At 35.4% G+C, this 174,701-nt stretch carries 158 protein-coding genes, 1 tRNA gene and 1 CRISPR repeat array; of the genes, 57 read left to right on the top strand and 102 right to left on the bottom strand.

Translation table 11 applies throughout. The features are described from left to right. The 7 genes from BW951_RS22405 to BW951_RS16000 all read left to right on the top strand — a co-directional run. Nucleotides 1-1,107 (top strand): RHS repeat-associated core domain-containing protein (locus BW951_RS22405; protein WP_139326183.1); only part of this gene is annotated, 1,107 nt, incomplete at its 5' end. A gap of 351 nt (nt 1,108-1,458) precedes the next feature. After that, entirely contained in the window at nt 1,459-2,028 is a 570-nt protein-coding gene (locus BW951_RS22400) for an RHS repeat domain-containing protein (protein ID WP_228427554.1), read from the top strand. 36 nt (nt 2,029-2,064) lie between these two features. Beyond that, a complete protein-coding gene (locus tag BW951_RS16020; protein ID WP_076394699.1) occupies nt 2,065-2,562 on the top strand; it encodes a hypothetical protein in 498 nt (165 codons plus the stop codon). Continuing rightward, nucleotides 2,562-3,020, top strand: coding sequence for a hypothetical protein (locus BW951_RS16015; protein WP_076394697.1), 459 nt, complete (start codon nt 2,562-2,564; stop codon nt 3,018-3,020). The genes BW951_RS16020 and BW951_RS16015 overlap by 1 nt, the downstream gene beginning before the upstream one ends. Nucleotides 3,021-3,122: 102 nt before the next feature. Further along, nucleotides 3,123-3,593: a hypothetical protein gene (locus BW951_RS16010; protein WP_228427553.1), complete on the top strand. Its 471-nt coding sequence runs from the start codon at nt 3,123-3,125 to the stop codon at nt 3,591-3,593. Nucleotides 3,594-3,963: 370 nt separating this feature from the next. After that, complete coding sequence (locus tag BW951_RS16005; RefSeq protein WP_139326182.1) at nt 3,964-4,146, top strand: hypothetical protein; 183 nt, start codon at nt 3,964-3,966, stop codon at nt 4,144-4,146. A gap of 569 nt (nt 4,147-4,715) precedes the next feature. Beyond that, nucleotides 4,716-6,935, top strand: a complete 2,220-nt coding sequence (locus BW951_RS16000; protein ID WP_076394693.1) for an NADP-dependent isocitrate dehydrogenase — start codon at nt 4,716-4,718, stop codon at nt 6,933-6,935. Nucleotides 6,936-7,814: 879 nt separating this feature from the next. Then, nucleotides 7,815-14,483: a CRISPR direct-repeat array (repeat unit 47 nt; unit sequence GTTGTGAATTGCTTTCAAAAATTATTATCTTCGTGATGAAGAACAAC). A 278-nt stretch (nt 14,484-14,761) separates the two neighbouring features. Here BW951_RS16000 and cas2 read toward each other — a convergent pair. From cas2 to BW951_RS15980, 4 genes are all read right to left on the bottom strand, one after another. Then, complete coding sequence (cas2, locus tag BW951_RS15995; protein ID WP_007842732.1) at nt 14,762-15,100, bottom strand: CRISPR-associated endonuclease Cas2; 339 nt, start codon at nt 15,098-15,100, stop codon at nt 14,762-14,764. A 127-nt stretch (nt 15,101-15,227) separates the two neighbouring features. Continuing rightward, nucleotides 15,228-16,121, bottom strand: a complete 894-nt coding sequence (cas1, locus tag BW951_RS15990; protein ID WP_076394691.1) for a type II CRISPR-associated endonuclease Cas1 — start codon at nt 16,119-16,121, stop codon at nt 15,228-15,230. A gap of 12 nt (nt 16,122-16,133) precedes the next feature. Then, nucleotides 16,134-20,327, bottom strand: coding sequence for a type II CRISPR RNA-guided endonuclease Cas9 (cas9, locus tag BW951_RS15985; protein WP_076394715.1), 4,194 nt, complete (start codon nt 20,325-20,327; stop codon nt 16,134-16,136). Between the two features lie 357 nt (nt 20,328-20,684). Further along, entirely contained in the window at nt 20,685-21,362 is a 678-nt protein-coding gene (locus BW951_RS15980; protein WP_076394689.1) for a YceI family protein, read from the bottom strand. Between the two features lie 608 nt (nt 21,363-21,970). Between BW951_RS15980 and BW951_RS15975 the strand changes: the two genes are divergently transcribed. Next, nucleotides 21,971-24,094 carry a Tex family protein gene (locus BW951_RS15975; protein ID WP_076394687.1) on the top strand — a complete coding sequence of 708 codons (2,124 nt, stop codon included), beginning with the start codon at nt 21,971-21,973 and terminating at the stop codon, nt 24,092-24,094. Between the two features lie 10 nt (nt 24,095-24,104). Beyond that, nucleotides 24,105-24,680 carry an RDD family protein gene (locus BW951_RS15970; protein ID WP_076394685.1) on the top strand — a complete coding sequence of 192 codons (576 nt, stop codon included), beginning with the start codon at nt 24,105-24,107 and terminating at the stop codon, nt 24,678-24,680. A 150-nt stretch (nt 24,681-24,830) separates the two neighbouring features. On the opposite strand, the gene BW951_RS15965 is transcribed toward BW951_RS15970, so the two are convergent. The 3 genes from BW951_RS15965 to BW951_RS15955 all read right to left on the bottom strand — a co-directional run bounded on the left by BW951_RS15965 (nt 24,831) and on the right by BW951_RS15955 (nt 28,432). Continuing rightward, the gene (locus tag BW951_RS15965; RefSeq protein ID WP_084196462.1) at nt 24,831-26,396 is read right to left on the bottom strand and encodes a M20/M25/M40 family metallo-hydrolase; all 1,566 of its coding nucleotides are present in this window, start codon (nt 26,394-26,396) and stop codon (nt 24,831-24,833) included. 306 nt (nt 26,397-26,702) lie between these two features. Beyond that, on the bottom strand, nt 26,703-26,879 hold the full coding sequence (locus BW951_RS15960; protein ID WP_076394683.1) for a histone H1: 177 nt from the start codon (nt 26,877-26,879) through the stop codon (nt 26,703-26,705). Nucleotides 26,880-27,154: 275 nt separating this feature from the next. Continuing rightward, nucleotides 27,155-28,432, bottom strand: a complete 1,278-nt coding sequence (locus BW951_RS15955) for a hypothetical protein (RefSeq protein WP_076394681.1) — start codon at nt 28,430-28,432, stop codon at nt 27,155-27,157. A 279-nt stretch (nt 28,433-28,711) separates the two neighbouring features. Between BW951_RS15955 and BW951_RS15950 the strand changes: the two genes are divergently transcribed. Then, nucleotides 28,712-29,698 carry a helix-turn-helix domain-containing protein gene (locus tag BW951_RS15950; RefSeq protein WP_084196460.1) on the top strand — a complete coding sequence of 329 codons (987 nt, stop codon included), beginning with the start codon at nt 28,712-28,714 and terminating at the stop codon, nt 29,696-29,698. 522 nt (nt 29,699-30,220) lie between these two features. Then, the gene (locus BW951_RS15945) at nt 30,221-31,756 is read left to right on the top strand and encodes a peroxidase, FMP-type (protein ID WP_076394677.1); all 1,536 of its coding nucleotides are present in this window, start codon (nt 30,221-30,223) and stop codon (nt 31,754-31,756) included. Between the two features lie 335 nt (nt 31,757-32,091). Here BW951_RS15945 and pgl read toward each other — a convergent pair whose 3' ends face one another. The 5 genes from pgl to ribA form a co-directional block, all read right to left on the bottom strand. Next, complete coding sequence (gene pgl, locus BW951_RS15940) at nt 32,092-32,802, bottom strand: 6-phosphogluconolactonase (protein WP_076394675.1); 711 nt, start codon at nt 32,800-32,802, stop codon at nt 32,092-32,094. A 219-nt stretch (nt 32,803-33,021) separates the two neighbouring features. Next, complete coding sequence (gene zwf / locus BW951_RS15935; protein ID WP_076394673.1) at nt 33,022-34,503, bottom strand: glucose-6-phosphate dehydrogenase; 1,482 nt, start codon at nt 34,501-34,503, stop codon at nt 33,022-33,024. Between the two features lie 9 nt (nt 34,504-34,512). Next, nucleotides 34,513-35,931 (bottom strand): NADP-dependent phosphogluconate dehydrogenase, encoded by a 1,419-nt coding sequence (gene gndA, locus BW951_RS15930; RefSeq protein WP_076394671.1) that lies wholly within the window; start codon nt 35,929-35,931, stop codon nt 34,513-34,515. A 229-nt stretch (nt 35,932-36,160) separates the two neighbouring features. Further along, the gene (locus BW951_RS15925; RefSeq protein ID WP_076394669.1) at nt 36,161-37,597 is read right to left on the bottom strand and encodes an SDR family oxidoreductase; all 1,437 of its coding nucleotides are present in this window, start codon (nt 37,595-37,597) and stop codon (nt 36,161-36,163) included. Nucleotides 37,598-37,645: 48 nt separating this feature from the next. Then, a complete protein-coding gene (gene ribA, locus BW951_RS15920; protein ID WP_076394667.1) occupies nt 37,646-38,236 on the bottom strand; it encodes a GTP cyclohydrolase II in 591 nt (196 codons plus the stop codon). Nucleotides 38,237-38,333: 97 nt separating this feature from the next. Here ribA and BW951_RS15915 point away from each other — a divergent pair, with 97 nt between their 5' ends. The 10 genes from BW951_RS15915 (at nt 38,334) to BW951_RS15870 (ending at nt 47,701) form a co-directional block, all read left to right on the top strand. After that, the gene (locus BW951_RS15915; protein ID WP_076394665.1) at nt 38,334-38,993 is read left to right on the top strand and encodes a TetR family transcriptional regulator C-terminal domain-containing protein; all 660 of its coding nucleotides are present in this window, start codon (nt 38,334-38,336) and stop codon (nt 38,991-38,993) included. A gap of 497 nt (nt 38,994-39,490) precedes the next feature. After that, nucleotides 39,491-40,807, top strand: coding sequence for an ABC1 kinase family protein (locus BW951_RS15910; protein ID WP_076394663.1), 1,317 nt, complete (start codon nt 39,491-39,493; stop codon nt 40,805-40,807). 312 nt (nt 40,808-41,119) lie between these two features. Beyond that, nucleotides 41,120-41,275, top strand: a complete 156-nt coding sequence (locus BW951_RS15905) for a DUF2256 domain-containing protein (RefSeq protein WP_082423549.1) — start codon at nt 41,120-41,122, stop codon at nt 41,273-41,275. After that, nucleotides 41,227-42,525: a DASH family cryptochrome gene (locus tag BW951_RS15900; protein WP_076394661.1), complete on the top strand. Its 1,299-nt coding sequence runs from the start codon at nt 41,227-41,229 to the stop codon at nt 42,523-42,525. Before BW951_RS15905 ends, BW951_RS15900 begins: the two co-directional genes overlap by 49 nt. Beyond that, complete coding sequence (locus BW951_RS15895) at nt 42,510-43,988, top strand: cryptochrome/photolyase family protein (RefSeq protein ID WP_076394659.1); 1,479 nt, start codon at nt 42,510-42,512, stop codon at nt 43,986-43,988. Before BW951_RS15900 ends, BW951_RS15895 begins: the two co-directional genes overlap by 16 nt. Before the next feature lie 185 nt (nt 43,989-44,173). Then, a complete protein-coding gene (locus tag BW951_RS15890) occupies nt 44,174-44,455 on the top strand; it encodes a TIGR03643 family protein (RefSeq protein WP_076394709.1) in 282 nt (93 codons plus the stop codon). A gap of 237 nt (nt 44,456-44,692) precedes the next feature. Continuing rightward, nucleotides 44,693-45,391 carry an SDR family NAD(P)-dependent oxidoreductase gene (locus tag BW951_RS15885; RefSeq protein ID WP_076394657.1) on the top strand — a complete coding sequence of 233 codons (699 nt, stop codon included), beginning with the start codon at nt 44,693-44,695 and terminating at the stop codon, nt 45,389-45,391. Nucleotides 45,392-45,508: 117 nt separating this feature from the next. Further along, nucleotides 45,509-46,171, top strand: a complete 663-nt coding sequence (locus tag BW951_RS15880; RefSeq protein WP_076394655.1) for a MarR family winged helix-turn-helix transcriptional regulator — start codon at nt 45,509-45,511, stop codon at nt 46,169-46,171. Nucleotides 46,172-46,408: 237 nt separating this feature from the next. Beyond that, nucleotides 46,409-47,005, top strand: a complete 597-nt coding sequence (locus BW951_RS15875; protein WP_076394653.1) for a Crp/Fnr family transcriptional regulator — start codon at nt 46,409-46,411, stop codon at nt 47,003-47,005. Nucleotides 47,006-47,092: 87 nt separating this feature from the next. Next, nucleotides 47,093-47,701 carry a YciE/YciF ferroxidase family protein gene (locus tag BW951_RS15870; RefSeq protein WP_076394651.1) on the top strand — a complete coding sequence of 203 codons (609 nt, stop codon included), beginning with the start codon at nt 47,093-47,095 and terminating at the stop codon, nt 47,699-47,701. A gap of 148 nt (nt 47,702-47,849) precedes the next feature. Here BW951_RS15870 and BW951_RS15865 read toward each other — a convergent pair whose 3' ends face one another. Then, the gene (locus BW951_RS15865) at nt 47,850-49,157 is read right to left on the bottom strand and encodes a PQQ-dependent sugar dehydrogenase (RefSeq protein ID WP_076394650.1); all 1,308 of its coding nucleotides are present in this window, start codon (nt 49,155-49,157) and stop codon (nt 47,850-47,852) included. 179 nt (nt 49,158-49,336) lie between these two features. Between BW951_RS15865 and BW951_RS15860 the strand changes: the two genes are divergently transcribed. Both BW951_RS15860 and gcvP read left to right on the top strand, forming a co-directional pair. Beyond that, nucleotides 49,337-49,708, top strand: coding sequence for a response regulator (locus BW951_RS15860; RefSeq protein ID WP_076394648.1), 372 nt, complete (start codon nt 49,337-49,339; stop codon nt 49,706-49,708). Between the two features lie 377 nt (nt 49,709-50,085). Beyond that, a complete protein-coding gene (gcvP, locus tag BW951_RS15855; protein ID WP_076394646.1) occupies nt 50,086-52,944 on the top strand; it encodes an aminomethyl-transferring glycine dehydrogenase in 2,859 nt (952 codons plus the stop codon). Nucleotides 52,945-53,042: 98 nt separating this feature from the next. Here the strand turns inward: gcvP and BW951_RS15850 are convergent, their stop codons facing one another. The 10 genes from BW951_RS15850 to BW951_RS15805 all read right to left on the bottom strand — a co-directional run bounded on the left by BW951_RS15850 (nt 53,043) and on the right by BW951_RS15805 (nt 60,832). Then, nucleotides 53,043-53,939 carry a DUF4274 domain-containing protein gene (locus tag BW951_RS15850; protein WP_076394644.1) on the bottom strand — a complete coding sequence of 299 codons (897 nt, stop codon included), beginning with the start codon at nt 53,937-53,939 and terminating at the stop codon, nt 53,043-53,045. A gap of 165 nt (nt 53,940-54,104) precedes the next feature. Beyond that, complete coding sequence (locus BW951_RS15845) at nt 54,105-54,677, bottom strand: tetratricopeptide repeat protein (protein WP_076394642.1); 573 nt, start codon at nt 54,675-54,677, stop codon at nt 54,105-54,107. A 98-nt stretch (nt 54,678-54,775) separates the two neighbouring features. Then, entirely contained in the window at nt 54,776-55,663 is an 888-nt protein-coding gene (locus tag BW951_RS15840) for an SMI1/KNR4 family protein (protein ID WP_076394640.1), read from the bottom strand. Between the two features lie 4 nt (nt 55,664-55,667). Further along, complete coding sequence (locus tag BW951_RS15835) at nt 55,668-56,492, bottom strand: tetratricopeptide repeat protein (protein WP_076394638.1); 825 nt, start codon at nt 56,490-56,492, stop codon at nt 55,668-55,670. A gap of 15 nt (nt 56,493-56,507) precedes the next feature. Next, nucleotides 56,508-57,224 carry an ankyrin repeat domain-containing protein gene (locus BW951_RS15830; RefSeq protein WP_076394636.1) on the bottom strand — a complete coding sequence of 239 codons (717 nt, stop codon included), beginning with the start codon at nt 57,222-57,224 and terminating at the stop codon, nt 56,508-56,510. Nucleotides 57,225-57,284: 60 nt separating this feature from the next. Further along, nucleotides 57,285-57,653 (bottom strand): hypothetical protein, encoded by a 369-nt coding sequence (locus BW951_RS15825; RefSeq protein ID WP_076394634.1) that lies wholly within the window; start codon nt 57,651-57,653, stop codon nt 57,285-57,287. Between the two features lie 8 nt (nt 57,654-57,661). Beyond that, nucleotides 57,662-58,378 (bottom strand): AAA family ATPase, encoded by a 717-nt coding sequence (locus BW951_RS15820; RefSeq protein ID WP_076394632.1) that lies wholly within the window; start codon nt 58,376-58,378, stop codon nt 57,662-57,664. A gap of 928 nt (nt 58,379-59,306) precedes the next feature. Next, on the bottom strand, nt 59,307-59,486 hold the full coding sequence (locus tag BW951_RS15815; RefSeq protein ID WP_076394630.1) for a hypothetical protein: 180 nt from the start codon (nt 59,484-59,486) through the stop codon (nt 59,307-59,309). Nucleotides 59,487-59,501: 15 nt separating this feature from the next. After that, a complete protein-coding gene (locus BW951_RS15810; protein ID WP_076394628.1) occupies nt 59,502-60,236 on the bottom strand; it encodes an endonuclease in 735 nt (244 codons plus the stop codon). Between the two features lie 50 nt (nt 60,237-60,286). Beyond that, nucleotides 60,287-60,832, bottom strand: a complete 546-nt coding sequence (locus BW951_RS15805; RefSeq protein WP_076394626.1) for a hypothetical protein — start codon at nt 60,830-60,832, stop codon at nt 60,287-60,289. 162 nt (nt 60,833-60,994) lie between these two features. Between BW951_RS15805 and BW951_RS15800 the strand changes: the two genes are divergently transcribed. Continuing rightward, nucleotides 60,995-62,350, top strand: a complete 1,356-nt coding sequence (locus tag BW951_RS15800) for a deoxyguanosinetriphosphate triphosphohydrolase (protein WP_076394707.1) — start codon at nt 60,995-60,997, stop codon at nt 62,348-62,350. Nucleotides 62,351-62,591: 241 nt separating this feature from the next. After that, the gene (locus tag BW951_RS15795; RefSeq protein WP_076394624.1) at nt 62,592-63,542 is read left to right on the top strand and encodes an SPFH domain-containing protein; all 951 of its coding nucleotides are present in this window, start codon (nt 62,592-62,594) and stop codon (nt 63,540-63,542) included. A 35-nt stretch (nt 63,543-63,577) separates the two neighbouring features. Here BW951_RS15795 and BW951_RS15790 read toward each other — a convergent pair whose 3' ends face one another. From BW951_RS15790 to BW951_RS15775, 4 genes are read right to left on the bottom strand one after another with little or no spacing between them, the layout of a single operon-like run. After that, entirely contained in the window at nt 63,578-63,925 is a 348-nt protein-coding gene (locus tag BW951_RS15790; RefSeq protein WP_076394622.1) for a DUF4377 domain-containing protein, read from the bottom strand. 55 nt (nt 63,926-63,980) lie between these two features. After that, nucleotides 63,981-64,319 (bottom strand): Mpo1-like protein, encoded by a 339-nt coding sequence (locus tag BW951_RS15785; protein WP_076394620.1) that lies wholly within the window; start codon nt 64,317-64,319, stop codon nt 63,981-63,983. Nucleotides 64,320-64,324: 5 nt separating this feature from the next. Further along, nucleotides 64,325-64,933, bottom strand: a complete 609-nt coding sequence (locus BW951_RS15780; protein ID WP_139326181.1) for a hypothetical protein — start codon at nt 64,931-64,933, stop codon at nt 64,325-64,327. A 4-nt stretch (nt 64,934-64,937) separates the two neighbouring features. After that, nucleotides 64,938-66,608, bottom strand: coding sequence for an APC family permease (locus BW951_RS15775; RefSeq protein WP_076394616.1), 1,671 nt, complete (start codon nt 66,606-66,608; stop codon nt 64,938-64,940). Nucleotides 66,609-66,857: 249 nt separating this feature from the next. Between BW951_RS15775 and BW951_RS15770 the strand changes: the two genes are divergently transcribed. The 4 genes from BW951_RS15770 to BW951_RS22805 all read left to right on the top strand — a co-directional run bounded on the left by BW951_RS15770 (nt 66,858) and on the right by BW951_RS22805 (nt 72,126). After that, nucleotides 66,858-69,821 (top strand): tetratricopeptide repeat protein, encoded by a 2,964-nt coding sequence (locus BW951_RS15770; RefSeq protein ID WP_076394614.1) that lies wholly within the window; start codon nt 66,858-66,860, stop codon nt 69,819-69,821. 106 nt (nt 69,822-69,927) lie between these two features. Next, nucleotides 69,928-71,694 (top strand): TonB-dependent receptor, encoded by a 1,767-nt coding sequence (locus tag BW951_RS15765; RefSeq protein ID WP_076394612.1) that lies wholly within the window; start codon nt 69,928-69,930, stop codon nt 71,692-71,694. A gap of 68 nt (nt 71,695-71,762) precedes the next feature. After that, nucleotides 71,763-71,834 (top strand) — tRNA-Arg (locus BW951_RS15760). 136 nt (nt 71,835-71,970) lie between these two features. Then, complete coding sequence (locus tag BW951_RS22805) at nt 71,971-72,126, top strand: hypothetical protein (protein ID WP_165796735.1); 156 nt, start codon at nt 71,971-71,973, stop codon at nt 72,124-72,126. On the opposite strand, the gene BW951_RS15755 is transcribed toward BW951_RS22805, so the two are convergent. The 16 genes from BW951_RS15755 to tpx form a co-directional block, all read right to left on the bottom strand. Further along, entirely contained in the window at nt 72,123-72,770 is a 648-nt protein-coding gene (locus tag BW951_RS15755; protein ID WP_076394610.1) for a J domain-containing protein, read from the bottom strand. The two genes, BW951_RS22805 and BW951_RS15755, sit on opposite strands and share 4 nt — an antisense overlap. Nucleotides 72,771-73,260: 490 nt before the next feature. Further along, a complete protein-coding gene (locus BW951_RS15750; RefSeq protein ID WP_076394608.1) occupies nt 73,261-73,533 on the bottom strand; it encodes a hypothetical protein in 273 nt (90 codons plus the stop codon). Between the two features lie 87 nt (nt 73,534-73,620). Continuing rightward, a complete protein-coding gene (locus tag BW951_RS15745; RefSeq protein WP_076394606.1) occupies nt 73,621-73,962 on the bottom strand; it encodes a hypothetical protein in 342 nt (113 codons plus the stop codon). A gap of 13 nt (nt 73,963-73,975) precedes the next feature. Continuing rightward, nucleotides 73,976-74,530, bottom strand: a complete 555-nt coding sequence (locus BW951_RS15740; protein ID WP_228408211.1) for an RNA polymerase sigma factor — start codon at nt 74,528-74,530, stop codon at nt 73,976-73,978. Nucleotides 74,531-74,806: 276 nt separating this feature from the next. Beyond that, nucleotides 74,807-75,265, bottom strand: coding sequence for a DoxX family protein (locus tag BW951_RS15735; protein WP_076394602.1), 459 nt, complete (start codon nt 75,263-75,265; stop codon nt 74,807-74,809). Nucleotides 75,266-75,345: 80 nt separating this feature from the next. Continuing rightward, entirely contained in the window at nt 75,346-75,792 is a 447-nt protein-coding gene (locus tag BW951_RS15730; protein WP_076394600.1) for an SRPBCC family protein, read from the bottom strand. Between the two features lie 18 nt (nt 75,793-75,810). After that, nucleotides 75,811-76,239 carry an SRPBCC family protein gene (locus BW951_RS15725; RefSeq protein WP_076394598.1) on the bottom strand — a complete coding sequence of 143 codons (429 nt, stop codon included), beginning with the start codon at nt 76,237-76,239 and terminating at the stop codon, nt 75,811-75,813. Nucleotides 76,240-76,278: 39 nt separating this feature from the next. Continuing rightward, nucleotides 76,279-77,112, bottom strand: coding sequence for an SDR family oxidoreductase (locus tag BW951_RS15720; RefSeq protein WP_076394596.1), 834 nt, complete (start codon nt 77,110-77,112; stop codon nt 76,279-76,281). A 115-nt stretch (nt 77,113-77,227) separates the two neighbouring features. Beyond that, nucleotides 77,228-78,094, bottom strand: a complete 867-nt coding sequence (locus tag BW951_RS15715; RefSeq protein WP_076394594.1) for a VOC family protein — start codon at nt 78,092-78,094, stop codon at nt 77,228-77,230. A gap of 158 nt (nt 78,095-78,252) precedes the next feature. Then, nucleotides 78,253-78,489 (bottom strand): helix-hairpin-helix domain-containing protein, encoded by a 237-nt coding sequence (locus BW951_RS15710; RefSeq protein WP_076394592.1) that lies wholly within the window; start codon nt 78,487-78,489, stop codon nt 78,253-78,255. A 41-nt stretch (nt 78,490-78,530) separates the two neighbouring features. After that, the gene (locus BW951_RS15705; protein ID WP_076394590.1) at nt 78,531-78,944 is read right to left on the bottom strand and encodes an SRPBCC family protein; all 414 of its coding nucleotides are present in this window, start codon (nt 78,942-78,944) and stop codon (nt 78,531-78,533) included. Nucleotides 78,945-79,019: 75 nt separating this feature from the next. Beyond that, entirely contained in the window at nt 79,020-79,451 is a 432-nt protein-coding gene (locus BW951_RS15700; protein ID WP_076394588.1) for a VOC family protein, read from the bottom strand. A 353-nt stretch (nt 79,452-79,804) separates the two neighbouring features. Beyond that, on the bottom strand, nt 79,805-80,197 hold the full coding sequence (locus BW951_RS15695) for a VOC family protein (protein WP_076394586.1): 393 nt from the start codon (nt 80,195-80,197) through the stop codon (nt 79,805-79,807). 77 nt (nt 80,198-80,274) lie between these two features. Then, a complete protein-coding gene (locus BW951_RS15690; protein WP_076394584.1) occupies nt 80,275-80,865 on the bottom strand; it encodes a Crp/Fnr family transcriptional regulator in 591 nt (196 codons plus the stop codon). A 172-nt stretch (nt 80,866-81,037) separates the two neighbouring features. After that, a complete protein-coding gene (locus BW951_RS15685) occupies nt 81,038-82,249 on the bottom strand; it encodes a DUF763 domain-containing protein (RefSeq protein ID WP_076394582.1) in 1,212 nt (403 codons plus the stop codon). 121 nt (nt 82,250-82,370) lie between these two features. Beyond that, nucleotides 82,371-82,868, bottom strand: a complete 498-nt coding sequence (tpx, locus tag BW951_RS15680) for a thiol peroxidase (protein ID WP_076394580.1) — start codon at nt 82,866-82,868, stop codon at nt 82,371-82,373. A 162-nt stretch (nt 82,869-83,030) separates the two neighbouring features. On the opposite strand from tpx, the gene BW951_RS15675 reads away from it, so the two are divergent. Together BW951_RS15675 and BW951_RS15670 are read left to right on the top strand one after the other, a co-directional pair. Then, complete coding sequence (locus tag BW951_RS15675) at nt 83,031-83,483, top strand: T9SS type A sorting domain-containing protein (RefSeq protein WP_076394578.1); 453 nt, start codon at nt 83,031-83,033, stop codon at nt 83,481-83,483. 15 nt (nt 83,484-83,498) lie between these two features. Next, nucleotides 83,499-84,614 carry a cadherin repeat domain-containing protein gene (locus BW951_RS15670; RefSeq protein ID WP_076394576.1) on the top strand — a complete coding sequence of 372 codons (1,116 nt, stop codon included), beginning with the start codon at nt 83,499-83,501 and terminating at the stop codon, nt 84,612-84,614. A gap of 150 nt (nt 84,615-84,764) precedes the next feature. Here the strand turns inward: BW951_RS15670 and BW951_RS15665 are convergent, their stop codons facing one another. From BW951_RS15665 to BW951_RS15650, 4 genes are all read right to left on the bottom strand, one after another. Continuing rightward, complete coding sequence (locus BW951_RS15665) at nt 84,765-85,955, bottom strand: MFS transporter (RefSeq protein ID WP_076394574.1); 1,191 nt, start codon at nt 85,953-85,955, stop codon at nt 84,765-84,767. A gap of 75 nt (nt 85,956-86,030) precedes the next feature. After that, nucleotides 86,031-87,032, bottom strand: coding sequence for an aldo/keto reductase (locus BW951_RS15660; protein WP_076394572.1), 1,002 nt, complete (start codon nt 87,030-87,032; stop codon nt 86,031-86,033). An 88-nt stretch (nt 87,033-87,120) separates the two neighbouring features. Then, nucleotides 87,121-88,014, bottom strand: a complete 894-nt coding sequence (locus BW951_RS15655; RefSeq protein WP_076394570.1) for a helix-turn-helix domain-containing protein — start codon at nt 88,012-88,014, stop codon at nt 87,121-87,123. 217 nt (nt 88,015-88,231) lie between these two features. Further along, complete coding sequence (locus BW951_RS15650; protein ID WP_139326179.1) at nt 88,232-88,543, bottom strand: hypothetical protein; 312 nt, start codon at nt 88,541-88,543, stop codon at nt 88,232-88,234. 247 nt (nt 88,544-88,790) lie between these two features. Here BW951_RS15650 and BW951_RS15645 point away from each other — a divergent pair, with 247 nt between their 5' ends. After that, nucleotides 88,791-89,078, top strand: a complete 288-nt coding sequence (locus BW951_RS15645; RefSeq protein WP_076394568.1) for a GNAT family N-acetyltransferase — start codon at nt 88,791-88,793, stop codon at nt 89,076-89,078. Between the two features lies 1 nt (nt 89,079). Here the strand turns inward: BW951_RS15645 and BW951_RS15640 are convergent, their stop codons facing one another. Next, nucleotides 89,080-90,183 carry an MBL fold metallo-hydrolase gene (locus BW951_RS15640; protein ID WP_076394566.1) on the bottom strand — a complete coding sequence of 368 codons (1,104 nt, stop codon included), beginning with the start codon at nt 90,181-90,183 and terminating at the stop codon, nt 89,080-89,082. Between the two features lie 628 nt (nt 90,184-90,811). On the opposite strand from BW951_RS15640, the gene BW951_RS15635 reads away from it, so the two are divergent. Together BW951_RS15635 and BW951_RS15630 are read left to right on the top strand one after the other, a co-directional pair. Beyond that, nucleotides 90,812-92,293 (top strand): S41 family peptidase, encoded by a 1,482-nt coding sequence (locus BW951_RS15635; protein ID WP_228427552.1) that lies wholly within the window; start codon nt 90,812-90,814, stop codon nt 92,291-92,293. Between the two features lie 3 nt (nt 92,294-92,296). Next, entirely contained in the window at nt 92,297-92,860 is a 564-nt protein-coding gene (locus BW951_RS15630; RefSeq protein ID WP_076394562.1) for a YdcF family protein, read from the top strand. Nucleotides 92,861-92,899: 39 nt separating this feature from the next. On the opposite strand, the gene BW951_RS15625 is transcribed toward BW951_RS15630, so the two are convergent. The 5 genes from BW951_RS15625 to BW951_RS15605 form a co-directional block, all read right to left on the bottom strand. Then, nucleotides 92,900-93,496: a hypothetical protein gene (locus BW951_RS15625; protein WP_076394560.1), complete on the bottom strand. Its 597-nt coding sequence runs from the start codon at nt 93,494-93,496 to the stop codon at nt 92,900-92,902. Between the two features lie 24 nt (nt 93,497-93,520). After that, entirely contained in the window at nt 93,521-94,015 is a 495-nt protein-coding gene (locus BW951_RS15620) for an RNA polymerase sigma factor (RefSeq protein ID WP_076394558.1), read from the bottom strand. Between the two features lie 189 nt (nt 94,016-94,204). Then, entirely contained in the window at nt 94,205-96,226 is a 2,022-nt protein-coding gene (locus tag BW951_RS15615) for a M4 family metallopeptidase (RefSeq protein ID WP_076394556.1), read from the bottom strand. Between the two features lie 97 nt (nt 96,227-96,323). Then, nucleotides 96,324-97,142 carry a hypothetical protein gene (locus BW951_RS15610; protein WP_076394554.1) on the bottom strand — a complete coding sequence of 273 codons (819 nt, stop codon included), beginning with the start codon at nt 97,140-97,142 and terminating at the stop codon, nt 96,324-96,326. Nucleotides 97,143-97,152: 10 nt separating this feature from the next. Then, nucleotides 97,153-97,656 carry an RNA polymerase sigma factor gene (locus BW951_RS15605; RefSeq protein WP_076394552.1) on the bottom strand — a complete coding sequence of 168 codons (504 nt, stop codon included), beginning with the start codon at nt 97,654-97,656 and terminating at the stop codon, nt 97,153-97,155. A gap of 130 nt (nt 97,657-97,786) precedes the next feature. Here BW951_RS15605 and BW951_RS15600 point away from each other — a divergent pair, with 130 nt between their 5' ends. After that, nucleotides 97,787-98,617 (top strand): alpha/beta fold hydrolase, encoded by an 831-nt coding sequence (locus BW951_RS15600; protein ID WP_076394550.1) that lies wholly within the window; start codon nt 97,787-97,789, stop codon nt 98,615-98,617. A gap of 328 nt (nt 98,618-98,945) precedes the next feature. Here BW951_RS15600 and BW951_RS15595 read toward each other — a convergent pair whose 3' ends face one another. Both BW951_RS15595 and BW951_RS15590 read right to left on the bottom strand, forming a co-directional pair. Continuing rightward, on the bottom strand, nt 98,946-100,574 hold the full coding sequence (locus BW951_RS15595; RefSeq protein ID WP_076394548.1) for an NADP-dependent glyceraldehyde-3-phosphate dehydrogenase: 1,629 nt from the start codon (nt 100,572-100,574) through the stop codon (nt 98,946-98,948). Nucleotides 100,575-102,412: 1,838 nt separating this feature from the next. After that, on the bottom strand, nt 102,413-103,108 hold the full coding sequence (locus BW951_RS15590) for a TonB-dependent receptor plug domain-containing protein (protein WP_076394546.1): 696 nt from the start codon (nt 103,106-103,108) through the stop codon (nt 102,413-102,415). Between the two features lie 237 nt (nt 103,109-103,345). Here BW951_RS15590 and BW951_RS15585 point away from each other — a divergent pair, with 237 nt between their 5' ends. Further along, on the top strand, nt 103,346-103,846 hold the full coding sequence (locus tag BW951_RS15585; protein WP_076394544.1) for a hypothetical protein: 501 nt from the start codon (nt 103,346-103,348) through the stop codon (nt 103,844-103,846). Nucleotides 103,847-103,985: 139 nt separating this feature from the next. Here BW951_RS15585 and BW951_RS15580 read toward each other — a convergent pair whose 3' ends face one another. The 5 genes from BW951_RS15580 to BW951_RS15555 all read right to left on the bottom strand — a co-directional run bounded on the left by BW951_RS15580 (nt 103,986) and on the right by BW951_RS15555 (nt 108,522). Further along, nucleotides 103,986-104,255 carry a hypothetical protein gene (locus BW951_RS15580; RefSeq protein ID WP_139326178.1) on the bottom strand — a complete coding sequence of 90 codons (270 nt, stop codon included), beginning with the start codon at nt 104,253-104,255 and terminating at the stop codon, nt 103,986-103,988. A 5-nt stretch (nt 104,256-104,260) separates the two neighbouring features. Further along, nucleotides 104,261-105,025 (bottom strand): Rossmann-fold NAD(P)-binding domain-containing protein, encoded by a 765-nt coding sequence (locus BW951_RS15575; RefSeq protein WP_076394540.1) that lies wholly within the window; start codon nt 105,023-105,025, stop codon nt 104,261-104,263. Nucleotides 105,026-106,623: 1,598 nt separating this feature from the next. After that, complete coding sequence (locus BW951_RS15570; protein ID WP_076394538.1) at nt 106,624-106,878, bottom strand: hypothetical protein; 255 nt, start codon at nt 106,876-106,878, stop codon at nt 106,624-106,626. 240 nt (nt 106,879-107,118) lie between these two features. Then, nucleotides 107,119-107,580, bottom strand: coding sequence for a hypothetical protein (locus tag BW951_RS15560; protein ID WP_076394534.1), 462 nt, complete (start codon nt 107,578-107,580; stop codon nt 107,119-107,121). Nucleotides 107,581-107,595: 15 nt separating this feature from the next. Then, nucleotides 107,596-108,522, bottom strand: coding sequence for a tetratricopeptide repeat protein (locus BW951_RS15555; RefSeq protein ID WP_076394532.1), 927 nt, complete (start codon nt 108,520-108,522; stop codon nt 107,596-107,598). Nucleotides 108,523-109,871: 1,349 nt separating this feature from the next. Between BW951_RS15555 and BW951_RS15550 the strand changes: the two genes are divergently transcribed. Both BW951_RS15550 and BW951_RS15545 read left to right on the top strand, forming a co-directional pair. Beyond that, nucleotides 109,872-110,660: a hypothetical protein gene (locus tag BW951_RS15550; RefSeq protein ID WP_076394530.1), complete on the top strand. Its 789-nt coding sequence runs from the start codon at nt 109,872-109,874 to the stop codon at nt 110,658-110,660. A 332-nt stretch (nt 110,661-110,992) separates the two neighbouring features. Continuing rightward, complete coding sequence (locus BW951_RS15545; protein WP_076394528.1) at nt 110,993-111,979, top strand: hypothetical protein; 987 nt, start codon at nt 110,993-110,995, stop codon at nt 111,977-111,979. Nucleotides 111,980-112,216: 237 nt separating this feature from the next. Here BW951_RS15545 and BW951_RS15540 read toward each other — a convergent pair whose 3' ends face one another. The 7 genes from BW951_RS15540 to BW951_RS15510 all read right to left on the bottom strand — a co-directional run bounded on the left by BW951_RS15540 (nt 112,217) and on the right by BW951_RS15510 (nt 121,772). Next, nucleotides 112,217-114,202, bottom strand: a complete 1,986-nt coding sequence (locus BW951_RS15540; protein WP_076394526.1) for a urocanate hydratase — start codon at nt 114,200-114,202, stop codon at nt 112,217-112,219. Between the two features lie 226 nt (nt 114,203-114,428). Further along, nucleotides 114,429-118,631, bottom strand: coding sequence for a T9SS type B sorting domain-containing protein (locus tag BW951_RS15535; protein WP_084196459.1), 4,203 nt, complete (start codon nt 118,629-118,631; stop codon nt 114,429-114,431). Nucleotides 118,632-118,833: 202 nt separating this feature from the next. Continuing rightward, nucleotides 118,834-119,127 carry a hypothetical protein gene (locus BW951_RS15530; RefSeq protein WP_076394522.1) on the bottom strand — a complete coding sequence of 98 codons (294 nt, stop codon included), beginning with the start codon at nt 119,125-119,127 and terminating at the stop codon, nt 118,834-118,836. A gap of 52 nt (nt 119,128-119,179) precedes the next feature. Continuing rightward, the gene (locus BW951_RS15525) at nt 119,180-120,154 is read right to left on the bottom strand and encodes a 2-hydroxyacid dehydrogenase (RefSeq protein ID WP_076394520.1); all 975 of its coding nucleotides are present in this window, start codon (nt 120,152-120,154) and stop codon (nt 119,180-119,182) included. Between the two features lie 107 nt (nt 120,155-120,261). Next, nucleotides 120,262-120,489 carry a hypothetical protein gene (locus BW951_RS15520; RefSeq protein WP_084196458.1) on the bottom strand — a complete coding sequence of 76 codons (228 nt, stop codon included), beginning with the start codon at nt 120,487-120,489 and terminating at the stop codon, nt 120,262-120,264. A gap of 65 nt (nt 120,490-120,554) precedes the next feature. After that, nucleotides 120,555-120,950, bottom strand: a complete 396-nt coding sequence (locus BW951_RS15515; protein ID WP_076394518.1) for a DUF1801 domain-containing protein — start codon at nt 120,948-120,950, stop codon at nt 120,555-120,557. Nucleotides 120,951-121,118: 168 nt separating this feature from the next. After that, nucleotides 121,119-121,772, bottom strand: coding sequence for a protein-L-isoaspartate(D-aspartate) O-methyltransferase (locus tag BW951_RS15510; protein WP_076394516.1), 654 nt, complete (start codon nt 121,770-121,772; stop codon nt 121,119-121,121). Nucleotides 121,773-121,929: 157 nt separating this feature from the next. Here BW951_RS15510 and BW951_RS15505 point away from each other — a divergent pair, with 157 nt between their 5' ends. The 8 genes from BW951_RS15505 to BW951_RS15470 all read left to right on the top strand — a co-directional run bounded on the left by BW951_RS15505 (nt 121,930) and on the right by BW951_RS15470 (nt 129,717). Beyond that, nucleotides 121,930-122,892 (top strand): Gfo/Idh/MocA family protein, encoded by a 963-nt coding sequence (locus BW951_RS15505; RefSeq protein WP_076394514.1) that lies wholly within the window; start codon nt 121,930-121,932, stop codon nt 122,890-122,892. Between the two features lie 39 nt (nt 122,893-122,931). Next, nucleotides 122,932-123,531 carry a hypothetical protein gene (locus BW951_RS15500; RefSeq protein ID WP_076394512.1) on the top strand — a complete coding sequence of 200 codons (600 nt, stop codon included), beginning with the start codon at nt 122,932-122,934 and terminating at the stop codon, nt 123,529-123,531. A gap of 261 nt (nt 123,532-123,792) precedes the next feature. After that, complete coding sequence (locus BW951_RS15495) at nt 123,793-125,514, top strand: cellulase family glycosylhydrolase (RefSeq protein WP_076394510.1); 1,722 nt, start codon at nt 123,793-123,795, stop codon at nt 125,512-125,514. Nucleotides 125,515-125,785: 271 nt separating this feature from the next. Next, entirely contained in the window at nt 125,786-126,661 is an 876-nt protein-coding gene (gene bla-A, locus BW951_RS15490; protein ID WP_076394508.1) for a CGA/CIA family class A beta-lactamase, read from the top strand. Nucleotides 126,662-126,692: 31 nt separating this feature from the next. After that, nucleotides 126,693-127,106, top strand: coding sequence for a hypothetical protein (locus BW951_RS15485; protein WP_076394506.1), 414 nt, complete (start codon nt 126,693-126,695; stop codon nt 127,104-127,106). 24 nt (nt 127,107-127,130) lie between these two features. Beyond that, nucleotides 127,131-128,021: a 3-hydroxybutyryl-CoA dehydrogenase gene (locus tag BW951_RS15480; RefSeq protein WP_175608832.1), complete on the top strand. Its 891-nt coding sequence runs from the start codon at nt 127,131-127,133 to the stop codon at nt 128,019-128,021. A 101-nt stretch (nt 128,022-128,122) separates the two neighbouring features. Beyond that, nucleotides 128,123-129,439: a hypothetical protein gene (locus BW951_RS15475; protein ID WP_076394502.1), complete on the top strand. Its 1,317-nt coding sequence runs from the start codon at nt 128,123-128,125 to the stop codon at nt 129,437-129,439. Between the two features lie 38 nt (nt 129,440-129,477). Then, complete coding sequence (locus BW951_RS15470) at nt 129,478-129,717, top strand: hypothetical protein (protein WP_002977986.1); 240 nt, start codon at nt 129,478-129,480, stop codon at nt 129,715-129,717. Between the two features lie 47 nt (nt 129,718-129,764). Here the strand turns inward: BW951_RS15470 and BW951_RS15465 are convergent, their stop codons facing one another. The 3 genes from BW951_RS15465 to dnaN form a co-directional block, all read right to left on the bottom strand. Then, nucleotides 129,765-130,175, bottom strand: coding sequence for an META domain-containing protein (locus BW951_RS15465; RefSeq protein WP_076394500.1), 411 nt, complete (start codon nt 130,173-130,175; stop codon nt 129,765-129,767). Nucleotides 130,176-130,395: 220 nt separating this feature from the next. Continuing rightward, nucleotides 130,396-132,798, bottom strand: coding sequence for a phenylalanine--tRNA ligase subunit beta (gene pheT / locus BW951_RS15460; protein ID WP_076394498.1), 2,403 nt, complete (start codon nt 132,796-132,798; stop codon nt 130,396-130,398). 589 nt (nt 132,799-133,387) lie between these two features. After that, complete coding sequence (gene dnaN, locus BW951_RS15455) at nt 133,388-134,518, bottom strand: DNA polymerase III subunit beta (protein WP_076394496.1); 1,131 nt, start codon at nt 134,516-134,518, stop codon at nt 133,388-133,390. Nucleotides 134,519-134,714: 196 nt separating this feature from the next. Between dnaN and BW951_RS15450 the strand changes: the two genes are divergently transcribed. Further along, nucleotides 134,715-135,086 (top strand): diacylglycerol kinase family protein, encoded by a 372-nt coding sequence (locus BW951_RS15450; RefSeq protein ID WP_076394494.1) that lies wholly within the window; start codon nt 134,715-134,717, stop codon nt 135,084-135,086. A gap of 7 nt (nt 135,087-135,093) precedes the next feature. On the opposite strand, the gene BW951_RS15445 is transcribed toward BW951_RS15450, so the two are convergent. The 5 genes from BW951_RS15445 to purB form a co-directional block, all read right to left on the bottom strand. Continuing rightward, a complete protein-coding gene (locus BW951_RS15445; RefSeq protein WP_076394492.1) occupies nt 135,094-135,708 on the bottom strand; it encodes an SGNH/GDSL hydrolase family protein in 615 nt (204 codons plus the stop codon). Between the two features lie 33 nt (nt 135,709-135,741). Next, a complete protein-coding gene (locus tag BW951_RS15440) occupies nt 135,742-136,134 on the bottom strand; it encodes a barstar family protein (protein ID WP_076394490.1) in 393 nt (130 codons plus the stop codon). Then, nucleotides 136,112-139,810 (bottom strand): phosphoribosylformylglycinamidine synthase, encoded by a 3,699-nt coding sequence (locus BW951_RS15435; protein ID WP_076394488.1) that lies wholly within the window; start codon nt 139,808-139,810, stop codon nt 136,112-136,114. The genes BW951_RS15440 and BW951_RS15435 overlap by 23 nt, the downstream gene beginning before the upstream one ends. A gap of 282 nt (nt 139,811-140,092) precedes the next feature. Further along, entirely contained in the window at nt 140,093-140,566 is a 474-nt protein-coding gene (tnpA, locus tag BW951_RS15430; protein ID WP_076394486.1) for an IS200/IS605 family transposase, read from the bottom strand. A 332-nt stretch (nt 140,567-140,898) separates the two neighbouring features. Further along, nucleotides 140,899-142,326, bottom strand: a complete 1,428-nt coding sequence (gene purB, locus BW951_RS15425) for an adenylosuccinate lyase (protein WP_076394484.1) — start codon at nt 142,324-142,326, stop codon at nt 140,899-140,901. Nucleotides 142,327-142,556: 230 nt separating this feature from the next. On the opposite strand from purB, the gene BW951_RS23265 reads away from it, so the two are divergent. Beyond that, on the top strand, nt 142,557-142,706 hold the full coding sequence (locus BW951_RS23265; RefSeq protein ID WP_273077771.1) for a bacteriocin-like protein: 150 nt from the start codon (nt 142,557-142,559) through the stop codon (nt 142,704-142,706). 38 nt (nt 142,707-142,744) lie between these two features. Here the strand turns inward: BW951_RS23265 and BW951_RS15420 are convergent, their stop codons facing one another. The 8 genes from BW951_RS15420 to BW951_RS15385 form a co-directional block, all read right to left on the bottom strand. Next, a complete protein-coding gene (locus BW951_RS15420) occupies nt 142,745-143,155 on the bottom strand; it encodes a hypothetical protein (RefSeq protein WP_076394482.1) in 411 nt (136 codons plus the stop codon). Between the two features lie 110 nt (nt 143,156-143,265). Then, nucleotides 143,266-145,596 carry a beta-glucosidase BglX gene (bglX, locus tag BW951_RS15415; protein ID WP_076394480.1) on the bottom strand — a complete coding sequence of 777 codons (2,331 nt, stop codon included), beginning with the start codon at nt 145,594-145,596 and terminating at the stop codon, nt 143,266-143,268. Nucleotides 145,597-145,803: 207 nt separating this feature from the next. Then, on the bottom strand, nt 145,804-146,511 hold the full coding sequence (locus tag BW951_RS15410; protein ID WP_076394478.1) for a carboxylesterase family protein: 708 nt from the start codon (nt 146,509-146,511) through the stop codon (nt 145,804-145,806). A gap of 162 nt (nt 146,512-146,673) precedes the next feature. Continuing rightward, nucleotides 146,674-148,062 carry a glucoamylase family protein gene (locus BW951_RS15405; RefSeq protein WP_076394477.1) on the bottom strand — a complete coding sequence of 463 codons (1,389 nt, stop codon included), beginning with the start codon at nt 148,060-148,062 and terminating at the stop codon, nt 146,674-146,676. Nucleotides 148,063-148,075: 13 nt separating this feature from the next. Beyond that, nucleotides 148,076-149,476, bottom strand: coding sequence for a glucoamylase family protein (locus tag BW951_RS15400; RefSeq protein ID WP_076394475.1), 1,401 nt, complete (start codon nt 149,474-149,476; stop codon nt 148,076-148,078). Between the two features lie 50 nt (nt 149,477-149,526). Further along, nucleotides 149,527-150,339: a LamG domain-containing protein gene (locus BW951_RS15395; protein WP_084196457.1), complete on the bottom strand. Its 813-nt coding sequence runs from the start codon at nt 150,337-150,339 to the stop codon at nt 149,527-149,529. Nucleotides 150,340-150,349: 10 nt separating this feature from the next. Beyond that, the gene (locus BW951_RS15390) at nt 150,350-151,798 is read right to left on the bottom strand and encodes a RagB/SusD family nutrient uptake outer membrane protein (RefSeq protein ID WP_076394471.1); all 1,449 of its coding nucleotides are present in this window, start codon (nt 151,796-151,798) and stop codon (nt 150,350-150,352) included. Between the two features lie 10 nt (nt 151,799-151,808). Beyond that, nucleotides 151,809-154,649 (bottom strand): SusC/RagA family TonB-linked outer membrane protein, encoded by a 2,841-nt coding sequence (locus tag BW951_RS15385; RefSeq protein WP_076394703.1) that lies wholly within the window; start codon nt 154,647-154,649, stop codon nt 151,809-151,811. Nucleotides 154,650-155,112: 463 nt separating this feature from the next. Between BW951_RS15385 and BW951_RS15380 the strand changes: the two genes are divergently transcribed. Then, entirely contained in the window at nt 155,113-155,790 is a 678-nt protein-coding gene (locus BW951_RS15380) for a DUF4197 family protein (protein ID WP_076394469.1), read from the top strand. A gap of 40 nt (nt 155,791-155,830) precedes the next feature. Beyond that, nucleotides 155,831-156,136 carry a DUF493 family protein gene (locus tag BW951_RS15375; RefSeq protein WP_076394467.1) on the top strand — a complete coding sequence of 102 codons (306 nt, stop codon included), beginning with the start codon at nt 155,831-155,833 and terminating at the stop codon, nt 156,134-156,136. A 58-nt stretch (nt 156,137-156,194) separates the two neighbouring features. On the opposite strand, the gene BW951_RS15370 is transcribed toward BW951_RS15375, so the two are convergent. From BW951_RS15370 to BW951_RS15335, 8 genes are all read right to left on the bottom strand, one after another. Beyond that, entirely contained in the window at nt 156,195-156,545 is a 351-nt protein-coding gene (locus BW951_RS15370) for an ArsC/Spx/MgsR family protein (protein WP_076394465.1), read from the bottom strand. An 85-nt stretch (nt 156,546-156,630) separates the two neighbouring features. Then, a complete protein-coding gene (locus BW951_RS15365; RefSeq protein WP_076394463.1) occupies nt 156,631-157,245 on the bottom strand; it encodes a deoxynucleoside kinase in 615 nt (204 codons plus the stop codon). A gap of 37 nt (nt 157,246-157,282) precedes the next feature. After that, nucleotides 157,283-158,260 (bottom strand): hypothetical protein, encoded by a 978-nt coding sequence (locus tag BW951_RS15360; RefSeq protein ID WP_076394461.1) that lies wholly within the window; start codon nt 158,258-158,260, stop codon nt 157,283-157,285. Between the two features lie 88 nt (nt 158,261-158,348). Continuing rightward, nucleotides 158,349-159,374, bottom strand: a complete 1,026-nt coding sequence (locus BW951_RS15355) for a glutaminyl-peptide cyclotransferase (protein WP_076394459.1) — start codon at nt 159,372-159,374, stop codon at nt 158,349-158,351. A 46-nt stretch (nt 159,375-159,420) separates the two neighbouring features. Further along, a complete protein-coding gene (locus BW951_RS15350; protein ID WP_076394457.1) occupies nt 159,421-160,443 on the bottom strand; it encodes a glutaminyl-peptide cyclotransferase in 1,023 nt (340 codons plus the stop codon). A 36-nt stretch (nt 160,444-160,479) separates the two neighbouring features. Further along, entirely contained in the window at nt 160,480-160,863 is a 384-nt protein-coding gene (locus tag BW951_RS15345; protein WP_338076391.1) for a VOC family protein, read from the bottom strand. A gap of 28 nt (nt 160,864-160,891) precedes the next feature. After that, on the bottom strand, nt 160,892-161,317 hold the full coding sequence (locus BW951_RS15340) for an SRPBCC family protein (protein WP_076394454.1): 426 nt from the start codon (nt 161,315-161,317) through the stop codon (nt 160,892-160,894). Between the two features lie 104 nt (nt 161,318-161,421). Continuing rightward, nucleotides 161,422-161,811, bottom strand: coding sequence for a helix-turn-helix domain-containing protein (locus BW951_RS15335; RefSeq protein ID WP_076394452.1), 390 nt, complete (start codon nt 161,809-161,811; stop codon nt 161,422-161,424). A 170-nt stretch (nt 161,812-161,981) separates the two neighbouring features. Between BW951_RS15335 and BW951_RS15330 the strand changes: the two genes are divergently transcribed. From BW951_RS15330 to BW951_RS15320, 3 genes are read left to right on the top strand one after another with little or no spacing between them, the layout of a single operon-like run. After that, nucleotides 161,982-162,272 (top strand): hypothetical protein, encoded by a 291-nt coding sequence (locus tag BW951_RS15330; RefSeq protein ID WP_076394450.1) that lies wholly within the window; start codon nt 161,982-161,984, stop codon nt 162,270-162,272. 15 nt (nt 162,273-162,287) lie between these two features. After that, nucleotides 162,288-163,085, top strand: coding sequence for a hypothetical protein (locus BW951_RS15325; RefSeq protein ID WP_139326177.1), 798 nt, complete (start codon nt 162,288-162,290; stop codon nt 163,083-163,085). Nucleotides 163,086-163,096: 11 nt separating this feature from the next. Continuing rightward, the gene (locus tag BW951_RS15320; protein ID WP_139326176.1) at nt 163,097-163,843 is read left to right on the top strand and encodes a hypothetical protein; all 747 of its coding nucleotides are present in this window, start codon (nt 163,097-163,099) and stop codon (nt 163,841-163,843) included. A 75-nt stretch (nt 163,844-163,918) separates the two neighbouring features. Here BW951_RS15320 and BW951_RS15315 read toward each other — a convergent pair whose 3' ends face one another. Next, on the bottom strand, nt 163,919-164,140 hold the full coding sequence (locus BW951_RS15315) for a helix-turn-helix domain-containing protein (RefSeq protein WP_076394701.1): 222 nt from the start codon (nt 164,138-164,140) through the stop codon (nt 163,919-163,921). Between the two features lie 133 nt (nt 164,141-164,273). On the opposite strand from BW951_RS15315, the gene BW951_RS15310 reads away from it, so the two are divergent. After that, entirely contained in the window at nt 164,274-164,534 is a 261-nt protein-coding gene (locus tag BW951_RS15310) for a hypothetical protein (protein WP_139326175.1), read from the top strand. 29 nt (nt 164,535-164,563) lie between these two features. Then, a complete protein-coding gene (locus tag BW951_RS15305; RefSeq protein WP_076394443.1) occupies nt 164,564-164,815 on the top strand; it encodes a hypothetical protein in 252 nt (83 codons plus the stop codon). 21 nt (nt 164,816-164,836) lie between these two features. Here BW951_RS15305 and BW951_RS15300 read toward each other — a convergent pair whose 3' ends face one another. The 8 genes from BW951_RS15300 to BW951_RS15265 all read right to left on the bottom strand — a co-directional run bounded on the left by BW951_RS15300 (nt 164,837) and on the right by BW951_RS15265 (nt 169,860). Further along, a complete protein-coding gene (locus BW951_RS15300) occupies nt 164,837-165,319 on the bottom strand; it encodes a hypothetical protein (RefSeq protein ID WP_076394441.1) in 483 nt (160 codons plus the stop codon). 14 nt (nt 165,320-165,333) lie between these two features. After that, on the bottom strand, nt 165,334-166,338 hold the full coding sequence (locus tag BW951_RS15295; protein ID WP_076394439.1) for a bestrophin family protein: 1,005 nt from the start codon (nt 166,336-166,338) through the stop codon (nt 165,334-165,336). A 78-nt stretch (nt 166,339-166,416) separates the two neighbouring features. Continuing rightward, nucleotides 166,417-167,094: a DUF2490 domain-containing protein gene (locus BW951_RS15290; protein WP_076394437.1), complete on the bottom strand. Its 678-nt coding sequence runs from the start codon at nt 167,092-167,094 to the stop codon at nt 166,417-166,419. A gap of 227 nt (nt 167,095-167,321) precedes the next feature. Next, a complete protein-coding gene (locus BW951_RS15285) occupies nt 167,322-167,771 on the bottom strand; it encodes a VOC family protein (RefSeq protein WP_076394435.1) in 450 nt (149 codons plus the stop codon). Between the two features lie 367 nt (nt 167,772-168,138). Continuing rightward, on the bottom strand, nt 168,139-168,510 hold the full coding sequence (locus BW951_RS15280) for a VOC family protein (RefSeq protein ID WP_076394433.1): 372 nt from the start codon (nt 168,508-168,510) through the stop codon (nt 168,139-168,141). Then, nucleotides 168,507-168,911 (bottom strand): hypothetical protein, encoded by a 405-nt coding sequence (locus BW951_RS15275; protein ID WP_076394431.1) that lies wholly within the window; start codon nt 168,909-168,911, stop codon nt 168,507-168,509. The genes BW951_RS15280 and BW951_RS15275 overlap by 4 nt, the downstream gene beginning before the upstream one ends. 5 nt (nt 168,912-168,916) lie before the next feature. After that, entirely contained in the window at nt 168,917-169,387 is a 471-nt protein-coding gene (locus BW951_RS15270; protein WP_076394429.1) for a hypothetical protein, read from the bottom strand. A 17-nt stretch (nt 169,388-169,404) separates the two neighbouring features. After that, nucleotides 169,405-169,860, bottom strand: coding sequence for a DUF1569 domain-containing protein (locus BW951_RS15265; RefSeq protein ID WP_076394427.1), 456 nt, complete (start codon nt 169,858-169,860; stop codon nt 169,405-169,407). A gap of 233 nt (nt 169,861-170,093) precedes the next feature. Here BW951_RS15265 and BW951_RS15260 point away from each other — a divergent pair, with 233 nt between their 5' ends. Beyond that, entirely contained in the window at nt 170,094-171,371 is a 1,278-nt protein-coding gene (locus BW951_RS15260) for a hypothetical protein (RefSeq protein ID WP_175608831.1), read from the top strand. Between the two features lie 50 nt (nt 171,372-171,421). Here the strand turns inward: BW951_RS15260 and eco are convergent, their stop codons facing one another. Next, entirely contained in the window at nt 171,422-171,907 is a 486-nt protein-coding gene (gene eco / locus BW951_RS15255; RefSeq protein WP_076394423.1) for a serine protease inhibitor ecotin, read from the bottom strand. A gap of 411 nt (nt 171,908-172,318) precedes the next feature. On the opposite strand from eco, the gene BW951_RS15250 reads away from it, so the two are divergent. Further along, nucleotides 172,319-174,118: a T9SS type A sorting domain-containing protein gene (locus tag BW951_RS15250; RefSeq protein ID WP_076394421.1), complete on the top strand. Its 1,800-nt coding sequence runs from the start codon at nt 172,319-172,321 to the stop codon at nt 174,116-174,118. A 71-nt stretch (nt 174,119-174,189) separates the two neighbouring features. On the opposite strand, the gene BW951_RS15245 is transcribed toward BW951_RS15250, so the two are convergent. Next, the coding region (locus BW951_RS15245) for an alpha-2-macroglobulin family protein (protein WP_139326173.1) at nt 174,190-174,701 on the bottom strand (512 nt) is incomplete at its 5' end.

Below are 174,701 nucleotides of genomic sequence, written 5' to 3'. Positions count from 1 at the left end.
AATTCTGAACTGCAGTTTTTGCCGACTTCAGAAGGATTTTACGATTACATAAAAAATCAATATATTTACCAGTATAAAGATCACTTGGGAAATACGAGGGTAAGTTTTGGGAAAAACAGCGCAGGAGTTCTAGAAATTGTGGATGTTAATGATTATTATCCTTTCGGAATGAATCATTTGAAAAGTGGAAATTCATTCTTCGGGGTGAGTTCGTATAAGAATTATAAATACAACGGGAAGGAGCTTCAAGAGACGGGCATGTATGATTATGGGGCGAGATTTTATATGGCAGATATCGGAAGGTGGGGCGTTCAAGATTTATTAAGTGAATTTTACTATTCATACTCGCCATATAATTATGTTGGTAATAATCCCATTATCAGGACAGATCCTACAGGAGCAGATTGGTACACAGACAAAGATGGTAATTACCAATATAATTCCAATCTTAATAAAGATAACGCAGATAAGTTCTTTAAAGACAATAAAATTGAAGGAGCAAAATATTTCGCGGCTAGTGGTAAAGCTATTTCTGGATATAATTTAGGAAAAGATAATCAAGAAATTACTTCAAGTTATAATTTAAATAGTGATGGCTCAGTAACTGATAATATTTTAGGTAAAAACATTGATGCTGGTTCAACAGGTCAATTAGGAGAAACAGGTAAATCTGTGACTGCTGTGGATGATAGACCGACAGGTGATTTAAATAAGAATGGTGATAAATTTTATTCGAATGATAAAAATACATATCAATTAAATAATAATCATTGGGTTAAATTATCTGGTCAAATGGTTGATGCAAATGCTCTTCATGCTGGTGGAATGGGATCTATTTATTCAACTCACAATTCTATTACCTTAGTAGATCGTGCTATTTATAATGATAATTTAACAACCATTTTTGATTATACAATTGATTTAAAAGGATTGGCAGTTGGTATGGGTTTATCTTCTATAGAGAAAGGGAAATTTGAAAAACCTTCTATAAAAGGTCTTGTAATTGGGTTTATTTATAATTTTTATTCAGGAACTTTTAATCAATTAAATTCAATAAGAGAACATGATGAAAACGCTGAGAAAAATATAAATCAGAATAAAAAGTAATGATAAACGGTAGAATTATTATAAGAGCAATTATATATTTATTGAAATTTTGTGGAATTATCATAGGGATTGATATTATATATAATATTATAGTGCATCATCAATTAAAATCAGTTAATATAATATTTGATATTATTTTTGGCTTTCTTTTTTGGATACTATTTCTTTTTTCTGACAGATTGCGGTCTCACAAGTAATATTTTGACATATATGATACGTGGGCAATAATAAAGAACCCTGATCTCGCGGATTTGTAATCCGTGAGCAATAATAAAGAACCCACCGCAATCGCGGTGGGTTTTATGTTATAATGAGCTACATTTTTATTAAAGAAGTCTTTAAATTTTAGTAGTGAGTATTATTTTTTATGTTAATAAATTTTGCAGAAATAATCAATATATTTACCAGTATAAAGATCACTTGGGAAATACAAGGGTAAGTTTTGGGAAAAACAGCGCAGGAGTTCTAGAAATTGTGGATGCTAATGATTATTATCCTTTCGGAATGAATCACCTAAAAAGTGGAAATTCTTTCTTTGGATCAAGTTCGTATAAGAATTATAAGTACAACGGAAAGGAGCTTCAAGAGACGGGCATGTATGATTACGGTGCAAGGTTTTATATGGCGGATATTGGTAGATGGGGCGTTGTAGATCCATTAGCGGAGAAAATGCCAAGCTGGTCGCCGTATGCTTATGCTTTTGATAATCCAATAAAACACACTGATCCTGATGGAAGAGAACCTGAAGATATTGTTATTAAAGGTAGTGACAAAAAAGAATGGAGAATTAAGACAGCGGGGGACGATGTTGTGTTTAATGTTCCTTTTGCTCTTAAAAATAATGCGACTTTAGATATTGGTGCAGGAAATGTAGATCCCAGTAGATTTGCAGTAGGTTATACAGCACAAGGAGATTTATGAGCAGGGTTAGGAATCGGTGGAAGTGGTGGTGTGCAAATGTCAGTAGTTAGATTTACAGATAAAACATACGGAGGTTACAACTATGTTTATGCGGGAGCACAAGAACAATTTTCAGCAGGAGCACAAGCAACTATTTCTGCAAGTGTTGGCGCAAGTGTTTCTATTGCTTATAATGATGATACTAAACCATTTAACCCTACGTCATATGCAGGTACATTTATTTCAGCAGGAGCCTCTGCAGATGTTAAATTTGTTGCAGGAGGCGGAGTTAATGTAAATGTATTTTCAGGAGTAGGAAAAGGAGAAAAAGGCTGGAAAGGAGTTTCATTGGGAGCAAGTGTAGGTGTTGGAGCTGGTGCAAATGTGGGATCAGGAAATGTAACATTATCTTATAGTTGGCTACTTAATGACGTAAAACCCACCGCACAAAGAAGCCTTATAGATAGAGCTACTAATATTATATTAAGCCCCGCTGCTTCTGCCGTTAAAATAGGTACATTAGATAAAATAAGACAATATAACAACAAGAAATAATGTGGAAATATTTAAAGTATTTATGGTATATTATTTTATTAGCCCTTTTTGTGGTATTTATAATCTATTACAATAAAAGTTCAGATGTTGCAATGAAACAATCGGAACAATATCTTAAAAACAATGTAGAATTTGAGGGATATGTAACAGGGTTTGAACAATCGAACAATCACGCTTTCGGGGTTATTCATTTGAAGCTCACAAAAAGTAATGTGCAGAAATTTAATAAGACAATAAAAAATAATATTTATCCTTACAGAATTCAAGGAACTATAGCTGAGCTATACACTACTATTCCTGATGGGCTTCAAAAATTAGATGTTTATAAAGTCAGTTCAAACACTCACCAATATACCATTACTTATAAGAGTAACAATAAAAGTTATACGTCAGATCTTTATATTATCAAAGACCCATATAATATTGATTTTGTGAAAGAAAATACAATATTTAAGTAAACCCGATCTCCCGATGACGCGGATTTATAATCCGTGAGCAACAATAAAGAACCCACTGCAATTGCGGTGGGTTTTATGTTATAAAGAGCAGCACAAAATAAAATGCTTTTCATTTTTAACCTCAGAAAGCAGGGCGAAGTCGGGGTAACGGTACAGGAAAGATTTGAGTACGATTCTCAGAACAGGTTGGTAAAACATTACCATCAGGTAGACAATAATCCTGAAGAACTGCTTGCCGAAAACACCTACAACGATCTGTCTCAGCTTGTGAACAAGAAAGTAGGCTCTACATCGGGTTCTGCGCCCCTGCAAAGCATCGATTACGATTACAACATCCGTGGATGGATGGCGGAGATCAACAAAAACCAAATGGCGGCTACCGATCTTTGCGGAAAACTGTTTTCCTACAAAATAAAATATACCAGTCGCGAGGGGATCGAAAATCCGGATACAGCTCAGTTTTCAGGAAAGAATGTTGTCCCGAAATACAACGGGAATATTACAGAGGTAAACTGGAGAGCGGTAGAAAGTCTGGGAGCCAGTACTTCGCTAACCCCGAAAAGATACCATTAGGATTGAAATAGAAGGAGCAGAAAATCAGAAAGGAATAATAAAAATATGGTAACAGGCTACTGCACAAAAGTATCCCGACTTTTAGCGGATAAAAATAACCCAACGCAATTACATTGGATTTTGTGTTTTATAGCGCTGCTGTGTTTTTAACAAAAAAATCTTTTATTCTCAAATGAAATCATTAATTTCAAAATTTATCCCGCCAAATGGACAGACGTCGTCTACCTATATACAACCAGCGAATAGAAGTGCTCAGGCAAGGCAAATTTTATTAGATTAATGTTTAAATTATCCAAAATATATGGTACGAAATAGAAGTTTTAATAAGTTAATTCTTGCTATTCATGACTTAATGATACATGTTAAAATAATGAGTGTAAATAAAGTTCCTCACAAAGAAATGTATGATTTTATAGATGAAATTGAATATTTACCTCAATTGATCGTAAGTGAAGAAGATCAGACTGAACTGTTTGACAACGAATTAATAAGGATATGTGAAAAATATAATCTTACAAATATTCTTAGTAAATATAATGAGCTGTCAGAATAAGATTCAATTATTTATTGCATGGATCAATTTACGAAATAAAAAAAGTTGACCAGCAAACCATGGAGAATCTGAGAACCAATCCTTAGTTAACCCAGAAAAGATCTGGTTTTTCCTTATGATCCACTCAACAGCCTGGCTACAGGGTTTTACCAGTTTTCAGAATTTAGTTCTGAGGATCAATTAAAAAAGTTTTCAATATAATTGACATCTTCCGTAAAACAGCATAATAACAACACTCCTACCCTTTCAGATTAAAAATATCCGGAAAAATGATTCATCTGCTTCAATCAGCCATCCACTTACATTTCGGGTAAAAATTTCATTTAACAAAGTCTTCATTATCCGTAGAAATCATGAAATAGATTCACTTATAGAATGATCTTTATTCAATCTGTTTTTAAAAATTAAAAAATAATACAAAATTCCATCTTCCAAAAAAGATTTAATCTGCTCATAAATTATCGGCTTCACTGTTACTTTACGCAATTTTTGGGCAAAATATCTTTATAAAACAATCATAATCACTAAATTTGTGAGTCTTAAAAAATCAAATAATAAATTACAGTATAATGTCAGACAAATCAAAAATCTATTACACGCTTACGGATGAGGCTCCTATGTTGGCTACACACTCGTTTTTACCGATTGTGAAAGCTTTTACAAAATCTGCAAACATTGAGATCGCCGTTCCGGATATTTCTTTGGCAGGAAGAATTTTAGCCAACTTCCCGGAATTTTTGAAAGATGATCAGAAGATCGGTGATGCTTTGGCTGAATTGGGTCAGTTAGCGACTCAGCCGGATGCCAACATTATCAAGTTACCGAATATTTCAGCTTCTGCTCCTCAATTGGATGAAGCAATTGCAGAATTGCAGTCTAAAGGTTTTGCAGTGCCTAATTATCCTGCTGAGCCTAAAAATGATGAAGATAAAGCGATTAAAGCAAAATATGCCAAAGTTTTAGGAAGTGCCGTAAACCCTGTATTAAGAGAAGGAAATTCTGACAGACGTGCTCCAAAAGCCGTTAAAAACTATGCAAAAGCAAACCCTCACAGAATGGGCGACTGGGCTTCTGACAGCAAAACAGACGTTGCCCACATGAACGGAGGAGATTTCTACGGAACTGAAACCTCAACAACGGTAGAAAATGCTACAAAATTTAAGATCGTTTTCAAAGGAAACGACGGTTCTGAAACGCAACTGAAAGATTTTGCCAACCTTCAGGCTGGAGAAGTAATTGATTCTTCCGTAATGAATCTGAATGCTTTGAAGACTTTCGTACAGGAAGCGATTGAAGAAGCAAAAAACAGAAACGTTCTTCTTTCGGCGCACCTTAAAGCGACCATGATGAAGATCTCTGATCCGATTATTTTCGGAGCGATTGTAGAAACGTTCTTCAAAGAGGTTTTCACGAAATATGCAGAAACCTTCAAATCTTTAGATGTTAATCCTAATAACGGTCTTGCTGATCTTTTCGAAAAAATAAAAGGAAATGCTCAGGAAGCGGATATTAAAGCAGATATTGAAGCGGCTCTGGCAAACGGACCGAGAGTGGCAATGGTAAATTCAGACAAAGGAATTACCAATTTCCACGTTCCTTCCGATATCATCGTTGATGCTTCTATGGCTGCATTGGTAAGAGGAGGCGGAAAAATGTGGAACAAAGACGGAAAAGAAGAAGATACCGTTTGTATCATTCCGGACCGTTCTTACGCAGGTTTCTATCAGTCTGTTATTGATGATATGAAAGCACATGGGAAATTAGATCCTACCACAATGGGTTCTGTTCCGAATGTTGGTTTGATGGCTCAAAAAGCTGAAGAATACGGATCTCACGACAAAACATTCCAGGCTTCTGCAGAAGGAACCATTGAAGTTCAGGACGAAAACGGAAACGTTCTTCTTTCTCAGAAAGTAGAAAAAGGAGATATTTTCAGAATGTGCCAGACGAAAGATGCTCCGATTCAGGACTGGGTAAAATTAGCAGTAAATAGATCCAGATTATCTGATACTCCGGCTATTTTCTGGTTAGATAAAGGAAGAGCACATGACAAAGAAATCATCAAAAAAGTTGAAAAATACTTAGCCGATCACGATACCAACGGATTAGACATCAGAATCATGGATGTAAAAGACGCCATGACGGAAACATTAAAAAGAGCTAGAGAAGGAAAAGATACCATTTCTGTATCCGGAAACGTATTGAGAGATTATTTAACTGATCTTTTCCCAATTCTTGAACTTGGAACTTCTGCTAAAATGCTTTCTATTGTTCCATTGATGAATGGAGGTGGTCTTTTTGAAACCGGTGCGGGAGGTTCTGCTCCTAAACACGTTGAGCAGTTCATCGAAGAAGGCTATTTAAGATGGGATTCTTTAGGTGAATTCCTTGCTTTACAGGCTTCTTTAGAGCATTTGGCACAAACTCAGGGGAATACAAAATCTCAGGTGTTAGCGGACGCACTGGATGAAGCTAATGCTAAATTCTTAGCTACCGACAAGTCTCCTGCAAGAAAAGTGGGACAAATCGATAACAGAGGTTCCCACTTCTATCTGGCAATGTACTGGGCTGAAGCTTTAGCAAACCAGACTGCTGATGCAGAATTAGCAGCACAATTCGCTCCGATTGCAGAGGCGATGAAGGAAAACGAAGAAGTGATTAACGCAGAATTAATTGGTGCGCAGGGAAAACCTCAGGATATTGACGGTTACTATAAAACAGATACTTACAAGACGTATGCTGCCATGAGACCAAGTACGGTTTTAAATGAAATCATCGACGGAATTTAATTTCGTTTTTACTAAAATATTTTTTAGCCATAGCCGAGTGTAGTTCGGTTATGGCTAATTTTTTATAGTCTGTAAAATCAGCCTAACTTATTTAAACTCTTTTCGTTGAATCTGCCTACGCTTTTCCTGCAACGGATTTCAAAAATTATTATTTTTGAGACAACATGAGTTTATATGAATTGCTTTGACTCAGCCTTAGCTTAATCAAACACTTTTCGTCGAATCCGCCTACGCCTTTCCTGCAGCGGATTTCAAAAAATTATTATCTTTAAAACAACGTGAGTGTATGTAAATTGCTTTGACTCAGACTCAGCTTAATCAAATTCTTTTCGTCGAATCCGCCTACGCTTTTCCTGCAACGGATTTCAAAAATTATTATTTTTGAGACAACATGAGTTTATATGAATTGCTTTGACTCAGCCTTAGCTTAATCAAACGCTTTTCGTCGAATCCGCCTACGCCTTTCCTGCAGCGGATTTCAAAAAATTATTATCTTTAAAACAACGTGAGTGTATGTAAATTGCTTTGACTCAGACTCAGCTTAATCAAATTCTTTTCGTCGAATCCGCCTACGCCTTTCCTGCTGCGGATTTCAAAACTATTATCTTTGAGACAAGACGAGTTTATATGAATTGCTTTGACTCAGCCTAGCTTAATCAAACGCTTTTCGTCGAATCCGCCTACGCCTTTCCTGCTGCGGATTTCAAAAATTATTATCTATGGGCAGCAAAAGTTTAATGTGAATTGCTTTGACTCAGCCTTAGCTTAATCAAATGCTTTTCGTCGAATCCGCCTACGCTTTTCCTGCTGCGGATTTCAAAAATTATTATCTTCGTGATGAAGAACAACTCTGATAGACAACTACTCTACTTGTGAAGAGTTGTGAATTGCTTTCAAAAATTATTATCTTCGTGATGAAGAACAACGCACTTAAATAAAGAGTTTGGTTTATGTCCGTTGTGAATTGCTTTCAAAAATTATTATCTTCGTGATGAAGAACAACTTTCAAACAGCCTGCTCATTATTCTTTTCTGTTGTGAATTGCTTTCAAAAATTATTATCTTCGTGATGAAGAACAACTGGAATACCTGCCTGATAAAACAGATCATAGTTGTGAATTGCTTTCAAAAATTATTATCTTCGTGATGAAGAACAACTAAATTCATATTCAGAATTCGAGGATCTAAGTTGTGAATTGCTTTCAAAAATTATTATCTTCGTGATGAAGAACAACTTTTGCTTTGGTAAGAGCAATTGCAGTAATGTTGTGAATTGATTTCAAAAATTATTATCTTCGTGATGAAGAACAACTGCAAAAGTATGCCTTCCGACATGCATCGTGTTGTGAATTGCTTTCAAAAATTATTATCTTCGTGATGAAGAACAACAGGCTAGAGTGGGAAAAAACTTCCGCATCCGTTGTGAATTGCTTTCAAAAATTATTATCTTCGTGATGAAGAACAACCTCCTCAGTGTATGACTTTTGAGCGACAACGTTGTGAATTGCTTTCAAAAATTATTATCTTCGTGATGAAGAACAACTTTAAAAGTTTAATAATAGTTATTACAGCTGTTGTGAATTGCTTTCAAAAATTATTATCTTCGTGATGAAGAACAACTTGATTTGCAGATGAAAAATCGATAGGTTTGTTGTGAATTGCTTTCAAAAATTATTATCTTCGTGATGAAGAACAACGTATGCAGATAACATACGAACGGCACGAATGTTGTGAATTGCTTTCAAAAATTATTATCTTCGTGATGAAGAACAACTGTAGCCTTTCTGAAAAATTCAGAGGAGAGGTTGTGAATTGCTTTCAAAAATTATTATCTTCGTGATGAAGAACAACTAAAGAAAAGATCATCGTTCCGGATGGTCCGTTGTGAATTGCTTTCAAAAATTATTATCTTCGTGATGAAGAACAACATTATATGACCATTTAATTTATCCATTATGGTTGTGAATTGCTTTCAAAAATTATTATCTTCGTGATGAAGAACAACATATGGGTGAAACATTCATCGATCTATACAGTTGTGAATTGCTTTCAAAAATTATTATCTTCGTGATGAAGAACAACTTGAATGCTCATCACCTTGACCACCTCCAAGTTGTGAATTGCTTTCAAAAATTATTATCTTCGTGATGAAGAACAACTTCCCATTTGTTAGTTATGTTAGATTAGATGTTGTGAATTGCTTTCAAAAATTATTATCTTCGTGATGAAGAACAACAAGTAACTAAAATAGAACAATAACAATTTAGTTGTGAATTGCTTTCAAAAATTATTATCTTCGTGATGAAGAACAACTCCTGCAGGAGTGAACCCATATTGTGCCAGGTTGTGAATTGCTTTCAAAAATTATTATCTTCGTGATGAAGAACAACTTATGAAAATGAAGTAGACAGCACAGAGCTGTTGTGAATTGCTTTCAAAAATTATTATCTTCGTGATGAAGAACAACTACCTTTATTGCCTAACAAACACCTGCTTAGTTGTGAATTGCTTTCAAAAATTATTATCTTCGTGATGAAGAACAACAATTGTTATTTTTCCCCAGCGATATCGCTGGTTGTGAATTGCTTTCAAAAATTATTATCTTCGTGATGAAGAACAACATAAAGATTCATATTGCTTATTTCTACTTTGTTGTGAATTGCTTTCAAAAATTATTATCTTCGTGATGAAGAACAACTCACGCGGAAGTGTTGGCAGTACTGCAAGAGTTGTGAATTGCTTTCAAAAATTATTATCTTCGTGATGAAGAACAACGTTCAGGGTCTTCTTGATTACTTAAAAGTTGTTGTGAATTGCTTTCAAAAATTATTATCTTCGTGATGAAGAACAACTTTATAGTTATCGTGATATTTAACCTTTATGTTGTGAATTGCTTTCAAAAATTATTATCTTCGTGATGAAGAACAACTTTAGCTTTGGTAAGAGCAATAGCAGTAAGGTTGTGAATTGCTTTCAAAAATTATTATCTTCGTGATGAAGAACAACTTGGTTTGCACTTGAAAAATCAACAGCCTTGTTGTGAATTGCTTTCAAAAATTATTATCTTCGTGATGAAGAACAACCTTTCCCTTAATTTCTTCGTTTGTAGTTACGTTGTGAATTGCTTTCAAAAATTATTATCTTCGTGATGAAGAACAACAGTACTAAATAACTCTCCTCCATCTTTAACGTTGTGAATTGCTTTCAAAAATTATTATCTTCGTGATGAAGAACAACGGTAGCATAAATTACACTTAAATTAGCAACGTTGTGAATTGCTTTCAAAAATTATTATCTTCGTGATGAAGAACAACCTTACCTTTAATTTCGTCATTTGTTGTAACGTTGTGAATTGCTTTCAAAAATTATTATCTTCGTGATGAAGAACAACCGCCCTATGTATTATAATAGTACAGTTAAGGTTGTGAATTGCTTTCAAAAATTATTATCTTCGTGATGAAGAACAACTTCAGCATCTTTAAGATTTTTAGTGGTCTGGTTGTGAATTGCTTTCAAAAATTATTATCTTCGTGATGAAGAACAACAATATTCTTATAAGTGGCATAAATTAAACTGTTGTGAATTGCTTTCAAAAATTATTATCTTCGTGATGAAGAACAACGAACAGTTCATAGCACTGGCTAAAAATGGTGTTGTGAATTGCTTTCAAAAATTATTATCTTCGTGATGAAGAACAACTTTTGCTTTCGTAAGAGCAATTGCAGTTAGGTTGTGAATTGCTTTCAAAAATTATTATCTTCGTGATGAAGAACAACTTAAAGTCAATCAACCGGACTATTCAAAGTGTTGTGAATTGCTTTCAAAAATTATTATCTTCGTGATGAAGAACAACTTTTTGCCTTCGTAAGAGCGATTGCAGTAAGTTGTGAATTGCTTTCAAAAATTATTATCTTCGTGATGAAGAACAACATACTCACCTGCTCCATGATACTTGATTGGGTTGTGAATTGCTTTCAAAAATTATTATCTTCGTGATGAAGAACAACGTGGCAGAATTACAATAAAAAGGGTGAAGCGTTGTGAATTGCTTTCAAAAATTATTATCTTCGTGATGAAGAACAACCAGTATCTTTACAATGTATCTTTATCTTTAGTTGTGAATTGCTTTCAAAAATTATTATCTTCGTGATGAAGAACAACTTAATCTGAAGTTTTAAATTGTTTTTAAAGGTTGTGAATTGCTTTCAAAAATTATTATCTTCGTGATGAAGAACAACAAGCTCTGCACAAATTGATATAATGCTCCTGTTGTGAATTGCTTTCAAAAATTATTATCTTCGTGATGAAGAACAACCATTTGTTAACGGAACACCGCCAGTTTGTAGTTGTGAATTGCTTTCAAAAATTATTATCTTCGTGATGAAGAACAACATCCTCCGTTAAAGAGATTTCCGGACTTGCGTTGTGAATTGCTTTCAAAAATTATTATCTTCGTGATGAAGAACAACGGGAAATCTTCCGGGAACAAACTATTGCCTGTTGTGAATTGCTTTCAAAAATTATTATCTTCGTGATGAAGAACAACGAGGAGATTGTGAAGGCAATGGAATCGTTAGTTGTGAATTGCTTTCAAAAATTATTATCTTCGTGATGAAGAACAACTTTCTAAATTAGAGGATCTAGCCAAATCTGGTTGTGAATTGCTTTCAAAAATTATTATCTTCGTGATGAAGAACAACTAAAATACAATAGAATAGTACTTAACTGTAGTTGTGAATTGCTTTCAAAAATTATTATCTTCGTGATGAAGAACAACAGAGCTATCAAACACTGCCCCTGAGTATCCGTTGTGAATTGCTTTCAAAAATTATTATCTTCGTGATGAAGAACAACAGGGCTTACAAACTCCGAGGCATGCGACCAGTTGTGAATTGCTTTCAAAAATTATTATCTTCGTGATGAAGAACAACTAGTTATGATGGGGGAGATACAACTAAAGGGTTGTGAATTGCTTTCAAAAATTATTATCTTCGTGATGAAGAACAACAGAGCCAAAAATACGGAGCTCTTTAATAGAGTTGTGAATTGCTTTCAAAAATTATTATCTTCGTGATGAAGAACAACTTAGATTTTGAGATCTTAATCCTGTGTTATGTTGTGAATTGCTTTCAAAAATTATTATCTTCGTGATGAAGAACAACACCTCTATCCGTGTATTTCACTGAATTAGAGTTGTGAATTGCTTTCAAAAATTATTATCTTCGTGATGAAGAACAACTGCTGATTTTGATTAGCACAATCAGTCCAAGTTGTGAATTGCTTTCAAAAATTATTATCTTCGTGATGAAGAACAACAATATGCTGCAAGCTGAAATGATGCAAGCTGTTGTGAATTGCTTTCAAAAATTATTATCTTCGTGATGAAGAACAACTAGCTCTAATAAAAGAGTTTACTGCCAGTTGTTGTGAATTGCTTTCAAAAATTATTATCTTCGTGATGAAGAACAACGCACATAAGATTTAATATTAAGTCTGTGACGTTGTGAATTGCTTTCAAAAATTATTATCTTCGTGATGAAGAACAACGAGGGCTTTGAGGATTACCTGAGAGAGCACGTTGTGAATTGCTTTCAAAAATTATTATCTTCGTGATGAAGAACAACTTCCTACTAAAGTACCGTTAATGGATGGTAGTTGTGAATTGCTTTCAAAAATTATTATCTTCGTGATGAAGAACAACGTACCAGTAATAAACGTCTTCATGCTTCATGTTGTGAATTGCTTTCAAAAATTATTATCTTCGTGATGAAGAACAACTTCTCCAATTCCCATAATTTTTTTTTAGGTGTTGTGAATTGCTTTCAAAAATTATTATCTTCGTGATGAAGAACAACTGATTTAATTTACTTGATATAATTTTCCAAGTTGTGAATTGCTTTCAAAAATTATTATCTTCGTGATGAAGAACAACTAAACTCTTGCTCTTCTATCTTAAGCTCCTGTTGTGAATTGCTTTCAAAAATTATTATCTTCGTGATGAAGAACAACATCAGCCATTGCGGGGATATAATCTACTATGTTGTGAATTGCTTTCAAAAATTATTATCTTCGTGATGAAGAACAACATAGGTAATAAGTATGACTTATTGAAGGGTGTTGTGAATTGCTTTCAAAAATTATTATCTTCGTGATGAAGAACAACGGTATCGCTTGACAACCCAAACTCCGGAAGGTTGTGAATTGCTTTCAAAAATTATTATCTTCGTGATGAAGAACAACGTAAATAACCTCAGCAGATCCGCTAATAGAGTTGTGAATTGCTTTCAAAAATTATTATCTTCGTGATGAAGAACAACTTGAAAAATATTTGAGTTATAAACATATTAGTTGTGAATTGCTTTCAAAAATTATTATCTTCGTGATGAAGAACAACCCTAGCTTTTAAAGCCTCATACTCATCCCCGTTGTGAATTGCTTTCAAAAATTATTATCTTCGTGATGAAGAACAACCTCCTGTAGTAGGGGTATAAATATCCGGGAGTTGTGAATTGCTTTCAAAAATTATTATCTTCGTGATGAAGAACAACATTGGTTACTCCATTACCAAAATAAAAGTGGTTGTGAATTGCTTTCAAAAATTATTATCTTCGTGATGAAGAACAACATTATTAGCGCCAGAAAAGTCAATAGGCTTGTTGTGAATTGCTTTCAAAAATTATTATCTTCGTGATGAAGAACAACAAACTTTGAATAGTCTGGCTCATTAACGTTGTTGTGAATTGCTTTCAAAAATTATTATCTTCGTGATGAAGAACAACTAACGCATCTCACCACTGAATCTATCAAGTGTTGTGAATTGCTTTCAAAAATTATTATCTTCGTGATGAAGAACAACTAATAAGGATTCTACCGATGTATCTACACGGTTGTGAATTGCTTTCAAAAATTATTATCTTCGTGATGAAGAACAACAGTATCTCAGCAGGAAAGATGAATAAGCGCGTTGTGAATTGCTTTCAAAAATTATTATCTTCGTGATGAAGAACAACTAGCTTTTCAAGGTAATGTTGTAAAGAAATGTTGTGAATTGCTTTCAAAAATTATTATCTTCGTGATGAAGAACAACATGAGAATCTGATGAAGGATGAGAAGTTTAGTTGTGAATTGCTTTCAAAAATTATTATCTTCGTGATGAAGAACAACAAAAATTGAGGAATTTCAAAAATATTCCAAGTTGTGAATTGCTTTCAAAAATTATTATCTTCGTGATGAAGAACAACCTCTTCAGTGTAATTCTTTTGCGCAACCACGTTGTGAATTGCTTTCAAAAATTATTATCTTCGTGATGAAGAACAACCCTTCGGTAATGATTTTTGCTCTTGTAAGAGTTGTGAATTGCTTTCAAAAATTATTATCTTCGTGATGAAGAACAACGAGCAATTGCCATAAATATACCGAACTCATGTTGTGAATTGCTTTCAAAAATTATTATCTTCGTGATGAAGAACAACTAAGATAGATAAAGATACAAAGATATTGTAGTTGTGAATTGCTTTCAAAAATTATTATCTTCGTGATGAAGAACAACCTCAAAATCTAATCCATTGGTTTTCAATGGATTATTTTATATTTTAAAAATAACAAAATCTCTAAAAGTTAATTATAATCTATCTCTAATTATCTTTTTTGATTTTCTATTTGGGAATTGCTTTGGCTCAGCCAACTCGAATCCAACGCTTTTCGTCGAATCCGCCCACGCTTATCCGGCTGCGGATTTCAAAATTTATTATCTTCGTGATGAAGGACAATCTCAAAAAATAACCTACTGGTTTTCAGTAGATTATTTTTGTTTTCAGGATTCAAAATTCAGAACAATTCGAGCTGTTGGAAGGTTGGTGGCGGTTCTTCTTTATTTCTGGCAAAAAAGATTTCGATGTCTCCAAACTGTTTATCCGTAATGCACATAATGGCAACCTTTCCGGCTTTCGGAAGCATAAATTTTACTCTTTTGATATGAACTTCTGCATTTTCGCGGCTCGGACAATGACGCACATACATCGAAAACTGAAATAAAGTAAATCCGTCATCAATCAAAGCTTTCCGAAAACGGTTTGCATCTTTCATATTCGCTTTCGTTTCGGTCGGGAGGTCATATAATACTAAAACCCACATAATTCGGTATGCATTAAACCTTTCGGCGTTCATTTTTGGTGACTATTGTTTGTTTATTGTAATAATCGCAGCCCGACCTGAGTGGAGCTCTTTTTGCAGATTTTTATCCTTCGGCTCCGCTCAGGATAAACTACAGGCGGATAAAGCTGCCATAAAAAAATTACATCAATTCCGGATAGGAAATCAGTCGTTTTTCTCCTGTGTAGCATTTGTAAAGCGATGAAGCGGTTGTTTTTACAGCAACCAGCAACGGTCTTGTTTTGTCATCAATACGCACATCTTTGGTCGCAATCTGGAGAATATGCGCTTTAAATTCTTTTGTCAGTTCTTCGGTATCCGGATGAATTTTCAGCCACTGTATCACGAGTAAATCAACAAACGGACGATAAGGTTCCATTAAATCATCGGCAAGGCAATACGGATTGTATTTATTTTTATGAAAAATGCCGAGAACAGGCAACAGTCCGGTTTCTACAATAGCTCTTGCCACAATGCTTCTGAGCACGGCATATCCAAAATTAAAAAACTGATTGGGTGAATCTCCAAAACGCTGTCTCAAAAAATCCAGACTGATGAGGTATTTCCAGTAATGCTGCGCCGCAATCCCTTCCATATTCGTTATATCGCCGGATTTTACATTTCTCTGATATTCAATCATCGGTTCGTAATAATCTCCCAGTTTCATCAGGACGTTTTTCTGGTTTTCGATCTTACATTCCACAGTCTGTTTCCAAAGCTGTTTTTTCAGCGGTTCACTGGCTTCCAACTGATCTTTTACCCGATCGGAATGTTCGGTATGTCCATACAGCGGAAGCATAATTCCGTGCGGTAAATGATGAGCATCACAACTCACCACCACTACATTATTTCCCATCATTTTCTGAATCAGATGGTGCGAAATGGTAATCTGATAATGATCCAGCATCAACAACCCCAAATCTTCCACAGGAACACTCCCCTTTTCCGTTTTGGTTTCCGGACAGAGGATTTTCAATTGCTCGTCTTTGAGCTTAAGGTAAGCGGGATTGCCGATGTAGATGGAGCGGGTGATCATACTATAAATGTTTTAATATTCTCCTATTTGAACTATCTTACCTAAATGGTTAAGCCTTACTTTTACAATAGATCTCAAATTATTAGAGCTTTGAATTACTTTATATGATGTACCTCTTAACACAGAATTTACATCTACACTTGTTTCTAAATGATGTCTAAACCAAAATCCAGAAAGCAATGATCCGAACTTCTGCACTCTAAAAAGATTTTTAGAAATCAAACTCAGATTTTTATCATCAAATAAATCAACTTCTTTCGGATCAAAATCGTCTGATGGAAATAAAAACATTTCATTCTGTTTCATTGTAAATAAGAATTTCCAACCTAACTCAGAATTATATTCTTTGTCAATAATTGGTAAATTCTGATTTACTCTTTCTACAGCTTCATAAAAACTCACAACTTTCTCCTGTAGGTTTCCATTTTCATCTTCATAAATTGCAACGTGATGATTATTTCCTGTACTGACGAAATCAACGGCTATCTTTTGACCATTTTCGTCTAAAATTTCTTTTCCTAAATGATCTTTTTTATAATGTAAAGCTTCGGCATTATTAATTCCTGTAATAGTAACGGTCTTTATTGAAATTCCTTTTGATTTGTTAATCCAGATCGGATTCTTTTCCAAATTAGAAAAGGCTTCTTTAGAGTTTCCGTTAAATTCTTTTAATCTTTCAGTTAGAATATCACGAACTCCTTTATCAATAACTTTTTCAATATTTTTAAAATCTTTAAAATTATCCGGATTAACAACTTTTCTGATGGTATAACCTGTTTCATACCAAGCTAAAGTTACGGTTTCAGGCAATTGCTCCTTTTTTTCAGCATTAAGAAATATTGGATTTTTAGAAATAACATTTTTTCCGGTGAATGCTTTTTTAGAATCTCCGCCAAACTCGTGCAATCTTTTTAACAGAGCATTTCTGTATTTTTCATTTTGAACTTTCTGAATCGTTTCTAAATCAAATTTCCCAGATATTTTTTCTTCTTTTGTTTTAAGAAATTTCGAACTTCCGTAAATTGTTTCTTTATGAAGCTGTCCTCTCGGGGTTAGTTCTGTTTTTGCAATTATACTTCCCTTTTTCTTAATTTTATTTATATTTTTGGTAACTACTTTATTTTTAGCTTTATGAGAAATCAAAACTTCTTCCAATTGTTTTTTGGCTTCAGTACGGAAATTTTTAATCGGTAATTTGAATCTTCTTTCTTTTGATCCGTTTTTCTTTTCTACAATTTCTGTAATGCTATTTTCAATATTTGTAATTATTTTATGTTCTTTATGAGCTTCATTTTTTCTTGCATTCAAATAATTCAGATATTGGATGTGACTGTGGGTGGTAAAAGCAACCGTTAAAGCATCCATTGCGTGGTGACGATGGTCGTTCCTTTTTGTCCAATCAATGATCCTTTCTTTTTCCTCTCCTTTGGAATTTGCAATTAATTCCGTTAAACCTAATTTTCTGTACTTTTCGATATTAAGTTCTTTCATTGTATTAACAAGATTCCAGTCTTCCCGAAGTTTATCGGTAATTCTTCCCGAAGTAGAAACCACAGAATTAGTAATTCCAAAAAGGATTTCCTTAGCTTTTTTGGCAATGTATTGTGTAGTGCGCAAATCTCTTTCAATGAATCCTTCTCCTATTTCAGAGACTTTTTTCTGTAGCTTTTCATATTTAGCTTTGGTAATAATACCTTTATCATAAAGATCTGTGATGACATTAAGAAATTTCTCTAATTTTTCCTTTCCCTCGTTCTCAAGATAATCGAAAGCCGTAAAATTTCCTTTTTTAAGATTAGCACTTCTGGGAACTAAAACTTTATTGGAGAAACTATCATCAAAGAATCTGGATTGAGGAATGATGTGATCAATATCGTATTTATCTGTAAATAAATTTTCTCTTTCAATTTTTACATCTGTATACAGATCTTTAAAGCCGTTATTTGCCAGTTCCAAGTATAATTTATAGCGAATAATATCATTTCTTGAAGGACTTTTTATGCCAAATTCTCTTTGCAAAACTTCTGCATATTTCTGATGCTGTATAGTCGCTTTGTTAATTTCAGAAGTCATCGTAGCGCGTTCTTCTGCATTAAGTTTGAGTTCTCGCGCCAATTCAATTCTTATTTCATCTGGTTTTCCATATTCCTTTGAAACTTCATTGACGAGATTAATCATTTGATTCAAAATCTTTTCAACGACTGGATTTCGTAAAGAATTTTTAGGAAGAATATCCAATTGTTCTTTCAAAATCCGGTTCTCCAATTGCTCTTTGGTCAAGGAATTTTTAGAATGATTGTAACCTGCATAATTACATGCTACGCTGTATTTATGTTCTTTAATGTAAGGATAAATCTTTCGCATTGCCTTAGAGCTCAAACTTCCATAATCCTGAGAAAAACCAATTTCAGCTAATATTTTGGAATGCTCTTTTTTAAATCCAAATTTCCTCTCCAATAATTCATACAATTTTTCGTTTCCGGAAGGAGAATCATCGCCTTCATAGGAATATAATAAATGCCATAGCTGATAAGAAGCCTGTTTTTCAAAATCAGTTCCTTCCAACTCCGGATTAAAATCCAGAATAGAAGTATCAATTCCTAATCCTGAAAACTTTTCTCTGACAAACAACTTAATAATTTCTGCAGAAGTATTTATTTTAGAAACTTTAATTTCTTCATCTATTGTTAGTTTAAATTCTTTTGGAAATTCTATTCCTTCATTGGCAATAATCTTTAGAAAAGCAGTATATAAGTTTTCATTAGTATAATTTCCTTCAATATCTTTGAAATTAGTTTTCCATTCTTTTCCTGAATATCCAACAATATCTAGAACATCTTTTGCAGAAAGTTTTCCTTTTATATTGACTTCATCAAAAATAGATTGCTTGAAATCTAAATCTACTGGGAATATTTCCTTTGTATCTACATTTTGAAACTGTAAATTATTCAGAACCTGCCAGATTTTAAATTCCTGAAACAAAGGAGATGATTTTGGTGCAACTTTTAGCCCAACTGTTTTCTTTTTTGTTTTTCCATTTTCTGTAATTTCAATTTCCCTGTTTTCAAACTCACAGATACTGATTAAACCTTTCTGTGATTTGAGTTTCCTTTGATAGAAAATGATAATATCCCGAATTTCTTCCTTTAATTCTTTCGTTAATTCTTTATAATGTTTTGATTGAGTTTCCCATATCTTCTCAAATTCATCTAAGTAATCCTGTCTGTAGAAAACCTGATTTTTAAGCTTTGTATGAGAGTTGACTTTCAACTGCTGAAATAAATACTCTCCAACTGTTTGATTATGAAAATAAAGCTCTTTACTTCGATCACTAATCGCACCTAAATAACCGCTCGAATTATTCAGATTGCTGTTAATTTCCTGAAATACAACAGCCAGACTTTCAAAATCCAACTGTCTTTTTACCGCTTCGCTTCTCCAAAAGTATTTTTCAACTTTCTTCTCCTGCATTGTTCCGGTTTGCTTAATCCCAACGAGAGAAAATGGCTCTTTTAGAACTGCCCAAGTTGCATTTTTATTTTTGCCTTGTAATTCTTTATAAAGGTCATCGGTTAAGATTTCTGAATAATATTGTTTCTGAAAATTCCATACTTTATCAAATTCAGCCTGTAAATCTGAACGGTAAAAATCAGGCAATTGTTTTTTTCCCTGCTGTAAAAGTTGATATGAATATTCTCCGGGGGTTACATTCTCTTCATACAATTTTTTGGCAACAGCCATTCCGTCTACAATCTGTCCATCTTCATCATTTTTAGCTTTGCGGCTGCTTTTATATCCTCTTTTCTTATTGATAAGAAGCAAAACTCTGGCAAATTCTGAAAGTTCTATTTTTTCTCTTGCTGCCTTTGCTCTCAATTCCTGAGTTTGAAATGTTGAATTTTTGCCAACTTCGGCAAGTAAGTCAGATTCTTTAAGAATATTATTTTTCTTTAAAACATCAATAAGATTGGCTCTTCTTAACTTAAATCTCTGAAGATTCCTTCTTGCACTTCTGGCTAAAGTTCTTCCTGCATTGGTTGTAATTGGTTTTCCTTTTTCAAAATTTAATTGTTCATCAACAGTTAACGGATTTACACGAACTCCCAATTTGATAATTTTACTGTTTTCTAAATTTTCAGAATCCTCCTGAACATAAGCCCAGCCAATTGATGAAACTCCCAAGTCCAGTCCAAGTATATTTTTAATCATAAGTATCAGTTTTTTGAAGTAAATAAAAATAAGAAGAAAAAATTTATTAAAAATGAGGTTTTCCGTAAACCATTCAAAGAATTTTTCTTTTATATTTGTATCAATAATTTTGAAAAGCAATTCACAATAAGGATTATTCCGTTGTGAAAACATTTAGCGCCTCGACTATCTTCGGGGCTTTTTTATGTCTAAATTTTTCAGTAAACACGATTAAAATTATAAATAAATCCGTGAACTAAAACATTTAAGGCGGGGCAACTCGCCTTCTATTTCAGAAGGGAAATGCAAAATCCCCAACACAAAAAAAGCCGCCTCAAAAAAGGCAGCTTTACAAGTCTGAAATATCTAACAATATTATTTTTTAGCTTTTACGTCTACAGCGATTTCGATGTCTTTGCTGATCATCCATTCTGCAGGATCCGCTTCGGAAGTTCCGAATTTAATTCCCCAGTCTGCTCTGTTCACCGTGAATTTAGCCTGAATTGCCGCTGAATTTTCCGTTACATCCACTTTTGCAGGGAACGTTACATTCATTGTTTTTCCTGATAAAGTAAGGTTTCCGCTTACTGTTTTGTTGGCACCTGCTACTGCATCTTTTGGAGCTTCCTTAAGATCTGTTACGCTTGTAATTTTGAAATCAGCCGTCGGATTTTTTGCCGTGTCGAAGAAATCAGGGTTTTTAAGGTGCGCTTCAAGATCTGCCGGTTTTTTATCTTTTTCCGTTACAGAAGCCGGATCTACTTTAATAGAGTTCATGTCGATTACAAAGTTTCCTGCCGTTACGCCACCGTTTTCGATGCTCAGATCTCCCGATTTTACCATTAAAGTTCCCCAACGCGGAGCCATTCCTCCTTTGTGGAATGCTTTCCAGTTTACCACAGAACCTACCGTATCTACAGGCAAAACTTCCCCTTTGCTTTCTGCTACTTTCTGCTCAGTAGAAGTCGCTGCATTTTCAGCCGATTTTTCTTTGTTACAAGACGCTGCAAGCAATCCTACTGCAACCAATGCAATAACACTTAGTTTTTTCATATTATTTAAATTGTTTAAAGTTTATTCTGAATTTCTAAATTCCGGAACCAAAAATAGAAAACATCCCACACTTTTATCTTATCATACATCAAGAAAACAAATTTCAGGGTTTCCATTATTGACCTTTCCGCTAAAATAAGAATTATTAAATACACATGATACAATTAAAATCTTTATATCAAGTTTAAACTCATTTTAAATTTAACCACAAAAGAGACAAAAGACTTTATCGGATTTATGTAAAGTATTTCAAATGTCTGCAAAGAGAAAAAATCTTTGATTTTTTTAACTTACGTGCTCTTTTTCCATTTATGTATTAAATTTAAACAACTAAAGTGTTTAAATCTTTTGCATCTTTTGTGGTAAAAAAGTTTAAAGTTTATCTTCAAGCAAAGCATATTTATCTTACTTTAAGATAATTACAATCATTTTTTTTATTTTTTTGAGTTTTAATCATTGCACGGTTAAAAATTTTAATCTTAAACCATCCATCTTCTTTCTTTTTATTAAATTTAAATAAGACAGTAAAGCTTTTGTAAACAGTATGGTTAAATTTAAAATGTGTTTACAAAAGACATTTTGATTATTTTAGCCGTTTAAAATTTACAATGAACACAACACAATACATACAGCAATCCCTCAACATATCCGAAAAAAGCATCAATGCCACTTTAGAACTACTGGCGGAAGACTGCACCATTCCTTTCATTTCCCGTTACCGAAAAGATAAAACCGGAAATCTTGACGAAACACAGATTGAGCAGATTTCGAAACTCAGTAAACAGTTTGAAGAAATTGTAAAAAGAAAAGAATCCATCTTAAAATCGATCGAAGAACAAAATGCTTTAACGCCGGAACTGAAACAGAGAATTGAAGAAAGTTTTGATATTCAGGAAATTGAAGATCTTTATCTGCCGTTCAAAAAAAGGAAGAAAACCAAAGCCGATGCCGCGAAAGAAAAAGGACTGGAACCTTTAGCGAAAATGATTATGAGCCAGAAAGTTCAGGATTTACAGTTTTTGGCTTCAAAATACCTGAACGATCAGGTTGCCTCCGAAGAAGAAGCTTTGCAGGGCGCAAGAGACATCATGGCAGAATGGATCAACGAAAATATGTATGTGAGAAAAAATCTCCGCCGCCTCTTTCAGCGAAAAGCAATGGTTACTTCAAAAGTAGTGAAAGCCAAAAAAGACGAAGAAGAAGCACAGAAATTCTCGCAGTATTTCGAATGGGAAGAAAGCCTGAACAGAATGCCTTCTCACCGTCTTTTAGCCATGTTAAGAGCCGAATCTGAAGGTTTTGTGAAAGCCAATGTCGGGATCGATAAAGAAGAAGCCATTGATTTTATTGAAAATGCCATCATTAAATCCAACAACGAAACATCGGAACAGATTTCACTGGCGATCAAAGACAGCTACAAAAGATTACTGGAACCCGCAATCTCCAACGAAACCTTACAGGAAGCGAAAGAAAAAGCCGATAAAAAAGCCATCGAAATTTTCGCTGAAAACCTTACGCAGCTTCTTCTTGCTCCGCCTTTGGGAGAAAAAAGGATTCTCGCAATTGATCCGGGCTACAGAAGCGGTTGCAAAGTAGTCTGTTTGGATGAAAAAGGCGACCTGCTCCACAACGAGACCATTTATCCGCACGCTCCGCAAAATGAAAGCGGAATGGCAATGAAAAAAATCCGTTCCATGGTGAATGCGTATAACATTGAAGCCATTTCCATCGGAAACGGAACCGCAAGCCGCGAAACCGAGTTTTTCATCAAAAAAATTGCATTCGACAAACCTTTACAAGTTTTCGTTGTTTCGGAAGCCGGAGCTTCGGTGTACTCTGCAAGTAAAATTGCGCGTGAAGAATTTCCAAGCTATGACGTGACGGTTCGCGGATCCGTTTCCATCGGAAGAAGACTGGCGGATCCGTTGGCGGAACTGGTAAAAATAGATCCGAAATCCATCGGAGTCGGGCAATATCAGCACGATGTGGATCAGACCCAATTAAAAAACGAACTGGATTCTACGGTGATGAAATGTGTAAATTCTGTGGGAATCAATCTGAATACAGCGAGTAAATCTTTATTAAGCTATGTTTCGGGAATCGGCGAGAAAATGGCAGAAAATATTGTGAACTACCGTACTGAAAATGGAGCTTTTGAAGATAGAAAACAACTTAAAAAAGTTCCGAGATTAGGCGAAAAAGCTTTTCAGCAGGCAGCCGCATTTGTGAGAATTCATAATGCCAAAAATCCGCTGGATAATTCTGCCGTACATCCCGAAGCCTACGGAATTGTTGAAAAAATGGCAAAAGATTTAGGCATAAAAACCAATGAGCTGATCGCCAATAAAGAAAAGATCGCACTGGTAAAACCCGAAAACTACATCACCGGAGACATCGGAATTTTAGGAATCAAAGATATTTTAAAAGAGCTTGAAAAACCGGGGCTGGATCCAAGAAAAGCTGCCAAAATTTTTGAATTTGATCCGAATGTAAAAAGCATCAAAGATTTAAAAACAGGAATGATCCTTCCGGGAATCGTTAATAATATCACCGCTTTTGGCTGTTTTGTAGATCTGGGAATCAAGGAAAGCGGATTGGTTCATATTTCCCAGTTAAAAGACGGCTTTGTTTCTGATGTGAATGAAGTGGTAAAACTGCATCAGCACGTTCAGGTAAGAGTAACGGAGATTGATGAAGCGAGAAAAAGAATTCAGCTGAGTATGGTTTTGTAGTTAAACTTGTATGAAAATTTCGGATATAAAAGAAAGAAAAATTATTAATAGACCTACTCTCGATTTTGACAAGTATGGGAAAAGAATTTATCATGCTTACGAATATCATCTTCCATATAATCCAAGCTTTAAAGGAAATGAAACTCAAAGGCTTTTTGCCAAATGGATAGACATTGCTATATTTTCTTGCTTCATTAATTTCTTGCTGAATAAATCCATCATATTCAATATACTCTTATCAATTCCTTTGGTGATTGTTTTGGGGGCTATCAGTGAATATTATTTCGGAACAACTTTAGGCAAAAAGATATTCCGTATGAAAGTAATCGATGATGAAGGCAATCATCCTAAATTCGGAAAGTCTTTGAAAAGAAATATTTTATGTTTGGTAAATCTCTTACCTGTCTTTACAGAACAGACTTACAGAAATCCGTACGGTAAAAAAACATCTACCCAAATGAATTTCAGAATGTATCTCAACAATAAAATCTGTAAAACTTATGTCATTAAAGAAAGTAAACTATCCGAAGTAAAAGATATGCTTCAAACTGAAAATAATAAAAATAATGAGCGACTCATTGACTAGTCGCTCATTTTAAAATCTATCTTCAAAATTTTTAAAATTCTCAAAAAATAAAATCAGAGATTTTTAAATACTTTGTATGTTCTTTCTCTCTCTTAGAACAAACTTTAAAACTGACTCTTCATATTTTGTGGCTTATAAAAACACTGAATTTTAATAATCCTTAAAATCTCTTACCGCTTTTCTCACTTCCGGCCATTTAGTAATCTGTCCTTTATCGTCCAGTGGCATTGCTCTTTTTTCCCGGTTCGAAAATTCGGGGTCTTCTGAAGCCATGTACGCTAAAGTTGCTGTTAGAATCACATTGCTTTTCACCTCATCAAAAATAATTTTGTCGTAGGTATCTTTTGTCGTATGCCAAGTGTAGCCAAAATATCCCCAGTTTAAAGAACCCAGTCCGAACGACGGAACTCCCGCTGCTACGAAAGAAGCATGATCGGAACCTCCTCCACCCGGAGTTCCCGGAAAGTCTGTTTTAATCTGGCTTTTAATATTTTTAGGAACCGCGTTCAGCCATTTTCCAAGATAATCGTAAGCATGTACAAAACCCTGTCCGCCGATGTTTACTACTCTACCCGTCCCGTTGTCCTGATTGAAAACCGCCTGAACTCCCTTTACAATTTCAGGATGATCCGCCACAAAACTTCTTGATCCGTTCAGTCCCTGCTCTTCACTGCCCCAAAGTCCGACAATAATGGTTCTTTTGTTATCGGGATAATATTTCTTAAGAATTCTCATCGCTTCCAACATGGTTAAAACTCCCGTTCCGTTGTCTGTAGCGCCTTGCGCACCGTCCCACGAATCCAGATGCGCAGAAAGAATAACGTATTCATCAGGTTTTTCTTTTCCTTTAATCATTCCGATGGTGTTGAACGATTTTGCTTCGGGAAGGATTTTTGATTTCACCTCGATCCTGATCTTGGGTTTTGCGCCGTTTTCCGCCATTCTGTACAACATTCCATAATCTTCAAGCTCAATATCGAACATGGGAATATTTTTCGTTTTTGCCTCAAAAATTCTGTTGGCTCCCATAATTCCCGTCCAGTTGGAAATCGCAATTCCTGCCGCACCCGCTTTTTCCAGAGCTTCAGGAAGCGTTTCATTGTTATAGCCGATGCTTTTTATATAATTCTGATACTCTTTTGAAGCCTGTTCTTTCTCTTTTTTGAGTTTCTCATACAGTTCAGGCGTGGCAAATTCTTTGATCTGATCGTCGGAGCGTCCTATTTTCTGATACTGTGCCATCAAAACAACTTTTCCCTTCACGGAAGACATCCATTGATCAAATTCAGCTTTGGAAGAGACTTTCGGGAGAATAATAACTTCTGCTTCCACTGCTTTTTTGGTTGCCGGACTCCATGCTAACTGGGTTGCCGATAAACTTTTCATACGAGGAAACGTCATATCCACATGAGTGATCCCTCTTTGCCATCCTTTCCATGTTCCAAACTGTTGCAGACTGGCTTCAATATCCCATGATTTCAATTTATTTGCCGTCCATTCATTGGCAGCAAACATTTCCGGAGTTCCGATCAGTCGAGGACCGATTCCGTCCAAAAGTTCATACGCCATCGTTTCAAGCTGGGAATTATTGTTTACCTCATTCACGAAATTCTGAACTACGGGATTAAGTTTTTCCTGAGAAACGGCATTCTGAGCCAGAGAAAATTGCGTCATCGCCATCATAACAGGCAATGCAAGAAATCTGTTTATCTTCATATTAATCATTGTAGCCCTAAAGATAAAGAGATTCGCGGAAATGGGAAAACGCGGAAAGGATTTGGTGATGGTGAATTGTTGCTGGTGAATGGTGAAAAAGTCAAGGGTGAATGAGATTCGCTTTTGATTTACAATCCACAAATCAAGACTACATAAGAGGAAAATCAGAGATTTTCAGAAACTGATGTTTTCTTACGACTTAACGAGTGTTTAAATCTCATGTGACGTATGTGATTATTTAAAAAGTAAATTTCTTTGTAAAAATTCAAATAAAAAAACCGACTGAAAAGCCGGTTTTGGGAACAACTATTTTTTTGATTCTTCAACAGAAACTTTTCTGAATTCCTTGAAAAGCTTGCTTAGTTCCAAAGCTGCTTTACGAGCTCTTGTTCCAGCTGCTTTGTTTCCTTTTTCTGCTTGTTGGTTTGCTTCAGTTGTGAAAGCTTCAAATTCTGCGTTGATTTTTTCAATTAGTTCTTTCATTATTTTTAAAATTTAGGCTGCAAATATAGCTTTTATGGTGATTCCAGCCTAATAGTGAAGAAAAAATATTCAAATTAATTGCTAAAAAAGTATGGTTTATTTTATTTTTCCCAGACAAGCAGAAATATTAAACAGTCTAAAGTATTTTTATTTGTCAGTTTTCTGAAATTTTGTAGTCAATAATCATACAATCTTTCTTTGCAGAAAACAATAAACCAATCTATTTCAACAAGTTGATATTCTAGACTAACTTGGCTTTTCTAACATTTCGAAAATTATTTCAGCCTGGTCACAGAAATTGCCACTTTTCTGATATCATCTGCTGCGCTTATTGTATTATTATTATCAATCACAGGAAAGTAAGTAACTCTATACCAACGCTCGTTCAGCCAGATATCCAACGTTTCAATTTCTGTAAGTCCTGTTGGAGGTGTCGACAAACTGGTAGGAACAGTGCTTGTTGTTTCATTGGCACCATAACCGTTCCATATTCCGTCATCTAAATTAATGAACTGTCCGTCACTCAGCCATTTATTCATAGTGCCATAATTTTGCGCTGTTGAAAAGGCGGCAAAACTTACTTTTATATTTTCTCCAGAAATATTTACCAAACGTGGAATTCCTGAAATAGTACCGTTTCCGGTTACAGGAGCAATAGCATAATAGTCGAACCTCATCCCATCAATGCTTGGAACTGCATTAACACCGTTGTTGTAACTGCTAAGATAATTTGCGGTAACAACAGTAGCAGTATTGGTACCTCCGGAACCTACATTTGCGGGCATAGAGCCATACCAATATTTCGCCTGACCCAAAGATAATCCTGAGCCTATCTCAACGTCACAACTCTTACCTCCAATATTAATTGCAAAATGGGCAGTCGCTGGGCTGCTTGCACTGGGCGTTCCTGTTACATTATAATTCAGCACCCCTGAACCTGCTTCAAAACTTCCTGAAGCTAACGTGGCAGTAAGTCCTGTAACACCGGTAGAAGCTATTGACTGAGCGGCATAAATGCCTCCATTACCACCAGTATATCTCACCGTTAAAGTTCCGGAATAGGAAGTACCAAGCACATATGTTTCCGGAGTAAGAGCTACCTGATCGCAAAGAATGCTTCCTATAGTACCATTTGCAAGTGAACCTCCATTGAATGTTCTCCACTCTGTTCCATTCCAAAAGACATATCCTACATAACTAAGACCTCCAGTTCCTTTGTTGAATATAAGCAATCCGACAGCAGGAGAAGAAATAGTTGTCGTATCTGTATTTGAAGTTAGGGCAATTCGTGGTGCAAGAAAACCTTTGCTGGAACTTGTTAAATCTAAAATTGATGAAGCATCAGGAGCTACTGTGCCTACTCCTACACTTCCGGAAGCTGTAGCGACAAAATCGTTGGCTTGCTGTGATTCTGTAGGAATTCCAGATGTGCTATTATCTTTTCCTCCATCTACATGGAAGATACCTTGGGGATTAGCTGTATTAATACCTACTTGACTGTTAAAAAGAGATACTGACGAGATCAGTAAAACAAACATAATGTGTTTTTTCATGTTGACTGTATTTATTGTATTATTCTGATGAAAAACAAAATATAAATTCTATATTTTGCTATTTTTAGTATTTAAACAAGATTTTTTTTAAACAATAACTATATTTGCGCTTACAGAAATTATCTTGTTTTAATTTTCGCTTTACAAAAATAAACACTTGAACATAGGGATAAATATTTGTGATAAATGAAAAACAATAAATCATTTATAAAAAAATAAATAATTGTAAATCAATATTTTAAATCAATCAAATTCAATAAATAAGAAAATAAAGCACACATGATAGAAGAGATTTATGAAAAAGGGGTAGAAAAGGAAATAAAAAACCTCTTGTCGGCTTACTTTAAGATAATGCTTTCGGTATTAATGCTGTTTACAATAATGTATCTTTTTTTCGTTAAAGATTCCCTGTTGACCTATTATACTGCTTGCGGTTTTATAATAATTCTGATACTTTTAGTTGTTTTGAATACACTGAACAACTTTAATCCATTTAAGTTTATAAAGATCTATTTATTCGTTGCTCCATTATATGCCTGCTTTTTATTATTTGTTTTCTGGAAATATACCATTCTGAATGTAGTTTGGTTTTTCCCGATTCCCATTGCAGCATATATTTTTTTGAGTAAAAGAGAGTGTTATATGTACTCTTTTTATACTTTTATTTTGATAGCTTTAGTGTATATTATTTCTACTCATTTTCATTTGAATCTCAGAGTGTATTCCAGAAATGAAATTCTGCTGTCGGATACGATTGTATTTTTAGCAAATTTTTTAGTGGTTCTTTTACTTATTTATTATAAAGAAAAAATTAAAATAGCAGAAACCAAAAGTATTCAGGAAATACTCAACAGTAAAGAAGAAGAAAATTTGAAAGAAGAACCGAAGAAAAGCGAGAATAACAAAACTGTTAATATTGATGAATCATTGCTGAAAAAATTATTTGAGAAAACAGACTCAGAAATCAACAGTCAAAAGCTCTTTAAAGATCCTGATTTCAGCCTTTCCAAACTCGCCTCGATTATGAATGTAAATCCAAGCTATATATCAAAAGCCATCCAGATCAATAATTACAAAAATTTTAATCACTATATCAATACATTGCGGATTATTCATGTAAAAAAAATGATCGAAAAAAGTGATTTGCAGAAACTTACCATGCTCTATATATATTCGGAGGCTGGATTTTCAAATCAATCTACATTTAACAGAGTTTTTAAACAAATTGAAGGAATAACACCCAGTGAATATATTAAATCACTATAATTACCAAATATAAAAAGATCCAAATCAGCCAATGCTCCCAAAATGTAAAACCTTTTAAAATAAAAAAAGGAAAAATTAAAATTTATTATAGATAATGTTAAGGTAAAACTTCACGATAAGATTAATCAAAAAAACACTTACTTAAATATAAAAAATCCCGAAACAACAATTTCTTAACTTTCTCTCACTAACACTTTAAAAGTTCTTGGTTCTACAACAAATTCAATCTTAAAAACCGTAAAAACAATCCTATAAGAATTATTTAAGGGTAACTTTTTTTGATCTACTCTCTTCGATATTTAAATTCTGTTATTTAGAAACTTTTATTTACTATTCATTTTTAAATTACGAAAAATTCTCTTTACACTGCACAATTAAGTAAAACTACTGACTTTTTTCTTTCCCAGACTGATTAATTTTGAAGAGTAAAACTGATGATTTCGGAAATCTTTAAACCTCTATTTTGAAGTTAAAATAATTTTCAGAATCAAAAAAACTTATCATTATAAAAACGAAATTACCATGCTGAAAAGACAAAAAGAAAGTATTGAGCAGGAAAGCCTGTTTCTGAGAACATCCGCAGACAGTTCTCAGGGTTTTCTGGAAAACCTTATGAAAGGGTATTCCAAACTCACGATCGATGATCCGTTGATTCCTTTCAGAGAAAAAAATCTGAACCAGATTGTAGATAATGTAGACTATGGCATTTTAAAGGCTCTGGACGGAACCTGGGTGAGCTACAACGCCGATTACAATAAAAATATCGACAGAACAATGAACGGAAGCGGCGTTCATACCACGATTATGCCTTCACCGGGAACGAATTCGGGAACAATTCCGGGAAAGTTCAGCTTTGAATGTGAAGAATACATTGAAAAACTGGTTTTTTCTCTTGTTCCGGGAGGTGTACGCAATCGTGGCGGGGCAAATGAGCTTTTCTGCGGGGCTATAAAGTACGAGCAAAGCATTAAAAGTGTAAATACCCAAAAAGATAATCCGGATTTGCTGTACACACCTATTCATGAAGAAAACGGAATGTATCTCTGGCTGAGTGATGTCTACAATCACGCAGCCACAAAGGAATCCATCGAAAGAGACCGCGGAATTCATGCTTTTGATGAGGAAGATTACAAAAACTACGGGTACAAAGGCGAATACAGAAACGAGCCTTTGGTGCAGGTGAAAGATGAAAACGGAAATCCTCAGTATATTCTGATGAGTGAACTGAAGGAAGGACAGGAATATTATGAGATTATTCCGGCAAAAGAACTGAAACCGGGAGCCGGTAATCGCGGACCGTATTTTATTCCGGATTATTCTATTTCGCGAAGCGGAGTGATTCCTCACGGAAGCACGATCACTTTACTGGGCGACATTGTTCCTTCCCAATCCAATTATCTTGTTCAGGGAGCTCCGCAGTTTCCGGAAGGCGATAAAGCATGGAATTATGATTTCCTTTCTGTTTCGCCAACGATGGGAGGAGCAGGAGCGAGTGAAACGCATCCTATCAATCTGGATGAGCCCGCTCCGGCTTGGGTTCACGAAACGCTAAATGACCAAAATGATCCGGGAGAAAATAAAATTTACACGCAGAGAATTCTTGCACACGATCTTTATCCTTATTCGGTAAGACCGGATCTGAGATTAAGAGATACGCTCAGCGGACAGGAAGTTAAGAATTATGTTTTTCTTCAGATGTCTTCCAAAAACAAAACCGGTGCACAAGGCGGGATTTTAAATGTTCCTTTTGTAAACCGTTTTGTTCCGACGGTAGAGGTAAATTTCAGAATGTGGATCGAAACGGTGGTAGAAAACGGAAGAGAGATTCTTCAGCTTCAGTATGAGCAGATTATTCTTTTTGAATTCCATTTCGGAGATGACGGCGGAACAACAAGCTGGCCGCATATTCAGGTGAACACGCTTCGAAAACTGGAGGATATTCCTGAAGATCAGAGAAAAATTATAGAAGAGCAGTTTTTTGAAGGAACAAAAACTCCGGAAAATATATCCTTAAATGCTCCGGCTGCGACATCAGGCTGTCCGTATCACAAAGGGTAAGTAAATATTTATACTATGGTTTTAAAGAAAGCAGCGACGGCACAAGTGCCGTCGCTGCTTAATATACGCAATACCTATTTAACAATTATTAATTTAACCAGAAAAGATTTTATCTAGGATAAAATTAAACATCAATTCTTTATTGAAAATCTTTGATTTTCTTGCGCCTTAAAGATTTGAGACTAATAGAAATCTTGCGTCTTTGCATTTTCCAACAAGAATATTTTTGTTTTAAAAAACTTTAAAATCTTTATTAACTTTAACTACAGCAGCTCAATCTTTTGTCCTTTTTTGTGGTTCAAATAAAGAGCTTAAACAAGTTTAAAATTTAATGATTATCCTTTTGCTTTTTCGTCTGTGAAAAGTTCTACACAATCTCTTTTTTCAATAAGCTGCATCGGATATTGTTCGGGATTGTAAACCCCGTTCAAAACTTCATTCAGAGCGTGTTTTTTGCTTTCTCCAAAGGTGACGATCAAAATATTTTCTGCGTTATTGATGATGGGAGCTGTAAGGGTAATTCTGAACATTTCCTGAGGTTTCAGATAATAGGCATCCACCCACTTTTCTTTTTCCCAAAGCACTTTTTCTCCCGGAAACAGTGATGCTGTATGTCCGTCGTCTCCCATTCCCAACAGAATAAAATCAAAACTTCCGTCATTTCCCAGAACATTTCTGATCTGATTTTCATATTCCGCAGCAAATTCTTCCGCAGAAACTTCGTCTTTATACATCGGGAAAATGTGATCTTTATGTACTGAAACATGATCGAGAAGTGTATCGAATGTCATTTTAGCATTGCTTCTCTCGTCATTCAGCGGAACCCATCTTTCGTCTACCCAGAAAAAAAAGACTTTGCTCCACTCTATTTTATCTGCATATTCCCCGGAAGCCAACAGTTTAAAGATAGCTTTCGGAGAGGAACCTCCACTTAGCGCCACCACAAAACGGTCGTGATCCTGAATCGACTTTTCAGCCAAATCTACAAAACGGTCTGCAGCTTTTTTATATAATGTATCTAAATCGTTAAATACGGTAATCTTCATTTTTACTTTTTTCTTTATTATATTAAATCTGTTTAGACTTTTATTTAACCGCGAAAGTCACAAAAATTGAACTAAATTTTTATTTAAAGCTGATCATTATTAATAAAAAAGCTCACAGTTTTTAAAAATGAGCGCTTTGATTATTATAGAAATTCACTTTAAAATTGTCTATCGTTTCTTTTGTGGTTAATTCTGAAATAGTTTAACACAAGTTTATTTTTAAACCCAGTGATGTCCCTGTCTTTCTACCAGAGCAGTACTTTCTTCAGGACCCCAACTTCCGGCTTCATAGTTTGGGAAAGAGGCATCTTTTTCATTTGCCCACGCTTCCTGAATGGTTTTTACCACATCCCATGCTTCTTCCACCTGATCGGAACGCATAAACAGGGTTAAATCTCCTAAAAGTGCATCCAGCAATAAGGTTTCGTAAGCTTCCGGCGTATCTTCCTGACAGGCAAAATTATCAAAAATCATTTCTACAGGTTTTAAAACCAGAGAAAGTCCCGGTTTTTTTGCCATAAACTGCAATCGGATGTCCATTAGCGGCTGAATATTGATAATCAGTCGATTGGCAGACAATTGTTGCGAGCTTTCTGAAAACGTAGAATGCGGAAGCGGCTTAAACTGAATGGTGATGTAAGAATGTTTTTCTTTCATCTTTTTCCCTGTCCTTACGTAAAACGGAACATCCTGCCATCTTTCATTATCCAGATAGAACTTTACGGCTGCAAAAGTTTCGGTGTTGGAATCCGGCGCAATCCCTTCTTCCTGTCTGTATCCTTTTGCTTTTTCGCCATTTACCGACCCTTTTCCGTACTGTCCTCTTACTGCGTAATGGTCTACTTTTTCCGCAGGAATTCTTCGGATAGACTTTAATACGTCCACTTTACGATCTCTGATCTCTCCGGATTCCAGTGAAGCAGGCGGTTCCATTGCCACCATGCAAAGGATCTGCAAGAGGTGATTCTGGATCATATCTCTCAATGCACCGGTCTGTTCATAGAAGCTGCCTCTGGTTTCCACTCCTACTTCTTCGGCTACCGTAATCTGTACAGATTCAATATGTTTGTGATCCCACAAAGGTTCAAAAATAGCATTTCCGAACCTGAAGGCAAGAATATTCTGTACGGTTTCTTTTCCCAGATAATGATCAATGCGGTAGATCTGTTCTTCTTCAAATGCTTCTGCCAAAAGGCTGTTCAGTTCAATCGCAGACTGTTTATCGTGTCCGAAAGGTTTTTCGATAATAATACGGTCTTTTTTAGGATCTGAAGCAAGCGATGCATTTTTGATATGATTGGAAATGGTAGCGACAAAATTAGGACCTATTGAAAGGTAAAAAAGTCTGTTTCCTCTTGTTCCGTAGACTTTATCAAAACTTTCCAGCTTCTGATTTAGATTTTTATAGGAACTCTCTTCATCAAGCTGATGCTGAACATACGTTATGTGTGCCTGAAAACCCGCCCAGTCTTCTGAAGTTACTTTTTTTCTTGAAAAGCTGTTCAGGTTTTCTCTGATGTAATTTTTAAAATATTCGTCGGAATTATCTGCTCTTCCCAAAGCGATGATGTTAAAGCCTTTCGGCATTCTTCCATCTATATACAGGTTGTAAAATGCAGGAAAAAGTTTTCTTTTTGCTAAATCTCCTGTTGCGCCAAAAATGATAATTGTTGTTGGCTGCAAAACTTTATTTTCGCTCATTTCTGAATTTTAATGATTAAAACTTTCCCAGTTGGTGTGAAAAACTCCCTCTCTGTCGGTTCTCTGGTAGGTATGTGCTCCGAAATAGTCTCTCTGTGCCTGAATCAGATTCACCGGAAGAGATTCCGTGGTATAGGCATCAAAATATCCTAAAGCCGTCTGAAGTCCTAAGCTTGAAATACCGTTTGAAACTGCAAAAGCTGCTGTTTTTCTCAATGAAGAAACCTTTTCTTTAACGATAGCTGCGATATTTTCATCAAGCAGAATATTGGAAAGCTGAGGATTTTTTGTGTAGGCAGTATAGAATTTCTCCAATAAAACAGAACGGATAATGCATCCTCCTCTCCAGATCTTTACTACATCTTTCAGAGGAATTTCAAACTGATATTCTTCAGAAGCTTTTACCAGTAAAGCCAGACCTTGTGCATAGCTGATTAATGTTGACAAATACAGCGCCTCTCCCACTTCTTTAATGAAAATCTCTTTGTTCTCAGGAGTTACAACTTCACTGTGAGAATACAGTTGCGAAGCTTTTATTCTTTCGTCTTTATAAGCTGATAAAATTCTGGACGTTACCGCAATATCAATCGTCGGAATTGAAACGCCGATTTCCATTGCCTGTTCGGAAGTCCATTTTCCGGTTCCTTTAGCACCTGCTTTATCTAAAATCTGATCAACCAGATAACCATCGGTTAAAGAATCTTTCTGCTGGAAAATGTCTCTTGTGATTTCGATCAGGAAAGAATTCATCTCTCCGTTATTCCATTCTTTAAACACTTCATAAAGCTCATCATTTGTAAGCTTTGCTCCTTTTCTCAGCAAATCATACGCTTCGCTGATGAGCTGCATAATGGCATATTCAATCCCGTTGTGAACCATTTTCACATAATTTCCGGCAGAACCTTTTCCCATGTAGGCTGTACACGCATCACCATCTACCTTGGCTGCAATGGCTTCCAGCATCGGCTGTAAAAGTCCGAAAGCTTCCTGATCTCCGCCCGGCATAATGCTTGGTCCTGTTCTCGCTCCTTTTTCGCCTCCGGAAACTCCCATTCCCATAAAATGAAGCTTTTGGGAAGCCAGATCCGCCACACGTCGGTCGGTATCTTTAAAGTAAGAATTTCCGGCATCTATTACGATATCTCCTTCGCTCAGAATCGGTTTAAGATTTTCTAATACCGCATCTACCGGTTTTCCGGCAGGAACCATCAGAATAATTTTTCGCGGTGTTTCCAGCTGCGATACAAAATCTTCCAGAGAAGGTATACCTTTTATATTCATATTGGAAGTTTTCTGTTCTTCCAAATCTTTTATTTTTTCATGATCAAGATCAAATCCTGCAATAGAAAATCCGTGATCGGCGATGTTGTACAGGAGATTTCTCCCCATAACTCCCAGTCCGATCATACCATAACTGTATTTTTCCATTATGATGATGTATTAGTAAATGTTTAAACGTTTAAAGCTTTAAAATTAAGCATTATGAAAGTGATATAGAAATAAGATTCATAAAAATTTTCTATCTGATGTTTAAGGCAATATTTAAAATTTGCTTAAAAATATAATCCTCAATTGTTTACTACAGAAATGTCATACAAAAACTGGCAACACGTTTATGTGCTGCCAATTCTTAAAAAATAATCGGATATATTTGAAATCAAGAAATTTTTCCTGCCAGTCTTCTTACCATTCCTTTAAAAATAATTCCGTGAAACGGCAAAACAGAATACCAATATAATCTCCCGGTTAATCCATGAGGTCGAAAAACCGCTTTTTGCCAAAGTTTACCTTTATACACTTTAAACATTAACCACGCTTCTCCGGGAAGTTTCATTTCTGCAAAGAGGATCAGTTTTCCTTCTTCTTTATTAGCGTACAAAACACGCCAGAAATCCAGTGCATCACCTTCATGAAGTTTATCGGGATGCGTTCTTCCGCGTCTCAATCCCGGTCCGCCAACCAATAAATCCATAAAACCGCGAACCTTCCAGAGACTCTGACCGTACCATCCGTTTGCGCCGCCTAAAGAAAAAACTCTATGGAGACATTTTTCACGGTCATCATATTCTTCAGTTCTTAAATCTACAAAACAGCCGTATTTTGGAACATCAAGATAATCTTTCAGGCTGGAATCGCTTCTGCTGCTAATAAAGCTGTCTTTCCAGCTTGAAGCAATTTCGTTGTCCTGAATTTTAGCCAAAGTTCTTCTTAACGCCGTATCATAAGAAAAAGGCTGAACTCCGGTAATCTGTTTAATTTCCGCAAGGCTTTCCGGTCTGCAGATAACTTCAATCTTCATGCTTCCAACCAGAGCAGAAGCTAAATTGTACGATGTTGAAGTAATAAAATACAGCCAGTACGAAGACAATTTCGGAGTCATTACAGGAACGGTAAAAATCTTTCTTTTCAATCCTCTGATTTTGGCAAACTCCAAAAGCATTTCTTTGTAGGTCAAAACATTATCACAGCCAATGTCAAAATTTCTGTGATACGCCTGTTCTTTAAATAAAGTAAAAATCAGAAAATCCAGAACATTGGCAATTCCAATCGGCTGACATTTTGTGTGAAGCCATTTCGGAGCCACCATCACCGGTAATTTTTCTACTAAATCTCTGATGATTTCGAACGATGCACTTCCTGAACCAATGATAATTCCAGCCCGTAAAACGGTTGCCGGAACTTTACATTTCATCAGGATTTTTTCAACTTCAAATCTTGAACTCAGATGTTGAGAAAGCTCTTTTTCATTCGCCAAACCCGAAAGATAAACGATGTGTTTACAGTCGGTGGTTTCAATATAATTTGAAAAATTAACGGCGCATTGTCTTTCAATTTCTGCATAATCGTTGCTGTTGCTCATCGAATGCATCAGATAATACGCTCCGGAAATATCTTTCGGAATATTTTCCAGTGTTTCGGGTTTCAGAAAATCCACTTCCACCACTTCAATCTGGGCATCATCAATATCCACACTTTTAGAAAAACGGTTTTTATCTCTGCAGCAGCAGATTACCTGATAACCTTGTGCAGCGATTACGTTAATCATTCGTTTCCCGATGTATCCGGTAGCGCCGGTAAGCAGAATTTTTTTCATAAGATTGGTTTTGGTGACTGGAATTTGTTTCTCAGCGTAATGAGAAAATTATACCTTTTCTAAGAGATGTCCAAAATAATCTTTCTTTTTTGAAAGATAACTTTCATTCACCTCATTCGATTCTATTTCCAAAGGAACTCTGTGATTGAGAATGATTCCGCTGTTTTCCAGAGATTTAAGCTTATCCGGATTATTAGTCAGCAAATTAATTTCTTTCACATCCAAAATTTTAAGCATTTCCACCGCTACATCAAAATTTCTTCCGTCTGCAGGCAAACCCAGCTTTAAATTGGCTTCCACCGTATCAAAACCTTTTTCCTGAAGTGCATATGCTCTTAACTTATTAATGATTCCGATATTACGCCCTTCCTGTCGAAGATAGATAATCATTCCTCCGTTTTCCGACATATATTTCATTGCCGCATCTAATTGCTGTCCGCATTCACATTTTTTAGAATGAAAAATCTCGCCTGTGATACACTCCGAGTGAAAACGTACATTTACCGTTTTGCTGAAATCTGTGTTTTCTGCTACCCAAACCAAGTGCGGATTCCAGTCTTCTTCGTGTTCTGAGAATGCATAAACAGTAAACATTCCAAAATCTGTAGGTATATTCGATTGTGCCTGTATTGTCAACATAATTCAAAAATTAAATGGTTTATATAGTACAAATTTATACTTTATTTTAATTAAATGTAAATTTATTTACTAAATTTGTCAATAAATAAATTCTATTATGCAAGAACAAGCCAATATCACGCAGGAAAAAATATTTGAATTATACGGAGATTATCTTTTGAATCACGGAGAAAAACCTAAAAACGCTTACCTTTTTGCCAAAGAAAATAATTTTGAAGAAAAAGAGTTTTACCACTATTTCTCAGGATTCGAGCAGATTGAAAGAGAAATATTGAATCATCTTTTCACGAAATCTCTGGAACTTGCTTCGGAAGTGAATTCTTCGAGCGAAGTGACAACAAAAGAAAAACTACTGAATGTGTATTACATTTTCTTTGAAAATATGACGATGAACCGTTCTTTAGTGTTATCTATTTTAGGAAGCAATAAGATCCAGAGTATCAAAACGCTTCAGAATCTTAGGGAAACCCACAAACAATTTGTCAATACTCTCGATTTCAACGAATGGGAAATGATTGAAAAAGCCAAGGAAGATATCAGAAAATTCAACGAAAAATCGAGACAGGAAGCACTTTGGCTCCATTTGGTTTCCGCCATTGATTTCTGGAAAAAAGACACTTCTCCTGATTTTGAAAAGACTGATATTTTCATCGAAAAAACCATCGATACGGGTTTTGAACTGATGGACAACGAGCCATTGAGAAAAGTTTTCGACCTTGGAAAGTTTCTTTGGAAGGAGAAGTTTAAAATGAGTTGATGAATGGCGATTGGCAACTGGCTTTTGGTTTCGAATAAGCTAATATTTATTTGGGCAGCTATTTCCGCCCTCCACTCCCGCTTTTTTGCAAACCAATGACTTCGATTCCTCAGCCATTGATTTACAAAAAGAGCTCCACTCAGGTCGGGCTGTGAGATTCGCTGATTCAAGAATTAAAGATAAAAGAATGAGGCAATTCGGCTGCGAAAATGAATGAAAGTAATCTAGAGAATAGTGCGCTCCGTAGGTGTGGAATCTGTGTAGAAATTACGAATAATTGTGTTGAAGAGAACTCCGCAGGAGTTTAATCTGAAAATTCAAAGATGAATTAAAAATAGCACTCCTACGGAGTGCCGCCAAGAACAAATACTTTAAGCTACACAGATAAAGCTCCCAAAGGAGCTTAACACAACACCCTTGCAAACTTAAAACAGTTAGCAATAAAAAAAATCTTTGCGAACATTGCGTTAAAAACATTTGACAAACAAAATTTAAAAATGAAAACATTAGATAAAATTCCTACAGGAAAAATTGAACGGACAAGTAGCCTGCTTAAAGCAGGAGCAAAAGTCGGTGTCAATTACCTGAAATATTACGGAAATAAAATCACGAAAGATGAAGATGAGGCACGTAAAATTCTGAACGAAGACAATGCTGCAGACATTTACGATTCGTTAAAAGAATTGAAAGGTTCTGCGCTGAAAGTTGCCCAAATGCTGAGTATGGAAAAAAACATTCTTCCGGTGGAATATGTGGAGAAATTCTCACTTTCGCAGTTTTCGGTTCCGCCTTTGTCGGGTGCTTTGGTGAAGAAAACATTCAGAAAATATTTCGGGAAAAATCCGGAAGATATTTTTGATGAATTTTCCGCAGAATCGGTTAATGCTGCGAGTATCGGACAGGTTCATACTGCAAAAAAAGACTGCAAAAAACTGGCTGTGAAAATACAATATCCCGGTGTAAGAGAAAGTATTTCGAGCGACCTGAAAATGGTAAAACCGATTGCGATGAAAATGTTCAACATCAAAAAAGAAGGTTCGGAATCTTATTTTCAGGAAGTGGAAGACAAATTGTTTGAAGAAACTGACTATAATCTGGAACTGAAACGAAGTCAGCATTTTGCAGAAGAATGCAGTCATCTTCCGAATGTGAAATTCCCCCATTATTATCCGGAATTTTCGTGTGAGAAAATCATCACAATGGACTGGATGTCGGGAATTCATTTCTCTGAGTTTACCAAAAAGCAGAATTCGCAGGAGAATTTGAATAAAATCGGACAGACGCTTTGGGATTTTTACATGTATCAGATGCATATTCTGAAAAAAGTTCACGCCGATCCGCATCCGGGAAATTTCCTGATTTCGGAAAACAATGAATTATTGGTTATCGATTTTGGCTGTATCAAAGAGATTCCGGAAGATTTTTACATTCCGTATTTCGAACTGGCGAAAGAAGAAAATCTGAAAAATCCTGAAATTTTCCGTGAGAAATTATTCACCTTGGAAATTCTTCGAGTCGAAGATTCAGAAAAAGAAAAAGAGTTTTTTGCCAAATTATTTTACGAATTGCTGGAACTGTTTACGAGACCGTTTAATCAGGAAAAATTTGACTTTTCAGATGAGTCGTTCTTTCAGGAAATTGCCGATCTGGGACAGAAATATGCGAAAGCAAGTGATATGAAAGGAATGAATACCAACCGCGGTTCCCGACATTTTATTTACCTGAACCGAACATTTTTCGGATTGTATAATATGATGCACGATCTGAAAGCGAAAGACGTGGCGATTAATAATTTTAAAAATTATTGTAAGTGATATTTAACCGCAAATCGAAGATTCGACGGAGCCAAAAGTCACAAAAGATTTTGATGAATTACAGGTTATTAAAATAGCCGAAAGGTTTGAAAACGATTTTGTTGGAATAAATGAATCATTAACAGGTCGCTCCTACGGAGCTCATATCTTATAAAAATGTTAGCTATTAACAGTCAGCTCCTATCGGAGCATTGCTAATTCCTACGGAATTAGCTGTTAATAGAAAAAATAAAGAGCCGTAAAAAGGAAGCTCCGTAGGTGCGACCTGTTAACATTACAATTGTATTTGAATTAAAGTTTAATATAAAAAATATGCCTTCAGGATTACCCTCCAAAATCTGTGAAGTCTGCGGACTGCCTTTCAACTGGCGGAAAAAGTGGAAAAAAAACTGGGACGAAGTAAAATATTGCAGCGAAAGATGCCGAAAAAACAAAAAATCAACATCCTCTGGTTCACCAAAGATTTAAGAACAAGAGATTCAGAATCCTTATACAATGTGATACAGGAAGAGTTGCCTTTTCTTGCAATGTATGTTTTTGACGCTGAATTTTTTGCTCAAAAACAGTTCGGTTCCAAAAAAATAGGAAAATACCGTACAAAATTTTTGCTGGAAAGTGTAGAAAATTTAAAGCAGAATTTAGCGAAACAGAAGATTCCTTTTTTAGTTAAATACGGCAAAACGGAAGACGTTTTCAAAGACATTTCCGAAGAATTTGAAGTCGTGAAGATTTTCTGTCAGGAAGAATGGACGAAGGAAGAAACCGATCTTCAGACAAAAATCCGAAGTGTGGTTCCGGCTGCCGTTTGGGAAAAATCGTATTCACAATTTTTGGTTCATCCCCTTTTTGTTTTTAAGACTTTGGATAAAATTCCGATGCTTTTTACCGCGTTCCGGCAGAAAATTGAAAAAAATCTGCTGATCCGCCCTGAATTTGAATCGGAAGATTTGATGTACGATAAATCGGAAATTCATTTTAAAAGTGATACCATTTCGTTAAAATCGCTCGGTTTTGAAGATTTTGAAACGGACGAAAGAACAGCTTTTCCTTTTTCGGGTGGAGAAAATGAAGCATTGAAAAGATTGCATCATTATTTCTCGGAAACGCAGAACTTAAGTCAATACAAGCAAACCCGAAACGGTTTGGTGGGAAAAGATTACAGTTCGAAATTTTCGGCTTGGCTGTCGGATGGAAGCCTTTCTGCGGTAACCATTTACCACGAGATAAAAAAATATGAGGAAGAATTCGGAGCCAATGATTCAACGTATTGGTTGATTTTTGAATTGCTCTGGCGGGATTTTTTCAGATATGTTTCTTTACAGTACAAAGATTTGATTTTCTGGAAAAGCGGAATCAATCATCAAAAATATTTCGCGGAAAACAACAAAACATTGATTCAAAAATGGAAGAATGGAGAAACGGATTCCGATTTCGTGAATGCGAATATGCTTGAACTGAAAAATACAGGCTGGATGAGCAATCGCGGTCGTCAAAATGTGGCTTCCTACTTCTGCAAAATTCTGAAACAGGATTGGAGAATCGGAGCGGCGTATTTTGAAGAAATGCTGATTGATTATGATGTTCACAGCAATTATGGCAACTGGATGTATCTTGCCGGAGTCGGAAATGATAATCGTGACCGGACTTTTAACCCAGAAAAACAGGCAGAAATGTATGATTCTAACCAAGAATTCAGAAAATTATGGCTAAAGCAGTAAAACATACCGCCCAATTGATTTTTCCGCATCAGCTTTTTGAGGATATGGATTATCTGGATAAAAGTCAGCCTGTATTTTTGATAGAGGAATTTCTGTTTTTTAAACAGTATTCTTTTCATCAACAGAAGATTGCGTTTCACCGTTCAACAATGAAGTTTTATGAAACTGAATTAAAAAAGGCAGGTTTTGAAGTTGAATATATTGAAAGTTCATCGAAATTTTCGGACATCAGAAATTTAATTCTGAAACTTGAAAAAGAAAGTTTTACAACGATAAAAACAACGGATGTTTGCGACAACTGGCTGGAAAAAAGATTAAAGGAAACGAAATTAGAACTCGAAATTTTTGATAGTCCGCTTTTCATCAACAGCAAAGATGACCTGAAAGATTATTTTGAAGGTAAAAAAGCCTATCATCAGACTGATTTTTATAAGCAGCAGAGAATTACCCGAAATATTCTGATGAAAGCCGGAAAACCGTTGGGCGGAAAATGGACGTACGATACCGAAAACCGGAAAAAATATCCAAAAAATAAAAAAGCACCCGCAATTCATTTCCCAAAAAACAATGAATTTTACGAGGAAGCAAAACAATATACCGAAAAGCATTTTGCGAAGAATTACGGAATTCTTACGGATGAACAGCTCTACCCGACTACTTTTAAGGAGGCTGAACATTGGCTCGAACAGTTTCTGGAAAACCGCTTTCTGGAATTTGGCGTTTACGAGGACAGCATCGTGGAAAAGGAACATGTCCTTCATCACAGTGTGCTTTCTCCATTAATGAACGTCGGACTTTTAACACCTGAAAATGTGCTGGAAAAAGCGATTTCGTTTGCAAAAGATCACGATATTCCAGTGAATTCTTTGGAAGGTTTTGTACGCCAGATTTTGGGTTGGAGAGAATTTGTTCGCGGGGTTTATGTTTATCAGGGAACGTATCAGCGGAATAAAAATTACTGGAAACACAAGCAAAAACTTCCGGAGTCTTTTTACACCGCCAAAACAGGAATCCGCCCGATTGACAGTTCGCTCCAGAAAATCCTGAAAACCGGCTATGCCCATCACATCGAAAGACTGATGATCTTTGCCAACTTTATGAATCTTGCTCAGTTCAATCCGGATGAAGTCTATCAATGGTTTATGGAAATGTTCATCGATTCCTACGACTGGGTGATGGTTCCGAATGTGTATGGAATGAGCAGTTTTTCGGATGGCGGAAAAATGAGTACAAAACCATACATCAGCGGAAGCAATTATATTAAAAAAATGAGCGATTATCCGGACGGAGAATGGGCGGAACAATGGGATGGGCTGTTTTGGAATTTTATTAATGACCATCAAGATTTTTTTGCCAAAAACCCAAGATTGGGAATGATGCTGAGAACACTGGAGAAAATGCCTGAAGAAAAACGAAAACAGCATTTGAAAACGGCGAAGGAATTTATTGAAAATCTTAAATGATTTTTTAAAAATAAAAGAATTTAATATCAATAGGAACGGGTTTTAACCCGTTTGCAAAAAGAAATAAAATGGTTGGCTTTAGCCAAAACTTAAAATATATTTCGGCTAAAGCCTTTTGTAAATTAAACTTCAACATCGGGCTAAAGCCCGATGCAATTGATAGAATATTTATCAAAATCAAAAAAATGAATAAAAACCTCAACATAAAAGAAATCGACAGAATCATAGAAATGGCGTGGGAAGACCGAACGCCGTTTGAAGCGATAAAATTCCAGTTCGGAATCAGCGAATCGGAAGTAATTGAACTGATGCGTTCGGAACTGAAAGAATCGAGTTTTAAGCTTTGGAGAAAAAGAGTGAATTCGGGAGTGAGCCAAAAACACCTGAAAAAAAGAAGCGAAGAAATCGATCGCTTTAAATGCAGCAGACAGAGAGTTATCAGCAATAATAAAATCTCGAAAAGGTAGTTGATTTAACCGCAAAAGACACAAGAGAATTGTTTGGAAATAAAGTTTTGCAAAAGAGCAAAAAAGCATTGTAAATAGACACTTTATTTCGTCAGACTCAGGATGAATTAAGCTCAGCCTGACAATTAAAAGATAATTAAACGAATAGTATTAGAGATGTCACACTGAGCTTGTCGAAGTGTATCAAAATATAAAACTGTATAACCTTCATGTTCAAAAAATTAAAAATAAATCATTATGAAAAATATAATCATCATCGGTTGCGGAAAGGGAATCGGATTAGCAACGGCAAAAATTCTTGCAGAACAACACAAAATCATTGGAATTTCCAGAACGGAAAATTCTGAACTGAGTCATCCGAACATTGAATTCCACGCAATGGATATTCTTTCGGGAAATTTAGATGAAATTAATTTCCCTGAAGTGGTGGATGGATTGGTTTATGCACCTGGAAGTATTAATTTAAAACCTTTTAACCGGCTTTCTGTGGATGATTTTAAGAATGATTTTGAAATCAATGTTTTGGGAGCGGTTAAAATTATTCAGAAACTGTTGCCGAATCTTAAAAAGTCGGAAAGTGCCTCTGTTGTGCTTTTCAGCTCAGTGGCAGCAAAACTGGGAATGCCTTTTCACGCTTCGATTGCGGCGAGTAAAAATGCAGTGGAAGGTCTTACGAAAAGTCTGGCGGCGGAATTTTCGGCACAGAAAATCAGAGTGAATGCGATTGCACCTTCTTTAACGGATACGAATTTAGCATCACAGCTTTTAGCAACGCCTGAGAAAAGAGAAGCCTCTGCAAAAAGACATCCGTTGCAAAGAGTGGGAACGGCTGAAGAAATTGCGGGAATGACGGCATTTCTAGTTTCAGATAAATCGTCGTGGATTACAGGACAGGTTTTCGGAATCGATGGCGGAATGGGAAGTGTGAAACTTTAACTTTATTGAGAGAGAGTTTGAGGGGTTTGAGAGTTGGAGCGTTGGAGGATTTAGATTCTTAAACCTCTTTATAAGATTATAAAAAAATATTTAAAATACTTAGATTAAATTTGCACTATGAATACTGATTTTTTCATTGATTTGCTGCATCAGGTTAAAGAATTTGAAAATTCCGAAGCTTATAAACCTCACTCTACGGTCGAGGATTTCCGTCTTTGGCTGAATGATAAAAAATACAGAAAAGAGAGCCCGACCAAGCTTTTTAAAAATGAACAGCATCAGGTTTCTTTCACAGAAAATGAAATCTGCAAACAGGTTCTGCTTTTGGGACGATATTCTAAACAACTGATCCGAAAGGGACTGAATGATTTTCCTGAACTCGCCAATGAAGAATTTACCTATCTCTACCGACTGAAAGACGAACCGAATCTAACTAAAATTCAACTCATTGAAAGAAACGGGCACGAAAAACAGACGGGAACCCAAATCATCAAACGTCTTCTGGAATATGGCTTAATCGAAGAAAAGAACGACAGCGAAGACAAAAGAAGCAAGCGTCTCAACATCACCGAAAAAGGTGATGATTATTTCCACCGTTCCGTTGAAAAGGTAAATATGACGTCGCGAATTCTTGCCGGAAAACTGGAAAATAAAGAAAAAACCGAACTTTTGGAATTGCTCAGAAAACTGAATGATTTTCATTCGCACGTATACTCGGAGTACAGAAATGAAGATATTGGAAAAGTAATGGATTTGGTTGCCCACAAAAGGCATTCATAAATATATTCTACCAACAAATTTTAAAATTCGTAAAAACTTTCAGACATTTTTGTTTTGTTTGAAAGTTTTATGCGTAATTATACATTCACATAGAAAAAATAAATGTCTGGATATTAGCATAATTTCCCCAATCAGATAACATAAATTGTGATATTGTTTATAATGGTATGATTTTTTTATTTTTAAATTTAATTAATCCGCTTCCGCCAATACCATTATCATCACAAAATCTTATATATGCTAATATCAGAAGAACTTTTACTCCACTATGGCGCAGAAGAAGAAACTTTCGATCGCCATCAAACCATTTTTAATGAAGGAGAAAAACCGAAGTATTATTATCAGGTTGTAGAAGGCAGAATAAAACTTAACCATTACAATGATGAAGGCAGGGAACTTATTCTTGCCATTCTGGACAGAGGACTGAGTGTATGCGAACTTTTGCTGTTCATTGATCAGACCTATCCAGTAAATGCCGTTACTTTTGAAAAATGTACTGTGCTAAGACTTTCAAAACAAAATTTCGTAAAGCTTCTTGACGAAAATCCTGAAATTTCAAGAGACATCAACAAATTCTTGTCCGAAAGACTTTATTACAAATATATTATGCTGGAAAACAATTCGTCTCTTCGTCCGGAAACACGAATCGTAGGCGTTTTAGATTATCATAAAAGTTTTTATGAAGACCAGTCGAAATATTCATACGAAGTTCCGCTGACCCGACAGCAAATTGCCGCTATTACTGCTTTAAGAGTGGAAACAGTGGTGAGAGCCGTGAAAAGACTTGAAAAGGAAAATTATCTGAAAATCATCAACAGAAAAATCTTCGTCTGATCTTTTCATACCACAGTTGTGTGTTTTGAGCCAAAGTGGTCTTATAGTTGCAGATTCACCAGCAACCAAACACTAAAATAGTATATTATGGAAACGAAGACCGCAACTAAAAAAACACCTGCGAAAAAACCGACGTCAGCGAAAACAAATGTAAAATCAAACGCTAAAACCTCAACAAAGGCAGCCACAAAAACGCCTGCAAAGAAAAATGCAGCAAAAGAGCTGAAAGATCTTTTTGAGGATTCTTTAAAAGATATTTACTGGGCAGAAAAAGCTTTACTGAAAGCTTTGCCTACCATGATGAAAAATGCAACGCATGAAAAGCTGAAAACTGCTATAGAAAATCACATCACAGAAACCGAAGGTCATGTGGAAAGACTGGAAGAATGTTTCAAAGCTCTGGGCAAGAAAGCGCAGGCTAAAAAATGTGATGCGATGCAGGGTTTACTGGATGAAGGAAAAAGCATTATCGAAGAAACAGAACCCGGAGCTGTAAGAGATGCCGGAATTATTGCCGCAGCACAGAAGGTTGAGCATTATGAAATTGCCACCTACGGAACTTTAGCAGCTTTCGCAAAAGTACTGGAAGAAAAAGACTGTCTTCAGCATCTTTTAAGCACTTTGGAGGAAGAAAAAAAGTGTGATGAGCTGCTTACAAAGGTTGCAGACACCAATCTTAACAGCAAAGCATTGTAAAATATTTTACGGAAGGTAAAAGAACTTTTAAATCAAATAAATAGAGCTTGATCATTCAGGCTCTATTTTTTTATTTGCTATGAAAACAGATATGGTTAATAAAAAAGCAGCCCTGAATGACTGCTTTCTGATAATCTGTTGAATTTCATTAATTTTTACGAGATACTCTCCAGACAATTCCTCCTACATCATCTGCGACCAGTAAAGATCCATCTGCCATCTGCAAAACACCAACCGGTCTTCCGTAAACATCTCCTTTCGCTTCATTTGCTATAAAACCTGTAAGAAAAGGCTGATATGAACCAGAAGGTTTTCCGTTTTTAAAAGGGACAAAAGCAACCTGATATCCTACCAAAGATGAGCGGTTCCATGATCCGTGCTGTCCTATGAAAGCTCCGTTTTTATATTTTTCCGGAAACTGAGAACCTGTGTAAAATGTTAAACCTAAAGATGCGGTATGGCTTCCCAAAGGTACATCCGGAACTATTGTTTTCTGTACAAGATCGGGTCTTTCTCCTTTTCTTCGCGGATCTTCGTTTTTACCGAAGTAAGAATACGGCCAACCGTAAAAAGCATTCTGTTTTACACTAGTAAGATAATCCGGAACTAAATCGTCTCCTAATTCATCTCTCTCATTTACAACAGTCCAGAGATCTCCGGTTACAGGATTCCAACTCATCCCGACAGGATTTCTGAGACCTGCTGCATAAATTTCCTCACCGCTTCCATCGGGATTTACTTCTAAGATATTGGCTCTTCTCACCTCTTTATCCATTCCGTTTTCCCCTACATTGCTTCCCGATCCTACAGAAATATAAATTTTAGACAGATCTTTATTGGCAATGAGATTTCTTGTCCAGTGATTGTTGTATCCACCCGCAGGAAGATTTACCATCTTTTTTCCCGGTTTTGTAATCTTTGTATCTCCCAGTTTGTAAGGATAGACCCATAATCCGTCTGTATTGGCAACATAAAACTGATCATTAATGATGAGCATTCCGTATGGCTGGTTAAGATTAGCTAAAAACACTGTGGAAGATTCCGGAATACCATCTTTGTTGGCATCACGGTAAAGGATTATTCGGTTGGCAGATTTTCCGTCTACTTCAGCATCACTCTTACCACTGATGTCATTTTTAATTTTCTCCGAAACAGTACGTTCAGAATTAGACAACACCACAAATACGTCTCCATTCTCAGCCTGAATCATATTTCTGGGGCTTTTAATATTTTCTGCAAATCTTGTTACGGTAAATCCTTCAGGAGCAACAGGCGCTTTTCCTTTAGACCATCCCAATACGTTGCTGAATTTTGTCTTGCTGTTTTTTTCATCCGGTGCAGGAAGCTTCAGCGTATCGGTTTTGGTAACGGCGGTATTGCCCTCTTTTTTTCCTGTTTTATTTTCTTTGCAGCTCAACGTCAGCAAAGTTAACATGGGTAGAAAATAGTGTTTCATATATTTTTAAGTTGTGATTTTGTTTCTCAGAGATTACAAAAAGTATTCCTTTAAGAAAATAACTTATATCGATGAATATTATTAATCGATTTATTCCGAATCAGATAAAATTGATCTTCAATTTTTCATTAATTTAAGATTTCGTTTAAGATTGGCTTTGTTTTTGCGATGCAACGGATATGAAAACAATTTTTATCGTTGAAGATGAGACAGGCATCAGAGATGCATTGCAGCTACTCCTGTCATTTGAGAATTATGACGTTCGTTCTTTCGCCAATGCTGAAGCATTTAACAACAGAGATCAATCCGTAGTTCCAGACATTTTTATCATGGATGTGAAATTACCGGATGGTTTGGGAACAGATTTATGCAACCAGATCAAAGAAAATCCCGCAACGTCTCATATTCCCGTAATGATTATCAGCGCTCATGCAAAAGCGGCAAACGTTGTAAACTCCTGCAAAGCGGATGTTTTTATCCCAAAACCTTTTGATATTGATGATGTTATTGTGAAGATTGAAGATTTGATAAAACAGCCTAACCTTCAATAAATTAACATTGCCCTACTATAAATAGATCCTCCAAATTTAAATTTTGGAGGATTTTTTAATTGATAATATTATGAATTTCGGTAAACAGATTTGGAAAATTTAACATTTAAATAATTATAAAACCTGGCGAGTTTAAAAATAAGTACTTGTAATATTGATTATTTTTTAAATTTTAGAAAATTTAACTGGCAGTAAAATTTATTCTCAACTGCTTTTTTTAACAAATTTTATGTTCAATAACTCAACAAAAAGGCTTTAATTTTAAATAAGTTAAAATACTTTATATTATTTATTTATGATTTTAATTTAGTTGTACAATTTTCTAAAAAATCGTAATTTTACGAATCTTTTTTACAAACAAAATCTAATAAATAAAAATGAATACAGAACAGTTTGTGAGCCGTCACATTTCCTTAAATGAAGCCGATAAACAGGCAATGCTGGAAAAAGTTGGCGTTTCAAGTATCGAGGAGCTTCTCTCTCAAACCATCCCTTCTTCTATCCGTTTAGAAAAAGATCTTGAAATCTCAGAACCGCTTTCAGAATACGAAATGCTGATCCATTCTAAGGAATTAGCATCGAAAAACACTGATTATACAAGCTACATCGGGTTCGGATATCACAACACGTTGTTGCCATCGGCTATTCAGAGAAACATCTTTGAAAATCCGAGTTGGTACACAGCATATACTCCTTATCAGGCGGAAATTGCACAAGGAAGACTGGAAGCGCTTCTTAATTTTCAGACTGTTGTGTGTGATCTTACAGGTTTTGCCTTGGCAAACGCATCATTATTAGACGAATCTACGGCTGCTGCAGAAGCAATGCATATGTTCTTCAACAACAGAACGAAAGATCAGAAAAAAGCCGGAGCCAATAAATTCTTTGTTTCCGATCTTGTGCTTCCTCAGACAGTATCTGTATTAAAAACAAAAGCGGAAGGTCTTGAAATCGAAATTGTAGAAGGAAATCATAAAACACATGAACTGGATGGTTCCTATTTCGGGGTTTTATTGCAGTATCCGGGTAAAAACGGAATCGTTTTAGATTATACAGATGACATCGCTGAATATAAAAAATTAGATCTTCAGGTGGTTGTAGCGTGTGATCCGATGGCTTTGGTGAAGTTAAAATCTCCGGCTTCAATGGGCGCTGACTGTGCTGTTGGAACAACCCAGAGATTCGGAATTCCATTGGGTTACGGTGGTCCTCACGCAGCATTCTTCTCTTGTAAGGAAGATTATAAGAGAGATATTCCGGGAAGAATTATCGGAGTTTCCCAGGATGTGTACGGAAGACGTGCTTTAAGAATGGCTTTACAGACGAGAGAACAACACATTAAAAGAGAAAGAGCGACATCAAACATCTGTACAGCTCAGGTTCTTTTGGCAGTTATGGCTGGAATGTACGCTGTTTATCACGGTCCGAAAGGATTAAATTATATCGCAGATCAGATTCATTTTAAAGCCAATGCTTTGAAGGGAGGCCTGAAAGCTTTAGGATATGAAATCGTGGAAGAACCGATCTTTGATACGGTAAAAATCACGATGAATGAAGATGAGAAAGGAAGACTGATGAGAATGATGCTTGATCACAAATTAAACTTAAACTACTTCACAGAAGGAGTGGTAAGTATTGCGATCAACGAAAGTACAACATTGGATAAATTAAATTATCTGATGGCTTCTTTTGCCCAGTTCAAAGATAAGCAGACTTTCAAATTAGAAATTAAAGAAGGATACAGCATTCCGGAAGAGAATTTAAGAAAAGACGAAATTCTTACGGAAGAAGTATTCAACAAATACCATACGGAAACGGAATTGATGCGTTACATCAAGCGTCTGGAAAGAAAAGATTTATCGTTGACCCACTCAATGATTTCTTTAGGTTCCTGTACGATGAAACTGAACGCCGCAACGCAAATGTTACCGCTTTCATGGGACAATTGGGGTTCTGTTCATCCGTTTGTACCGGTTGACCAAGCAGGAGGTTATCAGGAAATGATCCGTGAACTGGAGAAAGATTTAGCTGAAATTACAGGTTTCGCAGGAACTTCTCTTCAGCCGAATTCCGGAGCTCAGGGAGAATACGCAGGATTAATGGTGATCAGAGAATATCACATTTCAAGAGGTGAAGGTCACAGAAATGTGGTTTTAATTCCTCAGTCTGCACACGGAACCAACCCTGCTTCTGCGGCAATGGCAGGAATGAAAATTGTTGTGGTTAAAAACCTTGAGAACGGAGAAATCGATTTTGAAGATTTAAAAGCAAAAACAGAACAGCATTCTGAAAATCTGTCTTGTGTAATGATCACCTATCCGTCTACATACGGATTCTTCGATGCCAACATTAAAGAAATTACAGCTTTGATCCACGAACACGGAGGACAGGTTTATATGGACGGAGCGAACATGAACGCTCAGGTTGGATATACAAGTCCCGGAAACATCGGAGCAGACGTTTGTCACTTAAACTTACACAAAACTTTTGCAATTCCTCACGGAGGAGGAGGTCCCGGAGTTGGTCCGATTTGTGTGGCTAAACATTTAGTTCCTTTCTTACCTTCCAATGCAAATATCAGAATCGGGTCAAAAGAAGCGATTGAAGGAATTTCTGCAGCACCTTACGGTTCTGGATTAATTCTGAATATTTCTTACGCTTACATTAAAATGTTAGGAAATTCAGGTCTGAAAAAATCAACGGAACACGCGATCCTGAATGCGAATTATTTAAAAGAAATTTTAGCAGAGCATTTCCCGATTTTATATTCAAACGAAAACGGAAGAGTTGCCCACGAATGTATCGTAGATTTTAGACAGTTCAAATCGTTAGGAATTGAAGTTGCTGATGTAGCGAAAAGATTAATGGACTATGGATTCCACGCTCCTACCGTTTCTTTCCCGGTTGCAGGAACTTTAATGATTGAGCCGACTGAGTCTGAAAGCAAAGCAGAAATCGACCGTTTTGCAGAAGCTTTAATCGCCATTAAACATGAAATTGATGAGATTGCAAACGGTGAAGCAGACGCAGCCAACAACGTATTGAAAAATGCGCCTCACACAGAGCAACTGGTAATCTCCGATTCTTGGGATAAACCATACAGCAGAGAAAAAGCAGCTTATCCGTTAGACTGGGTAAGAGACCACAAATTCTTCGCTACAGTTTCAAGAGTGGACGAAGCTTACGGAGACAGAAACTTAGTTTGTACCTGTGAGCCGATTGAAGCTTATATGTAATTAGAAGTTTTTTAGATATAGAAAAATCCCTTTCACTGATGAGAGGGATTTTTTATGTCATTGCGAGGAGCGAAGCGACGAAGCAATCTCGTTGTAATTTAATAAGACTGAAAACCAGATAAGTAATCTATATATTTTACATTATTCCACATAATCGCCAGATCAAGCGGAGTTTTTTTAGATGAATCTTTAGCGTTTACATCTGCTCCTTTCTCAATTAAAAAGCTAAGGATTTTCATTAATTCATCGTCGAAACCATCTTGGTTTTCGGCAAACCAACCCGCAATTAAATGTAAAATTGTTCTGCCAAATTCTCCTTTTTGATTTATTTTTCCACCGTTTTCTAATATCAAATTAACTGCCTGAATTTTTTTGTTTATAACAGCGCTCCAGAATAAAGGATTCTTACCATATTTTTTATTTAGATCATATCCTTTCTCAATAAAATATTTAATAGCTTCTATTTGTCCACTTCCACAAGCAATTGCAATGGGATAAGAATAACCGTTATTAATTTTTAAACTGAAATCAGCACCTCGTTTTTCTAATTCAAACATCTTGATCATATTGTCACAATTTTTACAGAGAGCCATTATTTCTTCGTCAAAAGGATTTTTGTTTGGAAATAACACTTCCTGATAATGTATAGTTCCTTCCACATACTGAATAAGTTCTTTTGGGATGTTGCCTAAAGTGGCAGGAATAAATTCTTTTTCAGGAGAAAATGAGATGATTTTGGGATATCTTTCCGAGACCAGATCTTTTTCCAATAATTTCAAAAAATCGAATGCAGCCTTTTCATAATCTTCCATTTTTTCTACATTTGGATGATTATAATAGTAATTTGGATGACCTCTCCAAAAAATCATAATTGCGGTTGCTTTGTCACAATTGCTGTCTCTTACAATTTTTTCTAAGCCGGTTAATCCATTATCCCAGTTATAGTAAAATGCTTTTTTAAATAATGTTTTTGTTTTTGCTATTGATTTTGCCATTTTTTTCTTTCTGATAATGAATCACATATCTGTTGTCTGCTCTGTTATAATACTTTTGGTTTGTTTAGAATATATCCCGCAAACCAAAACTGCTGGAAATTTTTTTTGACTTTATAATAGTTTTTCTATGACAGTCAATAACGAAATATATTTTCAAAATTAATTCTAAGAATTGTTATCAATAATTTCACACAAAGCCGTCACCACTTCGCGGTGTTTTCCATCCGGATAGTTTTCCGAATAGTTTTGCTGCAATGCCGAAGAATTGTAGTTATTTCTTTCCAGCAGTTCTTCTGATAAGCTGAAAACGTAATTGAGTTCTTTAGCTTCATCTGCATATTTTCCATTCGGGAAAAGATTTTCGTATTTTTTAATTAAATCATTAGCGGCAATAAATTCGTGCGTGTCTTTAATCATCAGTGAGCAGAAACCTTCTTCACTGTCGATAAGAAATTTATAAGAATCTACAGCCGATTCCCAGATATTTTCTTCACAGGCTTCCGCATCAAAACCATATTCTAAAGCTTTGGTATAGTGCGATGTTGCGCCCCAGTAATCATTCTTGGAAAGATAAATCATTGCGCCGATCTGGTTATGGTAGATGGCTTTATTGTCGGGAAATCTTTCGAGTAAATTTTTAGAAAGGTTTAAAGCTTCTTCATAGTTTCCTGCCTGAATGGTATTGGAAAGTTCCCAGAAACCGTTTTTCTCTTCTTCTGATGCAAAATTGATTGCCATGGTATATTAGTTTTAAATTTAGAGCCCTAAAGTATTAAAAATGTTTAATTTAAGCTATTATTTAATGAAAATTTTTATATAATTCTAAGATTTTCAATTTATCGTGAAGGTATTTCACATGATTTTTTAATCGCATCTCCTAATTTGGTCTTTGAATTATTATTGCTGGAAAAATGTACAAAATAACCTCCTCTTTCTCTCAAGCCGTGGAGATTTAACGTTAAAGAAACATAATCAGTAAAGCTCATTGTAGAATGGTCTGTAAAAGAATTGCCATAGTTATCTCCTTTATACACAGTTGGATCGTCATCAGAATTAAGATCTAAAGCAATCATATTGTACTCCGAATAAAAATCAAATATTTTCAGGTCATCATCAACGTCGAAATGCTCTTCCCATTTATCAAATAAAACCGTTTTTAAAGGCAGTATCTGAATGGATCCTATATGATTATCATAAGCATCCAAATTCCAAGCTTTACCCGCTCTTACTCTTCTGTCCACGTAAGGTTCCTTATAATCCCATAAAATTTGAATATGACCGAATAGGCTGTAAAACTCTTTGACAGCCGAAGGAATTTTCCGTTTTAATTTTTTCTCATATTTTTCAAAATCCTCATTGCTTAGAGGTTTTCCGATCGAAAAATAGTGGATGTAAAGATCTTCACGCTGAAGCAGACTTCGGATCATATTGTAGAAATCTCTTTTAAGATTTGGGAAAAAGCTGAGGTGTAAGTGATTTTCCAGCAGTTCATCTTCAAAAAGATAGTTGCGGTTGATGTAACTGTAATTACCGGAAACAAAGAAATCGCGACCGATCAACAAATAAACATCCTGTTCTTTATTAAATTTTTTCACTACGGCTCCAGAATTCTCAAGCATATTTTTAACATCCCCTTTTTTACCGGCAAGGATAAATTTTTTCGATTCTGTATATACTTCAATCTGTCTTCCTTCGATTTCTTTTCTGATCAATTTTAATTCCATTTCGCTATTTTTTTTCAGTTATTGAGTTTAGAGTGAATTTTGCAAGCTCAATATTGGCTGTGGTAGCATCAGATGAAAAAATCAGATGTCCTAGAAGGTTTTTGGCTTCTTCCTTCTTTCCATTTTGGTCTAGTAAAATTGCTTTATTTATTTCCAGAATTCCTTTGGTATCTGCATCAGGATTTTTTAACAGACCTTGTTCAATAGCGTTAAATTTTTCTGCTTTGTTATCCACAAGATTCGCAAGCTCTTTCCATGCAGGAGCAAAATCAGGAACTTTTTCGGTCAGGGTTTTGGTAATTTCTAATTTCTGTTCCTTATCATCCGTCCATTCTATTTGCAGATAAGCTAAATAGAGACCTTTAGGAAATTTTCCCGATTGTTCACCCTGAAGAGTGTATAAAGCTATTTTTGTAGTGAAAAATCCTTTGGGTGAAAGATCATCAGTTTTTTTATAAAATTTTAAAGCATTATCGAAATCTCCTTTTAAAAGATATGTAAAAGCAAGATCATAGATAGGATATGACCAGTCGGGTTGAATTTTTATGGCTTCTTCAAGTTTCGCAATGGCAAGATCATACTTTCCTGACTGCCCGAGTTCTCTAGCTTCTGTATGCAGTTTTCTTGCTGTTGGATCAATATTTTTATTATCCATAATTTCATAATCTATTTTTCCTGTTGTATTTTTTAATTCGCTTTTCGTAATCATGTGACCTGCTTTATCTTTAAAAACAATATCATTTGTCGCAGATTTTGCTTCCTCTGATTTATTTTGGCAGGAATTGAAAATTAAAAGAACATACCCGAAAATAAGGATTGTTTTTCTCAATATTTATATTATTTTTTACTGTAGAAGCTTTACAATTTCTGTGTTATTTTTCTCTTTTGCCATATCCAAAGCTGTTTTGCCGTCCTTATTTTTAATTGTTAAATCAGGCTTATATTGAAGCAGAAATTTTACCGTTTCCAAATTTTCACCCTGAGCACAGTACATAATTGGGGTTTCATGATCAGCATCGATATTATTAATATCAGCGCCGTTTTTTATAAGATATTCCGCGATATTTAAATAGCCTTTACTGATTGCGCTTGCGAAAGGTGTTGCAAGATCTTTTGCTCTGGAGTCTACCATAGCTTTATTTTCGACTAGAAGTTTTACCACCTCAAATCTGTTATTTCTTGTGGCAAAACGTAATGCAGTCCACCCGTTAACATCCTGGAAATTTGGATTTGCTTTATTGCTGAGAAGTAATTCTACAATCTTTACAAATCCTTCCTGAGAAGCAAAATTCAGCGGAGTTGCGGTGCTTTCTAAAGGCGTATTAACATCGGCGCCTTTTTTTATTAAAAGTTCAACCAGTTTTATGTTTCCTGTTCCTACTGCAGAATATAAAGGCGTTAAACCATCTTCTTTTGATTTTTGGTTTATATTTTCTCCTTTCTCCAATAATTTTGTTACCTTTTCGATGTCCTGACTTTCAATAGCATTAAAGATTTTTTGAGAAAATACAGAGCTGAACGTAAATAGAGATAAAGCGACAAACAGGCTTTTGGTTTTCATAAGGTTAAAGTTTTATTTGAAATTTAAATTTATAATTTCCAAATATAAAACAATATCTTATTAATCAATGATCATTGCCGGATCAAAAATTCTTTTCCTATTCATTAAAATAGAATCAAAATTTATTTTCTCAAAAGAATCATTTCTGTTATAAAATTCGAATTTATACTTGTAGATTTCAATAATCTTATCTCTGATTTCCTTAGTAGGTTTCCGATCGTATTCATCACACAAACAAAGTGCTAATTCGCGCAAAGCAGACTCATACTCCCATTGATTTGTAACAGCTTCATCATTAATTTTTCTTTCTTTTTCCTCATCATGTAAAGGATAGTTGACTTTACAGTTTTTAAAAGTAATTTCTCCACTATATTTTTCAGAGCACGAAAGCAAAAACATCAGAAAAACTGAAAAAAATCCTGATTTCATTTAGCACACTATATCTTTTCCGCTTTAGCTTCCAATGATTTAATCAAATTCCCTTTCACCACAGTAAAAGCATGATCTTTCGCCTCAGCAAAAGAAACATCATATTTCCTGTCTATATTTCTTAAATCTGCCGGAAACTTCATGAGTAAATCGTCATAAAAATCATCTAAAAATTGTTTTGAAGGCAGTTCATAATCTATTCTAAGCTGAAAACGTCTTAATAAAGCCGTGTCGATAATTTCAGGATGGTTTGTCGCACACAAAAGCAGGGCGTTTTCCGGAAAATAATCAATCAACTGAATAAGAGTATTTACGAGACGTCTCATTTCGCCCACATCTTTATCGTCGCTCCCTCTTGCTTTTCCTATCTGGTCGAGCTCATCTAGGAACAGGACGGATCTTTCCCTCGCTGCTTTGTCGAAGATCATTTTAATATTCTGGGAAGTTTCCCCGATTCTGGAGGAAACAATATTGCTTAAATTGAGGATGATGATGCTTTTTCCCAAAGCATTGGCAATGGCTTTTGCGGTCATTGTTTTTCCGCAGCCGGAACTTCCCTGAAGAAGAATTTTGTTGTTTACCGGAAGTCCATATTCCAGAAGCTCTTTGGAAAATGTATTTTCTTTAATAAGCTGTACAAGCAGTTCTTTATTTTGGGGATCAAGGAACACATCATTAAGGCTAACTTCTTCTTTGTCTTGAATAATAAGATTGTACAGATTCATTTTGCTGAAATTATATGCAAAGATAAAGGTTATCCAACAAAAAAGCCGAACAAATGAATGTTCGACTTTCTATCGGCTATTATAAAAATTAAAATTTGTCTTCCTTAGTGTAAAATCTTGCGCTATGTTTTTTGTGCCCTTTTACTCACGCTGAGTAAAAGAGCAGTCAATCTTTGCAGATTGAAAACATATAACAATATAATTTCGTCTTTTTGTTCAGGAACTGAATTTCTCCAGATCAGAACTTTCTAAATTAGTTTCTTTCTCTTCTTGCTGCTGCAAAATAAGAGGCGAATACTACTAAACATGTTGCAATTCCGATGTAAGTGATCATTTTGTTTAATTTTTAATTATTTGACTATTTATTATCAATTTTACATTTGCAATATTACGACTTTCAAACAAGGTTCCAAAATAAATAATCATGATGTATATCAGTGTTTTAAGCGGTTTTTGTTTAAGATCATGATAAAAATAGTTTACAAATAATTAATGTAAAAATGAAAAAATAATACGGCTTTTTTTGATTTATGTGTAAAAATTTATTGATCTGTTAATTATTTCACAGCTTGTATTTAAAAGTTGATAATCCAAAAAAGAAAAAATGCAATACATAATAACATTTTCGGGGACAATAATATCTCACTTGTTTTTGATATTTAACCTCCGCAATATTAAGAAATGTTAGCATAGAAACTCTAAAAGGCACATTTTCGAGTATTTTTTTTGAATAAAATTTTTTAGAATAAACGAAATAGCAGTTTTTTTCAGGACGAAAAATGATAGCGTTTTTCCTGATTTTCTATCAACATATTAGAAATTTTTGAAGAAGAATAGTTATTTCCTACAATTTTTTCCGGATGATATAGGAAAATGATAAAAGTGAAATATATAAACTCACTCAATTATAAAGAGAATTAGGATCAAACTAAGATCGATAAATCAAATTACGATTGTCTGTGTCTTTTTTAATGGTTTCAGGCTGATCCAACTCAAATTCTTCGTATTGAGATTCTTTTTTATTTTCGCTTTCAAAACAGTTTCTGTCAATTTCATACTGTTTACAGGAAAACAACACAAGAGGAATTAAAATATACGTGAGTTTCATGGCTGATTAATTTTTCTAATACAATTTCTGATCTTTTTCACAGAAAAAACTCGTCCTTTTCCCTTTTCCGGTTTCTTTTTTCACAATTTCCAGACCGCATTTCAGGCACTTTTCCTGATGATATACTTCAAAATGTTTTCTCAGAGCATTCGCTTTTTTCCATTTCTTGAAATCGAAACTGTAATTTCTGGCTTCTGCGATCAATTCCTTTAATTTTTTTGAAGGTAAATTTCTAATAAGCGTTTCAGGATGAACTCCAATTCTGAACAAAGCCTCATTTTTAATAATATTCCCCACTCCCGCGAAAATATCCTGATCCATCAAAGCATCACAAACCATCATTTCAGGATTTGCTTTCATCCTTTCTTCTGCCTTTTCGGGATTCCACAGATCACTCATTACATCAGCTTCCCAATCGATATCTTTTAGGAATTTGTCTTTTACCGTTTTTACATTGCAGGTATAGAAATACATCCCGCCGTTCTTAAACGTTAAGCCCAGACGAAGATTCTGCGCCTGATCTTTTCTTTCAAATAAGCTGTAAGAACCAAACATCAGCAAATGAATCCGGATATTGGCTTTATCAAAAATTAAAAACGTCTGCTTTCCGAAGGTTTTTATTTCGCGTAAAAAATGGTGTTTAATTCCTGTAGTTTCAGTAATCGAATTTCCTTTTACCTCCATTACTTTTTCGCCTGCAAATTTCTGCAGATCTTCTTTCATCAGAACAATCGGTGGACCTTCGGGCATAGCATATGAATTATAAAATGTACACAACAATTATTTTGCCATGAAAAAAATTAAGCCCGATGCAATTCATTAAACATTTCAACATATTTTTCTTTGAACAGTCTTTCGGCATTTTCAGGAAAGCGGAAACCATCCGGTCCTACGTAAATTTGTTTTGAATTAAAATCTTTATCCAAAATTCTTGTTTGATTGTATTTCGTTAACCACACATCGAAATGTTCGATCAGTTTTGTGGCTTCGTCCAGTAATTCAGGAGGTAAAGAATGACCGTTATTGATGAGTAGATCTCTGATGTGCTGATTGGATTTTAAAATAATTTCATCTTCATAAAATCTGTCATATTCCTGTATTTTAGAATATTTGTTCTGAAAAGCAAGCTTTAAACGGTTCAGATGAATGTAAACCTGTCCTAACAATTCTACTGTATTTTTCCGCCATTCAAAATAAGCCGTATCTTTTTTTGATAACGCTTCAAATTCCCTTTTCAAAACCGAATTGTATTTTTCTGTTCTTTTGTGAAAGAAATAAGCAATTACTGCGGTGAAAAATCCTGTAACAATCGTGCTTCCAAGGATTTGTTTAAAAAATTCGGACATGATTTCAGTTTTTTGGAGTTAATGATCCTAAAATTACGATGAAAATCTGCAAAATGTCACAGGTATTTTACGGAAAAACAAAAGCGGGAAACACGATATTTTTCAGAAAAATTCTTCCGATTAGTTCGTAAAAAATAAAATTTGAAGTAATTTTGAAAAATGATGAACTTAAACCAGATTTTCACGAATCAGCGTACCGGAAACAATCCACAGACAAAGGCTTCAAGAACGGATTTTCAGAGGGATTTTGACAGAATTATTTTCTCTTCGGCTTTCCGCAGACTGCAGAATAAAACGCAGGTTTTTCCGCTTCCGGGAAGTGTTTTTGTACACAACCGTTTAACGCATTCGCTGGAAGTTTCTTCTGTCGGAAGAAGTCTGGGAAGTGTAATGGGTGAGTTTATTCATGACGAATTTAAAAATGATCTTACTGAAGATTCCAAAAACTTTTACCTTCACAATTTAGGCAACGTTATTGCGGCGGCTTGTCTCTGTCACGATGTCGGAAACCCCGCTTTCGGACATTCCGGAGAAGATGCGATTGCGAGTTATTTTGAAAGAAATGAATCTGATTTAAAACCCAAATTCAACGAAAAAGAATGGGCGGATCTGGTGAATTTTGAGGGAAATGCGAATGCAATAAGAGTTCTGGCGCAACAACAGCAGGGAAAAGATGCAGGAGGAATTCAGCTTACGTTTTCTACTTTGGCAAGTATCGCCAAATATCCGTGTGAAGCCATAGCTAAAAAGAAAAGGATCATTCACCGTAAAAAGTTCGGATTCTTTCAAAACGAAAAAGATATTTTTCTTGAAATTGCAAAAGGCACGAATTTAATTTCAGAAAGCGAAGAACCTTATATTTTTAAAAGACATCCTTTTGTCTGGCTGGTTGAAGCTGCGGATGATATCTGTTACAATATTATCGACATGGAAGATGCGCACCGATTGGGAATCGTTTCTACCGCGGACTGCAAAAACCTGTTCTTTGAACTGGTAAAATCTGAAACAGACGATATAAAACGGGTAAAAGACAAGCTGGATTCCATAGGAAATGAAAACGAACAGATTTCTTATTTAAGAGCCAAAGTAATCAATGCATTAATCAACAAATCGATTGAGCTTTATAAAAATAACTTTAATACCATTCTGGAAGGAAATTTAGAAAAAGGTCTTCTGGATATTTATAAGTACGAAAATAAAGCTTTGCAGGATATTGAATCTTTCTCGATAGAGAAAATTTACAATCATAAAGCGGTGGTGGAAATTGAAAATGCAGGTTATAATGTAATGTACGAATTGCTGGATCATTTTATTCCCTCCATTCTAAAATCACATGATGAAAGAAAATCTTACGACAAAAAAGCGTTAAAACTATTACCTAAACAGTTTGTATACGACGATGGAACCGATTACCAGAAAGTTTTGGGCGTAATTGATTTTGTCTCCGGAATGACGGATAATTATGCAACAGATCTTTACCGTAAAATTAAAGGAATCGACATCGGAATGACGGTATAATTGTTTTTTAGATATACAAAAACGACTATTAGGATTTAAAAAAATCAGGAACTTCTTCAATTTAAAATTGTTGAAGTTTTTTTATGCCCTGAACTCACCGTAAATTTCTTTTTTCTCCGTGCATATCAACTGTTGATTGTCATAGCGGTAACGTTTAAATTATTTTTTATATATTTAAACAAACACAGATAAGTGTTTTTCAGTTAATTAAAAAATTTACACCCCATAAAAAAATCAAATTATGACATATTTAGGAATTATTGTTTTTATCGGATTGGTAACCTTATTTGCTTCTTTTTTCACAGTGAAACAGGAAACTGCGGCAATTGTAGAGCGACTCGGAAAATTTCACTCCGTCCGTCATGCAGGTTTGCAGCTTAAAATCCCTTATCTGGACAGAATCTCAAAAAGAATGAACCTCAGAATCCAGCAACTGGATGTAATGATTGATACGAAGACTCTGGATAATGTTTTTGTGAAAATGAAGATTTCCGTTCAGTTTCAGGTGATCAGAACTCAGGTTGCCGATGCTTTTTACAGGCTGGAAAGTCCGCACGACCAGATTACATCATATGTTTTTGATGTCGTAAGAGCCGAAGTTCCGAAATTAAAACTGGATGATGTTTTCTTAAAAAAAGATGATATTGCCATCGCTGTAAAAGCAGAACTTCAGGAAGCGATGCAGAGTTACGGATATGATATCATCAAAGCTCTGGTTACAGATATCGATCCGGATGAGCAGGTAAAACACGCCATGAACAGAATCAACGCTGCGGAAAGAGAAAAAACAGCCGCAGAATACGAATCTGAAGCCCAGAGAATAAGAATTGTAGCCGTGGCAAAAGCCGAAGCGGAATCTAAAAAACTGCAGGGACAAGGTATTGCAGACCAGAGAAGAGAAATTGCAAAAGGTCTGGAAGAGTCTGTAAGAATGCTGAACAACGTTAATATCAATTCTCACGAAGCCTCTGCGCTTATTGTTGTTACGCAGCATTATGACACGCTTCATTCTGTAGGAGCAAGCAACAGAAGCAACCTTGTTTTACTGCCCAATTCGCCCACCGCAGCAAGCGGAATGCTGAATGATCTTGTGGCCGCCATGACCACTGCCAATACAGTAGGAGAAATGACCAAAGGAAATTATCCTAAACCGCCGAATGATCACGATCACAATACAAACAACAGCAGATAAAGCAAAACCTCCGGAAATTCCGGAGGTTTTATTGTTTATTTTTTAGTTTTAGATATTTGCTTTACCAAAGTGTATCTTATGGAAGATCCGTCTGCCGGAGGATTTTCTATTTTTTCTGTTTTTACTTTTAAAACATATTCATAACCCGGTTCATAAGTGAAGCCTTCGATATTGGTATAAAAATTCGTCCACGAATCTGAAGCATTTTCTTTTACCTGAAGGCATTTCATGGGTGCAACTCCGGTGCAGTCTGCGGTTTCAGGACCTACAATAAATGTCTTTTCGTTCGCAGCAGCAACGTTGGAAGAAGTTGTACATTGAGTAAGAATCATAACAAAAATTGCAGAAAACGTTACTTTTAAAAATGTTGTGAAATTTTTCATAAATAAAATTTTAGGACTTGGTTGCAATTACTGTGCCGTGAAATGATCTTAAAATTTACTTTTCAGCAGGTTTTTTATCTGAAACTCCCCAAAATTTCTGTCTCCCGATCAATAGTTCGAAAAACAGCCTGAAATCTGAGATCAGCGACCAAAGCGGATATTTGAAGGTTGCAGGTTTATTTTTTTCAATTACAGCATGGCTGAACCACGCGAATCCGTACCCAAAGATTGGGACATACCAGAGAAACCGTTCTTTTCCGGAGCTGATAACATATCCTATCACAAAAAAGACAAGCAGGGTTCCCAGAAAATGAAAGACTCTTGTCCCTGTTTTACTGTGTTCCGTAAGATAAAACCGGTAAAATTCTTTGAAGGTTTTAATTCTTTCAGACATAATTATTAGTAATTTAAAGTTCCAATCATAAACGTCTTAGAAGCATTCAATGCCCGTGAATTTTTAGTCAGTTCCTTTATTACACCTTCATTCTTAATGTAATTGGAATGAATAAAATAAGTGTCTTTGTTTTCGCGGGTAATGTAACCCGTATGAAAATCCAGTCCTACAATATATACCTGATTTTTATTTTTCCCTAAAATATAATGCTCCAGATCCTGTCTTTTGCTGAAATATTTTACCTCTGTACAAAGTTTTTTAATCATTACAGAAGATGCTTGCTGCGCAAGATACGTTCTGTTGATATCAAAACCGTAATCCGATAAAGTATTCGTTACAAAATATCCGCAGGCAATACTTCCTTTTTGCGGTTCTCTGGAGGTTCCTGCAAAAGACCATGGCGTTTTTGCCCAGTATTGAGGAACATCATTATTGATAAATTTAAAAAAATACTGCTTTTTCTCTGCCTTTGTTTTTTTATGAATTGCTGTTACATATTCTTTATAACTCTGTTTTATTTCTGTACGTTTATCAGCCGAATTGCTTTCCTGCTCAGATGTCTTTTTACATCCCGCTAATAACAGAAGCGAAAAAACAAGCAGGTATTTCATCATACAATTAAGCTTTTCCCAGTTTGCTGTTTCTGTATCCGTAGCAGAAATAGATTACTAAACCTACAGCAAACCACAGTCCAAACCAGAACCAGTTGTCATGACTCATTCCGGTAAGAAGATATAAACAAGAGCTTAAACCGATTAACGGGATCAGAGATAGATTTTTAACAAATGTCAATACACAAAGCAGTAAATTAACCAGAATAAAGAAGAAAATAGAAGCTCTGAATTCACCTTCTTTAGGATCTTTCCAGTCCATTAAATTATGGAAAAAATCAGGCTGCCAGAAATAGAAAACCACTAATCCGCCAATAAAAATAAGAGGGAAAATAAGCTTTCCGTTGATGTAACGCAAATGAAATCTTCCTTTGATCTTTTCTTTTGCCGGAAGCATTAAAACTCCTGCACAAACCAAAACAAACGCGAAAATGGTTCCGATACTTGTAAAATCGAGAATGAAAGATTTATCGGTAAATAAAATCGGAATTCCGACAACAATTCCCGTAATCAAGGTTGCAAATGAAGGGGTTTTATATTTCGGATGTACCGTCTGAAATTTTTGAGGCATCAGTCCGTCACGGCTCATGGCGTACCAGATTCTCGGCTGTCCCATCTGGAACACCAAAAGAACGGTTGTAATGGCTACAATCGCCACAAACGATACCACAAGTTCCATCCATGCAACATTGGCGTTTCCTTTTTCAAAAATAAAGGAAAGCGGATCTCCAACGCCGTCAAATTTTCTGTAATCCACCATTCCGGTAAGAACCAGCGTTAAAGCAATATAAATAAATGTACACAATACCAGAGAAATAATCATTCCCTTCGGAAGTGTTTTCTGGGGATCTTTTGTTTCTTCCGAAAGCACACTTAAAGCATCAAACCCGATATAAGCGAAGAAAACCCCCGAAACCGCACTCATTACCCCCGCAAAACCATTCGGCATGAAAGAAGTAACCTGAGTTTCCGGATTTAAAGGCGTCCAGTTATCTGTATTGATGTAAGCAAATCCCACTAAAATCACCAAAACAATCACCGCTAATTTCAGGATCACCAACGCATTATTGAAGTTTTTACTTTCCTTAACTCCTACATAACACAGCCATGTAATCAATCCGTTGATGACCAATGCCGGAACATCAACGATGAATTTTAAACTTCCTATTAACGGAGCATTCGTCCATGCATTAATCAGTTCTTTGTTTTCGGAACCGCTCATAAAAGCTTTCTTAGCTTCGGTATAACTGCACGTAAGATAGTCGGGAATATGCATTCCTAAACGGTGCAGGAAACTTGTAAAGTAATCCGACCACGAAAAGGCAACATAAATATTCCCGAAAGAATATTCCATAATCAGCGCCCAACCGATGATCCAGGCAATTAATTCCCCGAAACTTGCATAGGCATAAGTATACGCGGAACCCGCTGTCGGGATCCTGCTCGCAAATTCTGCATAGCAAAGTGCAGTAAAACCGCACGCAAAACCACAAATCAAATATAATAAGATCACACCGGGGCCTCCTCTGAAGACGGCTTCGCCGAGACTGCTGAAACTTCCGGCTCCGATAATGGCGGCAATACCAAAAAATACGATGTCCCAAACACCCAAAACCCTCAATAAACTCGTAGATGTGTCTGTCTCTGAATAGATTTTTCTTCTAAAAAGTTGATTCATTCAATTCTATATTTGATTCGAAAAAAGCAAATGTAATTATTTCTCTGAAATAATTTTTATTTTCTTAAGGTTTCTTATTAAAAAGTTAAGAAGTCTTAAAAAAATATTCAGTTACTAACAATGTGTTAAAACGCTTGTTTATACAATATCTTTTCAATATTTTCGTTGATAAATTGTGGATAAAAATTCCCGTAATTTTAAATATCTGAACCTGGTTTTCAGGCTTCTTCATGTTAAAATTTAAAATTAATGAAATCGAAAAAAATACTTTTAGCGGCTGCTGTAATGTATTTCGGGATCTCCGATGCGCAACAGTCTCAGTACTTTACCCAAAAAGAAAACTACAGATTCAATCTCGCTGAAAATCTTTATCAGACCAAAATATACAACGCTTCACAATACGAATACGCCAGACAATATTTCTACAATCAGCATTTGTCGCGTTCGAGAAAAGAAGCTGCGCAGTTTTTTGATAACGTGATCGGCGTCATTCTTCAGAAAAATCATGCGGAAGAAGGATTAACCGCTTTTATGAAAGAATATCCGAACTCTGCGTATTTTGCACAGGCCAATTTACCGTTGGCTGATTATTATTTGGCTAAAAAAGACTTCGCCAAAGCTCTGGAAACACTTAAAAAAGTAAACCAGTATCAGCTTTCCAAAGAAGAAAATACACAGTACATTCTGAAACTTGGCTATGCTAAATTCATGATGGGCGATTCCAAAGGCGCAACAGATGCACTAGAAGAAGCTTATAAAACAGCAGACCAGTCTCAAAAAGGCGACATTGCTTATATGTTGGGACATTTATATTATTCCAACAGACAGAATGATAAAGCGTTCCGTTATTTTGATTCCATTAAAGAAGAGCCGAAATATTCTAAACTGGTGCGTCCTTACTATGTTCAGATGTACTACAATGACAAAGATTATGATAAAGCGATCTCCGAAGGAACTGCTTTACTGAATGAAGATATTTCAGATTCCTATAAAGCGGAAGTTCATAAGATCATCGGTGAAAGTTATTTCATGAAAGATGATTACACTTCTGCATATCCTCACTTGAAAGATTATCTGAGCGTTCAGCAAAATCCGTCCGAGAATGATCTTTATGAGATGGGATTTGTAGCGGCTCAGCTTAAAAAGTATGACGAAGCGGTTTCTTATTACAATCAATTGCTGAACAGCAATTCGGCTTTGGCTCAGAATGCTTATTATCAGCTTGGAAATGCTTATCTGGCGGTTGGCAAAAAGCAGGAAGCACTTTCTGCTTTCCGTTCTGCCTATCAGATGAATTATGATAAGAATGTGAAAAAGCTTGCGCATGAACAGTACGCCAAATTAAGCTACGACATCGGAAATCCGTTTGAAAGTGCTTCGACGGTAATCCAGAATTATATTAATGAAAACCAAAACGGAACCAATGCTTCGGAAATGAGATCGCTTTTGGTGAAATCCTATTTATATTCCGGAAATTATAAGGAAACGCTGAACGCGATTGACCGTTTACAGAGCTCAACGCCGGAAATCAATAAGATCGATCAGGAGGTTTCTTATCTTTTGGGAACGGAAGAATTCAACAAAGGAAATTATGATGAAGCGGAAAATTATTTCTTGAGAAGTTTAGGATTCAACATCAATAAAGAATTCAACAACAGAGCTTTATATTGGTTAGGACAGGTGTATTATCAGAAAGAAAATTATCCTTCCGCGATCGCTCGTTATGAAAAATTACTGGGCGAAAATTTCCCTGAAAAACAACAATTATCTTATGATTTAGGCTATGCTTATTTCAAATCTAAAAAATTCGATCAGGCGGAAACGTATTTCAAGCAATATTTAGCAAATCCGAAACCTGAGTTTAAAAATGATGCAGAACTTCGTTTGGCAGATATTAATTACGCAAACAATAACCTGAACGAAGCGATTGCCATTTATGATAAAAATGAAGACGCAACAGATTATACACTGTATCAGAAAGCAATGGCTTTAGGATTTAAAGGTGATACTCAGGCGAAAATTACCAACCTGAAAAACCTTTTATCCAAATATCCGGATTCTGATTATTATGACGATGCGCAGTACGAAATCGGGACAGCTTACGCAGCACAGGACGATTTCAGTAACTCGAATGATTACTTTAACAAAGTGATTAAAACTTCGTCTGATAAAGATTTGGTTGCCAATGCATCGATTTACAGAGCGCAGAATTACATTGATCAGAATCAAAGCGATAAAGCTTTATCTGAACTGAGATCGCTTGGAGAACAGTATAAAAATACAGCGTATGCTGAAAAAATCGTTCAGGCTGCAAAACCGATCTTTACAAAGAACGGAGATGTTTCCGGCTACGAAACTTTCGCAAGAAATCTAGGGGTTAATATTGATGCATCAGAAATTGATGAAATTAATCTTTCGACAGCAAAACAGTATTTCACGAAGAAAGATTACAAAAACGCGATTTCATATTACGAGAAATATTTAACGCAGAATCCTACCGGAGAAGGGCTTTATCAGGCAAAATATGAGCTTGGTGAAAGTTATTATCAGACCAAAGACACTACAAAAGCATTGTTGGTTTTACAGGAAGTTGCCAATGTTCAGAATGATTATCAGGATGATGCACAAACCCGTTTAGCGCAAATCTATGTCAATCAGGGGAATACGGCTGAAGCTAAAAAATATCTTGAAAATATTAAAAACTCATCAGACGTCAACATTAAAAATTACGCCAATGTTGAACTGATGAAAGTTTATGCCGATGAAAAGAACTTCTCTCAGGCTGAAAAATTAGCCGATGCGGTTATTTCCAACAATAAAAACTCCGCAGCGGTTATTGAGACGGCAAAAGTAATTAAGGCAAGAAGTCTGATGAATTCAGGAAAAGACAAAGACGCACAGTCGGCTTACGCTTCTCTTGAAAAATCATCAAACACCTCAGTTGCCGCAGAATCTCTGTACGCGAAAGCTTATTATCAAAACAAAGGAAAAGCGTTTAAATCTTCTAATGAAACGATCTTTAAATTAGCCAATAATTATGCTTCCGAAGAATATTGGGGAGCAAAAGCGCTTGTTCTGATGGCGAAAAACTATGTTGGTCTGAAAGACAATTATCAGGCAAGTTATACTTGTGATCAGATCATTGAGAACTACAAGGATTTCCCTGAGATTGTTGCAGAAGCGAAGGAAGTTAAAAAGCAGATTAAAAAGTAAAAATATATTTAATGTATCAATTTATCAATGTAACAGTTTACCAATCAAACTATACATTGCCGGATTGTTGCATTGATAAATTGGCACATTATTAATACAAAAAGTAATGAATAAAAGAATTCAATTATTATCCATCATATTTTTAGGGGTTTCGTCGGTAGCGTTTTCCCAGATCAAAGAAGAAAAACTGATTCTCAATAAAAAAAGGGAACCGGAAGTAAAAAAGATCGAAAAAAAGAAAACTTCGGTAGAAACTATTAAAAATTATCCGCCGGAAGAAAAATCTCAGAATCCAGTACAATACAACATTACGGATGTTCCTGCGGTTTCGGACTTTAAAACGTCAACCATTCAGGGAGCAGATGTGACCCCGAAATTCGAAGGTTCGGCGCAAAACAACTACATCCAGTTCGGAATGGGAAATTTCGGTAAAATTCTGGGCGATGCAAATATTTCGAAAACGCTGGAAAATAAAATTGAGGTTGGAGTGGATGCTCATTTTCTCTCAACACAGGGTTTAAAAAAGGAATATGACTGGGATTCTAAGCAAAGCTCTACAACTTTAGGAGCTTTTCTGAATTCTTACGGAGATAAAGGAAAATTCAATCTGAATGCGGAATATGGTTTGAACAGCTATAATTATTACGGAATTTATGCTCTGACTCCAAGCAATGATGTTGATCTGGATCAAAGAGTCAATCAGTTTAAAGTAAACGGTTATTATGACTTTTATTCGAACGAAATTCTGAATGATGTGAGGGTGAAATCTTCATTCTTAAAAGACCATTTTGATGCTCAGGAAAATCAGGCTTCCGTTTTGGCGAATTTCTCGAAACATGGGGTTGAAATCGGCAAATCAGGTATCAGTCTGAATGCAGATTTAGGCGTTGGTCTGGAAACCGTGAAAACTGAATTTTCAATCAGAGATAAAAATTCGTCCAACTTTTTCAATACAAGTCTGAGTCCGAAAGTTACTTTCAGAAAAGGGGATTCTTACCTGAAATTAGGATCTCAGTTTGCGTTTCTGAATGGTAAAAACCAGAATGATCTGATGGCTGAACAAATGAAAAACAACAAGACCTATTGGTTTCCGGAAGCGGAATTTCAGGTTGCTGCCGCAGAGGAATTTAAATTTTACGGAGGAGTTGACGGAGGTTTAAAGCTGAATACGTATTCAGACTTACTACAGCAGAATCCTTTCATAGTTTCTGACCAGTATTTAAGACCAACTGAAACAAAATATCATTTTTATGTAGGTTTGAGAGGAGATATTGATGAAACTTTTAAGTATGATGTTTCTGCAGGATACGGAAAAATGAGAGACATTATGTTCTTTAAGGCCAATGATCTTTTTGACACGAATTTTACCCTGAACCGTTCTGCCTATAACTTCGCAAATACTTTTTCTGCGGTGTATGATGACGGAAATGTAGGAGACATCAAAGGTAGTTTGCAGTATTTTCCTCTGGCAAATTTAGTGTTGGACGGAGAAGTAAAATTTACCAAGTTTGATCTTAAAAATTATGAAAATATCTACAATGTTTCCTTAGTTACTGCCACAATCGGAGCAAAATATACCATGTTGGATCAAAAATTATTATTAGGTTTTAAAGGGATTTTTGCCAGCGACAGAACAACGAATTCATTTATAATTCAGGGAGTTGGAAGTCCCATGTTCTATCAGTCTACAGAGAACACCAACGATAAAGTGGGAGGTTATGCAGATTTAAATTTGTCTGCAGAGTATAAAATTCACAAAAATTTCAGTATTTTCGCGCTTGGAAACAATCTTCTGAGTTCAAAATATCAGACGTACCAAGGCTATAAAGTTCTGGGTGCACAGATTTTGGGAGGCGTGAAGATTACGTTTTAGAGTGAGAGAGTTTGAGAATTTAAGTGTCTTAGCGTTTAGTTTAACTCTAAAACTTTGCGACTCAATACGGCTGCATAGTTTAATGGATAGAACTTCGGATTTCGGCTCCGACAGTGAGGGTTCGAATCCTTCTGCGGTCACTTTTAAGGACAGACATTTGATGTTTGTCCTTTTTTATTGATCATAATTGAAGTTGATTTTATTTCTTTGATATAAGTCATTAATTTTTTTAAAAATTTATTATCTGGATTTATTCTAAATTAATATATTTGCATCATGAATATGATCGTTCCTTTCAAAGTAGCTCCATTGGCTCCTGCTTTTTCAATGAATACCGAAGAAATGTACTGCGGCGATAAGAAATCATGCTGCAAAAAATTTAAAAAGGGAAAAAGATGTAAAAAGTGCCCGGGAAGAAAGAAAATGGCTTAATTAAAGTTTTTCAGCAGGAAATAAACCGCCAGAATTAGTAAGACTACCCCGATAATAATTCTCGCGATTTTTGGCTGTCCATGAGGATTTGCAACAGTTCTTGGCTGTGACTTAAATAATTCCTCTGCCTTATCTTTAAATTTTTCCGAATTGTTTTCGAAAACTTCGGTAATAGTAATTCCCTGAACGGCTGTTTTGTGCAGTAGTGAATTCGTAGCGTGAAGCAAAATCTGGAATTTACCGTCTTTAAATTCCGTTATTTTAAAAACTCTTTCTCCATAAGATTTTTCCAGTCCGAAAGGTAACACTTTCACCACATCGGCATTTTGAGTCTGCCAATTAATGATGATCTCCTCCCCTTTTTTCGCATGAATTTTGTTTGCCGTAAAATTTTTAATAGAAGGCGGAATATTGTACCTGAAGCTTTTCTGATGACTTTCTAAATTCTGATCGTAAGAATGTCTTCTGCTTTTGTCGCTCAATGTTTCGTAAGCTTCCTGAATTTCACGGAACCGGTCTGCGAAAAAATCATCGTTATCATTTTTATCAGGATGATATTTTAAAGATAATTTTCTATACGCTTTTTTGATGTCTTCTTCCGAAGCATCGTGAGAAATCCCGAGAAAATAGTAGTAATCTTTCATTAAACTATGCAAAAATAAGGAATTTGTTATTGCGAGCAAAGTGAGGGATTTATTTCTTCTCCTAAATCTTTAACGCAGAGTCCACGACGGTTTTTTTGATATGTTGCGATTATTTTCGCTCGAAAAAGCGTTCTGCTCAAAAAAGGATAATCGCTTTATTTAAATTACACAAGCAGTTAATTATACATTTTGTCATGCTGGAAGCATCTTAGCAATGTATTTTTTAACGCTAAGGACACAAGAGTTTTTAAATGTTTTGTATTTTTAAGGTTCACAAAGCCGTTTCACTTAGATAAGAACACCCAGGTAATTTTATATTTTGAATACTACAGTGATATTTAAGTTGCCACAAGTGGAAAGCTTATCATGATTTGATGCTTTTTGAGATTGCTTCTTCGCTTTGCTCATCGCAATGACTGTAAAAAATTCCGGCTCGGGAAGCTTCGCTTCCCGAGCCGGAATTAAACAATTTCAATTGAATTACGTTTTATTATGCTTCTGCGACGTTTTCTTTTCTTTCGAAACCTCTGTGGCGGCATCTTGAAGCGAATTCTTTTTTAAACTTCCCTTTCAGCTCCTGATATTGCTCGTCGTTCATTTCTCTGATTTTATCTGCCAATCCGAAAGGAGATTTTTCTTTGATTCCGTATTCCTCAAAAATACCCTTTACAAATCTTTTTCTCTGCGCTGCTTTTTTAACAACTGCTGCAATTCCTACTACGGCTAAAGCAGCTAAAGCGCCTTTTAATACTGAATTTTTCATTTTCTCAAAATTTTAAATTTTACTACTTCTTGTTTTTTATATAGACGAATAAATGCTGAATTTACTTTACTACTTCTAAATTTTTATTTATTCGTTTGTTCTGTTGTGCCTGTTGAAAAAACCTGTTGAACATCGGTCTCTCCAGACTTCTTTGAATTTTTCTCTTTCTTCGGGTGTAAGATGCATCATTTTTTCTCTCATTTTCTTTTCTTTAAAATCTCTCATCCCTTTTCCGAAATGGAAACCTCCGAAAAGAATTTTACTCAGAATAAGAATTCCCATCGCCTGCCAGAAAGTAATGGATTTTACGCCCAAAATTTCAGGGAGAAGGCAATTCCAGAGCGCCATCACGATCCATGTAACGCCTAAAAAAATCAATGGCGGACAAAGAATCAGAAAAATCCAGCCTTTTTTATGTTTATGATTCATATCTTTTTATTTACTAACTGTTTAAATCTTCGTATAATTTTTTCAATCGGTTTCTTAAATGTTTTACGGCGTAATTTTTACGGCTGATAATCGTTTTAATGTTTTCGCCATGCTCATCCGCAATTTCCTGAAGGGTTTTGTCATTGAGTTCGTTTTCCACGTAGACGAGTCTTTGTTTTTCCGGCAGTTCATCCAGAGCTTCAAAAAGTTTTTTCCAGATCTCATCCTGAAACATTTTAATTTCGGGACCTGCGCTTTCATCCATGAGCAGAATATCTTTAATGGAAAAATCGCCGTCTTCATCTTCGTACACGAAATCTTCAAGATTTTCGGTTTTCTTCTTGCGGTATTTGTCCGTGATTTTATTTGCCGTTACTCTGTACAGCCAACCGCCAACATTCACAATCTCAGAAAGATTGGTAAGACTACTGAACTGATACCACACTTCCTGCAGAATATCTTCCGCATCCTCCGTATTTTTCACTTTCGGACGAATGTACGACATCAGCTTTCCTCCGTACTTTGAAACGGTCTGTGAGATGATATTTTCCTTCTCCTTCTGTGGCATTGTTATTTTTTCGACAATCTCCATATTGCTATGACGATTGAAAATTTTGTTTTACTTTAATAAATTTAAAATAATTTTTAAGAAATTAAGATTTTCTTTTATTCATCAGAATTTTAAAACACAAATGAAGCCAATATTTTTTCGCTAATAACATAAATCCTTTTATTATGTTTAATTTTTAATGATGAAATTTTTGAAAGATATATATATATCGTTTATATTTAAACAAAAAAACGGAAAGCTGAGCCTTCCGTTTCTATTTTAAATGATATGTTTTTAGTTCAGATAAATTCCGAAATACCAAGTCCAGACAATCAAAATGATTTGCATCGGAATTCTTTCTTTATACAGATAAGTCATTCCGGGACCTGTGAAATCCGCTTTAAAAATATTGATCTTTTTTCGGGATGAATTGATATTGGCAATGAATACCAAAACGTAAAAAACAATCAATAAAATGGCAGTCAGTTCACGAATGGAAGGAATCATCAATCCGATTCCGGCTGCAACTTCAATAATTCCTGTAAAATAAACCCAAAATAGTTTTGCAGGGATAAAATCAGGAATCATCATTGCCATTCCTTTCTGGAACTTAAAATGAGAAAATCCTGTAAATATGATGAAAACAGCCATTCCAAAATTTCCTGAAAACAAAAAATTCCAGTCGCCCTGAAAAATTTTGGTTGCTACTAAAGCCAAAATGAATGTTGTAAAAAGAATGATAAGTAATTTCATAAGATTTCTTTTTGTTTCCCGCAAATACTTTTATCAACTATAAATATAGCTTAAAATAAGTGCAAAATCGTGGAAAATAATTATTTTTCAGCAAGTTCTTTTACAATTTGCAGACCTTTTGTAAATCCTGTATTCATATGCTCTTCCCAATCTTTTTCAGTCTGAACTTCGGCATGAAGTTTTGTTTTGCCATCAAAATCGATTAAAAAATATTTTTCAAAGCAGCCGCTCCACTGTTTCACCTCCATGCTTTCTGTATCTTCGTTACCTGCTTCATCTCGCATTCCCAAATGTTTAAAAACAATCTGATCCGGCTTTTCCAGACTGTCTATTGTAGAAACCATTCCTGCTCCTTCTGCATTTGTAAAATAGGTTTTTCCGTTTACTTTCCAGTCAGATTTCATAAAAGAAGCAGAGTTGGGATTAAAAAATTTTGTCCACTCACTGTATGTATTTTCATTCCACAAAACGTCCCAGACTTTTTCTTTGGGAGCGTTGATGATGATTTCGTAAGATAAAGTTTCCATATTGTTTTTATTAAATTTTTAGAGTTGGTTTTCGGATAAATGCTTCACATTGGAAAGGGCATCCGGAAATTTTTCTTCGAAAAAACTTTTAAACTGTTCTAAAGTCTGAATTTCCACTTTCAGATGGGTTGTATTTTCATCTTCAGTCAAAATGTATTTTTCCGTGGCTTCACCCCAGTTCTGCGGTGCTTCTACTCCATTGTAAATCTCACCGAGATGGAGAAATTTAATTTCCTGATTGGGAATTAATGTAACAATTTTACTGAACATCCCGTTGTTTTGGGGATCCAGAAATTTAATGATCTCATTTTCTTTTAAACTTCCCTGATAAAAAGAGCCTTCCGTAAATGCAGAAGTCCATTGCCTGAAAGAAAAATCGTCCCAGAGTACACTCCACACTTTTTCCGCTTCCGCATTGATTTGAATGTCAAAATGTAATTTTTCCATAAAAAACTGTATAAACTAGCTGTTATTTTAATTAAGATTTTATCCTCCTACAAAGTCTCCGCCATTAATATGAATGATTTCTCCCGTTATAAAACTGGAATCTTGCGAAGCCAGAAAAACATAAGCGGGAGCAACTTCCGATGGCTGTCCTGCTCTTTTTAACGGATTGTCTTTTCCAAAAGTTGACAGATCATCGAAAGTTTCCTTTACAAGAGGAGTCCAGATTGGACCCGGAGCAACGCCGTTTACCAAAATTCCTTTTTCAGCAATATTTACCGCCAGAGAACGGATGAAAGTGGCAATCGCTCCTTTCGTAGCTGAATAATCAATTAAATGATCACTTCCCCGATATGCTGTAACAGATGTGGTACAGATAATTCTTCCACCTTTTTTCATTAATGATAAAAAATCTCTGGTGAAAGCAATCATAGAAACAATATTGGTATCAAAGGTTTTCCAGATCTGATCGTCTGAAATCTTTTCAATATTATTTTTAGGGAACTGAATTCCCGCATTGTTTACAAGAATATCCAGTGTTTTCCAGTCTTTTTTGATTTTCTCCAGACATTTTGTTCTGAAAGTTTTTTTTGAAACATCCCCTTTCAGCAAAATACATTTTCGCCCTTCTTTTTCTACGAGTTTTTGTGTTTCTTTCGCATCCTTGTCACTTTCTTTATAAATAACTGCAACATCGGCTCCTTCTCTCGCAAAATGAACCGCAACTGCCTGTCCAATTCCACTGTCACCTCCGGAAATTACCGCTTTTTTATTTTGAAGTTTTTTGCTTCCCAAATAGTTTTTACGTATAATTTCGGGATAAAGTCCGTCTTTAGGGACTTTAGATTTTGAACCTGACTTGTTCTGTGTCTTCATAAGCAAATCTTTTATGAATAAACATCAAACAGCAAGCCGAAAAGAAAAAGCCGGAAGCAGGAAGTTCTGAACGGTTAAAATTATTTCAGTCCTTATTTTCCTTCTTTTGGTCAAATTAAGAATGATAAGCGTCTTCGAGATCCTGAATGACAATTTTCTGCATTCCCATCATTGCCTGAAACACTTTCTGCCCTTTTAATGGATCTGATCCGTTCATCAGCTCAAGTAACTTTTTGGGAACAATCTGCCAACTGAAACCAAATTTATCTTTCAGCCAGCCGCACATACTTTCCCTTCCTCCGTCACTCGTTAAGGCATTCCAGTAATGATCGGTTTGTTCCTGATCATCCGTCATTACAACCATTGAAATTCCTTCATTGAAATCGAACTGATGATCGTAAGAATTATCCATACAGAAGAAACTGTAGCCATCGATTTCAAAATGGGCATGCTGAATATTTTCAGCAGGTTCGGGAGTCGGATGTCCTTCGCTTCCATCACCGTATCTTAAAATATTTCCGATTCGGGAATTCGGGAAAACTTTAGTGTACAATTCCATCGCTTCTATTGCTTTACCATTATTTTCATGGATAAACATCAAAGTAGGAATAATCTTTTGGTCGCTTTGCTTTTCGCCTAAAAATATTTGCCAGGTTACGTCATATTTATCTTTCAGCCAGCCATATTTTTTGCTCCAGGAATAAGAATCCAAAGGCATTAAAGCCGTTCCGCCTTCCAATAACTGATCCCAGTATCGTTGTACCTCATCTTCCGTTTCGCAAATGACCATAAAAGAAACCGAAGCATTTTTCTTGAAATGCGGACCGCCGTTCAGGAGCATCATTTTCTGACCAAAAAGTTCGATGTTCATCACCATCGGAGTATCTGTAGTAATTTTTCCGTCAAATATTTTGCAGTAAAAGTCTGCAGATTCTTTCGCGTCTCCGTCGTACCAAAGACACGGGAAAATATTTTTGTTCATAATTTTAAATTTATTTTTTTTGTCTTAAACACGAGTAACTGCAAATATTTTTCACGAATAATCACGAATGGTTCGACAGAAACTGCATTGCCGATGAAGCATTTAACCAAATTTATAGTGAAAATTTATGCAGATATTGGTGCAGTTTGTGTCCAATATCAATTTTTAAGGGAAACATGGTTTTCTTTCATATAAGCTTTGAGTTTCTGCATCGCATTTTTTCCGAAACCGTGAAGCTGCATAATTTCTTTTTCAGAATAATCTGAAAGTTTTTCCAGAGAATCAATTTTTTCTTTCGCCAAAGCTCTTCTCGCAGGTGCAGAAAGAATTCCCTGTAAAAAAGTTCCGCTCACAACATGACTCACCGCGCAAATGGAACTTAAACATTTTGCCATTATTACTAAATTGATCATGGTTCTGAAAATTAAAATCGTTCTTAATTGTTTTCTACATACTTATGAAAATTGTTCAGAATAGCGTACCACCCTTCTCTCTGCATTTCTACAGGATTTTGCGTTTCCGGATCGAATGTGATGGTAACGCTGGTTGTATTTTCGTCGATCTTATCAAAAATGATCTCCGCTTTTCTTCCGTCTTCCATATGATATTTTATTCTTTCATTCGGAATAACTTCATCATACGTTCCCACAAAATCGAATCCGAAACTTTTATCTTTGGCTTCCATTCTGTTTTTAAATTGTCCGCCAACCCTTAAGTCGTTTTCAGAGTTCGGGCATTCCCAGGATTCGTGGGCAAAATTCCATTTTGTAATATGTTCCGGTCCGTTGTAATAATCCCAGACTTTCTGAACGGGAGCCAGAATGGTAATATCGATGTGAATTGGTTCCATAATATTATTTTTAAAGGTGTAAAAGGCAACCAAAGTTAAGTTGCCCCTTCAATATAATTCAGTTTAAAGATAAGTCTATTTTACGTATTCTTCATTATAATTGATCATCCAGTGAACACCATATTTGTCCTGAAAGCTTCCGAAATAGTCTCCCCAGAATTGGTCTTCAATCGGCATTTCTATATTTCCGCCTTCAGAAAGCCCTTTAAAAAGTCTGTCGGCTTCTTCTCTGGAATCCGGAAAAACAGAAACATAATTGTTATTTCCTACATTCAGTTGTTGTCCAAAACTTGGAACGATGTCTGATGCCATCAACAAATCTCCGCCAACAGGAAGTGCAATGTGCATTACTCTGTTTTTTTCTTCTTCCGATAAATGTTCAGTTCCGGGAGCATTGCCCATTCTGTAAATTTCACCAACGAATTCTCCGCCGAAAACGGATTTGTAAAAATTGAAAGCTTCTTCCGCTTTCCCATCAAAATTTAAGTAAGGATTTAATTTAGCCATGATTTTTTATTTTTTTTAGATTTAAACACAAATAGCTCTAATTTTTTCACGAATAACACTAATAATATTTGTGGAATTTGTTTAAAGTATTTGTGTGATTAGTTTTTTTAAACACAGATAGCACTAATTTTTTCACTAATAACACTAATAATATTAATATTTTAATCAGCAAAGATTGAACAGATCGTTTGTCATTCTGACGAAGGAAGAATCTATCTTATTGATTTTTTAACCTCATACGATTGAAGAAAATTTCTTTAAAAAATGACAAAGAAATATCCGCACAAATTTTATTTCACAAAAATTTATGTAAGAGTTAAATGATATGGGTTAAGGTTTTACTCTTTAGGCATTTAGGAAGGATCTGCAAACATTACATTCCAGCCATGTCCGTTGATGTCCCAAAAAGAATTATGATACATCCATCCGTAATCCTGCGGTTCTTCATGTTGAGTAGCTCCATTTGCTACGGCTGCATTTACCACCTGATCTACTTCTTCACGGGTTTCTAAACTGATTGCCACCAAAACCTGCGTGGTATCGCCATTGGGTAATGGTCTCTCGGAAAAAGTCTGGAACGATTCTTCCGTTAAGAACATCACATAGATATTCTCGTTCATTACTACACAAACGGACTTGTCATTTGACATTTCTTCGTTGGTGGCGAAGCCTAAATTTGTCCAGAATTCTTTGGTTTTCTGTACATCTTTCACCGGAAGATTCACATAAATTTGATTGATTTTCATTTTGCTATTTTTTATTGTTGAACTTGTAATCAAAAGTACCAAGTTAAAATAAAAATCAACTTGCCATAAGACAAGATTTAAATTTTCTTTGGATGGGAAACCAGTTCTTTACGAATTCTGCTCAAAGAAGTGTCTGTAACGCCTAAAAATGAGGCTATCTGCTTCAAGGGAGCAAACTGCACAACGTGAGGTTTCTGTTCTAAAAGATTGAGATAACGTTTGGTTGCGGAAAGGGTAAACATCTCTACGGAACGCTGTTTCCCGATGAAAAGCTGCTGCGACATCCAGGCTCTTCCCCATTCTCTGAGGTTCGGAATTTTATGAAACAATTCCTGAAAAGTCTCAAAATCAAACTTCCAGCATTCGCAGTCTGTAATGCAGACAATATTTTCCTGAGTGGGAATTCTCTGAAACAGTGAAGAAACTTCGATGATGATTTCATTTTCAACAAAAAAGTTGATCGTTACTTCATTTCCGTTAAAATCGTTGACAAATGAGCGAGCCAGACCTTTCTCCAGAATATAATATTCGTTGGCAGTTTTTCCTTCTTCCAGAATGAAATCTCCTTTGTGAAAAAGGACTTTTTCATGCGCCTGAAATATCTCCTGAAGCTCATCATCAAGGAAAAAAGGGAAATCGTAGCAGATTTCTAAGGCTTTATTGCTCATCATGTAAATGTTTTTGAAGTTTTAAAAATAGAATTTTTATTGGAACTGATGAAGTAATTCTTACATAAAGTGAAGATTTGCGGGATCATAAACTAATCACGCTCTTACTTTGAGATGCTTCAATCCACTTTGTTCTGTTAGGATAACAAATATATTTGATTATTAACAGATTTTAAAACAGAGAAAGCTGAATAGGTTTGGGATTCGAAGGTTTCTGAGCATCTCCGAAAACGGTTTTACCTCCAAAACGCCAGGAATTCTGTCTTTCTTCTTCAATTACTTCCTGAATATCAAAATCGGGAGTAAAATCCTTTTCAGTTGATTCGATAATCTGATGTAACTTGTTTAAGGTTTTTAACTTGTCTGAATTGCCAAGTTTAGATTTTTCAATTCCTGATTTTAGAATCTGTAAGCTTTCATCATAGACTTTGGTAGGAACCGGAAACGGATGACCGTCTTTTCCGCCATGCGCAAAAGAGAATCTCGCCGGATCTTTGAATCTTGACGGCGCACCGTGAATGACTTCGCTTACCAAAGCCAAAGACTGCATGGTTCTCGGACCGACACCTTCCAACATCAGCAACTCTTCAAAATTTTGCGGTTGCTGCTCTCGGGTTACATATAAAAGCGCTCCGAGACGTTTCAAATCAACATCAGAAGCCTGAACATCGTGATGATTGGGAAGAATTAGCCTTGAAAAATCACTCATAATTTCGGCAGAATCGGTATGGGAAATTTCTAAAATTCCTTTTCTGTTCCCGGAAGCTTCCGCATCTGTAAGATTTAAAATGGTTCCTCTTGAAATTCCGTTGATTCCGGTGTGAGGTTCTTCCACAAAGGATTTTATATTTCCTGAATGCCAATGATAGCGTCTTGCGGTTCCGTCCGATTCGTGCATTCCCTGCTGAACAACACTCCAGTTTCCGTTATCCGACAAAATAAAATTATGCAGATAGAGGTGATATCCATCCTGAATTGCGGTGTTATCTACTTTCGCCGAAAGTTTGCTGGCTTTTACAAGATCATTTCCGTTTAAACCCGTTTTATCGGCAATCTGAAGGAGTTCTGAAGGTGTTTCGCGGGAAAATTTTCCTTTTCCGCCACAAATATACAATCCTAACGACTGGGAATTCGGATTGATGGAACGCTTCAAAGCGCCCATTACGGAAGTTGTAATTCCTGAAGAATGCCAGTCCATTCCCATCACCGCGCCAAAACTCTGAAACCAGAAAGGATCTGCCAGTCGGCGGAGAACTTCGTCTTTACCATACTCCATGAGAATAACCTCAACGATAGAAAGACCGAGGATCGACATCCGTTCGTAAAGCCAGGGCGGTACTTTGCCATAGTGAAGGGGTAAATCTGCGGTTCCGGAACGTTTCATGATGTAAAGGTAAGCGGAAAGTTTTTAATTTTTAATGATTGTGATCAGGAATTTTATGGAAAATAGGAAAGAAAAAAGTCCTGCAGACTGTGCAGGACTCCGATTTTTTATGGATCGGTTTTTACTTCAACGCAGCTAATGCAGCCTCATAATCCGGTTCATCTGCAATTTCTGAAACCTGCTCTGTATAAACCACTTTATTGTTTTCATCTGCTACAATAACCGCACGGCTTAAAAGACCTTTCATCGGAGAGTCTGTAATCGTTACTTCATAATCGTCTCCAAAACTGCTTCTGAAATCAGAAAGGGTTTCTACATTGTTCAGACCTTCCGCAGCGCAGAATCTTCCCAAAGCAAAAGGTAAATCTTTAGATACATTAATAACGACTGTATTTTCTAAAGCTGAAGCTTCTTCATTAAACTTTCTTGCGGATGATGCGCAAGTAGGAGTATCAATACTTGGAAAAATATTAAATACTTTCTTTTTTCCTTCGAAAGTCTCCAGAGTTTTTACATTCAGTCCTGAATCTACCAAAGCAAAGTCTTTAATTGTGCTTCCTACTGATGGTAAACTTCCTATTGTATTTACTACGTTTCCTTTTAATGTAATACTTGACATAATTTATTTTTTTATTGTTTTTCAAATTTAACTAAAAAAGAAAAATTATCTATCCAAATAATGATTAAAAATACTTAAACAAAAAATAAAATGACATAAATCTGAAAACCATCTTTATAATCAAAAATTTATTTATATTCGCAATCCTTAAAATTATTGACCATGAGAAAAAAAATTACTCTATTCTTATTCGGAGTTCCTTTTTTTGGTTTTGCCCAGTCTGTGATAGGGAATATGAACTCGGGAGCGGTTTCTGCGGATAACTTTACGCATTCGGTGGGAGAAATTTATGTGATTCCTACAGATCCTGACAAAGCGAATTCCGGAACAATGGGAATGTTTTACCAGTCTGTTTTACAGGTTTTGGGTGTTTCAGAACTTGAAAAAGACCATGTGAAAATTTATCCGAATCCTACTGCTGATTTCATTTACGTTAAACTGAATTCAAAATCAAAAATCGAAGGTGCGGAAATTTATGATCTTTCGGGAAAGCTTGTTTTTAAAACCAAGTTAGATGCTGAACAACTGGATTTAAGACATCTTCAACAGGGAGTTTATATGATCGTTTTCAAAAACTCCGACATCAAACCTATTAAAATTATCAAAAAACCTTAAAAAAACTATTTGAACATGAAAAAGCTTTACGCAACTATAGGATTATTTTTAGCAAGTTTAGTAAGTGCGCAGGTTCCGCAGGCTTTCAGCTATCAGACGATTGCTTTTAATGCGGCAGGAGCTCCGATTGCTAACGGAAACGTTTCTTTGAGAATCAGCATCCTGGATAATGCAGCCAACGGAACGGTTTTATATACAGAAACTCAAAACAAAACTACCAACGCTAAAGGTCTGGTAAATCTGAACATCGGACAGGGAACGGCTACTACAGGAAACTTTGGAGCGATCAACTGGGGAACCAACGCCAAATTTGTTAAGGTAGAAATGGATCCTGCAGGAGGTTCTAATTATACGAATGTCGGGGTAAATCAGTTGATGAGTGTGCCTTATGCACAAGTGAGTAAAACAGTTGTAACAGGAGCAGGACAGGGAATTACGCTAACTTCTCCTAATGGAACAAGTTATACTTTAGGAGTGAATGATTCCGGGACTTTAAGCTTACCTACAAATTCCAGCTCTGCAGGAAATACAGTACCTTCCAATTTGTATATGTATGGATCATATAATTCGTTTAATCCATCAACTGCAGAACTTTTAAGAGGAAATGGAATTCCTAAGTTCGGATACAAATACCTTCAGGCAAATACTCAGATTAAGTTTTTGTCTTCCCCTGGTAATGGAGCACAGACTTACGGTTCTGATTCTTACGGATCAATTGTAGCAAATGGAAGCAGTTATAATGTAACTTCTAACGGATTTTATCAGATTTATACAGGTTTTGTTACTGTAACAACTATTGGAGTTAATTTTGAGAATTTTGTTCCAAAATTACAGTTCACTTCAACAAACGGAACACCACCTACAACCAATGTAACTTATAGTACCGCAACCGGTAAATTCACCATAAATGTTTATGGTGTTACGAATACTAACGGTGGCTCTTTTTATATTCAATTGGCTCCAAATGGTATTGAACCCGAAGATTTAGGTGATAATTTAAACGATGGATCATTTGATGTAAGCGGAGCAGCGATCAATTTCCCAAATCTCACTTCTACTCCTAAAAACTTTAAAATTGAATTTGGCCTTAATTTCGATGCAACCGGAACTTATACAATCACACAAATATAAGCAATAAATTATCTATTCATAATTTAACAGAAGCTCCTTTCATAAAGGGGCTTTTTGTATTAAAACACGGAAGATAAAAACAAATCCTCCCGAAAAGAGAGGATTTATTATAAAAACTATGTCGTGGAAAATTTAAATAAATATAAACTTCTAAGCATGAGCTTTTCTGAATTTAATCATGCTTAAAATAAACAGTCCTAAAAGTCCCAGAATAAAATAACCTTCCGCAACCTGAAGCTGAACCTGAGGTTTTATGAATGCGGCAATTCCATAGCTCAATGCTGAAGTAATAATGAAGGCTACTCCACCCGTCAAACCTCCTGCAATTCCGGCAGAATTGGGAAACCTTCCGATACAGTAGGAAAAATAATTGTTGAAAATAAATCCTGCTGTTACGTGAATTAAAAAAGCAAACGCAACCAGACTGTAAATATTATTGGAGAAAGAGGAAGCGGCAAACATAACAGCAATCAGAAGCAACTGAATAAAGTTAGCGTTTCTTATTTTCGGTAAAAAAGCTTTGTTAATCAATGCCTTTCCTAAAAATCCGCCCGTCATCCATGCAAAACCGAGAATGAGAGAAACATATCCTGCCACAACTTCGGAATAGCCCATTTTATGCTCAATAATAAAGGAACCACAAAGATTAAAAAACATAATCATTGAGTAGCTCAAGCCGCACATAATCATTCCGTAGAAAAAATCTTTAGCTTTGAACATGGAATTATATTCTTTAATCAGAAATTCCAAATGAAATGGATTTCTCTTTTTTAATGTTTCACCAGAGAATATAAATTCAAGAATCAGCAATAACAAACTGTACCCTGCCAAAACGTAAAAATTTGACTGCCATCCAAAGTTTTTCTGCAGATATCCTCCGATAAACGGTGCAACAATAGGTCCAACCGACCAGACAATCGTCATGATGCTGAGATAATGTTTCCGCTCTTCTCCTTCATAAACATCCACAAAAAAAGCTCTTTTGGCAACGACTGCAAAGCCAGACAAAACACCCTGCAAAACACGCATTGCATAGATCACAAAAATATTCTGCGTTGTAGCGGTAATTAAAAAAGAGGCGACAAAAAGTGCCAGAGAAATCATGGAAACTTTATATCTTCCGAAAGAATCTACAATACTTCCGGCGAAAAACTGGGTAAGACCGTAGCTGATTAAAAATATGGATAAAGTAAGCTGAATATTGCTTTCCGTCTGATGCAGTTCCGTTGCCATACTCGGCATAGAAGGCAGATAAATATCCGTTGCCAGTCCGGACATCGGAATAACGGCAAATGCTAAAACCGTAGCAATAAATTTGTTTTTTTCTTTAAGGGTAACCATTACTGATGTTAAAAATTATCAATTGAAAATCCAGATTTCCGGAAAAAGATCCTGAAAATCTGAATTCATGCAATTTTAATTATTGACTAATTTCATTGATCCTTCGCTGTATCTTTCACCAACGTCGGGATATTTATTTAAGATAGAATCTATTGTTTTCAGATCAGATTCTGAAAGCTCAATTTTGGTTGCTTCAATATTTTCTTCTAAATATTGGATGCGTTTCGTTCCCGGAATCGGAATGATATCCTCTCCCTGATTCAGAACCCATGCTAAAGCAAGCTGAGTTCCTTTTACGCCTTTTGAAGCAGCAAAATCATTGATTTCCTGTGCTAAATTTCTGTTATTTTCAAGATATTTTTCCTGATAACGCGGTAAAGATTTTCTGAAATCTCCATCCGTAAAGTTCTGAACTTCATTAATATTTGAAAAAAGTCCCCGTGCTAAAGGTGAATAAGGAACTAAAGTGATTCCCAGTTCACGGATTACAGGCAGAATTTCACGCTCGACATCTTTCGTAAGCAGGGAATATTCTGACTGCAGCGCGGTAATCGGATGAATTTTATGTGCTTTTCTGATCGATTCCGCAGAAGCTTCGGATAAACCTAAATATTTTACTTTTCCAGCCTTTACCAAATCTGCCATTGCACCTACCGTTTCTTCCACAGGAATATTCGGGTCTACTCTGTGCGCATAATACAAATCAATTTCATCAATTTTGAGGCGCTGAAGACTTAAATCCACTGCCTTTTTAATCCATTCCGGCGAACCGTCAAAATACGTTCCCGGAGCGCCACTGTGACCGGCTTGTCCGTCTTTAAAACGGAATCCGAATTTGGTTGCGATAAAAATTTTGTCACGGTTCGGAACCAAAACTTTTGAAATTAATTTTTCATTTTCTCCGTTGGCATACATATCGGCTGTATCCCAAAAGTTGATCCCCAGATCTAGCGATTTATGAAGGGTTTTGATGCTTTCCTGTTCATCTGTGGGTCCGTAAGCAAAGCTCATTCCCATACATCCCAAACCGATGGCTGATAATTCTTTTCCGGTGTTTCCTAATTTTCTAAATTTCATGATAGCTTGTGATTTTAAAGTTACAGTACAAAATTATAACAGCCGCTGAATGATTTCAATATAGAATTCAAACGAAGAATTATAAAATTCAAACAAGCGCAGTTCTTACTGCATTGGGCGTCATTCCGGTTTGTTTCTTAAAATAATTGGTAAAATAAGCCGGTTCTTCAAAGCCTAATCCGTAGGCAATTTCAGAAACATTCCAGTCGGTATGTTTTAATAAGGCATGAGCTTCCTGAATAATTCTAGCCGCAATCTGCTGACTTGTCGTTTTTCCCGTAATTTCCTTTACGGAACGGTTTAATGAATTGACGTGAATGGAAAGACTTTCTGCATAATCCACCGGACTTTTGAGTTTTAGAAATCTTTCGGGACTGTCAATCGGAAATTGTCTTTCCAGTAATTCCATGAATAAGGAAGCAACTCTTTGCGAAGCATTCTGATAAGGTTCAAAATTTTCCGCAGGATGCATTTTCATCGTTTCGTGGATCAGAAGATGAAGGTAAGCACGCAGCATATCATATTTGTGAAGATAATCAGACTGAATTTCGTTCATCATTTTAATAAAGATATCGGCAAAGGTTTTCTGCTGTTCTTCATTGATAAAGAAGACGGGAGTTCCGCCAATTTTGAAGAGCTGGGAATCCTGAAGATTTCCCAGACGGTTTCCGTCATGCACAAAATGATCTGTAAAGAGGCAGAAAAAACCTTTCTGATCATTGTCTTCTGCTTCCCAAGAATAAGGAATTACCGGATTCGAAAAGAGCAAAGCCGGCTGATCCACATAGATCCATTTATCGGCATAATGCAGCTTTCCTTTCCCGATAATCAGAGAAATTTTATAATAATCTCTTCTGCTGTATGGCGTAATAAGAGAACAGTTTTCGCGTGAAAAGACATTAAAATGTCCTACTCCGGGAGTTTTTATACATTCCAGACCGACGCGCTGGTAAAATCCTTTTACGGTTTCATTAGATTCCATGCTTCAAAATTATAAAATTCAAACATAAATCTAATCATGAAATAATCATCATAGATAAAATAAAAACGACTGATCTTTCGACCAGCCATTTAAGATTAAATATAATTGATTAATTGGTTTTAATGATGACCTTTTCCGTGTTTGTGCCTGTAAACTTTGGCTTTTTTATCCATGTGTTTATAGCGTTTGTCATTATTTTTATTCCTATTGTAAACTGCTACAGGATTTTGTCCTTTATAAACTTAGCATATTTATCCCTTCCTAAAATCCTTTCCAACTCTACATAACGGTCATTTCTCCATCGATCAGGATTATTATCATATACGCTGTTCCAGGAATCATAATCTCTGTAACGGTCGTTCAGTGCATAAATCTGGTTTGCCTGTGTTGTTGAAAGCACCAGATCTGAAATTACACTCTGCCAGTTAACATCGGTAATGCTTCTTCTGTAATCGTTGTAATAATCTGTCTGTGCGTAGGATAAACCAAAAGTTCCTACCAACATTATTGTTATGATTAACTTTTTCATCTTTCATTCAATTTAAATTCTACTGTACAGAAATTTTCAATTTGAATGCCAAAATATTTTTAATCATTTTTAAAGATCATCAAACCATATATAAATCATTGATTTCCTTACATTTATAATCTATTCATAAATTTTTCTTAACGGTTTTAAAAATTCTTAAAATTTTCGCAGATTTCAGTTTTAATTTGTAATTTTAAAAGGAGAAAAGTTCTCCAATCTTTTTCAATCACCGAAAAATCTCAATTGTATGGAAAATATAAAATTTGAAGTATCTCCGTATCAGGATGAATTGCAGATACTTATTGACGGAAAAAAGTCGGGCTATATGTCCATTGAGATCGACGGCAGACTTTTAATTGTCTACTACACCAAACTTGAAGAGGAGCATGAGGGGAATGGTTATGCCAAAATGCTTCTTGACGAACTTGTTCGCTATGCCGAAGAAAAAGATCTTCTGGTAGATCCTGAATGTGATTTTGTAAGACAGCAGTTTGAAAATCATCCTGCCCGTTACAAAGACATTTGGCACGCGTAAATTAGTCTTTCCACCAGACTCTGAACTTATTATCTGAAGCATTCAGATCAACAGGTTCGCCGATCATGGGTGTTAAAATATTAAGATTTTTATCTTTTCCGAGCTTCGTTACTTTTTCCAGCGGTTCGTTCCAAGCGTGGAGTGCCAATGCGAATTTGGACGAATGCACCGGAATGATATTTTTTGCTTTTACCTCGATACTTGCCTGAATAACGTCTTCCGGCAACGCATGAATGTATTTCCATGCTTCATTATACTGTCCGTTCTCCATAAATGCATAATCGAAAGGTCCGTATTTTTCACCGATCATTTTGAAATGGGTATCGTAGCCGCTGTCTCCGCCTAAAAACAGTTTCTTTGTTGGAGTTTCCAGAACATAGGAAGTCCAGAGTGTGACATTTCGTTTTACTTTTCTTCCTGAAAAATGTCTTGCAGGGGTATAAATTATTTTGATATTATTTTTTAAAACAACTTCACTTCCCCACTCTTCTTCTATTAACTGTTCCGGTTGATATCCCCATCTTTCCAGATGTGCGCCAACTCCCAATGGTAAAATGACCTTTTTTACTTTATTTTTAATGGCTTTTACCGTAGGATAATCCAGATGGTCGTAATGATCGTGGGTAATCACCAGATAATCAAGCTCCGGAATACCTTCTGGCTTAAAAATATCAGCTCCGGAAAAGGCTTTGTTGAAAAACTTAAACGGCGAACCGTAAGAACTTAACACCGGATCTATAAGAAATGAAACGCCATCAGTCTGAATGTAATACGAAGAATGTCCCAACCACACAAAAATATCTTCATTTTTAGGAAGATTTTTTAAATCTGTATGAATGGATGGAATATTCTTCAGTGGTTTCAAAAGCGGATTTTTTTTAGCAAAAAAGAAATCGAACATTACTTTAGGCATGGAATACCCTTCTGCAAGAGAGGGGGTTTCGCTGAGGTTCTGAAACTGACCGTCTCTGTAATGAGCGGACTGCTGCATTCTTTTTAACCTCTCTCCTTTTGCTTCCGCACCAAAGACTTCCTGTCCTGTAATTACGAAATATAATAAAACCACTAAAACTGCAACTGCAACTGCAATAATTGTATAAACCATTTCTTAAAATAATTGTCAAATGTATGACTTTATAAGCTATGACGATTTAAAACTGAAATTCCTTTATTTTTTATCTGAATAATTTTTAGTAATTGTTTTTAACGTCAAATTCGCAAAGTTTTTTGCTCGGAGTTTTTATGAATATTTTTTGTTCGCAATTGCGTTTCATTTATTAAACTTGTCTAAACTTTTTTACCGCAAAAGATGCAAAAGATTGTAACACTTTAGTTTTTTAAGTTGAATACTTAAATGGAAAAAAGAGGAAGAATTCAATATCAATTATGAAGAAAATAAAAATACAGACAGGGTTTCGCCTGTCTGAACGGGATAAACAATAGTTTTCCCAAAAAATAGTTTAAACAAATTTAAAAAATAATTTGCATATTAACATCCCTTTTGAGGTTAAATTTAAAATGAATTTAAACAACTTCATTTTAATAATACAAAGTGGCGAAGTCCAAAATGCTTTATTTAATTTGAAATATGTTAAAATTTTAAGTATTTTAGTTGTTTATGGTAAACATCAACAATTCATTGGGGTAAAGTAATTATTTTAGCATTGGTAAAATTGAAAATGCGCCTCAGAAATTATTTCATATTAGTATTAATTGTCTCGCTATGCTCTTGTGTGTCTGTAAAAAAGCACAATGAGCAGCAGAAAGTATGTATTTCCCCCGAAAAACTGAAAGAGGATATTGATTTTGCGTATTCTAAACTGAAGGAAACGCACCCAAATCTGTATTGGTACATCACCAAGGAAACACTGGATTTTAAGTTTGACAGTCTTAAACAAACGATTCAGGAGCCGCTTACGCCGCTTCAGTTTTATTTTAAATTGCAGCCTGTAATTGCCGAAATAAGGGAAGGTCATCTTTCGCTGAGAATTCCGTCTAAAAGAATTAACAAAAAAGAAATTAAAGCACTGGAAGGGAAAAAAGGAATGTTCAGCCGTTTTGAATATTATGTGAAAAACGACAGGCTTTACATTATCGAAAATAAAGATTCGATCCAAAATATAAAGCCGGGAACAGAAATTCTCTTGATTGATAAGGTTCCTGTTTCTGAATATATTAAACGGTATAAAAAACTGATCAGCAGTGATGGTTTCAACACGACTTTTCAGCCTTATTTCCTGAAAGATGTTTTCTTCAATTATTATGTTGCGGAAAAAGGCTACGAAGACCGCGCAACTCTGGAAACGCTTTATCATGGAGAAAAGAGGACTTATGAACTCACAAGGGAATCAAAATCTGACGAGGATCTCAAGAAAGACCAGGAAAACAAAAAGCGGACGCAGGAGAAAAAAGTAAATGATTATGTTGCTTTGAGCAATTCTTATAACCGGAATTTTAAATTTTTAGATCAGGACAGTACAATTGCTTACATTCAGGTGAAAAGTTTTTCGGGTGTTTTTTCTTCGAAGTTTTATAAAGAAACGTTCAGAAAGATTAAAAAAGCGGATGCAAAATATTTAATTATTGATATTCGGAACAATTACGGAGGTTCGCTTGAAGAAATTAATAATCTGTATTCTTATCTTAGTTCTGAGCCGTACACGCTGATAAAACCGTCACAGGTAATCTCGAAATCGTCGCCTCTGAAAACCAATTATTTCAGAAAATCCGGTTTTTTGCAGTATGCTTTCAAAACATTGATGTATCCTGCATTTTTCTTCGGACAGACTTTCAGCACGTATAAAAAAGACGGCAAATTTTATTACAAAACGAGAGCCGACAAAGTATCTAAACCTAAAAATGATGTTTTTAAAGGTAAAGTTTTTGTGCTGATTAATGGCTCGAGTTTTTCAGCTTCTTCTATTTTAACCTCAAAGCTTAAAAATGATAAGAAAGCAGTTCTTGTAGGTGAGGAAACCGGAGGAGCTAATGACGGTACGGTTGCGGGATTTTATTCTTTTCAAACGCTGCCTAATTCCAAGATCGATCTGCCCATCGGTGTTCTTCTGGTACAGCCCAATATTACGTTTACTGATACTCAAAAGGGTGTTGTTCCGGATGTAAAAGTTTCTGAAACCATGGAGGATATTCTTGAGAAAAAAGATCCGCAACTGGATTGGATAATCAACGAAATTGAAAAAGAAAAACGTCCATAACTGATGTCAAAAAGTATTTTAAAAATCTTAAAAATCATAGCTACTGCTCTGTTTTTATGGTTTATCATTCACTCCATTTATATTATCACTGATGGTTTTTCTGATCAGGGAAAACGTGCCGATCTTGCCGTTATTCTGGGAAATAAAGTGAATGAAGACGGGACTTTATCGACAAGGCTTGAAAAACGTCTGGAAACCGGAATTGCGTTGTATCAGCAACACAGAATCCAAAAGATTCTCGTGAGTGGCGGATTGGGAAAGGAAGGATTTTACGAAGGGGATAAAATGAAAGAGTTTCTCCTTAGCAAAGGAATTCCTGATTCTGTAATTATCGTTGACAATAAAGGAGATAACACAAGATTGACCGTTGAAAATACGCTTAAACTTGAACCCAAATTACATTTTAAGAGCATTATCGTTGTTTCCCAATATTTCCATGTTACCCGAACCAAAAAACTGTTTGAAGATCAAGGCTTTGAAGAAGTAAGTTCGGCAAGTCCGGCTTATTTTGAATGGCGGGATCTGTATTCGATTTTGCGTGAATTTCCGGCTTATTATACGCAGTAAAGGTTTTCGGCGGCTTCGCCGCCGAAAACCAATCAAAATTTATTTTTTCAGTTCAGAGAAAAGCGTTTCAATCTGCTTGATATATTTTCCGTAGAACACATTAAACCAAAGTTTCCCCAATAAAAGCAGCAAAGGCATCGTGATAATCATGGTAGAAATTAACGTGATGGCAATCTGTGTATCCGATAAAGGAACCGGTCTTGGTATAAACTCCAGAACGATAATAAGTTCGCAGACTAAAAACGGGACAAAAGCAAGATAAAAAGACAAATAGTATTGCTTATTCAGGTTAAACTGATGCAAAAGATCCTGCAAACTGTCATACGTTTTCATCATCGTCTGGCTCATGTTTTTATACAGCTTAAAAAACTGACTGTAGAAGAAAAAGGTTACAAAAACCATGGATCCTATAAGAATCGTGATGTAAAATTTAAACTTAAAAGATCCTGCACAGACGGCAATTAAGGCAAAAGCAAAAACAAAAATTGCCACGGTAGACCAAAATTCCATCCGCATATTTTTACGAATTTTTTCCAGCGGAAGATGAATTCTGTTTTTCTGTTCGATGCTTATTTCAGGGGTTTCTCCAAAAGAATGATCTTCATTCCATGTATTTTTAAGGTCGTCTATATTCATGATGTCTGATTTAAATGTTATTATTTATTTTCGTTTAAGATATCTTTTCAGCTTGTTTTTGGCGCGGTTCATTTTTACCCTTACATTTCCTTCGGAAATCCCCATCTGTTCAGCAATCTGCTTTCCGGAAAAATCTTCGAGATAATAGAAAATAAAAGCTTTATCAATAGGATTCAACTGATGAATGGCTTTATACATGGCATTCAGTTTTTCTTCTTTTTCATGATCAAATTCTTCCTGAATGATTTTATATTCCAAAAAATCTTCATTTCCTATAAAATTCCTTCTTTTTTCGTTTTTAAGAAAAATAATGGCTGTATTCAGGGCAATTCTGTACAGCCAGGTCGAAAATTCGCTTTCTCCTTTAAATTTGGGATACGCTTTCCATACCTGATAGGTGATCTCCTGAAAAAGATCATCGCGGTCTTCTTTTTCGTCCATGTACATTTTAGAAATCTTAAAAATGATTCCTTTATGTTTTTCTATTTCTCTTAAAAATTCGTGTTCTAATGAGGTCATAATTTTACGCTCTATAGAATTAGTTTGCCCTTCATAAAAATGTTACAGTTTTTTTATTTAAATCTGTTTAAACATTTCGTAGAATTATAGTTGCAGGGTAACATAGAACATTTAAAGATTTTTTTTAACAAAAAAACCGGCAGAAATATTCCGCCGGGCATTCATTGTGTTTTTTTTGATGCTGAAAACTTATTCTACTACTATCTTTTTAGAAACAGCAGTACCATTTACACTAATTTTAATGATGTAAATTCCTTTTTGGAACCCAGAAATATTAATTTTATTGGTTCCTTTATTTAATTTTTCATCCTGTTTTACAAGTTTTCCTGAAACATCATAAATTTCGAAGGTTGCATCATTCTTAGTATTTTCAATGGTGAACACTCCGTTTTTAACAGGATTTGGATAAACTCTGATTTCATTTGAAATTTCTGAAGTATCTTTCACGGCAAGAATGGTTTGACAATTACCTACCCCCACTGCACACCAAGCATTTTCAACCTGTTGTATTTCGGGTGCATTTGCTCCGAATAGGTCTGCAGCCGCTTGTTTTGTTCCATTATAAGCATCCAGAAAAGTACTGTTTGGCGTGAGATAAGTTGTTAAAGTTTTGTAAGCAATCTTTTCTGCTTTTGCCAGTGTTATTCCTGTAACATTAAACGCTGTTCCCAAGTCATTGGTTCCAGATCCGCCTTGAGAAAGAAGATAAAACCAATAGTTGCCTACTCCGCTGTTGGTATGTACTCCGCAGTAATCATTTGTCTGTCCGGAAGGTGTACATCCTACCACACTCACCCAATAAGTTCCGTTGTAGGTATCGGGTTGCTGACCTAAAGCAGGATTAGCGGAATTAGGATTAGACAAGCTTCTTATATATCCCGGAGAAACATTAAGAACACCTTCGCCAACCGTCCAGTTAGCAGAAGCTGGAGCTCCGTAAAATTCAATCGCTGTTCCAAAAATATCTGCAAAAGATTCATTCAACGCTCCTGATTCTGACTGATAATTTAGACCTCCCGTTCCATTTCTATCGATAATCATGTGAGAATATTCATGACCGCCCACATCAATGGAAGCCAGAGTATTGGTTGCTCCGGGAGAACCAGGAAGGTTTCCGTTACCAAAAGCCATAAATTGCATTCCGTTTGCCAATTTTACAGCGGTTGCATTAAAGCCATATCCTGCAGGATACGAAGAACTAAGCTTCGAAAAATCCATATTATAATAATTATTGATGGCAGAACCGTTTCCGTCAAAACTATTTCTGTTAAATTTATTAAGATAATAGTCATAAGAAGATTTTATCGCCCAGTGAACTTCTACCGGAGCTTTTGTGGCTGCTGAAGTAAAATTCGCAGAACTGTTTGTATATTCCGTAGAACCTGCCAATACAAGATTTCCCCCTGCATCGAGACCAAGCTGTCCTGTAAAACCGGTAGCATCATACGTATGGATTTTTCTTGCATTATCGAGCAGTCTGTAACTTCCATTGTAAGAATCTACTGTAATAGACTGGTTGCCTTTGTAGTATGTTGTACTTACAGAAGGAGTATCTGCATGATAAATCTGCGAAAGTGTTTTTACAATTTTTTTTGTATTATTATCAATATAGATCACCTCAGAGAAAAGAGGTTTTAATGAGGAAGTAGCTACAGTAGTGGTGTTATAAAGCTTCACATCTTTACCGGCATACACTTTTGCAATTACGTTTTCTGCTGTTCCGAATGTCAGATTTTCAGAAGATGTATTTTTTTCATTAGAAATAATCTGTTTTACTTCCTGATCAGAAAGTTGTGCCGCGGTATTAAAATCTGTACTATTTATAAACTCACCATTCACAAAAGTTACCATTCCATCTTTTTCATGAACAGAAATAACATCATCCATTACTTTAGTATTTTTAAAATAATGCTGATATACAGAATGTTTAATTCCCAATTCATCCGTAGCAGTTTTTACCAGTGAAAAAGAATGATCTCCATTACTTCCCAGCCACTCTCCTAAATGATTAATAAGATAATCCGAAGGAATATTCTGCCCGCTGAAATCAGCACTGAAATTCCCCATTGATGAAGTAGTAATACGCTTAGGAAAATTTTTCACAGAAAGCTCTGTACGTTCTTTTTTCTGAGCCTTTACCAAAGAAAGCGGTGCAATACCGATAGCAAATGAAAAAATCAATGCTTTAACAATTGTAACTGTCTTTTTCATATTATTCTTTTTTGATTAAATCTGACAGTTAGTAGGAAAAGATAAAGTTTGTTACAAAAAAGACAGCAATTCTATTAAATTAAGAATATTTATTTTTTTAATTCCCTTTGTTTAAAGCTTTTTGAAGGATATGCAAGTCGATGAAATCAAGCTTTGCGCCAATTAGAATAACTACCAATAAGACAATCGTTAAAAATACAATAATGAAAACATAAGCGGAAGCAAACCACAATACCGTGTTCAGGATATTTCCTTTAATTCCGAATTTTTTGATGAAATATTTCCGGAAACGTTCAAACCACGTTTTATCTCTGTTCTTTCTTTGTTTCATTTCTACTTCAACGCCATTAAGTTCATCCACAAGACATATAACATCTTCAATGTATTTTCCGTACATATAGTAGATCCAGTACTTTATTAAAATAAACAAAACAAAAATGGCGATCAAAAAACTGACGACAAAAACAGCAAAATGGTAATCCATATTAAACTGAAAATCAATCTGCTCAAGAGAAGAAACAAACGCTAAAGGAATATAAGAGATGTAGTATGAAATATAAATTTCCTTAGAAACCAAAAGTTGTGTTTTGAGGTTGAAAAGATCATAATTGGTATTAATACTTGTCTTTTTCAGCATTTTATACAGCTTAATGAATCTTGAATAAAAATAGATGATAATCCCTAACGTAAGAACAGCGACTAATATCGAAATTGTCTTTACATTAAAATCTTCCGTTGCAAAAGGAAATCCTATTAAAAGCATGGGAAGCGTGAGAATCATCAGCCAGAATTCAGTTTTCATGTTGATTCTGATCATTTCCAGTGGCGAATGTATTTCGTTCTGCTTTTCCAAAGAAATTTCCGGAAGCTCCTGATGATCTTTTTCCCAGAGTTCTTTAAAATTTTCTAATTTCATACCTTATAGTTTAGAGAGCCGTTTGTTTTTCGATAATTTCTTTCAGTTTTGTTTTCGCCCGGTTCAGCTTCACTCTTGCGTTTACTTCCGTTATTCCCAGTTGTCTGGCTATCTCCTTACCCGGAAAATCTTCCAGATAGAAAAAAATCAACGCTTTGTCAATAGGACTGAGCTGATGGATCGCTTCATACATCATTTTCATATTCCTATCCTCTGCATCATTATAAGATTCCTGCTGAACACGGAGATTTTCTATGCTCTGATTCTGTATAAAACTACGTTTTTTTTCGCTTCGGAGAAAGACAATGGCGGTATTAAGGGCGGTTCTGTACAGCCATGTGGAAAATTCACTTTTTTTCTGAAAATCGCTGTAGGATTTCCACGCCTGATAGATGATCTCCTGATAGAGATCATTCTGATCGTCGGGATTATCCATGTACATCTTCGAGATCTTGAAAATCACGCCTTTATGCTTTTCAATTTTCTCTAAGAATTCCTTTTCCAGTAAAGACATTTTTTAGGCTATGTTTCAGTTAGTAGGAAATGCTGCATTTTGTTACAATAATTATTTTAATTTTTTACATACCACATTATTATTTATGGCTTAATATTTGGAATTCCTGAATCACACCAAAAATATAAATATGCCTTACATTACAAAACAAGACGATCAGAACGTCCAGCTTTACTATGAAGATTTCGGATCAGGACAACCCATTATTTTAATCCACGGATGGCCGTTAAGCGGAAAATCGTGGGAAATGCAGATTCCGGTGCTTTTAAATTTAGGATATCGCGTGATCGCATACGACAGAAAAGGTTTCGGAAAATCTTCACCAACTTATGACGGATACGATTATGACGGACTGGCAAAAGATCTTCATGAAATCATCTCACAGTTAGACCTTAAAAATGTTATCCTCTTCGGATTCTCTATGGGAGGTGGAGAAGTCGTGCGTTATTTAACGAATTACGGTTCAGAAAATGTTGATAAAGTTGCTTTAATTTCATCCATCATTCCGATTGTAAAACAGAAAGAAGACAATCCGGACGGAGTTCCTCAGGAAAAACTTGACGAGATCATGAATGCGCTGAAAACAGACCGAATCACTTTCCTTGAATCTTTCCACAAAGATTTTTATAATTTCGGAATGCTTTCAAAGCCTGTGAGCCAGAAACAACTGGATTTCGACTGGGCAATTGCTTCTTTTGCCAATCCTATTGCCACCATAAAATGTGCTGAAAGCTGGGCAAACACAGATTTCCGTCCCGAGTTAGCCAACGTCAATGTAAGAACACTGATTGTTCATGGAGACTCGGATAATATTGTTCCGATTGATACTGCGGGAAAACAGGCTGCACAGGGAATTGCCAATAATGAATTTGTTATCATTGAAGGTGCGCCTCACGGTTTAAATGTAACCCACGCAGATGATTTAAACAGTATTATCAGCAGATTTTTAACGGAAAAATAACTTTTCTTCCAAATATATGTTTTTGATTTTTACTAATCAAATAATCCGCAGTCCTTTCAGATTGCGGATTTTGTTTTATGGTCTTTATTTAACTAATTTCAAATTAAGCCGAAAAAAATAAAGCTAGGCTTAAGAATAATCAAATTGCTTAAAAGAAGAAAATCAAAGATTTTCATACATTAATGTGTTCTGATATAAAGATTAGAAATTATTATAAAAATCTTATGTGGCTTATGTGTTTAAACAAAAACTTTTACGCTTGTTAACTTGTGACTTTGTGGTTATAAAAGTTTAAACAAGTTTCAAAATCAGGTTAAAAGATCAGTGATTAAAAAATATAATCCGTACTCAGGAAATTAGAATCATGATCTCTTACAATCGTGTTCAGTAGATTTTTATTGGAATCTGTAACTTTTGCAGCAACCAGAGAACGGATTGAAAACGAACGAAGCGCATCAAAAACAGAAAGCGTTCCTTCCGCACTGTCTTTTCTTCCGGTGAACGGAAAAACATCCGGTCCGCGCTGAGCCTGACAATTGATATTCACTCGGCTTACCAGATTCACAAAAGGATCGATTAATCTGGAAACTTCCATCGCATCTTCACTGAAAATACTCACCTGCATTCCGTGATCTGCATGAACCTGATAATCGATGGGTTCCTCGATATCATCAAAAGGAACCACCGGAATTACAGGACCGAACTGCTCTTCATGATACAGCTTCATTTCATGATTTACCGGATAAACGACTGCCGGAAAAACAAAAGATTCTTCTGTAAAACCACCGTTTTCATTTAAAACTTTAGCACCTTTCGACAGCGCATCATATATACACTCTTTCAGGTAAGAAGGCTTATTCACTTCCGGAAGCGGAGTAATTTTCACATCCTTTTCCCATGGAAGTCCCGGTTTCATTGCCGAAACAGCTTCCGTTAATTTGCGGGTAAACTCTTCTGCCACCTCTTTCTGAACGAAAATTAATTTTAAAGCGGTGCATCTCTGTCCGTTAAAAGAAAGAGATCCCAAAATACATTCACTCACCGCAACATCCAGATTAGCGTGTTTTGTAACGATAGCCGCATTCTTAGCATCTAAACTTAAAATCGCTCTTAAACGATTAACTTTCGGATGCAGTTTTTTCAGTCCGTTCGCAACTTTACTTGATCCGATGAACGCAAGAACATTCACTTTTCCGCTTTCCATGATCGGCGTAATAATTTCAGAACCTTTTCCGTACAACGTATTTACCGTTCCTTTCGGGAAAGCTTCTTTAAAAGCATTTAATAAAGGGTAATGTGCTAAAACACCATGTTTTGGAAGTTTAAACAGAATCGTATTTCCCATAATCAACGCCGGAATCAGCGTCGTGAAGATTTCATTTAAAGGATAATTGAAAGGTCCCATGCTTAACACCACACCAAGCGGCGCTCTTCTGATTTGGGCAATTGTTCCTTCCGCCTGCTGAAAACGGGAAGATTCTCTGTCGAGATCTTTTAGTGCATCAATCGTCTGGTTGATGTAATCCACCGTTCTGTCGAATTCTTTCGTAGAATCTGCCAACGTTTTCCCGATCTCCCACATCAGCAATCTGATCACAAGATCTCTCTGCTGAATCATTAAGTATACAAATTTCTGCATACATTTTATTCTCCCTTCCACAGACATTGTTGGCCACTCTCCCAGTCCGTTGTCATACGCTTTTACGCAGGCATCCAAAACTTTCATGGCTTCATCGGGACCGATATTCGGGATGCTTCCCAACAGTTTTCTCTCCAGACCATTTTCTGTACGAATACAGACCGGAGAATAAATATTCTGCACATCGCCATTCCATTCTACTAGTTCTCCGTTAAGAAGGTATTCCCGCTGATGAATTTCGGGAACTTTATATTCTTCTGGGATTTCGTTTTCGGATTTGAATATTTCATGAAATAACGGGCTGTTTGCTGAACTCATAAATCTTTTATTTTTTTAATAATGATAAGGTTAAAATTTGTCTATACTAAAGGTAGACCTAAAAATCGATTTTAAAAAGACCTTCGTAATAGATTTGCTCTATTTAAAACAAAAATTAACATTCCGCTTCTAGATTACGGACATCTATCATTTTCTTCTTCTGTGATCTTCAAGTATTGAAAATAAAAACTCATGTGACTAATGTGTTATATTTAAAATAATAAAATTGCTCTGTCATTCAGAATGAAATTTCGCAAAGCATTATGCAATGAAGAATCTTTTAAGATGTAGTTTTTGAGGTTTTTTGGCTTCGCTTCGTTGCGCTCAAAATGACAGTGTTGCAGATTAAATGAAAGAGTTTTTAAACACATTAGTCACATAAGATTTTAAATAATTTCTACGCTTTATATCAGAGCACATTAGTTTGTGAAAATCTTCGATTTTCTTCTTATGTGATCTACTAAATATTTCATTAAACTAAACTTATGTGACTAATGTGTTATATTTTAAAAAAGTAAAACTGTCATTCTGAAAGGAATTTTGCGAAGCATTATGCAATGAAGAATCTATTAAGATACAGTTATTTTTAGATTTTTCGACTCCACTTCGTTGCACTCAAAATGACAGCCTTGCAGGTTGAAGAGTTTTTAACACCTAAGTCACATAAGATTTTAAATAGATTAAGCATTATATTAGAACACATTAGTTTATGAAAATCTTCGATTTTCTTCTTATGTGAACTTCTAATTATTTTATTAAACTAGACTTATGTGACTTAAGTGTTATATTTAAAAATCCTGTCATTCAGAATGAAATTTTGCGAAGTATAATGCAATGAATAATCTATTAAAATGCAGTTTTTTGAGGTTTTTCGGCTTCACTTCGTTGCGCTAAAAATGACAGTGTTGCAGATTGAAATCTAAAAGTTTTTAAACACATTAGTCACATAAGATTTTATAATAATTTCTACGCTTTATATCAGAGCACATTAGTTTGTGAAAATCTTCGATTTTCTTCTCATGTGAACTTCTAATTATTTTATTAAACTAGACTTATGTGACTTAAGTGTTATATTTAAAAATCCTGTCATTCTGAATGGAATTTTGCGCAGCATTATGCTATGTAGAATCTCTTAAAATGGAGTTATTTGAGATTTTTCGACTCCACTTCGTTGCACTCAAAATGACAGTGTTGCAGATTGAAATATAAAAGTTTTCAAACACTTAAGTCACATAAGATTTTAAATAATTTCTACGCTTTATATCAGAGCACATTAGTTTGTGAAAATCTTCGATTTTCTTCTTATGTGAACTTCTAATTATTTTATTAAACTAGACTTATGTGACTTAAATGTTATATTTAAAAATCCTGTCATTCAGAATGAAATTTTGCGAAGCATTATGCAATGAAGAATCTATTAAGATGCAGTTATTTTTAGATTTTTCGACTCCACTTCGTTGCGCTCAAAATGACAGTGTTGCAGATTGAAATCTAAAAGTTTTTAAACACATTAGTCACATAAGATTTTAAATAAATTAAGCATTATATTAGAACACATTAGTTTATGAAAATCTTCGATTTTCTTCTTATGTGAACTTCTAATTATTTATTAAACTAAACTTATGTGACTAATGTGTTATATTTTAAAAAAGTAAAACTGTCATTCTGAAAGGAATTTTGCGAAGCATTATGCAATGAAGAATCTATTAAAATGCAGTTACTTTAGATTTTTCGACTCCACTTTGTTGCGCTCAAAATGACAGCCATATCAATTAAAAATTTTTGATTAGTATAGTCCTTTTTGCTATTACATTAAAAAATTATTTACATTGAAAAAATCATTTCGTCTTTACCAGAATAACTCCGTTTTTTCCTTTCTCACCATAAATTGCAGTTGCTGAAGCTCCCTTCAAAATATTCATTGTTTTTATGGACTTCTGGTCTAATTTCCGGAACTTCTTTTCACTGATGATCTTTCCGTCCAGAACATACAAAGGTCTGTAATCATCAATTTTAACGGAATGAATGCCTCCGAGAATCAGCCTGTCCGAATGAATTGTATCACTTATCTTTACACCAGAAGTCATTCCTCTTAATTGAGCTGCAGATTTTTCAGCCGGATGTTCTTCAGAAGTTACTGTTGTAATACCTGTAACCATTTGTTTAGATTCTTTCTTAGTAGTAAATCCTGTGAGAATAACCTCATCTATCATTTCCGCTTTTACAGAATCATTAACCATTTTCTTCTGCGCATTCAGTGCGACAAAACCCGCTGTTGTAAAAACAAAGCCTACCGCAAATTTGGTAAGCAGCGAATTGAGGTAAGAATACTGCAGATCTCTGTCGAGTTGAGATTCGTTGAAATTTCCACAGATATTTTCTGATGTGGTGGAAAAAACATTGATGATTTCTTCATCCGAAGCGTTGGTGAAGTCTCTTACGGTTTTTGAACAGACTGCACAAAATCGTCCTTTGTCTTCGGGTGTCATCATTTCCCAGTTTTCGTGACATGGTTTTGGTATCGTGATTTTCATACTGATCTTTTCTTATAAAGATGCATGGTTTGATGAAAAGGTTGGAAAAGGGAATGATTTTTTTAAATCGGATCAAAATTTTCATTAAATGCAAACCGAAGATTCAACGAAGTTAAGAGTAACAAAAAGATGGGGATAATAATTTAAGTTTGGATGTAACATATCAATCTACTCAAAAAATTTTACGATATTTCGGAACTTAAAAACAGGACAATTATTTATTGATTTTTAATTACCATGAAGGAAGAAAATATAGAACGGCTCAATTCTCTGTTTTCCAATTTAAAAACGGAAGAACAAAAACTGCAGGAAAGTCTTGCCAAGAAGAAAAGCGAGGAAGATATGTTTATTGAAGGGTTCAGAACACTGAGTAAAAACCTCATCGAACCCAAAATGCAGGAATTCAGAAGGATGCTGAGAGAAAACGGATTTGGCTGTAAAGTAACTTTTAATGAAGAAAATAAAAACGGTTTGGGCGTCAATTCGCAAACCCATATGAAACTTCAGATTTCCAGAAATGTGGAATCTAATTTTTACGCGAATGATAAATTTCCGCACATCATGTTCGTTGCCGATAAAAATCTGAAACGCATCGGAATTCATCAGGACACCATCTTCCAGAACGGAACCGGAACCGCCGCTTTCAAAGAGCAGAAATATACTCTGGAAACAATTACCGAAGAAAATATTGAAAAAGAAATTTTAGAATCGATTGAAAACATATTAATGAACAGATAGAATAAATTACCTGTCAATTATTTTATCATAAACCTTCTACAGGCTCAGTGTTACACCGTTGAAAATAACAGTCTGTACCGGAGAAGTCACGCTGAGATTGTAGAAGGATCTTTTTACTTTAAAATTTAAGTCAAAAACTCTAAAAATTCTTGGTATACCAGAAAACAAGTGCCGTAAACATAAAGGTGAGAATAAACCAGACAAAAGCCGTCACTACAATTCCTGCTGCACCATACAGAATAATACTGAAGGTTTTGTTCGCGGTTCCTGAATTTTTCAACAGGGTATAAGTTTCGCCTTTAAAGAAACGAACCGCTAAAAATATCAGAATTCCAATACAGCTAACCGTAGAAAACAGCACCCCCATTAAAGGCTCAAAAATAGGTCCGCAAGATAAAACAGTCATCATTTTCATTAATTATTTACATTCAGGTGAAAATATCTCGGATCGGGGTACTGAAATTCAAAATTCAGTTCTTCCATTAATTTTGCAGGGGAAATTATTCTTCCCGTAGTTCTTCTTTCTCCTTCGTAAGGCAGATCTTTCTGCGCATTGATGACTTCTTCTTTGTTGGGATGAATCGGCGCAACAATATTATAAACTTTAGCCTGAGATTTCTGGTCTAACATTTTTTCAACAACCGAACAGATGTCTGCATAATGAATATGATTCACCAACTGATCCAGATGAGATATATTGTAGTTTTTCAGCAGTCTTTCACCACCCATTAAACCGCCCAGTCTCAAAATATTGGTTTGAGGAAATTTCTCCAGAATAAAGCTTTCGCTTTCCACTTCCGGAAGATCATCCTCTGTAAATTCTTTTTCGATATCCGGATAAACGCCTGTGGAACTTGTATAAAAAATCTGACGGTTAAAATCTCCTATAAAACGAAGCAGGTTTTCCCTTTTTCCCGTCATCGGAATTCTGGAGCCTCTGAGTCCCGAAAAAGGAACGGCAACAATAATGGCGTCCAGTTCAGAAGCTATTTTCCACGGTTTCATGTCAGCATCAATTTCATCGGAAAATTTTACCAGATCCACATGATATCCTTTAGATTTCAGAACATCCAGTTTTGATTCTGTTGTAGTGGTCGCAAAAATTTCATAGTTTTTAGACAGATGCTCCGCCAAATTATTTCCCAACCAGCCACAACCGATGATCCCGAGTTTCTTCATATTTTTTATTTACCGAAAATTACAATTTTATTATGGTTTTTCAGCGCTGAAAATTGTAAAAAACAAGCTAAATATGATCACTTTTTTTAAACCACAAAAGGCACAAAAGATAATGATAAAACGAATTTCCAGAATAATCAAAGCCCTCAAAAGCATAAAAATCAAAGATTTTTTTAAAACTGTTGCGCTCTTTTATTCTTACACTTGTTAACTTTAATAAGGTATCAAAATCTTTTGTGGCTTTTGTGGTTAAAAAAAGCCTTCTTAAGCTGCAACACTGTCATTTTGAGCGGAACGAAGTGGAGTCGAAAAATCTCAAATTACTTCATAATAAGAGATTCTTCATTGCATATTGCTTCGCAAAATTCCTTTCTGAATGACAGTTTTACTGTTTTAAAATATAACACATTAGTCACATAAGTTTAGTTTAAATAAATATTTACAAAACCACATAAGAAGAAAATCAAAGATTTTCATAAACTAAAGTGTTCTGATATAATGCTTAAATTATTTAAAATCTTATGTGAATTAAGTGTTTAAAAACTCTTACTTTTAATGTGTGACACTGTCATTTTGAGCGCAACAAAGTGGAGCCGAAAAATTTCAAATAACTGCATTTTAAGAGATTCTTCATTACATAATGCTTCGCAAAATTTCATTCTGAATGACAGAGTGATTTTACTGTTTTAAAATATAACACATTAGTCACATAAGTTTAGTTTAAATAAATATTTACAAGATCACATAATAAGAAAATCAAAGATTTTCATAAACTAATGTGTTCTGATCTAAAGCTTAAATTATTTAAAATCTTATTTGACTTAAGTGTTTAAAAATTCTTCAACCTGCAAAGCTGTCATTTTGAGCGCAACGAAGTGGAGTCGAAAAATCTCATATTAAAAGATTCTTCATTGCATAATGCTTCGCAAAATTCCTTTCAGAATGACAGTTTTACTTTTTTAAAATATAACACATTAGTCACATAAGTTTAGTTTAATAAATAATTAGAAGTTCACATAAGAAGAAAATCGAAGATTTTCATAAACTAATGTGCTCTGATATAAAGCGTAGAAATTATTTAAAATCTTATGTGACTAATGTGTTTAAAAACTTTTATATTTCAATCTGCAACACTGTCATTTTGAGCGAAACAAAGTGGAGTCGAAAAATCTCATATTAAAAGATTCTTCATTGCATAATGCTTCGCAAAATTTCATTCTGAATGACAGAGTGATTTTACTGTTTTAAAATATAACACTTAAGTCACATAAGTTTAGTTTAATAAAATAATTAGAAGTTCACATAAGAAGAAAATCAAAGATTTTCATAAACTAATGTGTTCTGATCTAAAGCGTAGAAATTATTATAAAATCTTATGTGACTTAAGTGTTTAAAAACTCTTCAACCTGCAAAGCTGTCAATTTGAGCGAAACGAAGTGGAGTCGAAAAATCTCAAATTACTTCATACTAAGAGATTCTTCATTCCATAATGCTACGCAAAATTTCATTCTGAATGACAGATTTCCTTTATGGCTTTCGTGGTTAAATTTAAAACGATTGTTATCTAAAAAATCATTTCAAAAAAAATTGCCATCAAATTAATCTTCAGATTCTCTGAGATTGTGATGAAAAAACATGGTTAAAAGCAATGGATTGTTGAAATCATCTGCTGTTTCGATCTTCGGCTTTTGTTTAAAAAAAGAATTTCTGAAGCTGAATGTCATCATTAAAGCATCATCCTGAAAACGGTATAAAGAAACAGTTATGTTGATAAAACCCTTTGATCTGTAGAAATATATTTCGGTATATTGATCCTGATAATGAAATATTCTTTGGTTTACGCGATCAATCATTACGACAACATTTCCCTTTTCATCAAAGTATTGAGTTTTATCCCAAAAAAAACTGAATATTTAATCCTGTATATCTGATCTTTGATTTTCAGTCTTTCATTAGTTGAGAAAACAAAATTAGCCAGCCTTTCCGCAACGATATTCCCTGCTTCATCTAAAAGCTGACAAGAAGATAAAATTTGCTTTATCGTGAATAATTTCATCCTTCAAAAATATCATTTTACTGAGGAAAAACAATTTTTACTTTACAAATAAATCTTTGCAGGTATACCGAAGCTTTTTGTTATTGATGCTTACTCTTCCGTTATATTCGTAGAGAGAAACCGAGTCGAAATGCACTGCAATTTTATGAATATCAATTTCAAGATCTACATCATGATTGTTCGAAAATCTTAAGATCTGTTTTTTCTGATTTCCTAATGAATCTGTAATCTTTTTATTCTCGCTTAATTTTACGGTATCTTCATAGATTCTGTAATCTTTTTTCCATCCCTGAAATTCATCAAGCCTGATGTAGAACAATGAATCATTGATCCTTTTTACAGAAAACAGATCATACATACAGTGCATCGTAAGATCGCTCAGGTTTTCTTTGTTGTTAAAACTGCTGTTTAAATAATCCCATTCGTCCTTTTTCACCTCATGATCTTTTTTACAGGAAACCAGAGCCAGAAATAGAAAAATATAAAATATTTTATTCATAAAAACAAGTTGAGATTAAAAAATTTTCTTTCTGAATACAAAAACGATCACTCCCGAAAAAAGCAGATACGCGATTGCTATACAAAAACTAATCAGTTCGGTTCTTCGTATGGCTTTGGTCTGAAACTTAATTTCCTTAATCGCTTTCTTTTGTACATGATCGATTACCGGCGGTGTATACAAAGCCAGTCTTTCTTCCAGAACAGGCTTATTAAAACCGTACTCTTTTGCCATTTTATAAGTTTCTGTAGCTTCTTCTTTTTCCCGCATCAGGTAAGAAATATTCCCGAGATCAAATAAAAGCTGTGCTACGATTTTATCTTCAGGTTTTACAAAAGAAACCCTCTCATTAAGCTGATAATACAATTGCTTTCTCAAAACAAAAAGTTTCTCGTCATCTCTTTCCGATTCAGGAAATTTTTCATTTCCGAAATCCATACCGATTAAAAATCTGGAATTGATCAACTTTCCGCCTTTCATTTTGGCTTTCAGAATATTGATGTGAATCCATTCGGAGCCGTAGTGAGAATTAGGGTTTATTTTTACTGCTTTTTCGATCCAGCGCAGCGCTTCGGCATTATTCCCGATCAGTTCATAAGCGGTCCCGATATTGGAAGCGGTAGAATATCGGTTGGGTTCCGCTTTTTCAATCTTTTTGTAAAGTTCAATGGCTTCCTTATATTTTCCCTGAATAATAAGGATCAGTCCTTTATCTGAAAGGTAATTCAGTTTTCCTGTTTCCCTGTAGCCTTTTTCCAGCGATAACAGTATTTTATTCAGTTCTTCGGTATTGGTAAAAGAATGACCATAAGGAACATATCCTTCATAGTCTTCATAGAGAATGGTTCCGTCTTCGAGATGCAGTGTTTCTCCGTTCAGGCATCCGAATGCGGGAACAGAAAATAAAACCCCGAACAATACACTAAAAAAATATTTCCTCATATCCGATTTCTATGGTTACAGGTTTTAAAAAGTTTTTATCCGCAAAAGATACAAAACCTGTTGCATAAATTTAATTTTAATAATCAAATAAGTCCAATTATTCCACCCAAATATTTAAAAGACCAAAGAAGAAAATCAGAGATTTTCACAAACTAATGTGTTCTGATATAAAGCGTAGAAGTTATTTAAAATCTTATGTGACTTAAGTGTTTAAAAACTTTTAGATTTCAATCTGCAACACTGTCATTTTGAGCGCAACGAAGTGGAGCCGAAAAATCTAAAACAACTGCATCTTAAGAGATTCTTCATTGCATAATGCTTCGCAAAATTCCTTTCAGAATGACAGAAAAATTTAACCACAAAAGGCACAAAAGATAATAATAAAGCTAAGTTGTAGAATAATCAAAGCACTCAAAAGCATAAAAATCAAAGATCTTTAAAAACTGTTGTGCTCTTTCATTCTTGCGCTTATTAACTTTTAAGAAGCTTCAAAATCTTTTGTGCCTTTCTGGTTAAAAAAAACGCACTTACATTTTAATCTGCAAGGCTGTCATTTTGAGCGCAACGAAGTGGAGCCGAAAAATCTAAAAAAACTATATTTTAAAAGATTCTTCATTGCATAATGCTTCGCAAAATTCCTTTCAGAATGACTGTTTTACTGTTTTAAAATACAACACATTAGTCACATAAGTTTAGTTTAATTAAATATTTAAAAGATCACATAAGAAGAAAATCAAAGATTTTCATAGACTAATGTGTTCTAATATAATGCTTAATTTATTTAAAATCTTATGTGACTTAAGTGTTTAAAAACTCAACCTGCAAAGCTGTTATTTTGAGCGCAACGAAGTGGAGCCGAAAATCTAAAAACAACTGCATCTTAATAGATTCTTCATTCCATAATGCTTCGCAAAATTACATTCTGAATGACAGGATTTTTAAATATAACACTTAAGTCACATAAGTTTAGTTTAATAAAATAATTAGAAGTTCACATGAGAAGAAAATCGAAGATTTTCACAAACTAATGTGTTCTTATATAAAACGTAGAATTATTTTAAAATCTTATGTGACTTAAGTGTTTAAAAACTTTTTCATTTAATCTGCAACACTGTCATTTTGAGCGCAACGAAGTGAAGTCGAAAAATCTCAATATTAAGAGATTCTTCACTGCATAATGCTGCGCAAAATTTCATTCTGAATGACAGGAATAGTTTTGAAATGGAATAATGAAAGTATTGTATTAAATAAAAAATTTAAAAAGATCTTTCATTCATCACCCTTCTCAACTTTTCATTACATTTGTTTCCTCAATTCAATAAATAATCACGAAACTGCTTTCTTATTCTATGCAAAAAATTGTCATTCTGTTGTTTTTCGTTTTATCGGCATCTGTTTTCGGTCAGGACTATTTAAATAAAACCGAAAAATATGATGTGGAACTGTTTAATTATTTAGACAGCTTAACGGTGGAGAAAAAAGTTCCTCTGGAAGAGTATCTGAAGTTTTCAAAGCCTTTTTCGAAATGGGATATCCGACCTTTACAGCATGAGAAAATCTACGCGCTTGATTCGGTACGCACATCAAGTGAAATCTCCAATTTTTTCTGGGGTGGTTTTTCTCAGCGGTATGAACTGACGGAAAAGGAAGCGGCAGACAAACCGAATCAGTTTTTAAAACAAGGCATGATTGACGAGGACAGGTATATTCAGTTTCTGAAGGATCATTTTTCGGAGTTTAAAACACTGGCTGCACTGGTGGGAAAAAGCAGAAATTTAATTTATGTAAACCAGAGTTCTCTGCAAAGGGTAGATGGTATTTTTAAAGAAAACAATGGATACTGGTCTTATGTGATTCCGCAAAAATCGCCTTTCCCGATCTCGGCAAAAATAAAAGCGGAAGGGAATTATCGCTTCAGCTCGTTACAGCAACAGATCCTTGAACAGATGAAGAAGGTAAATATTTATTCGATTGTAAAAACAGACTTGGGAATGTTCTTTCTTCTGGACGGATTTTCTGATAATTCTTATGGCTATTATTTTTCCCCGTCGGGAATGCTGGAAAACAACAATCACTTGTTTGAGATCATGAGTTCCCGAAATATCAGCGACGGATTTTACTATTATATTGCGAATTAGGGAGGATTAAAATTGATATTGCATCGATGTTTGCCAAATGTATCTTCATTGGTTTCTCGTTAATAATTGGATTATATTTGCTGATAGATCTAATGAACTAAGATTTTCGATAAATTTAAACTTTTATTTAACCGCAAAAGTCACAAAAGATGAACTAAATTTTTTATTTAAAGTTGATCATTATCAATGAAAAAGCTAACAATAGTTTTTAAAAATCTCTGATTTTTATGTTTTTGAGGACTTTAATTATTCTGAAACTTCGCTTTATGATTATCTTTTGTCCCTTTTGCGGTTAAAAGTTTAAATAAAAAACTCACAGATAAATTATTTTTATGCAAAGACAGACCATAAATGATGCCTATTTTTCAACATTAACATGGACGGATCATCATTTAATAGACTTGGCAAATTCGGCAACTCTTTTTTTACCAGACGGACAGATTAAAAAACTTGAAAATTATTATTTACCATTTTTTTTTGACAGTGCGCTAAGCTCTTCCGATGGTGTATACTCAGTTGTTTACAACAGACTCGGCACAAAGGGTCTCATCATGAAGAACAAAAAAATCTTAAGAGAAATCAACCGTTCTTATTATCATGCAGGCGTCTACGAGTACCCTATTGCATTCGCTAAACTTAAAGATGGAAGAGATATTCTTATTCACTGTCCAAATGAATACAACAGGCTGGAATTTGAAGAAGTTGAGACGGGATTACTTTTGACAGACCATGCAGACAGAAATCCTTCACATTTTTTTCATTCACGCCTTGAAGTAAGCCCGGATAATAAAACTTTTTTAAGCAAAGGCTGGGCGTGGCATCCATATGATTTTGTGGAAATTTTTGACATTGAAGAATGTTTAGAGAGTCCTAAAGCATTGGATCAAAGCAAACTTATTCCTGATGTTTCTGCTGAAATCTGTACAGCAAGTTTTATTACTAACGAATTGGTTTTAATTGGCTCTCCAAATGAAACGGAGCCTTTTGATGATGAACCCTCCGATCTACTTGAAAACGGTGAAATTGGGATCTGGAATGTTACAACAAATGAAATATCAGAAATAATTAAGCCCAACTGTACGGTGGGCGGAAATTTAATAGCAATAGATGATACATTCGCTTGGGAATTATTCAGGCATCCTAAAATTATCAATTTCAGAACAGGAGAAATTGTAGAAGAAATAAAAGAAATTTATTCCGGTAAGCAGATTTCATCAATTATACACTCTACATCTGATTTACCTTTAATAACATTTAATAGAAAAACAAAACAGATTGCAATAGCTAAAGATACAACGATTGAAATACTTACTAAATAATATCCATTATAAGGTTTTAAATTGATATAAAGAATTATTTTTATTTGTCTTTTGAAAAGCCTCTTTACTACTGTAAAACCTTGTGAAAGGTCTTACAAAGATTACTCTAAATAAAAAACCTGCCTATCGACAGGTTTATTTTATGTTCTGTTATTGCATGAAAAACGAGGTTATCTGTTCGAGACATTTGTGTAAAATCAAAAGATTGCTTCGTCGTTCCTCCTCACAATGACGGTTTTAAAAAAGATTTTCATCCACAAAATTCGGAAGCGTTACTTTCAGATTCGGTTCCATTTCCATGGCTCTTTTGATAGCGAAAACAGCACCTTCATTTCTTGCCCAGCTTCGTCTTGAGATCCCGTTGTTCACGTCCCAGAACAGCATGGATTTTAATCTTCTGTCGGCATCATCGCTTCCGTCCAGCAGCATTCCGAAGCCGCCGTTGATGACTTCTCCCCATCCTACTCCGCCTCCGTTGTGGATCGAAACCCAGGTTGCCCCACGGAAACTGTCGCCAATCACATTATGGATCGCCATATCTGCCGTAAATCTGGAACCGTCATAAATATTGGACGTTTCTCTGTACGGCGAATCTGTTCCGGAAACATCGTGATGATCTCTTCCCAAAACTACGGGTCCGATTTCTCCGTTTTTAATGGCTTTGTTGAAGGCTTCTGCTATTTTCATTCTTCCTTCTGCATCGGCATATAAAATTCTCGCCTGTGAACCGACCACCAGATTATTTTCCTGCGCTCCTTTGATCCACTGGATATTGTCTTTCATCTGCTGCTGGATTTCTTCAGGGGAATTCTGCTGAATTTCTTCTAAAACCGCACACGCAATATCATCTGTTTTCTGTAAATCTTCCGGTTTTCCGCTCGTACAAACCCAACGGAATGGCCCGAAACCGTAATCAAAACACATCGGTCCCATAATATCCTGCACATAAGAAGGGAATTTAAATTCTCTTCCCAACGTAGGATTTTCTGCCATTACATCAGCTCCGGCTCTGGAAGATTCCAGTAAAAAGGCATTTCCATAATCGAAGAAATAGGTTCCTTTTGCCGTATGTTTATTGATGGCTTCTGCATGTCTTCTTAAGCTTTCCTGAACTTTATCTTTAAACAGTTCCGGATCTTTCGCCATCATTTTGTTTGATTCTTCAAAGCTTTGTCCCGCAGGATAATATCCTCCCGCCCAAGGATTATGAAGCGAAGTCTGGTCTGAACCGATGTCGATTCTTAAATTCTCCTGATCGAATTTTTCCCAGACCTCAACAATATTTCCCAAGTACGCCAGAGAAACAGATTCTTTATTTTCCTGCGCCTGTCGAACTCTTGCAACTAATGCGTCAAGATTTTCATGAATTTCGTTCACCCACTTCTGCTCGTGACGGATTTTGGTAATCTTTGGATTGACTTCGGCACAAACGGTAACACAGCCTGCAATATTTCCTGCTTTCGGCTGCGCGCCGGACATTCCGCCTAATCCTGAAGTCACGAACAGTCCGCCTTTCGGATCTTTATTGATTTTTCTGAACGCGTTCAGTACCGTAATGGTCGTTCCGTGAACAATTCCCTGCGGACCGATGTACATATAGCTTCCCGCCGTCATTTGTCCGTACTGTGTAACGCCCAATGCATTGAATTTTTCCCAATCGTCCGGTTTGGAATAGTTGGGAATCATCATTCCGTTGGTTACCACTACTCTCGGCGCATCTTTATGGGAAGGAAACAATCCCATCGGATGTCCGGAATACATGACCAAAGTCTGTTCATCCGTCATTTCAGAAAGGTATTTCATCGTTAAAAGATACTGCGCCCAGTTGGAGAACACTCCCCCGTTTCCACCATACGTAATCAGTTCATGAGGATGCTGCGCTACGGCATAATCCAGATTGTTCTGAATCATCAGCATGATGGCTTTTGCCTGCTCGGATTTTCCGGGATATTCAGAGATTGGTCTCGCCTTCATCTCATAATCCGGACGGAAACGGTACATATAAATTCTTCCGTATTTCTCGAGCTCTTCCCTGAATTCCGGCAGTAATTCGGTATGAAATTCTGGATCGAAATAACGCAAAGCATTCTTCAGTGCCAATTTTTTCTCTTCTTCTCCTAAAATTTCTTTACGCTTCGGCGCATGATTGATGTTGGTTTCGTAAGGTTTCGGCTGTGGCAAACGGTTGGGTATGCCCTGCTGTATCTGTTGTTGGAATGTCATGTATTTGTTGATCGTTGTTAGTTTAGTAGATTTATTTTTGTGGTTTTAAAGATATTCAAATTAGAAAATCCCTGCAACTAATGTGAGGAAATTTGAAACAGTATGAAAATTCCCCTCCTCTGGAGGGGAATTTCCATTATGGAAATTTCGAAGGTTTAAGATTTTCAAAAATAAAAAACCTCACTGAAAATTTCAATGAGGCTTAGTATGAAAAGATTTTTTAGATTTAATTATGATTTTTCACCACAACCCATCCGGTAAATGTTCTGCCGTCCGGTATGGTAATTACATACCAGTAACTTGCGGTTGGAAGCACTCTTCCTTTTATCATTCCGTCCCAATAGAACTGGGTATTTGAATTCTGTTCAAAAATCAGCATCTGATAACGGTCGAAAATTTTAAGGTTAGACATTTTTGTTCCGAATACCTGAAGATCTTTAATTACCCAATGGTCATTAAGTCCGTCACCGTTTGGTGTAATTGCATTGGTGATATCCAATACCAAACCGTCTTTTTTCACGATACAGTCGCTGTCGGCAAATCTCACGTAGAATGTGGTAATTCCTGTCGGTAAATTATTGAAGCTGTTGCTTACCTGCCAGTTGATACCGTCTATAGAATACAATATTGTTTTCGAGCCTGTAGCATAAATCATCACATTATTACCGCTAAACTGAATGCTTGTAATAACAGGAACCTCATAATGTTTGATTTCGAAAGTCTTGGTGTAAGAACATCCGTTATCTGCTGTCACGGTTAATGAATAAGTTCCTACCGTGTTAATTCCTGTAATTGTATTGGTGGTAGAGATGGTCTGCCCTGCAGGATTAGTCCACTGATAGCTTACAATGGTATAGTTGGTAATGTTTACAGTATAACTGCTCAGTGAGCCTTCCGGACAGAAATACAATGTCGGAATATCAAAAATAGGCGTTTTCTTCAGTGAAAGCTGAATCTGTACAAGATTCGAGCAAAATCCCGGAACGCTTACTTTTACATAAATGGTACTGGAACCAGAAACCTGATTATAAAGATACGCTGACGGATTGGCAATAGCATTGGTTCCCGCATTAAGATCTGCTAATGAAGCATAATATGTAAAGATAACGTTTGCGCCATTGTAAATCTGTGTCTGGAACTGTGTTAAATTGACCGTTTCAGATCCGTCATTTCCGATATCACAGGTTGCTAAAGGGAAAGGTCCGTTGTTCAGCAGGGTTACTTTATTTCCGTAAGTAAAGGTTATGGTTGCAATATCATTACAGCCCGGAATATTCTGCACATTCACCCACATCTGTGCAGGGAAAGGATTGGCTGTAAAGTTGGAAGGATTGGCAATAGGATTGGTTCCGTTCTGCGCATCCAGAAGTGTAAGATAGAAGGTAAATGTATTCGCAGGATTCGGTGCATCAACCATTAAATTGGTAAAATTCAAAAGGTTCACTTCATAACTTCCGTCGAGATTTTCATCACAAACTGAAATGTTAGAATTGATGGCTTTCGGAGGGAAATACGTATTCAGCTCAATTGACGCTACGGAATAGCATCCCGTTGTATTCACCTGAAATCTTGCCCAGACCTGAACGGTAGATATATTGGTTGTAACGGTATTTCCGATCTGGTTGGCAGGGTTTCCTGCATTGGCTTCCGCCTGTGTATTATAATAAGTAACGGTGATATTCGATAAAGGATAGGTGTTCTGAGCCGGAATAAACATCTGAGAAGTAGCATCACTCAACTGGAAAGTTTCACTTAAGTTAAAATCTTCATCACACTTGTTTAATACCGCATTATTCAGAACTACCGGAGGTAAGAATGACATCTGAATGGTTAATTTAACGGCTGAAAAACAATCGTTATTATTAAATTTAACCTTTACATAAACTGTTGCAGTTCCTCCGGTAACCACAAACTGGGTAGGGTTTGTAATTTCATTGGTGAAAATGTGTGTCACCGGATCATAGTTCAGATAATATGTAAAATTCACATTGGAACTTGTTGTAATCTGGCTTTGTGCCTGAGTAAGATCATAAATTTCCGTATTGTCATTATTGTTGTCACAAATATTGGTCAGGTTAACTGTTACCTGAGGATTTACGGCAGGTGTAGAAGTTAATCCTACGGTGAAAGGATAAATCTGCTCACAGTTATACGAGTTGATTTTCACAAAAAACTGCTGTGTTCCGGTGAAGGTAACGTTATTCACAGGATTGTTTCCGCTTGCAGCATCTGCAGCAGTAAGGTAGAAAGTTACCGCAGCATTCTGGCTTCCGATCATCGCAGATGAAAATTGTGATAATTGTACATTTTCTGTATTATCATTATTAAAATCACAAACCGTAAAACTGGACTGTTCGATCACCGGATGAACCAAATTGATCGTGATAGGTCTTATGGTATAACACGAATCTGAAATTTCGAAACGTATATAATAGGTCTGCGTAACAAAATTTCCATTGGTCGTGATGATCTGATTCGGGCTTATAGGATTTATTCCGAAACTTGCATCCGGATAATTTGAATAAAACTCTACCACAGGAACTGTTGCCGGAGAAACCAGCATTCCGTTTGAAAGGGTATTTAAATTGATACTGATATCATCCGTTCCGTTAAAGCAGATGTATTCTGTCTTAGAATTCACCACAATTTTATTAAACGTAATATTCAGATTTACGGTAGCAACCGCAATACATCCGTTCGGAATCTGAACTCTGATAAAAATCGTGTAAGTTCCTTCATGCACAGTACTTAAAACTCCTCCTGAACCTGTAAGTGCCTCATTGTAGGTGGCGTATGCGGTAAAAACAGCTCCCGGTTGTGATGAAATCAGCGGTCCAAAAGTTAAAGGAAAATCAAAAGGCTCTGCATCATCATTGTTGACATCACACGTTGAGTAGTTATAGTTAATCGGAGAATTGAGATTAACTCCCGGTTTGAACTGGAAAGTGACCGGACCTAAAACATAGGTACAGTTTCCTTCCTGCAATCTTACCCAAACCGTTGTTCCTGCCGTTACATTAATGGTACTGATTGAACTGGTGTTGTTCTGAGCATTTGCCTGTGTTGCAAAATAAGAAATTCCTGTAGTTCCGGGTGCGAAAAGTTCAGGATCCAGAAACGATAAATTGTAGTTCGCTTCTACTCCATCGTTATTGGTATCACAAATCTCAACTGTATTTTTGAGTAAGCTTTTCGTCTGTAAATTTAACGTTAAAACAGCAACCCGGTAACAGCCCGGAACATTGGGATTCTGAATTCTTACATATAAAACCGTACTGGCTGTTAAAGTATAATTATTCGGCAGCGGACTGACGTTATTTTGGGCATTCTGCAAACTTGTATGAAAGCTGAATACAAAATTCGCCAGATTTTGTGTAGTCACATTTCCCTGAAAGCTGCTTAAAGTAAGGTTTACGGGATTGTTTCCGCAGTAATCCTGAGTGAAATTTTTAGCAGCCGGATACGTAGGATCAAATGTTAAAGGAAAATCATCTGTTAAAGTTATGGTACTGGTTCCGCAGGTATTAAATACCGCAGTTGCCGTATACACTTCATTCTGGGTAGGGCAAATTGTTGCCTGAATTCCTGTAGCAACCGTCTGTCCTGCGGAATTTGTCCACGTTACATCTGGTTGAATGGCATTTCCAAGCGGATTAAATCTATATCCTTCCTGCAAAGCCTGCCAAACGCCCGTATTTCTGTTGGGAGGAGAAACACCGAGTGTTCCGTCTGCATTAATTACCCCGATTAAAGCATTTTCAAATTTTCTTGTCGGACACGGCGTTGGTTTTTTATCCACGAAAACCTCAATCACATTTGTAGTTTCATGCAGAACAATCTGTGAGGAAGCTCTTTCTGTACATCCTGCAATTCTTCCTTCATAAAAACTGATTACGAATTTTCTGTAAGGAGCCGTTCCGATGGTGGAATAATATATTTCGGAGGGATCATTTGCCGAAAAAACCATGTCGTTGTACACTCCGAAAATAGAATTTTTGGGAAGACTGACATTGGGATTCTGCCACTGAATATTGGGATAGTTGATGTTTCCCAACTGGCTCAGATCAAAAGTGACCATTCCGTTCGAGCCGACAACCAAGGCATTGAAATTCTGATTGTAAAAACAGAACTGAAAAGGCAGATCCAGTTTGGTAGGAAAAGCATCATCGTAATTGGCATTAAGCGGAGTTCCCTGATTCAAAGCAACGGGAGGAGTAAAAGCCTGTGAAACGACTTCATAATTTGTGGTTTGCTTAATGACAGGATACTCCACATGAAGATCAATACAGCCGTTTGCATTAAGACCATTGGTACAGGTAACATTAAAGCTCTCGTTGCCGACTGCGTCTTTGATGATGATATTTCCGGGAGTTTGGGCAAGCCCGAAAACACTCATCCATACAAGGATAAATTGTAAAGGTTTTATCATAATCAAGTTTTCTTTTTAATCACTATTTATTGATAAATTTACCATTTTTTATGACACAATCATCAATTGTAAACAATTATTTACATGACATTCATAACAAATTTTTAAATAAGTTCAGAATATAATAATTTACAGTATAAATATAGACAAAAAAACCTTGCCTGAACAGCAAGGTTTACAATTATTTGATACTGAGTTGATATTACGTTAAAACATCGTCATTTTCCTCTTCATGATCGTCGTCATTATCGCTTAGACTCCAGTAGTTATTTTCTTCATCTTCACTCCCGATTTCTTCCATTTCATCATCATCTTCCACTCCGGGAATATCCAATCCTTTATCCAGTTTGTCATCATCATTTTTTTCATTAAAAATTGGTTTTCCGTTTCCGTCTAAAGAAATATGCTCTTCCTGATTAAAAATATCTTCACTGGATTTATACTCTCGCTGTTCCAGTCTTCTTTCCTGTTCCTGTTCGCTGTTTTCGGGTATCATAATGCTATTTTTTTGGTGTTACTTATCATTAAACAAAAATAGTTCCAAGATATTAACCGTAAATTTCCGGATTTACACAGGCAGGCATTTTTTCTCCTTTTGAAAATGCGATAAGATTTTCAGCCGCCAGTTTCGCCATACCGTTTCTTGCTTCTTCCGTTGCAGAGCCAATGTGAGGAAGCACACAAACGTTAGAAAGTTCTAAAATAGGATCGTCTTTAAAAATAGGTTCAGGATTAGTAACATCAAGTCCTGCTCCCCAGATTTTGTGTCCTGAAAGTGCATCGTAAAGATCTTTCTGATGATGAAAGCCTCCTCTTGCGGTATTGATGAAGATTGCATTTTTCTTCATTTTATCGAAAACAGAAGTATTAAAAAGTTCTTTCTGCTCCGGTTTGAAATTGGCATGAATGCTCAGAACATCAGCTCGTTCAATAAGCTCATCAAAAGAAACATACTGGGCTCCCAAATTCTTTTCTGCTTCTTCATTGCGGTGACGATTATGATAAATAATATCCATATCAAAAGCAGCTTTGGATTTTTTTGCCATTTCGTATCCAATTCTTCCGAGACCAAAAATACCGAGCGTTTTTCCGTATAATTCCTGACCTAAAGCGTGCAGCGGATCAAAATCTCCCCAGTTTCCGGATTTTACTTTTTCAAAATTATAACTTGCTCTTCGGGCAACCGACTGCATCAGTAAAAATGCAACATCTGAAGTGGCTTTGCTTAAAACATCGGGCGTATTTCCGACCGGAATTTTTCTTGCATCGGCTTCCTGAATATCCACATGATCAAAACCTACGGAATACAAAGCGATCGCCTTAATATTTGGGCATTCGTTGAAAAAGTCTTTATCGAATTTAAATTCTCCTCCCACGCTTAAAATGGCATCATTGCTTTTGCAGTAACTCAGCCATTCTTCGTGTGAAAGATTTTCATGTTCAGGAATGAATATTTCAAGATTTGCGTCTTTAAGAAGTTTGATACCTGCTTCAGGAATTCTTTTGTTGATGAATATTTTCATATTTTTTTGTGATGGTTAAATGATTTCTTCAAGTAAAAAACCTCACTTTTCACAAGTAAGGTTTTTCAACTTTAATATTAAAATGATTATACTTTAAATTTATTTTTCTAAGATTCGGATGCCAGTTCTTCTATTTCTTCCCAGATTTCCAGTGCAGATCTTCTTACTTTTCTTTTCGGTTCCGACTTTTTAGCTTTGAAATCCTTTATCTGAAGATTATTTTCGGATTCTTTTTTATCATGATTATCTTCCGCTCTGTTTCGGAAATTCATTTTAAAACTGTTCTGAATATTACTGAAATCTTGTAATATTTTAAATCTTTTGGTATTCATCATATTAAGATTTTAGTTAATTAGACAATTATGAATATTCAATTTTCGTTCCGAATTTTGAAGAAATGTTATTTTTGAATTAAAATTAATTCACCTTTTCTCTTCACTATATTTTTATAATCCCACTGAATGGTTTCCGATTTTTTTAAAGCTCTTTTCAGATCTTCTTCATTAATTTCTGAGACACTATTATAAAAAACAGACGCATCCTGAAATTTTTCTCCATGGACGTTCAGAAATTCTTCATTGAAAGATTTGCCGCTCCAAAACATCAGTCTTATTCCTTTTTTTTGTTTACTGTATCCTGTAATCCGATTTCCGTCTAAAAACCAGACAGGATGAGAATGCCAGATTTTAGATTCAGCATCAATAAGATTCTCACAGATAATTTCAGAAAGTCTTTCGCAGATTTCCCGATCGGATTCCGCTTGAGAACTGTTATATTTTGAGATTTCAGAATTCATTTTTATTTTTTAACTCTTTAAAATTAAAAAATTTATTCTGTTTTATTTTATGCGTTGATGCAGGTTTTACTAAAATCAAATTGAATGAATTTTTACTGCCCGAAAAGATATTCTTCAATTTATTTCTGAAAATGGTCTTACCCTTCATCCATCCCAATTAAACAAACATCACTGATTGGTATTTCCCAGCATCGGAACAAATTTGTAAGCCCCGAATTCCTCTTTTTCAAACTCTGTCTGTGAGATTTTTGTAAATCTGTATAAAACCTGCTCATCGGTTGGTCCGAGAGGAATGACCATTTTTCCGCCGACTTTAAGCTGTTTCAGAAGTTCGGTTGGCAAAACGGAAGCGCCACAGGTCACGATAATTTTATCAAACGGAGCAAAAGTAGGAAGTCCGGCAAAGCCATCCCCGAAACTCTGAAATTTTGGATATAAATTCATTTCACGAAGTTTCTTTTTGGAAAAATCGAAAAGATCTTTTTGTCGCTCAACCGTGTAAACATGGGCTTTCATTGCCATTAAAACGGCGGTCTGATAACCACAACCGGTTCCTATTTCCAACACTTTTTCTCCTTCTTTCACCTGCAGAAGTTCAGACTGCTCGGCAACAGTTGAAGGATGTGAAATCGTCTGATGTGCAAGAATAGGAAAAGCTCGGTCTTCGTAGGCAAAATCTTCGAAAATACTTTCAATAAAAAGGTGTCTCGGAACTTCATTCATCGCTGAAAGTACGTTTTCATCCGAAATTCCGATTCTGTTTCGGAGATATTCCACTAAAATCTTTCTTTTTCCTTTATGTACAAACGAATCTTGCGCCATTACAGATAGTAGTTATTAGGTTGCAGGTATGAGTTCGCACAAAAATATGAAATTTTGTCGGGGGTTAAAAACTGTTGCACGCAGTTTTTAATTTTCTGATAGGGGTCTACGTACAACCAACAACAAATTGTTATATTTACAGAAATTTAATACAGCTATGTTGAAAGCAGGTTTGGTAGGAGCCGGACATTTAGGAAAAATACATTTACGACTTTTAAATCAGTCAGATAAATACGAGTTCATCGGTTTCCACGACAAAGACGTAGAAAACGGCAAAAAACTGGAAGCGGAATTCGGGTATAGATATTTTGAGAATTTTGAGGAATTGCTGGAGCAGATTGATATGCTGGATATTGTAACGCCCACCATTTATCATTACGATTATGCGCTAAAAGCAATTGAAAAAGGTCTGCATTTTTTCATTGAAAAACCTGTAACCCAAACTCTTGAACAGGCGGAAGAAATTCTTCAGAAATGCCAGGAAAAAGGCATCAAAGCTCAGGTGGGACACGTTGAAAGGTACAATCCTGCGTTTATTGCAACGAAAGAGTACATTAAGAATCCAATGTTTATCGAGATTCACCGCTTAGCAGAATTCAATCCGCGCGGAACAGATGTTTCTGTGGTTCTGGATCTGATGATTCATGATCTGGATATTTTATTAAGCATTGCTAAATCTAAAGTTAAAAACATTCACGCGAGCGGCGTTTGTGTGGTAAGCAAAACACCCGACATTGCGAATGCAAGAATTGAATTTGAAAACGGATGTGTTGCGAATTTAACGACTTCCAGAATTTCGATGAAAGCAATGAGAAAGAGCCGTTTTTTCCAGAAAGACGCTTATATTTCCGTTGATTTTCTTGAGAAAAAAGCGGAAGTGATCCGCATGAAGGACGCTCCCGAAAACCCTACTCCATTCGACATGATTATTGAAAATGCAGAGGGCGAGAAAAATCAGATTTTATTTGAATATCCGAATATTCAGCCGAATAATGCCATTCTGGATGAGCTTAATTCTTTTGCAGACTCCATTACGGAAGACAAACACGTAGAAGTTTCTATTGAGGACGGAACGGAAGCGCTGAAAGTTGCGTTGGAGATTATGAAGTTGATTTCTTAATCTCCAAAGTATTATACAAATAAAAGAATTATTTCATTTATGAAAAAGGGAATAATCTTAACTTTTAGCTTTTTAATCTTAGCTTTTTTCGGATTTTATATTTATAAAAATAATTATTTTATTCCTGAAAGTCAAGAAAGTATTTACCAAAGACGAATAAAAATTTTTGAAAAAACAATAAAAGAATTTGAAAATTCCAGAACTGGAAGAATTGATCTGACAAGCACTATAATTCTTCGTTGGAGAATTAAAGATTTTAAAGCGAATGAAAATGACATTGAATATTGTGAAAACGAATCTCAAAATGTAAAATACATCTGCGAAATTAATAATGAAGATTGGTATGGCTCAGAAACAAAAACTGAATTACCAAAAAACGAATTAAAGTCTCTTGCGATTTTTATTGATGGGAAATATATTAAATTAGATGTTTCACAAATGTTTAATCCAAATTTTAGTGGAGAATTAAATAAAAGTCAATTTCAAATTAAAAAGTTTAAACATTACTATCTACTCTTTGGCTTTTTCTCTGATGGCGCAGGAACATACACCGCTCATTGGAAAATTCAGAATGAAAAAGCTGAGAGAATAAAAATATCTAATAATGATGAAGACTTTCAATGGCAAAACTTTAAATAAAACTTATTAAAAACGGGCTAAAAACCCGTTTTTTTTTATGCCTAATTGGCTTTAACCAAACTTATCATTTCATCGAAACAGTACTAATTTTCTCATTCATCCCGATCCGGATTTACACCATACAATATTCGTAATCATCATTATTTTTTTCAATTCAATTTCTGTTTTTAATATTTTTCAACATATTTTAAATATATTTGCCATTATTCAACAATAATTTCTTTATAACAATCCCTTAACAATTCAATAATTAAAATCACTATGAAAAGAGCCATCCTATTATCCGCTTTTTTATTGTCTCAATTTGGGACATCACAACTTTTAAAAACACAAGGTGAAAAAATTATTAATGATAAAGGTGAAAACATTCAGTTGCGAGGTCTCGGCTTGGGAGGCTGGATGCTTCAGGAAGGATATATGCTGAAAACGGCTGACTTTGCAGGTCCGCAATACAAAATCAAGGAGAAAATTGCTGAACTGATCGGTGAAGACGGAATGAATGAGTTTTACAAGGCTTATCTGAAAAACGGAATTACCAGACAGGACATTGATTTTCTGAAAAAAGCAGGATTTAATTCGATCAGACTTCCAATGCATTATAATCTGTACACTCTACCGATTGAAAAAGAATCTAAAAAAGGAGAAAATACATGGCTGGAAGATGGTTTTAAAATGACTGATGATCTTCTGAAATGGTGCGCGGACAATAAGATGTACCTGATTCTCGACCTTCACGCAGCACCGGGCGGACAGGGAAATGATGTGAATATTTCTGATAACGACAAATCGAAACCTTCTCTTTGGGAAAGTGAAGAAAATCAGAAAAAAACCATAGCATTATGGAAGAAATTAGCCGAAAGATATAAAGATTCTCCATGGATTGGCGGTTATGACTTAATTAACGAACCAAATATTAATTTTACAGGAAAAAATATAAACGGAACGGATGAAATGTCGAATGCTCCGCTTTGGAAGCTTCAGAAAGAAATCACGGAGGCGATCCGTACTGTTGATAAAAAACACATCATCATTATCGAAGGAAACGGTTGGGGAAATAATTATAACGGTTTAACGCCGCTTTGGGACGATAATATGGTCTTCAGTTTTCATAAATACTGGAATAATAATGATGACGCCACGCTGAAATTTGCGCTGGATTTAAGAGAGAAACACAAAATCCCGATCTGGCTGGGCGAAACAGGCGAAAATTCAAATGTATGGTTTACAGAGCTTATTCAGCTTTTAGATAAACATAACATCGGTTACGCATTCTGGCCGATGAAAAAGATAGACAATATCGCAGGAATTACCAACATAAAAATTACTCCGGAATATCAGAAATTATTGGATTATTGGAAGAACGGAGGTGAAAAATCATCTAAAGAATTCGCCAAGAAAGCTTTGATGCAGATCGCCGAGAACTATAAATTCAGCAATGTGGAAGTTAAAAACGATGTGATTGATGCGATGTTCAGGCAGACAAAAGACGGTTCCACAAAACCTTTCAAGAATCTTCAGGCTCCCGGAAAAATCTTTGCAACCGACTATGACCTGGGAAGAATGGGTTCTGCTTATTCGGATAAAGATTTCATTAATCTTTGGGTGAGCGATCCTGCAAAAAGATCGGAATGGAATTCAGGAAATCAACTGAGAAATGACGGTGTTGACATTTACAGAACAAAAGACAATGAATATTACGTCGGAAAAACGGAAAGCGGAGAATGGCTTCAGTATACCATCAACTCAAAAGCAGATAAAACGTATACTTTCGACATAAAATATGCAAGTGAAAACGATGCAAAAATCAGGATTGAAGATGCTTCAGGAAAACTATTAACCACCGTTTCATTGGCTTCAACAGGCGGAAATGAAATTTGGAAAACGGCTTCTGCAAAAGGAATTCATCTTAAAAAAGGAGAAAATAAAATCAGAATTTATTTCGAAAATGATGGGGTTAATCTGAATTATTTTGAAGTGAGATAAAGAAAAAATCATAAATTGCAAATCCCTTTTAGTTTCTAAGAGGGATTTATTTTTAAAACTATTTTTTAAATTTTATTTTAACCGCAAAAGAAGGAAATGATTAACACTTTAGTTATTTTAAGTTCAATACTTAAAAAAAAAAGAACACATAAGTTTAAAAATCAAAGATTTTTATCCTTTACAAACTTTTGATCAACTAAAAAGTATTTAAACATTACAGAATTTCTTTTGCTTCTTTTGCGGTTAATAAAAATATGATTAAACAAATATTATGAAAAAAATCACCTTATTATTTCTTTTGATTTCGGCATTTGTTTTTGCCCAGAAATCCTCTTTAGAAACGCAAATCAACTCCATTATTAAAAATAAGAAAGCAACGGTCGGAATTTCCGTTCTGGGATTCGAAAACGGCTTTACGTACAATAAAAATGCTGATAAAAAACTTCCGATGCAGAGTGTTTTCAAGTTTCATATTGCTGCTGCTGTTTTAGATTATGTAGAGAAAGGAAAACTTTCTTTAGATCAAAAAGTTTCACTTAATCAGTCGAATTTACATGAAAACACATGGTCTCCTCTTCGCGAAAAATATCCAAATGGCGGTATTGTTCCTTTAAGCGAAATTATTGAATACACTGTTGCCAAAAGTGACAATAACGGCTGCGATATTCTTTTAAAATTATTGGGCGGAACGCAGGTTGTTCAGAAATTTATGAATGCGAAAGGGGTGAAAAACTTTCAGATCAAATACAATGAAGAAGCGATGCATAAAGACTGGAATGCGCAGTATGAAAATTACACCACCATGAATTCCGCGGTTGATGTGCTGAAAAAGTTTTATGACGGAAAATTATTATCAAAAAAATCGACCGATTATCTGATGAAAGTAATGCTCTCCACTTCCACAGGAACAAATAAATTAATTGAGCAGCTTCCGAAAGATACGCCTATCGCAAGAAAAACGGGATCTTCCGGCAAGAATAATGCGGGTTTAACGGGTGCTGAAAATGAAATTGCGATCATCACTTTACCGAATGGCAAGCATTATGCAATAGCTGTATTTGTCAGTAACTCAACGGAAACAGCCGAAGTGAACTGCAGAATGATTTCAGACATTTCAAAAACAGTCTGGGATTATTTTAATAAGTAAAAATTTAAGCTTAATTTTAAAACCATTAAAAATGAAAAAAATAGTATTATTAATCGGGTTATTCAGTTCAGCAGCATTCTTTGCACAGAAGAGCGAAAATTATCTGCAGGTAGGCTATCACAGCATTTGCTGCGGTACACCTTCCGCTAAACCCGTGATGGATTTTATTAATCAGTTTCAGAAAAAAAACAAAATAAAAAATTTCGAAGTGTACAAACAAAGCGGTTTGGGAAGAGAAGGTGAATTTAACATTTATATCGGAACAGATACATTCTCCAGAACCCAGAAAACCAGATTTGTAGAAGGACTGAAAGCTGCCATCAATACTCAGAATCAGATGAAAAAACCGAACAGAGACGGTAATGTGAGTTTTGATGAAACAACGACGGTAAAAAAATCAGATCTTTCCAACGCACGAAATTTAACTTTAATCAACAGCAAATAATTAAAACTTAAATAAGGAAAAATGATCAAAAACATTGTAGTTATCGGAGCCGGAACCATGGGAAATGGTATTGCGCACACATTTGCACAAAGCGGTTTTAAAGTAAATCTTGTAGATGTTTCTCAGGAAGCTTTAGACAGAGGTCTTAAAACCATTACCACCAATCTCGACAGAATAATTGCAAAGGGAAACCTTACCGAAGAACAAAAAGCAGAAACTTTAGGGAACATTACGACATTTACAGCACTTCAGGATGCGGTAGGTTCAGCGGATCTTATTGTGGAAGCAGCAACGGAAAATCAGGAATTAAAACTGAAGATTTTCGGACAGATGGATGAGTTTGCTCCTGAAAACTGCATCCTTGCAACCAATACTTCCTCAATTTCGATCACTAAAATTGCTGCGGCTACAAAAAGAGCAGATAAAGTAATCGGAATGCACTTTATGAATCCGGTTCCGATCATGAAACTGGTTGAAATCATTAAAGGCTACTCTACTTCCAAAGAAACGTTCGACGCGATCTATGAAATGAGCAAAACGTTAGGAAAAGTTCCTGTAGAAGTAAACGATTATCCGGGATTTGTTGCCAACAGAATTTTAATGCCGATGATCAACGAATCTATCGAGACGTTGTACAACGGCGTTGCGGGTGTTGAGGAAATCGATACGGTAATGAAACTGGGAATGGCGCATCCGATGGGACCGCTTCAGCTTGCCGATTTTATTGGTCTTGATGTTTGTCTTGCGATCTTAAATGTAATGTACGACGGCTTCAAAAATCCTAAATATGCTCCGAATCCATTATTGGTAAACATGGTAATGGCAGGAAAATTAGGCGTAAAATCAGGAGAAGGTTTCTATGATTACTCCGAAAGCAAAAAAGCGGAAAAAGTAGCGAAAATGTTTTCAAAATAAAAAAAGTGAATTGTGAACGGTAAATTGTGAGTTTTTTGGAATTCAATTTTAACTCTGATTAAGATTGACTGGCTTTGCAAAATTTACTAATTTCACGATCCATGAAATTTAAAGAAAAAAATATTCAGATATCAATGGTCATCATTACTTTAGTGATGACCATTTTGCGTTTTCTGCTTAATGAAAAAGGGCGTGTAAATCCGGATTCCATCCGTTATATGAGATTTGCGCACGTTTTCCCGACGATCGACAATACCACGACTCCTTTAGGATATCCTTTAGCGATAAAATTTTTTACGTTTTTCGGGTTTGATGAATTCTGGGGAAGTAAAGTTGTAGGAATTTCCGCATTTTTATTCATCCTTTATTTCACCTGGAAAAAGAAGTTTTTCTTTAGAGAGTCGGTTGTTTTATGTGCTTTATTCAGCTTCCTCTCCATTTTCTCCTATACCATGAGCGAACCTATGATTTTGCCGTTTGTTATGGTATTTTTATATGTTTCCACATTAATTATTGAAGGAAAACTAGAAAAAGGAAAAGCTGTTTTTTATCTTTCGTTAAGCCTTATTGCATTGTATAACATAAGATACAGCTCTCTTTTCATTATGGGCGGAACCGGACTATTCGGATTGATTTTCTGGAAAAGAAAATATTCGGGAATATTTATCATTTCAGGACTCATCGGAGGAATTTTTGTGATTTTGTATAAATTTCTTTTTATTGATTACTTTAATGAAAACTATGTCAGTCAATTTCTGGAAATCGGTCTGCATCCTACCTCTAAACTTCTTGCTGAATTGTTTCAGGGATTATGTACCACTTTCAACCCATTCATTCACATTGCAGATCCGGGAGGCGGAATGATCAATTATGCGATCTACGGAATCGGCTTTTTAAATATTCTTCTGATTGTATTTTTGTTTATTAAATACAAACTCTCAGAAACGGAGGCATTTTATATTTTTGTAAGTGTTTTCGGGATTATCTGCTCGTATTTTATTCAGTATTTTTATTCTGTGAATGCGATCGATTACAGATTAATGGCTCCTTTCAGTCTTCCGGTCTGGCTGGTTTATTTCAGGAAATTATTCATGGTTTTTGAAGTTAAAACATACGCTTTAGGCTTTTTAAGTCTGCTTTCCGGAATGTTATTTACATGGCTTTCCAAAGGCAATTATCTTGAAAACAGAAAGGAAATGAAGCAGTTTCTGCAATCTGAAAAAATGGAGAAGATTCCGCTGAAGTTTTATCTTGAAACAGCAGAAGATCTTGACAAAATACAGGTTGCCGAACTGATGAGTACCATCAACCCGAATATTACGTTAACTTTCAAACCGAAAGATACGCTTCAGAAAACAACGTTAACAAGGTATAAAGTTTTACAAAAAATAAAGATTGACAAGAACAAATACCAATAATTTTATTATCTTTGATTTAAAGTTAAAACATTAAAAAAATGAAATTACCAAAGTTTTTATTAGCAGATAATTCGGAATTTCCAGAAGATTTATTCGTGGTTCATACAGAATATCCAAGATTTATCTTAAACGTTGAGGAAGAAGAAGTTGAGTGGCTGGATGATTTGGAAGGTGACGACGAAGAAACAATGGCAGACGAGGCTACAAAAGTAGTAGAAGCTGCGTTTAAATGGTGTGATGAAGAGTTGGCTAAGTACGACGAAGAAGAGGAAGATTAATAACAATTTAAACATAAAAAAGGAACTCGATTGAGTTCCTTTTTATTTTATTCAGCTTTATTGAATTTTAAAAGTAAAAGATTGTCCTGATACAATTCCAGAACATTTCCGGTTACTACATATTTATTGGCTTTTACTACCATATCCATAAAGTTTTTTTCTACACTCATGTTATCGCACGCCATTCTTGTAGAACCTAAAGCTCCCGCAGAAAAATTTCCCATAGAAGGATCTACTTTTGCCGTTCCGAAGTAATTGTTGCATCCCGCATTACCACTGATTTTTTCTCCTTCAATATTCAGGGTAGGAATTTTCCCTTTCACATTATCAGCCAAAGCCCATTTTGTACCCGCAAGAGAAGGCTGTGCTTTTCCTACTTTGGAAGCAGAAGAGCTCGACATTGTTCCACATGAAACCAAAACTGCAGCAGTACATATACTTAAAAAAAGATTCTTCATTGTTTACTTTTTGATTTAAATCAAATTTACGGAAATATTATTATTTAAACGGGTTTCGGAAGATTTTATTATTCTTTAACACTTCAGATAAAATCGTAATTGAATATGATTTATCCGAATTTAATAAAACATTCAATCTTTAAATCGCTGTCGGTTTTAATTTTACCCATAAAAAAAACGGACAAATGTCCGTTTATATTGTATTCGAAAGGTATTTTTTTTAACCTCTTAATTCTGCATTGAATTCTTTCTGGAAAGATTTGATTAATGAATCCATTACCGCAGTAATTTCTTTCTCTTCAAGAGTTTTTTCCTCGTTTAAAAGTTCGAAACTCATTGCATAAGACTTCTTGCCTTCCGGAAGATTTTTACCTTCGTAAACGTCAAATAAATTAATATTTTTCAGGTAAGGAGATTTATTTTTCTTTGCTGTCTGATAAAGATCTTCGTAATTCACGTTTTTATCAATCAGTAAAGCAAGGTCTCTTCTGATTTTATTGAATTTAGGAATATCTTTGAATTTCAATTGATTTTCAGAACGTAATTTCTGGGCAAATTCAAGTTCGATTTCAGCGTAGAAACATTCCTGCTCAATATCGAAATCTTTCAGCATCTGAGGAGCCACTTTCCCGATCCTTACCAAAGCTTTTCCGTCCGCTTCATATGCCAAAGCATCAGAAAATCGTTCATCAGACAAAGCTATTTCTTTATAATCAATGGATAATCTTTCCAGCAAAACTTTTACATAAGCTTTCAGATTATAAAAACTTGTCGCAGATTTCGGCTGTAACCAGTTTTCTGCAACGTCTCTTCCGGAAACAAGGATAGCCAATTGCTTTCTTTCCTCGTATTGATCTCTCTTATGATAGATTTTTCCGAATTCGAAGAATTTAATATCCTGATTTTTTCTGTTGATATTGTAGATTGCATTCTGCAAAAGCCCTTCCAGTAAAGACTTTCTCATAAATGCCAAATCGTTGCTTAAAGGATTTAATAATTTTACAGCATCCGTTTCATCTTTCAGCGAAGTCAATGAGTTGTTCATTACTTCATTGAAACCTAATCCCTGTAACGTTCTTGCCCAGTTATTTTCAAGCTCATCCTGATCCTGTGCAGCCAGTTTTACCGGCGTAAACGAAATTTTCTGAGGTGCATCGATCTTATTGTATCCGTAGATTCTTAAAATCTCCTCGATAACATCAATTTCTCTGGTAACATCTGCTCTGTACGCAGGAACAGAAATTTCATACCCGTTCTGAATTTCATTTAAAACCTGAATTTCAAGGGCTTTTAAAATTTCTTTTACTTTTTCTCTGTGAATTTTGGTTCCTAAAATCTGCTCGATTTTTGAAAATCTGATGATGACATACTGATCTTCAATTTTCTTAGGATACTGTTCCAGCAATTCTCCCACAAGTTTTCCTTCAGTAAGTTCCTGAATTAATTTAATAGCGTGCGTAATTGCTGTTCTTGTAATATTAGGATCCACTCCTCTCTCGAATCTGAAAGAAGCATCGGTATTCAATCCGTGGAATTTTGCTCCTTTTCTCACCGCAACCGGATTGAAATAAGCACTTTCCAAAAAGATGGTAGTTGTTTCAGCAGAAACCCCTGAATTGGCACCTCCGAAAACTCCGGCAATGCACATCGGCGTATCTTTTCCGTCTTTGATGATGATTTCAGAACCGTTCAAAGTTCTTTCAACACCGTCTAAAGTGGTGAATTTTGTTCCTTCTTTTACTGTCCCTACTTTTACTTTTTTATCGGCAATTTTATCTGCATCAAAAGCATGAAGCGGCTGTCCGTAACCGTGAAGGATATAATTGGTAATATCTACAACGTTATTGATGGGGCTTAATCCGATGGCTTTCAGTCTGTCTTTCAGCCAAGCCGGAGAGTCTGCCACTTTTACGTTTTCAATCACCGCTCCGATGTATCTCGGACACAGTTCTGCATCTTCCACTTCTAATGTAAAATCGTGAGAACCTTCGTTGTTCAGCGCAACGGAAGATACTTTTTCGAACTCAGATTTCTGTTTGTTTGTGGAAAGATAAGCGTGAAGATCTCTTGCAACACCGTAATGAGACATCGCGTCGGTTCTGTTCGGCGTTAAACCGATTTCCAGAACTTCATCGTTTGTTATTTCAAAGTAATCTGCGAAATTTTTTCCGATTTCAAACTTTTCTTCATCCAAAACCATAATGCCGCCGTGATCGTCGCTAAGACCCAATTCGTCTTCTGCACAGATCATTCCCTGAGAAACCTCTCCCCGGATTTTTGCTTCTTTGATCTCGAAAAAGTTTCCGGTTTTATCATAGATTTTTGTTCCGACAACTGCTACGGGAACGGTTTGTCCGGCTTCCACATTCGGAGCTCCGCAAACGATGTTTAAAATCTTTCCGTTTCCTACTTCTACGGTTGTCTTTTTTAATTTGTCTGCATTCGGATGTTTCTCGCAGGTTAAAACTTTACCTACAACAATTCCTTCCAGGCTTCCTTTTATGCTTTCAAATTTTTCTATCCCTTCAACTTCAAGTCCTATATCTGTAAGGAACTCACCGATTCTTTCAGTTTTCAGGTCCGTTTTGATATAATCTTTAAGCCAGTTGTTTGATATTTTCATCTGATAATTTATTATTTTTCAAGGTTAAAAGAAACCTTGCTTATTTTGAAAATTTTACTTGAATTTTTCGCGTTACAAATATCGTGTTTTTTTAAGAAACAGAGAAATGTGAGAGAAACTTTAAGAGTTATTTAGCAGCTTTCTTTTTCCTGCCGGATTAGCAAGGCATTGTCATTACGAAGAGCGAAGCGACGGGGCAGTCTAAAAAACCTTCTTTTTAACGCAAAAGATCGCTAAGAAAAGAATTGTTAAATTTCGAATATTTTTGTTCGCTAAGGCGTTCTACTCAGCAAGTGACAGCAGAATTTAAATCTGTTATTACTGTTTCTAAAACTAAACCTCGATTTCTACTTGTAGATGTATTCCGGAGATTACTTCTTCTCTTTGTTCATTGCAAAACGGCGAACTGCAATTTAGCCCCGATTGCAGCTTTGTTTGAGCTCATTTACTTAGGAATCGGCTGCGGCAGCTTCGCTGCCGCAGCCGATTCCTAAGTAAATAGCGAGTGCGGAAAGCGGGAAATAGCTCCTAAAAAATAAGAGGTTCTGAAAAAATCAAAACCTCTTATCCTATTTTATTTACGTTAAAATTACAATCCGATTACCGGCATTGATAACATTAAAATACTTTCGTTTTCTTCAAGACCATCAAGAGGTTCAATAATTCCCGGTCTGTTTGGCTGAGACATTTTCATCGTGATATCGTCTGAACCAAGAATCGTTAACATTTCTGTTAAGAATTTAGAGCTGAAGCCGATATTGATATCTTCTCCGTTGTAATCGCAAGGAATCTGCATATCTGCTTTGTTTGCATACTCCGTATCTTCTGCGTGAAGGTGAAGAATGTTTGCAGACAATTTAAATCTTACCTGATTAGTCGATTTATTAGACATGATAGAAGCTCTTTTAATCGCTCCTAACAAAAGATTTCTGTTGATGGTTAATACATTCGGGTTTTCTTTTGGAATTACCGCTGTATAATTAGGATATTTTCCGTCGATTAATCTACAGATCCAAACGTGTTTTCCAAAAGTGAATTTTGCCATATTCTCGTTGAATTCGATCGTTACGTCTTCATTGGAACTCGCTAAAATATTTTTGAAAATGTTTAAAGGCTTTTTAGGCATGATGAATTCCATCGGTTCGGCATTCATCAGATCTTTTCTTTTGTATACTACCAGTCTGTGAGAATCTGTAGAAACGAAGTTGGTTTCATTTTCTCCAAACTGGAACAGTACTCCCGTCATTACCGGACGAAGAGAATCGTTACTTGTGGCGAAAAGTGTATTGGTCAGGGCTTCAGATAAAACTCCTGCAGGCATGGTAACACTTTGTGCGGCATCAAATTCCGGCAGTTCCGGATAATCGTCTGCATTATCCAATGCTACGGCGAAGTTATCTTTTTCATCTAAAATCTCAAGCTGACTTCCTGTTCCTTCCGCATTGTCCTTCACAACCAACGTAAGAGGCTGTTCTCCGTAAGTCTTGATGAAGTCCTGAAAAATCTTTGCAGGAACGGCAAATTTACCCGTATCATCAGACTTTGCCTCAAGAGAAGTTACAAGAGTCGTTTCGCCGTCAGATGCGGTAATGGTAACCTGAGTTCCGTCTAATTCAAAAAGATAGTTTTCTAAAATCGGTCTCGACTGAGAGCTTGATATTACGCCACTTACAGTTTGCAAAGCCTTCTGTAGTTCACCACTTGAAATAATAAATTTCATAGATTTAAAAATAAATTTTTACAAATATAATAAATAGAAAACAGAATGAAAAGAATAATTCTGAGAGTTATTAACATCCATCAAAATAATTTTACAACTTCTCTGCTCTGCTTTTTGATGCCCGAAAACATCCTAAAGCACTAAAGATAAGGATTTTCTTTTAGCAATTGACTATATTTGCAAATAAAGTTTCAATATGCGAAAACCTCCTGTACATAAGAGTTTAAGAAATGCTTTCCGGGGTGTTTTTCTCATGATGAAGCATGAAAGAAATTTTCAGCTTGAATTTGCCGCTTTCCTTGTTAATGTGTTTCTGATTTTTTACCTGAATCTTTCTTCTACAGATACTATTTTAATTTTAATGGTTTCCTTCGGCGTTTTAGCGACTGAAATTCTGAATACTGCCATTGAGAAAATCTGCGATTTTATTCACCCTGATTTTGATAAAAGAATTGGTTTCATCAAAGATATTTCCGCCGGAGCCGTAGTTTTGATGGTTATTTTATCGGTTATTGTCGGAGTTATGGTCTACTGGAAATATGTTTCAGGATTTCTTCAGCAGTTCTGAAGGTTGTTTATAAATATTTTTCTATAATCGGAATGGCAATTTCAGCCATGATTCCATAGCCTTTTTCGTTGGGATGAATGCCGTCTTCTGAAAGCAGGATTTCTTTATCCTGCAGAAAAGCAGAATGAAAATCAATATAATTCAGAGAATTTTCTTTGGCAATTTGTTTTAGAATCTGATTGTATACCAAAACCTCATCATTTGTTCTTAATTTTCCGGAGGCAGTGATAATTCCGTCTAATTTTTCAGCAATCGGGAGAATGCTTATTAAGTAAATTGTTTGTGAATATTTTTCTGCTTCCTGAACCGCCTTTAATATATTTTCCCTGAACTTTTCCGGATTTACAAGGTAATTATCTTCTTTTACAGCCAGATCGTTTGCGCCGTATCCCAGAAAAATAATATTTCCTTCATCTGAATTTCTTGCTGCCATTTCGGAAGAAATTCTTTTTACCAAACCTTCGGTTGTTTCGCCGCCGATTCCAAGGTTGAAAATAATCAGTTCTTTGCTTCCTTCATTGTATTTTTGCAGAGCATATCTTTTCAGAATATCGACCCAGCCGCCAAAAACGCCATCGTATTCTCCATAAGTGATGCTGTCTCCAAAAAATAATCCGTACATAGTTTAGGCAAATGTTAATTGTTCAATTAAAAATCAATCCAAAATTAGGGTAATATTTTTATGCGATTCTATAATTTCTATTAAAATTTCAAATAACGTTTGTCCGTTTCCATTAATTAAATCATCCAGTTTTTGCTGAATCAATGTAACGTTGAAAGGTTTTCCCTGTTGGATTTTATTTTCGTAAAATTGTTTCGTCAGATCAAAGCCTAAATCTTGTTTTGATTTTCGAGAATCTTTCCAGATAATTTCACCTTCGTATCCATACAAAATATCATCAAAACCATCTAAAGTTCCGACTTTCCAATCCTCATCTTTCAAAAAAAGTAATGAAACTTCTTCATAGAACGCTTCCAGATTTGAAAAATGACTGCCATTGATGACAGTCATTTTACTTTTATTATTATTTGAAGTACTCAACTCCATTTTTAAAGATGTTGTGATAATTTGCGGTTGGAATATTTTTAAACAGACCTTCAGCAAAACGTTCCGGATGTCCCATTCTTCCGAAAATTTTTCCGCAAAGACTGGTGACACCCTCAATTCCGAATAATGAATTATTGGGATTAAAAGGCATTCCGTGAGCAATATTTCCTTCTAAGTCTAAATATTGAGTGGCAATCTGTCCGTTTTCATACAACTTCTGAATTTCCGCTTCCGAAGCCATGAAACGACCTTCACCGTGAGAAATTGGGATGGTGAAAACCTGATCTTTCATTCCTTTTAACCAAGGCGATTCGTCATTGACGACTTTTACATTGACCATCTGGGAAATATGTCTTCTGATCGCGTTGTGAGCCAACGTCGGTGAATTTTCATCCAAATCTTTGATTCTTCCGTAAGGCAATAATCCGGATTTAACCAACGCCTGAAAACCGTTACAGATCCCGATAATCATTCCGTCTCTGTCGAGCAATTCGTGAACGGCATTTCTCATCTTCTCGTTTTTCAAAACGTTAACGATGAATTTTGCAGAACCGTCTGGTTCGTCACCCGCTGAGAACCCTCCTGAGAAAGCCAGAATCTGAGAAGTTTTGATCTCTTCAACCCAAGCATCAATGCTTTCATCCAACAATTGGTGATTGATGTTGATTAAAGGTAAACTGCTGATAACAGCGCCTTCTTTTGCGAAAGCGTTCAATGTATCGTATTCGCAGTTTGTTCCCGGGAAAACCGGCGCAAATACTTTTGGCTGAGCGATTCCGTGTTTTTTAATAATGATATTTCTTGGGTTGACTGAATTTAATTTTTCATCAATTTCAACCGTTATTTTTTCTTTTTCAACTGTTGGGAAAAGGTTTTCGAAGGTGTTGCTGTTGGAAGCGAGAAGCTGGAGGATGGAAGTTTGAAGATTGTTGATGGTTAAAACTTCATTCGCAACCACTTTTCCAATGAATTGAAGGTTTACAGAGCTTAATTCCTCTTTAGATTCTATAATTAAGCTACCAACTCGCTTACTGAGCAATGCCGAAGCATCATCTACTGTAATGTCAGCGCCCAATTTGTTTCCGAAGCTCATTTTTGCCAAAGCAACTGCTACTCCGCCTTCTTTTACTGTTTTTACAGAAACGATTTTTCCTGCTTTGATATTTTCGAAAATAAATTCATAAATATCTTTTAAAGCATCATAGTTTGGAAGTCCGTTTTCCTGAGCAATATGATTGAAGAAATATACTTTATTTCCTTCGTTTTTAAATTCAGGAGAGATGATATTTTTCTTTTCTCCGTTTGCACAGGCGAAAGAAATTAATGTTGGCGGCACATTCAGATCCTGATACGTTCCGCTCATTGAATCTTTCCCACCGATGGCTGCCAAACCGAAATTAATTTGCGCATCGTAAGCTCCCAACAAAGAAGCCAATGGTTTTCCCCACTTTTCAGGATTCTGACCTAATTTCTCAAAATATTCCTGAAAACTGAATCTGATGTTTTTATAATCGCCCCCCATTGCAACGATTTTTGCCACACTTTCTACAACAGCATAAGAAGCTCCTAAAAGTGAGTTTTGCTTTGAAATTTCTGCATCGAATCCCCAACTCGCTAAAGAAACGGTTTCAATATCTTTTGCACCAATGATTGGCAATGTCTGAACACTTCCTTCCATTAAAGTCTGCTGATATTTTCCACCCAAAGGCATCGCAACCGTAGTCGCACCAATCGATGAATCGAACATTTCCAGCAATCCTTTTTGAGAAGCCACATTTTTGTCGCTTAAAATCTTTAGGAAATTCTCTTCATTAAATGCAGGTGTTTCTTCTTTTACTTCATTCAGGTGGGTAATTTTAACTTCCTGACTTTTTGAACAGCCGTTCGTATCTAGAAACGCTCTTGAAAGGTCAACAATTTTATCGCCTTTCCAGAACATCTGCATTCTTCCGGAATCTGTCACTTTCGCAACTTCAACAGCCACAATATTTTCAGCCTCACAGAATTTGATGAACTGTTCTTTATCTTTTGGTTCTACCACAACCGCCATTCTTTCCTGAGATTCAGAAATAGCCAGTTCAGTTCCGTTTAACCCTTCATATTTTAAAGGTAAAACATCTAAATTAACTTCTAAAGAATCTGCGATTTCGCCAATTGCCACGGAAACACCTCCCGCTCCAAAGTCATTGGATTTTTTAATCAGTCTCGTTACTTCAGGATTTCTGAATAATCTCTGAATTTTACGTTCTTCAACGGCATTTCCTTTCTGAACTTCAGAACTCATCGTATGGATAGAAGTTTCGTCCTGTTCTTTTGAACTTCCGCTTGCTCCTCCAACTCCGTCACGACCTGTTGCTCCTCCTAAAATAATGATAGAATCACCAGCTTCAGGTTTTTCACGTCTTACCCAATCTACAGGAACTGCTCCGGCAACGAAACCAACTTCCATTCTTTTGGCTTTATAACCTTCGTCATAAATTTCAGAAACCATTGTTGTCGCCAAACCGATTTGGTTCCCGTAAGAGGAATATCCGTTTGCCGCCTGTTTCGTGATTGTTTTTTGAGGCAATTTTCCCGGTAATGTTTTATCAACCGGTTCCAAAACATCCGCTGCACCCGTTAATCTCATCGCTTGGAAAACAAAAGAACGCCCAGACAAAGGATCTCTGATCGCGCCACCTAAGCAAGTTGAAGCACCACCAAAAGGTTCGATTTCTGTCGGGTGATTGTGGGTTTCGTTTTTGAATAATAAATACCAAGGTTCTTTTTTACCGTCGTATTCAGCTTCAATCTGGATTGTACATGCGTTGATCTCGTCAGAAACCACAAGATTTTCCAAATTGCCTGTTTTATGGAAATATCTTCCGCAAACAGTTGCCAAATCCATTAAGGAAATAGGCTTCAATTCGCGTCCTAAGAATTTTCTTTTTTCGATGTAATCATTGAAAATGGTTTCCAATGTATGTTTAAATTGTCCTTCGAATTCGATATTTGACAATTCTGTTTCAAATGTTGTGTGACGACAGTGATCGCTCCAATAGGTGTCTAAAACTTTAAGTTCCGTTTCTGTAGGATTTCTCTGTTCTGATTTAAAATATTCCTGAATGAATTTCAAGTCATCCAAACCTAAAGCAAAACCGTGATTATTAAAGAATTCCTCAAGCTGAGCATCATCAAAATTGATAAAACCCTCATGAACAATAACTTTTGAAGGGGCTTTCTCCGCAGGAATGTTTAAAGTTGATAAATCTTTTTCCTGAGATTCCACTTTATTGATTAGAAGGTCTTTGATTTTCACCAAATCAGATTCGGAAATACCTTCGAATTCGATCAGCTTTCCGCTTCTTACTTTAGATTTTTCATTTCCGGTCAATAAAGCGATACACTGTTGCGCAGAATCTGCACGCTGATCGTACTGTCCCGGTAAAAATTCCAATGCGAAATAAATTCCCTGTGCAGGATTTTCTTCGATTAAAATATCCGTAACCGGATCTACGAAAGTGCTGTTAACCACTTTTTCGAACTCACCGCCATTTAAACCGAAAATATCGTACACGTTGTATACTTTTACTTTTTGGATGGACGGAATAACCGCTTTTACTTCATCAAAAATTTTTGGACTTTCTACATCGAAAATTCCTCTTTTTTCTACGAAAATTCTTTTGTTTTGAGACATTAGATGTCAGTTTTATTTAGATTTATTTATTTTTTTAAATTAATCAACGGAATGATTTTAAATCAGCATATATTGATTAGATAGCAGTCCTACGGACTGCAGATTTCATATTTATTTGCATTCTTACTACACAGATAACATTCCTACGGAATGATATTCATTATAATTTTAAAGAGGATTCCGTTAGGAATCATATCTGTGTAGAAAATTATATTGTCAGAGATAGCGCAGTCCGTAGGACTGCTATTTTTCTTTATTAAAAAATCATTTTACAATAAAAAATTAACTTAATTCATCATAAAATTCAAATAAATATTCATTCTTAAATTCAATTTCAAATGCGTTCAGCATCTCCATATATTCTTCTCTGAAACTCTTCTTCGAATGATGTTTTTCCTGATTCAGAATATAATTTATAACTTTATCCTTTTGGCTTTTCGCATAGGAAAATGCGCCATAACCTTCCTGCCAAGAAAACTTACCTAAACACAATTTTCTGTCATTAATAAAATTTGTAGATTCAATTTTAACCGTTTTAATCAGTTCCGGAATTGTAATCTGCAAATTCTTATAACTGAAGAAAATATGAATATGGTCTGGATTTGCATAAATAGCTAATATCTTTTGTTTTTTATTGCTAAATATTCCACAAATATATTTTTCAATTTCTTCTCGTACTTCTGATTTAATTTTAATATCACGTCCTTTTGTAGCAAAAACAACCTGAATATAAATTTGTGTATAGGTGTTGGGCATAAAATTTTATTTTCATCACTTCTTCAAAGGTAAATTATCTTTGTCAAATTCCCAATGAATACAGATTTAGTTTCTAAAGAAAACAAATTCATATACCAATCTTTTTGCTACACAGATAACAGTCCTACGGACTACAAACGCCTCTTTATTTATTATCTACACAGATGACATTCCTCTGGAATGTTTATTAATATTACAATTCTTCAAGTTGATTCCGTTAGGAATCTTATCTGTGTAGAAAATTTATTGTAATAACGTTGCAGTCCGTAGGACTGCTATCTCATCAAACCAAATCTTAAAAAATATGCAGCCCAAAAGGACTGCATACCATATTATACTTTAAGATCAGCTTCTAACCCAATCAAATCTTTATTTGCATCGATAATCGGCTGAACTTCATTGGCAATGAATTCTTCCGTCTGAATTGGCGCAAAACCGATAAAGTTTTTAGGATCGAGAACTTCTTTTAATTTTGATTTATCTAATTTTAATGAATCGTCGTTCAGGATTCTTTCGATAAGATCATTTTCCTTACCTTCTTCTTTCACCTTTTTAGACGCTTCCATGGAATGAACTCTGATCACTTCGTGGATTTCCTGACGGTCTCCTCCTGCTTTAACTTCTTCCATGATGATGTATTCTGTCGCCATGAAAGGAAGTTCTTCCATAATATGTTTGTTGATTCTGTTCGGATATACAACAATTCCGTTCATGATGTTGTTCCAAATTAACAGAATCGCATCAACTGCTAAAAAAGCCTGAGGAATAGTTAATCTTTTGTTTGCAGAATCATCCAAAGTTCTTTCAAACCATTGGGTCGAAGCTACCATTGCAGAACTTGTGGTTAAAGACATAACGTATTTTGCCAATGCCCCGATTCTTTCGCTTCTCATTGGATTACGTTTGTAAGCCATTGCAGATGAACCGATCTGGTTTTTCTCGAATGGTTCTTCAATTTCTTTCAGATTTTGAAGCAAACGTAAATCGTTGGTGAATTTATGAGCCGATTGAGCAATATTTCCTAATAAAGCGACTACTTTCGCGTCTATTTTTCTGTCGTAAGTCTGTCCGGAAACGCCAAAAACTTTCTCGAAACCAAATCTTTTTGACAATTCTTTATCTAAATGTTTTACTTTGGAATAATCACCGTTGAAAAGTTCTAAGAAACTTGCAGCCGTTCCTGTAGTTCCTTTTACCCCTCTGAAACGTAAAGTTTCTAAGAAGAAATCAAGTTCTTCGATGTCAAGGACTAAACTCTGAAGCCAAAGGGTTGCTCTTTTTCCAACCGTTGTTAATTGCGCCGGCTGAAAGTGTGTAAATCCTAAGGTTGGTAAATCTTTATATTGAATTGCAAAATCCGCTAAGTTTTTAATAACGTTAACCAACTTTTTCTTTAAGATTAAAAGTCCGTCACGGATCTGAATTAAATCTGTATTATCTCCTACAAATGCTGAAGTTGCCCCCAAATGAATAATTCCTTTTGCTGAAGGTGCTACATCACCATATGTATGAACGTGAGCCATTACATCGTGTCTGAATTTTTTCTCGTACTCCGCTGCTTTATCGTAATCGATGTTTTCAGCATTGGCTTTCAATTCGGCGATTTGCTCGTCTGTAATGTCAAGCCCAAGATCTTTTTCGATTTCAGCAAGGGCAATCCAAAGCTTTCTCCAGTTCTGGAATTTATTGTTATGAGAAAAGTTAAACAACATTTCTTCGCTTGAATAGCGTTCTTCCAATGGATTTTTGTAGGAATTCATTCTTTTCTTTTACTTTTTTTAGATATGCAAAAATAAGGTTTTTCAGTGAGAGAGAAAAATGGTTTTTTCTTAGAAATGCTTATCTGTGTTTAAATGAAACCAGACAGCAATAATGAAGGAAAACTTTCATAAAAAAGCTGTAGAAAATATTTTTCAACATTAAATGAATTATTATCAGATTTATTTTTTTATTTTAGCTTCTACAAAAGAAATATTAAATCAAATTAATTATGAAAAATCTAAAAAAATTATCAAAGTCAGCTCTGAAAAATATTGCAGGAGGATGGGTACCTCCGCCTGGTGAAAGTTGTCCTGCAGGCAGTTGTCAATATAAAGAAAATGGACCTTGCAGACCGTATAATGCTAATCTTTGTATTTAAAAACTAAAAAACAGGAAACTAAAATTTCCTGTTTTTATTTATTGATAAATCACCACATCATTTTTTTTAATCTGATAACCTGTTTTTTTATAAGGAACTAAAACGTAGCTGTCTTTGATATGTTTTCCGCTTTTCCATATCTTACTTTTTCCCTGTCTGTCGAGAATAATGCTGTTTGCGCTTCCGTCCGGAATAAAAATTTCGGCTTTTTTCATGTTTTTACTGAAGATAACTGCCGTTGATGTAGTGTAGCTTTTATCTGAACTTACTTCCTTTAATTTGATTTTCTGTTCAAAAACTCTTACGCAATCATTTTTGATCTGAGAATAGGTATAACCTGCGGAAGCTTTGCAGCCATGAACATCTTTGTCTCCGCCTACAACATGCGTCTGCTGTGCAAAGATTAATGAACCAAGGAACATTGTACTGAATAAAATTGTTTTTCTCATGTTTTAAAATTTAAGTTTTCAATTGTCTAAAAATTATGCCAAAGCACTTTATAGTGAGTGTTTATTCAAAAATACAAAAAAAGCCACTCTAATTGAGTGGCTTATATGATTTATTTTGTCCAGTTGATTTTGGAATGTTTCACATCGGATGAGTTGGTTCCGATCATGATATCAAATTCACCCGGTTCCCAGTCGTATTTCAGATCTCCGTTGTAGAATTTCAGGTTTTCCGGAGTAATATCGAAGGTAACTTTTTTAGATTCCCCTTTTTTCAACATCACTTTCTGGAAGCCTTTCAGTTCTTTTACGGGTCTTGTAATGCTTCCTACCATATCTCTGATATAAAGCTGAACTACTTCTGCTCCATCATAATTTCCGGTATTCGTTACAGTAACGGATGCCTGAATGGTCTGATTTCCTTTTGGATTTGCATTGGAAACTGTAACATCAGAATAATTGAATTTTGTATAGCTTAATCCATAACCAAAAGGATACAACGGCGTGTTACACTCATCCATATAATTGGAACGGAATCTCTGGTACTCGCATTTATCAACCAATTTCTGATCTAACGGGCGTCCTGTATTTTTAGCATTGTAATAAATCGGAACCTGTCCCAAACTTCTTGGGAAAGTCATCGGTAATTTTCCTGAAGGATTTACTTTTCCAAACAGTACATCAGAGATTGCATTTCCTGCTTCGGAACCTGCAAACCAGACATTAAGAATTGCATCCGGAGTATCTTTAATGTTTGTTAAAGCTAAAGGACGACCTGTGAAAAGAACTACTGCAATTGGCTTTCCTGTCTTTTTTAGTTCATTTAAAAGATCTACCTGAGACTGAGGAATGGTAATTTCTGTTCTTGAAGACGATTCTCCGCTCATTTCAGCAGATTCTCCGATTGCCAGAACAATAACATCGGATTTATTGGCAACATCTACCGCTTCTTTTAATAAAGCTTCTTTTGAACGGTTGTCTCTGTCGGTTTTTTTACCGTGCGCTGCATAAATATCTTCCAGTTTCGCATCATAATCAATATTTGCTCCTTTTGCAGAAAGGAATTTTACTTCTTTGCCGAAGTTTTCCTGTAATCCCTGCATCAGATTAACGGCTTTCTCATGTTTTGCGGCAACGCTCCATGTTCCTGCCATATTCAGAGAATTGTTTACCAATGGTCCGATTACGGCAACGGTTCCTGATTTTTTCAAAGGCAAAACCTGATTGTCGTTTTTCATCAAAACCATGGATTGTGCAGCAACGTTTCTGGCAATGTTTCGGTTTTCCATATTGTACACCTCTTTTGCTGCCAGTTTTGCATCTCCGAATTTATACGGATCTGAAAATAATCCTAAATCGTATTTCGCCTCAAGAATTCTTTTTGCTGCCATATCGATTTCAGCCTGAGTTATTTTTCCTTCTGCTAAAGATTTTTTCAGGGTGGTTAAGAATCCTTCGCCTACCATATCCATATCAATACCTGCTTTTAAAGCCAATGCGGAAACTTCCTGAAGATTTCCCATCCCGTGATCTACCATTTCATTGATTCCGGTATAATCGGTCACTACGAAACCTTTGAAGTTCCATTTGTTTCTTAAAACTTCGGTTTGCAGCCATCTGTTTCCTGTTGCCGGAACTCCATCCACTTCGTTGAAAGAAGCCATTACAGAAGCTACTCCTGCATCTACCGCTGCTTTGTAAGGAGGAAAATATTCGTTGAACATTCTTACGTGACTCATATCCACTGTGTTGTAGTCTCTTCCTGCTTCACCTGCCCCGTACAGTGCGAAGTGCTTGACGCAAGCCAGAATATTGGTTCCGTTGGCAAGATCTTTTCCCTGATAACCGTATACCATGTTTTTGGCCACTTCACTTCCTAAATACGGATCTTCACCGGAACCTTCTGAAACTCTCCCCCATCTTGGTTCGCGGGAAATATCCACCATTGGCGAGAATGTCCAGTTGATTCCGTCTGAAGCGGCTTCTTTAGCGGCTATTCTTGCAGACTGCTGCACCAAATTCATATCCCATGAAGCGGCTAATCCTAATGGAATCGGGAAAGTGGTTTCGTAACCGTGGATGACGTCCATTCCGAAAATCAATGGAATTTTAAGACGGCTGTTTTCTACGGCAACTTTCTGAACGGCTCTGATTTTATCTGCACCTTTTATATTGAAAAGTCCTCCTACTAAACCCTGTTCGATTTTTTTTCCGATGTCTGAACTTTTAGCCAAACCGGTAGTAAAATCGCCTGAACTTGGTAGATTGAGCTGCCCGATTTTTTCATCTAAAGTCATTTTCGACAAAAGATTATCTACGAAAGCTTTCTTTTTAGACTGATACTGAGCCGTTTGATACGACTGAACGGGCTTCGTTACCATTTCCTGCGCCGAAAACACAGGTGCTAATGCTAAAGCCGCAATTACAATTAACTTTTTACTCATAACTTCTTCATTTTTTAAGGAATTCGTGAATCTTCGATTTCATAAATCTATCTTCTTTAATTAGTTTATTATTTTTTGTTGGATAAACGCAGAGGCGCAAAGTTATTTTGATAAACTTTATGTTTTTAAGGCACAAAAGGTACTTCGACAAGCTCAGCATAAACTATTTACTCAGCAAAGACTTCTCGTTTAAATATTTACACTAAATTATTTTTCTTTTCTTTTTGACAGCATCCATTCGTATAATTTAGGATTGGAATAGGTCGAATCCCACGAATTATGGTTGTCATTCGAGAAAATCGTTAATTCGGCAGACGGATTTACAGGATGCAGTGCCTGATAAAAATTAAATGCATTTTCCGGTAAAACGACATCATCCATTCCGCCATGAAAGATTTTCATATTCAGATTTTTATACTGATGGATGTTTGCGTACATTACTCTGTCTGTAGGCGCACAAACCGGAACGACCGCCGCAAACATTTCGGGATGTTCCATTGCTAGTTTCAGTGTTCCCCAACCTCCCATTGAAAGTCCGGTAAGGTAAATTCTTGAGGCATCCACTTTGTATTTTGACTGAATTTCTTTGATCAAATTATATACGGTAACGGTATCCCACCACATATTTTCAGGACATTGAGGTGCTAAAATTGCCACCGGTTCTTTTATTAAGTTTTTATAGGTAAACGGACTGTGCGCTTTTACGATTTCCAAATTATTGCCTCTTTCTCCTGAACCGTGAAGAAAAACAATAAGCGGAACGTTTCCTTTTGCATTCTGAGGAAAATCCAGAATGTAAGAGATTTTTTCCTGTCTTTTTATTTCTTTGTTGAGCTCTGCTTTTGTTTCCTGCGCATTTGCTTTTACAGAAAACAGAAACGGCAGCAATAAAGCGTATTTTAGTTTATATTTCATATCAGAATTTGTATGTTTTGGATATTCTAATTTAACATTCTTTTTTTAATAGCCCCGATTGCAGCATTTGTCTGAGCTCATTTTCGGGATTCGGCGGCGGCTCCGCCGCCGCCGAATCCCGAAAATAGCGAGTGCGGAAAGCGGGAAACAGCTCCTAAAAAATTATTTAATATGATATTTTTCTGATTTGAAGCTTAGTTTCTTTAATCCCTGCTGAATTTCGGGTGCATTCATGAATAATTTCCACAAAAATCCAGTTCTGTAATTTTCTATCATTGGAGCGATCGTTCCCTGATCAATCGCGAGATATCTTGGCGTTGTCCAGTTATTGTAATGAATGGACGTTGCATCGTAAGGTCCGGCTGAGCCAATAAATTCAGGTTTTTGGGTGTAAATAAATCTTAAAAAATCCATTGATTCTTTTGGAGAATACGGAAAACTGCTCAACGCCGCAGTAGGAGTAATTACCCCACGGTCATTTTGCGGAAAATGTGCATCATATCCTGCGCTTCCGTCCTCGTTTCTTGAATAACTGGCTGTTAATCCCCAATAATTGGGTCCATATCCTTTCCAGTTTTTGGGATTTTCAACGCAATATTTGTAATCAATAAGAACCTGATTTTTATTTAAATCAAAATAGTTTTTGATTAATTTATCTGATAAGTTCGTCGGATCCAGACCGATATAGGAATAATGTGCCCAAAATAAAGGTCCTCCGTATTCTGCTGCGCCATTGTGCTTTACGTACATCGGCAAACCGTATTTTTCTTTATCTGAAAGGTAGGTTCCGTTTCTTGTCCAGCCTTTGTAATAGGTTTCGGCATCGATCGGATAAGTAGGTGATGAAGCGGCTAAAATATAGGTAATTAAACATTCGTTGTAGCCTTCCAACGGGAAGTTCATTTCCCACTGATAATCGGGTGACCAATGCCAGTAAAGGACTTTCTGTCCACCTTTTGTATACCAGTTCCATTGGATACCTTTCCAAAGCTCGTCACATTTTTTGGCTAAAGCTTTTTCTTCAGTATTTCCGTTTTTAAAATATTCGCGAACCATTAAAATTCCTGAAGTTAAAAAAGCGGTTTCTACCAGATCTCCTCCATTGTCTTTTTTGCCGAACGGAACCGTTTTTCCAGTTTCGCCATTGATCCAGTGTGACCAGGCTCCTTTGTGACGATCTGCTTTTGCAAGAAAATCCATCATGGTAGTCAATCTTTTCACCGCATCTTTTCTTGGGATAAATCCTCTTTCTACACCCACTAAAATGGTTGCCAATCCAAATCCTGATCCTCCTGTTGTAACAACATGTTTATCATTATCCGGATAGATATTATCTTCGTGATAGCGCTCTCTTCCCAACATTGAATTGGGCTCTGCATAATCCCAAAAATACTTTAAAGCATCTTTCTGAACTTTATCCATTAACTGCTCGTCTGTGATAGTGCTTTTTACAATCTGAACTTTTGATGCTTCCTGCATGAAAGTCTGTGAGTTCTTACACGAAACCAAGAGTGATGATATAGTGATGACTGAAAGTATTATCCTTTTCATAATTTAATTTTGTTTAAAATCCATACTGTGTAGAATGGAATCCTAATTTTATTAATCCCTGCTTAACATCGGGCGAATTCATAAATAACTGCCATAAAAACTGGCTTTTATAATTTTCTACCATTGGTGCAATCGTTCCCTGATCTATTGCTAAATATCTTGGCGTAACCCAATTATAATGAACAGAATAAGCATCATAAGGTCCAGCTACACCTACATATTTATTATAATTTTCATTATACAGAAATCTTAGCATATTCATACTTTCTGCAGGTGTGTAAGGCATACTCGATAATGCTGCTGTAGGAGAAATAATTCCTAAATCGTTATTTGGCTGATGTGCAGCGTAATCATCTCCTCCCGTATTTGGATTTCTGGAATAACTTGCAGTAAGTCCCCAACTTTTTGAATTATAACCCTGCCATCCTTTCGGATTGGCAACGCAATACTGATACATTATTTTAGCATGATTGGTTGTGGCATCGCCATAATTTACATATTCATCGGACAAGCCTCTCGGATCCAGTCCTAAAAATGAATAATGCGACCAAAACATCGGACCTACCGTGCCATTTGCGCCGTTATGATTGACTACAACAGGTAATCCAAACTGAGATCCTGTATTTTTTATACTTCCGCTTCTGGCCCATCCCTGCTGATAAACAGGTTTATCGATTGAGTAATTTGGAGATGCAGCAGCCATGATATAGGTAATTAACGTTTCATCAAAACCTATTAACGGCATATTCATCTGCCAATCGTAATTGGGAGACCAATGCCATGTAAGCATATTGGGAGCTGCGGGATTTTGCGTATACCAGTTCCATTCAATTCCTTTCCATAGCGCATCGGCTTTTTGAGAAATTGCCAGTTCTGAAGCATCTGAAGAGTTTTTAAAATATTCTCTCACACAGATCAGTCCCTGCGCAAGAAATGAAGTTTCAACCAAATCTCCTCCGTTATCTTTCTGACTGAAAGGTACAACCTGACCGTTGGTTCCATTGATCCAATGCGGCCATGCTCCGTGAAAACGATTGGCATTCTGAAGGAAATTAAGAGAAGTTGTTAATCTTGAAACCGCTTCTGCTCTGGAAATATATCCGTTTTTAATACCTACTAAAATGGTCATGAGTCCAAAACCTGAACCACCGGTTGTCACAATATTTGCATCCTGAGAAGGATTATCGGTATGATATCGTTCTCTTGCCAATTTTGATCCTGATTCGGCGTAATCCCAAAAATATTTTAAAGCATCTTTTTGTACCATTTCGATGAGTTGTGCATCGGTATAGTTGTTGTTGGGAGTTTCTGTATTGCCTCCAATAGGTGTTCCTGAACTCGGTGATGAATCTTCTGAAGAACATGAATTGATTAACAATACTGTAAATAAAACTATTGTTAGAACTTTAGTCATAGTATAAATATAATAAAAGGAAGATTTCTCTTCCTCTTATTATAGTCTATTTATTTTTTATTAATATAAAGATCATTAACCTCCGCAGGTGTTAGAGCACTTACATACATTCTAAACTGGTCTAAGCTTCCGGACCAGGATTTCATCCAGCCCTCACTAGGGTTTCCAGAACCACCAATTCTAAATCCGTTAATTTTAGAAGTATTAAATTTAACTGCGCCGTGTCCTGCCCAAGTCTTGGTAGATTTTGCAACTCCATCTATATATAGTGTCATTCCTGAAGTCGTAGCATCATAAACAAAAGCTAAATGATGCCATTGATTATCATAAATACCTGTCAAACTACTGTCAGAAGGCCATTCAAACCATTTGTCACCCGGCTGCTCATCAACAAAAAATTTAATTGTTGGTATTGCTGCTGTTCCTTCAAATAGAGCAAACATACTTGCTTTTGCCCAATTATCACTTGTCATACTAAAAGCAAATTCCGTATTACTAGAATCACCATTCTTTTCCCAAAATGCTACTGTAAAACTTCCTGCTTTATTTGCAAAATCATTAGAATTAAGGTATTTCAAGAAGACTTGAGAGCCTCCACCTTTAAAAGCTTTACCAGCAATTCCATCCACTTGAGTAATTGTATTATCAGGAGCAAAACATGGATATCCTGATAACTCCTCAGCAAATTTGTTTTTTAAATCTGTACCGCTCTTATCAAATGGAACAAAAAACCTAAGATTTCCAGCAGGTAAATTAGCCTGATCTTTAGGATATTCTCCTAATTCCGGTCTTTCCATATCTTGGCAGTTTGTCAAAATTAAAGACAAACATGAAATACTTAAAATTTTTAAAATGCTTTTCATGATTAAAAAATTAATAATTAGGATTTTGGATTAATACACCTTGGGCTTTATCTATAGCCGTTTGTGGAATAGGAAAATATTTATTTCTGTCTTGATATCCTAAAATACCTAATATATTAACAGCATCTCCCCAACGAACTAAATCATAAAAACGTTCACCTTCCATTGCAAATTCAACTCTTCTCTCTTGTTTAATTGCATCTCTTATTTGAGCCTGAGTAGTAGCAGTAGTATTTGCCAGACCAGCTCTTGTTCTTATTAAATTCAAATAAGTTATTGCCTTTACCGTATTCCCCATTTCATTAGCACTTTCAGCAGCTATCAGAATAACATCCGCATATCTCATCAATTTTATATTAGTCCAATGATTTTTATTCTCCCCTTCCTGAGCTCTTCTCGCAGGATCGGTATATGCTTTCTTATTCCAATATGGTTGAATTGACGCTAACGTTGAAGGAACACCTTCAACACCACCTGAAGCTAATATGGTTGCTCCCTTACGAATATCTCCTGGTTCGTAGGCGTTTATTAAATTCATTGTAGGCACATTAAATCCCCATCCTAAATCCCAAGTACCAGATCCTCTTACACCTTGTGATTCCCAATAGTTATTAGAATAGTTTACTTTATTAATTCTTGCAAACTGTACCTCCCAAATAGACTCAGACTTATTGTCTCCCTGATCAGTAAATAGTGTTGAATATGATGGGTATAGTGAGTAGATACCTGAATTAATAACAGTTTCGGCAAATCCTAATGCTTCACCCCAGCTTTTTTGGTAAAGAGCTAACTTTGCCAAATAAGAGTAAGCCATTCCTCTTGTAGCTCTACCTTTCTGACTTGGCCAATCCGCCGGTAAAACAGAAGCTGCAAATTGAAGATCATTTTTTATTTGTACATCAACTTCTGCTACACTTGATTTTGCTTTAATTTCATCTTGAGGATTGACAACCTTTTTTGTAATGATAGGAATTTCACCATAATCTCTCCTAAGATCAAAATATGCGAAAGCCCGCATTGCTTTTGCTTCTCCTAAATTTATTAATGTAGCAGCATCCGGATTTTGGATTGCTTCAATATCTGCAATTACACTATTACAAGCGAAAATTAATTTATAATGACCATTCCAGTTTGCTACAGCAGTACCTTCTGTTTTGGAATACTGAAAATTATCCATTATATTACCCATTGCAGAAGCATCGGCAGGAATACTCCCTTTTATTGCATCATCTGAGCGAATGCTTTGAAACCAGTGACGGGTCCAATCTGTTACTCCTCCTTCTGTTCTTAATTGGCTGTATAATCCAAAAATCTTAGCTTCCGCACCACCAATACCAGCTTCACCTTCTGTTGCGATTCCTAAAGGCTTTCTATCTAAAAAATCGTCACCACAAGAAGTTAAACTTAAAAAACTTATTGCCGTAAAAAAAGAATATTTAATTATTGTATTTATTTTCATAATTTAAATGTTAAAAAGTTACATTTACACCCATAGTCGTTATAATTGGTAAAGGATATCCTCCATTATCAACTCCAAATTGTGTTGGTGTGCCACCAGCTTCAGGAGTAAATCCTGAGTTATTTCTCCACGTAACAAGATTTTGAGCATTTAAGTATAGCTTAAGACTGCTTAAACCTATTGATTTTGCAACACTTGGATTAAAATTATAACCGAGTTGAATATTTCTTAGTCTAACATAACTTCCATCTTCAATCATATAATTTGAAACATTATTTGTATTATAATTGTTTCCATCATTAATAATTGGCTCCCAGTTAGATGTTCCCGGACCATTCCAAGCTGCTAACCTATCCTTTCTATAATTAAACTGAGCAAACGTACTTCCGTTACCCCAATTTCTTAATACTTCGTTTCCATATACTCCTTGTACATCAATACCTAATGACCAGTTTTTATAATTTAAATTTAGATTTAGTGCATAAGTAAAATCTGGAGTTGGATTACCAATAATAGTTCTGTCTTTATCATCAATCTTTCCATCTCCATTCAAATCTTTAAATTTCAAGTCTCCTGGACCATAAGTACCCAGTGTACTTGTTGGAGATAGCAAAACATCTGCATTTGTTTGATAAACTCCTTCCACTACATATCCATAAAAATATCCTATAGGATAGCCAGCTTCAGTTACTGAGTTTCCATCAAAAATTCTATATCCCGGCTCAAATACTGAAATTACTTTATTATTGTATGTTGTAATATTTCCACCAATTGAATAACTAAAATCTGAACCAATTTTATCTCTCCAAGATACAGACCCCTCAATACCTTTATTTTCTATTTCTCCTGAATTTCTAAAATAATTTTGCACTCCTGTAACATAGTTAAGAAGATCTTTTGTTTTCTTGTTATAATAAACTCCTTCAACACTTAATCTATTATTAAATGCTGATGCTTCAAATCCTACCTCATAACTTGTGATAACTTCCCATTTTAAATCAGGAGAATTTTGCCAAGCCAATACATATCCCGGATAAAGATCTTTTTGAAATCCTACATTTGCAAATACAGCATTTGCTCCTGAAACATATCCAGGGTAATTAGGATATCTGTAAGGAGAGAATCTATTTCCTAATTGTCCATAAGATCCTTTTAACTTTAATGAACTGAAGAAACTATTATTCATAAATTCTTCTTTGCCTAAATCCCAAGCAGCACCTAAAGCCCAGAAATTCTGATATTGGTTAGGGTTATCTGCAGCAAAAGTAGCAGAACCATCACGTCTGAATGATGCGTTGAAAATATATTTCCCTTTGTAGTTATACAAAACTCTTGCAAGATATGAAATACTCGCGCCGTCGTCATATTCAGATGAATTTGCTGTTCTTGTGGCAGGATCTCCAAAAGGATAAGTATCTAAATACCAGAATCTTTTATTCCAAGGGATTGCATTTTGATCACCAGCTTTCTGTGTAACATTCCCAGTCATCTGTTCAAATTTTTCATCATAAACAGTATAACCTGCAGTTGCTGTGATACTATGCCCTCCAAAGTTTTTATTCCAAGTTAATAAATACTCCTGCTGAGTGATGATATTATCGGTAGAATTTTGATAAACAGATGTTAGCTGTCTTCCTCCAAATGCATTTGTTGTTCCGCCAGTTTCTCCAACATATAATTTTGTAACAGGATTATATCCTCTTGCACGTGTCATCCCAAAATCCACCATATAGTTTGTACGGAAAGTAAAATCGTTCCAAAATTTCACCTCTGCGAATGCATTGGCAAGTATTCTATAGGTTTTTGATAATTGAGTTCCATTAAGATAATCAACTGAAAGTAATGGATTGCCAACCTGAGCATCACCTAATCCTATTGGCAATTGATTATATAAACCTACCTGATTGTTAAAAGGTTGTACAATCGGAACAGCTACTAAGGAAGATGCATAGCTTTGAAGCCTGGGATTATTTGTATACGATCCATTGACTGAGAATCCGACTTTAAAGTTTTTACTAAAGCTAAATTCATTATTGAAATTAACATTAAATCTCTTTAAAAGCTCATTATTAATTATTCCTTGTTCTTCTAAATGCCCTATCCCAAAGTATGTCTTATTTTTTTCAGTTGAACTTGAAAAGCTAAGGTCATTTTTGATGATAGTAGCTCCATTATTAGTAATCGCATCTATCCAATCGGTATCTGCATTAAAAACATTATAATAACTGTACGGTGCAAGTCCTTGATTGGCTCTGTTACGATCGTACAATGATCTAAATTCTGCAGCATTTGTTAATTCTGGCTTACCTGTCAAAAATTTTGTCCCTAATGAAGAACTGAAGTTTATTGTCGGTTTACCTGTTTTTGCTCTCTTTGTAGTTACTATAATAACACCATTAGCTCCTCGAACACCAAAAATGGCAAGTGACGAAGCATCTTTTAAGACTTCAATGGATTCAATATCATTTGAATTTACAAAATCCATATTATCAGACCATATTCCATCTACTACGTAAAGAGGTCTAGAATTGTATCTGCTAACAGTTCCTCTGATCCTAATATCGGGAGTTGAACCTGGTTGACCGGAATTTACAACTGCCAAACCTGCAACTTTACCTTGTAATGACGCAGCTGCATTTGCATTAGGCTTATCAGCAACATCAGATCCACTTATTTTAGCTATAGATCCCGTTAGATCTCTTTTCTTAGCAGAACCATATCCAATCATCACTACCTCCTCAATCTTCTGCTCCTTCGGAACAGTATCTTTTGGAGTAGTTTGCGCATTGACATTCATACCGAAGTATAAAACCGCAATGAGACATGAATACTTTAAATCACTTTGTTTCATATAGTTTAATTTTATTCGTACAATCAATTCTGAGATCAAAAACAGTAGCTTTTGAGCGTCTTTTTTGCTGAGAAATAATATATCCTCAATAAAAGACATTAGCCAAAATTATAAAAATATATTCAACAATGTTAATTATACTTAATATTTTACCGTTCTGTTAATTTTTAACATTTAAATAAAAACAATTAATTATTATTTATATTTATTAAATAATTTAATAATAACGGTTATTATTAAATACTTCTCAATTTATTATTCATAGCATTCAATAAAAAAAAATTTAAATAAATTCTTCTTACCCGTTTATAATAAGTACTTTAAGAATGATAACTCCACAAAATCTATTTCTTACATAAAGTAATAGTATGACAATAAATATGAATATAAAATTTGTTAAACTAATTCTACTGTTATAAATTTGGTTCAGTATTTGACAATCATTAACGTTTAATCAATATCAATGAAAAAATATATCATCGCAGCGGCTCTTATGATAGGAACCGGAGCATTTATCAATACAACAATGCAGTCTTGTACGACTCTCGCTACGTCTGATCTTGGATTATCGATTATTAAAAGACTTCTTTTAAACGGAATCGATAAAGGAGTTAATGTATACAGCAACAGAGATGCTTTTCTGCAGAACAATATGGTGGATAAAGCTCTTCCGAAGCAGCTTAGAGACATCAACTCAATGCTGGAAAAAATCGCTCCTTCTCTGGTTGCAAAAGAAAGAGCTTATATTGCCGATGCGGCAGTTTACACCGTAAACATCTCAAAACCAATCCTTGTGAATGCCGTTAACAGCCTGAATGCAAATGATGTTACAAGAATTATTCAGGGAGAAAAGGGAACGGCAACTTTAATTCTGAAAGAAAAAACCTCTCAGCAGCTTATTGCCGCAATTACTCCGAAAGTGGAAGAACAGCTTAATCAATACGGCATTGTGAAAAGCATCAACACCGCTTTATCAGGCAGCAATTTATTGGGCAGTCTTTTAGGAGGCAATAAAACTTCTGTAAATTCGGGAGGATTGAGCCAACTGGCTTCCGAACAGCTTGTGAACGGAATCTTCAACATCATCGAAGATTATGAGATCCAAAACTCCAAGTCGCTTCTGGGACCGCTTGGAAAATAGAAAAATTTTAATTATATTTATGTAGATTTTTAAAAAGCAGATGGATATATTACAAGGAAATCAACACGCAAGTCCCGAAGATTTTTACAATTCTTTGAGGGAGAAACTGGAAGGTCACCACGATTTTCCGGAAGATTATTTATTTAAATTTATTATTCCGACAGATCAGGCAAAACTTACGGAGATTTATAAAGTTTTCGACGGGATCAAATTTACACTGGGAAACCGCGAAAGTAAAAACGGAAAATACACAGCCTGCAATATCAACGCATTCGTTTTGGATGCAGATCAGGTTGTCAATATTTATCAGGAAGTCGCAAAAATAGAAGGTGTCATCCTATTATAAAAACGAAAAAGTCAGCTTTACGGCTGACTTTTTTAGTTTAAATTATCAATGAATTTATTTATTTCTCAATAAAATACTTTACGTTTTCAATCGGTCTTCCGAGCATTGCTACCGAACCTTTAATGATGATGGGTCTTTGGATCAGGGACGGATTTTCAGCCAGAACTTTGATCCATTCTTCTTCAGATAAATTTTTGTCTGCGAAATTTTCCAGATACAATTTATCGGTTTTTCTGATGATGTGAAAAACACTCTGATTCAGCTTTTTTAAAACAGTTTTAATTTCCAGCTCACTCAACGGATCTTCAACGATGTTGATGATCTCAAACGGAACTCCGTTTTCGTCGAGGTATTCTAAAACCGCATTCGATTTTGAACAATTTCCATTATGTAAAACCTTCACCAACATGATTATTTATATTTAAAAATTAACTGTTTTAGCAAATTTAGAAAGAAATAAAACGATTACTGCTTTAATGTATAATAAAAGTTTGTTAAAACAAACCGTTTAGTTCCGCTTCGATTTTCTCTAAAATAAATCCGAAATCTTCAGGCTTTTCGACGAAATCCAGATCATCCACTTCAATAATCAAAAGTTTGCCTTCCGTATAATTGGAGATCCATTTTTCGTATTTCTGATTCAGTTTTGAAAGATATTCGATGCTGATGGATGCTTCATATTCTCTTCCTCTTTTGTAAATTTTCTTTACCAGATTCGGAACGTCAGATTTAAGGTAAATTAATAAATCCGGCGCAGAAACGAAAGATTTCATCAGATTGAAAACAGATTCGTAGTTTTTAAAATCACGGTCTGAAAGAAGATTCATATCGTTCAGGTTTTCTGCAAAAATGTGTGCATCTTCATAAATCGTACGATCCTGAATAATATTTTTCCCGCTCTCTCTGATCTCTTTCACCTGCCTGAATCTGCTTCCTAAAAAATAGATCTGAAGCGCGAAACTCCACTTGCTCATATCTGCGTAAAAATCCTCCAGATAAGGATTATGATCTACATCTTCAAACTGGGCATCCCAACCGTAATGCTTAGAAAGCATTGTGGTTAACGTGGTTTTTCCTGCTCCAATATTTCCTGTAACTGCAATGTGCATATTTTCCTTAGTATATTTTTTTAAATTTTATAAAGATCTAAATTCCGGCAGCCTGAATTTCCGAAGTATCCTCAATAAGTCTCTGGAGAGAGCTTTCCGCGGGATTTTTACTTTCAATTTCCTGAGTTTTCTTTTCAAGTTTTCCTTCAGCACTGTTTGGTTCTGCTGTTTTCTCAGCCGATTTTTCTACATCCTGCTCTGTTGCTTTCTGCTTGGGATCAGGCTCCGTTTGTGGTTTGGCTTCTTTGTTATTTTCCAGGTTGTAAAGATAAAGTTTGTTGGCTTTTATTTCAAAATAAGACAGCGTATTTTTATCCACAATCTGCGCATCCGGATCTTCAAAGATCTTCACTATTTCTTTTTCCGGAATGTACTTTAAAATAGAATTATTGGTGATCACCAGTATAAATTCATTCTCCCGTCTGAAACGTTTTCCGTTTTCCAAAGGGGCTTCAAACAGCTTTTCAAACTTTAAAGAATAAACGCGGATGTATTTTCTTGTTAAAACATACACTTTATTTTCGTACACCAGAAGATCCATTAAATCGTCAATACTCGCATCGAAAGGATAAGAATTGATGGTCGTTTCATTTCTGAAATTGTACTGGATCAGACGTTTTGTACTGTCGTCCAGAAGCCACAGCTGCTGTAGGTCTTCCGCATACGCCATTTTGATAAAACCGAATTTCTGTTTAAAATCGACCTTTTGGATTTCGTTCAGATTCTGGTCTACAAATTTCATTTCCTGAGCATTCTCAGAAAACAAAGGCACACTTAGCGGGTTTTGTACCGTCTGTACTTTATAAGGAACCGTAAGCATCATTTTCCCGATCTGCCTCCCTAAAGAATCGTACTTGGTAAAGCTGAAATCTTTGTTTTTATAGATGTACAGGTTTCCGTAATCGTCGGCAAGCATATCTTTTGCTTCCTTCAGTTTCAGCGTGTCTAAAGGAAGGGCTTTCTGCGCGGATAACGAACAGAAAACCAATGCAAATATGAAGGATAATAATTTCAAATTCTTTTACTAAGATAGCGCTCCGAAAAGGAACGCTACCAATTTACTGCTTTTATTTATTTCAACAGAAATTGCGGTTCATTTTAACTTATTTAATCGCAACTTCATAGATTTTCGACCAGTTTTTACCCGTCACCAACATATGATCTCCTTTGAAGGCGATTCCGTTAAGAACATGCTCACTGTTGTTTTGGGTATATGCTCCGGTAATTTTTGTAAAATCAAATTTCCCTACGGTTTCTCCGGTTTGAGGATTGATCTTTAAAATATAAGGCTGATGCCAGATATTGGCATAAATAAATCCGTTGTGATATTCCAGCTCGTTGATTTGATTGTAAATTTCTTTATTTCCACCCACAGAAATGGTTTTCACCACTTTGGAAGGATTATTTACATCCAGAAAATACAGTTTATTCGAACCGGTGTCTGCAATAAGATTTTTCCCGTCATACGTTAATCCCCAACCTTCCCCGAATTCATTCGGCAAAGGAAATTCTGAGATTTTCTTTAACGTATTTTTATCGTAAACAAATCCGATTTTATTTTGATAGGTCAACTGATAAATTTTATCTCCGGCAATGGCGATTCCTTCGGAGAAAATATCGGCGGGCTGTTTTTCAGTCTGCGCCGGAGTTGTACTTCCCAAAGTATATTTTATTAATTGTGAAGCTTTTTCCAGTCCGTCACTTTCATAAATCGTATTTCCTTCCATAAGAAAACCTTCCACAAAATTGTTCGGATCATGAGGATATTCTGCTACAATTTCAAAAGGAATATTGGCTTCAGGATTTTTGGTAAAAACGTTGATGGTGGCATCCTGATTTAAAATCTCTCCGCCCTTCGTTTTAATATTGAAGGTCACCTCATTATCGCCATACGCAAAAAACTTCGGATCAATGGTTAAATCTGAGGTTTCCTTATCTCCGAAACTTATGGAAATACTTTCTGCATTTTCCGTAACTTCCTGCGGAAGATTCAGCTTATCACCAAAATGATATCCCTTCTCCTCCATCGCATTGTTATAATCCGCTAAAGAATCAAGGATTTTTTTATCGTTTTTACAGGACATCAGCAGCAAAGCTGCTGCAAAACCTGCGATCAGGCTTTTCTTCACTTTAAGTTTTTTATTTTCATTACCAAGAAACAGAAGACATCAAAATTTATTTGATCGCTACTTCATAAATTTTAGACCAGTTTTTACCGGTTACCAACATATTATCTCCTTTAAAAGCAATTCCGTTCAATACGTCGTCGCTTCCTTTGGTATTTTGCTTGGCAATTTCTGTAAAATCAAAAGTTCCTACCACTTCTCCGTTCGCAGGATTAATTTTCAGAATGATCGGTTTCTGCCAAACATTGGCGTAAATAAATCCGTTATGGAATTCCAGCTCATTCAACTGATCGTAAGCCTGAGAACTTCCCGCAACGGCAATGTATTTTACCATTTTTGAAGGATTGTTCGGATCTAGGAAATACAATAATTTACTTCCATCTGAAGCAATCAGGTTTTTTCCGTCGTACGTTAATCCCCAACCTTCACCCAAAACATTCGGATAAGCAAATTCCTTCAATAATTTTAAAGAACTTTTATCATAAATGTATCCTTTTTTGCTCTGCCATGTTAACTGATAGACTTTATCGCCAACAATCGTGCTTCCTTCAGAAAAGTCTTCCTGTGGCTGTTTGGTTGAAGCCAAAGGCGTTGTAGTTCCTAACGTATATTTTAAAATCTGCGAAGAACCGTTCTGTCCGTCGCTTTCATAAATCGTGTTGCCTTCGATCTGGAAACCCTGCACGAAATTTTTCGGATCGTGAGGATATTCGGCGATGATTTCATAATTGATTTTCTGCTCAGGATTTTTGGCAAAAACATTAATGGTCGCGTCCTGCGTTAATGTTTCGCCACCTTTTGTTTTGATATTAAAAGTAACAGCATTGTCGCCTAATGTAAAGAATTTAGGATCTATTGTAAGACCGGATGTTTCTTTATCTCCAAAACTGATCGAAATGGTTTCTGCATCTTCGGTTACCTCTTTCGGCAAATCCAGTTTATCTCCGAAATGGTATCCTTTTTCCATCATCGAGTTGTTGTAATCTGCCAAAGAATCGAGTACTTTTTTATCATCTTTACATGAAGCCAACAACAAAATCGCTGCAAAACCTGCTATTATATTTTTTTTCATTGATTTCTAAAATAATTTCCCCAAAATTAGCAAAATTTATTCCTCTGAACTAATTTCATGAAGATCTTGACCAAATTGTAATATGTAACCGTTGTTATCATAGATCGCAAATTCCCTCATTTCCCAATCGAACGTTTCTATTTCGTAGCAGATTTTCGTTTTGTCTTTCAGTTCATCCCATAATTCATCTGCATTTTCTATGTTAAAATAAAACGAACCTGTAAACCCTATTCCGTTGAATTTCTCATGCTGATTCGGTTTAGTGACCATGATCTCTACCTCATCTTTCTGCAAAGAAGCCCATTGCCAGTCGTCGTTTCTTTCCTGTAATGTAAAACCAAGAATCTGCGTATAAAAGACGATTGTTTCATCGAATTGTTCCGTCCATAAAACAGGACGAAGGGAATTGAATTTTGCCATCATTTATATTTTAATTCACGAATTGAGATCAGTTTTCCAGATAGGGTTTCAAACTTTCCTTCAAAATTCCGTTCCAGCCCTCAGTAAAAGATTCTCTTGAAAAATGTTCGCCCAGATCGTTAAAATGATCAATATCCTCGTGAATAAGCTTTATTAAAGTTCCGTTTTCATCGGGTTTCAATTCCCAGGTTACGGTTGTTTTTTTATCGGAAAATTCGGGATAAGCCCAGGAATATTTCAGTTTTTCATTGGGAACAATTTCTAAAATTTCTCCCTGATGATGATACTTTTTCTCTTCCCCCGGTTCATAAAAGTTGAATATTTTGCCAGTTTGCAGTTCAAAATCAAAAATATCGAAATACCACGACTGCATTTCAGTTTTATCGGTTAATGCTCTCCAGACTTTATAAACCGGAGCATTTATTTTCTGCTCTACAATAATTGGATGACTCATATTTCTGTTTTTTTATTGATTGAATGCAAAAATGATGAAAGAAAGTAAGACTATTTGTTATTTATAATAACCTCAGAGGTTTATAGTATTTAAACTTTCTGAAATTATTTTTTTAACAAGCTTTCGATAAGTTTACTTTGATTTTCTATTATTTTTGCCATTTGCTCCTGATTTTCTAAAATTTTAGTAATCAATTCAGGTGAATCATAACTAATTGTATTATTTGTTGATTCAATAACAAAAATAGGACTATTCGAATTGCTTTCAAACGTTGAATTTGAAAAATCTATACTTGGCATTTGTTCCTGAATCAAATCAAAGAAATCCACTTCAAAAATTTCTGCAATTTTCTGAAGGTTTTGCAAAGTGGGTTTAGCTTGTCCTGTTTCCCATTTATTATAAGCAGGCTGGGAAATATCAAGCTGATGTGCGATATCCATTTGCGACCAGCCTTTCTGTTCTCTTAGCTTTCGAAGCTTTGTTTCTAAACTCATACATTCAAGATTTAAATGCTAAAGTAATGTTTTTTAAAATTATAACCAACGGTTATCGATTTTATAACTGTCGGTTGTTGTACAGAAAGGGAAAAGATTATATCTTGGCAACGTGATTTAAAAACAATCACTTTTTTAAAAATATTTATTAACTTTAAAAATTCAATTACATGAAAAAGAAAATTTTGATTGGTGCTTTAGCTTTAGCATCTGTGTTTACATTAGCGTCTGCAACGGATGGAAACGGTTCATCCTCCGAAACGGAAAGAAGATTTTGGGGAAGCCAAATTGTAGGAGTCCAAACTTGTGTTCAAAGTGGTCATGCAATAGATGGAAGCCCAACTTATACCGTTACGTATGAAGTTGAATATTATATATTATGGATAGGAGTGCAAACAACAACTCAAACTCAAACTGGTATGCCACATTGTGAGATACCTACTGGCTGTACTTCTTGTTAATTAAATAAAGTTGAATTGAAAAAAAAAGAAATTATAACTATGTTAGGAAAAGGAATTTTATCCTTTTCCTTACTTTTCTATATTACATATTTCAAGGCTCAAACAATTATCCGATTTTCGGACGGTAAAACTGTAGAATCAATTGTAATAAAAAATGATAAAAAAAATGAGTTTCTTACTTCATCGGATCTAAAAAATTTTCAGTTTAAAGAAGGGACTCAGATTTTATATAATAATAAAGTCGTTGATTTTGCAGTAAATAACGACACACTTGTTGTTTTTGACAAAGTAAAAGAGATTGAAGAAGTAGAAATTTTAAACTTTAATAATAAAACAGAAAAAACTGTAAAAAAGACAAATCAGCAAAACGTTTTTTATGCTCTAAACTCTAATTATCAGATGGGGACTTCTATACAGATTAATACCGAAGATAAAGTTACATATGTAAAATCAATATCAGTTTTTCCTGTGATGAAGAATAAAGAAGTCTTAGAGTCTGGGAAGATGAAGATAGAAATTTTACCAAATATTAATGGTGATCCTGATGAAAAAAATCCCATCTTATCATTTGATGAAGATGTGAAAAAGATAAAAACAGGAACTTGGCTTATAACATTTCCAAGAATAATAAAATACCCTAAGAATGGTTTTTTTATCGTTTTTCATTTTCAATACAATAAAAATAATGTTTTTGCTTTAAGTTTTAAGACAACAAAAGAATCAAATGTATATTACTATAATCCCACATATTATGGAGGATGGAAAAAAGATGAATCACAAGGTATTTTATATAAACTTAAAATCCTACAATAATTAAAACACGGTTGCTTTTTACTATTATTTTATTCTCTTTGGTTTTTTACAAAACTCAAACAATCTTCAGATTTTCTGATGGTAAACAAATTGATTCTGTATTTATTGCAAATTCCTCACATAAAGTTTTACTCAATAAAAATAATTTTCAAAAGTATCAGTATAAATCTAATTATAAAATATTGTATGAAAACAAGATATATGATTTTACCTTAGAAAAAGACAGTATGATCTTATTTGATAAGATTCAGGAAATTGAAGCTGTTAATATTGTAAATAATAGTAGAGAAGAAATATCTGTAAAGAATAAAAAGAAGTCGAGGTATGTTTGCTCTATATTTTCTAATATAAAGAAAGCTGTTTTTATTCCAAAGCATTTTAACAAAAAATCCTATTTGAAATCCATAACCGTTTTCCCAAGAAAAATATTATTAGAAAATGGTATATTAGAAATATTCATTTATGAAAATAAAAACGGTTTTCCTAAAGATGATACTGAACTTTTAAAGTTTGAAAAAAATATTAGTGATATAGAGACTGGATCTTTTGAAATTGTATTACCAAAGGCGATTGTATATCCTGAAAACGGATTTTTTATTCTTTTTTACATACGAGATAAAGAAATTACTTTGGCTAAAAAGGTTATAAATTTGAATTGTAATTCGGAAACTAAAGAATTTATGAGGTCAGATTATACCCAAAAATGGACTCTCATCAATTTCCCTTCACTTCAATATAAACTTAAAATCCTGCAATAATTAAACACGGTTCCTTTTTTTAATATATTCAAAAGAAAAAAATCCCAACCCGCGTCAGAATTTTTAATATTTTTTTTATAATCCAGCCATTTCAAAGAATTTAGATAATTTAATGTTTTGGGCTTCACATATTCTCATAACAGTAATTAAACTTATTTGATATTTTTCGTCTTCCCGGATTCTTCTTACAGTTTTTTCATCAATGTTGTTTTCATTAGCAAATTGACTGTTGTTGTTCATAGGAATAACCCACTTATCCCTTATAAACTCAACGATCTTTCTATTTGCTGTTTCCATGAAAACAAATAAAAGCGTTATTCTGTAAAATAATTCGGATTGAAATCCGAATCGCAATAACTTTATATTCCATTTGCAAAATAGTTTAGATCTGGCTAACCAAAAAACAATAAAAACACAAAATAGTATTCGTATGAAAAAGATAATTATAGACTTTGAATCTCGTTTTTGGTGCGGTGAAAAGAAACATTCTCCACTTCCGCTCATGGAAGTATTTTTCCAGTTTCATGATCTGGTAACTGCCAAAGAACGACTCAATCTCATCATGCAATACGCAGCAAAGCCCAAAAGCGGATTCTGGAAGAACCTTCCGTTATCTTTTATTTTCATCAGTCGCTCCGGTCGTTTATTCGGGCAGGATATTGCCTTAGAAGCAAAAGCGAAAAATGGTTAATTCATCCGCTTTCGGAAGACAAAAATCCGATGTTGCAAGGATCGTTGTCGATAAAAGAATATCACAATCCTGTAAAAGTTTTCCGGAAAGCTTTTAAAAAATATCGTGTTGAGGAATTCGAAGAGTTTCTCTCGGAAATCGTATATTTCTCTCTAGGAACTTTCAATAGTGCACCAGAGCGCAATTTGGCAGATCCGTATTTGCACCTCATCAAAATGCTGGATGCAACATGGCTGATTCTGGAACGCGAAAACAATAAAAAGCTGTTAGAATCAAATTAAAACATGAGTAAATTTATTGTTTCAAGTTGTCTGATACTTAATAATTTCTGCTTTTTTATCAAAATCAAACATTTCCAGATGATATTCATGAAGAATTTCAACATCACCTCCAGTAGAATCATCAACTTTACTGTCGTCCGCCAAATAAATTTTACCGTCATCAAAGACGATATCATAGAAAGGATCACCCAGATCATCCGGATTTGAAAAAGGTACAAGCGTTTTTATCCTGTATTGTTCTGAAAATATTTTAGCTAAATATAATTCTCTCTCTTTTTCATGAACTTTGGGAGTTCTGTAAATGGATATTCTGAAATTAAATTCCCTGCTGCCAAATCCATCATCGGTGTTGAAAAAAATATGAGCCGGATTATCAATATCTAGTTTTTCAGGAGAATTTCCCGTGAAATCATCATGAAAAACCTGTAACTCCGTAAAAACTTCTGAAATTGTTTTTAAAATTTCATCGTTATTTAGTATTTTATTCAGATAAATTTCTTCCATCCAAAATTTAATATTTACAACACAATATTATTCTTAGGAACAATGGCAGGAGGAAGATTGGTTTCGTCCAGCATGTCTCTCATGTCAATTTCAATGGTTCGGCTGATCTGCGTGATCGGAACATCATTTGCGCTTCCCTCAAAAGGATTTACGGAAGCCTCTCCCACATTATCCAGCGTATGAAAACACCACGTTACCAAAAGCGAGAAAGGAATATTGAACCATATTGTAAAACCTTCAAAAGAAGTTCCTTCTCCTAATTTATCAAATTCTTTCAGAAGTCCGAAAGGTACGAAGATGATAAACAGCAACAAAAGATAGGTGGTTATAGACGAAAAATTTCTCGGATAAGGAAAGTTTTTAATTCTTTCCGCTTTTCCCTGACTGTCTGTAAATTTCACCAATTGCTGATTGATCTGCGTCCACTGAAAATCATTAATTTCGCCATTTGCATACGCTTCAGACAGTTCTTTACTCTGAAATGCCATTAATTGTGTCGCTCTGTTCTTTTTGCTTAAAATATACTTCAGTTCATCATCCAAAAGATAGTTTTTCAGTTCATCATCCAGCTTTGAAATTCTTTCTGAAATCTCATAATTTTTGGCATATTCGTCAAACTGAGGGGTATTGACATTTTCCCAGACTCTCGGCTCACGAAGCTGAAAACGAAGAGCGGTAAGCCATGCATAATGACGCTCGAACATTGTTTTTACTTTCTCAGGATTTTTCCCGCGCAAAGAATCTCTTAGAATATATCCGAAACTGCGGCTGTCGTTAATAATGGCTCCATAAATTTGCCTTGCTTCCCAAAGACGGCTGTAACTTGCATTGTTTTTGAATCCTACGATGAATGCCACTGCTGTTCCCATGATGGCAATCGGCTGCCAAGGAAAGGAAATAAACTTCCATCCTAAAAAATACATCGTGGTAGGAATTGCCGACAAAACGGCTAAAATAATGATGCTTCTCTTGGTCCAGAGTATAAATTCTATGGCTCCAAATCTTTTTCCTGCGTGCATAAGTGTTTTATTTTTAGTTTAAATTTTTAAAATGAATTCAATATAATGAAATGACGGATTTAAATTTAGTATTTATTTTTAATTTTTTGTAAACGGAATGTTGTTGTAAAATCCGATCTGGATTTGTCCGCGGTTTCTGTTTTCCTGAATCTGGTTCATATATCCCGCTTCAATTCTCATATTTTTATTAATGACATATCCTAAAGCGCCGTAGACTCTGTTTCTGTCGAAAACAGGACTGTCGAAATGAAGAAAAATTTCATTGTAAGCCGATGCATAGAATGTTTTGGGCAACATTTCCTTGTTATTGATCGGAATATTAAATCCTAAAAAATAGCGGAACCTCATCCTGAAATCATCTTCCAGAAATCGTTCTTCCAGACGATAACGATGCTGAATATTAAAACGTCCGAATTTCTGCTTTGTAATGTACTGCTGAAAAATCCTGTGCTCTATATTTTCTGTTTTTTCTCCTTTCACGTAAGGCTGACTTAGAATAAAACCGTATCCCAACAAAACATTGTTATTGTTTTCGGTAAGATCGTAGCCGATTCCGGTACGGATTAACAGTTGTTCCAGATCTCCTATTCCGTCGAAATTTCTGTACTGGATTTCGTTGTGAAAGTTCAGTTTTTTACTGATTTTATTGTTTCCGAAATACATATACCACGCTCCCAAATCGCTTTTCTGAGCCTGTGAAAAAGTTGCTCCCAACGTAAAAATTCCCAAAACAGCCTTTTTTAAAATATTCCTCATACAGTTATATTACTATTATCTATCGTTTTCAACAAATTTAATATTTTAAATCAATAATAACAAACTGCATATTTTATGCTGCCTTAACTTTTTATTTAACCGCAAAAGTCACAAAAGATGACTAAACTTTTATTTAAAGTTGATCATTATGAATGATTATGTTGGTTTATGAATAGAAGATAAAAAAACTGACAAAAATTCGTCAGTTTTAAGGTTCTACTACCATTCTAAGGATGCTGCTGCATTTTTGCAGGATCGTCATAATTTACCATCCAGTTGATCCCGAATTGATCGGCAAACATTCCGAAGTAAGCTCCCCAAAATGTATCGGACATGGGCATGGTAACCTTTCCGCCTTCGGAAAGTCCCGCGAATAATTTGTCTGCTTCTTCTCTGGATTCTGCATTAATGGAAATTGAAAAGTTATTTCCCATCACCAGATGAGCAGCGTGATCGCAACCTGCATCACTTCCCATTAAAATCGTTTCTTTAGAAATCGGAAGCGAAACGTGCATAATCTTGTCTCTGTCTTCTTCTTTTGTTTCCTGACCTTCCATTGGAGGCATCTCCCCGAATGTTCCGATATAAGGATATTCTCCGCCGAAAACAGATTTGTAAAAATCGAATGCTTGTCTGCAATTTCCGTTAAATGTTAGGTAAACGTTTACTGTTGCCATAGATGTGTCTTTTTTTATAGTTTAGTTTTAATTTTTAACTTGTCTAAGCTTTTTTACCACAAAAGATTTTGACACTTTAGTTTTTTAAGTTTAATAGTTAAACGGAAAAAAGAGCACGTAAGTTAAAAAATCAAAGATTTTTTCTCTTTGTAGACTTTTGAAATACTTTAAATCCAATAAAGTCTTTTGTCTCTTTTACAGTTAAATTTAAAATGAGTTTAAACAAACTTTTTAAATAATAATTCCGTTTGAACTTTTTATCACATAAGAGTTTAAAATGATTTTCAAACCTGATAAAAAGAACAATTTAGTTATTAAAAAACCTTTGATTCTGCTCTTTTGTGATGGTATTAAAAAGAATGAAACTTTATCTGTGCTGATCGATCAGGATCATATTTCCGTCGGGATCTTTCAGGTAAATATGTTCAGGACCGGAAGTGTTTTCATCGGCTTCCTTCTGTAGTTCCAGACCTTGCTCTTTTAATCTTTTCTGAATTTCGCGAACATCGTCGAAAGAATCAAGATTCTGTGCATTCTGATCCCATCCCGGATTGAAAGTAAGCATATTCCCATCGAACATTGCCTGAAAAAGACCAATGATATGGTCGCCGTTTTTCATGATAAGATAGTTATGATCGATATTTCCCGCCATCTGGCTGAAACCTAATTTTTCGTAAAAATCTTTAGACTTCTGAAGATCTTTTACGCTGAGACTGATTGAAAAAGCACCTAAATTCATACTTGTTTATTGTTTAATGCCAATTTGTATCCTGCCAAAACCAATCCCCATACTGCAATTCCCAAAACCCAGAACCAGAAAGGAGTCGGAAGCATCACCATATTGTAAATGGTAAAAAAAGTGAAAATAACTCCACAGATGATTGCAGAAGTCGGTTTTCCGTTGTTGGCAACTTTAGTGGAAATAAATCCTGCAAGCAAAGCTCCCAAAGCGTAACCGAGAATCACGATAAATTTTCCCATGAACGGTAAATTTTCCACATACGCTCTGAAACCTTCCAGATCATCCGGTCTTAAACCCGCCGGAAAAGGATACAGCGCATGAGCGAGTCTTTCCATCAGCCAGACTCCGATGGATCCGGCGATCATTCCTGCGATTACCGCTAAAATTCTTCTTAACATGATGATTACTGATTATTAATTCTTGTTTTAAAATCAAGCGTTCCGTCGTAGCTCTTCCAGTCGCCGATCAGTTCGATGTACTGGGATTCCACTTTTTCAGCATCTTTATTCCATTTAAAAGTATAGATGAATTTACCTTTCAGAATTCCGGAATGTTTTCCTTTGTTTTCTTCCGCCAGTTCGTATTCCCCGAAAACGGTTCCTCTTTTTTTGGCATCCTTATATTTGGTAATGATGAATTTTCCTTCGAATTTAGCATAGGTTTTATCAACCAAAGTGTAGCCTGAAACGAAATATTCCTGATCGTTTTTTTTATTCTGCTCGGAAATGTTGATTTTCAGCTTAATCTGCTGATTTTTGTTTCCGATGGTTCCTGTGTACGCTTTGCTGTTATTCAGCCAGACATTGGATATATCGGGCATCTGTGCAAAGATGAAATTGGAAAGAAGCACAAAAAGTAATAAAAGTTTTTTCATATTGTTTTATGTTTTTTTTAAACGCCGAATTGTGCAAGATGATGATTCAAATGTTTTGCAAACATATTGTTCCATTCCTGAGCTTTCAGCTTCCCGAAAGAAAAAGATTCTTTCCCGTCAAAAGCAGAAGCTCCCAATTGCTGTGTTTTCTGGATAAAGCCAATCAGTCTTTTTTTCTCTTCTTCGAAATTTTTATGATCTGCGATGATGAACTGAGGCGCAGTAGGTCCGTTTTGTGTATAGGCTTTTTCACCCACAACTTTAGGTTTTACAAAAGATTTTAGGATAAATTTTGCAATTGCACCCGGCTTTTTATGCTTTTCCGGTTCGTAAACCATTTCGTAAGACACATTACAATGCGCCAACATCTGATCTACAGACATTTTACCCCACAAACCTTTGGTTTCCGGCGTAAGATTATTAATCCTATCAATGTAATTCTGAGCATCTTTTGCATCAAAAACGTTTTCCATAGCTTTTTTAATTGTTAAAAAACAAATATATCAGTTTTTTCCGATCCTTTTTTCATCATTTAACAAAAAGAATACAACCCATTATAAATCAAATTATTAATCGAATAAATTTAAGCTTAGGATAATGGGTTTTGATCAGATTTTTTTTATAATTTAAAAATTCAAAAACTGATATTCAGAATTTGTGATAATAAATGTTTAGAGAAACCGTTAACCAAAATAAAACTATAATCTTGAAAAATTCTGTTACCTTTTTATTACTTTTCATTTGTTCTTTTTACCATGCACAGGAAATGGAAATATGCAAATGTGATCTTTTAAAAAAATCCGAAGACAGTATTAACGCTTTTTACGCAAAACATAAGTTTAAGACGATTTCCAAAAAAGAAGCTTTGAAGCCCAAGTATGATTACATTTCAGTTAAATATTTAAAAAATTATTCAAAATCGCAGGATATTGTCGATTCTTTGGAGCTTAAAATCAGTAATGAGATAAGCAAAATCGTTCCTGATACGGCTTATGTTTCTTATAAAATTCGGGACTCTATTGAAAGACTTGAATATTCAAAAAAATTTGGAGATATTCCGAAACCCGTAATTATCAAGACAGGTAAACTCCATGGTGCTATAGCTGTCTTATATCAGACCCGTAATATTTATCATCCAAAATATTATCTTAGAATTTCTTATGATGAAGGGAAAAGCTGGAAAAACTATTATACTGGCTTGGAGAAAAGTGCTAATTATTTATTCAAAACAAATTCTAAGTATCCTTTATGGAAAAATAAAAACAGCATACAGATTGAAGCAGATATTGTGAGAATGATTAAAGAACCTTTGTTTCCATCAAGTCCCCTTCCGACATATGAAACAATTAAAAACAACGCTTTAATAACTTTAAATTTAAAGGAAATTATTAAAGATTCTGATGATGATGGCATTAACGATCTTGAAGAAAAATTTGTCTATTTTACGAATCCTTTATCAGCAGACACAGATAAAGACGGCATTATGGATTTTGACGACGAAAACCCCCGATATAAAAGCCTTAACAACGATTTTACAAAGCTCGTAGAAATATTAAGATTCGGAGATTATCCATTACTGACAAATAATTCTACAGTACGAATGGATGAATTTATCACCGATTTAAAAACAGTTCACGATGATATACAAACTCAGATAGAAAAGCAGAAATCTGAATTTAAACCACGAGAAAAAAGTTTATTGGATTTATTAGAATTTAAAGTTATTGTTACAAATGATGAAAACATCAGGCGGATGGATACCTATGGAGAGAAAACCATATTTCTGACTTCTAAGGAGTATTCTAATTATTTAAAATATAATTATGGTATTAATTATTGCAATTACAGCAAAATTTTCAAATGTGATGATAAAAAAGATACATACATTTTAACTTTTGACAGCTTAATAATTGGAGAAACCTATATTTTTATCAAAATTCCTGAAGGTTGGATTGTGAGAATCGGAAATAGATGGCAAGCCTAAATAAAAATTCCCCGCCAACAGCAGAGAATTCATATTTAAATTAACTTAAATTATCTCTGAACAGCTTTCTTCATCGCATCAGGACGAAGAACTCTGTAGCGTACTTCCATATCTTTAGGAACGTAGAAAACCAATGGCAGTTTGCTGTTGTATCTTACTGTTTCCGGCTGGATGTAAACAAATTTTTTCGCCAGTTTCTGATCCGGGCAAGCCATTAAAGTTCCTCCGGTTTCTCCTTTGGATTCTACTTCGTAATAATTGTAGCCCCATCCCTGAAGATCCTGCGTATTGATCTTTCCGATTAAAAAGTGTTTGTTGCAGTCGAGCATTTTTTCTGTTCCTACAAAAAATTCCACTTTAAGGTCATTTTCATTTTTAGCAACCGGAAGCTGTACATAAACCTGCTTAAAACCTTCTTTCGCTTTTGGGAACATTTCGATCTGTAACTTCTCGAATTTTTCTGTTTTCTTTTGTGCAAATGCATTCACTGCTGCAAAGAGCATTAATCCTGAAATAATTGTCTTTGAAAATTTCATAAGTCTTGTATTTATTTTATAAGTTCATTCAGGACAAAAACCGTTCCAAATTAAACAATTGTTTAACTTTAATATTATCTTAAGTTTAGAACAATAGATTCATTTAGTTTAACGAAAATACTTACACTAAATTTACATTTTTTATTAAAATAATACATTTATCTTATTTTTATCACAAAATATTGAATAAACATTATTTAATTTTCATATCTTCATCGCAAATAAAAATTAATAACTGTAAAAACACGTTTCTGCATCATATTCTGATTGATGGTTGCGGCTTAAGCAAAAGAAAATTATTTTCATTATCCGTTTTCTTACGGGAAACAATGCTTAAGCGAAATCAGTTCTTCTATCAGAGGATGTATCTGCTTTATAAGAAAACGCCGTTTTGGCTAATAACAAAAAAATATGAAAATCTACACTTTTTTACTTTTTACATTGTTTTCAGGTCATCTTTTTTCTCAGAATAATTTTGAGTATGAAAGAACATGGGGAACTTACTTCGGAGCAAACGGCGGTACGCCTGAAGGTATCTTTGCAAACAAAGGAATTCTTTTTGACTCTCAAAGAAATATGCATATGAGAGGACATGTATCAAATACGTTCAGTTACGGAGCTTCCTATTTTAATCAGTTTTTAATAGGTGGTGGCAACCCATATAATAGTCAGCAACAGGGATACAATTTATTTGAGGCTAAAATTTCGTCTATGGGAGTACTTTCGTATTATGGATATCACAATTCTCTCAACAACTTTCTTCTGGAAAATATCGACAGCCAGGATAACAAATATTATATTCTCCATTCTACAGCACCTGCCATTCTGCCAACAGCGGGAGTTTACCTTACTAATGATCCTCAACCATCTTCCACGATGAAAACTATTCTGGTAAAATATTCTCCTTCAGGAACACTTCTATGGGCAAGTTATTTACCAACCTCTAATCGCGCCATAAATATCGAATTTGATGAAGCCGATAACCTGTATATTTCCGGCAGAACAACCATAAACAACAATGTATCTACAGCTGGTGTACTGCAGGAAAACTTTGATCTGGTATTAAGCTCTTCCGGAGATCCGACTCCAAATGATTACTTGCTGAAACTCTCTCCCAGCGGACAAAGAATCTGGGGAACCTACACGCCTTTCGGTATAGGACCTGCCATGAAATATTACAATGGTTCTCTGTATATCATTTCCGGTAAAAACATCAACCCTGCACTGAATACGACCGCTACTCCCGGAGCATATCAAACTTCTGTTACAGCAAGCTCTATTACCAAAATGAATGCTACGAACGGAACAAGAGAATGGGGTACTTATTACGGTCCTTCAGAATCGGTGAACTATTTTTCTCTCGCGGACATTGCGGTAAACGAAACCGGGATCTATATCACCGGAACAGACTACAATTATGATAATGCAAGCTTCTTCGGAACACCTACAAGCTATAAACAGTATGTAACAGGAGGTTCGGATATTTTTCTTTCAAAATTCTCTTTATCCGGCGATCGGGAATGGAGTACCTACTTTGGATCTTCGGCGGAAGATATGAATGAATTTGATAAAGTAATTGCCGTAAACGGAAATGATATTTACATTACCGGTAATACAATTGGTTCAGGAAGCAATATTGCCACAACGGGAAGTTATCAGTCAGCACCGCAACAGAATAATTCAAATTCCGTTAACTTATATTTCGCAAAATTCAACTCTTCAGGAAACCTTGTATGGAGTTCTTATTATGGAGGCACTTCAGATTTTCCTACCTTCGTTGTACCGATTAATGTAGCTTTCAAGGATAATTCGCTGTACTTATTCGGAAGCACAAATTCCAATACCGGATACAGCACGGAAGGTTCATGGATGCCCGTACGAAATCCTGCCAATACCATCGGTTTAACATCATTTATCGCAAGATTTGACAATAAAAGTCTGAGTACTTCTGAAAATGCAGCGTTGTCTGACCTCGTTCTGTTTGATAATCCTAATAATGGAAATTTCTCTCTTCGCGGAAAAGATCTTACCAAAGCAGAATGCAGTATAAAAATTTATGATATGGCGGGAAGAATGATTACGGCACAAAAACTCAGCAATGCATATTCCCAACATTTTAACATGCAGAATATCCTGAAAAAAGGAAATTATATTATTGAAATTTCTGCTTCACGCCAATCCTTAAAAACATTTAAAATGACTGTACGCTAAACAGTTGTTTTATATAAGAGGTTTTAAAATAAGAACACCGCAAATCCGTGGATTTGCGGTGTTCTTTTTATTTAATTGCTATTAATCTCTACGACATCACCTTTCGTATGCGCATTCATCTGCGGTGCGTAATAATTCTGGATTGTGGTAATTCCGTTTGAGAATATTCCGGATGCATTGGCAACGTAATCGTATTCGAAAACATATTTTCCTTTCGGCATTTGTTCAATATAGAAATTCGTGGAAGCATCTTTGGTTGACTGATAATAGCCCAAACCATTTTTCCACTGATACCCCGAAAGGACATCCAAAGGTTCAAATCCTGCTGCTCTCATGTCTTTGATGTGGATGAATTCCATCGGTCGGTCGGTATTTAAAATCATTCGTACCGTCACTTTATCGCCCACTTTTAACGGAGTTTCCGGAGTGATTTTCTGTAATTCTTCCCCGTTCACGGTTTTTATTTTTCTGTACAGTTCTTTGGTGATGGACAGATAATTCTCGGAAGATTTTATCTTATCCAGATCTTCGTAATACTGCCAGAACAAACCTCCCTGAACAATTCCTGCTCCCGGTTTTGTTA

The organism is Chryseobacterium gambrini (genome assembly GCF_900156825.1).
GTDB lineage: Bacteria > Bacteroidota > Bacteroidia > Flavobacteriales > Weeksellaceae > Chryseobacterium > Chryseobacterium gambrini.
This window is presented reverse-complemented; position numbering and strand designations above follow the sequence as displayed.

Coding starts and splice junctions, on each gene's coding strand:
- BW951_RS15290 (WP_076394437.1), bottom strand. CDS start 167,094: ATGAGGAATATTTTAAAAAAGGCTGTTTTGGGAATTTTTACGTTGGGA.
- BW951_RS15895 (WP_076394659.1), top strand. CDS start 42,510: ATGGCTAAAGCAGTAAAACATACCGCCCAATTGATTTTTCCGCATCAG.
- bla-A (WP_076394508.1), top strand. CDS start 125,786: ATGAAAAAAATCACCTTATTATTTCTTTTGATTTCGGCATTTGTTTTT.
- BW951_RS15975 (WP_076394687.1), top strand. CDS start 21,971: ATGAACACAACACAATACATACAGCAATCCCTCAACATATCCGAAAAA.
- BW951_RS15705 (WP_076394590.1), bottom strand. CDS start 78,944: ATGGAACCAATTCACATCGATATTACCATTCTGGCTCCCGTTCAGAAA.
- BW951_RS15400 (WP_076394475.1), bottom strand. CDS start 149,476: ATGACTAAAGTTCTAACAATAGTTTTATTTACAGTATTGTTAATCAAT.
- BW951_RS15270 (WP_076394429.1), bottom strand. CDS start 169,387: ATGAAAAAACTTTTATTACTTTTTGTGCTTCTTTCCAATTTCATCTTT.
- BW951_RS15350 (WP_076394457.1), bottom strand. CDS start 160,443: ATGAAAAAAAATATAATAGCAGGTTTTGCAGCGATTTTGTTGTTGGCT.
- BW951_RS15700 (WP_076394588.1), bottom strand. CDS start 79,451: ATGGCTAAATTAAATCCTTACTTAAATTTTGATGGGAAAGCGGAAGAA.
- tnpA (WP_076394486.1), bottom strand. CDS start 140,566: ATGCCCAACACCTATACACAAATTTATATTCAGGTTGTTTTTGCTACA.
- ribA (WP_076394667.1), bottom strand. CDS start 38,236: ATGTTGACAATACAGGCACAATCGAATATACCTACAGATTTTGGAATG.
- BW951_RS15585 (WP_076394544.1), top strand. CDS start 103,346: ATGAAGGAAGAAAATATAGAACGGCTCAATTCTCTGTTTTCCAATTTA.
- BW951_RS15875 (WP_076394653.1), top strand. CDS start 46,409: ATGCTAATATCAGAAGAACTTTTACTCCACTATGGCGCAGAAGAAGAA.
- BW951_RS15950 (WP_084196460.1), top strand. CDS start 28,712: ATGATAGAAGAGATTTATGAAAAAGGGGTAGAAAAGGAAATAAAAAAC.
- BW951_RS15540 (WP_076394526.1), bottom strand. CDS start 114,202: ATGACATTCCAACAACAGATACAGCAGGGCATACCCAACCGTTTGCCA.
- BW951_RS15550 (WP_076394530.1), top strand. CDS start 109,872: ATGCAAAAAATTGTCATTCTGTTGTTTTTCGTTTTATCGGCATCTGTT.
- BW951_RS15435 (WP_076394488.1), bottom strand. CDS start 139,810: ATGTCTCAAAACAAAAGAATTTTCGTAGAAAAAAGAGGAATTTTCGAT.
- BW951_RS15780 (WP_139326181.1), bottom strand. CDS start 64,933: ATGATGAAATACCTGCTTGTTTTTTCGCTTCTGTTATTAGCGGGATGT.
- purB (WP_076394484.1), bottom strand. CDS start 142,326: ATGAATTCCTACAAAAATCCATTGGAAGAACGCTATTCAAGCGAAGAA.
- BW951_RS15955 (WP_076394681.1), bottom strand. CDS start 28,432: ATGAAAAAACACATTATGTTTGTTTTACTGATCTCGTCAGTATCTCTT.
- BW951_RS15450 (WP_076394494.1), top strand. CDS start 134,715: ATGCGAAAACCTCCTGTACATAAGAGTTTAAGAAATGCTTTCCGGGGT.
- BW951_RS15945 (WP_076394677.1), top strand. CDS start 30,221: ATGCTGAAAAGACAAAAAGAAAGTATTGAGCAGGAAAGCCTGTTTCTG.
- zwf (WP_076394673.1), bottom strand. CDS start 34,503: ATGAGCGAAAATAAAGTTTTGCAGCCAACAACAATTATCATTTTTGGC.
- BW951_RS15790 (WP_076394622.1), bottom strand. CDS start 63,925: ATGAAAAATTTCACAACATTTTTAAAAGTAACGTTTTCTGCAATTTTT.
- dnaN (WP_076394496.1), bottom strand. CDS start 134,518: ATGAAATTTATTATTTCAAGTGGTGAACTACAGAAGGCTTTGCAAACT.
- BW951_RS15365 (WP_076394463.1), bottom strand. CDS start 157,245: ATGCACATTGCAGTTACAGGAAATATTGGAGCAGGAAAAACCACGTTA.
- BW951_RS15740 (WP_228408211.1), bottom strand. CDS start 74,530: ATGCCACAGAAGGAGAAGGAAAATATCATCTCACAGACCGTTTCAAAG.
- BW951_RS15830 (WP_076394636.1), bottom strand. CDS start 57,224: ATGAAAACCAAAAGCCTGTTTGTCGCTTTATCTCTATTTACGTTCAGC.
- BW951_RS15395 (WP_084196457.1), bottom strand. CDS start 150,339: ATGAAAAGCATTTTAAAAATTTTAAGTATTTCATGTTTGTCTTTAATT.
- BW951_RS15410 (WP_076394478.1), bottom strand. CDS start 146,511: ATGAAATATAAACTAAAATACGCTTTATTGCTGCCGTTTCTGTTTTCT.
- BW951_RS15445 (WP_076394492.1), bottom strand. CDS start 135,708: ATGTACGGATTATTTTTTGGAGACAGCATCACTTATGGAGAATACGAT.
- pheT (WP_076394498.1), bottom strand. CDS start 132,798: ATGAAAATATCAAACAACTGGCTTAAAGATTATATCAAAACGGACCTG.
- BW951_RS15420 (WP_076394482.1), bottom strand. CDS start 143,155: ATGAGAAAAACAATTTTATTCAGTACAATGTTCCTTGGTTCATTAATC.
- BW951_RS15340 (WP_076394454.1), bottom strand. CDS start 161,317: ATGAGTCATCCAATTATTGTAGAGCAGAAAATAAATGCTCCGGTTTAT.
- BW951_RS15595 (WP_076394548.1), bottom strand. CDS start 100,574: ATGAGTTCAGCAAACAGCCCGTTATTTCATGAAATATTCAAATCCGAA.
- BW951_RS15575 (WP_076394540.1), bottom strand. CDS start 105,025: ATGAAGAAACTCGGGATCATCGGTTGTGGCTGGTTGGGAAATAATTTG.
- BW951_RS15685 (WP_076394582.1), bottom strand. CDS start 82,249: ATGAAACGTTCCGGAACCGCAGATTTACCCCTTCACTATGGCAAAGTA.
- BW951_RS15285 (WP_076394435.1), bottom strand. CDS start 167,771: ATGGCAACAGTAAACGTTTACCTAACATTTAACGGAAATTGCAGACAA.
- BW951_RS15530 (WP_076394522.1), bottom strand. CDS start 119,127: ATGATACCCGAAAACAGCGAACAGGAACAGGAAAGAAGACTGGAACAG.
- BW951_RS15670 (WP_076394576.1), top strand. CDS start 83,499: ATGAAAAAGCTTTACGCAACTATAGGATTATTTTTAGCAAGTTTAGTA.
- BW951_RS15500 (WP_076394512.1), top strand. CDS start 122,932: ATGAAAAAGGGAATAATCTTAACTTTTAGCTTTTTAATCTTAGCTTTT.
- BW951_RS15605 (WP_076394552.1), bottom strand. CDS start 97,656: ATGTCTTTACTGGAAAAGGAATTCTTAGAGAAAATTGAAAAGCATAAA.
- BW951_RS15620 (WP_076394558.1), bottom strand. CDS start 94,015: ATGACCTCATTAGAACACGAATTTTTAAGAGAAATAGAAAAACATAAA.
- BW951_RS16005 (WP_139326182.1), top strand. CDS start 3,964: ATGAGTGTAAATAAAGTTCCTCACAAAGAAATGTATGATTTTATAGAT.
- BW951_RS15515 (WP_076394518.1), bottom strand. CDS start 120,950: ATGAATTCTGAAATCTCAAAATATAACAGTTCTCAAGCGGAATCCGAT.
- BW951_RS15600 (WP_076394550.1), top strand. CDS start 97,787: ATGCCTTACATTACAAAACAAGACGATCAGAACGTCCAGCTTTACTAT.
- BW951_RS15305 (WP_076394443.1), top strand. CDS start 164,564: ATGTTGCAAGGATCGTTGTCGATAAAAGAATATCACAATCCTGTAAAA.
- BW951_RS15280 (WP_076394433.1), bottom strand. CDS start 168,510: ATGAATTTAGGTGCTTTTTCAATCAGTCTCAGCGTAAAAGATCTTCAG.
- BW951_RS15560 (WP_076394534.1), bottom strand. CDS start 107,580: ATGAATAAAATATTTTATATTTTTCTATTTCTGGCTCTGGTTTCCTGT.
- BW951_RS15375 (WP_076394467.1), top strand. CDS start 155,831: ATGGATATATTACAAGGAAATCAACACGCAAGTCCCGAAGATTTTTAC.
- BW951_RS15405 (WP_076394477.1), bottom strand. CDS start 148,062: ATGAAAAGGATAATACTTTCAGTCATCACTATATCATCACTCTTGGTT.
- BW951_RS15770 (WP_076394614.1), top strand. CDS start 66,858: ATGAAATCGAAAAAAATACTTTTAGCGGCTGCTGTAATGTATTTCGGG.
- BW951_RS15795 (WP_076394624.1), top strand. CDS start 62,592: ATGACATATTTAGGAATTATTGTTTTTATCGGATTGGTAACCTTATTT.
- BW951_RS15650 (WP_139326179.1), bottom strand. CDS start 88,543: ATGAAAAAGTTAATCATAACAATAATGTTGGTAGGAACTTTTGGTTTA.
- BW951_RS15900 (WP_076394661.1), top strand. CDS start 41,227: ATGCCGAAAAAACAAAAAATCAACATCCTCTGGTTCACCAAAGATTTA.
- BW951_RS15885 (WP_076394657.1), top strand. CDS start 44,693: ATGAAAAATATAATCATCATCGGTTGCGGAAAGGGAATCGGATTAGCA.
- BW951_RS15315 (WP_076394701.1), bottom strand. CDS start 164,140: ATGGAAACAGCAAATAGAAAGATCGTTGAGTTTATAAGGGATAAGTGG.
- BW951_RS15570 (WP_076394538.1), bottom strand. CDS start 106,878: ATGATTGATCGCGTAAACCAAAGAATATTTCATTATCAGGATCAATAT.
- BW951_RS15865 (WP_076394650.1), bottom strand. CDS start 49,157: ATGAAACACTATTTTCTACCCATGTTAACTTTGCTGACGTTGAGCTGC.
- BW951_RS15505 (WP_076394514.1), top strand. CDS start 121,930: ATGTTGAAAGCAGGTTTGGTAGGAGCCGGACATTTAGGAAAAATACAT.
- BW951_RS15495 (WP_076394510.1), top strand. CDS start 123,793: ATGAAAAGAGCCATCCTATTATCCGCTTTTTTATTGTCTCAATTTGGG.
- BW951_RS15525 (WP_076394520.1), bottom strand. CDS start 120,154: ATGAAAATATTCATCAACAAAAGAATTCCTGAAGCAGGTATCAAACTT.
- BW951_RS15630 (WP_076394562.1), top strand. CDS start 92,297: ATGTCAAAAAGTATTTTAAAAATCTTAAAAATCATAGCTACTGCTCTG.
- BW951_RS15755 (WP_076394610.1), bottom strand. CDS start 72,770: ATGAAAGATTACTACTATTTTCTCGGGATTTCTCACGATGCTTCGGAA.
- BW951_RS23265 (WP_273077771.1), top strand. CDS start 142,557: ATGAAAAATCTAAAAAAATTATCAAAGTCAGCTCTGAAAAATATTGCA.
- BW951_RS15810 (WP_076394628.1), bottom strand. CDS start 60,236: ATGCCCGAAGGTCCACCGATTGTTCTGATGAAAGAAGATCTGCAGAAA.
- BW951_RS15905 (WP_082423549.1), top strand. CDS start 41,120: ATGCCTTCAGGATTACCCTCCAAAATCTGTGAAGTCTGCGGACTGCCT.
- BW951_RS15555 (WP_076394532.1), bottom strand. CDS start 108,522: ATGAGGAAATATTTTTTTAGTGTATTGTTCGGGGTTTTATTTTCTGTT.
- BW951_RS15300 (WP_076394441.1), bottom strand. CDS start 165,319: ATGGAAGAAATTTATCTGAATAAAATACTAAATAACGATGAAATTTTA.
- BW951_RS15615 (WP_076394556.1), bottom strand. CDS start 96,226: ATGAAAAAGACAGTTACAATTGTTAAAGCATTGATTTTTTCATTTGCT.
- BW951_RS15925 (WP_076394669.1), bottom strand. CDS start 37,597: ATGAAAAAAATTCTGCTTACCGGCGCTACCGGATACATCGGGAAACGA.
- BW951_RS15775 (WP_076394616.1), bottom strand. CDS start 66,608: ATGAATCAACTTTTTAGAAGAAAAATCTATTCAGAGACAGACACATCT.
- BW951_RS15890 (WP_076394709.1), top strand. CDS start 44,174: ATGAATAAAAACCTCAACATAAAAGAAATCGACAGAATCATAGAAATG.
- BW951_RS15610 (WP_076394554.1), bottom strand. CDS start 97,142: ATGAAATTAGAAAATTTTAAAGAACTCTGGGAAAAAGATCATCAGGAG.
- BW951_RS15980 (WP_076394689.1), bottom strand. CDS start 21,362: ATGAAAAAACTAAGTGTTATTGCATTGGTTGCAGTAGGATTGCTTGCA.
- BW951_RS15310 (WP_139326175.1), top strand. CDS start 164,274: ATGAAAAAGATAATTATAGACTTTGAATCTCGTTTTTGGTGCGGTGAA.
- BW951_RS15390 (WP_076394471.1), bottom strand. CDS start 151,798: ATGAAAATAAATACAATAATTAAATATTCTTTTTTTACGGCAATAAGT.
- BW951_RS15730 (WP_076394600.1), bottom strand. CDS start 75,792: ATGGAAACTTTATCTTACGAAATCATCATCAACGCTCCCAAAGAAAAA.
- BW951_RS15675 (WP_076394578.1), top strand. CDS start 83,031: ATGAGAAAAAAAATTACTCTATTCTTATTCGGAGTTCCTTTTTTTGGT.
- BW951_RS22805 (WP_165796735.1), top strand. CDS start 71,971: ATGAATATGATCGTTCCTTTCAAAGTAGCTCCATTGGCTCCTGCTTTT.
- BW951_RS15640 (WP_076394566.1), bottom strand. CDS start 90,183: ATGGTTTATACAATTATTGCAGTTGCAGTTGCAGTTTTAGTGGTTTTA.
- BW951_RS15840 (WP_076394640.1), bottom strand. CDS start 55,663: ATGGAATTAAAATTGATCAGAAAAGAAATCGAAGGAAGACAGATTGAA.
- BW951_RS16020 (WP_076394699.1), top strand. CDS start 2,065: ATGTCAGTAGTTAGATTTACAGATAAAACATACGGAGGTTACAACTAT.
- BW951_RS15385 (WP_076394703.1), bottom strand. CDS start 154,649: ATGAAACAAAGTGATTTAAAGTATTCATGTCTCATTGCGGTTTTATAC.
- bglX (WP_076394480.1), bottom strand. CDS start 145,596: ATGAGTAAAAAGTTAATTGTAATTGCGGCTTTAGCATTAGCACCTGTG.
- BW951_RS15970 (WP_076394685.1), top strand. CDS start 24,105: ATGAAAATTTCGGATATAAAAGAAAGAAAAATTATTAATAGACCTACT.
- BW951_RS15870 (WP_076394651.1), top strand. CDS start 47,093: ATGGAAACGAAGACCGCAACTAAAAAAACACCTGCGAAAAAACCGACG.
- BW951_RS15880 (WP_076394655.1), top strand. CDS start 45,509: ATGAATACTGATTTTTTCATTGATTTGCTGCATCAGGTTAAAGAATTT.
- BW951_RS15710 (WP_076394592.1), bottom strand. CDS start 78,489: ATGGCAAAATGTTTAAGTTCCATTTGCGCGGTGAGTCATGTTGTGAGC.
- gndA (WP_076394671.1), bottom strand. CDS start 35,931: ATGGAAAAATACAGTTATGGTATGATCGGACTGGGAGTTATGGGGAGA.
- BW951_RS15805 (WP_076394626.1), bottom strand. CDS start 60,832: ATGTCCGAATTTTTTAAACAAATCCTTGGAAGCACGATTGTTACAGGA.
- BW951_RS15295 (WP_076394439.1), bottom strand. CDS start 166,338: ATGCACGCAGGAAAAAGATTTGGAGCCATAGAATTTATACTCTGGACC.
- BW951_RS15580 (WP_139326178.1), bottom strand. CDS start 104,255: ATGATGACTGTTTTATCTTGCGGACCTATTTTTGAGCCTTTAATGGGG.
- BW951_RS15725 (WP_076394598.1), bottom strand. CDS start 76,239: ATGGAAAAATTACATTTTGACATTCAAATCAATGCGGAAGCGGAAAAA.
- BW951_RS15800 (WP_076394707.1), top strand. CDS start 60,995: ATGAACTTAAACCAGATTTTCACGAATCAGCGTACCGGAAACAATCCA.
- BW951_RS15380 (WP_076394469.1), top strand. CDS start 155,113: ATGAAAAAATATATCATCGCAGCGGCTCTTATGATAGGAACCGGAGCA.
- BW951_RS15545 (WP_076394528.1), top strand. CDS start 110,993: ATGCAAAGACAGACCATAAATGATGCCTATTTTTCAACATTAACATGG.
- BW951_RS15475 (WP_076394502.1), top strand. CDS start 128,123: ATGAAATTTAAAGAAAAAAATATTCAGATATCAATGGTCATCATTACT.
- BW951_RS15915 (WP_076394665.1), top strand. CDS start 38,334: ATGCAAGAACAAGCCAATATCACGCAGGAAAAAATATTTGAATTATAC.
- BW951_RS15960 (WP_076394683.1), bottom strand. CDS start 26,879: ATGAAAGAACTAATTGAAAAAATCAACGCAGAATTTGAAGCTTTCACA.
- BW951_RS15745 (WP_076394606.1), bottom strand. CDS start 73,962: ATGAATCATAAACATAAAAAAGGCTGGATTTTTCTGATTCTTTGTCCG.
- BW951_RS15465 (WP_076394500.1), bottom strand. CDS start 130,175: ATGAAGAATCTTTTTTTAAGTATATGTACTGCTGCAGTTTTGGTTTCA.
- BW951_RS15825 (WP_076394634.1), bottom strand. CDS start 57,653: ATGAAATCAGGATTTTTTTCAGTTTTTCTGATGTTTTTGCTTTCGTGC.
- BW951_RS15625 (WP_076394560.1), bottom strand. CDS start 93,496: ATGAATATAGACGACCTTAAAAATACATGGAATGAAGATCATTCTTTT.
- BW951_RS15845 (WP_076394642.1), bottom strand. CDS start 54,677: ATGGCAATCAATTTTGCATCAGAAGAAGAGAAAAACGGTTTCTGGGAA.
- eco (WP_076394423.1), bottom strand. CDS start 171,907: ATGAAATTTTCAAAGACAATTATTTCAGGATTAATGCTCTTTGCAGCA.
- BW951_RS16000 (WP_076394693.1), top strand. CDS start 4,716: ATGTCAGACAAATCAAAAATCTATTACACGCTTACGGATGAGGCTCCT.
- BW951_RS15345 (WP_338076391.1), bottom strand. CDS start 160,863: ATGGCAAAATTCAATTCCCTTCGTCCTGTTTTATGGACGGAACAATTC.
- BW951_RS15510 (WP_076394516.1), bottom strand. CDS start 121,772: ATGGCGCAAGATTCGTTTGTACATAAAGGAAAAAGAAAGATTTTAGTG.
- BW951_RS16015 (WP_076394697.1), top strand. CDS start 2,562: ATGTGGAAATATTTAAAGTATTTATGGTATATTATTTTATTAGCCCTT.
- tpx (WP_076394580.1), bottom strand. CDS start 82,868: ATGTCAAGTATTACATTAAAAGGAAACGTAGTAAATACAATAGGAAGT.
- BW951_RS15275 (WP_076394431.1), bottom strand. CDS start 168,911: ATGTTAAGAAGAATTTTAGCGGTAATCGCAGGAATGATCGCCGGATCC.
- BW951_RS15765 (WP_076394612.1), top strand. CDS start 69,928: ATGAATAAAAGAATTCAATTATTATCCATCATATTTTTAGGGGTTTCG.
- BW951_RS15785 (WP_076394620.1), bottom strand. CDS start 64,319: ATGTCTGAAAGAATTAAAACCTTCAAAGAATTTTACCGGTTTTATCTT.
- BW951_RS15485 (WP_076394506.1), top strand. CDS start 126,693: ATGAAAAAAATAGTATTATTAATCGGGTTATTCAGTTCAGCAGCATTC.
- BW951_RS15850 (WP_076394644.1), bottom strand. CDS start 53,939: ATGGCAAAATCAATAGCAAAAACAAAAACATTATTTAAAAAAGCATTT.
- BW951_RS15265 (WP_076394427.1), bottom strand. CDS start 169,860: ATGGAAAACGTTTTTGATGCAAAAGATGCTCAGAATTACATTGATAGG.
- BW951_RS15590 (WP_076394546.1), bottom strand. CDS start 103,108: ATGAAAATCACGATACCAAAACCATGTCACGAAAACTGGGAAATGATG.
- BW951_RS15715 (WP_076394594.1), bottom strand. CDS start 78,094: ATGAACAAAAATATTTTCCCGTGTCTTTGGTACGACGGAGACGCGAAA.
- gcvP (WP_076394646.1), top strand. CDS start 50,086: ATGAATACAGAACAGTTTGTGAGCCGTCACATTTCCTTAAATGAAGCC.
- BW951_RS15470 (WP_002977986.1), top strand. CDS start 129,478: ATGAAATTACCAAAGTTTTTATTAGCAGATAATTCGGAATTTCCAGAA.
- BW951_RS15335 (WP_076394452.1), bottom strand. CDS start 161,811: ATGAGTTTAGAAACAAAGCTTCGAAAGCTAAGAGAACAGAAAGGCTGG.
- BW951_RS15655 (WP_076394570.1), bottom strand. CDS start 88,014: ATGGAATCTAATGAAACCGTAAAAGGATTTTACCAGCGCGTCGGTCTG.
- BW951_RS15750 (WP_076394608.1), bottom strand. CDS start 73,533: ATGAAAAATTCAGTATTAAAAGGCGCTTTAGCTGCTTTAGCCGTAGTA.
- cas2 (WP_007842732.1), bottom strand. CDS start 15,100: ATGAACGCCGAAAGGTTTAATGCATACCGAATTATGTGGGTTTTAGTA.
- BW951_RS15645 (WP_076394568.1), top strand. CDS start 88,791: ATGGAAAATATAAAATTTGAAGTATCTCCGTATCAGGATGAATTGCAG.
- BW951_RS15720 (WP_076394596.1), bottom strand. CDS start 77,112: ATGAAGACACAGAACAAGTCAGGTTCAAAATCTAAAGTCCCTAAAGAC.
- BW951_RS15965 (WP_084196462.1), bottom strand. CDS start 26,396: ATGAAGATAAACAGATTTCTTGCATTGCCTGTTATGATGGCGATGACG.
- BW951_RS15660 (WP_076394572.1), bottom strand. CDS start 87,032: ATGAAATTTAGAAAATTAGGAAACACCGGAAAAGAATTATCAGCCATC.
- BW951_RS15520 (WP_084196458.1), bottom strand. CDS start 120,489: ATGATGAATACCAAAAGATTTAAAATATTACAAGATTTCAGTAATATT.
- BW951_RS15665 (WP_076394574.1), bottom strand. CDS start 85,955: ATGGTTACCCTTAAAGAAAAAAACAAATTTATTGCTACGGTTTTAGCA.
- BW951_RS15250 (WP_076394421.1), top strand. CDS start 172,319: ATGAAAATCTACACTTTTTTACTTTTTACATTGTTTTCAGGTCATCTT.
- BW951_RS15535 (WP_084196459.1), bottom strand. CDS start 118,631: ATGATAAAACCTTTACAATTTATCCTTGTATGGATGAGTGTTTTCGGG.
- BW951_RS15440 (WP_076394490.1), bottom strand. CDS start 136,134: ATGGAGTTGAGTACTTCAAATAATAATAAAAGTAAAATGACTGTCATC.
- BW951_RS15695 (WP_076394586.1), bottom strand. CDS start 80,197: ATGAAAATCAATCAAATTTATGTGAATCTTCCGGTGAAAGATGTACAG.
- BW951_RS15820 (WP_076394632.1), bottom strand. CDS start 58,378: ATGAATCTGTACAATCTTATTATTCAAGACAAAGAAGAAGTTAGCCTT.
- BW951_RS15910 (WP_076394663.1), top strand. CDS start 39,491: ATGAAAACATTAGATAAAATTCCTACAGGAAAAATTGAACGGACAAGT.
- BW951_RS15815 (WP_076394630.1), bottom strand. CDS start 59,486: ATGAAACTCACGTATATTTTAATTCCTCTTGTGTTGTTTTCCTGTAAA.
- BW951_RS15735 (WP_076394602.1), bottom strand. CDS start 75,265: ATGAAATTACTTATCATTCTTTTTACAACATTCATTTTGGCTTTAGTA.
- BW951_RS15330 (WP_076394450.1), top strand. CDS start 161,982: ATGAAAAAGAAAATTTTGATTGGTGCTTTAGCTTTAGCATCTGTGTTT.
- BW951_RS15370 (WP_076394465.1), bottom strand. CDS start 156,545: ATGTTGGTGAAGGTTTTACATAATGGAAATTGTTCAAAATCGAATGCG.
- cas1 (WP_076394691.1), bottom strand. CDS start 16,121: ATGATCACCCGCTCCATCTACATCGGCAATCCCGCTTACCTTAAGCTC.
- BW951_RS16010 (WP_228427553.1), top strand. CDS start 3,123: ATGCTTTTCATTTTTAACCTCAGAAAGCAGGGCGAAGTCGGGGTAACG.
- pgl (WP_076394675.1), bottom strand. CDS start 32,802: ATGAAGATTACCGTATTTAACGATTTAGATACATTATATAAAAAAGCT.
- BW951_RS15690 (WP_076394584.1), bottom strand. CDS start 80,865: ATGAGCAATAAAGCCTTAGAAATCTGCTACGATTTCCCTTTTTTCCTT.
- BW951_RS15860 (WP_076394648.1), top strand. CDS start 49,337: ATGAAAACAATTTTTATCGTTGAAGATGAGACAGGCATCAGAGATGCA.